At 73.3% G+C, this 230,686-nt stretch carries 140 protein-coding genes and 4 pseudogenes (2 of these 144 only partly in view); 84 read left to right on the top strand and 60 right to left on the bottom strand.

Going from position 1 to position 230,686, the window contains the following annotated elements:
* Both CP982_RS04840 and CP982_RS04835 read right to left on the bottom strand, forming a co-directional pair.
* Positions 1 to 11,589, bottom strand: the 5' portion of a protein-coding gene (locus CP982_RS04840) for a non-ribosomal peptide synthetase (protein ID WP_150509335.1). 4,389 nt of this gene lie to the left of the window's left edge; 11,589 of the gene's 15,978 nt are visible here — the first part of the coding sequence; it begins with the start codon at positions 11,587 to 11,589; its stop codon lies beyond the left edge, outside the window.
* 428 nt (positions 11,590 to 12,017) lie between these two features.
* Positions 12,018 to 12,719: a TetR/AcrR family transcriptional regulator gene (locus tag CP982_RS04835; protein WP_150509334.1), complete on the bottom strand. Its 702-nt coding sequence runs from the start codon at positions 12,717 to 12,719 to the stop codon at positions 12,018 to 12,020.
* A gap of 216 nt (positions 12,720 to 12,935) precedes the next feature.
* On the opposite strand from CP982_RS04835, the gene CP982_RS04830 reads away from it, so the two are divergent.
* The 5 genes from CP982_RS04830 (at position 12,936) to CP982_RS04810 (ending at position 17,656) form a co-directional block, all read left to right on the top strand.
* Positions 12,936 to 13,445, top strand: coding sequence for a cupin domain-containing protein (locus tag CP982_RS04830; protein ID WP_150509333.1), 510 nt, complete (start codon positions 12,936 to 12,938; stop codon positions 13,443 to 13,445).
* A 155-nt stretch (positions 13,446 to 13,600) separates the two neighbouring features.
* On the top strand, positions 13,601 to 14,029 hold the full coding sequence (locus CP982_RS04825; RefSeq protein ID WP_150509332.1) for a pyridoxamine 5'-phosphate oxidase family protein: 429 nt from the start codon (positions 13,601 to 13,603) through the stop codon (positions 14,027 to 14,029).
* Positions 14,030 to 14,311: 282 nt separating this feature from the next.
* Positions 14,312 to 16,183 (top strand): protein-arginine deiminase domain-containing protein, encoded by a 1,872-nt coding sequence (locus CP982_RS04820; RefSeq protein ID WP_150515315.1) that lies wholly within the window; start codon positions 14,312 to 14,314, stop codon positions 16,181 to 16,183.
* Between the two features lie 196 nt (positions 16,184 to 16,379).
* On the top strand, positions 16,380 to 17,045 hold the full coding sequence (locus CP982_RS04815; RefSeq protein WP_170316358.1) for an ATP-dependent Clp protease proteolytic subunit: 666 nt from the start codon (positions 16,380 to 16,382) through the stop codon (positions 17,043 to 17,045).
* Positions 17,046 to 17,047: 2 nt separating this feature from the next.
* Positions 17,048 to 17,656 (top strand): ClpP family protease, encoded by a 609-nt coding sequence (locus CP982_RS04810; protein WP_150515313.1) that lies wholly within the window; start codon positions 17,048 to 17,050, stop codon positions 17,654 to 17,656.
* A 21-nt stretch (positions 17,657 to 17,677) separates the two neighbouring features.
* On the opposite strand, the gene CP982_RS04805 is transcribed toward CP982_RS04810, so the two are convergent.
* On the bottom strand, positions 17,678 to 18,175 hold the full coding sequence (locus tag CP982_RS04805) for a helix-turn-helix domain-containing protein (protein ID WP_372503329.1): 498 nt from the start codon (positions 18,173 to 18,175) through the stop codon (positions 17,678 to 17,680).
* Between the two features lie 232 nt (positions 18,176 to 18,407).
* On the opposite strand from CP982_RS04805, the gene CP982_RS04800 reads away from it, so the two are divergent.
* Together CP982_RS04800 and secD are read left to right on the top strand one after the other, a co-directional pair.
* A complete protein-coding gene (locus tag CP982_RS04800) occupies positions 18,408 to 18,833 on the top strand; it encodes a hypothetical protein (RefSeq protein WP_150509331.1) in 426 nt (141 codons plus the stop codon).
* Positions 18,834 to 18,906: 73 nt separating this feature from the next.
* Positions 18,907 to 21,267 carry a protein translocase subunit SecD gene (gene secD, locus CP982_RS04795; protein ID WP_150509330.1) on the top strand — a complete coding sequence of 787 codons (2,361 nt, stop codon included), beginning with the start codon at positions 18,907 to 18,909 and terminating at the stop codon, positions 21,265 to 21,267.
* A gap of 42 nt (positions 21,268 to 21,309) precedes the next feature.
* On the opposite strand, the gene CP982_RS04790 is transcribed toward secD, so the two are convergent.
* On the bottom strand, positions 21,310 to 22,518 hold the full coding sequence (locus CP982_RS04790; protein WP_150509329.1) for a M20 metallopeptidase family protein: 1,209 nt from the start codon (positions 22,516 to 22,518) through the stop codon (positions 21,310 to 21,312).
* Between the two features lie 104 nt (positions 22,519 to 22,622).
* Positions 22,623 to 23,948 (bottom strand): M64 family metallopeptidase, encoded by a 1,326-nt coding sequence (locus CP982_RS04785; protein WP_150509328.1) that lies wholly within the window; start codon positions 23,946 to 23,948, stop codon positions 22,623 to 22,625.
* Between the two features lie 235 nt (positions 23,949 to 24,183).
* On the opposite strand from CP982_RS04785, the gene CP982_RS04780 reads away from it, so the two are divergent.
* The 5 genes from CP982_RS04780 (at position 24,184) to CP982_RS04760 (ending at position 29,038) form a co-directional block, all read left to right on the top strand.
* Positions 24,184 to 25,575: a helix-turn-helix domain-containing protein gene (locus tag CP982_RS04780; RefSeq protein WP_150509327.1), complete on the top strand. Its 1,392-nt coding sequence runs from the start codon at positions 24,184 to 24,186 to the stop codon at positions 25,573 to 25,575.
* A gap of 31 nt (positions 25,576 to 25,606) precedes the next feature.
* Complete coding sequence (locus CP982_RS04775; protein ID WP_150509326.1) at positions 25,607 to 26,218, top strand: GNAT family N-acetyltransferase; 612 nt, start codon at positions 25,607 to 25,609, stop codon at positions 26,216 to 26,218.
* A 170-nt stretch (positions 26,219 to 26,388) separates the two neighbouring features.
* Positions 26,389 to 26,883, top strand: a complete 495-nt coding sequence (locus CP982_RS04770) for an RICIN domain-containing protein (protein WP_150509325.1) — start codon at positions 26,389 to 26,391, stop codon at positions 26,881 to 26,883.
* 224 nt (positions 26,884 to 27,107) lie between these two features.
* Entirely contained in the window at positions 27,108 to 28,115 is a 1,008-nt protein-coding gene (locus CP982_RS04765; protein WP_150509324.1) for a cation diffusion facilitator family transporter, read from the top strand.
* Between the two features lie 152 nt (positions 28,116 to 28,267).
* Positions 28,268 to 29,038: a bestrophin-like domain gene (locus CP982_RS04760; RefSeq protein ID WP_260422685.1), complete on the top strand. Its 771-nt coding sequence runs from the start codon at positions 28,268 to 28,270 to the stop codon at positions 29,036 to 29,038.
* 27 nt (positions 29,039 to 29,065) lie between these two features.
* On the opposite strand, the gene CP982_RS04755 is transcribed toward CP982_RS04760, so the two are convergent.
* Positions 29,066 to 29,470, bottom strand: a complete 405-nt coding sequence (locus CP982_RS04755) for a tautomerase family protein (protein WP_150509322.1) — start codon at positions 29,468 to 29,470, stop codon at positions 29,066 to 29,068.
* A 122-nt stretch (positions 29,471 to 29,592) separates the two neighbouring features.
* Positions 29,593 to 30,222 (bottom strand): LysE family transporter, encoded by a 630-nt coding sequence (locus CP982_RS04750; protein WP_229878849.1) that lies wholly within the window; start codon positions 30,220 to 30,222, stop codon positions 29,593 to 29,595.
* A gap of 378 nt (positions 30,223 to 30,600) precedes the next feature.
* Here CP982_RS04750 and CP982_RS04745 point away from each other — a divergent pair, with 378 nt between their 5' ends.
* From CP982_RS04745 to CP982_RS04690, 12 genes are all read left to right on the top strand, one after another.
* Positions 30,601 to 31,905, top strand: coding sequence for an ABC transporter substrate-binding protein (locus CP982_RS04745; RefSeq protein ID WP_150509321.1), 1,305 nt, complete (start codon positions 30,601 to 30,603; stop codon positions 31,903 to 31,905).
* Positions 31,902 to 32,885 carry a carbohydrate ABC transporter permease gene (locus CP982_RS04740; RefSeq protein WP_150509320.1) on the top strand — a complete coding sequence of 328 codons (984 nt, stop codon included), beginning with the start codon at positions 31,902 to 31,904 and terminating at the stop codon, positions 32,883 to 32,885. Before CP982_RS04745 ends, CP982_RS04740 begins: the two co-directional genes overlap by 4 nt.
* Before the next feature lie 9 nt (positions 32,886 to 32,894).
* Positions 32,895 to 33,707, top strand: coding sequence for a carbohydrate ABC transporter permease (locus tag CP982_RS04735; RefSeq protein WP_150509319.1), 813 nt, complete (start codon positions 32,895 to 32,897; stop codon positions 33,705 to 33,707).
* 25 nt (positions 33,708 to 33,732) lie between these two features.
* Positions 33,733 to 36,897 (top strand): glycoside hydrolase family 38 N-terminal domain-containing protein, encoded by a 3,165-nt coding sequence (locus tag CP982_RS04730; protein WP_150509318.1) that lies wholly within the window; start codon positions 33,733 to 33,735, stop codon positions 36,895 to 36,897.
* A gap of 38 nt (positions 36,898 to 36,935) precedes the next feature.
* Positions 36,936 to 38,630 (top strand): class I mannose-6-phosphate isomerase, encoded by a 1,695-nt coding sequence (locus CP982_RS04725; RefSeq protein ID WP_150509317.1) that lies wholly within the window; start codon positions 36,936 to 36,938, stop codon positions 38,628 to 38,630.
* The gene (locus tag CP982_RS04720; RefSeq protein ID WP_150509316.1) at positions 38,627 to 39,487 is read left to right on the top strand and encodes an ROK family protein; all 861 of its coding nucleotides are present in this window, start codon (positions 38,627 to 38,629) and stop codon (positions 39,485 to 39,487) included. Before CP982_RS04725 ends, CP982_RS04720 begins: the two co-directional genes overlap by 4 nt.
* 43 nt (positions 39,488 to 39,530) lie before the next feature.
* Positions 39,531 to 40,610 (top strand): LacI family DNA-binding transcriptional regulator, encoded by a 1,080-nt coding sequence (locus tag CP982_RS04715; protein WP_150509315.1) that lies wholly within the window; start codon positions 39,531 to 39,533, stop codon positions 40,608 to 40,610.
* Between the two features lie 435 nt (positions 40,611 to 41,045).
* Positions 41,046 to 42,623 (top strand): sensor histidine kinase, encoded by a 1,578-nt coding sequence (locus tag CP982_RS04710; protein WP_150509314.1) that lies wholly within the window; start codon positions 41,046 to 41,048, stop codon positions 42,621 to 42,623.
* A 4-nt stretch (positions 42,624 to 42,627) separates the two neighbouring features.
* Positions 42,628 to 43,038, top strand: coding sequence for a roadblock/LC7 domain-containing protein (locus CP982_RS04705; protein ID WP_150509313.1), 411 nt, complete (start codon positions 42,628 to 42,630; stop codon positions 43,036 to 43,038).
* A complete protein-coding gene (locus CP982_RS04700) occupies positions 43,035 to 43,421 on the top strand; it encodes a DUF742 domain-containing protein (RefSeq protein ID WP_150509312.1) in 387 nt (128 codons plus the stop codon). Before CP982_RS04705 ends, CP982_RS04700 begins: the two co-directional genes overlap by 4 nt.
* Complete coding sequence (locus CP982_RS04695; protein WP_229878848.1) at positions 43,402 to 44,022, top strand: GTP-binding protein; 621 nt, start codon at positions 43,402 to 43,404, stop codon at positions 44,020 to 44,022. The genes CP982_RS04700 and CP982_RS04695 overlap by 20 nt, the downstream gene beginning before the upstream one ends.
* Positions 44,019 to 45,293 carry a cytochrome P450 gene (locus CP982_RS04690; protein ID WP_150509311.1) on the top strand — a complete coding sequence of 425 codons (1,275 nt, stop codon included), beginning with the start codon at positions 44,019 to 44,021 and terminating at the stop codon, positions 45,291 to 45,293. The genes CP982_RS04695 and CP982_RS04690 overlap by 4 nt, the downstream gene beginning before the upstream one ends.
* Before the next feature lie 58 nt (positions 45,294 to 45,351).
* Here CP982_RS04690 and CP982_RS04685 read toward each other — a convergent pair whose 3' ends face one another.
* Entirely contained in the window at positions 45,352 to 46,377 is a 1,026-nt protein-coding gene (locus tag CP982_RS04685; protein WP_150509310.1) for a 7-epi-alpha-eudesmol synthase, read from the bottom strand.
* 231 nt (positions 46,378 to 46,608) lie between these two features.
* Between CP982_RS04685 and CP982_RS04680 the strand changes: the two genes are divergently transcribed.
* Positions 46,609 to 47,973, top strand: a complete 1,365-nt coding sequence (locus CP982_RS04680; RefSeq protein ID WP_150509309.1) for a cytochrome P450 — start codon at positions 46,609 to 46,611, stop codon at positions 47,971 to 47,973.
* Here CP982_RS04680 and CP982_RS04675 read toward each other — a convergent pair.
* Complete coding sequence (locus CP982_RS04675; RefSeq protein ID WP_150509308.1) at positions 47,946 to 48,638, bottom strand: B3/B4 domain-containing protein; 693 nt, start codon at positions 48,636 to 48,638, stop codon at positions 47,946 to 47,948. The two genes, CP982_RS04680 and CP982_RS04675, sit on opposite strands and share 28 nt — an antisense overlap.
* A 48-nt stretch (positions 48,639 to 48,686) precedes the next feature.
* Positions 48,687 to 49,289: a LysE family translocator gene (locus CP982_RS04670; RefSeq protein WP_150509307.1), complete on the bottom strand. Its 603-nt coding sequence runs from the start codon at positions 49,287 to 49,289 to the stop codon at positions 48,687 to 48,689.
* A 28-nt stretch (positions 49,290 to 49,317) separates the two neighbouring features.
* On the opposite strand from CP982_RS04670, the gene pdxR reads away from it, so the two are divergent.
* Complete coding sequence (pdxR, locus tag CP982_RS04665; protein ID WP_150509306.1) at positions 49,318 to 50,832, top strand: MocR-like pyridoxine biosynthesis transcription factor PdxR; 1,515 nt, start codon at positions 49,318 to 49,320, stop codon at positions 50,830 to 50,832.
* Here the strand turns inward: pdxR and CP982_RS04660 are convergent.
* The gene (locus tag CP982_RS04660; RefSeq protein WP_150509305.1) at positions 50,792 to 51,754 is read right to left on the bottom strand and encodes an NAD(P)-dependent oxidoreductase; all 963 of its coding nucleotides are present in this window, start codon (positions 51,752 to 51,754) and stop codon (positions 50,792 to 50,794) included. The genes pdxR and CP982_RS04660 overlap by 41 nt on opposite strands.
* A 70-nt stretch (positions 51,755 to 51,824) precedes the next feature.
* Here CP982_RS04660 and CP982_RS04655 point away from each other — a divergent pair, with 70 nt between their 5' ends.
* The gene (locus tag CP982_RS04655; RefSeq protein ID WP_229878847.1) at positions 51,825 to 52,418 is read left to right on the top strand and encodes a TetR/AcrR family transcriptional regulator; all 594 of its coding nucleotides are present in this window, start codon (positions 51,825 to 51,827) and stop codon (positions 52,416 to 52,418) included.
* 9 nt (positions 52,419 to 52,427) lie between these two features.
* Here the strand turns inward: CP982_RS04655 and CP982_RS04650 are convergent, their stop codons facing one another.
* On the bottom strand, positions 52,428 to 53,657 hold the full coding sequence (locus CP982_RS04650; RefSeq protein WP_150509304.1) for an MAB_1171c family putative transporter: 1,230 nt from the start codon (positions 53,655 to 53,657) through the stop codon (positions 52,428 to 52,430).
* A complete protein-coding gene (locus tag CP982_RS04645; protein ID WP_150509303.1) occupies positions 53,657 to 54,307 on the bottom strand; it encodes a hypothetical protein in 651 nt (216 codons plus the stop codon). Before CP982_RS04645 ends, CP982_RS04650 begins: the two co-directional genes overlap by 1 nt.
* Positions 54,308 to 54,828: 521 nt before the next feature.
* Here CP982_RS04645 and CP982_RS04640 point away from each other — a divergent pair.
* A complete protein-coding gene (locus tag CP982_RS04640) occupies positions 54,829 to 55,512 on the top strand; it encodes a helix-turn-helix transcriptional regulator (protein ID WP_150509302.1) in 684 nt (227 codons plus the stop codon).
* 657 nt (positions 55,513 to 56,169) lie between these two features.
* Complete coding sequence (locus CP982_RS04635; protein WP_150509301.1) at positions 56,170 to 56,622, top strand: NUDIX domain-containing protein; 453 nt, start codon at positions 56,170 to 56,172, stop codon at positions 56,620 to 56,622.
* Positions 56,623 to 57,148: 526 nt separating this feature from the next.
* Here CP982_RS04635 and CP982_RS04630 read toward each other — a convergent pair.
* Positions 57,149 to 58,138, bottom strand: a complete 990-nt coding sequence (locus CP982_RS04630) for an MBL fold metallo-hydrolase (RefSeq protein ID WP_229878846.1) — start codon at positions 58,136 to 58,138, stop codon at positions 57,149 to 57,151.
* A gap of 2 nt (positions 58,139 to 58,140) precedes the next feature.
* Positions 58,141 to 59,028, bottom strand: coding sequence for a helix-turn-helix domain-containing protein (locus CP982_RS04625; protein ID WP_150509299.1), 888 nt, complete (start codon positions 59,026 to 59,028; stop codon positions 58,141 to 58,143).
* A gap of 167 nt (positions 59,029 to 59,195) precedes the next feature.
* Here CP982_RS04625 and CP982_RS04620 point away from each other — a divergent pair, with 167 nt between their 5' ends.
* The 5 genes and pseudogenes from CP982_RS04620 to CP982_RS04600 all read left to right on the top strand — a co-directional run bounded on the left by CP982_RS04620 (position 59,196) and on the right by CP982_RS04600 (position 63,264).
* Complete coding sequence (locus CP982_RS04620; protein ID WP_150509298.1) at positions 59,196 to 60,014, top strand: helix-turn-helix domain-containing protein; 819 nt, start codon at positions 59,196 to 59,198, stop codon at positions 60,012 to 60,014.
* Between the two features lie 75 nt (positions 60,015 to 60,089).
* Positions 60,090 to 60,794 carry a 3-oxoacyl-ACP reductase FabG gene (gene fabG / locus CP982_RS04615; RefSeq protein ID WP_150509297.1) on the top strand — a complete coding sequence of 235 codons (705 nt, stop codon included), beginning with the start codon at positions 60,090 to 60,092 and terminating at the stop codon, positions 60,792 to 60,794.
* A 250-nt stretch (positions 60,795 to 61,044) separates the two neighbouring features.
* Positions 61,045 to 62,001 carry an AraC family transcriptional regulator gene (locus CP982_RS04610; RefSeq protein WP_150509296.1) on the top strand — a complete coding sequence of 319 codons (957 nt, stop codon included), beginning with the start codon at positions 61,045 to 61,047 and terminating at the stop codon, positions 61,999 to 62,001.
* Positions 62,002 to 62,041: 40 nt separating this feature from the next.
* Positions 62,042 to 62,737: pseudogene (locus tag CP982_RS04605) on the top strand (dioxygenase family protein); the annotation flags it as partial.
* A 131-nt stretch (positions 62,738 to 62,868) separates the two neighbouring features.
* Positions 62,869 to 63,264 (top strand): hypothetical protein, encoded by a 396-nt coding sequence (locus tag CP982_RS04600; RefSeq protein WP_150509294.1) that lies wholly within the window; start codon positions 62,869 to 62,871, stop codon positions 63,262 to 63,264.
* A gap of 73 nt (positions 63,265 to 63,337) precedes the next feature.
* On the opposite strand, the gene CP982_RS04595 is transcribed toward CP982_RS04600, so the two are convergent.
* On the bottom strand, positions 63,338 to 64,315 hold the full coding sequence (locus CP982_RS04595) for an MsnO8 family LLM class oxidoreductase (RefSeq protein WP_150509293.1): 978 nt from the start codon (positions 64,313 to 64,315) through the stop codon (positions 63,338 to 63,340).
* Between the two features lie 109 nt (positions 64,316 to 64,424).
* Between CP982_RS04595 and CP982_RS04590 the strand changes: the two genes are divergently transcribed.
* Complete coding sequence (locus tag CP982_RS04590) at positions 64,425 to 64,694, top strand: MDR/zinc-dependent alcohol dehydrogenase-like family protein (protein WP_150509292.1); 270 nt, start codon at positions 64,425 to 64,427, stop codon at positions 64,692 to 64,694.
* A gap of 547 nt (positions 64,695 to 65,241) precedes the next feature.
* Complete coding sequence (locus tag CP982_RS04585) at positions 65,242 to 66,165, top strand: glycoside hydrolase family 16 protein (protein WP_150509291.1); 924 nt, start codon at positions 65,242 to 65,244, stop codon at positions 66,163 to 66,165.
* Between the two features lie 39 nt (positions 66,166 to 66,204).
* Here the strand turns inward: CP982_RS04585 and CP982_RS04580 are convergent, their stop codons facing one another.
* Both CP982_RS04580 and CP982_RS04575 read right to left on the bottom strand, forming a co-directional pair.
* On the bottom strand, positions 66,205 to 68,349 hold the full coding sequence (locus CP982_RS04580; protein ID WP_150509290.1) for an FG-GAP repeat domain-containing protein: 2,145 nt from the start codon (positions 68,347 to 68,349) through the stop codon (positions 66,205 to 66,207).
* Between the two features lie 69 nt (positions 68,350 to 68,418).
* Positions 68,419 to 69,381: a LysR family transcriptional regulator gene (locus tag CP982_RS04575; protein WP_150509289.1), complete on the bottom strand. Its 963-nt coding sequence runs from the start codon at positions 69,379 to 69,381 to the stop codon at positions 68,419 to 68,421.
* Positions 69,382 to 69,480: 99 nt separating this feature from the next.
* Between CP982_RS04575 and CP982_RS04570 the strand changes: the two genes are divergently transcribed.
* Positions 69,481 to 70,458: a DMT family transporter gene (locus tag CP982_RS04570; RefSeq protein ID WP_150515308.1), complete on the top strand. Its 978-nt coding sequence runs from the start codon at positions 69,481 to 69,483 to the stop codon at positions 70,456 to 70,458.
* 108 nt (positions 70,459 to 70,566) lie between these two features.
* On the opposite strand, the gene CP982_RS04565 is transcribed toward CP982_RS04570, so the two are convergent.
* Complete coding sequence (locus CP982_RS04565) at positions 70,567 to 70,767, bottom strand: hypothetical protein (RefSeq protein WP_170316616.1); 201 nt, start codon at positions 70,765 to 70,767, stop codon at positions 70,567 to 70,569.
* Between the two features lie 216 nt (positions 70,768 to 70,983).
* Between CP982_RS04565 and CP982_RS04560 the strand changes: the two genes are divergently transcribed.
* Positions 70,984 to 72,219: an SGNH/GDSL hydrolase family protein gene (locus CP982_RS04560; protein ID WP_150509288.1), complete on the top strand. Its 1,236-nt coding sequence runs from the start codon at positions 70,984 to 70,986 to the stop codon at positions 72,217 to 72,219.
* 13 nt (positions 72,220 to 72,232) lie between these two features.
* Positions 72,233 to 72,793 carry a GNAT family N-acetyltransferase gene (locus tag CP982_RS04555; RefSeq protein WP_150515306.1) on the top strand — a complete coding sequence of 187 codons (561 nt, stop codon included), beginning with the start codon at positions 72,233 to 72,235 and terminating at the stop codon, positions 72,791 to 72,793.
* A 31-nt stretch (positions 72,794 to 72,824) separates the two neighbouring features.
* Here CP982_RS04555 and CP982_RS41555 read toward each other — a convergent pair whose 3' ends face one another.
* Complete coding sequence (locus tag CP982_RS41555) at positions 72,825 to 73,352, bottom strand: luciferase domain-containing protein (protein WP_170316357.1); 528 nt, start codon at positions 73,350 to 73,352, stop codon at positions 72,825 to 72,827.
* Between the two features lie 314 nt (positions 73,353 to 73,666).
* On the opposite strand from CP982_RS41555, the gene CP982_RS04545 reads away from it, so the two are divergent.
* Positions 73,667 to 75,100 carry a PepSY-associated TM helix domain-containing protein gene (locus CP982_RS04545; protein WP_150509287.1) on the top strand — a complete coding sequence of 478 codons (1,434 nt, stop codon included), beginning with the start codon at positions 73,667 to 73,669 and terminating at the stop codon, positions 75,098 to 75,100.
* Positions 75,101 to 75,117: 17 nt separating this feature from the next.
* On the opposite strand, the gene CP982_RS04540 is transcribed toward CP982_RS04545, so the two are convergent.
* A complete protein-coding gene (locus tag CP982_RS04540; protein WP_229878844.1) occupies positions 75,118 to 75,909 on the bottom strand; it encodes an SDR family NAD(P)-dependent oxidoreductase in 792 nt (263 codons plus the stop codon).
* A gap of 87 nt (positions 75,910 to 75,996) precedes the next feature.
* Between CP982_RS04540 and CP982_RS04535 the strand changes: the two genes are divergently transcribed.
* Together CP982_RS04535 and CP982_RS04530 are read left to right on the top strand one after the other, a co-directional pair.
* Positions 75,997 to 76,857 (top strand): helix-turn-helix transcriptional regulator, encoded by an 861-nt coding sequence (locus tag CP982_RS04535; RefSeq protein ID WP_229878843.1) that lies wholly within the window; start codon positions 75,997 to 75,999, stop codon positions 76,855 to 76,857.
* Positions 76,858 to 76,950: 93 nt separating this feature from the next.
* On the top strand, positions 76,951 to 78,459 hold the full coding sequence (locus tag CP982_RS04530; protein ID WP_221514616.1) for an amidase: 1,509 nt from the start codon (positions 76,951 to 76,953) through the stop codon (positions 78,457 to 78,459).
* Between the two features lie 28 nt (positions 78,460 to 78,487).
* On the opposite strand, the gene CP982_RS04525 is transcribed toward CP982_RS04530, so the two are convergent.
* The 4 genes from CP982_RS04525 to CP982_RS04515 form a co-directional block, all read right to left on the bottom strand.
* Positions 78,488 to 79,243: a calcium-binding protein gene (locus CP982_RS04525; protein WP_150509284.1), complete on the bottom strand. Its 756-nt coding sequence runs from the start codon at positions 79,241 to 79,243 to the stop codon at positions 78,488 to 78,490.
* Between the two features lie 174 nt (positions 79,244 to 79,417).
* Positions 79,418 to 80,965, bottom strand: coding sequence for an FAD-dependent oxidoreductase (locus CP982_RS04520; RefSeq protein WP_150509283.1), 1,548 nt, complete (start codon positions 80,963 to 80,965; stop codon positions 79,418 to 79,420).
* Positions 80,966 to 81,042: 77 nt separating this feature from the next.
* Positions 81,043 to 81,198, bottom strand: coding sequence for a DUF6131 family protein (locus CP982_RS41550; protein ID WP_170316356.1), 156 nt, complete (start codon positions 81,196 to 81,198; stop codon positions 81,043 to 81,045).
* 198 nt (positions 81,199 to 81,396) lie between these two features.
* Positions 81,397 to 82,563, bottom strand: coding sequence for a lactate 2-monooxygenase (locus tag CP982_RS04515; protein ID WP_150509282.1), 1,167 nt, complete (start codon positions 82,561 to 82,563; stop codon positions 81,397 to 81,399).
* A gap of 327 nt (positions 82,564 to 82,890) precedes the next feature.
* On the opposite strand from CP982_RS04515, the gene CP982_RS04510 reads away from it, so the two are divergent.
* Positions 82,891 to 84,552 carry an ABC-F family ATP-binding cassette domain-containing protein gene (locus CP982_RS04510; protein ID WP_150509281.1) on the top strand — a complete coding sequence of 554 codons (1,662 nt, stop codon included), beginning with the start codon at positions 82,891 to 82,893 and terminating at the stop codon, positions 84,550 to 84,552.
* Positions 84,553 to 84,622: 70 nt separating this feature from the next.
* Here the strand turns inward: CP982_RS04510 and CP982_RS04505 are convergent, their stop codons facing one another.
* Positions 84,623 to 85,936: a YhgE/Pip domain-containing protein gene (locus CP982_RS04505; protein WP_150509280.1), complete on the bottom strand. Its 1,314-nt coding sequence runs from the start codon at positions 85,934 to 85,936 to the stop codon at positions 84,623 to 84,625.
* 156 nt (positions 85,937 to 86,092) lie between these two features.
* Here CP982_RS04505 and CP982_RS04500 point away from each other — a divergent pair, with 156 nt between their 5' ends.
* The 3 genes from CP982_RS04500 to CP982_RS04490 all read left to right on the top strand — a co-directional run bounded on the left by CP982_RS04500 (position 86,093) and on the right by CP982_RS04490 (position 87,739).
* A complete protein-coding gene (locus CP982_RS04500; protein WP_150509279.1) occupies positions 86,093 to 86,755 on the top strand; it encodes a MerR family transcriptional regulator in 663 nt (220 codons plus the stop codon).
* An 88-nt stretch (positions 86,756 to 86,843) separates the two neighbouring features.
* Positions 86,844 to 87,203: a DUF6204 family protein gene (locus CP982_RS04495; RefSeq protein WP_150509278.1), complete on the top strand. Its 360-nt coding sequence runs from the start codon at positions 86,844 to 86,846 to the stop codon at positions 87,201 to 87,203.
* A gap of 62 nt (positions 87,204 to 87,265) precedes the next feature.
* Positions 87,266 to 87,739 carry a MarR family winged helix-turn-helix transcriptional regulator gene (locus CP982_RS04490; RefSeq protein ID WP_150509277.1) on the top strand — a complete coding sequence of 158 codons (474 nt, stop codon included), beginning with the start codon at positions 87,266 to 87,268 and terminating at the stop codon, positions 87,737 to 87,739.
* Positions 87,740 to 87,758: 19 nt separating this feature from the next.
* Here the strand turns inward: CP982_RS04490 and CP982_RS04485 are convergent, their stop codons facing one another.
* Positions 87,759 to 88,706: a DMT family transporter gene (locus CP982_RS04485; RefSeq protein ID WP_150509276.1), complete on the bottom strand. Its 948-nt coding sequence runs from the start codon at positions 88,704 to 88,706 to the stop codon at positions 87,759 to 87,761.
* 39 nt (positions 88,707 to 88,745) lie between these two features.
* On the opposite strand from CP982_RS04485, the gene CP982_RS04480 reads away from it, so the two are divergent.
* The 7 genes and pseudogenes from CP982_RS04480 to CP982_RS04450 all read left to right on the top strand — a co-directional run bounded on the left by CP982_RS04480 (position 88,746) and on the right by CP982_RS04450 (position 166,002).
* Positions 88,746 to 89,270 (top strand): MarR family winged helix-turn-helix transcriptional regulator, encoded by a 525-nt coding sequence (locus tag CP982_RS04480; RefSeq protein WP_150509275.1) that lies wholly within the window; start codon positions 88,746 to 88,748, stop codon positions 89,268 to 89,270.
* A 1,649-nt stretch (positions 89,271 to 90,919) separates the two neighbouring features.
* Positions 90,920 to 103,798 carry a type I polyketide synthase gene (locus tag CP982_RS42085; protein ID WP_212669178.1) on the top strand — a complete coding sequence of 4,293 codons (12,879 nt, stop codon included), beginning with the start codon at positions 90,920 to 90,922 and terminating at the stop codon, positions 103,796 to 103,798.
* Between the two features lie 53 nt (positions 103,799 to 103,851).
* The gene (locus tag CP982_RS04470) at positions 103,852 to 123,603 is read left to right on the top strand and encodes a type I polyketide synthase (protein ID WP_150509273.1); all 19,752 of its coding nucleotides are present in this window, start codon (positions 103,852 to 103,854) and stop codon (positions 123,601 to 123,603) included.
* 122 nt (positions 123,604 to 123,725) lie between these two features.
* Positions 123,726 to 138,727: pseudogene (locus tag CP982_RS04465) on the top strand (type I polyketide synthase).
* Between the two features lie 4 nt (positions 138,728 to 138,731).
* On the top strand, positions 138,732 to 153,824 hold the full coding sequence (locus tag CP982_RS04460) for a type I polyketide synthase (protein WP_425329805.1): 15,093 nt from the start codon (positions 138,732 to 138,734) through the stop codon (positions 153,822 to 153,824).
* A 48-nt stretch (positions 153,825 to 153,872) separates the two neighbouring features.
* The gene (locus CP982_RS04455; RefSeq protein WP_150509271.1) at positions 153,873 to 165,179 is read left to right on the top strand and encodes a type I polyketide synthase; all 11,307 of its coding nucleotides are present in this window, start codon (positions 153,873 to 153,875) and stop codon (positions 165,177 to 165,179) included.
* Positions 165,180 to 165,243: 64 nt separating this feature from the next.
* Positions 165,244 to 166,002, top strand: a complete 759-nt coding sequence (locus tag CP982_RS04450) for a thioesterase II family protein (RefSeq protein ID WP_372503328.1) — start codon at positions 165,244 to 165,246, stop codon at positions 166,000 to 166,002.
* 137 nt (positions 166,003 to 166,139) lie between these two features.
* Here the strand turns inward: CP982_RS04450 and CP982_RS04445 are convergent, their stop codons facing one another.
* Positions 166,140 to 166,793 carry a helix-turn-helix transcriptional regulator gene (locus tag CP982_RS04445; protein WP_150509269.1) on the bottom strand — a complete coding sequence of 218 codons (654 nt, stop codon included), beginning with the start codon at positions 166,791 to 166,793 and terminating at the stop codon, positions 166,140 to 166,142.
* A 244-nt stretch (positions 166,794 to 167,037) separates the two neighbouring features.
* The gene (locus CP982_RS04440; protein WP_150509268.1) at positions 167,038 to 167,952 is read right to left on the bottom strand and encodes a dihydrodipicolinate synthase family protein; all 915 of its coding nucleotides are present in this window, start codon (positions 167,950 to 167,952) and stop codon (positions 167,038 to 167,040) included.
* 71 nt (positions 167,953 to 168,023) lie between these two features.
* Here CP982_RS04440 and CP982_RS04435 point away from each other — a divergent pair, with 71 nt between their 5' ends.
* From CP982_RS04435 to CP982_RS04415, 5 genes are all read left to right on the top strand, one after another.
* A complete protein-coding gene (locus tag CP982_RS04435; RefSeq protein ID WP_150509267.1) occupies positions 168,024 to 168,944 on the top strand; it encodes a LysR family transcriptional regulator in 921 nt (306 codons plus the stop codon).
* A 41-nt stretch (positions 168,945 to 168,985) separates the two neighbouring features.
* Positions 168,986 to 169,498: a YbaK/EbsC family protein gene (locus CP982_RS04430; protein WP_150509266.1), complete on the top strand. Its 513-nt coding sequence runs from the start codon at positions 168,986 to 168,988 to the stop codon at positions 169,496 to 169,498.
* A gap of 106 nt (positions 169,499 to 169,604) precedes the next feature.
* The gene (locus CP982_RS04425) at positions 169,605 to 169,811 is read left to right on the top strand and encodes a hypothetical protein (RefSeq protein ID WP_150509265.1); all 207 of its coding nucleotides are present in this window, start codon (positions 169,605 to 169,607) and stop codon (positions 169,809 to 169,811) included.
* A gap of 118 nt (positions 169,812 to 169,929) precedes the next feature.
* Positions 169,930 to 171,909, top strand: coding sequence for a hypothetical protein (locus tag CP982_RS04420; RefSeq protein ID WP_150509264.1), 1,980 nt, complete (start codon positions 169,930 to 169,932; stop codon positions 171,907 to 171,909).
* A 78-nt stretch (positions 171,910 to 171,987) separates the two neighbouring features.
* On the top strand, positions 171,988 to 173,100 hold the full coding sequence (locus tag CP982_RS04415) for a YncE family protein (RefSeq protein WP_150509263.1): 1,113 nt from the start codon (positions 171,988 to 171,990) through the stop codon (positions 173,098 to 173,100).
* A gap of 9 nt (positions 173,101 to 173,109) precedes the next feature.
* Here CP982_RS04415 and CP982_RS04410 read toward each other — a convergent pair whose 3' ends face one another.
* Both CP982_RS04410 and CP982_RS04405 read right to left on the bottom strand, forming a co-directional pair.
* Positions 173,110 to 173,559 (bottom strand): MarR family winged helix-turn-helix transcriptional regulator, encoded by a 450-nt coding sequence (locus CP982_RS04410; protein ID WP_150509262.1) that lies wholly within the window; start codon positions 173,557 to 173,559, stop codon positions 173,110 to 173,112.
* Positions 173,559 to 175,001, bottom strand: a complete 1,443-nt coding sequence (locus tag CP982_RS04405; protein ID WP_150509261.1) for an MFS transporter — start codon at positions 174,999 to 175,001, stop codon at positions 173,559 to 173,561. Before CP982_RS04405 ends, CP982_RS04410 begins: the two co-directional genes overlap by 1 nt.
* 53 nt (positions 175,002 to 175,054) lie before the next feature.
* On the opposite strand from CP982_RS04405, the gene CP982_RS04400 reads away from it, so the two are divergent.
* On the top strand, positions 175,055 to 175,288 hold the full coding sequence (locus CP982_RS04400; RefSeq protein WP_150509260.1) for a hypothetical protein: 234 nt from the start codon (positions 175,055 to 175,057) through the stop codon (positions 175,286 to 175,288).
* Here CP982_RS04400 and CP982_RS04395 read toward each other — a convergent pair.
* Together CP982_RS04395 and CP982_RS04390 are read right to left on the bottom strand one after the other, a co-directional pair.
* Positions 175,282 to 178,131, bottom strand: a complete 2,850-nt coding sequence (locus tag CP982_RS04395) for a hypothetical protein (RefSeq protein WP_150509259.1) — start codon at positions 178,129 to 178,131, stop codon at positions 175,282 to 175,284. The genes CP982_RS04400 and CP982_RS04395 overlap by 7 nt on opposite strands.
* A gap of 140 nt (positions 178,132 to 178,271) precedes the next feature.
* Positions 178,272 to 178,952 (bottom strand): TetR/AcrR family transcriptional regulator C-terminal domain-containing protein, encoded by a 681-nt coding sequence (locus tag CP982_RS04390; protein WP_150509258.1) that lies wholly within the window; start codon positions 178,950 to 178,952, stop codon positions 178,272 to 178,274.
* 104 nt (positions 178,953 to 179,056) lie between these two features.
* On the opposite strand from CP982_RS04390, the gene CP982_RS04385 reads away from it, so the two are divergent.
* On the top strand, positions 179,057 to 180,433 hold the full coding sequence (locus CP982_RS04385) for a serine hydrolase domain-containing protein (protein WP_150509257.1): 1,377 nt from the start codon (positions 179,057 to 179,059) through the stop codon (positions 180,431 to 180,433).
* 48 nt (positions 180,434 to 180,481) lie between these two features.
* Here CP982_RS04385 and CP982_RS04380 read toward each other — a convergent pair whose 3' ends face one another.
* Positions 180,482 to 180,829, bottom strand: a complete 348-nt coding sequence (locus CP982_RS04380; RefSeq protein WP_150509256.1) for a MerR family transcriptional regulator — start codon at positions 180,827 to 180,829, stop codon at positions 180,482 to 180,484.
* 106 nt (positions 180,830 to 180,935) lie between these two features.
* On the opposite strand from CP982_RS04380, the gene CP982_RS04375 reads away from it, so the two are divergent.
* The 3 genes from CP982_RS04375 to CP982_RS04365 all read left to right on the top strand — a co-directional run bounded on the left by CP982_RS04375 (position 180,936) and on the right by CP982_RS04365 (position 182,676).
* Positions 180,936 to 181,739 carry an aminotransferase class IV family protein gene (locus CP982_RS04375; protein WP_150509255.1) on the top strand — a complete coding sequence of 268 codons (804 nt, stop codon included), beginning with the start codon at positions 180,936 to 180,938 and terminating at the stop codon, positions 181,737 to 181,739.
* 145 nt (positions 181,740 to 181,884) lie between these two features.
* Entirely contained in the window at positions 181,885 to 182,217 is a 333-nt protein-coding gene (locus CP982_RS04370; RefSeq protein WP_150509254.1) for a hypothetical protein, read from the top strand.
* Between the two features lie 87 nt (positions 182,218 to 182,304).
* Positions 182,305 to 182,676 (top strand): nuclear transport factor 2 family protein, encoded by a 372-nt coding sequence (locus CP982_RS04365; protein WP_150509253.1) that lies wholly within the window; start codon positions 182,305 to 182,307, stop codon positions 182,674 to 182,676.
* Here the strand turns inward: CP982_RS04365 and CP982_RS04360 are convergent.
* The 3 genes from CP982_RS04360 to aceA all read right to left on the bottom strand — a co-directional run bounded on the left by CP982_RS04360 (position 182,673) and on the right by aceA (position 186,498).
* A complete protein-coding gene (locus tag CP982_RS04360; RefSeq protein ID WP_150509252.1) occupies positions 182,673 to 183,560 on the bottom strand; it encodes a 3-hydroxybutyryl-CoA dehydrogenase in 888 nt (295 codons plus the stop codon). The two genes, CP982_RS04365 and CP982_RS04360, sit on opposite strands and share 4 nt — an antisense overlap.
* Positions 183,557 to 185,098, bottom strand: a complete 1,542-nt coding sequence (gene aceB, locus CP982_RS04355; RefSeq protein WP_150509251.1) for a malate synthase A — start codon at positions 185,096 to 185,098, stop codon at positions 183,557 to 183,559. Before aceB ends, CP982_RS04360 begins: the two co-directional genes overlap by 4 nt.
* 116 nt (positions 185,099 to 185,214) lie before the next feature.
* Positions 185,215 to 186,498 (bottom strand): isocitrate lyase, encoded by a 1,284-nt coding sequence (aceA, locus tag CP982_RS04350; protein ID WP_150509249.1) that lies wholly within the window; start codon positions 186,496 to 186,498, stop codon positions 185,215 to 185,217.
* A 437-nt stretch (positions 186,499 to 186,935) separates the two neighbouring features.
* On the opposite strand from aceA, the gene CP982_RS04345 reads away from it, so the two are divergent.
* On the top strand, positions 186,936 to 188,342 hold the full coding sequence (locus tag CP982_RS04345; RefSeq protein WP_150509247.1) for a short-chain fatty acyl-CoA regulator family protein: 1,407 nt from the start codon (positions 186,936 to 186,938) through the stop codon (positions 188,340 to 188,342).
* A gap of 33 nt (positions 188,343 to 188,375) precedes the next feature.
* On the opposite strand, the gene CP982_RS04340 is transcribed toward CP982_RS04345, so the two are convergent.
* Positions 188,376 to 188,747, bottom strand: a complete 372-nt coding sequence (locus CP982_RS04340; protein ID WP_150509246.1) for a MerR family transcriptional regulator — start codon at positions 188,745 to 188,747, stop codon at positions 188,376 to 188,378.
* Between the two features lie 116 nt (positions 188,748 to 188,863).
* On the opposite strand from CP982_RS04340, the gene CP982_RS04335 reads away from it, so the two are divergent.
* Together CP982_RS04335 and CP982_RS04330 are read left to right on the top strand one after the other, a co-directional pair.
* Positions 188,864 to 189,925, top strand: coding sequence for an alkene reductase (locus tag CP982_RS04335; RefSeq protein WP_150509245.1), 1,062 nt, complete (start codon positions 188,864 to 188,866; stop codon positions 189,923 to 189,925).
* Positions 189,926 to 190,164: 239 nt separating this feature from the next.
* The gene (locus CP982_RS04330; protein WP_150509244.1) at positions 190,165 to 191,034 is read left to right on the top strand and encodes an MBL fold metallo-hydrolase; all 870 of its coding nucleotides are present in this window, start codon (positions 190,165 to 190,167) and stop codon (positions 191,032 to 191,034) included.
* Between the two features lie 14 nt (positions 191,035 to 191,048).
* On the opposite strand, the gene CP982_RS04325 is transcribed toward CP982_RS04330, so the two are convergent.
* Positions 191,049 to 192,488: an amidase gene (locus tag CP982_RS04325; RefSeq protein WP_150509243.1), complete on the bottom strand. Its 1,440-nt coding sequence runs from the start codon at positions 192,486 to 192,488 to the stop codon at positions 191,049 to 191,051.
* Between the two features lie 127 nt (positions 192,489 to 192,615).
* Between CP982_RS04325 and CP982_RS04320 the strand changes: the two genes are divergently transcribed.
* Positions 192,616 to 193,203, top strand: a complete 588-nt coding sequence (locus tag CP982_RS04320; protein WP_150509242.1) for a TetR/AcrR family transcriptional regulator — start codon at positions 192,616 to 192,618, stop codon at positions 193,201 to 193,203.
* A gap of 30 nt (positions 193,204 to 193,233) precedes the next feature.
* Here the strand turns inward: CP982_RS04320 and CP982_RS04315 are convergent, their stop codons facing one another.
* Positions 193,234 to 194,106 (bottom strand): LysR family transcriptional regulator, encoded by an 873-nt coding sequence (locus CP982_RS04315; protein WP_150509241.1) that lies wholly within the window; start codon positions 194,104 to 194,106, stop codon positions 193,234 to 193,236.
* Between the two features lie 144 nt (positions 194,107 to 194,250).
* Between CP982_RS04315 and CP982_RS04310 the strand changes: the two genes are divergently transcribed.
* On the top strand, positions 194,251 to 194,649 hold the full coding sequence (locus tag CP982_RS04310) for a VOC family protein (protein ID WP_150509240.1): 399 nt from the start codon (positions 194,251 to 194,253) through the stop codon (positions 194,647 to 194,649).
* Between the two features lie 183 nt (positions 194,650 to 194,832).
* The gene (locus tag CP982_RS04305; protein WP_184924738.1) at positions 194,833 to 195,468 is read left to right on the top strand and encodes a hypothetical protein; all 636 of its coding nucleotides are present in this window, start codon (positions 194,833 to 194,835) and stop codon (positions 195,466 to 195,468) included.
* 59 nt (positions 195,469 to 195,527) lie between these two features.
* On the opposite strand, the gene CP982_RS04300 is transcribed toward CP982_RS04305, so the two are convergent.
* On the bottom strand, positions 195,528 to 196,484 hold the full coding sequence (locus tag CP982_RS04300) for an AraC family transcriptional regulator (RefSeq protein ID WP_150509239.1): 957 nt from the start codon (positions 196,482 to 196,484) through the stop codon (positions 195,528 to 195,530).
* Positions 196,485 to 196,714: 230 nt separating this feature from the next.
* Between CP982_RS04300 and CP982_RS04295 the strand changes: the two genes are divergently transcribed.
* A complete protein-coding gene (locus tag CP982_RS04295) occupies positions 196,715 to 197,116 on the top strand; it encodes an ANTAR domain-containing protein (RefSeq protein ID WP_150509238.1) in 402 nt (133 codons plus the stop codon).
* Positions 197,117 to 197,236: 120 nt separating this feature from the next.
* Here the strand turns inward: CP982_RS04295 and CP982_RS04290 are convergent, their stop codons facing one another.
* The gene (locus CP982_RS04290; RefSeq protein ID WP_144001379.1) at positions 197,237 to 197,710 is read right to left on the bottom strand and encodes an SRPBCC family protein; all 474 of its coding nucleotides are present in this window, start codon (positions 197,708 to 197,710) and stop codon (positions 197,237 to 197,239) included.
* A gap of 406 nt (positions 197,711 to 198,116) precedes the next feature.
* Entirely contained in the window at positions 198,117 to 198,437 is a 321-nt protein-coding gene (locus CP982_RS04285) for a DUF5133 domain-containing protein (RefSeq protein ID WP_308294296.1), read from the bottom strand.
* Between the two features lie 205 nt (positions 198,438 to 198,642).
* Between CP982_RS04285 and CP982_RS04280 the strand changes: the two genes are divergently transcribed.
* From CP982_RS04280 to CP982_RS04270, 3 genes are all read left to right on the top strand, one after another.
* Positions 198,643 to 199,203: a Dps family protein gene (locus CP982_RS04280; RefSeq protein WP_150509237.1), complete on the top strand. Its 561-nt coding sequence runs from the start codon at positions 198,643 to 198,645 to the stop codon at positions 199,201 to 199,203.
* 142 nt (positions 199,204 to 199,345) lie between these two features.
* Positions 199,346 to 199,888, top strand: coding sequence for a type 1 glutamine amidotransferase domain-containing protein (locus CP982_RS04275; RefSeq protein WP_150509236.1), 543 nt, complete (start codon positions 199,346 to 199,348; stop codon positions 199,886 to 199,888).
* A 235-nt stretch (positions 199,889 to 200,123) separates the two neighbouring features.
* Positions 200,124 to 202,220, top strand: a complete 2,097-nt coding sequence (locus CP982_RS04270) for an ATP-binding protein (protein WP_150509235.1) — start codon at positions 200,124 to 200,126, stop codon at positions 202,218 to 202,220.
* Here CP982_RS04270 and CP982_RS04265 read toward each other — a convergent pair.
* Positions 202,195 to 202,449 carry a hypothetical protein gene (locus CP982_RS04265; protein ID WP_150509234.1) on the bottom strand — a complete coding sequence of 85 codons (255 nt, stop codon included), beginning with the start codon at positions 202,447 to 202,449 and terminating at the stop codon, positions 202,195 to 202,197. The two genes, CP982_RS04270 and CP982_RS04265, sit on opposite strands and share 26 nt — an antisense overlap.
* A 148-nt stretch (positions 202,450 to 202,597) precedes the next feature.
* Here CP982_RS04265 and CP982_RS04260 point away from each other — a divergent pair, with 148 nt between their 5' ends.
* The 4 genes and pseudogenes from CP982_RS04260 (at position 202,598) to CP982_RS04245 (ending at position 205,313) form a co-directional block, all read left to right on the top strand.
* The gene (locus CP982_RS04260; protein ID WP_150509233.1) at positions 202,598 to 203,005 is read left to right on the top strand and encodes a YciI family protein; all 408 of its coding nucleotides are present in this window, start codon (positions 202,598 to 202,600) and stop codon (positions 203,003 to 203,005) included.
* A 67-nt stretch (positions 203,006 to 203,072) separates the two neighbouring features.
* A pseudogene (locus CP982_RS42400) lies at positions 203,073 to 203,264 on the top strand (RNA polymerase subunit sigma-24); the annotation flags it as partial.
* A 363-nt stretch (positions 203,265 to 203,627) separates the two neighbouring features.
* Positions 203,628 to 204,287: a HEAT repeat domain-containing protein gene (locus tag CP982_RS04250; protein WP_150515302.1), complete on the top strand. Its 660-nt coding sequence runs from the start codon at positions 203,628 to 203,630 to the stop codon at positions 204,285 to 204,287.
* A 15-nt stretch (positions 204,288 to 204,302) separates the two neighbouring features.
* On the top strand, positions 204,303 to 205,313 hold the full coding sequence (locus tag CP982_RS04245; protein WP_150509232.1) for a MerR family transcriptional regulator: 1,011 nt from the start codon (positions 204,303 to 204,305) through the stop codon (positions 205,311 to 205,313).
* A 62-nt stretch (positions 205,314 to 205,375) separates the two neighbouring features.
* Here the strand turns inward: CP982_RS04245 and CP982_RS04240 are convergent, their stop codons facing one another.
* Positions 205,376 to 206,155, bottom strand: a complete 780-nt coding sequence (locus CP982_RS04240) for a class I SAM-dependent methyltransferase (RefSeq protein WP_150509231.1) — start codon at positions 206,153 to 206,155, stop codon at positions 205,376 to 205,378.
* A gap of 161 nt (positions 206,156 to 206,316) precedes the next feature.
* Between CP982_RS04240 and CP982_RS04235 the strand changes: the two genes are divergently transcribed.
* Positions 206,317 to 209,667 (top strand): DUF3376 domain-containing protein, encoded by a 3,351-nt coding sequence (locus CP982_RS04235; protein WP_170316353.1) that lies wholly within the window; start codon positions 206,317 to 206,319, stop codon positions 209,665 to 209,667.
* Here the strand turns inward: CP982_RS04235 and CP982_RS04230 are convergent.
* Positions 209,662 to 210,819 carry a serine hydrolase domain-containing protein gene (locus CP982_RS04230; protein WP_150509229.1) on the bottom strand — a complete coding sequence of 386 codons (1,158 nt, stop codon included), beginning with the start codon at positions 210,817 to 210,819 and terminating at the stop codon, positions 209,662 to 209,664. The two genes, CP982_RS04235 and CP982_RS04230, sit on opposite strands and share 6 nt — an antisense overlap.
* Positions 210,820 to 210,919: 100 nt before the next feature.
* Complete coding sequence (locus CP982_RS04225) at positions 210,920 to 211,720, bottom strand: NAD(P)H-dependent oxidoreductase (RefSeq protein WP_150509228.1); 801 nt, start codon at positions 211,718 to 211,720, stop codon at positions 210,920 to 210,922.
* A 98-nt stretch (positions 211,721 to 211,818) separates the two neighbouring features.
* Here CP982_RS04225 and CP982_RS04220 point away from each other — a divergent pair, with 98 nt between their 5' ends.
* Positions 211,819 to 212,727, top strand: a complete 909-nt coding sequence (locus CP982_RS04220; protein WP_150509227.1) for a helix-turn-helix domain-containing protein — start codon at positions 211,819 to 211,821, stop codon at positions 212,725 to 212,727.
* Here the strand turns inward: CP982_RS04220 and CP982_RS04215 are convergent.
* A complete protein-coding gene (locus CP982_RS04215) occupies positions 212,703 to 213,947 on the bottom strand; it encodes a styrene monooxygenase/indole monooxygenase family protein (RefSeq protein ID WP_150509226.1) in 1,245 nt (414 codons plus the stop codon). The two genes, CP982_RS04220 and CP982_RS04215, sit on opposite strands and share 25 nt — an antisense overlap.
* Before the next feature lie 104 nt (positions 213,948 to 214,051).
* Between CP982_RS04215 and CP982_RS04210 the strand changes: the two genes are divergently transcribed.
* Positions 214,052 to 214,600: a YciI family protein gene (locus tag CP982_RS04210; protein WP_150515301.1), complete on the top strand. Its 549-nt coding sequence runs from the start codon at positions 214,052 to 214,054 to the stop codon at positions 214,598 to 214,600.
* Between the two features lie 17 nt (positions 214,601 to 214,617).
* Here the strand turns inward: CP982_RS04210 and CP982_RS04205 are convergent, their stop codons facing one another.
* From CP982_RS04205 to CP982_RS04180, 6 genes are all read right to left on the bottom strand, one after another.
* On the bottom strand, positions 214,618 to 215,184 hold the full coding sequence (locus tag CP982_RS04205) for a DUF4291 domain-containing protein (RefSeq protein ID WP_150509225.1): 567 nt from the start codon (positions 215,182 to 215,184) through the stop codon (positions 214,618 to 214,620).
* Between the two features lie 49 nt (positions 215,185 to 215,233).
* A complete protein-coding gene (locus CP982_RS04200; protein ID WP_150509224.1) occupies positions 215,234 to 215,839 on the bottom strand; it encodes a nitroreductase family protein in 606 nt (201 codons plus the stop codon).
* A gap of 82 nt (positions 215,840 to 215,921) precedes the next feature.
* Positions 215,922 to 216,998, bottom strand: a complete 1,077-nt coding sequence (locus CP982_RS04195; RefSeq protein WP_150509223.1) for a Leu/Phe/Val dehydrogenase — start codon at positions 216,996 to 216,998, stop codon at positions 215,922 to 215,924.
* A gap of 83 nt (positions 216,999 to 217,081) precedes the next feature.
* Entirely contained in the window at positions 217,082 to 217,876 is a 795-nt protein-coding gene (locus CP982_RS04190; protein ID WP_150509222.1) for a hypothetical protein, read from the bottom strand.
* Between the two features lie 76 nt (positions 217,877 to 217,952).
* The gene (locus CP982_RS04185) at positions 217,953 to 218,660 is read right to left on the bottom strand and encodes a Phenylacetic acid catabolic protein (RefSeq protein WP_229878842.1); all 708 of its coding nucleotides are present in this window, start codon (positions 218,658 to 218,660) and stop codon (positions 217,953 to 217,955) included.
* Between the two features lie 171 nt (positions 218,661 to 218,831).
* The gene (locus CP982_RS04180; RefSeq protein WP_229878841.1) at positions 218,832 to 219,245 is read right to left on the bottom strand and encodes a PaaI family thioesterase; all 414 of its coding nucleotides are present in this window, start codon (positions 219,243 to 219,245) and stop codon (positions 218,832 to 218,834) included.
* A gap of 24 nt (positions 219,246 to 219,269) precedes the next feature.
* Between CP982_RS04180 and CP982_RS04175 the strand changes: the two genes are divergently transcribed.
* Positions 219,270 to 219,908, top strand: coding sequence for a TetR/AcrR family transcriptional regulator (locus CP982_RS04175; protein WP_150509220.1), 639 nt, complete (start codon positions 219,270 to 219,272; stop codon positions 219,906 to 219,908).
* On the opposite strand, the gene CP982_RS04170 is transcribed toward CP982_RS04175, so the two are convergent.
* On the bottom strand, positions 219,875 to 220,576 hold the full coding sequence (locus CP982_RS04170; RefSeq protein ID WP_170316352.1) for a LuxR C-terminal-related transcriptional regulator: 702 nt from the start codon (positions 220,574 to 220,576) through the stop codon (positions 219,875 to 219,877). The genes CP982_RS04175 and CP982_RS04170 overlap by 34 nt on opposite strands.
* Positions 220,577 to 221,184: 608 nt before the next feature.
* On the opposite strand from CP982_RS04170, the gene CP982_RS04165 reads away from it, so the two are divergent.
* A complete protein-coding gene (locus CP982_RS04165) occupies positions 221,185 to 222,069 on the top strand; it encodes a hypothetical protein (RefSeq protein ID WP_150509218.1) in 885 nt (294 codons plus the stop codon).
* On the opposite strand, the gene CP982_RS04160 is transcribed toward CP982_RS04165, so the two are convergent.
* Positions 222,066 to 222,719, bottom strand: coding sequence for a DNA alkylation repair protein (locus CP982_RS04160; RefSeq protein ID WP_212669224.1), 654 nt, complete (start codon positions 222,717 to 222,719; stop codon positions 222,066 to 222,068). The genes CP982_RS04165 and CP982_RS04160 overlap by 4 nt on opposite strands.
* Positions 222,720 to 223,226: 507 nt before the next feature.
* On the opposite strand from CP982_RS04160, the gene CP982_RS04155 reads away from it, so the two are divergent.
* Positions 223,227 to 223,649 carry a DUF6299 family protein gene (locus CP982_RS04155; protein ID WP_150509216.1) on the top strand — a complete coding sequence of 141 codons (423 nt, stop codon included), beginning with the start codon at positions 223,227 to 223,229 and terminating at the stop codon, positions 223,647 to 223,649.
* Positions 223,650 to 223,719: 70 nt separating this feature from the next.
* Here CP982_RS04155 and CP982_RS04150 read toward each other — a convergent pair whose 3' ends face one another.
* The 4 genes and pseudogenes from CP982_RS04150 to CP982_RS04135 form a co-directional block, all read right to left on the bottom strand.
* A complete protein-coding gene (locus tag CP982_RS04150; RefSeq protein WP_150509215.1) occupies positions 223,720 to 224,913 on the bottom strand; it encodes an aromatic ring-hydroxylating oxygenase subunit alpha in 1,194 nt (397 codons plus the stop codon).
* 606 nt (positions 224,914 to 225,519) lie between these two features.
* A pseudogene (locus tag CP982_RS42395) lies at positions 225,520 to 225,954 on the bottom strand (GAF domain-containing protein); the annotation flags it as partial.
* A gap of 140 nt (positions 225,955 to 226,094) precedes the next feature.
* A complete protein-coding gene (locus tag CP982_RS04140) occupies positions 226,095 to 226,565 on the bottom strand; it encodes a GNAT family N-acetyltransferase (protein ID WP_150509214.1) in 471 nt (156 codons plus the stop codon).
* Positions 226,566 to 226,623: 58 nt separating this feature from the next.
* Positions 226,624 to 227,460 (bottom strand): alpha/beta fold hydrolase, encoded by an 837-nt coding sequence (locus tag CP982_RS04135; RefSeq protein WP_150509213.1) that lies wholly within the window; start codon positions 227,458 to 227,460, stop codon positions 226,624 to 226,626.
* Between the two features lie 151 nt (positions 227,461 to 227,611).
* Between CP982_RS04135 and CP982_RS04130 the strand changes: the two genes are divergently transcribed.
* Positions 227,612 to 230,686, top strand: the 5' portion of a protein-coding gene (locus CP982_RS04130; RefSeq protein ID WP_150509212.1) for a sacsin N-terminal ATP-binding-like domain-containing protein. The gene runs 2,334 nt beyond the window's last position; 3,075 of the gene's 5,409 nt are visible here — the first part of the coding sequence; it begins with the start codon at positions 227,612 to 227,614; its stop codon lies off the right edge, out of view.

Here is a 230,686-nt window from a genome sequence, read left to right as displayed (position 1 = left end):
GAGCAGGACGAAGGCGGCGGGGACCATGTAGTCCGGCAGCAGCCCGGTGAGGAAGGCCCGCAGCTCGGCGGGCGGCGGCCCGTCGCCGCCTTCGGCGGGGACGACGTACGCGACGAGGCGGCGCGCCGCGGCGGCGCCCCGGACGACCACGGCCGCCCGGCCGACCCGGGGGTGGGTGGCGAGGGCGGCCTCGATCTCGCCGGGTTCGACGCGGTAGCCGCGGATCTTGACCTGGGCGTCGGCGCGGCCCGCGTACTCCAGCTCGTCCCGGGCGTTCCAGCGGGCCAGGTCGCCCGTGCGGTACATGCGGGTGCCCGGGGGACCGAACGGATCGGCGACGAACCGCTCGGCGGTGCGGGCGGCGCGGCGGTGGTAGCCCCGGCCGACGCCCGCGCCCGCCAGGTACAGCTCGCCGGTGGCGCCGTGGGCGACCGGGGCCAGGCCGGGGCCCAGGACGTAGGCGCGCACGTTGCCCAGCGGGCGGCCGACCGGAACCCCGCGGGAGTAGCCGCGGCCGGGGTCGAGGACGTGGGAGGTGGCGTAGAACGCCTCGCTCGGGCCGTAGCCGTTGACGATCCGGATCCGGGGCCAGTGCGCGCGGACGCGCTCGACCAGGGCCGGCGGCAGCGCCTCGCCCCCGAGGGCGAGGGTCCGGGGGCGGACGCGGTCGCCGATCCGGTCGACGAGCTCCGCGAAGGCCGACGGCACGGAGCTGATGACGTCGACGTCCCAGGCGGCGCGCTCGGCGAGGGCGAGCACGTCACGGACGATCTCGACGCGGCCGCCGGTGACGAGGGTGCAGAAGACCTCGAAGGCGGCCATGTCGAAGCCGATGGAGGTGCCGGTCAGCATCCGCCAGCCGGGCGCCCCGACCTGCTCGGCCAGGTCGGCGAACGGGTTGACGAGGTTGGCGTGGGTGAGGGCCACGCCCTTGGGCCGCCCCGTCGAACCGGACGTGGCGATGACGTACGCCAGGTGCTCGGGGCGCGGGCGGCGCGGCGGCTCCGGTGTGTCGTCCGCGAGGCCGGGGCCGGTGAGGTCGTCGAGGAGGACGGCCCGGGTGCCCGTCGCGGGCAGCCGCCCGGCCGTCGCGGCGTCGGTGAGGATCAGCTCCGGGCGCACGTCGGTGAGGATGTGGCCGAGGCGGGTGCCGGGGTGCTCCGGGTCGAGCGGCAGATACGCGCCGCCCGCCTTGAGGATGCCCAGGGCACAGACGACGAGGTCCGCGGAGCGCGGCAGGGCGAGCGCCACGACGGTCTCGGGGACCACGCCGAGCCCCGCGAGGGCGCGCGCGAGCCGGTCGGCGCGGGCGTCGAGCCGGGCGTAGGTGTGGGACACCTCGCCGCAGACCACCGCGAGCGCGTCCGGCCGCCGCCGGGCCTGCTCCTCGAAGAGGTCGACGACGGTCCGCTCCGGCGCCCCGACGGCCGTGTCGTTGAGCGTGTGCAGCAGCCGCTCCCGCTCCGCCGCCGTCAGCACCTGGAGCCTGCCGACCAACGCGTCCGGCCGGGCGGCCAGTTGGGTGAGCACGTGCTGGAAGCGGTCCGCGATGTCGCGGGCCGCGTCGTGGCCGATCACGTTCCGCTGGTGCTGGAGCGTGAGGCGCAGCCACGGGTCGGCGGCGGCCATCACGGTCAGCGGGTAGTGCGAGCCGGACAGCGGGCGGATGCCGGTGACCTCGATGCCCGCGGCCGCGTTCGCCTCGCCGAAGCCGACCCGGTCCACGGGGTAGGACTCGAAGGCGACGAGGGTGTCGAAGAGCACGTCCGTGCCCGTGACCCGGTGGATCTCGGTCAGGCCGCAGTGGTGGTGGTCGAGCAGCGCCGCCTGTCGGTCCTGGAGGCCGGTGAGGACCTCGGCGACGCTGTCGGCGGGCGCGCACCGCACCCGTACCGGCAGTGTGTTGATGAACATCCCGGCCATCGCGTCGACGCCGGGCACCGCCCCGGGACGGCCGGACACCGTCGCGCCGAACACGACGTCGGCCCGGCCCGTCAGACCGCCGACGAGCAGTGCCCAGGCGCCCTGCACCACGGTGTTCAGGGTGACGCCGAGGTCGGCCGCGCGGGCGGCGAGACCCCGCGCCAGGTCCACGGGGACGGGCACCTCGACCTGGCCGAACCCCGCGTCCCGCGCCGTCCCGGGCGCGGCCCGAGCCACCGGCGTGAGCAGCGTCGGCTCCGTCACCCCCGCCAGCTCGTCGGCCCACGCCCGGGCCGCGGCCTCCCGGTCCTGCGCGCCGAGCCACGTCAGGAAGTCCCGGTACCGCGGCGCCCGCGGCAGCGCGGAACCGTCGCCTCCGGCCCCGTAGAGCCGCAGCAGATCCTGGGTGAGGACGGGCAACGACCAGCCGTCGAACAGCAGGTGATGAGCCGTCAGGACTAGTTCGTACCGCCGCGCCGCGCGGCGCACCAACGCCATCCGCAGGAGCGGGGGCGCCGCCACGTCGAAGGGCTGCCGCGCGTCGTCGGCCAGCAGCGCCTCGAAGGCCGCGTCGGGGCCCGCCTCCGCCGCGCCGCCGTCCCCCGTCAGGTCCACCTCGCGCCACGGCAGCTCCGCCCCGTCCACCACGACCTGTACGGAGTCCCCGTCGGCCCCCGCGACGAAGGCCGTCCGCAGGTTCGCGTACCGGTCGAGGAGCGCCTGTCCGGCCGCGCGCATCCGGGCGGCCGCCACGTGCCCGCGCAGATGGAGGACGAACTGCACGTGGTACGCGTCCGGCTCGCCGTCGGCGTACAGCGTGTGGAACAGCAGGCCCGACTGGAGCGGGGTGAGCGGCCAGACCTCCGCGAGCCCCGGGTACCGGCGCTCCCAGACCTCGATGTCGCGCTGGCGCACCGGCACAAGCGGCACGTCCGAGGGCGTGAGCCCGCCCGCTCCAGGCCCTTCGGCGTGGCGCGCGAGCCCGCCGAGGGCGGCGGCCCACAGCTCCGCGAGTTCCCGCACCAGGGCCCGGGGCACCGCGCCCGTGGCGAACTCGAACTCCGCGTCGAGGCACGGCCCTCGCGCGGTGTCGGTCACCATCGAGTTGATCTGCACCGCGGCGAGCGCGGGCATGTCGGCGGCCGCCCCTGCGGTCGGCCCGCCGAGCCCGGCGACCTGGGTGAAGCCGAGGCCATGCAGCCGCTCGGGCATGTCGGCGGGGGAGAACCGGCCCAGGTAGTTGAAGCCGATCTGCCCGGTGGGGCGCGGGCCGAGCACGGCCGCGGTGCGCGGGTTCAGCTCGCGCAGCAGCCCGTAGCCGATGCCGCCGTCGGGCACGGCGACGAGCTGCTCCTTGACGGCCTTGACCGCGCCGCCCGCCGCCGCGCCGCCCGCGAAGGCCTCGTCGACGTCGCACCCGGACACATCGAGACGGACGGGGAACGCGCTGGTGAACCAGCCGACCGTGCGCGACAGATCGGCGCCGGGGACCGCCGCCTCCTCGCGCCCGTGGCCCTCGAGCATCAGCAGGAGCGAGGGCTCGTCGACCCCGCGCGCCCGGCGCAGCCGGGCGACCGCGAGGGCGAGCCCCGCGAGCAGACCGTCGTTGACCCCGCAGCGGAAGGCCGCGGGCAGCGTGGTCAGAAGCGCTTCGGTGACAGCGGCGGGCAGCCGCAGGCGCACCGTGTCCACCGTGGTCCTGACGTCCACCGCCGGGTCGAACCCGCGGGTGCCGAGCACCGGGTCGGGGCCCTCCACGACGGCCAGCCACCGGGGCAGTTCGGCCGCCCTGCGGTCGCTGTGCGCCGCCGCGACGAGGGCGTGCGCCCACCGCCGGTACGACGTGCCCACCCCGGGCAGCACGGGGGTCCGGCCCGCGCGCACGTCGGCCCAGGCCGCCGCGAGGTCCGGAAGCAGCACGCGCCACGACACGCCGTCCACCACCAGGTGGTGCAGCACGACGAGGAGCCGCCCCGCGCCCGCCGCCGGGCCCGGGTCGAACCACACGAACCGCGCCATCACCCCGGCCGCCGGATCGAGGAGGCCCGCCGCCGCGTCCCGCTCCGCCGCGACGGCGCGCCGCCACCACGCGTCGTCCGCCGCGTCCCCGTGCCCGGCGTGCTCGACGCGGCGCAGCAGCGTGCCGCAGTCCACCGGGCCCGGCGCCCCGACCAGCAGCCCCTCGCCCGCGTCGCCGGCGGTCACCAGGCGCGAGCGCAGCACGTCGTGGTGGGCGACGACCGCGTCCAGGGTAGCGAGGAGCCCGGCCCGGTCGATGCCCTCGGGCAGGTCGAGGAGGACCGACATGGCGAACCGGTCGAGGGAGCCGCCGCGCTCGCGGACGTACCGCGCGATGGGCGGCAGCGGCAGGAACCCCGCACCGCCGCCGTCGAGTTCGGCGAGGGCCGGGGGCTCCACGCCGCCGTCGGGCCCGGCGGGCGCGAGCCGGGCGAGCTCGGCCACCGTCCGGTGCTGGAAGACCTGGCGCGGTGTGACGTCCACGCCCCGCGCCCGGGCGCGGGAGACCACCTGGATCGAGCGGATGCTGTCCCCGCCCGCGGCGAAGAAGTCGTCGTCGACACCGACCCGGTCCCGGCCGAGCACGTCGGCGTACACGTCCGCCAGGACCTGCTCACGCCGCGTCCGAGGCGCCCGGTAGGAGCCGGTGGTGAACTCCGGCTCCGGCAGCGCGGCGCGGTCCGGCTTGCCGCTCGGCGTCAGCGGCAGCCGGTCGAGCAGCACGTACGCCGCCGGGGCCATGAACTCCGGGAGCCGGTCCGCCACGAACCTGCGCAGCTCCGCCGCGCCCACGCCGACGTGGAAGTCGATGTCGCCGACGCCCGCGATGCCGCCCTCGCCGACGCGGACGACGTACGCCGCGAGGCGCCCGCCGCCGCCCGGTCCCGGGCGGGCCACCACCACGGCTCGGGCCACGCCGGGGTGCGCGGTCAGCGCGGCCTCGACCTCGCCCGGCTCGATCCGGAACCCGCGCACCTTCAGCTGGGCGTCGGTGCGGCCCCGGTAGACGAGGCGGCCTTCGCCGGTCCAGGCCACGAGGTCGCCGGTGCGGTACATGCGGTCCCCGGGCCCGCCGAACGGGCAGGCGACGAAGCGCTCCGCGGTCAGGGCGGCGCGGCCGAGATAGCCGCGGGCGAGCCGGTCGCCCGCGATGTACAGCTCGCCCGGCACGCCTGCCGGGACCGGGCGGAGCGCCGCGTCCAGGACGTACAGGCGGGTGCCGTCGAGCGGCCGCCCGATCGGTACGACCGCGCCGACGTCGGCCGCCGTACGCACCCTGTGCGCCGACGCGGCCATGGTGGCCTCCGTCGGGCCGTAGGCGTCGACGACCGCGGTGCCCGGGCAGGCGGCCAGGACGCGCCGGACCGCGGCCGGGGGCACCACGTCGCCACCGGCCCACACCTCGCGGACGCCCGTGAACGCCTCGGGCAGCTCCTCGGCCACCACCTGGAAGAGGCCCGCCGTCACCAGGAGCCCGGTCACCCGGTGTTCGGCGATCACCGCCGCGAGGGCCGCCGGGTCCGGGGAGTCGCCGGGCGCCACCACGACCGTGCCGCCGTTCAGGAGCGGCACCCACAGCTCGTAGGTGGCGGCGTCGAACGCCTGCGTCGAGTGCATCAGGACGCGCTCGTGACCGGTGCCCGCGTACGCGCGGTCGAGGGCGAGCCGCACCACGCCGCGGTGCGTGACGCCGACGCCCTTCGGCGTGCCGGTGGAACCGGAGGTGTGCATCACATAGGCGAGGTGCTGCGGCGACAGCGCGGCCGTGCGTTCCGGACCGGGGCCGGTGCGGAGTTCCACCTCGTCCAGGAGCAGCAGCCCTGGGACGTCGGACGGCAGGACGTGCCGCGTCGCCGCGTCGGTCAGGACGAGCAGGGGGCCCGCGTCCGCGAGGACCAGGCCGAGACGGGCGCTCGGATACCGGGGGTCGATCGGCACATAGCCCGCACCGGCCTTCACGACGCCCAGGAGCGCGACGACGAGCTCCGCCGAGCGCGGCAGCGCCACGGCCACCAGCACGTCGGGCCCCGCCCCGCGCCGCACGAGCGCGCGGGCGAGCCGGTCGGCCCGCGCGTTCAGCTCCCGGTACGTCAGCGACGTCTCGCCGCACACCACCGCGACGGCGTCCGGCGCGGCGGCGGCCCGCCGCTCGAACAGCGCCGGGACGGTCACGTCGGGCGTGCTCACCTCCGTGTCGTTGAACGCGCGCAGCAGCCGCTCCCGCTCCCCGGGCCCCAGCGGGTCCACCGCGCCGATCCGCGCCCGCGGATCGGCGGCCAACCGCCGTACGAGGTGCGTGAAGCGAGCCGCGAGGGCCTCGGCGGTGCCCCGGTCGAACAGGTCGGTGGCGTACTCCAGAGCGCCCACGACTCCGCGCCCCGGCGTGTCGGCGAGCGCGAACACGAGGTCGAACTTCGCGGTCCGGGTGGGCACGAGCGCGAAGGCCGACCGAAGGCCCGGCACGTCGAAGACCTCGTGATCCGTGGTGCGCCAGGAGAACATCACCTGGAACAGGGGGTGGTGGGCGGTGGAGCGCTCCGGGTTGAGGTCCTCGACGAGCCGCTCGAAGGGCAGGTCCTGGTGGTCGTACGCGGTCACGGCCTTGTCCCGCACCTGCCGGACCACGTCGTCGAACGACGGGTCGCCCGACAGGTCGGCCCGCAGCACCCAGGTGTTGACGAGGAACCCGACCAGCTCCCCGAGCCCCTCGTCGGTCCGCCCCGCGATCGGCACCCCGAGGGTGAGATCGTCGCCGCCGCCCATCAGGTGCAGCAGGACCGCGAGGGCGGACTGGAGCACCATCGGCACGGTGGCGCCCTGCGCCCGCGCCACCGCTTCGACGGCGGCCAGGACGTCGGCTTCCAGGGCGAACGCGACGGTGTCGCCGCGGTGGCTGGCCACCGGCGGCCGCGGCCGGTCGGCGGGGAGCCGCAGTGGCTGCGACACGCCTGCCAACTCACCGCGCCAGTAGGCGAGTTGGGTCGAGAGCAGGCTGTCGGGGTCGCCCTCGTCGCCGAGCAGCTCGCGTTGCCACAGGGTGTAGTCCGCGTACTGCACGGGCGCGGCGGCCCAGTGCGGTGCGGCGCCCCGGCGCCGGGCGGCATAGGCGGCGGCCAGGTCGCGGGCCAGGGGACGCATGGACTCGCCGTCGGCGGCGATGTGGTGCAGGAGCAGCACCAGCACGTGCTCGTCGGGGGCGCTGCGCAGCACGCACGCCCGGACCGGAAGCTCCGCCGACAGGTCGAACCGGTACGCGACTTCCTCCGCCACGGCGGCGTCCACCGCGTCCGGCGCGACGTCCCGTACGGGTACGTCGAGCACGACGTCGCCCGCCTCCACGACGACCTGCGCGGCGGTGCCCCGGTCGTCCGCCACGAACCGCGTGCGCAGGCTCTCGTGCCGCCCCACCACGTCCCGCACCGCCGCCGCGAGCGCGGGCACGTCCAGGCCGCCGCTCAGGGGCAGGGCGTACGACAGGTTGTACGTCGCCGAAGGGCCCTCGTAGCGGTGCAGGAACCACAGGCGGTGCTGGGCGAACGACAGCGGCACCCGGGCGGGCCGCGCGTCGGCCCGCCGCAGCTCCGGGCGGGACGACCGCGCCGCCGCGCCCAGGCGCTCCGCGAGGCGCGCCACGGTCGCCGACTCGAACACCGCCCGGATCGGGACGTCCACGCCCAGGACCGCGCGCGCCCGGTTGACCAGGCGTGTGGCCAGCAGGGAGTGCCCGCCGATGTCGAAGAAGCTGTCGTCGATCCCCACCCGCTCGACGCCGAGCACCTCGGAGAACAGCGCGCACAGGGCCCGCTCCCTCGGGGTGCGCGGAGCCCGCCCCCGCTCCGCCGCGCCGCCGGGCTCGGGCGCGGGCAGCGCACGCCGGTCCAGCTTCCCGTTCGGGCCCAGCGGCAGCGCGGCGAGGGGCACGACCACCGACGGCACCATGTACACGGGCAGCCGCTCGGCCACGAAGGCCCGCAGCTCCCCGGCGGTCGGCGCGGCCGTGCCCGCCACGGGCACCGCATAGCCCACGAGCCGCCGGTCGCCGCCTCGCTCGTCGGCGACCACGACCGCCCGTGCCACGCCCGGGTGCTCGCTCAACGCGGCCTGGACCTCGCCGGGTTCGACGCGGAAGCCGCGGATCTGGACCTGGTCGTCGGCCCGCCCGTGGAAGACCAGCTGGCCGTCGTGGCGCCGGGTGACGACGTCGCCGGTGCGGTACATGCGGCGGCCGGGCGCCCCGTACGGGCAGGCGACGAAGCGGCCCGACGTCAGCCCCGGGCGGCCCGGATAGCCGCGCGCCAGGGACGCGCCCGCCACGTACAGCTCGCCCGCGACGCCCGGGGGCACGGGGCGCAGCGCGTCGTCGAGGACGTAGAGGCGGGTGCCGGCGACGGGGCGGCCGATGGGCGGGGTGCGGCCGTCGGGGACGAGCGGGTCGCTGAAGGTCACGATGGCCGTGGTCTCGGTCGGACCGTAGGCGTTGACCAGGTCCCGGCCACCGGCCCACGCGGTCACGAGCTCGGGCGTGGCCGCGTCCCCGCCGACCGCGAGGGAGACAACGGTGGGCAGCGACCCGGCAGGAAGGGCGCCGAGCACCGCGGGCGGCAGGAACACGTGCGTGACGCGCCGCGCGGCGATCGTCCCGGTCAGCGGAGCTCCGGCAGCCAGCTCGTCCTCCGGTACGAGGACCAGCGTGGCGTCCGTGAGCAGCGCCATGCACACCTCGTACACCGACACGTCGAAGCTGGGCGACGCGAACTGCAGCACGCGCGCGGCGGCCGTGAGGCCGAGCCGCCGCCGCTGCGACGCGACGAGCGCGGCCACGCCGGAGTGGGTGACGGCCACGCCCTTCGGCCGTCCGGTCGAGCCCGACGTGTAGATGACGTACGCCGTGTTCGCGACGGACAGCGGTCCGCCGCGCTCGTCGTCGGTGACCGGCCGGTCGTCGAGCCGCGCCACCGACGCCAGGGTCCGCGGGTCGTCCCACCGCAGGACGGGCACGGCCACGTCGGGAAGCCGTGCCGCCGTCGCCGCGTCCGTCACGACGAGCAGCGCGCCGGAGTCCGCGAGCAGGTACGCGATCCGGTCCGGGGGATAGGCGGCGTCCACCGGCAGATAGGTCCCGCCCGCCGTCAGCACGGCGAGCAGCGTCACCACCAGGTCGGGCGAGCGCGACAGCGACACCGCGACCACCGTCTCCCGCGTCACGCCCCGCCGGATCAGCTCGCGCGCGAGGCGGTTGGCGCGCGCCTCCACCTGCGCGTACGTCAGCGCGTCGGAGCCGTACTCAAGGGTCACCGCGCCCGGGTGCGCGGCGGCGCGCCGTGCGAAGAGCCCGGGCAGGGTGTCCGCCGCGACCGGGGGAGCGGTCTCGTCGTGCCCGGCCGAAAGGTCCGCGCGCTCGGCGGGCGCGAGCAGGTCGAGGCGGGCGACCGTCGTGCCGGGGTCGGCGGCGATCTGCTGGAGGACGCGCGCGAGCCGGTCGGCGACGTCCTGGGCGGCGCGTCGGCCGATGAGGGGCCGCCGGTACTGGAGCGTCAGGCGGAGGCGCGGCTCGGTGGTGACGGCCACCGTCAGCGGGTAGTGGGTGTCGGCGCTCGCGCGGACGCCGGTGACCGCGAATCCGGCGCCGTGCTCGTCGCCGTGGACCACGGCGTAGGACTCGGACGTCACCAGGGTGTCGAACAACAGGCCCGTGCCGGTGGCCCGTTGGATGTCGGCGAGGCCGCAGCCGTGGCCGGGCAGCGCGTCCTGCCGCTCCCGCAGGTCGCGCACCACGTCCGCCACGGTGGCCGTGGGCGCGAGGCGCACCCGCACCGGCAGCGTGTTGACGAAGAGGCCGACCATCGCGGCCGCCCCGGGCACCGCCTCCGGCCGCCCGGGCACGGTGGTGCCGAAGACGACGTCCCGTCGCCCGGTCAGGCCGCCGATGAGCAGGGCCCAGGCGCCTCGCACCAGCGTGTCCGGGGCGACGCCCAGTTCCTCGGCCCGCAGGGCCAGGGCGCGCACGGTCGGCTCGGTGAGGGCGACTTCGGCCTCGCCGGTGTCCGCGGTGGCTTCGGCCTCATCTGTCTGGCTGACCTCTCTGGCCTCATCGGCCCTGCCAGCATCACCAGTCCCACCGGCCTCTCCGGTGCCCGAGGCATCAGCCGTCGCCACCACCGGAGCCAGCAGCGTCGGCTCCGCCACCCCGGCCAGTTCCCCGGCCCAGGCCCGCGCGGCGGCCTCCCGGTCCTGCCCGGACAACCACACCAGGAATTCTCGGTATGCGGGCCTTCGCGGCACCGAGGAGCCGTCTCCGCCCACCGCGTACAACCGCTGGATGTCGCCGACCAGATACGGCAGCGAAAGACCGTCGAAAAGGACGTGGTGAGCCGTCACCACGAGTGCGTGCAGCTCTTCTCCCGTCCGTATCAATGCCATCCGCAGCAAGGGCGGAACGCCCACGTCGAAAGGCGTCCGCGATTCCTCGGCCAACAACTCGGCAAAGGCCCTGTCGACAGGTGAATCCGCTCCGCTCTCCAGCAAGTCGACGGCGCGCCAGGGCAGTCTCACCCCGTTCACCACGACTTGTGCCGGATCCCCGTCTGAACCGGCCACGAAAGCCACGCGCAGATTCGCGTGCCGGTCGAGGAGAGCCTGCCCGGCCGCCCGCATGCGATCGGCTTCCACCCGCCCCCGCAGACGCATGACGAACTGCATCCGGTAGGCGTCCCGCGCGGAGTCGCCGAGCTGCGCGTGGAAGAGCAGCCCCGACTGCAAGGGTGTCAGCGGCCACACCTCAGCGAGGCCCGGATGGCGCCGCTCCCACGCGTCGAGGTCGCGCGGATCCACCGGAGCCAGGGACACCGCCACCGCCCCCACCCGCCGCTCGGGCGCGGCCGCTACCTGGCGCACGACCCGCGCGAACTGCCGCGCGAGCGCCGCCGCCTCCCGGCCGCCGACCGCGCCGCTGTCGTACTGGAGCAGGCAGACCACCGGGCGGTGCAGCCCGAACGGAAGGCCGCCGCTGTCCGCGTCCGCCTCCCGGTCCCGCAGCCACCGCGTCAGCGTGGCGAACGACGGGTCGCCCTCCCACAGGTCCGCCGGTATCGCCGGGGCGCTCTCGACGAGCCACACCCCGCAATCCGCGGCACACCCTGCGACCGGCAGGCCCAGCGCCGGGCCCGCGCCGCCGCCGCCGCGCCCGCGTCGCAGGAGCACCGCGAACGCCGCCCGCAGCAGCGCCGAAGCCGTGACCCCACAGACGCGGGCCGCCTCGTCGATCGTGTGCAACAGGTCGTGATCAAGGCCGAATTCCACCGTGCCGACGGCGCGGGGCGCCCCCTCGGGCCCGTCCGAGCGCGCCTGCTCCGGCATGCCGCCGCCCCGCCGCCGGGCGGCGTACGCGGCCTCCAGATCCCGTACGAGCGGGGCGAGCAGCCCCTCGCCGTGCGGCGGCACGGCGAGGCTCACCAGATGCTCGTCCGCCACGCGGCGCGGCTCCCCGGTGCCGTCGTCGTCCGTGACGTCCCGCACGGCCGACGCCAGTGCCTCCGTGTCCAGGGCGCCGCGCAGGCGCAGCTCCAGCGTCCGTCCGCGCCGTTCCTCGTCGTTCGCGCGGCGTTCCGTGAACCACGCCCCGCGGCGCACCGAAGGAAGAGGGATCACCTGCGTCTGCTCCTGTTCGTCGCATTCCGGATCGGCCCCGATGGATCCGATCCGCCCCGCTGCTGACGCGCGAATTCCTGCAACGTGCCGTGATTTCCGCCTGCTCCGGAGTGAAAGAGCGGCAACTCATCTGTACCGGCAGTGGTTTTGCCTACCCCGGCGGTTCTCGGTCGATTCCGGAGAGCTGCCCCTACAGGCCCCTGGAGGTGTCTCTACGAGACCCTGGCACCCGCTCGGGAGGTGCGGAAGAGGCGGTGCGATCGCTGTGGCTGTGGTGACGCATGGGGCGCCGAACTCAGTCGGTATTCCAGGCAACTTCTGTGACGCGGCGTCCAGAGTGGCGGAAGTCCCGGCGACATGACAATGGCACCTCGGCCCTGTCATTGGCCGGATTTTCCCTTTGCGGAAGGGCGGTATGCCGTCCTCGGCTACGGTGCGGGGCGCTCCTGCGCCCGGACGGTGGGCCACAGCATGGCGACGACTCGGTCGGCCAGGTCGTCCGGCGTGGCCCGGCCCGTGCGCAGGTAGTCGCCGAAGTAGCTGCCGAAGCAGAGGGTCACCACGGCGTCGAGGTCGGCGTCCGCGCGCACCGCGCCGACGTCCTGGAGCCGGCGCAGGGTGTGCGCCAGCTCGGCGCAGCGTGGCTCGTTCCCGTGCACCCGCATCTGCTCGAACAGCTCCGGCTCGCGCTCGGCCTCGCCCATGAAGTTGCCGTGCAGGGCCATGGCCCGCTCGTTGTGGTACCGCGGGTCGAGGCGCCGGACGGCCTCGGTGAAGGCCTCCAGCGGAGTCATCCGCTCCATGTCCAGGGGCGGGTAGGCCTCGCGCTGCTTGCGCAGACCGTAGTGGAGGGCGTCCACGACGAGTTCGTACTTGTTGGCCCAGCGCCGGTACAGGGTGGGGCGCGTGACCCCGGCGTCGGCGACGACGTCGCCGATCGTCAGGCGCGCGTAGCCGTCGGTGGCCAGGCGCGCCCGGGTGGCCCGCAGGATGGCCTCCTCGATCGCCGGGTCCCGGGGCCTGCCGCCGGGCCGCGGGGCAGGGGGCCGCTCCGGTGCGGACCCGTCCGCACCGGTCCGCCCCGCGCGCCGACGCGCGCTGTCGGCCGCTCCCTCGTCCTTGCTGCTCACGGCGTGCTCCTCCTGTTCGGGCCACCCTAACCGGCGCTCCGCCACGCACTCCGCCGTTCGTTTCAGTCATTGACTGTAACGAAACCTGTAGGGCAGGGTGGCCCGCGTCAGACAGCGCGCCCCGGCGGTGGCCGAAAACCTCGCCCAACGGTCCCTCGTGGAAGGCGACTTCAGGTTCCGCCGCGCGCCCCGCACCCGATCACGGAGGAATGCCCCATGAGCACCAGCGTCCCGCGCCTCACGGTCGTACAGCCGGGGGAGGGCCACCACGCGCACATCCCCGGCTTCGGGGCCGACTTCAAGCTGAGCAGCGGCGTCTCCGGCGGCCCGCTGTCCATCGTGGAGCACCCCTTCGGCGTCGGCGTGATCACCCCGGCGCACATGCACAGCAGGGAGGACGAGTACTCCATCGTCGTCGAGGGCGAGATCGGCTTCCGCTCCGACGACGCGGAGACCGTGCTCGGCCCGGGCGGCTACATCATCAAGCCCCGCGGCCAGATGCACGCCATGTGGAACGCCGGTGACACCCCCGGCCGCATCATCGAGATCATCACCCCCGGCGGCTTCGAGCACTACTTCCAGGAAATCGCCGACCTCGTGGCCGCGAGCACCACCGACCGCGGCGCCTTCGACGAACTCGCCGAGAAGTACGGACTGACCTACGGCCACCCCGACTGGTTCGACGACGTCGTCCGGCGCTACGGCCTCACCCCGCCCCGGCGCTGACCCGCCCGCTCGGCGGCGCCGTCCTCGTGAAGACAGGCAGGGGCGGGAATCAAACGGGCTTTCGGCGGGGTAGGGATGTCGCGTCGCGCCCCGGTCGGCCCCGCCGCCCGGGGCGCCGACCGCTCGGTCATGACGTAACTACGAAGGAGACGCGGATGGCCCTCACGCGTGAGGAACGCGAGGAGTTCCTGGCGGAAGCGCACATCGCGGCGCTGGCCGTCGACTCGGGAGAGGAGGGGCGGGCGCCGGTCACCGTCCCGATCTGGTACCAGTACGAGCCCGGCGGCGAGATCTGGATCATGACGGGCAAGGGCTCGCGCAAGGCCCAACTGATCGCTGCGGCCGGACGGTTCACGCTCATGGTCGAGCGCCTGGAGCCGTCCATCCGGTACGTGTCGGTGGAGGGCCCGGTCGTGGCGACGGAGCCCGCGACCCGCGAGCAGCTCCACGAGATCTCCGCCCGCTACCTCCCGGCCGACAAGGTCGACGGCTATGTGGAGATGGCCTGGAAGGGGCACGGCGAGCAGGTGGTCATCCGGCTGCGCCCTCAGCGCTGGGTGTCGTCGGACCTCGGGTCCGTCTGAAGGACGCGGCCGGAGGCGCGCGACGGCCGCCCAGGGAATCCCCGGCACCCGATATCGACCTTTTGACCGCCTGACAGCAGAAATCTGACTCCCGGCGCACACCGGAATCGGGCAACCCCCCGCTCCCGAGCGGACTCTTCTCCTCCAGCGGCCCTCGCCGACTGACCAACCGACCAGAGGGCCCTGACCAAGGAGAGGGGAACTGTGCACACGCACAGCTGGAGAAAGATCGCCCTGGCGGCCGGCGCGGCCGGGGTCCTCGTGGCGACGGGGGCCACGGCCATGGCCGACGCCGCGACCCCGGCCCCGGCGAACAAGCCCGACCTGCGCGCGGACGTCAACCGCGACGGACGTGTGGACGTCGAGGGCGACAGCGACACGAGCGGCGAGAACACCTGGACGCGCGAGCGCGGCGCGATCGTGCTGCCGAACATCGACGACGACGCCAAGCGCTGCCCCGTCAAGGACGGCAACGGGCGGCCGCTGTCGAACGCCAAGCTCGCCAAGTGCAACGACGCGTCCGACACCAAGGTCAACGGCGCCAAGGACGCCCTCGACCTGGCCCGCCTGCGGACCGTGCCGCTGCCCGACGCCGCCGCGAGCAGCCACGGCACCGTCAAGGTGGTGGGCGCGGGCGCCAAGAAGGCCCGCCTGTTCATCCACCGCGACGGCCGCTGGTCCCTGCTGAAGCCCACCGACAAGCTCACCGCCAAGGAGCTGCGCTCCGGCGTCGAGCTGGGCATCGAGGCCACCGACGTGGTGCGGGACGCCGCGAAGTGGAACGGCGACATCACCGTCCGGTTCACCGTCGGCGGCGACGGCCCGGCCCGCTCCGACGACGTCGTGCTGCACACCGCGCCCGTGCTCACCCAGCACCATCTGCAAAAGGCCCAGGAAGTCCTGGTGACCAAGGTGGCGGGCCGCGACCCGTACAGCAAGGCCCAGCAGAAGTTCGTCAAGAACCTGGCGAAGCAGGTCAAGGACGCCGGGATCAGCAAGCCGCTGACCACCTTCACCAAGTACGGCGACATCTGGGCGCAGGACTTCGTCGAGCCCGGCTACGCCAGCATGCCGGGCCCGGACGGCAAGCCGCGCACGATGCGCGTGCTGATCCGCTCCGCGCAGCTCGACCGCCCGGCGGGCCGCGAGCTGTTCGAGAAGCTCCGCGGCCCCGACGTCGGCGTGGTGCAGGTCGCCAAGGCCGGCGACAACGAGGAGTGGACGCTCAACTCCATGGGCAACCTGGAGACCATTCCGCCCTACAAGCTGGGCGCCAAGGACTACCCCGCCGGGCGCATCATCCAGGGCTACCGCAAGGACAACGGCTCCAAGCCCGCCAAGTCCATGCGCACGTTCCTGAAGTCGCAGGGAGCCCAGGACCCGCTGCTGCTCGACACCTCCTGGCTGTCGGTCGGGCACGTGGACGAGTTCGTCCAGTTCCTGCCCGCCGACACCGAGCGCGGCTGGCGCATCGGCGTGGCCGACCCGAAGGCCGGGGTGGAGCTCCTGCGCAAGGCCAAGCGCGAGGGCCACGGCGCGAAGAAGATGTTCTCCGTGCCGCGCGGCGCCGACGTCCCGGCCCCGAAGGAGACCATCGACAAGGTCCTCGGCTCCGCCAAGTTCACGGCGGACAACAAGCTGGCCGCCGAGCGCATCGAGGCCAACCTGGCCGTCCTCAAGCGCGAGACCGGTGTCACCGACGCCGAGATCGTGCGCGTGCCGGGCCTGTACGTGCGCGACGGCCAGCAGGGCAGCGGCCTGAGCAACAGCCGCAAGCTGCGCCGCCTCGGCCCGGACTCGCTGCGCAAGTTCAACCAGCTGCGCGGCGACGACAACCGCGCCGACAACCGCGCCGACAGCCGCGGCAAGGGCCGCGCGCAGGCCGCGGCGGCCTGGCAGAACAGCGCGTACATCCCCGGCGCGGTCAACGGCGTCCTGCTCAGCCCGACCCGCTACCTCGCGCCCCAGCAGTGGGGCCCGGTCATCGGCGGCAAGGACATCTTCACCGAGGCCGTGAACTCCGTGTACGCCAAGGCCGGTTTCACCACGACCTACATCGATGACTGGTACACGTACCACATCGGCATGGGCGAGGTGCACTGCGGCACCAACACGCTGCGGGACGCCACCGCACCGTGGTGGCCCAAGGCGTGACCCCCCGGCCCGCGGGGGCCGCGTCCCGACGACGGACGCGGCCCCCGCGGGCCACCCCTCCTGGAGCCCCTCCGGCCCCTCTGCCCTGGGCGAATCTGCTGGCGGCCAAGAAACCGGCCCTGGCGGCCGCACCGGGCCGAGAGTGGACGCACCGGCCGTGATCGTGCGGCCGACGCGACGACCAGGAGGTTCTGCGATGACACGGCTGACACCGTTCGGACTCGGCGGGGCGGCGGCGCCCGCGCGCCCCCGAGCCGAGGACGGGGACACCCCCGCCACCCGCTTCGACGACCAGCTCGCGGCCCGGCTCCTCGACCAGCGCATCGTCTTCCTCGCCACCCAGGTCGACGAGGCCTCCGCCAACCGCGTGTGCGCGCAGCTGCTCCTGCTGTCCGCCGAGGACCCGCGCACCGACATCGCCCTGTTCATCAACAGCCCCGGCGGCTCGGTGCACGCGGGGCTCGCCATCCACGACACGATGCGGCTCATCCCCAACGACGTGTCGACGCTCGCCATGGGATTCGCCGCCAGCATGGGCCAGTTCCTGCTGACCGTCGGCACCAGGGGCAAGCGGTACGCGCTGCCGAACGCGCGCGTCATGATGCACCAGCCGTCGGCCGGGGTCGGCGGCACCACCGCCGACATCGCGATCCAGGCGGAGAACCTGGAGTTCACCAAGCGCGCCATCGAGCGGATCACCGCCGAGCACACCGGGCAGAGCCCGGAGACCATCGCCCGCGACGGCGACCGCGACCGCTGGTTCACGGCCGAACAGGCCAAGGAGTACGGCATGGTCGACCGCGTCGTCGGCTCACTCGACGACGTCCGACCGGCCGCCACCAAGCGACGGATGGGGCTGTGACCATGGGCCAGTACACGATTCCGACGGTCGTCGAGCGCACCCCGCAGGGCGAGCGCGCCTACGACATCTACAGCCGTCTGCTCTCCGAGCGCATCATCTTCCTCGGCACCGAGATCGACGACGGCGTCGCCAACGTCGTCATCGCCCAGCTGCTCCACCTGGAGTCCGCGGCGCCGGAACGCGAGATCGCTCTGTACATCAACTCGCCCGGCGGCTCGGTGACCTCGCTGATGGCGATCTACGACACGATGACCTTCATCAGCGCCCCCATCTCCACGTTCTGCGTCGGCCAGGCCGCGTCGACCGCGGCCGTCCTGCTCGCCGGGGGCGACCCGGGGCGGCGGTTCGTCCTGGAGCACGCGCGCGTGCTGCTCGGCCAGCCCGCCAGCGGCGGACAGCAGGGCACCGTCTCCGACCTGAGCCTGCACGCCAAGGAAATGCTGCGCGTCCGGGCGCAGATCGAGGAGGTCCTCGCCCGGCACACCCACCACGACGTGGCGACGCTGCGCGCGGACACCGACCGCGACAAGGTGTTCACCGCCCAGGAGGCGGTGGCGTACGGCCTCGCCGACGAGGTGGTCGCGCGCCGCGGGCCCGCAGCGCCGCTCTGAGCCGCGCTGCGGGGCCTCCGGTCAGGCGGCCAGGCTCAGCCGGCCCTGGTGCGAGCCGCCGCCGGACGGAGCGCCGCTCCCGAGCCGCGACACCGAGACCCGCGACACCGAGGCCCGCGGCGCGCGCGTGCCCGCGGCCCCGGGCCCGCGAAGGCCACCGCGCGCCCGCCGCTCGGCGGCCGTCAGGTCGTGGTGCGCGAGGCCGAGGAGGTCGCCGAGGCCGAGGCCGAGCGCGTGCGCCGCCGCCGCGAGGACCTCCGACGACGCCTCCTTGCGGCCCCGCTCGACCTCGGAGAGATACGGCACCGAGATCCGGGCGGCGTCCGCGACGTCCTTCAACGTGCGCTCCTGGGCCAGGCGTTCCCGGCGCAGCACGGCGCCGACGAGGTCACGCCACAGGGGCTCCTTGGGAGCGGGGGCCGAGGGAGCAGCGGGCGCGGCCGGGCGCAGGGGGATGACGCGGGCGTCCCGCTCCGGCCGCGGCGGAGGGGGCGAGGCGTTCGTCGCGTGGCTGGTCACGGCCTCAGCGTAGGAGCGCGGGGGCCCGTGGTGGTGATGTTCTGCCCTGGGCGAAGCACGTTCCGCCCTGGGCGAAGCCGGGGCCCGGTGAGCAGGGCGCGCCTCTCGGCCGGGTCCGTACGGCGCGGTCGGGAACCTGCCCGCTCGCCCCGGCGTTGAGCGGTTGGCACCCCGAACGCGGCCGCCCGGCCCCTGACTCCCGACGATCCACCGACCCGGCCAGGAGGTCCGCGTGCAGCTCCGCACCCGGCCCGCCCGGCTTGGCGCCTCGCTTCTGTCGGTGGTCGTCGCCGTCCTGGCGTTCGCCGTGCCCTCGCGCGGCCCGGGGACCGTCCCCGTGGGCCAGATCCTGGCCGCGCCGCAGCGGGCCGTGACCGGCGGCGGGGACACCGCCCACAGCGACAGGGCGGGCCCCCGCGCCCCCGACCTCCCGCGCGTCGTCCACGCGACGGCCGCGCACCCGCACCACGGGCACATTCCGCACCCGCCGTACCCCGGCACCACGGCCGCCGACCGGGCGCCGCACCGGTCCGCCGGCGGACCCGTCGCGCACCCGCCCGGCCCGGCCTGGACCCGGCAGCACGCCGACACCGGGCCCCGGCCCCGCGGCCCACCGCCACGGATGAGCAGCAACGACACCGTTCAGGACGTCGCCTGACGGGCGCTTCGCGCGCCCGGCCGCCGCGCCGTCCCGCTTCGTCATGCCCTCATCGTGGATGTGGAGTACACCCATGCCTCGCGCACCCCTGTGGCGGGCGATCGTCGCGCTAGCCGCCGTCGCCGCCTCGCTGTTCCTCGCCCTCACCCAGTCACCCCGCCTCGGCCTCGATCTGAGAGGCGGCACCCAGATCGTCCTGGAGACCAAGGACTCACCCACCGTCAAGGCCGACGAGGCCGCGACCCGCAGGGCCGTCGAGGTGCTGCGCCAGCGCGTCGACGCCCTCGGCGTGTCCGAGCCGAGCCTCGCCCAGGCGGGCGCCAAGCGGATCGTCGTCGAACTGCCCGGCGTACGCGACCCGCGCGAGGCCGCCGAGGTGATCGGCCGCACCGCGCAGCTCACCGTGCACCCGGTGACGGGCGCGACGGACGAGCCCGGCCGGGCGAAGCCCGCCGCCGACGGCTCCCGCACCCTGCCCGACCCCGACAGGCCCGGCGGCCGACTGCAGCTCGGCCCGACCGCGCTGACGGGCGACGGCGTGAAGGACGCCGACGCGGTCCTGGACCAGCAGACCCTCAACGGCTGGTACGTCACCCTCGACTTCCGCTCGAAGGCGACCGCCGACTGGGCCCGCGTCACCGGCGACGCGGCCTGCGCGCCGCAGGACGCCCCGCAGCGCCGCGTCGCCATCGTCCTCGACGGCAAGGTCATCTCGGCACCGGGCGTCAACGCCGACGTCCGCTGCGGCAGCGGCATCACCGGCGGCAGCACCCAGATCACCGGCGGCTTCGACGAGGGCGAGGCCCGCGACCTGGCCGCCCTCGTCAAGGGCGGCGCCCTGCCGGTGCCCGTCGACGTGGTCGAGCAGCGCACCGTCGGCCCGACGCTCGGCGCCGCCGCCATCGACGCGAGCATCCAGGCCGCGCTCATCGGCCTCGCCCTGACCGGCCTGTTCATCATCGTGGTCTACCGGCTGCTCGGCGCCCTCGCCACCGTCGCGCTCGCCCTGTACGGACTCATGTCGTACGCCGCGCTCCTGGCGGTGGGGGCCACCCTCACGCTGCCCGGGCTCGCCGGGTTCGTGCTGGCCATCGGCATGGCGGTGGACGCCAACGTGCTGGTCTTCGAACGCGCGCGGGAGGAGTATCTCGGCCCTCGCGCGCAGCTTCCCGACCGCGAGCCGCGCGCCTCCGGGACCCCGCGCAGCATGGCCAAGGCCCTGCACACCGGCTTCACCAAGGCCTGGAGCGCGGTCGTCGACTCGAACGTCACGACGCTGCTCGCCGCCGGACTGCTGTTCTTCTTCGCCACGGGCCCGGTCAAGGGCTTCGGCGTGACCCTGTCGATCGGCGTCCTGGTGTCGATGGTGGCGTCCTTCGTCGTGACGCGGGCGCTCGCCGACGTGGCCGTGCGGCGTCGCTCCGTCCGCGCCCGGCCGCGGCTCACGGGCCTGGCCACCACCGGCCGCGTCCGCACCCTGCTCGCCCGGCGCAACCCCCGGCTGGTGCGGCACCGGGGCCGCTGGCTCGGCGCCAGTGCGCTCCTGGTGGCCGTGGCGGTCGCGGGGATCGTGGTGCGCGGGCTCGACCTGGGCGTGGAGTTCACGGGCGGACGCCTCGTCGAGTACAGCACCAGCAAGCAACTGGACGCCGACACGGCCCGCGAGGCCGTCGCGGACGCGGGCTTCCCGCGCGCGGTCGTGCAGGAGTCCGGCGAGGACGACATCACGGTACGCACCGGGGACCTCGGCGACGGCGAACAGCGGCGCATCCAGGAGGCCCTGGCGGGCCCCGGCGGCGAGGTGACCGTCGAGCGCGACGAGCGCATCGGCCCGAGCATCGGCGCCGAGCTGCGACAGAAGGCCCTGGTGGCGCTCGGCATCGCGGTCGCCGCCCAGCTGATCTATCTGAGCGTACGGTTCCGGTGGACGTTCGCGACGGCCGCCGTCGCCGCGATGGTCCACGACGTGCTCCTGGTGGTCGGCCTGTTCGCCTGGCTCGGCAAGACCGTGGACAGCGTCTTCCTCGCGGCCGTCCTGACGGTCATCGGGTACTCCGTCAACGACACGGTGGTCGTCTTCGACCGCGTCCGCGAGGCGCGGCGCCGCGACCCGCGGGCCGACCTGGCGGACACCGCGAACAAGGCCGTGCTCCGGACCCTGCCGCGGACCGTGAACACCGGCATGGGCGCGCTGTTCGTCCTGGCCGCCCTCGCCGTCCTCGGCGGCGACTCGCTCGCGGACTTCTCCCTCGCGCTGATCGCGGGCGTCGTCCTCGGCATGGTGTCGACGGTGTCCGTGGCGGTGCCCGCCGCTGTCCTCCTGGAGCGGCGGAGCCCGGCGCCGCGGCGCCCGGCACGCCCGTCGGAAGGTCCTCGTCCGCGCAGCCCGCTGGAGGCGCGGCGCCGCGAGCGCGGCACCGGCGCGGTGGTCTGACAGCCCCCCCGCGGCCGTCGGCGGTCCGGGACGTCCGCGCGGTCAGTCGCCCAGGAAGCGCAGGGCGACGGCCGCGTGGACGGCGCACCCGGCGGCCATGGCGTCCTCGTCGAAGACGACGCGGTTGGAGTGGATGTCGGGTGCCTCGTCGGGCGACGCCCCCGGTGGGCAGGCGCCCAGGAAGGCCATGGTGCCGGGGACCCGTTCGAGGACGTACGAGAAGTCCTCCGCGCCCATGACGGGCTCGGCCAGGTCGTGGACGCGGTCCGGACCGAGCAGCGCGGCCGCGGCGGCCTTCGCGGCCGCGGTGCGGTCCGGGTCGTTGACGACGGGCGGATAGCCCTCCGGCAGCTCCACCTCGGCCGTCGCGCCGTGCGCGGCCGCGACGTGGTGCGCGACGCGGGCCACGTTCTCCCGCAGCAGCCGCCGCGTGCCGGGGGTCAACGTGCGGAGGGTGCCGTGGAGTTCGGCGGTCTCCGGGATGATGTTGGTGGTGGTGCCCGCCGTGATCCTGGCGACGGTGACCACGGCGGGGTCGAAGACGTGCACCGTGCGCGTCACCATCGTCTGCAGGGCCTGCACGATCTCGCAGGCGACCGGCACGGGGTCGAGGGCGCGGTGCGGCGCCGACGCGTGGCCGCCGCGGCCGCGGACCGTCACGTGCAGCGAGTCGTAGGCGGCGAGCGTCGGCCCGGGGCGCAGGTGCAGCGTGCCGGAGCCGAGCCGGGTGGAGACGTGCAGGGCGAAGGCCGCGTCCACGCCGCCGTCGCCACGGGTCCCGAGGACCCCTTCGTCGATCATGTGCCGGGCGCCGCCGTCGCCCTCCTCGCCCGGCTGGAACATGAACACCACGCGCCCGCGCAGCTCGTCGCGGCGCGCGGCGAGCAGCCGGGCGGCGCCGATCAGCATCGCCGTGTGCAGGTCGTGCCCGCAGGCGTGCATGGCGTCCGGCAGCTCGGACGCGAACTCCAGGCCGGTGTCCTCGCGTTGGGGCAGCGCGTCCATGTCGCCGCGCAGCAGCACCGTGGGCCCGGGGCGCGCGCCGTCGAGGGTGGCCACGACGGAGCTGAGCCGCTTCCCCGTGGTGACCGACAGGGGCAGTTCCGCCAGGGCCGCGAGGACCGTGGCCTGCGTCCGGGGCAGGTGCAGACCGAGCTCCGGTGCCCGGTGCAGCGCGCGCCGGGTCGAGACGAGGTCGGGCAGTAACCGGCGGGCCTGCGTGAGCAGGGGCCGCGGGGCGTCGGCGGTCATGGCGTCGCACCTCCGGTGAACGGGGCGGGACGGCCGTCGGCCGCCCCGGGCAGGACGGCCAGAAGGCTGCCCCGCCCGGGGTCCCGTCATGCGAGACCCGCGCCTCAGCGGGTGACCTTCCAGGTCAGCTCGCCCGTCAGGAGCTTGCGCAGCTCCGGGTCGCGGACCGCCTTCGTCATGTCCTTGGCGCGCACCAAGATCGTGTGCCGGCGCCCGTCGGCGGGCACGCCCAGGGCGCGCGGCGTGACGGACCGGGCGTCCTTGACCTTCTTGGCCGCGCGGCCGTCGACGTACCACCGCAGCCGGACGCCGGCGCCCGCCCGGACGGTGACGCGCTGCTTGCGGCGCACCTCGCTGTCCGTGGGCGTCGTGCTGGTGACCACCGAGCCGTGGCGGTGGAAGCCCGCGATCATCGCCTCGCGTCCGGGCAGGTTGAACTCGCGGCCCAGCGTGCGCATGATCGAGTTGTCGGTGGGCCGGTAGAGGCCGCGCGGGTAGTAGTTGCCGCCCTCGTAGGCGCCGACGGTGCCGCCGTCGGGGGACGCCTGGCCGATCCAGCGGTACCACTTCTTCTTCTGCGCGGTCAGCTGCGCGGCCGTGAGCTTGCTGCTGTTCAGCCAGGCGGGCTCGGCGCCCGTGTAGGTGCCGTACTCGTCGTACCAGTACTCGTCCGCGAGCTTGCCGAGCGAGTGGCCGAGCTCGTGCACGACGACCTGCGAGGACTTGGCGTTGTCGGAGGAGCCGGTGGCGATGCCGTCGTAGCCGGAGGGCGAGGTGATGTCGTTGTAGCCCGCGCCGCCGTACTTCGTGGAGTTCGCGAGCACGATCACCACGTCGGGGTCCGCCGCCTTGCGGGCGTACGACTCGACCTTGTTGGTGTCGACGCACAGCAGGCGCTCGATGTCGTCGCAGTAGAAGTACGAGCCGAGCGCGGTGTCCCTGCGGACGTCGCTCGACGGGTCGCCCGAGACGCCCGACTGGCGCGAGTGGGCGTCCACCGCCCAGACGTTGAAGAGGTTCTTGTACGAGGCGTACGGCTCGACCTTGGAGACCTCCGCCCACTTGGTGCGGACGTCGGCGTGGAAGTCCTCCTGCTGGGCTGCGGTGTAGCCGTCGCCGATGAAGACGACGTCGGCCTTGGTGCCGACGGGGCCGTTCTGCACGATCGGCACGACGTCGCCGTCGCCCGCGATCCGTGCGCGCTCCTGGCCGCTGAGCGGGGCGGGCGCGGGCACCTCGGTGTGGCGGGGGTGCCCGTCCTTGCCGAAGTACTCGACCGCCTGCGGGGATCCGGTGGCGGAGGGCTCCGGGTGGGCGGCCGCGCCCCCCGTCGCGGAGAGGGTCGCCGCGAGCGTGGCGCCCGCCGCGAGGGCGACCCGGAAGCGCTTGCGTCTGATGTGGGCTGATATGCCAGATATATCGCTGGCCATGTGGGGGGCCTCCTCAAGGCGACGGGTTAAGCGGAGAGTTAAGTAGAATTAATGCGCCGCTCAACGTAGAGGCCCGTGAAGGAAGAGGCAATGGGTCTGTGAAGTTTCACTTGAGGCACATGAGTTGAGAGTGGGTTCACGCCACCGGGCAAACCCGTCCGGCCCCTATCCAACGCCCGTGTCCATCGACTTAGCTCAGGTCACGGACCCACGGAGGATCCACGGAGGGGGAGAGGTGGCGGAAAACAGCCCCGAGGGGGCGCGGCTCGACGACCCGGCCGAAATCGGCCGCCGCGTGCTGCGGCTGCGCACCGAACGGGGGCTCACCCAGCGGCAGCTGGCCGAACCGGCCTACACGCCCGCGTACGTGTCCACCCTGGAGTCCGGCAAGGTACGCCCGTCCGAAGCGGCCCTCAGACACCTCGCGGGACGCCTCGGCGTCGGCTACGAGGAGCTGGCCACCGGGCGGCCCGCCCGGCTCGCCACCGATCTGCGGCTGCGGCTCACCGACGCCCGGCGCGCCCTCGCCACCGGCGCGCCCGAGGACGCCGCCGCCGTCTTCCGCGCCCTGCACGAGGAGGCCGTCGCGCACGGCCTCGTGCCCGAACAGGCGACCGCGCTCCAGGGGCTCGGCGACTGCCTCCTGGAATCCGGTGAACTGACCGACGCCCGCGACTGCTTCGCCGCCGTGGAGCGGCTCCTCGCCGACGAGCCGCTGCCGCGCCGCGTCCCCGCCATCCGCGGCCGCGCCACCGCGCACCTGCTCACCGGCGAACTGCGGTACGCCTGCTACCTCCTGGAGACCACCCTCGACGAACTCGACGCGGCGGGCCTGCACGACCCCGACGCGCTGCTGCTCCTCTACACGGCGTCCATCGCGCCGTACATGGACATGGGCGCGCACGCCCGCGCCGCCCACGCCGCCGAACTGGCCCTCGCCCTCGCCCCGCGCGTCAGCGACCCCGCGCTCGTCGCCCACATGCACCGCGGCGTCGCCCGCACGCTCATCGCCGAGGGCCGCACCGCCGAGGCCGACGCGTCCCTCGCCAAGGCGCAGGAGCTCTACCGGCAGCTGCACATCCGCACCGAACTCGCCCACTGCCACTGGATGCGCGGCTACGTCCACGCGCAGGACGGCGATCTGGAGGGCGCCGAGAGCGAGTTGCGCACGGCCCGGGACATGCTGGCATCCAAGCGGGCCGCGCTCTTCACCGAGCAGGTCGAGGTCGAGCTCGCCGACGTGCTCAGGCGGCGCGGCAAGACGGCCGAGGCGGAGGCGCTCCTGCGGCCGCTGCTCACCTCCGGCGCGGACGGCGCCGGCACCGGACCGCTCGGCGCCGAGCGCGGCGCCGTGCACGCGGGCGGCGCGCACCGCCTGCTCGGCCTGATCGCGGAGGAGCGCGGCGACACCGAGTCCGCGGAGGAGCACTACTGCGCGGCCCTGTCCCTCCTGGAGCGCTCCAGCGCGGCCGGGGACCTCGCCGACCTGTGCCGGCTCCTCGGCGACCTGCTGCGGCGCACCGGGCGCGTCGAAGCCGCCCTCGACGCCTACCGCACGGGCCTCGGCCACCGGGCCGCCCCCGGTACGACGACCCTGGGCCCGGCCCCCGCGACCCCGCCCCTGTGAACCACGATCTTGGCTCTGCTTCGATTGGGCCATGACATCCGATGGGGGCACGACAGCGGAAAGATCCACAGCACCGGCCGAGGCTCCGGGACAGCCGGTGCGCGACTGGCCGACGACGCTCGCCACCGAGCGCCTGACCCTGCGCCCGGTCGCGCGCCCTGACGTGCCGCACGCCGTCCGGCTGTGGACGGACCCACAGGTCAGACGGCACCTCGGCGGCCCCGTGCCCGCCGACGTCGTCCGGGCGCGCGAGCGGCACTGCGTGGGCGTGCCCGGGGCGTTCACCGTGGTACGGCACGACGGCGAGGTCCTCGGCCTCGTCGTGGCCGAGGCCGACGGGCACGACGGCCGCACCGAGGTCTCCTACCAGCTCCTGCCCGAGCACTGGGGCCACGGCTACGCCCGCGAGGCGGTCCACGCCGTCGTCGGCTGGGCCCGGGAGGCGATGCGTTCCGCCATCCCCGGCGTCGTCGCCGTCACCCAGCGCGCCAACACCCGCTCGCGCCGCCTCCTCGACACCCTCGGCGCCACCGCCGACGACCACTTCGTGGCCTGGGGGGAGCCGCAGGTCCTTTACGTGTTCCCGGGGCAGGGCACCGGCCCGGGAGAACCTCCGTGCGGAAGGGGGGAATCGGGGAAATAGACGCCTCGTTCTTGCCGCTGGATTTCCGCCGCCCATAGCTCGGGCCGGACAGGGGGAACGGTTCACACCCGTGTCGGTTCCGCTCACCGGAACGGCCCTTTCCTGTTCCACGGTTCCCCGTCATTCTCGGATGCGGAATCCGCCCGAGGAACCCGAGGAATGGGAGAACCATGCGCAAGGCCAACCGTCGTACGCGCACCACGATGGCCGTGACCGGCCTCGTCGCCGCCCTGACCGCAGGACTCCTGGCGGCCGCTCCCGCCCGGGCCGACGCCAAGTTCAGGATCACCGCCTACGAGAGCTGGAAGTGCCTGGACGTGCGGGGCGGGGTCTCGGCGCCGGGTCAGGACGTGCAGGTCTGGGACTGTCACGGCGGCGCGGGCCAGCGCTGGTCATGGCGCGGCACCAGCATCGTCAGCGACCTGCGGCCCGACCTCTGCCTCGACGTGCGGGGCGGGGTGGCCACGCCCGGCCAGGACGTCCAGATCTGGAACTGCAACGGCGGCGCGGGCCAGCGCTGGACCTACCGGAGCGGCAGCCTCGTGAGCGACCTGCGGCCGGACCTGTGCCTCGACGGCCGTGGCGGCGCCGGCCGCGGGCACGACGTACAGATCTGGACGTGCAACGGCGCCATCGGCAGCCAGCGGTGGTACCTCGAGGCGTGAGCCGCCGGCCGTCGGGGCCATGTCGGCTCCAAGTCGGGTCCGAGCCGAGTTCAAACGGAGTGAATTCAGCCGATCTCTGAAGGCATTTCCAGGTGTGCGGCGCCGCTGCGTCCGGGTCCCAATCGGCAGTGAAAACGGTCACCGATGCAGCCTTTGCGGTGGTCGCCGAATTGCGATTGACTCCCGTGCGTCAGCCGCCGTCGGCACACGTGGGGGGAAACTCCGTGGGGCACGCTCACCCGCATCAGCACGGGCACGAACACCAGGACGGAGGCCACTCCGGGCACAGCCACGGCGTCTCCGCGGACGCCGACCGGCGATGGCTTTCGCTCGCACTCGTATTGATTGGCGTTTTCATTGCCGTCGAGACGGTCATCGCTTTCATGGCCGGTTCCCTCGCGCTGATTTCCGATGCCGTCCACATGCTCACGGACGCCTTCTCCATCGTGCTCGCGCTCGTCGCGATGCGGCTCGCCGCGCGGCCCGCCAAGGGCACGTACACCTTCGGCCTCAAGCGGGCGGAGATACTCTCCGCCCAGGCCAACGGGCTCACGCTGCTGCTCGCCGCCGCGTGGCTCGGCTTCGAGGCCGTGCGGCGGCTGCTGCACCCGCCGGAGGTCACCGGCTGGATGGTGCTCGTCACCGCGCTCTGCGGCGTTGCCGTCAACCTGGCCGCGACCTGGTGCCTGTCCAAGGCCAACCGCGCCTCGCTGAACGTCGAGGGCGCGTACCAGCACATCCTGAACGACCTGTACGCCTTCATCGGCACCGCCGTCGCGGGCGTCATCGTCATGACCACGGGCTTCGCGCGCGCCGACACCATCGCCACGCTCTTCGTCGTCGTCCTGATGGTCAAGGCGGGCTGCGGGCTGCTCCGCGACTCCGGCCGCATCCTGCTCGAAGCGGCGCCCGCGGGCCTCGACCCGGACGCGATCGGGCACGAGCTGGCCGGGATGCCCTCCGTGGCGGAGGTCCACGACCTGCACATCTGGACCATCACCTCCGGCGAGCCCGCCCTGTCGGCCCACGTCCTCGTCCACCCCGGCGGCGACTGCCACGCCGTGCGGCGCGACCTGGACAAGCGCCTCGCCGACGCGTACGGACTCACGCACACCACGCTCCAGATCGACCACGAGGACCCGGCCGCCGGAGCGGCGCCGCCCGCCTCCGCCGCCCCGCACTGCGTGGGCGGCCACGGCCCGACACACCGGAGCGCCCGCCGGGTCCCCTGACCCGACGGAGCGGAGGGGGCGGGTCCGCTGGGCGGCCCGTCCCCGTACGGGTGGTGCTCGGTGAGCGGCGCATACCGGCGGCGGGCTCCGCGCAGAACAACGTGACGTCCACCGTTGTCTGACGTGTCGGAGTGCCCGTGGGAGTCTGGCTGTTGAACAACTTCTCCATGCTGTCGCTGGTGGCGATGGTCGTCGGCGGAATCCTGGTCCTGTCGGTCGCGGGCAGCGAGCTGGCCCACCGCCGCTGGCCCTCGCTGGCCGACGGCGACCACAACGAGATGGTCGGCGTGGTGCTCGGCGTCTTCGCCGCGATCTACGGCATCATCCTCGCCTTCGTCGTGGTGACGCTGTGGACACAGCTGGAGGAGGCCGAGACCGTGGTCTCCGCCGAGGCGTCCGACCTGGAGCAGGTCGTGCGGAACGTGCGGGCGTTCCCGCCCGCCGAGCGCAGCCAGATGGAGGCCGCCGTCAGCGTCTACGTACACGCGGTGGTGGAGCGGCAGTGGCCGCTCATGCGCACCGGCAGGGCCGACCACGCCGTCACCCAGCGCCAGATCGACGGGATCTACGCCGTCCTCCAGGCGTACGAGCCCGACGACGGGCCGCAGCGGGCCTTCTACCGCGAGTCCATCACGCACCTCAACGACGTGGTGGCCCAGCGCAGGGCCCGGCTCACCCAGTCCCACCAGGAACTCCCGCCGCTGCTCCAGGTGCTGGTGTACGGCGGCGCGCTGGTGATCATCCCCGTGACCTTCCTGTACGGCAACCGAAACCGCAAGGTCCGTCTGCTCTTCGTCGGCGCCATCGCCGCCCTCATCGGCTTCAGCCTGCTGCTCGTCCTGGTCCTCGACCGCCCCTTCGCCGGCGAGATCAGCGTGAGCCCGGCGCCGTACAGGGAGGGCACGCTGGCGCAGTTCTGGTGACGGTGGGGGCGTTGCCGGACCGGGGGGCTACTGGCCGGAGGTCTTGGGGGCGGGGGCGTACTGGGCCTCGCCGTGGCCGAGGGACCAGTCGGCCGACTCGTTCTCCAGCACGGTGACGAACACGTTCCGCGGCTCGGTTCCCGCGTACTCCTCGGCCAGTTCCGCGATGCGCCGGTACAGGGCGCGCTTCCGGCCGGGCGTGCGCCCGGCCCGCATGGTGATCACGACGTAGACGATCCCGTCGTCCCGGCGCACGCCCAGGTAGTTCCCGTGCCGCAGCGTGCTGCTGTCGCCGTCGTGGCTGGTGAGGATCTGGAAGTGGTCGTCGGGCGGAATGCCGATGGTCTCCACGAGCGAGTCATGGACGGCCCGCCCGAGCGCGTCGAGGCGCGCGCCGTCGGCGCGCAGGGCGTCTATGCGGACGAGGGGCATGGCGGGCTCCTTCGGAAGGGGGTCGGCCGGGGCGGGCCGCATACTGTACATACTAGTAGGTACAGCGATCGGCCCGCCCAGGAGCCCGACCAGGAGTACAACGCCCCGCCCACAGGCGTGACTCAGGACGCCACCAGCAGATGGACCGCAAGCCCCGTGATCACCGCGCTGGACGCCAACGTCGTGACCAGGCGGCCCCGGCGGCCCGTCAGGGCGCGGCCGAGGAGCGCGCCGCTCCCGGCGACGAGGAGTTGCCAGCTCGCGGAGGCCGCGAAGGCGGCGAGGGTGAACACCGCCTGCCCCAGGTGGTCCGTGCCCGTGCCGGACCGGCCGCCCACCACGAGCGCCGCGAAGTACACGACGGTGGCGGGGTTGAGCAGCGTGATGCCGAGGAAGGTGGTGTACGCGCGAGCCGGGCTCGTCGGGCCGCTGTCGCGACGCGCGGCCGTTCGCGGGGCGCGGTGCTGCCGGACGGCCGCGGTGGCCGCGCGCACGGCGAGGGCGATCAGGACGAACGCGGAGACCCAGCGCAGCGGACCCAGCACCGGCTCGACGACGCGCGCTGCCGCGGCCCCCGCGACGGTGGCGACCAGGGCGTAGAGGCCGTCCGCCGTCGCCACCCCGAGCGCGGCACACGCCCCCACCCGCCACGACGTCCGCGCGGTGAGCGCCACCAGATACGTCGCGACCGCCCCCACCGGCATGGCGATGCCGTACCCGGCGACGAGCCCCGCGACGAGGTGCCCGCTCACCGGCGCGGCAGCGCGGGCCTCCCCGGCAGGCCGGGCTGCTGCCGGCCACGCGTCCGACGGACGACGGCGGCGAGCGGCAGCGGGGTGGTGACGGGTTCGGTGAACATGCCCTGAGCCTGGGGCGGAGGCGGGGTGGCGGGCAACTGGTTTACCGGCGGGCCGGGTTTGCGGAGCGGCGCGCTCCGCAAACCCCCGCGTGGCGCGAACGCTACGCCGGGCCTTGACATCCGCCCCCGCCCCCGCGACGCTCCATCTCGCTCGTGTTAACGCTAACACCGGGCCGGGGCACGCCCCGGACGCACCCGGTGCCGCTCGGTACACACCGGTACACACCCGGGGGACGACCCGGGACGCACGGGACCCACCTGGGGGCCGCCCATGTCCGGTACCACGCCCACCGCACCGCCCGCCCTGGCGCGCCGCACCCTGTTCACCGGCGCCGCCGCCGCGGCCGCCACCGGGGCCCTCGCCACGGCCTGCGGCACGGACCAGGGCCAACCCCGCGGCAAGGTCGCCGTGTTCGGGGACAGCGCCGCCTGGGCCGCGCCGATGACGGCCGCGGGCAAGGCCATGCGGGGCGTCGCGGGGCTGCAGCTGGTCCCCGAGGTCAACCCGCTCCTGGAGTCCTTCGAGCAGGTGGTCAAGTCCTCGCTGCGCACCCGCAAGACCCCGGACATGCTCAAGTACTGGTCCGGCTACCGACTGAAGGACCTGGCCCGCACCGGTGGCGTCGTCGACCTCTCCGCGACGTGGGACCGCGCCGAGCGCAAGGGCTGGGCCGACCCCTCGCTGCGCTCCGCGTTCACCGAGCGGGGGCGCGTCTACGGCCTGCCGATGAACCTCGCGTACTGGGTGTTCTTCCACAACCCCGAGGTGTTCGCCGAGCACGGTCTTGAGCCGCCGCGCACCTGGGACGACTTCCTCGCCGTCTGCGCCCGGCTCAAGCGCAACAAGGTGACCCCGCTGCACGGCACCGCCGACGGCCGCTGGCCGTCCTTCATCTGGTTCCAGGAGATCCTCAGCCGCCAGGACCCGCGCTTCTACGAGGACTTGATGAACGGCCGCGCGCGCTACACCGACCCGCGCGCCGAACGCGCCCTGCGCACCCTGGTCTCCTTCTTCGACCGGGACTGGTTCACGCCCATGGACATGAACCACGTCGACGCCGCCGCGGCCCTCGTGCACGGCAAGGTCGGCATGGTGCCCTGCGGCACCTGGCTCGGCTCGACGCTCGTGGCCGCGGGTGCCAGGCCCGGCGCGAACATGGGCGCCTTCGTGCTGCCCATGGCCGAGCCCGGGGCCCGCCCCAGCGTCATCTTCGAGTCCAGCGCCCTCGTCGCCACCGTCAAGGGGCCCGACCACGAAGAGGCCCTGAAGGCGACCCGCGCCTGGCTGCACCCGGCCGTCATGAAGGCCTTCTCGCACAGCCTCCAGGACGGCTGCCCCAACCCCGGGGTCGCCCCCGCCAACCCGGTGATCGCCGGACTCCAGAAGAAGGTCCGCGGCGACCGGCTGTGGCTGCTCAACCGCTTCTGGGAGCAGGGCCCGCCCGAACTCGTCGAGGCCACCGTCGACGACCTCGCCGGATTCCTGCTCAACCCGCCCTCGTACCGGAAGGTCCTGCGCACCATGCAGGACCGCGCCGACGACGCGTGGAAGGTGTGGCGGGAGGCCGGGACATGACCGGCACCGTGCCCTCCACCGGTGTGCCCGCGCCGCCCGCCCGCGAGCCCCGCGGCCGCCGCAGGCGCGTGCCCCTGCGCACTCCCCACCGGGCGGCGCGCCCCGGCGCCCGGCTCGGCGGGCCGCTGACCGCGCTGCCCTGGGCGCTGCCCGCCTTCGCGTTCGTGGGCGTCCTGCTCGTGTACCCGTTCCTGCGCAGCGTCTACGGCAGCTTCTTCGAGGACAACGGCTTCACGAGCAGCTACACCGGGCTCGACAACTACACCCGGCTCGCCGACGACCCCATCTTCGGCCGCTCCCTGCTCAACACCCTGATGTGGGTGGCCGGGACGTTGCTCCTGCCGGTGCTCGCCGGGCTCGTCATCGCCCTGGCCACGCACCGGCTCCGCTGGGGCGGCGTCGCCCAGCTGGTGATCGTGCTGCCCTTCGCGATCTCCGGGACCGCCACCGCGGCCCTGTGGTACTTCATGCTGACCTCCGACGGCGCCGTCAACCAGGCCCTGCGCGCCGTCGGCCTCGACTCGTGGGCGCAGCTCTGGCTCCTGGAGTGGCCGCAGAACACCCTGGCCCTCATCGTCGCGAGCACCTGGCAGGCGACGGGCCTCAACGTGGTGCTCTTCGCCATCGGCCTGCGCGCCATCCCCCGGGACACCGTCGAGGCGGCCCGCCTTGACGGCGCGAACGGCTGGCGCATGGTCCGGTACATCACGCTGCCCCAACTGCGCGCCGTGACCGTCGTCGTGGTCGGCATGGCCATCGTCAACAGTCTGAAGGCCTTCGACATGATCTGGATCCTCACCCAGGGCGGCCCGTCCCGCTCCTCCGAGACCCTCGCCCTGACCATGTACCGCGAGACGTTCCGCCTCTTCCACGTGGGCTACGGCTCGGCGATCGCCCTCGTCCTCTCCGTGGTCGTCGTCGCCTCGTCCTGGCTGTACCTGAGCCGTCAGATGCCCGACACGGGCTGGGCGAAGGCCTGAGGGGGCGTCATGGGCCGGATGGGACGGCACGTCTTCGTCGCCGGGTGCGTCGCGCTCTGGCTGCTCCCGCTGTACCTGCTCGTCGTCAACGCGCTGACCCCCGTGGCCGAGTACGAGGGGAAGCCCGGCTGGACCTTCCAGGGCTTCGCGCTCGTCGACAACGTGCGGACCGCCTGGGACGAGGCGGGCATCGGCGACAGCTTCCAGGCCTCGCTCCTGTACGCCGTCGTGTGCGGCCTGGTCGCGGTGCTCGTCGCGGCCATGGCGGCGTTCGCGGTGGTCGTCCTGCCGATCCCGCGGCCCGCGTTCTGGTTCTGGCTGATCTACTCCGGCACGCTCTTCCCGCTCCAGGTCTTCCTCGCGCCGCTGTTCGGCTTGTACGCGGACGCCAACCTGTACGACACCCGGCTCGGCCTCATGCTCGTGTACGTCGCCTGGGCCGTGCCCTTCGCCTTCTTCCTGATCCGCAATCAGATGACCACGATGCCACCGGAGTTGACGGAGGCGGCCCTCATCGACGGCGCCTCCTTCATCCGCGTCTTCTGGAGCGTCCACGTACCGCTGATGCGGTCCGGGCTCGGCGCCGCCTTCCTCTTCCAGTTCACCGCTGTCTGGAACGACCTGCTGCTCGGGCTCACCCTCAGCCGCAGCGGCGACGTGCAGCCGGTCATGGCCTCCCTGGCCACCCTTCGCGCCACCTACGCCTCCAGCGGGCCGCCCGTGATCCTCGCGGGCGCCCTCGTCGTCTCCGTGCCCACGCTGCTGCTGTTCCTGGTCTTCCGCGGCCTGTTCCTGCGCGGCATGGCCGCGTCCGTCCGCTGACCGCCCGCCACCCGGGGAGATCCGCATGACCACACGGGCCCTGGTCCGCACCGCCGACTGGGACAACGACCGCATCCGCGCCAGCCTGCGCTCCGGCGTGGTCGCCGCCGAGGGCACCCTGGACGGCGCCGCGCTCCGGCTCAGCGAGGAACCCCTGCTGCGGGAGGCGGCCGACGGCACCCTGCTCCAGTCACTGCGGATCGACCCCGTGGGCGGCTCCCGGGTCCCCGAAGACCTGGCCGTGCGCACCGAGTCGGGCGCGGCGGTGCGCGCCGAGCGCGTGGCCGGACCCGGCGGCGGTGCCCGGCTCCTGGTGCCCGCCGTGGACGCGGTGACGCGCCTGACCATGGGACTGCCGGACGGGGCCGACGGCATCGCCGTCCAGCTGACCCCGCAGCGCCGGTGGACGGTGCACCTGGTGCACCACTCGCACCTCGACATCGGCTACACCGACCCCCAGGGGCAGGTCCTGAACGAACACCTGTCGTTCCTGGACTCCTGTCTGGAACTGACCCGGGCGACCGACGACTGGCCGCCGGAGTCCCGGTTCCGCTGGTGCGTCGAGTCCCTGTGGTCCTTCAAGCAGTGGGCGGACGCCCGGCCCGCCGAGCAGGTCGAGGAGCTGATGCGGCGCGTGCGGGAGGGGCGCATCGAGCTGACGGCGATGCCGTTCAACCTGCACACCGAGACCTGCTCCACGGACGAGCTGCACGAACTGCTCCGCCTCGCCCACGACGTCCGCGAGCGGTACGGCGTCACCCTCACCTCCGCGATGCAGACCGACGTGCCGGGCGCGGTCGTCGGGCTCGTCGACGCCCTCGCCCAGGCGGGCGTCCGCCATCTGTCCGTCGCGCACAACTGGGCGGGCCGCTCGGTGCCCCACCTCGTCGGCGGCGAGAAGCTGCCGCGCCTCTTCCGCTGGCGCGCCCCGAGCGGCGCGAGCGTCCTGGTGTGGGTCACCGACACCCCGCACGGCCTGGCCTACATGGAGGGACCGCTGCTCGGCTTCGACACCTCGTACGCGGACGTCGACGACCTGCTGCCCGCCTACCTCACCTCGCTCGCCACCCACCCCTACCCCTACCGGGGCGGCATCTTCGGCTGGGCCATGGACCAGGTGGAGGTCAAGCGCGAGCCGTATCCGTGGGACGTGCTGCACCTGCGGGTGCAGGGCAAGTTCGGCGACAACGCGCCGCCGCGCCGCGTCATCGCCGACACCGTGCGCCGCTGGAACGAGACCTGGGCCTACCCGCGCCTCAGGCTCTCCCGCAACGAGGACTTCTTCCGCGACGCCGAGGTCAGGATCGGCGACGGCATCCGCACCTTCGAAGGCGACTGGACCGACTGGTGGGTGGACGGCGTGGGAGCGGGCGCCCGCCCGCTCTCGCTCGCCCGCACCGCCCAGTCCGAGGTCGCCGACGCCCAGACCATCGGCACGTTCGCCGCCCTCCTCGACGCCACGGGGGCCGAGGACGACACGCGCGACGCCGCCGGGGTGTACGAGGCGGTGTCGCTCTTCGACGAGCACACCTGGGGCGCCGGCGACCCGTGGACGCACGGCGACGAGGGCGGCCACTCCGGCGAGCACCAGTGGCACTGGAAGTACGGGCAGGCGATGCGCGCCCACGACGACGGCCGGTCGCTGCTGCGCCGGGCGAGCGCCCGGCTCGGCCAGCGCCTCGCCGCCGCGCCCGGCGCCGTGGCCACGTACCACGTGGTGAACACCTGCTCGTGGCCGCGCACCGACGTCGTACGGATCTTCCTGCCCGAGAGCACGGTGCCGCTGGACCGGCCGGTGACCGTGCACGACGCCCGCGACGGCCGCGCCCTCGCCCACGAGGAGCGGCCCCAGACCAACGACGACCACCGGGACGCGGGCCGCTTCCTGCTGGTCCGCGTGGACGAGGTGCCGTCGGCCGGTACGGTGCGCCTGGACGTACGGGCCGACAGCGGCCGGGCCGGGCGGCGCCGGGCACCCGCCGCCGTCAAGGCCGCCACCGGCTGGAACCCCACCGGCGGCACCGAGCGCGAGGACCCCGCCGAGAGCGCCGCACGCGCGGCCGCCCACCCCGACCCGACGCTCCTGGAGAACGAGTACCTGGCGGTCCGCGTCGACCTCGCCCAGGCCTGCGTGGCCTCCGTCGTCGACAAGTCGACCGGTCGCGAGCTCGTCCGCGCGGACGCGATCGTCGGCTTCAACGCCTACGTCCACGACAGCTACACCACCGCAGGGGCCTTCAACCACAACTCCAGCCGCACGACCGCCTCCGAGCGCCTGGAGCACTTGGGGCGGCGCGCCGTCGCCCCGCCCGCGGCCCTCATCGACCGCCGCTCCACCGCGACCGCGGAGTCGGTCACGTACGAGACCCGTCCGGCGGGCGCCAACCGCTTGCGGGTCACGCTCACGCTGCCGCACGGCGTCCCCCGGCTCGACGTCGAGAACCGCCTGGACAAGGACCGCACCCTCGGCAAGGAGAGCGCCTACTTCGCCTTCCCCTTCGCCTTCGAACGCCCCGTCGTCCGCATGGAGGCCTCCGGCGGCGCCACCGGCACGGGCCTGCCGGTGGTGCCGGGCTCGGCGCGGCACATGCGGGCCGTACGCCGCTGGATCACCCTCGCCGACGACGGGCTCGCGGTCGCCTGGTCCACACAGGACGCGCCCCTTGTGCAGTTCGGCAACATCGCGCTGCCGTACGCGCCGTTCCCCAAGACGCTCGGGCACGACGAGCCCGCCACCGTCTTCTCCTGGATCCACAACAACCTGTGGGACACCAACTTCCCCAGCGAGCAGGGCTTCGAGTCCACCTTCCGCTACAGCGTCGCCTGCGGTCCGACGGCGACCGGGCTCGGGACCCGGACGGCGGCGGCGTGGAGCAGGCCGCTGCGGGCGGTGCGGGCCCGGGGCGCCACGGGGGACGCCCCGGCCTCGCACTGCTTCGCCGCCCTGGACGACCCGCGGGTGCGCCTGGTCGGGGCCACCACGCCCCGGCCGGGCGAGGCGCTGCTGCGGCTCCAGTCCTTCGCCGAGGAACGGGTGGCGTGCCGCGTGCGGATCGGCTTCCCGGCGCGCGCCGCCCACGAGGCGGGCTACCTGGGCGGCAAGGGGGCCGAACTGCCCCTGGAGGACGGGGAGGTGAGCGTCGCCGTGCCGGCCCTCGGCACGGCGGCGGTGCTGTTCGTGCGCCGGTGAGAGCCGGCCCGTCGCTGTCGCAGCGGTAAGGAGACCGTGTGTACCGGCTCGACCCTCGTTACGGCCCCGCGCCCGGGGCCGTGATGGCCACCGGCTGGCCCGCCGTGGCCGCACAACTGCCGGGGTGTCCACGGACGGTGGCCGTGGAGGGGCCCCCGTCCGTGGACTTCGACCGCCTCGCGTCCCGCCTCGTCGAGCATCTCGCCGCACCCGTGCGGACGCTGGACGTGCGCGCGCACTACGCCCCGCCGGGCACTGTCCGCGAGCGCACCGAGGACGGCTCCGGCGATCCCCACTACTGCAAGCTCGCCGACAACCCCCTCAGCGACCTCTTCGACGAACTGCCCGGCGCGGACGGGCCGCCGGGGGAGTACCGCCTCGTGTACGGCCCCGGCGCGTCGCTCGTCCCCCACGACGTCCTGTGGTACGCCGACGTGCCCAAACGGCACGCGGAGGCCGCCGTCGCCGCGGGCACCGGCCGCAATCTGGGCCTTCCGCACGAACCCGGCGACCTGAGGCGGCTCTTCTACGTCGACTGGCCCGTCCTCGACCGGCACCGCGACGCCCTCGCCCCGCGCGTCGACGCCTGGCTCGACGTCCAGGACCCCGACCGGCCGGTCCACCTCGACGGCACGGGCCTGCGCGCCACCCTCGCCGACCTCGCCCGTAGACCGGTGCGCACCCGCCCGTACTTCAACTCCACGCCCTGGGGCGGCCATTGGGCGCAGCGGCGGCTCGGCTTCGACGCGGGTGCCCGCAACACGGCACTCGGCTACGAACTCATCGCTCCCGAATCCGGCATCCTCATCGGGACCGGACCCGGCCGCCAGGCCGAAATACCCTTCCAGCTCCTGTGCGTCCTGCACCCGGAGGAGATGCTCGGCGCCGACGCGCACGCCCGCTTCGGCACCTCCTTCCCGATCCGCTTCGACTACCTGGACACCGTCGACGGCGGGAATCTGTCCGTGCACTGCCACCCGCGCGAGCGGTACATGCGCGAGCGCTTCGGCTGGCCGTACACCCAGCACGAGTCGTACTACATGACGGTCGGCGGGCCCGGCGCGCGCGTCTTCCTCGGCCTGCGCGAGGACGCCGACGCCGATCTGTTCCGCAAGGAGGTCGAGGAGGCCGCCAAGGACGGCGTGCCCATGGATCCCGAGGACCACGTCCTCACCTTCCCCGCCGAGCGGGGCCGCCTCTTCCTCATCCCCGCGGGCACCCCGCACGCCAGCGGCGCGGGCAACCTCGTCCTGGAGATCAGCGCCACGCCGTACCTCTACAGCCTGCGCTTCTACGACTGGCTGCGTCCCGACGCCGACGGCAGGCCGCGCGCGCTGCCCTACGAGCACGGCCTCGCGAACCTGGACACCGCGCGGCGCGGCGATGCCGTGGCCCACGACCTGGTCCAGGAGCCGCGCGTCCTGCGCTCGGGACCCGGCTGGCGCGAGGAGGTCATCGGCGCCCTGGACGAGATGTTCTACGAAGTGCGGCGCTTCACCCTGGACGCCGACGCCGAGGCCACCGACGACACCGCCGGGCGCTTCCACGTCCTGAACGTCGTGGACGGCGAGGGCGTGGAACTCCGCACGGCGGCGGGCGACCGGCATCCGCTGTCGTACGCGGAGACCCTGACGGTCCCCGCGGCCGTCGGCCCGTACCGCGTCGCCGCCCGCGGCGGCCCCGTGCGGGTCGTCAAGGCGCTGGTCCGCGCGAGCGCCGCGGACCGCTCATGAGAGCCGTCCTGGAACTGGGCGGCACCCATGTGACGGCCGCCCTCGTCGACGCCTCCCGCGTCGTCCGCCGGGTGCGCCGCTCCCTGAACGCGCGCGGCAGCGCCGAGCACGTCCTCGGCGCCGTGGTGCGCTGCGCCACCGACCTCGACGCGGCGGCGGGCGACCTGTGGGGCGTCGCCCTGCCCGGCCCCTTCGACTACGACGAGGGCGTCGCCCGCTACGAGGGCGTCGGCAAGTTCGACGACCTGTACGGCATCGACGTGGGGTCGGTCCTGCTCGACGGCGTCCGGCCCCGGCCCGCGGGCGTGGCGTTCCTCAACGACGCGCACGCCTTCGCGCTCGGCGAGTGGCACGCGGGCGCCGCGCGCGGCCACCGCAGATGCGTCGGCGTCACCCTCGGCACGGGCGTCGGCTCGGCCTTCCTCGCCGACGGCGCCGCATGCCACGACGGGCCCGGCGTGCCGCCGCTCGGCCGCATCGACCTCACCCGGGCCGAGGGCCGCCCGCTGGAGGACACCGTCTCGCGCCGCGCCGTCATCGCCCGCTACGGCGACCGCGACGCGGACGTGCGGGACATCGCCGCCCGCGCCCGCGCGGGCGAAGCCCGAGCCGCCCGCGTCCTGCACGACTGCCTGCGCCCTCTCGGCGTCGTACTCGCGCCGTACGTCCGGGAGTTCGGGGCCTCGGCGCTTATCGTGGGCGGCGGCATGGCCGCGTCCTGGGACCTCGTCGGTCCGGCCCTGCGCGACGGCCTGGGGGACACCCCGGCCGACCTGCGCGCGGCCGCCATCGGCGGGGACGCGGCGCTGGTGGGGGCGGCGCTCCACGCGGCGGGCCGGGACACCGTGCCGCGGTAGGCCGCGGCGGGGAACACCGCGCAGTGGGAAAGGGAAGGTCATCATGCCCGGAACTCCGCATGGGCCCGAGAGCGGGGCGGGAGCGCCCGAGGGCGGCGGCCCCGCCGCGCGCGAGTCCAGGAGCGGCAAGGCCACCCTCCGGGACGTCGCCGAGCGGGCCGGGGTCAGCGCCATGACCGCGTCGCGGGTGCTGCGCGACGACCCCCGCGTCCACCCGGCCACCCGCGACCGGGTCCGCGCGGCCGCCGCCGCCCTCGGCTACCGGCCCAACGAACTGGCCCGCCGGCTGCGCCTGGGCCGCGGGACGGGCCTCGTCGGCCTGGTGGTCACCAACCTCGCCAACCCCTTCTACTCCCGGCTCGCCCTCGGCGTCGACGCCGTGCTCGCCCCCGACGGCCTCAAGACGGTCATAGGCAACACCCGGCAGGACCTGGACGCCGAACGGGACCTGGTCGCCGACCTGGTGGGGCGCCGCGTGGACGGCATCATCGCCGTGCCCGCGGGGGACGACCAGCGCCATCTCGCCGCCGCGGCCGCCGAGGGCGTCCCCGTGGTCCTCGCCAGCCGCCCGCCCGAGGGCTTCGCCGCGGACTGCGTCCTGGTCGACGACTTCGGCGGCGCCCGGGACGCCACCGCGCGCCTGATCGCGCGCGGCCACCGCCGCATCGGCTTCCTCGGCTCGCCCCCCGCCGTCTACACCGGCACCGAGCGGCTGCGCGGCTACCGCTCCGCCCTCGCCGCTGCGGGCCTGCCCGCCGACGAGCGGTACGTGCGCCAGGGCCAGACCCAGCCCCACCAGGCGGAGCGCGCGGCCGCCGCGCTCCTTCGCCTGCCGGACCCGCCCACGGCCCTGTTCTGCTCCAACAACCGCAACACCATAGGGGCGTTCAGGGCCCTGCGCGCGACCCGCTCCGCCGCCGCCCTCGCGGGCTTCGACGACTTCGAACTGGCCGACGCCCTCGGCCTGCCCCTCACTCTGGTCGCCTACGACAGCGACGAACTCGGCCGCGAGGCAGGCCGCTTGCTCCGCGCCCGCACACGAGCCCACGACCCGGCGACCGGCCCGCCCCCGAGCACGCGCCGGGTGGTGCTCGCGACCGAACTGGTCGAGTACGGCGGCTGATCGGCGACCGCCGGGAACTGGCCAAGCTTGCGGACGCACACGGGTCGGGGAGACGAGCCCTGCGGGGACTTCCCGGCCCGTGCGGTGCGCTCTCGCGGCCGCCGTACCCGCCCGGCCACCGTGTGTGCACACCATCGATGAGGGCTGTCGGCGCGGCGCAAGCCACCGAACGATCTCGGCCGAAAGTCCCCCTACCGCCCGGTAGCACCTACCGGACCGGGTTGATCCACATCCCCGTTCACCCGATAAGCTCCGTTGCGGCGTGGCGTGTTGACGCGATCGCGCTCCGTCGCGTCATGCCGTGCTGTCGCGCCGTCGCATGGGGGATCTCGCAGGTGGCCGGGAGGTTGTCGTGCTGCGGCGCGCGCTTCCGGCGACGAGCGCGGCCATCCAGTTGGTTGTCTCCTGTTCGACCGCGTTGGTGTGAGGATGCAGATGGAACTTGCCACTCCGCCACCGGCGGAGGCCCGAGGTTCAAAGGGCTTGTACGCCTGGTGGCTCCTGCCGTTCGGCACGGGGGCGGGGACGGTCGCCGCCGCGGCGGCCGCGTCGGACCCGGCGCGCCTGCCCGCCGCTCTCGTGGGAGCCGGTGTGACGGTGACCGCCTCGCTGTGCGTGCGGCTGCTGCTGCGTTCGCGAGCGGAACTGGGCCGGGCCACCGCCGAGGTGCACACCGCGAGGATCGAGCAGGCCGAGCAGTGGCAGCGGCACGCGGCCGCGATGGAGCAGCGGCACGCCGCCGAGCGGACCGTCCTGGAGGCCCGCCTCGCCGACGAGGTCAAGGCCTGGCAGTGGCGCCTGAACCGCCAGCAGGAGCTGGTCGCCAAGCTCGGCGACGACTTCCTGCCCACCGCCCTGAGCGGGCTGCGCGCGGGCGAGGCCATCGACGACGTGCTGCCGTCCCTGGCTCAGGAGACCGATGTGTCACCGGAGTTCAGGAAGGAGCTGCGCAAGGTCCTGCGGACCGGCCTGATCGCCGTCGAGGAGGAGCTCAACCGCAGCACCTCCGCCGAGCAGGCCGTCATCAGCATCGGCAGCCGCCTGCACGTCCTCACCGGCAAGATCCGCGGCCGGCTGCACGAGATGCAGGGCGAGCACGGTCGGCTGCCCGCCGTCGCCCAGGGCCTCATGGAGCTCGACCAGGCGATCGGCCCCGCCGACTGCCTCGCCGCGAGCATCGGCGTCCTCGGCGGTTCCGACCGGCCAGGACGCCAGTGGCAGGAGCCGCAGCGCCTGCTCAGCGTGGTGCGCGGGGGCATCGGCCGCATCAAGGACTACGACCGCGTCCAGGTGCGCCAGCTTCCCGAACTCGGCGTCGACGGGGGCCTGGTGGACCACCTCACGCTGATCTGCGCCCACCTTCTGGACAACGCGGCCCGCTACTCGCCGCCCACCGAGCCGGTGATCGTCACCGGCAAGGAGGTGCCCAACGGAGTGGGCATCGAGATCCAGGACGCGGGCAAGGGCCTGAGCGACGAGAAGAAGCAGCAGGCGCTCGCCTCGCTCGACGGCGTCGCCGCGGGCCCCGGCCTCGGCGGCCTGTCCGAGGACGCCCACCTCGGCCTGCGGGTCGTGGGCACCCTCAGCCGCAAGTACGGCATCCGCGTGACCTTCGCGGACTCCCCGTGGCTCGGCACCTCCGTCGTCGTGGTCGTCCCGCACAAGTACTTCAGCGCCCTGCCGACCGCGCCCGTCACCGAGCCGCGCCCGGCCGCCGCCGTGCCCGCGGCGCAGGACACGTCCGCGCCGCCGGAAGGGCGCGCTACCACCGCGCCTGATCCGGATACCACGGCGGGCGGACTGCCCAAGCGGCGCCGGAGCGGCGCGCGCGGCCCCCGGGAAGCCGAGACGGCAGGAGCCGCCGCGGCCGCCGCGCCCCCGGCCGGGGAGACGGTCCCCACGCGGCCCGCCGTACCGCCGGACGCGTCCTTCACCGGCCTCGCGGCCTTCGCGACCGCGGGGCGCGAGACCGATGAGCCCCGCGGCACCGACCGCACGGATGAGAGGGACTAGCCGCATGACGCAGCACGAGACCGATGTGAGCTGGGCCCTGCGCGACCTGACGGAGAGCATCCAGGAGATCCGCTTCGCCCTGGTGGCGTCCAGCGACGGCAAGGCCATCACCTCCTACGGGGCCGAGGACCCCGACGACGTCGACCGCTTCGCCGCGGTGGTCGCCGGGCTCCAGGCCCTCGCCCAGCCCGTGGCCGAACAGTTCCCCAAGTACGGGGGCCAGCTGCGCCTCGCCATGATCGAGGTGGACGGCGGACACCTCTTCGTGGTCCGCGCCGGGGTGGAGACGTATCTCGGGGTGCTCGCCAAGGAGGGGCTCGACCAAGGGCTGCTCGGCCACCAGATGCGGGACCTGTCCCGCCGGATGGGAGAGCTCCTCGGCACGACGCCGCGCCGGGAGGAGCAGCCTGGATGAGCCGTCCCCACCGGCCCACGGACCCGTCCGGTCTCGAGCGCTACTACGTCCTCACCGGCGGCCGCAGCGGACCGGGTGGACCGGCGGCAGGGCTCGACGTGGCGACGCTCATCGTTTCCCGGACCGACTCGCGCACCGCGCCCGCGCCCGGCTCGCAGGCCGAGCACGAGGAGATCGTGCGCCGGTGCCGCGACCCGCTGTCGGTGGCCGAGCTGGGCGCCCACCTCGGGCTGCCGTTCAACATCCTCGCGGTGCTGGTGACCGACCTGCTGGAGGCGGGCCGGGTGGAGGCCCGTGACCCCATCCCGGTTTCTTCCGCGTCCGGCCGCGGGCCGGACATCGCGCTCCTCGAGGAGGTACTCAGTGGACTCGAAAGGCTTTGACCGTCCGTACGAGGCGGCGGCCGATGCCACGCTGCCCGCGGGCACCCGCTCGGTCAAAGTGATGATCGCCGGAGGCTTCGGCACCGGCAAGACCACGATGGTGCGCTCCGTGAGCGACATCAGACCGCTCACCACCGAGGAGACCCTCACCCAGGCCAGCGCCGGCGTCGACCACCTCATCGGCGTCGCGGACAAGCAAGAGACCACGGTCAGCCTCGACTTCGGCCGCATCGGCCTCAACGACCGGCTGGTCCTCTACCTCTTCGGCACGCCGGGCCAGGAGCGGTTCTGGTTCCTGTGGAACGGCCTGTTCAAGGGCGCCCTGGGAGCGGTGGTCCTGGTCGACACGCGCCGGCTCGCGTCCAGCTTCCGGGCCATCGAGGAGATGGAGCGGCAGAACGTGCCGTTCGTCATCGCCCTCAACGTCTTCCCCGACTCCACGGAACACCCCGTCGACGAGGTGAGGGAAGCGCTCGACATCCCCGCGCACACCCCGGTCATCACCTGCGACGCCCGCGACCGCGCGTCCAGCCGCGACGTCCTCATCGCCCTGATCCGCCACCTCAAGGAACGCTCGGCCGCCGCCGTGGAGCCCCGATGAACGCCCCGAACCCGCCCGACGCCCCCGCCACGGAAGCGGCCGCCTCCGGCTGCCCCGTCGCACACGGCGGACCCGACAGCGTGACGCGCCTGTACGGCGAGGGTGCGGCGAGCGATCCGTACGCCATCTACGCCCGTCTGCGCGAGCGGTACGGCGCGTTGGCGCCCGTCCTGCTCGAAGGCGACGTGCCCGCCTGGCTGGTGCTTGGCTACCGCGAGAACCGCCGGGTCCTGGAGAACCCGCGGCAGTTCACCCGCGATTCACGCATCTGGCGGAACTGGAAGGAGGGCCGCGTCGAGGAGACGTCACCGCTGATTCAGATGGTGGGCTGGCGTCCCGACTGCGTCTCCCAGGAGGGCGAGCCGCACCGGCGGCTGCGTGCCGCTGTCACCGACAGCATCCAGGCCGTCGCGGGCCGCGGCATCCGCCGCCATGTCACGCACTTCGCCACCAAGCAGATCGACGCGTTCGCGTCCGACGGCCACGCCGACCTCGTGAGTCAGTACGCCGAGTACCTGCCGATGCTCGTCCTGACCCGGGTGTTCGGCCTCGCGGAGAGCGAAGGGCGGCAACTGGCGGTCTCCTGTGCTCAGGTCATCAAGGGCGGCGAGGAGGCTCTCGCGCACAACGACCGCATCATGAAGATCCTCGGCGAGCTCGCCGAGCGCAAGCGCGACGAGCCGGGCGCGGACTTCACCACCGGTCTCCTGGAGCACCCTGCGGATCTCGACGACAGCGAGGTGCTCAGCCATCTGCGTCTCGTCCTGATCGCCGCGCACACCACCACCAGCAACCTGCTGGCCCGGGTTCTCCAGCTGGTGCTCACCCACCCCTCGCACCTGGCGGGCCTCGTCAGCGGGCAGTTGAACATCTCAGCGGTGGTGGAAGAGGTCATGTGGAACAAGCCGCCGCTCGCCGTCCTGCCGGGCCGGTTCGCCACGGCGGACGTGGAGCTCGGCGGGCACCAGGTGAAGGCGGGCGACCTGCTGGTCCTGGGTCTGGCCGCCGGCAACCGCGACCCCGGTGTCCGGCCGGACGCCACGGCGGCGCTGCACGGCAACAAAGCACACCTCGCCTTCAGCGGAGGCTCGCACGAGTGCCCCGGCCAGGGGGTGGGCCAAGCCATCATCGAGACGGCCGTCGACGTCCTGTTGCACCGTCTGCACGGCCTGCGCCTGGCCGTCACCCCCGAAGAGCTGACGGCCACGGCCTCCAGCTGGGAGATACGCCTGGACCGGCTGCCGGTGGAGTTCACCCCGCACCATCCGTGAGAACCGATGACCCCCCACCACCGAGGTGAGGAGTCGGCAGCCGCAGGCGTCGTGAGTGTCAGGCGGACAACAGGTCGTCCAGCGAACCGTAGCCCCGCTTCTCGGCGACCGCCGCAGGGCTGACCTTGTCCGCCGTGTAGCGGCCCGAGGTGAGCGCCCACTGGTAGTTGCCGCTGATCCAGTGCCGGATGGCGTCCACTCCCATCTGCACGCGGGCGCGCTCGCCGTCGCCGAGGCGGAGCTCGTCGCACATCTGCGGCACGTGCGACTCCAGGCGCATGTAGTCCGTGAGACGGTCCTGGGTCCGCCGGATCGCCTCGGCTGTCGCGTCCTCGCGGCTGCACCCATGGGCCCGCTGGAGGACGGTGATCAGGTTGTGGCCGTCGCCGCGCCGAGCCTCGCGCTCGAAGGAGTGGATGTCGTTCATGAACCCGATGGTGTCCGCTGCCGCGTCCCGCAGCCGGATCATCACCGGGTGTGCCTGTGCCTGTACGGGCACTTCGAAGCGGCGGCTGCGCTCGCCCGCGTCGATGCTGTGGTGGATGCCCACGGTGCGGCGACGGAACGCCGTGTACTCATCGAGGCCGAGGACCACGCCCCGGGCGGCGACGTCGATCTCCTCGGAGTGCGCGACCAGGAATCTTCCCCAGGACGCGGAGAACCGCGTGCGCCAGGGAAGCGACATGCCGTCAGAAAGGTGCTCCCACACCTGCGCCCACGCCCGGGTGATGGGGCAGACGACCCGGGGGAGGCTGCCCGCCGGGCGCAATGTGGTGACGACGAGCTCCCGGGCGACCTCCGCGATGCGGTCGGCGCGCCCTGGCTTGCCGGTGTCGAACTGGTCGTCGAAGAGGAAGGCCAGTGAGAACCAGTTCATGAGCACGACCATGTCCTCGGCCGAGGCGTACGGATAGGTGCGTATCGCGGCCTGGGGCAGGTCCCAGGTCACGTACTCGTCGAAGCCTTCCTGGCTGCGTACGAGCTCCATGTCCCGCACCCAGCGCAGATGCCGGTCCTCGGCATAGGCGAGATGTTCACTGACGGGGGTGGTGAAGGGGATGTCGAACCGGACGTCCTGCGGCATTTCCGAACTCCTAGGGGTGTGCTCGTACGGCTCCCCCCGGCGCCCCACGAGCGGACGCATGGCATGCCCATGGATCGAGCTGCGCTGCCAGGCTGCCCGGCCCGGAAACGATCTATGCTGTGATCTGGCCAACTCTCGCTGTGTGCACAACAGGTGACGGGTTGCCACTCCGGTCCCATGGGAAGCGTTAAGCGGAGCTGTCCCTACCGCCCCCAGGAGCACTGAGTTCACGTGACGACCGTTGCGGCGCCCCCCATCCCCACCGCGCGAGGAGCACTCCCGCTCCTCGGCCACGCGATACCCCTGCTGCGCGACAACCTGTCCTTCGTCGCGTCCCTGCGCGCCTACGGGCCGTTGGTGAGAATTCACCTCCAGCCGCGTCGGCCGACGGTCGTCGTGAACGACCCCGCCCTGATCCGGGCCATGCTGGTGGACCTCGCCTCCGGACTGGACAAGGGCCGGTTCTTCGAGAAGATGGGCCAAGTCCTCGGCGGGGACAGCGTGGTGACCGCCGCGGGCACCGACCACGTGCGCAAGCGGCGCCAGCTGCAGCCTGCCTTCCGGCACGACGAGATCGCCCGGTACGTCGACCTGATGCGTGAGGAAGCCGCCCGCACGGCCGCGTCCTGGCAGCAGGGACAGACGCTCGACGTGCGCGAGACCATGGTCAAGCTGGCGCTGGACATGCTCGCCGCCACCGTCTTCGCCTCCAGCCTCGACGAGCAGGCCTTCCGGCGGCTGCGAAGCGATCTGTCGGTCGTGATGAACGGCGTCGGCGCGCGCGTCATGCTGCCGGACTGGGTGGAGCGACTGCCGCTGCCCTCCAACTGGCGCTTCAACGCCTCCCGAGCGGCGGTGCGGAACATCGTCGGCGGGGCCGTCGCCTCGCTGCGGGGCGACGGCCACGACACGGGCGACATGCTCTCCCTGCTTCTGCGGGCGGTGGACGAGGAGACCGGCCGTCCCATGAGCGGCCATCAGATCTGCTCGGAAGTCCTCACCTTGGCCGTGGCCGGTACGGAGACCACGGCCTCAGTCCTTTCCTGGGTGCTCTACGAACTCGCCCGCAACCCCGAGGTCGACGAGCGGCTGCGGGCCGAACTGGGGGACGTCCTGGGGGACCGGCCCATCGCCTTCGAGGACATCCCCAAGCTCACCTACCTCCACGACGTGATCACCGAGGCTCTGCGCCTGCACCACACGGGGTGGCTCGTCACCCGGCGCACGCTCGGCGCCGTCCGCCTCGGCAGCTGGGAGATCCCGGCCGGTACGGAGCTGGCGTACTGCCAGCACGCGCTGCACCGGGACGCCGCCCTCTTCCCGGACCCGCTGCGCTTCGACCCCGACCGGTGGCGCGACACCGCCTGGCGCGAGGGCCTGCCGGACGGGGCCTTCCTGCCCTTCGGCGCGGGCAAGCACAAGTGCATCGGCGACCACTTCGCGATGACCGAGATGGCCACGGCCGTCGCCACGCTGATCCGGATGTGGCGCCTGCGTCTCGTTCCCGGTCGGAGCGTGCGCCCCGAGGCGCGGGCCACCGTGCGGCCGAGCACGCTGATGATGACCGCTCAGCAGGTGAACGCGGGCGCCTCCTGAGTCAGCACCGCCGTCGTCGGCTCGACCGACCACACCGTGCGCAACTCGTCGGCCAGCGAGGACACCAGCTTCCGTACGTCCTGAGGGGCGGTGTCGTGCAGGGCCTCCGTGATGATCAGGACGTCGGTGGTGGTGTCGCGGACGGCAGAGTGGCCGCTCTGGCGGTTGGTCCAGCGCCGGGCGTGGGCCCGGCGCTCGGTGTCGGCGAAGACGACCTCGCCCGCGTCGGGCCGCTCAAGGCCGCCGGAGAACGTCTCGTAGGCCTCGTCCCCGTCGGCGTACCGGACTTCGAGGTCTCCGCCGATGCGGGAGAGGTCGAAGACGCCGACCGGGATGCCGTACGCGACGGACACGGCGTTGCAGAGGTCGATGAGGGGGTGGATGCGCGGCAGCGAGCCCTCCTTGCGGAAGCGCCGCAGCAGGGATTCGGAGGCGCAGCGGTACTGGGTGGGCTTGAGCCCGAGCGTGGCGAACGCCCGTCGCCAGGCCTGAACCTCGGGGAACTGGCTCTCCGGGGCGGCGGCGAGGCGCTCGGCCGCCGCCGCGCCGTACCGGGCGACCGGCGCGTCGACCGAGACGGCGGGGGTGAGCCCATGGGCGAGGAGCACGCCGGGGACCAGGGCCGGGAAGTCCCGCCACAGGGCGGGTGAATGCTGGAAGCGCACGGTGTTTCCGATCGGGTGAGGGCGGTCGGGGAGAGGGAGGGGGTGAGGTCAGAAGAGCGCGAGCTTCACGCCGAGCGCGGCGAACGCGCCCGCGAAGACGCGCCGCAGCCACGTGACCACCGCGGGCCGCGCGATGACGTGGTCGCGCATCGCCGCCGCGAACCGCCCGTAGGCGGCGAACACGACGAGCGTCAGGAGCATGAAGTACCCGCTGAGTTCGAGCAAGCGCAGCACCGCGTGCGGATGGTCGTCGGGCACGAACTGCGGCAGGAACGCGAAGAAGAACAGGGTGAGCTTCGGGTTCAGGAGGTTGAGCAGCACGGCGTCGCCGATCACCCGGGCCGAGGAGCGCGGCGCGTCGTCGCCCTGGTCCGCGGTGAGCGCGCTCCGGTCGCGGAGGGTCTTCCACGCCATGTACAGGAGGTACGCGACCCCGAGGTACTTGAGGATCTGGAACGCGAGGGCGCTGGTGTGAAGGAGCGCGGCGAGGCCCGTGATCGCCGCCAGCATGTGCGGAACGATGCCCAGGGTGCAGCCGACGGCCGCGACGACGCTGGCGCGCGGGCCGCGCGAGAGACCCGCCGAGACGGTGTAGAGAACCCCGGCGCCCGGCGTCACGGTCATCACGAGCGTGGTGAGCAGAAATTCCATGACTTGACTCTGTCGTCACAATGGATCGGTGAACAGGTCCAATGGATCTCCCTCTGACCGGTCCAAAACGCCCGGCGGACACACGGCGCCCGCCGCTTCCGACTTCCTCCAGCTCAACACCGCCGAGGCCCCGAGGGGCGGCATGGCGGACTGGCTGGCCCGGCAGGTCCGGCGCGCGGTCGCCGACGGCCTGCTGCCGGTCGGCAGCAGACTGCCCGCGACCCGGGTGCTCGCCGCCGAGCTCGGCGTCTCCCGCGGCGTGATCACGGAGGCGTACCGCAGGCTGACGGAGGACGGGCACGTCGCGGGCCGTGGCAGGGGCGGCACCGTGGTCGTGGCCGCGCCCCTGGCCTCGCCGGCCGTGCCGCCCGGCGGAGCGCGGCGTGACGTACCGTCAGGAAGCAGCCCGCTGTTCAGAGCCCCTCCCGGCACCGACGTCTTCGACGCGCTGCGCGCCGCGCCCGCCCGGATCGACCTGTCGCCCGGCCTGCCCGACCTCGCCGCGTTCCCGCGCGCCGCCTGGCTGCGCGCCGAGCGATCCGTGCTCGCCGGGCTCGTGCCCTCGGACTTCGGCTACGGAGACCCGCGCGGCACCCCGGTCCTGCGCCGCGCCGTTGCCCGGTGGCTGGCCCGCAACCGCGGCATCGCCGCGGACCCGGACGAGGTGCTCGTCGTCGCGGGCACCGCCCAGGCGCTCGGCCTGCTCGCCACCGTGCTCCAGGCGACGGGGATCTCCCGCGTCGCGGTGGAGGACCCCTGTTCGCTCGGGCTCCGTCAGCACCTGCGCGTGTCCGGCCTCCAGGCGCCGCCCGTGCCCGTGGACGCCGACGGCATCCGCGTGGACGCCCTGCGGGCCACCGGCGCCCCGGCCGTCCTGCTGACCCCGGCCCACCAGTTCCCCACCGGCGTGGTCCTCGACGGCGTACGGCGGCGCGAACTGGCGGAGTGGACCCGCGACGGCGGGCTGATCATCGAGGACGACTACGACGCCGAGCACCGCTACGACCGGCCGCCCGTCCCCGCCCTGCGGTCCACGCTCCCCGACCGCGTGGCGTACGCGGGCAGCGTCTCCAAGCTCCTCGCGCCCGCCCTGCGCGTGGGCTGGCTGCTCGCTCCTCGCGCGCTCCACGCCGCTGTCGTGGACGCCAAGCGCTTCGCGGACCTCGGCAACGCCGCGCTGCCGCAGCTGGTCCTCGCCCACCTGATGGAGTCCGGGGACCTGGAGCGCCATCTGCGTCTCCTGCGCAGGCGGCACCGCGCCCGCCGCGACGCCATGATCGAGGCCATCGGGGCGCATCTGCCGGGCGCCGTCGTGCACGGCGCCGCCGCGGGGCTGCACCTGATGGTGACCTTCGCGCGCGGGGCCGACGACCACGCCGACACGGAGCTGGCCGCGGCGGCCCTGGAGCGGGGCGTGAAGGTGCAGCCCCTGTCGTGGCACGCGCAGCGACCCCAGCGGCCGGGCCTCGTCCTCGGCTACGCGGCGAGCACGCCGACGGACATCAGCGAGGGCGTGGCGCTGATCGGGAGCCTGCTCCGCTGACCTGTTCGGTCCGTGCCTCGACGGCGCGCAGGACGGCCACCATGTCAGCCTCCCCGTGGCCGAGCGCCACCGTGTCCGCGTACAACGCGTGACAGACGTCGAGGAGCGGCGATGCCACGCCGGTCCTGCGGGCGGCGGCCGCGACGAGCTGGTTGTTCATCAGGACGTCCCGGGCCGCCGCCTGCACGCCGAAGTCGCGGGCGAGCAGCTTGGGCGCCTTCATCCGCGAGACGCCGCTCGCCATCGGCCCGGCGTCCAGGACCTCGAGGAACAGCCGGGTGTCCAGACCGTGGCGCTCGGCGAAGTGGAAGGACTCGGCGAGCCCGGTGACCGTGGTGATCAGGAAGAGGTTCACCGCGAGCTTCGTCACCAGTGCGTTCGGGACGGGGCCGCACACGAACTCCTCGTGGCACAGGGGACCGAGGAGCGGGCGCGCCGCCGCCACCGCCGCCGGTTCCCCGGCGAGCATCGCCACGAGCCGTCCCGCCTCGGCGGGCTCGCGGGAGCCGGACACGGGGGCCTCCACGTACCGCCCGCCCGCCGCCCGGACGTCGGCCTCCAGGCCCTGGGAGTACTCGGGCGACGTCGTGCCCATGTGCACGACCGTCCGGTCGGCGACGAGCGAGGCGAAGTCCGGTGTGCCCCGGCCGAGGACGGCGTCGATCGCGTCGCCGTGCGCGAGCATCAGGATCACGACGGGCGCCTTCCGGAAGACCTCGGCGGGGTCGGCGGCGACGTGCGCCCCGGCGGCGCGCAACGGCTCGCAGGGGGCCGCCCGGCGGCTCCACACGATCAGCTCGGCGCCCGAGTCGGCGAGGCGGAGCGCCATGGGCTGTCCCATGACGCCGAGTCCGATGAATCCCACGTCCACGCGCGCACCCCCGTACTCCGGCCCCTCGGCCACGGTTATGACAGCCGTCATAGATATGACGGCTGTCATAGTAGTACGCGCGCAGACGGTCGGCAGGCGGTACGGGAAGGGGAGGATCGCGATGGGGTCCGAGCGGGGACCGCGGGAGCGGATGGTGTTCAGCGCCGCCCAGTTGATGCGCGGCGGTGGCGTCGCCGCCGCCGGGATGCGGGACGTCGTCGCGCGGGCGCAGGCGCCGCGGGGCTCGCTCCAGCACTACTTCCCCGGCGGCAAGGAGCAGTTGGTCAACGAGGCCGTGGAGTGGAGCGGCGACTACGCGGCCCGGCGCGTGGCACGGTTCGTCGCCGGGCTCGCGAAGCCCTCGCCCAGCGGTCTGTTCGCCGCGATGGTCCGCCAGTGGACCGACGAGCTGGAGTCCGCCCCGGCCGCCACCGGGTGCCCGGTCGCCGCGGCCGTGGTCGACCGCGGGGGCTCCGCGGAGTCCACCAGGGTCGCCGCAGCGGCCGCGTTCGACCGCTGGACCCGGTCGGTGGCCGGGGCGCTCACGGACATGGGCGTGCCCGCCGGGCGCGCCGGGCCGCTCGCGACCCTCATGATCGGCACGCTCGAAGGCGCCCTGCTCATCGCCCGTGCCGAACGGGACCCGCGGGCCCTGACGGCGGCGGTCGCCGAGCTCGGCCCGCTCCTCGACGCGGCGGTCCCCGAAGGGACGTAGTGAGGGGTCCTACGGATGTCCGCTGCCGCACATGGCCCGGGCGTCCGGGCACAGCAGCGTCAGGGCCTCCCGCACGAGCGGATGGTCGAGGTGCCGGGCGACCAGGACGAGATGGGCGCGTTCCCCGGCCGCGGGGACGTCCTCGCCCGGCAGGCCGGGGAAGTCGGAGTCGGCGGGGGCGGGCGGCCGCCCGGCGCCGCGCCGCCCGGCGGCGTACAGGATCGTGGCGGCCGCCTGCGCCGCGACCACGTCGACGCCGGGGTACGCGCCGTGGCGGGCGAGGCGCGCCACGGCGTGGGCGGGCGCGGCGGTCATCCACGGCCTGAGGGCGCGGGCTCCGTCACGGATCTCGACCAGCCTGCGGGACAGGGCGATCCGCGTGTCCCAGCCGCCCCACGCGAGGCCGGGCGTGAGCACGAGGCGGGGGTCGGCGCGCACCACGGTCTGCCACAGCGGCCGCAGCGCGGAGTGGTCGCGCCGCTCCTGGCGGCGGGCGTGCACCGAGAGGCGTACGAGGCTGTGGTGGGCGACGAGCGCACTGGCCGCAGTGGTCAGCCACGCGCCCTCGGCCAGCGCGTCCAGGTCACGGCCGCGCGCGGCGCCCGCCATGGCCACCAGGAGGCAGACGGCGTGCACCAGGTCGAGCGCGACGGCCGCCGCGAAGCCCCGTACGGAACGGTCGAGTTCGGGCGTGAGCCCGGGGGAGCCGAGCGCCAGGAGCGAACGGCACTTGAGCACGGTCGCGGTCACGGCCGCCGACAGGGCGACGAAGTACAGGACGTGCAGCGCCACGATCTGAGGGGCCCGCGCGTGGTCGGTGGCCAGGAGCAACGGGCGGGCGGTGCCGTCGAGGTCGGTCAGGGCGAACAGGGCCGCAAGCACCACGAGCGTGCCGCCGTACAGCGGCACCCAGGTCCCCACCGTGCGGCGCAGCGGAGGTCCCGCGCGGTCCGGCGGATGCCACAGATGGGCCAGGAGATGGGCGTGGCCCACGCGCAGCAGGGCGGCGAAGTCGATGAGCAGGGCGGCCAGATGGGGCACGCCGGTGAGGTGCCCGACGGCCCGGTACACGGCGGGCGTGACGAGCAGGAAGAGCGCCGCCGAGTGGAACAGGGAGGACGCGGTGAGCTTGAGGGCGAGGGCCGGTTCGCGGCGGGCCGCGACCGCCTTGACGGTGCCGAGGGCCAGGCTGGCGGCGGCGACGGTGAGGCTGACCGAGGTCAGCAGGGCGTGCCACATCAGACGTCGGCGCGCCGGTGGGCGAAGGACGAGGTCAGGGAGCCCGTGGAGCTGATCGCCGGATCGAGGCACAGCATTAACAGGCCCACGGTGGCGAACACTTCGGCGGCCCACTCCTCGTCTTCCTCGTACGCCGCGGGGGCTGCGGCGTCCCCGCGTCCCGACGCCCCGGCGCGCAGCCGGGCGGGCCGGAAGAGGACCTCCTCGACCACGTCGGGAGGCAGGGAGGGCATCTGCTCGCTCAGCGCCCCGAGTTCGAGCAGGTCGCCGGCCGCGACGGCGGACGGGCTCGGGCCGGGCGACCTGCCGCACAGCAGGTGGTACAGCTCGTGGAGCAGGACGTGCAGGCCTTGCCGCTCACTGGTGTTGGCGGTGACGACGATGGTGTCTTCCGTGTCGCCGCGCACACAGAAGCCGCTGACGTGCGGGGGAAGGGGCACCCGCAGCACGGTCAGCGACCTGCGGCGCAGCCGGACGACGGCCTGCAGGAGCTCCTGGAGGCCCTGGCCGGGCCGCATCCCGAGGTCGTCGTGGATGATGCGGACGGTCTGCCGCCGTGCGCGGCCCCAGGCGCGGCGTCTGCGGACGGCGCCGAGGACGAGGGCCGGGGCGGTGTGGCACCAGGATGCGGGGGCGCCCGCGAACAGCACGGGTCAGCACTCCCGGGTCGGCCGTGAGGGGGGTGGCACCTGCCCGGCTCCGGGCCCCGGCACGGTTCTTCGCGCCCGCGTCGCGAGACACGGACGCGGCGCCCGTGCACTGGCGGTTCTCATAGGCCCTTCACACTCCCCGTTCCGCCCCTGTGACAGACGTGTGCCCGCTGACCTGCGCTGGGACATTATCAGGCTGATTTCGTACGGCGTCGTCGGCCCGCTCGGCGGCAGCGCGTGTGTGTCGATTCGCTCGGGTTCGAGGGCGAGTTGAGTAGACGGGGAGGCGGTGGGTATCGGCGGCGCGGCGGTGCGTCCCGCGGCGCGTTTGTACGGCCGGCAGGACACGGGGGAGAGCACGAAACGGAAACTGCTGCCGCTCGACTGCCACTTTTGACCAAAAGTCGAATGCTTTACGGCTGGTTATGGTGTCAACAATTGAAGACGGTGCTGGCCGGGGATGGTTCGGGCGGATACTCTCAGGGCGCCCAACGAGTTCCGTGGCCCATGGAGACCCTCAGGTGAACGCAGCCGACCACCAAGCGGCGCCCGGACACGTGATCGCCCGTCTCCTCGACGACGTCGACGCCTACGCCGCGCGCCTGGGGACCACGCGCGGGCGGCTGCTGGATCTCACGCTCGTCTCCCGCGCGACGGGGATCGAACCCGACCGTGTGCGCGCCCTGTTGAACGGCGAGCCCCCCGAGGACGAACCGCGCGAGAAGTACGCGCGCGAGGCGTTCCGGAAGGCACTCTTCCAGCAGCGGCTGCGCTTCCTCCAGCGGACCAGGCTGAAGGAGACACCGGCGGGCAGGGAGCCGTACGGCCTCAGGGAGATCTCGCGCGCGACCGGCATCTCCGCCCAGCACGTGTCGAACCTCCTGAACGGCGAGCGCGGCGCGAACCACGACCACGCCGCCCGCCTCGAACTGTTCTTCCGGGTGCCGGAGGGCTTCTGCTCCCGCACCGAAGGCGCCGCCCTTGTCGCCTATTTACGGCGCATGGTGCACGAGGACCTGCCCAAGCTGGCGACGCACGCCGTGCTCCAGGAGCTGGGCGCCCGCTCCGTGGCCCTGCGCAGCACGGCGGACGGTGCCCAGATCGACACGCTGCGCGACCTGTTGCCCGCCCTGGACGAACTGGTCAGGGCGATCCAGGCCCGCAGGTCCGGCGAGAGTCCCGGCGCGGACGGCGGGTCCGCTTAGCCCCGGTGGCTCTCCGTGGTGACTTGCCTCAGTCGCCGACGCTATGACATGCGTCGTTCTCAATCGTTGACACCGCCTGTGATAGTGCATCAGGATCTGTCTACGCCAGAGCCGGGGGCAGGTTGGCTCTGACGGGGAAGGAAACCTGCCCGGATGTTCCATTCGTCCGTATGGCCGTTGTCGGGCTTCTCCCGTGGGGGCGGGAGCGACCGGTAAGCGGCCGACGGTCCTGCTCATGCCCCGGTCGGCAGCGACGCCGCCCTGCGGTGGGCGCGGGTTGCCCACCCGACACCGCGGAGTCAACCACCCGGGGACTGGTTGGCCCCTGCGAATGGAACGAGCGTTCTATCAGGTGATGCCAGGGGCTGCCGCGGCCCGACCCGGACCGCGGTGGTACAGGGGAGGAGCGATGGTCTGGTGGCGGTACCGCGTACCACCCGCGCGCTCCTTGGCAGTGCGGTCTTGGAGACGGCCGCGGTTATGGTTCCCTCCGGGGCGCGGGGGCGCCTTGGCCCGGAGAGCCACGCCGCTGCCGAGTGGTGCGCGCGATGTCCGTGCGCGTACCCGCTGGGTGGGGTTGGGGACTCCGCTCGCCGAGCTGCCCGTTCCTGATGAGCCGGTGCTCAGATCATGACGGGGCTAATTCAGGAAGATGCCATGGATGCTACTGCTACGACCCTGGCCGCATCGGCCGGGGCGATCATCGCCGATGAGCACGGTGATGTGCTGATGGTGAAGCCGTTGTACACGGCGTACTGGAATCTGCCCGGGGGGCATGTCGAGGGAGGGGAGGATCCGAGCGCCGCGTGCGCTCGCGAGATCCGCGCGGAGCTGGGCCTGGACGTGACGGTGGGTGACCTGCTCGTGGTCGCCTGGGTCGACTCCGGCGGTCCCATGCCCCGCGTCTGCTACATCTTCGACGGGGGTGAGGTGGACGCCGCACAACGGCGCGCCCTCACCCGGAGCGAGGACGGGGACGTGTGCTACCGCTTCGCCCCGCCCGAGCGCATCGACGCGTCGATGGTCTCGCCGTTCGTCAAACCCATGTGGGAGGCCGCACTGACCGCCCGCACGGAGAAGCGACTGGTCTGCCTCGAAGTCGAGGTGTGAACCACCGCTTCGCGGCAGCCGGTTGAGCCACGCCCGTACGGGGCGTGCCACCGCGGTGCCAGGGAGAGGCCCGAGCCGACCGGATCCTGTCCCGCCACCGACGCCGACACCGCTCACGCACCGTGCCCGGCCCCGCGGCCCGCGGGGCCGGGGCGGCGCCCTCATCCAGTCAGTGGTCCGGCCCGTGACGGGCCGGTGGACCAGCGCACGGCCTGACACGCGCACCACGCACGAATGCCGCCGCCGGGGGATCGGCGGCGGCATTCTCACGCAGGGCCGACGGCGTCCCGTCACCCCTGCTCGCACCGAGCTTGGGGGAGAACCGTTGCTCGGTGTGTGCCGGTCGGCGTCCGCTGGAACCTGTAGCGGCGTGCCGACAGATGCACCCCATCCCGCATCGCGCCGCCGCGCAACACCGGGCCCCCGTCGGAGGGCCGCGTGTTTCACCTGGCGAAAGGGCAGGTCCCTGGATTCCGGGAGCCGGAATCCAGGGACCTGCCCGCGGCGCGTGCGCCGCCGTGCCGCGTCAGCCCGCCGACGCGGTGGACAGTGCCTGGTCGCCGCTGTCCCGCTGCCAGGCGATCCACGAGCAGTCGGTCATGAGGGCCAGGATGTCGGGCTCCGCGTCGGCCCGGTCCAGGTGCCGGAACTCCGACGCCAGGGTGATCACCATGCGCTCGGGCAGATGCAGATCCGGATAGCGGTCCTCCGCGATGAGGTGCCGCGCGGCCTCGGTCGGCGTGAGTCCGCGCGCGTGCAGGGACCGCGCCTGGTCGGCCAGGTCCCGCAGATAGGCGATGTGCCCCCGCAGGCCGTCCTGGTCGAGCACTGGGCCGTGGCCAGGGACGACGAGGTCGGGGTCCCAGCCGAGCACGCGCTCGCAGGCGAGCACCACCCGCTCCAGCGGACCCGACCAGTGGCAGACGTGGTCACCCGCGAACACCACGTCGCCGGCGAAGACGATGCGCTGCTTCGGCAGGTGCACGACCATGTCGCCCACGGTGTGCGCGGGGCCCACGTCGTGCAGCTCCACCGGCATGTCACCGATGCGCAGGTCCAGACGGCCCTCGAAGGTCCGCGTCGGCTCCTGGACGGTGATGCCGCGGAAGTCGAACCGGCCGAAGTGACGCCGGAAGTACCAGCCGAGCGGCTCGCCCGGATCCGTGTCCTCCACCAGGGAGCGCAGCTGCTCGGGCGTCGGCTCGAAGCACTGGTGCTCCAGGGTGCGCCGGGTCGAGACGATCTCCGCTCCGGTCACCCGCTGGTTGCCCCAGCCGTGGTCGCCGTTGCCGTGCGTGGTGAGCACGGTGGTGATCCCGGTGCCGGGCCCGGCCGCGGCGCGCGCCGCGGCGAGGAAGTCGTCGGTGCGGTCGAGGGTGTACGGCGTGTCCACCAGGGCCGCTTCCCCCGCGGCCGTGAGCAGGCCGCAGTTGGCCAGACCCCAGGCGCCGGCGGCGTCGGGGGACCACACGTGGACGCCGGTGGCCAGGGGGACGAGGCGCGGATCAGATTCCATGGTCATGCATTCTCACCCGGCGAGGTGGGGGCGAAGACCAGGAAGAAGAAGCGCGACCCGGGGGACTTGAGCGGCTGGGCGGTGCACATCGTCACCGAACCGAGCACCGACGGCTCGTGCCGGGGGCAGCAGCGGCTGGCGTCCTGCCGGTCGACGCCGAGTGAGGCTATCCCGGCGTGCCGCATCGGGCGCGCGTCCCCGTCGGGGTGGACGTAGGCCACGTCGTGCCGGCGGTAGATGGGGCCCGCGACGGGGTCGTCGTTGACCTCCTCGTCGATCTGCTGGAGATCCTTGTTGTGCGGGTGCGCGGCGAACGCGGTGCGCAGCTGGGCCGTCACCTTGATCGCCCAGTTCTCCTCCCAGTCGACGAGGTGACACTCCCGTGCCGTCTCGCAGAGCAGCATCCACCGCATCAGATTGCGCTCCGGCAGCTGCGGGGTCGTCCCCGGAACCTGCGGGAACATGCGGATGAAATCGTCGTTGCACGCCAGTACGTTCCAGGCCACGTCGTTGATGTAGCACGGCTGGCCCTTGACCCGGTTCACGGCCGTCAGCCACGCGGGGCCCACATGCGTGCCCGCCATCGGGTCCATCGGGAAGGGCGGTTCGTATCCGAGCGCGTAGACGTACAGCGCGGTGCGCTCGGGCTCTTCCATCCGCAGCACCGTGGCCACGTTGTCGAGGAAGTCGGCCGACGGCTGCGCCATCTCGCCGCGCTCGAGGAGCGCGTACGTCCGCTCGGAGACGAACAGCTCCTGCGCCACCCTGGCCTGCGAGAGTCCGTGCGAGCGCCGGCCGCGCCCGGTGCGCCGCGGCGAGCCAAGGTCGGTGGGGCTGATCTGGCTGCGCTTGTACTGCAGCAATTGCTGCAGCGCCTCCTTGTTGTTCAATTTCCAACCTTTCTCCGCGCTGTGCGGGGTGGTCGCTCGCGCCGTTCCGTAGGAAACATTTTCATCGGAAGTTGAACTTCCTGAAAAATCCGGACCGGAAAAATCAGGGCCTGGTGATCCTCCCGGTCCGGCCGCGAGAATGGCGTCAGGACCTGAACAGGCGGGGCATGGCGACGGGCCGTGCCGGTGAGGAGGGGTGCGCGGTGCTGCGACCGGTGGCCGCCACAGCGGTGCGAGAACACGCCGGCAGTGCGGTGGCCCGCACGCTGGCCGTGCTCCGCGCCCTGCGGGAACTGGGCCCGGGACCGCACCCGTTGGCGGTCGTCGCGGCCCGCGCGGAGCTGCCCGCACCCACCGCCCACCGCTATGTGCGGGCCCTCGCCAGGGAAGGGGCCGTCGAGCAGCGCGGTCCTCGGGGCCACTACGCGCTGACGGAGACACCGCACCGATCCACCCACCTCGTCGATGAGGTCACGGATACTAAAGTCGGTCAGACCTCGCCTGCGTTGCGTGCTGAACTCGTCACTCTACAGTCACGTACCGGGCAAGTGTCGCTCCTGTACGCTCCGTTGCTGGTGGGTGCCGCACTGCGGTTCTGCATCGACCGGGCGGTCGGTGCGCACGCCGCGGCGCTCGAGGCGGCGCCGCGGTCGGCGCTGCGGCGGCTCTGGAGCGCCCCCTTGGACGCCGACGCCGCGGGCCTGGCCATCCTGGCCTGCCTCGACGGCACGTCGTCGCCGGGAGCGCCCCTGGACCGCATCCGTGAGCAAGGTCACGCGGTGGGGCCCTCGCCGCTGCCGGAGTGGGAGTCGATAGCCGCACCCGTGTGGCGCGGCTCCGTGCCGGCGGGCGCGGTGGCCCTCGTCGCTCCGCGGCGGCAGCTGCGCGGCGCGGTCGCCCGCACCCGCTGTGTCCATGCGGTGATGGACACGGCCGCCTCCATGAGCGGCCTGCTCACCCGGACCCGGGTCCGGCACGCGGGCTGACCGGCGGACGGCCGCCGCTCCGCGCGACGCCGACGCCCACCGCACATCCCCCCACCCCGACCAGAGAGGTTCTCAGTGTCCCGCTCCGTACTGATCACCGGCGGCAGCCGCGGCATCGGCCTGGCCATCGCCCGCGCGATGCAGGCCGCCGGTGACCGCGTCGCCGTCACCTACCGCACCGGCGAGCCCCCCGAGGGCCTGCTCGCGGTGCGCTGCGACGTCACGGACACCGACCAGGTCGACCTCGCGTTCCAGCGGGTCGAGGAGGAGCAGGGGCCGGTCGAGGTCCTGGTGGCCTGCGCGGGCGTGGCCAACGACAAGCTCCTCATGCGGATGACGGAGGAGGACTTCACCTCCGTCATCGACACGAACCTCACCGGTGTCTTCCGCGCCGCGAAGCGGGCCACCCGCGGCATGCTGCGGGCCCGCAGCGGCCGCATCGTGGTGATCTCCTCGGCCGTGGGTCTGCGCGGCGAGGCGGGTCAGGCCAACTACGCCGCGTCCAAGGCGGGCCTCGTCGGCTTCGCCCGCTCCCTGGCCCGCGAGCTGGGCTCGCGCGGCATCACCGTGAACGTGGTGGCGCCGGGCCTGACCGAGACCGCCATGAGTCAGGCCCTCACCGAGGAGCAGCGCGCGGGCCTGGTCGAGCAGATCCCGCTCGGCCGCCTCGCCCGCCCCGAGGAGGTGGCCGCCGCCGTGGCGTTCGTCGCCTCGCCCGAAGCCGCCTACATCACCGGTGCCGTGATCCCGGTCGACGGCGGCGCGGCGATGGGGCACTAGACCCCGCGCGGTCCGCGCGACGGCACTGATTCCGTCGCGCCGACCGCGCGGACACGGGCGGCTGCTTGCGGCCACGACCGGTACGGGGGTACGGCCGTGGCCGCGGCAGCCAAGCTCGTTGCGCCGCAACTTGGCCTGAGATGCGTGGGAGACGCTCCGTCCCGCGTGACATCGTGGACCCATCGATTGGTCTGGACCTGACAAGGCCCGCGAGACCGCGACGGGACGCGTCAGGGTGAGGAGCGTACGCATGCGCGGGACCACCATCTTGCCCGGAGGCCGGGCGAACGGCAGCGAACCGGAACGGGGAGGACTGCCGATCCACCGCCTGGAGGTGCCGAAGCCGAACGCGCTGCCCTTCGCGATCGGGACCTTCGACACCATCGGCCCCATGTCGCGCGCCTCCTTCCCGCACCGGCACACCTTCCACGAGATCGTGTACGTCACCGGCGGCACCGGCAGCCACGTCGTCGACCTGACCCGGTTCACGCTGCGCCCTCCCCACCTGTGCTTCATCGCACCGGGGCAGGTGCACTACTGGGACGGCGCCCGGGACCTCGAAGGCTGTCTGATCCTGTTCACCGACGACTTCCTCCTGGAGAACCCCAGGGACCAGGAGACCCTGCGCGGACTCGGCCGCCGCTCCTGGCTCGAACTCTCCGAAGCGGAGGCCTCCTGGGCGCACCGTCTGGTGGCCGACCTGGACCACGAGTACCGCACCGGGGCCGAGGACTTCCCCAGCGTGCTGCAGGCGCTGCTGCACATCCTCGTCGTGCGCGCCGCGCGTCTCCTCGCGCCGGAGCGGGCCGCGCACCGGGCGGCGCCCGCCCGCCCGGCCTCGGTCGCCGCCGACTTCGTCACGCTCGTGGACACGTCCGAAAGCCCGCTGTGGTCGGTGCGCGAATGCGCCGCCCGGCTCGGCGTCTCCGTGAGCTATCTGAACGAGGCGGTGAAGACGGCCATGGGCCGCACCCCCGGCGAACTCCTGCGCCAGGCCCGCGCCCACGAGGCCAAGCGGCTCCTCGTCCGCACCGAACTGACGGTGCGCCAGGTCGCGGACCGGGTCGGATTCACCGATCCCGCCTACTTCTGCCGGTTCTTCCGCCGCGAGACCGGGACGAGTCCCGGCGACTTCCGCCGCGGCGGTGGTGATATTCACCACGACCACCGCATTCCGTCCATCGCCCGGACCCGGCCCTCCGCATAGCTTCATAGCCGATCCGATCCCCCCACCCCCAGGAGGAGCGATGGACGGCGACACCCACGTGAACGGGCACGACGCGGGCGAGCCCGTGGACGGCGACGGCACCGCCGCGGGCACCCCGCGTCCGGGCCCGAGCCGCAAGACGGTGCTACGGGCGGCCCTGGCCGCGGGCATCGCGGTACCGGTGACGATGGCGGCGGCCCCCGCCCTCGCCCGCGACAAGGCGAGCGGCAGCGCGCCTCTGGAGCTGACCCCGTCCTGCGACGACGGCGACGACCCGACCCCGCCGCAGACCGAGGGGCCGTACTTCAAGCCCAACTCCCCGCGCCGGACGTCGCTCATCGAGGCCGGCACCACGGGCATACGCCTGACCGTGACCGGCTACGTCTTCGGCCTCAAGTGCAAGCCGCTGGCGAACGTGCTCCTGGACTTCTGGCAGGCCGACCGCAGGGGCGCGTACGACAACGTCGGCTACAAGATGCGCGGGCACCAGTTCACCAACGCGCAGGGAGCCTTCGCCCTCACCACGGTCTTCCCCGGCCTGTACCCGGGGCGGACCCGGCACATCCACGTGAAGCTCCAGGCCCCCGGCCGCCCCGTCCTCACGACCCAGCTCTACTTCCCCAACGAGCCCCGCAACAACACCGACCCCATCTTCGACTCCCGGCTCCTCATGAACGTACGGGACGTCGGCAACACCAAGGAGGCCGAGTTCGACTTCGTCCTGAACGTGCCGCAGTAGGCACGGCCGAAGGGCCCTGATCCCCCGTCAGGGTGGACCGGCGCGCGGGAGCGCCGGTCCCGCCCACCGTCACTGCCAAGATCGTCACGCCTTTTCGGTACGGCTGACGACTTTCAGAGAGGTGGCACGTGAACGGTATGGGTGCGAAGGCGCGGTGGCTGGTGCGGACGGTGACGACGTTCGTCTGCCTGGGGGCGGCCGTGACGGCCGCCGCGCCGTCGGCGTTCGCCGGCGCGTCGGGCTGCAACCAGCGGACCTGCATCCGTGTGGACGGCAGCGGTCTGCGCGTGGAGACGGTGCAGGCCGCGACCACGTGGAACGGTGACTTCTCCGGTCACTTCCACATCTGGGGCGGTGGCATCGACCAGAACAGCGCCACGGGCTTCTGGGGCTACCACCAGAAGTTCACGGTGCCCGTCCACCGGGATCTGCCCAACGGCGCCGTGCTGTGCGCCGAGGGCTGGGAGCACGTGGGCGGCCGCATGGAGTCCCGCGGCCGTGCCTGCGCGGAGGTCCACTTCTGATGACTCCGGTGGCGGGGCCCGGGCGCCCCGGGCCCCGCCACCGGTCTGCACGGATCAGCCCCCGGCGACAGACCTACCCGGCTTCCGCGCGCAGCTCCGCTATGAGCTCGAAGGAGCGTACGCGGGCGGCCGGGTCGAAGACCGGGGTGACCAGCATCAGCTCGTCCGCGCCCGTGGCCTCGGCGATCCGGGTGAGCTGCGGGGCGATCGACTCCTTGGTGCCGCGGGCCTGCTGGGCGACGAACGCGGCCACGGCCGCGCCGTCCCGCTCGCCGAACTCGTGCCCGGCCGCGGTGGCCGGGGTGGGGAAGGCCGTCTCGGAGCGGCCGCCCAGCAGCCCCGCCTTGATGACGTCCATCGGCCGGGCGAGCGCGGCGGCCTGCTCCTCGGTGTCGGCACAGACGGCCTCGACGCACACGAGGACCCGCGGGGCCGCGCTCCAGCGGGACGGGCGGAAGGCGGCCCGGTAACGCTCAAGGGCGCGCGGGGTGTTGTCGGGCCGGATGTGGTGGGCGAAGGCGACCGGAAGACCGAGCGACGCGGCCAGCTCGGCCCCGGCGTCGCTGGAGGCGAGCAGCCACGGCTCGGGCAGTTCGCCGAAGTGCACCTCGCCGAGGAAGCCGAGGATGGCCTCGACGTCCGCGCGGTAGTCCCCGTCGGTGGCGGGCTCGGCGCCCCGGCGCAGCGCGCGGGCCGTGGGCTCGTGGAAGGTGCCGGGGCCCCGGCCGATGCCGAGGTCGACCCGGCCGGGGTGCAGGGCCGCGAGGGTGGCGAACTGCTCGGCGACGGTGAGCGGGGCGTGGTTGGGGGCGAGCACGCCGCCCGAGCCGACCCGTATCGCGGCGGTGGTCGCGGCGGTATCCGCAGCGAGCAGCACCGGCGGGAAGGCGCCGATGGCGGGGGAGTGGTGGTGCTCGGCGAACCAGAGCCGGTGATAGCCGAGGCGCGCCAACTCCCCGGCGACGGACTGGCAGTTGCGCAGCGCGTCGGCGGGCGTCGCGCCTTCCTCGACGATGGAGACCTCGAGCGCGGAGAGGGGCAGATCGATCATGACGTCACGATAGGCCAGGGCGCGCACGGCCAAGACGCCGAGCCGGGCGCGGCCGGGGGCGCTGTGCACCCGCCCTGGCGATGTCAGTGCCGGATGCGAGGCTCGGGGCATGGACGAAGTGATACGGCGTCGCCGCGTGTACGGCGCGGACCACGACGCGCCGGACCCCGGCCCGCGGCCGGGCCACGACTACCGGGAGCTCGTGGGCGGCCCGCTCGACGGTCTGCTCCTCGACGTCACCGGATGGACCGAGGGACAGCTCGCCGAGGGCGCGCTGCTCGACACCGAGATCGGCCGGTACGGCCCTGGCGGGCGCGCCGAGTACGGGCCGCGCACCGGTTCGCGACGGCTGTGGGACTGGCGCGGGGACACTCCCTGAGCACTTGTCCGCGCCGGGCGACGACCACGACGTCTACGCCGTCGAGGGGACCGGCGGACGGCGGCGGTGGAGGTTCGGCACCGGCGGCCCGGCGCGGACGGGACCGGCCGCGGCGAAGGGGGCGGGGTACTCAGCGGTGTCGACGCCGGCCTGTACGCCCTGCGTACGCGCGACGGCTCGGCGCGCTGGAGCCCGCACCGCGGCCGAGCGCTCCGATCGCCGCCCGGCGTGGCCGACACGGTGGTCCGCGACGACGCTGACGACCGGGAGCGGCGCGCCGCCACCGCCTCGTACCCGCCCCGCGGAGCGGGATGCCGCCGCGCCCCCGCCGGCTGTCCGTGTACTCCACACCGGAGTCGCGGGGGTGTCCGCACCGGCACGCCGCGTGTATCCAGCACCTGAAATCGGCGGGGAAACAAGCGTGAAATGAGCCGTCTCGGGGGATGGTGCTCTCCCTCCCGTCCGGCAAGGATGCACTCCTCCCCGGCGCACCACCGCCACCACCGTGCCGGGGCCGCACCCCGCGGACAGGAGGAAGCGCACCGCCATGGGGACACACGCAGCACCGCACCGGCGCCGCAGACCCGCCCTGTTCGCCGCCGTGGGCGTCGCCTTGCTGGCCGGACTGCTCGGCCTGCCGCGCGCCGACGGAGCGCCCCGGTCCGCGGACGCCTGCCGCACCGCGGGGGCCGCGATGCCGCGCGGCGACTGCGGGCCGTACTGGCAGGTCCTTGCGGAGGACTTCAACGGCGACCGGGTGCCGCTCGGCGCGTTCCGCGACTGCGACCACCACGTCGACACCTCCGCCGCCTACTGCGGCGGGCTCCGCGGCGCGTACCGGAACACCTGGTGGGCGTACCCCACCGGTTGGCGCGACACGGCCAACGAGCGCCAGCGCGGCCGGAGCGTGGCGGGCGTCTACCACCCGGAGGACACCGTCAGCGTCGGCCCCGCCGCGAACGGCGACGGCCGGATGCGGATCCGGATGTGGCGGCCCGCCGACGGCGGTCCCGTGCACTCCGCCGCGGTGGTCCCCCGCGCCGTCATGCAGATGAAGTACGGGAAGTTCAGCGCCCGCATCAAGGTGACCAAGGCCGCCCCCGGCTACAAGTCGGCGTGGCTGCACTACGGCGGCGGCTGCGAGATGGACCACCCCGAGGGCGAGTGGACGGGCTCCCTGACCGCCTTTCACCACCCCTGCGGCGGCGGTGAACAGGGCACGTACCACGGTGCCGACGACTGGACCCAGTGGCACACCGTGTCCACCGAGTGGACCCCCGGCCAGGTCCGCTTCGTCGTCGACGGCCGCCAGGTGGGCCGCGACACCCGGAACGTGCCGGACCGCCCGCTGTCCTGGGTGCTGCAGAACGAGAGCGCCCTGGAGGGCCCGTCGGCGGCGCCCGGCAGCAGCGCGCAGCTGGAGATCACCTGGGTCGCCGCCTACGCGTACGGCTGGAAGGGAGCCCGGTAGCGAACCCGGCGACCCCGGCGGTCCGGCAGAGGTGTGGTCCTAGCCGATCGACGCCCACTGCTTCCAGTACGGCGTCTCGCCGAGCTGGGTGCGGCCCGCGAAGGTGCCCCGGCCGGAACCGGCGTTCAGCCACAGCCGGTTGGACGTGTCGCGGGCGACGAGGTCGTGCTTGCCGTCGCCGTTGACGTCACCGGCGCCGATGACGTCCTTGTAGGAGGCGCCCCAGTCCTTGAAGACCCGGACGCGGTCCTTGAGGCGCCCGGCGCGGGTGCCGTCGTAGCGCCACAGCTCACCTGACTTGTCGAGGGCGAGGACGTCGCCGATGCCGTCGCCGTTGAGGTCGCCCGCCCCGATGACCCGCTGGTAGCCGGTCCAGGACGAACGGATCTTCACCCGCGGGGCGAAGCCGTCCCGGCCGTCGTGCGCGTACAGGTAGACGTGCCCGGTGGCCTTGTCGCGGGCCAGCAGGTCCGGGCGGCCGTCGCCGGTCTGGTCGCCCGCGGCGAGGAGCGTGTCGTACTTGCTCCAGTCGCGCGCGAGCTTCTTGTACGGCGAATCGGGCAGCGGCATGCCGTCGCAGACCGGGGTGTAGAGCCGGGTCTCGCCGCCGGGCATCCGCGCCACGACGTCGTTGCAGCGGTCGCCGTCGAAGTCGCCGAACGGCACGAGGCGGGTCTTCTCCGGCCAGGTGCGCAGCTGGAAGGGGCGCGGCGAGCCGTCCTGCGTGAACAGGTTGAGCGCGCCGGTGGTGGAGACGCCGATCAGGTCCGCCTTGGCGTCGTCGGCGAAGTCGTGCCACTTGGGCAGGGCGCGCTTGCCCGTGGTGGCGGTGAACGTCCGCCGGCCCTGGCCGTCGGTCTCGGTCCACACCGCCACCGGGCGGCCCTGGCCGTCGGCGGTCACGCGGCCGCCGCTGTAGTGGCCGTCCGTGGGGGTGCTGAGGATCCGCGGCTTGGAGATGCCGTGGTCGCCGACCGTCTGCGTGACGAAGTCGGTGCGCACCACGGAGCCGGCGGCGTAGCGCTTGCGCGCGTACGTGACGACCAGGGCGCCGGTGGCGGTGCGCGCGCTGCTCACGGAGTCGTCCGCCACATAGCGGTCGAGCAGGCGCGCCTCGGTCCACCGGCCCGTGGCGGCGTGCAGCGTCGCCACGTGGGGGCCCCAGCCGCCGCGGCCGACGGCGGTGACGTCGCCGTTCGGGGCCGTGTGCAGCTCGGCGGGCCGGGTGGCGTCGGCGCCCACCCCGACGGGCTCGGCCGTGCCCCAGTCCGCCCCCGCGGCCTTGCGGGCGTACGCGCCGTGGGACAGCAGGTGGAAGCCGCCCCGCGGGTGGGCGGCGAGGGTGACCTGGTCGGGCTTCTCGCCGAGCTGCGGCAGATCGCGCGGCGCGCTCCAGGAGCCGGACCCCGCGGGCTTCTCCAGGTACTTGTAGTGCCACTTGTACGCCGTCGGGTCGGGGTCGACGCCGTCGCCGTCGTAGAAGCTGTTGCCGCCCCACAGGACCGCGACGGCACCGTCGGCGGCGAGGGCGAGGCGCAGGTCGCGCAGCCTGTAGTCGTAGGTGTTGTCAGGTCGTTCGATCGGCTCGGGCAGCTGGTCGAGGGTGACCGGCGCGGTCCACTCCGTGCCGGGGCCCGACTGCTCCGTGACCCTCAGGCGGCGTTCCCCGTCCATCCAGGCGACGGCCGTCCGGCCCGCGGCGTTGCCCGCCACGACGGGGGCCCGCACCGGCCCCGTGGTCGGCACGGTCTCGGCCGTGCCGAAGGAGGTGGTGTCCGGGCCGAGCCGCGAGACGCGCAGCGTGCCGGGGCCGCCGTCGCCGGGCTCCTCCCACGTCAGGAGCGAGATCGAGCCGTCGTCGGTCCGGTGGAGGGAGGCCTTCTCGGCGGGCCGGGCGGGCTGCCAGGCGGTGCCGCCCGCGGGCCTGAGGGCGACCACGCTCTTGCCGTCCTGTGTGAACAGGCCGACGACCGTGCCGCCGCGGTTCGTCTTCAGATCGTGGACCTGGGTGACGCCGGGCAGCTCCGCGGGCGCCGTCCACGGGCCCACGGTCCCTTGCGGAGCGGCCTCGGCCGTCCGGGGCACCGGCTGCGGCTCGGCCGCGTGCGCGCTCGGCGCGGCGACGGCCAGGGCGAGCACGGGTGCGAGCGCGCTGCCCAACAGCGCGCGCGACTGCATCGTCATGGAAAAGTTCCCCCCCGGGATTGCTGCCATGAAAGTAGCGGCAGCGTATATCAGCCAAGATCGTGCCGCTTACGGGGATTCGCTCGCCTCTTCCGGGCAGTGCCGCGGGCACGCCCGGGGAGCCCGTGGGGCGTCGCGGTCCCGGACGGTCGCGGCGGCACGGCGCAGGGCGGCGAGCACCGTGCGGACGGCGCCGCGCGCCGCGCGTTCGGGCCGGTGGAGCACGTCGATGTGGCGCCGGGCGTGGACGCCGCTGAGCGGTTTGAGGGTCAGGGCGGGGTGCGGACGCGTGGTCCAGCGGGGCATCAGGGCCAGGCCGCCGCCCGCGGCGACGGCCTCGGCGACCACCGTGAACTCGTTCACGCGGTGCACGATGTCGAGCCGCCGGTTCGCGGCGGTCGCGATGGCGTCGATGGTGGCGAGGAGCGGGAAGCCGTCGTGCACCGTGATCCACGGCTGGTCCGCGACGTCGTGCGGGGTGAGTCGGCGCCTGGCGGCCAGCGGATGGCCCACCGGCAGGGCCACGTCCAGGGGTTCGCGCAGCAGCGTGGTGGCGGCGACCGAGCGCGGCCACGGCGGCGCCGGGTCCAGACGGTGGGCGAGCACGAGGTCGTACTCCCGGGTGAGCAGCGGGAACCGGTCCTGCGCCACGTCCTCGTCGGCGAGGGCGAGCCGGGGGTGGCCGGGCCCGGCCAGATCGCGGAGCAGCAGCGGGAAGAACGCCCCGGCCGCGCTGTGGAAGGCGGCCACGGACACCGGCCCGTCCGGCTCGTTGAGGAACGCGTCGATGGTGTGCCGGGCGTGGGCGAGCGCGCTCTCCACGCCGACCGCCGCGTCGGCGAGCGCCTGCCCGGCGTCGGTGAGGACGAGGCGGCGCCCGTCGCGCTCGGTGAGGGGCACAGGGATCGCCCGCTGGAGCAGCCGCAGCTGCTGGGACACCGCCGAGGGCGTCATCAGCAGCGCCTCGGCGGCCGCGGTGACGCTGCCGAGGTCGCCGAGTTCCCGCAGGATCCGCAACTGCCGCTCGTTCATCGGCACATCGTAGAGAACGATGTAGTGATGCTTCACCATCGCTGAAGAAGCACGCCCTTGGCTTCAACATCACGAACAGGCAGCGTAAGCGGGGTGTCAGTGAACCTCGCCCTTCCGGCCCGCCGCGCCGACGCCGTCCTGCTGCTCGTCGCCCTCGTGTGGGGCTCCAGCTACCTGGCCGCGAAGACGGCCGTCGACGTGCTGCCCGTCATGGTGGTGCTGTGCGCGCGGTACGTGCTGTCCGCGGCCGTCTGCCTCCCGCTGGTCACCGCGCGGCGCCGGGACCGGCGCTTCACCCGGGACGAGTGGACGGCCGGCGGAATCCTCGGGCTCACCCAGGCGGCCGTCCTGGTCCTGGAGACGTACGGCGTCGCGCACACCAGCGCGGCCAACGCGGGCCTGATCATCAGCCTCACCATCGTGCTCACGCCGTTCCTCGACCGCGCGTCCGGCGCGGGGCGGCTGCCGCCGCGCTTCTTCGCCGCGACCGGCGTGTGCCTGCTGGCCGTCGCCCTGCTGATGTCCGGCAGCGGCTTCCACGGGCTGCGCGGCGGCGACCTGTTGATGCTGGCGGCCGCGGTGGTGCGGGCGGCGCACGTGGCGCTCGTGGGGCGCCTCACGGCGGGCCGTGCGGTGCGGCCGCTGCACCTGACCACCGTGCAGACCGTCGTCGGCTCCGCCGTGTTCGCGGTGCCCGCCGCGAGCGGCCTCCCGGCGCTTGGCTCGGCGGACGCCGCCGTGTGGGGGCAGCTCGTGTATCTCGCCCTGTTCTGCAGCGTGTTCGCCTTCCTCGCGCAGACCTGGGCGGTGCAGCGCAGCTCGGCGAGCCGGGCCAGCCTGCTCCTGGGCACCGAGCCGGTGTGGGCGGTGGCGGTCGGCATCGGCCTCGGCGGGGAGCGCTTCACGGTCTTCGCCGCCGTGGGCGCCGCGCTGATGGTGGCGGGCACGTACTGGGGTCAGGCCGTCGAACGCGCCCACCGGACCGGGCCGGGCGAGCGGGGGGCCGGTGTCCCCGGGGAGCGCGAAGGCCGGACGGCTTCTGTGCCGTCCGGCCCCGATGCGCGGAGCGTCCCCTGACGCGAACGTCAGTCGGAGTGACGCGTCAGCGAGAGGACGTGTCAGTCAGAGGACGTGTCAGTCAGAGTGATGCCTCAGTCAGAGTGATGCCTCAGTCCGTGCGAGGCGTCAGTCCCACTTGTAGCCGTCCCCGAAGTTCAGGGTGTGCTCCAGGACGTCCTCCATCGGGTCGTCGATCTGGCCGGTGTTGATCAGCGCCACCACCGGCGCGTTGTGCGAGTCGCGGTGCGTCTCGTCGGCGTGTGCCGCGCCGGCCGACACGACGACCGGTCCGATGGCCACCGCGGCCACCAGCGCCCAGCGGGACAGCTTCCTCACCCGACTGCCGTTCACAACCTGCTCCTTGCCTCGTCCGGCCGGTGTGACCCACCGGCCCGAGCGGACCGGCTGCTCCGGCCCCCTCGTCGTACCCAACGGCCCAACGGATCAAGGAGTCACCGACGATCATACGAACGGGTTGTCTGTAAGGAGTTTCAACTTCCTCCGGCCGGAAATATCTCCCCGCCCCCTACGGTTCAGTCGATCATGAACGCAGAGACACCGGCTCCGAAGAACCCCCGCTCCACCTCGTACCCGCACTCCTCGAAGACGGCCTGGACCGCGGCCTTCCGCTCCGCGGTCCTCAGCCCCTACGAGTCCATCGAGCTCTTCGAGCGCCGTGGTTTCACCGACCGGACCGTCCGTCAGGTCATCCGGCTCGCCGGTGGCGGCAGCGCCCTGCGCATACGGCTGAGCAACCAGTACGGCAAGACCCCGCTGCGCATCGCGGGGGCCCGTCTGGCGCGGCGCGTCCGGCACAGCGCCGTCGACACCGCGACGGACACCCCCGTGCTGTTCGACGGCGCCGCCGAGGTCGTCGTCGAGCCGGGCGCGGAGGTCATCAGCGACGCCGTCGAGCGCGTGGTGCACGCGGGCGAGGAGTGGGCGCTGAGCCTGTACCTGCCCGAGGAGACCGGCCTGAGCACCTACGCGGCCGTGCCGAACACCACCGGCTACGCCGTCCCCGGGAACGCCCTGGGCGCCGCGTCGCTCGACAGCGCCGAGGGCCTGGAACTCCTCGTGACGCGGCACTACATCACGGGCGCCGACGTCCTCGCCCCGGCCGGGACGCCCGTCACCGTGGCGTTCGGCGACTCCTGGTTCGAGGGCTTCGGCAGCACGCCCGACACCGACCGCCGCCTCCCCGACCTGCTGAACGCGCGCCTGCCCGAAGGCGCGGGCTGGGTGGTCAACCAGGGCCTGTCCGCCAACCGCCTCCTCACCGACGAGGTCGGCGACAGCGCCCTGGCACGGCTCGAGCGCGACGTGCTCTCCGTGCCCGGCGTCACCCACGTCCTGGTCCACCTCGGCGTGAACGACCTCGGCACGCCCGGCCAGCTGGCCCACCCCGAGCCCGCGGAGCCGCCCTCCGCCGCCGAGCTCATCGCGGGCCTGACCACCCTCGCCGACCGGCTGCACGCGGCCGGGCTCACCGCGATCGCCACGACCATCGGCCCCTACAAGGGCACGATCTTCGACGGCTACGACAGCCCGGCGGGCCAGGCCGTCGCCCACCGGGTCAACGCCTGGATCCGCGGCGCGGACAGCCCTTTCGACGCCTACGTCGACACCGCGGCCGCCGTCGCCGACCCGCAGGACCCGGAACGCATCCACCCGGACCTGGGCAGCGGCGACGGCCTGCACGTCAACGACGAGGGCTTCCGGGTCCTCGCGGACGCGGTGGACCTCGCGCTCCTCGCGGCGCCCCGACCGGTCAAGTAGGCGGAAGGTGACGATGTACGCGATATCCCTGGGTGACGACGGTGCGGAGCTGCGGCCGCTGGAGCCGTGGCAGGCCGAGGAGTTCCTCGCGCACGTGGACCGGGGGCGGGAGTTCATCGGGCGGCACAACGGCCTGCCGGACGTCATCACCGACCTGGCGTCGAGCCGGGCCTACCTCCAGGCGTACGCGGACAAGGCCGCCGCCGACGCCGGGCGGATCTGCGGCATCCACTGGGACGGCAGGCTCGTCGGCGCCGTCATCCTGCGCCGGATGGACATCGGGCAGGGCACCGCGGAGGCGGGCTGCTGGCTGGAGCCGGAGGCGGCGGGCAGGGGCCTGGTCACCCGAGCGGCGCGCGCCCTGATCGACTGGGCCGTCGAGGAGCGCGGCATCCACCGCGTGGAGTGGTGGGTCTCGTCGGGCAACGCGCCGAGCATCGCCGTGGCGAAGCGGCTCGGCATGACGCGCGACGGCGTGCTCAAGGAGAGCTACCTGTACCGGGGCGTGCGGTACGACGAAGAGATCTGGTCGGTGCTCGCGCCCGCGTGGCGGGCGGAGAAGGGGACCGCGTAGCCCCGGCGCCCCGCACCCCCTGCCGCGCGGCTCAGTGGCCGTGCGGGATGAGCCGTCCGACGGCCTTCCACGTCGCGCGCAGGCCGCGGCGGACCTCCGTGGACGGCGGGGGCGCCGCCGTCGCGAGCGGGGCGTGGGCCACGGGCTTGGCGCGGACCTCCCAGTCGCACGGGGGAGAGGGGCAGTCGGCCGCCGGGCCCCGCTGCCCCTCGCCGATGACCACCGCCAGCGCGTCGTCGTGCGCCTTGAGCCCGACGCTGACGAGCGTGAGCAGGAGCGCGATGTCCATGTCGCAGTCGAGCAGCACCGTGATCCACGACGCCCCGGGCCGCACCCGGAGCGCGGAACTGTGTCTCAGCTGCGGCCGCAGCCGGTCGACGGCCGCGCGGGTGAGACAGACGTCCGCCGCGTCGTCGCAGTGGAAGTGGATCAGTTCGTAGCCCGCTCGCGCGGGCGTGCCCGGTGTGCCGAAGGAACGTCCCACCGCGCATCGGGGAGAGCCGCTCACGAGGTTCGGCCATGACTCCAGCTGGGTCATGGCACGTTGCGCCGCCGTCATGTGCCCCATCGTCGCGCGGATTTCACCCTGCCAACTACCCCTGTTCACGAGCCGCTTTCCTGTGGGGGCCCGGGCCGCGGTCGCGCCTGAGGTCAGCAAGGGTATGGGTGTCTTCCGGTGGGGCGGAAGGGGGTGGACCGTGTCACCCGCGCGTGCCGACGACGTGCGGTGTTGTCGTACCGCAGGACCCCACGTGAGTGTCATAGATCACATAGGCATTCGGGAACTCGCCCTTCGTCCCGCTCGACCCATGGACCGGTCCGGTCACCACCGGAGCACCTCGTACCACTTGACCGGCACCAGGAGAGCACGACATGTCCGCCGCACCCCCTGCCCCCGCCCCGCCCGACGGGCGGCCCGCCCCCACGGCGGAGCCCGCCACCCGGCGGTCCGTCCGGTCCTCGCTGCGCCCGCTGGTGCTGCGGCTGCACTTCTACGCCGGGGTGCTCATCGCGCCCTTCCTGCTCGTCGCCGCCGCGACGGGCTTCCTCTACGCGGCCTCGTACACGGCGGAGAAGGTCGTGTACGCCGATCAGCTGACGGTGCCCGTGGGGGACCGGGAGCTGCCGATCGAGCGGCAGGTCGCCGCGGCCCGCAAGGCCCACCCCAAGGGGACGGTCGCCGCGGTGCGCCCGTCGGCGGAGGACGGCGCGACGACCCGGGTGCTCCTCTCCGGGGTGCCGGGCGTCGCCGAGGACCGCACCCTCGCCGTCTTCGTGAACCCGTACAACGGCGAGGTGCGCGGGGCCGAGGAGAGCTACGGCTCCAGCGGCGCGCTGCCGCTGCGCACCTGGATCTCCGGGCTCCACCGCGATCTGCAGTTGGGCGAGACGGGCCGCCTGTACAGCGAACTCGCCGCGAGCTGGCTGTGGGTGATCGCGGGCGGCGGCCTCGTGCTGTGGTTCGGGCGCCGCCGGGCCCGGCGCAAGCTGCGCGGCACGACGGGCCGTCGGCGGCTGCTCTCGCTGCACGGCTCGGTGGGCGTCTGGGCGGCCGGAGGGCTGTTCTTCCTCTCCGCCACGGGCCTGACCTGGTCGACGTACGCGGGCGAGAGCATCGGCGACCTGCGGGAGGCCCTCGGCCAGACGACGCCGGCGGTGTCGGCGAGCGCGGCCGGGGCGGCCGCGGGAGAGCACGCCGGGCACGGCGGCGGCACCGGCGGTACCGGCAGGTCCGGCGGCGCGGACGACGTCGGCCTCGACGCCGTCCTCAAGGCGGCGCGCGCCAAGGGCCTCACGAACCCGGTGGAGATCGTCCCGCCCGCCGACGACTCCTCCGCGTACGTCGTCAAGCAGACCGAGCGCACCTGGCCCGGCAAGGCGGACTCCGCCGCGATCGACCCCCGTACCGGCGAGGTCACCGACGTCCTGCGGTTCGACGACTTCCCGGTCCTCGCCAAGCTGACCCGCTGGGGCATCGACGCGCACTCCGGCACCCTCTTCGGCCTCGCGAACCAGATCGTGCTCGCCGCCCTCGCGCTCGCCCTGGTCCTGCTGATCGTGTGGGGCTACCGGATGTGGTGGCTGCGTGGCAGCGGCAGCGCGTTCGGCCGGCCGCTGCCCCGCGGCGCCTGGCAGCACGTCCCGGCGTACGTCCTGGTCCCGTTGATGGCGGCGATCGCGGTGCTCGGCTACTTCGTACCGCTGCTCGGCATCCCGCTGGCCGCGTTCCTGGCGCTCGACGTCCTGCTGGGGGAGATCGCCTACCGGCGCGGCAGGCGCGACCCCTCCGGTCAGCGGGCGGCCTAGCGCCGCGACCGGTCGGCTCAGGCCCGCATGCCGCCGTCGACCCGCAGGACCGCGCCGGTGACGTAGGAGGAGCGGTCGCTGAGGAGCCAGGCGGCGGCCTCGGCGATCTCCCGCGGCTCCGCGGCGCGGCCCAGCGGGGTCAGGGAGTTGAGCTGGTCGATGGTGCCGGGGGACCGCGCGTCCCACTCCTGGAGCATCTCGGTGAGCGTGGTGCCGGGCGCGATGGCGTTGACGCGGATGCCCTCAGGTCCGTACGTGGCGGCCGCCGACGCGGTGAGGCTGTTGAGGGCCCCCTTCGTCGCGGCGTACACGGGCAGCTGCGGGTTGGCCATCAGGCTGCCGACGCTGGAGGTGTTGACGATGGCGCCGCGTCCCGCGGTGGCGCGGATGGCGGCGACCTCGGCGTTCATGGCCAGCCACGGGCCCTTGAGGTTCACGGCGCCGATCTGGTCGAAGTCGGCCTCGGAGAGCTGGTCCATCGGGCCCGGCCGCTGACCCGCAGCGCCGTTGTTGAAGGCCGCGTCGAGGCGGCCGTACAGCTCCACGCAGCGGTCGACGGCGGCACGGACGCTCGCCGGGTCCGCGAGGTCGCACACCACGTGCTCCGCGGTGCCGCCCGCCGCCCGGATCTCCTCGGTCACGGCCTTGAGCTCGGTCTCCGTACGGGCCGCGAGGACCACCCGGGCGCCCTCCCGGGCGAAGAGACGGGCGGCCGCGGCGCCGATGCCGCGACCGGCACCGGTGATGAGGGCGACCTTGTCGGTGAGCAGGCCCGCCGTGGTGATGGAGGTGATCGGTGTGTTGTTCATGCCGACGAGCCTGGGCCCGGCCGCCCCGCTCATCCAGGCACTGGCAGTGCCTGGATGCGTACCGCCGCCTCCGTCCACACTGGACGTGTGGATCAACGTGAACGACGAGAGCTCGGCGACTTCCTGCGCAGCAGGCGGGAGCGCATCACCCCCGCCGACGTGGGGCTGCCCGCGGGGCCGCGCCGCCGCACCCCTGGGCTGCGCCGCGAGGAGGTGGCGCAGCTGGCGTTCATCTCCGCCGAGTACTACGCGCGTCTGGAGCAGGCCCGCGCCCCGCACCCCTCGCGCGAGGTCCTCGCCCAGCTCACGCGTGCGCTGCGCCTGACGGATGCCGAGCGCGACCACCTCCTCCGGCTCGCGGGCGCCCCGCCCGAAACGCCGTCCGGTCCGTCGCGGGAGGTGCGGCCGAGCATCGTCGACCTGCTGCGGCGGATGCCGGACGCCGCAGCGGTCGTGCTCTCCGCGACGTACGAGGTCCTTGCCTGGAACGATCTGGCGGCCGCCCTCCTTGAGGACTTCTCCGCCCTTCCGCGCCGGGACCGGAACCTCGTGCGGCGGGCCTACCTCGGTCCGCACCAGGGCGGCCGTCGGCTGTACGGCCTCTCGGACGCGGACGAGTTCGCCCGGACCGCGGCCCGGCAGCTGCGCGCCGCCGCGGCCCGCTACCCCGACGACGCGGAGGTGTCGGGCCTGGTCGCGGAACTCCTCGCGGGCAGCGCGGAGTTCACCCGCATCTGGGCCTCGCACGACGTGGCCGACCGGCCCGCCTTCTGCGGGACCTTCGCCCATCCCCTCGTCGGCCCCGTCCCCGTCCGCGGCGACGTCCTTGACCTCACCGACCGGGACCAGCGGGTCCTCGTCTACAGCGCCGCCCCCGGCTCGCCGTCGGCGGAGGCCCTGCGGCTGCTCTCGGTGATCGGCACGCAGAGCATGGGCGTGCCCGGCTGACCCCGCGCCCGCGCGGGGTGACGGCCGTCGTCACGGGGCCTGTTCGGCCCCGTTGCCGCCCGCGGCGCCGACGATCTACCCTCCCGGGGATCTATGACGCCAAGTCAGGTGGGGTGCGCGGTGGACTACGAGGACTACAAGCAGTACGACGCGGTCGGGCTCGCCGAGTTGGTGGCGCGGGGTGACGCGTCACCGGCCGAGCTCCTCGAAGCGGCCCTGGCGCGCGCCGAGGCCGTCAACGGCAAGATCAACGCCATCGTCCGCCCGATGCCGGGCGTCGCGCGCGAGCGCGCCGCGGACGAACTCACCGGACCCTTCGCCGGAGTCCCGTTCCTGATCAAGGACTTGATGCAGGACTACGAAGGGCGGCCGACGGGGCGCGGCTCCCGCGCGGCCCAGGGGCTCGTCGCGGCGCGCCACAGCGAGGCCGTGCGGCGGTGGCTCGACGCCGGGCTCGTCGTCTTCGGGCAGACGAACACCCCCGAGTTCGGCATCAAGAGCGTCACCGAGCCCGAGGCCAACGGGGCGACGCGCAACCCCTGGGACCTCGGCCGCACGCCGGGCGGTTCGTCCGGGGGCTCCGCGGCCGCCGTCGCCGCGGGCATCGTCCCGGCCGCGGGCGCCAACGACGGCGGCGGCTCGATCCGCATACCCGCCGCGTGCTGCGGCCTGTTCGGCCTCAAGCCGGGGCGCGGCCTGGTGCCCGCGGGCCCCGCGTACGGGGAGCTGCTCGCGGGCGCGGCGACCGACGGCGTCGTCTCCCGTACGGTGCGCGACAGCGCGGCCCTGCTCGACGTCCTCACCGCGCACCCCGACCCGGGCGGCCCGTACCTCGCGGCCCGCCCCGAGGAGCCCTATGCCGAACTGGCCCGGCGCACCCCGCGGAGGCTGCGCGTCGGAGTGAGCACCCGCTCGCCGATCGGCACCCCGGTGGCCCGCGAAGCCGTCGAAGCCGTCGACGCGGCCGTCAAGCTCCTGACCGGCCTCGGCCACGAGGTGGAGGAGGCGGAGCCCGCCGTCGACGGCCTGCGCATGGCCGACGACTTCATGACCATGTACGCGGTGGAGAACGCGGCGGCGCTGGCCGAGCTGAAGCACAGGACCGGCGCGGGCGACGACCAGTTCGAGCTCGACACCCACCTCATCGCGGCCGCGGGCCGCGCGGTCGGCGCCGTGGAGCACTCCGTACGGCACGCGCGTTGGAACACCTACGCCCGTCAACTGGCCGCGTTCCACCAGACGTACGACGTGCTGCTCACCCCGACGCTCGCCCGGCCGCCGGTGCGGATCGGGGAGCTCGACACGCCCTGGCTGACCCGGCAGGTCGGCAAGGCGCTGCTCAAGGCGGGCGTGGCGGGCCGGTTCAGCAGGACCGGGCTGTGGAAGCGGAGCGTCGTCCAGAACCTCGCGCCCAACCCGTTCACGCAGCTCGCCAACATCACGGGCCGCCCCGCGATGTCGGTCCCGCTGTACCGCACGCCTGACGGTCTGCCCCTGGGCGTGCAGTTCGGCGGCCCGCTGGGCAGCGAGGGGCTGCTGCTCGCCCTCGCCGGACAACTGGAATCGGCCGCTCCCTGGGCTCAGGAGCGGCCGACCCTGTAGCGGTGGCGCGGTGGCTACGGCGAAGTGATCAACGCACGTCGACGTAGTCGCCCGCGGCCTTGACGGCGCCGGCGGTGGAGGTGCCCGCGAAGCTGTAGCGGTAGTAGCCGTCGGCCGAGGCCTTGACCGTGGTCTTCAGGTTGCCCTTGTTGTCGGTCTTGACGGTCTTGACCGCGGTGTAGGCGCTGGCGCCCTTCTTCTTGTACTCCAGGGTCACCGACTGGCCGGTGTAGCCGGAGTACTTGTGGGTCTCCCAGTTGGCGCGGGTCAGGGCGCCGGTGACGGTCAGCGTCTTGCCCTTCTTGATCGGCTCGGGCGAGGCGTTGACCGTCAGCTTCGACTCGCGCTGGAGGTTGAACTTCCCGGCCTTCTCCGCGTAGATGCTGTCGGTGTCGGAGACCAGCAGGGGGTTGACGTACCACGTGCCCGCGGGCTTGTTGTCGTAGAAGTCGACGTCGGGGTCGATCGTGAACGTCCCCGTGCAGGTCGCCTTCGTGCCCTCGGTGGTGCACTTGGGGGTGGTCTGCGGCTGCGCCAGGTTCGAGTCCGGGCCGAACAGGGTGATGTCGGACTCGGTGATCGCGGAGTCGGTGTCCGCCGTCATCGAGACCTTGAAGGTCTTGCCCGCGGTGGTGCCGAGCGCGACCGGCTTGCCGTCGTTCACCGTGACCTTCGTGATCGTGATGCCCTCGGGCGCGGCGGCCACGGCCCCGGGGGCGGTGAAGCCCACGGCGGCCGCGGCGAGCACGGAGCCGAACACGGCGATGCGAGTGCGGTGTTGCATGACTGGTCCCCCACGGATGGTGCCGGGACGCGTGTGCTTCCCGGCGACAGATGTGAACGAGGTGACCTTACGGTCTTCACCGCATCTTCATCACCGTGGTGATCGCCACGTGCGTCGCGTACAACCTTTCGCGGGGGTGGTGTGCGAGCGGCCGGAGCGCCGGGGCGGTGGCCGTCAGGCGGGCGGGTCCGGGACCTCGCGCGGTTCGAGGGGCCGGGTGGCGGGGCCGTGCAGGACCGAGCCGTCCGTCGCGAAGCGGGAGCCGTGGCAGGGGCATTCCCAGGCCTGCTCGGCGTCGTTGAAGTGCACCAGACAGCCGAGGTGGGTGCAGCGCGCGGAGAGCGCGCTGACCTGTCCGCTCGCGTCGCGGTGGACGGCGCAGCGTCGGCCGTCCAGGCGTACGACGGCTCCGTTGCCGGGCGAGATGTCGCCGACCGAGTCGACGTGGCCGGTGTGCAGCCGGTCGCCGACGAAGTGCTTGGCCACGGCCGCCTGGTGGGCGGCGAGGCGGCCCGCGTCGCGGATCGGCGGCAGTCGGCGCGGATCGTACAGCTCGGTCCAGGCGGGCCGTGGCGCGCCGGTGATGTGGGCGCTGAGCAGGCGGCCCGCCATGACGCCGTTGCTCATGCCCCAGCCGCCGAAGCCGGTGGCGACGTAGACGTGCTGGGTGCCGGGGTGGGCGTGGCCCACGTACGGCACGTGGTCGAGGGAGTCGTTGTCCTGCGCCGCCCAGCGGTAGCCGCTGTCCGCCCGGTCGAAGTGCGGCACGTGGGCGCGCGCCCAGGAGTCGAGCCGGTCGAAGCGCTCCGACACGTCGCCCGTCCCCGGGGTGAAGGACTCCCCGGTGACGATGGCGAGGCGCCGCTCCTCGTCGTACGGCGCGCTGCGCAGCGAACGGACCCCGCCCTCCGGCGTGAGGTACATGCCCGCGGGGGCCGCGGCCGACGGCACCGGCGCCGCGAGCACCAGTTCCCGGCGGGGGGTGAGCCGGGTGAAGAGCAGGGTGCGGTCGAAGACCGGGTAGTGCGTGGCGATGACCACGTCGCGCGTCCGCACGGTGGCGCCGGTCTCGGTGGTGAGGCGGCAGCGGTGGCTGTCGTGAAGGCCGGTGACCCGGGCGCGCTCGAAGACGCGTCCTCCGGCCCTGGTGAGGTGCTCGGCCAGGGCGAGCAGGAACTTCCGTGGATGGAACTGGAGTTGACCGTCGACGCGGACCGCGCCCGCGATGGCGAAGGGGAGTTCGGTGTCGGTCACGAAGGAGGCGTCGAGTCCGGCCCGCCGTGCCGCCGCGGCCTCCTCCTGGAGCTCGGGAACGCGTGCGGGGTCCTGGAGGTAGGTGAAGGCGGGGGCGCGCTCCAGATCCGCGTCGATACGGAGGTCCGCGCACAGCTCCGCGGTCCGCTCGACCGCGTCCTGCTGGGAGAGGGCGTAGAGGCGCGCGGCGTCGGCGCCCTGCTTGGCTTCGAGGGGCGCGTAGACGAGCCCGTGCGCGGCGCTGAGCTTGGCCGTCGTGTAGCCGCTCACGCCCGCGGCGATCCGGTCCGCCTCCAGGAGGACCACGTCGAGACCGGAGCGGACCAGGTCCCAGGCCGTGCAAAGCCCGGCGATGCCGCCGCCGACGACCGCGACGTCGGCCGTCACGTCCTTGTCGGGGGCCGGATAGTGGGTTCGCGGCGTGGAGGCCAGCCAGTACGACTCGTCGACAACCGCGGAGCGTTCCATGCAGTTCCCCTTTCGGAGCCGGGGCGGGCGCCGCCGCGGCTCGGGGGAGCGCGCGGCGGCCGGGAGCGTGCGGTGCGCTACCAGTAGTGCCGGCGTCCCCCCACCGCGTGTCCGACGGCGCCGAGCAGCCAGAGGACGGCGCCGACGGCGACGAGGATGACGCCGATCGTCCAGAGGATCGAGATACCGGCCACCAGGCCGATGATGAGCAGAACGAGGCCGATCGCGATCATTGGGTCCTCCAATGTCCGTACATATTCCAGTATGCGCCAGTCGGTGGGATGTCGTACCGGCTGTGGCGTCGAGAGGGCGTCGGGCGGCACGGGCCGCCGGGCGTGGAGCCGCCTTGCTCGACGCGACCGCGCGGTGTCGTCGTCGAGACGGCGTGAGAACCCCAGTACCCCGCTTCCGGGGCTCGACACGCCGTCCGGTCACACCACGCGTCGGAGCGCCTCCGGCGTGAGGTCGGCGAGCGTCGGATAGCCGTCGACGGCCATGATCAGGTCGGTCTCGGCGAGGAGCGAGCGGAGCACGTGGACGACGCCGTCGACGCCGCCGAGGGCGAGACCGTACGCATAGGGGCGGCCGATGCCGACGGCGGTGGCCCCGAGGGCGAGCGCCTTGACGAGGTCCGCGCCGCTGCGGACGCCGGAGTCGAAGAGCACCGGAAGGCCGTCGGCGGCCGCCACCACGCCGGGCAGCGCGTCGAGCGCGGGCAGACCGCCGTTGGCCTGCCGGCCGCCGTGGTTGGAGCAGTACACGGCGTCCGCGCCGCCGTCCTTGGCCCGGCGCACGTCGTCGGGGTGACAGAGGCCCTTGAGGATCAGCGGCAGATCGGTCAGCGAGCGCAGCCAGGGCAGGTCCGCCCAGGTCAGCGGATTCCCGAAGACGCGCACCCAGTGGAGGACGGCGTCCTGCGGGGCCTCCTCGGGCGGGCGCTTCAGCTGGGCGCGGAAGACCGGGTCCGAGAAGTAGTTGGCGAGGCAGTGGCCGCGCAACTGGGGGAAGTTGCTGACGCCAAGGTCGCGCGGGCGCCAGCCGGTGACCCAGGTGTCGAGGGTGACCACGATGCCCTGGAACCCGGCCGCCTCCGCACGGCGCACGAGGCTCTCCGCCAGGTCCCGGTCGGTGGGGGTGTAGAGCTGGAAGTAGCCGGGCGTGTCCCCGAGTTCGGCGGCGACGTCCTCCATCGGGTCGACGGACAGCGTGGAGGCGATCATCGGCACGCCGGTGCGGGCGGACGCCCGCGCGGCGGCCACGTCACCGTGCCCGTCCTGCGCGCACAGGCCGAGCACGCCGATCGGCGCCATGAGCGCGGGCGACGGCAGCGTCGTCCCGAACAGCTCGACGGACAGGTCGCGCTCGGCGGCACCGACGAGCATGCGCGGGACGAGCCCCCAGCCCTCGAAGGCGGTGACGTTGACGCGCTGGGTGCGCTCGTCCCCGGCGCCGCCCGCGACGTACGACCACACCGAGGGCGGGAGCACGGCCTCCGCTCGCGCCTCCCACTCCGCGAAGCCCATCGGGAAGGGCGGGACGACCCCGCCGAGCCCGTTGAGGTAGATCTCGTTCTGGTACGCGCCGAATGGCTGCCCCATGTGCCTGCCCCTCCGTCCGCGGCCGCCGCCCGGATACGGCGAGCCAGCGACCAGGGTGCAGTGCGGTACGCCCCACCCACCACAGCCGTTGCCCGGAAATCGCCGCCGCGCAGCGCGGGCGCCGCCCGTGGGCGGCGGAAATTCGGATGAACCCGGGCGCCGTCGTTGTTACCGTGATCGACATGGCACGAGGCATCTGGTCGCAGAAGGTCCGCTCCGCCCGCTGACGGCGGCGCCCTTCCTCTGCTGAATCCGCGCTCGCCGTCCCGGTTCCCGCCGGGCGGCCGCTCACCGCTGCCCGGCTCCCCTGCGAGCTGCGGAGCACCCTTGAACCCCACGCCCACCCCCGAAGCCATGTCCCTGCCCGTCGAGGCGGGCGGCAGCGCACACGTCCGCGCCGAGGACGTCACCGTCACCCGTGGATCCCGGCGCGTCCTGCACGACGTGTCGGTCACCGTCTCCGCCCGGTCGCGGACCGCCGTCGTCGGCGAGAACGGCCGGGGCAAGACGACGCTGCTGCACGTCCTCGCCGGGCTGATCGCACCCGACGAGGGCACCGTCCACCGGGCCGGCACCATTGGCCTGGCCCGCCAGGAACTGGCCGCACCCGACGGCACCACCGTGGGCACCCTGACGTCCCAGGCGCTCGCCGCCTCGCTCGCGGCCCTCGCCGCCCTGGACGCGGCGACCCTCGCCCTGACCGCGGGCGCCCCCGGCGCCGAGGACCGCTACGCCGCCGCGCTCGACGCCGCCACCCGGCTCGACGCCTGGGACGCCGAACGCCGGGTCGACGTCGCCCTGGAGGCCCTCGGCGCCTGCGCCGACCGGGAGCGGACCCTCGCGTCGCTTTCGGTCGGGCAGCGCTACCGGGTCCGCCTCGCCTGTCTGCTCGGCGCCCACCACGACGTCCTGCTGCTCGACGAGCCGACCAACCACCTCGACGCGGACGGCCTGGACTTCCTGACCCGCAGGCTGCGCGCGCACGACGGCGGCCTCGCCGTCGTCAGCCACGACCGGGCACTGCTGCGCGACGTCACCGACCGCTTCCTCGACCTCGACCCGACCCGCGACGGAAGGCCGCGCCTGTACGCGGGCGGCTACGACGCCTGGCAGGACGCCCGGCGCCGGGAACGCGAACGCTGGGAGCAGGACCACGAGGAGCAGCAGGCCGAGCACCGCCGCCTCAAGGACGCGGTGTCCAGGGCCCGCGACCGGCTCTCCACCGGCTGGCGGCCGGAGAAGGGGACCGGCAAGCACCAGCGCCAGTCCCGCGCACCGGGTGTCGTACAGGCCCTGAAGAGGCAGCAGGACGCCCTGGAGGCGCACCGGATCGACGTGCCGGAGCCACCGGCTGCGCTGCGCTGGCCCGACCCGGGCGTCCGGCCGGGCGCGCCGCAGCTGCGGGCGCACGGCGTCGCGGTCGAAGGCCGCCTCGCTGGACCGGTCGACCTCAGCCTCGACGGCGGCGACCGGCTGCTCGTCACCGGGCCGAACGGCGCCGGGAAGTCCACGCTGCTCGCGGTGCTCGGCGGCGCGCTCGCGCCCACGCAGGGCGCCGTGCGGACGGCGCGGGGCGCGCGGGTCGTCCGGGTCACTCAGGAGACCGCGGGGCAGGACCCCGCGCTCACCGCCCGAGAGGCGTACGCCCGCCACGTGGGGCGACTCGTGGCGGGCGGGACGCTGCGCGAGGCCGAGGCCGTGCCGCTCGGGGCGCTCGGCCTGCTGGACTCCGAGGCGCTGCGCACCCCGGTGGGGCGGATGTCGCAGGGGCAGCGGCGCCGACTCGACCTGGCGCTCGCGCTGGCCGGGCGGCCCGGCCTGATCCTGCTCGACGAGCCGACCAATCACCTGTCGTCGGTGCTGGTGGACGAGGTGACCGACGCCGTCCGGGGCACGAGCGCGGCCGTCGTCGTCGCCACGCACGACCGGCAGTTGCTGCGGGACCTCGCGGACTGGCCGCGCCTCGAGGTGGGGGAGGGCCGGGAATGACGGTGGCCGGGCCGGAACGGTGCGTACCGTTCCGGCCCGGCCACCGTCAGGGGGCCGTTCGGAGTGCGCGTCAGGCGGACGCGGGCTCCGGCGTCGCCTCGGCCGACGGGGCGGACTCGGCGGGCCGGGGGACCCGGTGCAGCCCCTTGCGGTCGTAGAGGCGGGTCATGCCGAAGCCGAAGAGCAGGGAGACCACCAGGGCGATGCCCATGGAGGCCCAGGCCCGGGTGAGGCCCGCGTCGCCCTGGGCGCCGAAGTACAGGAGGGAGCGCAGGCCCCCGGTCAGCTGGCGCAGCGGCTCGAACTCGGCGAGCGCGCGGAAGAACCCGGGCAGCGCCTCCAGCGGCACGGTGGCGCCGGAGGACGGGACGGCCATGGCGACGAAGACGATGGTGGAGAGCAGCATGCCGGGGGTGCCGAAGACGGCGAGCAGTGCCAGGGCGCTCAGTCCGACGACGGCGATGGTAGCCACGGAGTAGAGCCAGAGCAGGCCGAGGTGGGACGCGTCCATGCCGAGGACGCCGACCGTGGCGAGCTCGACGAGGGAGCCCATGACCACGGACAGGCCGAGCATCAGGGCCGAGTTGACGGCGAGGGTGCGCACCCGGCTGGTGCGGCGCAGGGGGTTGCGCTGGCGGAACGGGCCGAAGTCGGAGTGCAGATAGCCGAGCGCCGTGTCGACCTGGGAGTGGATCACGTTGGCGGCGAGCATGCCGGAGACGAGGAGGACCAGGGCGTAGTAGAAGGCGCTGAGGCCCATGGCGCTGTGCGTGTCCAGCGGGTGGCCGTCGGCGACCTGGACGGTCACGGGGTCGGTGAGCATCAGCTGGGCGGCGGGGGCGAGCGGCGCCTTCTGCTCGCTCGCGCGGCCGAGGAGCTCCTTGCCGAGCTGGGCGGAGGCGCCGTGGGCGGCCTTCTGCGTGGCCTGGCTCGCCATGGACGAGCCGAAGCTGCCTGCCGCCTGGTTGGTGAGCACCTTCAGGGTCGGCGCCGCGGGGTTCTTCGCCTGCGGGGCGCTGAGGCCGCTGACCGTGGCGGTGAAGTCCTGCGGCACGACGAGGGCGCCGTAGAGCTTGCCCTGGCCGAGGCGCTTGTCGGCCTCGGCCTGGCTGAGGACCTGCCAGTCGATGCTGTCGTTGTCCGCCGCGGCCTTCTTGATGCCGGAGACGACCTGGTCGCCGATGTTGACGTGCTTGTCACCCGTGCCCGCGCCGCGGTCGTTGTTGACCAGCGCGACGGGCAGGTCGCGCAGGTTGCCCTTGGGGTTCACGTTGCCGCCCACATAGAGCAGGGCGAACAAGGTGGAGACCACCGCGACGATGATGCCCGTGCCGATCCACAGCCGGGGGCTGCGGAGCGCGGACGAGGGCTGAGGGGAAGGCATGGACGCTCCAGTGCGATGACGCTACGTGACTAGATACTTGAGGTATCCAGTGCTAGATAGTGACAGTATCGAGTTGGTGGTGTCCAATTGCCGTGAGGGGCTGCCGGGACTTGCCGCGAAGGGCCGGGACGCGTCCCCCGTCGTCGAGGAAGCCGCGTGAAAATCTCCGAGCTCAGCCAGAGGACCGGCGTACCGGTCGCCAGCATCAAGTACTTCCGGCGCCAGGGGCTGCTGCCCGCGGGCCGCGCGACGGCCGCGACGCTCGCCGAGTACGGCGAGGAGCACGTCCAGCGGCTGCGCCTCATCAAGGCCCTGACGACACTCGGCGGCCTTTCCATCGCCGCCACCCGGGACGTCCTCGCGGCGGTCGACCAGGCCGACAGCACCGACGGCACCCTCAAAGCGATCAGCTACGCGCTGCCGGTGCCCGTCGCGCAGGCCCCGGCCGGTGACGAGGAGCGGGAGACGGAGGCCGAGGCGGCCGCCGAGGCCGACGCCGCCGACTTGATCGCGGCCATGGACTGGCAGGTCCCCGACGACTCTCCGCACGTCCACGGCCTGACCACGGTGTTGCGGGAGCTCAGGCGCCTCGACGCGAACTACCGCCTCGACCGCCTCGCCGCGTACGGAGAGCTGGCCCGGTCGATCGCCCGCCTCGACCTCGAACGCGCGGCGGACTTCGACGACTCGCCCGCCCTGGCCGAGCAGGCGGTGATCGTCCTCGCCCTCTCCGGGCCCGTACTCGAACTCCTGCGGCGCCTCGCGCAGGAGGACCAGGTGCGCCGTCGGATGGAGGCCAGGGAGTCCGCCGACTCGTGACCGCGGCGCCCGCGCGGCACGGGGTCCGTGGGCCCGGCACCGGGAAACGCGGTGGAGGCCCCCCGCTCCCGCTGGTTAAGGTCGCCGGATGACTACTCGTACCTTCCGCGTCACCGTGCGCGGTGTCTTCGACGGACTCACCTCCGACCAGCGGGCCGAACTCCTGGCCCGGGCCGCGGAGCACGACGTGCTGCGCGCCGCCTTCACCCCCGAGGGGCACCTCAGCTACGACGTCGCCGCGCGGCCCGCCTTCACCTTCCGCTTCCGGGCGGAGGGAGAGGAAGAGGAGGACATCCTGGAGGCGGCCGAACGTGCCGAAGAGGCGGCGAAGGCGTGGCTGGCGCAGCGCGGCTACGGCTACAAGAACCTCCGCTCCCAGGCCGAGGACCTCTCGCAGGCGCCCCTCGGCAAGCGGCAGCGCCGGGCCGCCGCCCAGCGGAGGGCCTGACCCGACCCCGATTCTTGACTGCTCAAGCTTTGCCTTAAGCTTGAGCAGTCAAGGAGGAAGCAATGACTGATGCGCTGGACGTGTCCCTGCGTCTCGTACGGGCCCAGACCGCCCTGGTGAAGCGGTTCGACGCGGCCTTGGGAGGGTTTCACGGGGTGAGCCTGGCGGACTTCACCATGCTCCTTCGGCTGGGACAGGCGCCCGGCGGCCGCATGCGCCGGGTGGATCTGGCGGCGGCCCTCGGCCTCACCGCGTCCGGGGTGACCCGGGGCCTCGCGCCACTGGAGCGGATCGGGCTCGTCACGCGCGAGGCGAACGCCCGCGACGCCCGCGTGGCGTACGCGGCGCTGACCGCCACCGGCCGCGAACGCCTGGCGGAGATGCTCGCCACGGCAAGGCGGGTCGCCGCCGACGTCTTCGAGCCTTCTTCGTGGGAGCGGCGGGAGATCGGAAGCCTGTCGGAGATGCTGACCCGCCTCGGCGGCACCGGCCTCGGCGACTTCGACCTCGACGGCCCGGGCGCTCCCACCGCGTAAGCGGGAGCCTCGGCGGTCTTCACCTGGGCCTGCACGGAGTGGGGCCCTGCTCGGGGCCACCGCCGGAGACGGCTTCCCCCTCCCCGTCGGCGACGGCGCGCGCCCGTGCGTGGCCGCTGCCGCGCCGTGCGGGACGGCCGAGTACGACGCCCGCGAGGACCAGGGCGAGACCGCACAGTTGCTGCGCGGTCAGCGCCTCCGCGGCGACCGCCGTGCCGAGCAGTACGCCCGTGAAGGGGTTGAGCAGTCCGATCAGGCCCACCGTCCCCGCGGGCAGCCGGCGCAGCCCCGCGAACCAGGCGACGAAGGCCAGGGCGGTGGCGACCAGGGCGACATAGCCGAACGCGAGGACCTGGGACGCGGAGAGCGCGCCGGGCGGGCCCTCGACTACGGCGGCGGCCGGGAGAAGGAAGAGGCCCCCGGCGGTGAGCTGCCAGGCGGTCGAGGCGAGCACGTCGGCGTCCGCGCTCCAGCGCTTGGCCAGGATGTAGCCGAAGGACGACGTCAGCATGGCGGCGGCCGAGGCGAGGACGCCCGGCACGCTCACGCCCCGCACTCCCGTCAGCAGCATGAGGCACACCCCGGCGAGGCCGACGAGCGCACCCGCCAGATGGGTGGCACGGGGGCGTTCGGACACCAGCAGCCAGGCGATCAGCATCATCGTCAGCGGGGACACCGCCATGACCGTGGAGGCCACGCTCGTCGGCAGGAGCTGCGAGGCGACGTAGACGAGGACGAAGAACACGCTCACGTTCAGCAGGCCGAGCACCGCGGACCGCCACCACCACGCGCCGCGCGGCCGCTGCCCGCGCACGGCCAGGAGCAGGAGCCCGGCGGGCAGCGCACGCAGTGCGGCTCCCGACAGCGGGCGGTCCGCGGGCAGGTACTCGTGCGTGACGAAGTAGTTGGTCCCCCAGGCCACCGGAGCGACCGCGGTCAGTGCCACCCATCGCGCATTAGCTTCCATGGAAGACAACATAGCTTCCTGGGAAGCTAATATGTGCCCATGGAAGACCCGCAGCCTTTGGACCGTGTGGCCCGCATCCAGGCCGACTGGCGCCGCGAGCGGCCCGACGTCGACGTCTCCCCGCAGGGGGTGATCGGCCGGCTGCACCGCCTGGCCGACCGGCTCACCGAGCAGCTCTGCCTCGTCTACGGGCACTACGGCCTGGGGGAGGGCGAGTTCGACGTGCTGTGCGCGCTGCGCCGCGCCGGAGCGCCGTACGAGCGGGCGCCCGGCGAACTGGCCGCGCACACCATGGTCACCACCGGCGCGATGACGAAGCGGATCGACCGCCTCGAGCGGGCCGGGCTCGTCACCCGCCGCCGCTCCGGCGACGACCAGCGCGGACGGATCGTCGCCCTCACCAAGGCCGGGCGCGAGCTGATCGACGAGGCGTTCACCGACCACATGGGCAACGAGCGCCGTCTGGTGAACCTCCTGACCCCTGCCGAAGCCGCCTCCCTCGAAGCGCTGTTGACGGCGTGGCTCTCCCGGATGGAACAGCCGCCCACGCGTGACGGTGAGTGAGCCGAGTCCCCGCCGACGCCGATGCGGGCGACCGTCGCCCGAAGGTGCAAGATCCTTCCGCCCTTCCGGCCTCCCGGATCCGTCGGCGGGTCGGGCGACCGGTGCCCGCGCCGCAGCCGTCCGTGGTCAGACCGGCGCGGAACGTGTGAAGTGGGTCACGGCGAGTGGGCGCGGAGCCCGAAGCGGGCACGAAACGGAGCCCGTGAGTGGCCGAACGGGCACGGGCGCGTCGCGGCGGTTCGCCCTCTGGGAGGCATGTGAGGCATGCCGCATATGCCAGAGTCATCTATCGCGGTCGCAAAATTACGCAGAGTAATGCCAGGTGGTGGCGGTGCTGAAGATTCGCGGCAGCATATTCCCCGGTGTCTTCGCGGCGCCGCGAATCACTCCCGGGCGTCGGTGGGGGAGTGTTGTTTTCGCTCCTGGTAGTCACAGAAAGAGAGGCTGGTACGGGCAGCTCTCTCGCGGATATGGTTGGTCCCGACATCAGAGTTCCCATGACGCATTCTTCTGACCTCGCGCGATCCGGCCGAGCATCCCGTCGAACTTCTTGCCGTGTCGCCTCACTGGATATCCGTACCGAGTCCGATGCTCACGCCGGAACATGTCAAAGAGGCGTCCGATCTCGGGGGTCGGCCGCGCACGTGGGGATCTTTTCAGGCACGTCATTCCGGCTGTCGCATGGAGCGATAGCCGAGCCTGGTGAACTCCCCTGGCAAAAGGCTCGTAAATATCACGGCTGTTAACTCCGATCGGCCTCTGGTGGGGTCGATGGGAGTTTTTGCCATGCCCCTTTCCCGAGCGTGCCCGTCGCGTCGGCGTGCCCTTTTCCTCCTCGCGGCCGTGACTCCACCGGCCGCTCCGCCGTCCTGGCCGACCGTCCGGCCGTGGCGTGAAGTGCTTGTCCGGCTGGACGGTGCCGCCCTCGGCCTGTAACGGCTCGTCGTGCGCCCCCTCATGATCAGTAGCCGCGCTGCACCGCCTGGACGTGCGGTTTCTTGGGCGCGTGGCCGCCGCAGGGCATGGGCGGGCCCGCTCGCGGCAGGGCTCCGCTCCCGTCGGCGGGGCGCGGGTGCCGGGGGGCGTCGCGGTCCCTGCCGCGGTCGCGCCGGTCGCCGCGGATCCGCTGGCAGCGGACGTTCCAGGACGGCGATGATTTAGGAGTTGGCGCAATAATGCGACCTCCGTGGCCGGAACGGGATGGCTTCCTGACGTGCGGGTGTCGGGCGTGTGGACTCGACGTGGCTTTTCCGGCCATACCTGATGCGCCTCGCTTTCTGCCTGATAGGGCAAGGCCTGCTGCGTGATGGGGCAGGCGCGGCACCCGGTCAACTCCTGTGTGTCCGTGGAGGGGCGAGCGGATTTCTGAAGTCGGCACGGTGAATTCCGCTAGTCCGTGCGGCGGCTGCCATTCCCGCGCGGGCGCGGCTCGTAAACGCACTGTAAGTTCGCTGTAAACGACTGCGTGCGCACGCCAGGCTGAAAATGGTCGGCGGTTGACATTTTTCTCGGCACTGGTTTTGACTTGCGCTCGTTGTCGCGGAGGATTGGCTGAGAAAGGCTCGACCCAATCCGGGCCAAGCAACCACGCGTTCAGTTCTCATGAACGACTCACGGGGGCGGAGACTGCCATGTGCGAATCGGCACGAGTGGACACCAGCGCTGTCGCCGTCATCGGCGCCGCGCCCGCGGCACCGATGCGGGCGGAGCGGGACCACGGCGTACTGACCGAGCTGACCGGTGTGCCGACGCCCGTGGACCGGGCGGCCGAACTGGAGTCGGCGTGGACGGCCTGTGAGGACGCGGGCATCGGCGCGGGCAGCCGCTCCGACATCGATGTCTTCCTCGCGACCGACGACGCGAGCGGGCACGAAGCGGACGGGCTCGGAGCGCACGGGCGCGCAGCGGTCGGGCACGAAGCGGACGCGCACGGCGCGGGCACGGGCGACGTGGACGGCGCCGGCGAGCCGGCGCGGCTGCTCGGCCTCCCGGTCCGGTCGAGCCGCACGGGGGACGCCCCGCTCGCCGAAGCCGTCGCCGCCATCCGGTCCGGTGCCTGCGACGTGGCGCTCGTCGGGGCCGAGGGCGCCTTCGCCGTGCTCGGGCGCGCGGACGACGCCCGGACCGCGGCCTTCGCCTACCGGCTCGGCACCGACGACGCGTGGCCCGGCTCGGTCCCCGCCCTGGTCGAGGCCGCGCTGCGCTCGGGGCGGCCCGGGCCCGGCCGTGCCGTGGAGGAGGGGCCCGCCGTCCCGCTCACCCTGACCGCGCACAGCCAGGACGCGCTGCGGGCACGCGCCGCCGACCTGCACGCACTGCTCTGCGCCGAACCGGACCTGCCGGTCGTCGACCTCGCCTACTCCCTCGCCACGACCCGGCGCCCGCTCGCCCGGCGCGCCGTACTGTCCGGCGGGGACCGCGCCAGGCTCGCCGACGAACTGCTCGCCCTCAGCGAGGGCCGCTCAGCGGTCCCGGCTCCGGCGTTAGGGGCCGCCGACCTCGCCGACGGCGCCGCCTTCGTGTTCCCCGGGCACGGGCCGCAGTGGCTGGGCATGGCCGACGAACTCCTCGCCGCGTCACCGGTGTTCGCCGAGAACCTGCACGCCTGCGCGGAAGCCCTCACGCCGTACGTGGACTGGCCCGTGCTGGACGTCCTGCGCGGCAGGACGGACACGCCCTCCCTCGACCGGCCCGACGTGGGGCAGCCCGCGCTCTGGGCGATGATGGTGTCCCTGTCCGCGCTGTGGCGGTCCTGGGGCGTCCGGCCCGGCGCCGTGATCGGCTCCAGCGCCGGTGAGATCCCGGCCGCGACGGTCGCGGGCGCGCTCTCCCTCGAAGACGGCGCACGCGCCATGGCCCTGTTCAGCCAGGCACAGGTGCACCTGCTCGAACGCGGTGTGATGCTGTCCGTCCTCGCCCACGCCGACGACGTACGCGAGCGCCTGACCCGCTACGACGGGCTCGACCTGGCCGCCGTGCACGCCCCCGGCTCGGTCCTGGTCTCCGGCGCCGAGGACGCGGCCACCGAACTCCTCGCCGACCTCGCCGCCGACGGCATCAGGGCCCGGAGCATCGCCATCCGCATCGCGGCGCACGGCCGACAGGTCGACTCCGTCCTCGACGGACTGCGCGCCGATCTCGCCCCGATCCGCCCCCGCCCGACGGACCTGCCGATCTACACGGCCACCACCGGCGGACGGGTCGACCCGCTCACCCTCACCGCGGACCACTGGTGCCGGGACCTGCGCGGCACCGCGGACTTCGAGAGCGCCACGCGCGCCGCCCTCGCCGCGGGACACCGCCTGCTCCTCGAACCGAGCCCGCACCCCGTCCTCACCAGGGCCGTGCAGGAGACCGCCGAGGACGCCGGGGTGGACGCCGCGGTCGTCGGCACGCTGCGCAAGGGGCGGGGCGGCGCCGACCAGATGGCCGCCGCCCTCGCCGAACTGCACGCGCACGGCGTACTCCCCGACTGGGAGGCGGTGTTCGCGGGCCGGGACGCCCGCGCCGTGCCGCTGCCCGCCTACCCCCTGCACACGACGGCCGCGGCCGACGCCGCCCCGCCCCTCGCCGAGCGGCTCGCGGCTGCCCCCGACCGCCAGGAACTCCTGCTCGGCCTGGTCCGCACCCAGTTGGCCGCCGTCGTCGGGGGCGTCGAGACCACCGCGGACATGGACGCGCCGCTGCTGGAACTCGGCCTCGACTCCGCAGGCGCGCTGACCCTGCGCAACCTGCTCAACGCGGCCACCGGCCTGAACCTGCCCGTGTCGGCGGTCTTCGACAACCCGACCTGCCGAGGCCTCGCCGAGCACATCGGCCGGGTCCTGCTCGGCACACCGGCCGAGGGCGACGAGCCGGTGGCCCTCGCGACCGCCGGGGACGACGAGCCGATCGCCGTCGTGGCCATGAGCTGCCGCCTTCCCGGCGGCGTGCGCAGCCCCGAGGACCTGTGGGCGCTGCTTTCCGAGGGCGGCGACGGCGTCACCCCCTTCCCTGCCGACCGCGGCTGGGACCTGGACGGGCGCTACGACGAGGACGCCGAGCGGGTCGGCGGCTACTACCAGCGCGAGGCCGGATTCCTGCACGACGCCCACCAGTTCGACCCGGAGTTCTTCGGCATATCGCCGCGCGAGGCGCTGGCGATGGACCCGCAGCAGCGGCTGCTCCTGGAGATCTCCTGGGAAGCGCTGGAGCGGGCCGGGATCGACCCGGCGAAGGTGCGGGGCAGCCGGACGGGCGTGTTCGTCGGCGCCATGACGATGGACTACGGCCCGCGGCTGCACGAAGCGCCCGCGGAGCTCGAGGGCTACCTCCTCACCGGCAACACCGCGAGCGTCGCGTCCGGCAGGCTCTCCTACACCTTCGGATTCGCGGGACCGGCCGTCACCCTCGACACGGCGTGCTCGTCGTCCCTCGCCGCCCTGCACGTGGCCGTGCAGTCGCTGCGGCGCGGCGAGTGCCCCCTCGCGCTCGCGGGCGGCGTCACGGTCATGCCGTCGCAGGGGATGTTCGTGGAGTTCAGCAGGCAGCGCGCGCTGGCCCCGGACGGGCGCTGCAAGGCGTTCTCCGCGAGCGCGGACGGCTTCGGCCTCGCCGAGGGCGCCACGATGGTGCTCCTGGAGCGGCTTTCCGACGCACGGCGCAACGGCCACCCCGTCCTCGCCCTGATCAAGGGCACCGCCATCAACCAGGACGGCGCGTCCAACGGCCTCACCGCCCCCAGCGGCCCCGCGCAGCGCCGGGTGATCCGGCAGGCGCTCGCCGACGCGGGCGTGTCGGCCGCCGACGTCGACGCCGTCGAGGCGCACGGCACCGGCACCCGCCTCGGCGACCCGATCGAGGCGGACGCGCTGCTCGCCACGTACGGCCAGGAGCACCCGGCGGAGCGGCCGCTGCTGCTCGGCTCGGTGAAGTCCAACATCGGTCACACCCAGGCGGCCTCCGGCATCGCGGGCCTGATCAAGATGGTCCTCGCGCTGCGCCACGGCGAACTGCCCAGGAGCCTGCACATCACCGAGCCCACGCCGCACGTCGACTGGTCGTCCGGCGCGGTGTCGCTGGTCACCGAGACGACGCCGTGGCCGCAGGTCGCACGCCCCCGGCGCGCCGCCGTGTCCTCGTTCGGCATCAGCGGCACCAACGCCCACGCCGTCCTGGAGCAGGCGCCCGACGACGCCCCGGCCGCCCCGGGGACCCCGGCGGAGCCGCCCTCGACGGCGCGGCCCGTACCGCTCGTGCTCTCCGCGCGCACGGAGGACGCCCTGCGCGCGCATGCCGCCCAACTCGCCGTCGCAACCGAGCGGTTGGGGATGGGCGACGTGGCGGACACCCTGCTGTCCCGGGCGGTGTTCGAGCACCGGGCCGTGGTGGTGGGCGGCGGCGCCGACGCGCTGACGGCGGTGGCCCACGGCACCGAGTCCGCCCGCGTGGCGATCGGCGTCGCACGGCCCGCGGGCAAGGTGGCGTTCGTGTTCCCCGGCCAGGGCTCGCAGTGGCTGGGCATGGGGGCGGCGCTCGCGGAGTCGTCGCCGGTCTTCCGCGCCTCGCTCGACGCGTGCGCCGAGGCCCTCGCCCCGCACGTGGACTGGTCGCTGCACGACGTCCTGAACGACGCTGCCGCCCTGGAGCGCGTGGACGTCGTACAGCCCGCGCTGTGGGCGGTGATGGTGTCCCTCGCGGCGCTGTGGCGTGCGTACGGCGTGGAACCGGACGCGGTCGTCGGGCACAGCCAGGGCGAGATCGCCGCCGCGCACGTCGCGGGCGCGCTGTCCCTCGCCGACGCCGCCAAGGTGGTGGCGCTGCGCAGCCAGGCGATCCTGGCCCTTTCGGGCCGGGGCGGCATGGTGTCCCTCGCGGTGACGGCCGACGAGGCGCGCGAGCGCGTCGCGCGGTGGGACGGACGGATGTCCGTCGCCGCGGTCAACGGCCCCCGCTCGGTCGTGGTGGCGGGCGACGCGGACGCCCTCGACGAGCTGATGGAGGCGTGCGCCGCCGACGAGGTGCGGGCCCGTCGCGTCCCCGTCGACTACGCCTCGCACTCGTCGCACGTCGAGCGGATCGAGGAGGAACTGGCGGGCCTGCTGGCCGGACTCGAACCCGTGCCCGCACGCGTGCCGATGCTGTCCACGGTCACCGGGGAGTGGCTGACCGGGACCGAGGTGGGCGCCGACTACTGGTACCAGAACCTGCGCAACACCGTCCGCTTCGAGGAAGGCACCCACGGCCTGCTCGACCGCGGCGTCGGAGTGTTCGTCGAGTGCAGCCCGCACCCCGTGCTCACCTTCGGCGTGCGCGAGACCCTGGAGGCGGCCGACACCGACTCCGTCGTCGTGGGCACGCTGCGCCGCACCGACGGCGACCTCGACCGGTTCCTGCTGTCCGCCGCCGAGGCGTACGTGGAGGGCCTGCCCTTCGACTGGCGCGCCACCGTGCCCGCCGGGCGGCGCGTGGACCTGCCCACCTACCCGTTCCGGCGCAGGCGGTTCTGGCTGGAGGAGACGGCCCGTACGACGGCGGACGGCGACCCCGCCTTCGCCGAGTTCTGGGCCGCGGTGGAGCGGGGCGACCTCGCCGCGACCCTCGACGTGCCCGCCGACGCGCCGCTGACCGACGTCCTGCCCTCCCTCGCCGACTGGCGCCGCCGCAGCCAGGAGCGGTCCACCGCCGAAGCGTGGCGCCACAAGATCACCTGGCGCCCGCTCGGCACCGACGGCACGCCCGCCCTCACCGGCACCTGGCTCGTGGTCGGCCCGCTCTCCGCGGTGGAACACCCCTGGCACGCGGCGGCCGTCGAGTCTTTGCGCGCCCACGGCGCCGACGTCCTGGAGGTCGACGGCTCGCCGGAGTCGCTGCGCGCCGTCGACGTCGTCCCCGCCGGCGTGCTGTCGCTCCTCGCCCTCGACGAACGGCCCGACCCGGCGTCGCCCGTGGTCCCGGGCGGACTGTCCGGCACGCTCGCCCTGGTGCGGGCGCTCGGCGACGCCGGGATCGGCGCGCCGCTGTGGCTGGCCACGACGGGCGCGGTGTCCGTCGGCCGGTCCGACCCGCTGACCCACCCGGCACAGAGCCAGGTGTGGGGCCTCGGCCTCGCCGTCGGCCTGGAGCACCCGGACCGCTGGGGCGGCCTCGTCGACCTGCCCGTGGCCCCCGACGCCAGGACCGCGACGCGGCTCGCCGCCGTCCTGGCAGGGCGGACGGACGAGGACCAGCTGGTGATCCGGGCCTCCGGCGTGTCGGTACGACGCCTCACCCCCGCCCCCGCGCCCGCCGCGGCACCCGCCTGGCGGGCCGCGGGCACCGTACTGATCACCGGCGGCACCGGTGCCATCGGCGGCCACGTCGCCCGCTGGCTGGCGGGCAACGGCGCCGAGCACCTCGTCCTGACCAGCCGCCGCGGCGCGGACGCGCCCGGCGCGCGCGAGCTGGAGGCCGAGCTGACCGCGCTCGGCGTCCGGACCACCGTCGCCGCCTGCGACGCCGCGGACCGCGGCGCCCTGGCCGACCTGTTCGCCCGGCTCGACGCCGACGGCACCCCGGTCCGCTCGGTCTTCCACGCGGCGGGCACCGTCCCGTCCCTGCCCCTCGCCGACACGGACACCGAGGACCTCGCGTACGCCCTCGCGGCGAAGGCCGCGGGCGCCGTGCACCTCGACGAGCTGTGCGCCGGGCGCGACCTCGACGCGTTCGTCCTGTTCTCCTCCGGCTCCGCCGTCTGGGGCAGCGGCGAACTGGGCGCGTACGGAGCGGCCAACGCCTTCCTCGACGGCCTCGCGCAGCGCCGCGCCGCCGAAGGCCTGCCCGCCACCTCGGTCTCCTGGGGCATGTGGGCGGGCGGCGGCATGGTCACCGGCGACCTCGACGACCAGCTGCGCCGCAGGGGCATGCGCCCCATGCGGCCGGAGCTCGCCGTCGGCGCGCTCGCCACCGCCCTCACGGCGGGCGAGACGACCCTGACGGTCGCGGACGTCGACTGGGCCCGCTTCGCCCCCGGCTTCACCGCGGCCCGCTCGCGCCCGCTCATCAGCGAGATCCCCGACGTCGTCGCACTGGCGGCGCGGGACGCGGCGGAGCAGCCCGCCGCGGGCGGGGCCCTCGCCGACCGCCTCTCCGGGCTCACCGACGCCGACAGGGACCGGCTCCTGCTCGACCTGGTCCGCGACCACGCGGCAGCCGTCCTCGGCCACGACGGCGCCGGCACCGTCACCCCGGACCGGGCGTTCCGCGAGCTCGGCTTCGACTCCCTCACCGCCATCGAGCTGCGCAAGCGCCTCAACACGGCCACCGGCGTACGACTGCCCACGACCGTCGTGTTCGACCACCCGACACCGGCGGCCCTCGCCCACCACCTGCACTCCGTGGTGCTCGGCGAGCGGGCGACCGCCGCGACGGCCGGGACCGCGGCCCGCGACACGGACGAGCCGATCGCGGTGGTGGCCATGAGCTGCCGCTTCCCCGGCGGCGTCGGCGGACCCGAGGACCTGTGGTCGCTCGTCCTGTCCGGGCGCGACGCCATCGGTCCCTTCCCGGACGACCGGGGCTGGGACACCGACCGGCTGTACCCGGCCGACGCGGAGGCCCAGGGCCGCAGCCGCACTCTGGAAGGCGCCTTCGTCCACGACGCGGGCGGCTTCGACGCGGGCTTCTTCGGCATCGCCCCGCGCGAGGCCCTCGCCATGGACCCCCAGCAGCGGCAGGTGCTCGAACTGGCCTGGGAGGCCTTCGAGCGGGCGGGCATCGACCCGTCCTCGGTACGCGACAGCCTCACCGGCGTGTTCGTCGGCGCCTCGCCCCAGAGCTACGCGGGCACCCTGGAGCAGGCGACGCCCGAGATGGACGGCTACCGCCTCACCGGCGACGCGCTGAGCGTCGTCTCCGGCCGGATCGCCTACGCCCTCGGCCTGCGCGGCCCCGCCGTCACCGTGGACACCGCGTGCTCCTCGTCCCTCGTCGCCCTGCACCTCGCGGTGCAGGCCCTGCGGTCGGGCGAGTGCTCGATGGCCCTGGCGGGCGGCGCCGCGATCATGGTGACGCCGACGGCCTTCGCCGAGTTCAGCCTCCAGGGCGGCCTCGCCCCCGACGGCCGGTGCAAGCCGTTCGCCGACGCCGCCGACGGCGTCGGCTGGGGCGAGGGCGCGGGCCTCGTCCTCCTCGAACGGCTCTCCGACGCCCGGGCCAACGGCCACGAGGTGCTCGCCGTCGTCCGGGGCTCCGCGACCAACCAGGACGGCGCGTCGAACGGCCTCTCCGCGCCGAACGGGCCCGCGCAGCAGCGCGTCATCCGCGCGGCGCTCGCCAACGCGGGCCTGTCGACGGCGGACGTGGACGCCATCGAGGGCCACGGCACCGGCACCCGCCTCGGCGACCCCATCGAGGCGCAGGCCCTCCTCGCCACCTACGGCCAGGACCGCCCCGCCGACCGGCCGCTGCTGCTCGGCGCGCTGAAGTCGAACATCGGCCACACCCAGGCGGCGTCGGGCATCGCGGGCGTCATCAAGATGGTGCAGGCGCTGCGGCACGGCGTGCTGCCGCGCACCCTGCACCTCGACCGCCCGTCCCAGCACGTCGACTGGACCACCGGCGCCGTGGAACTCCTCGCCGAGCAGCGGCCCTGGCCGGACTCCGGCAGGCCGAGGCGGGCCGCGGTCTCCGCGTTCGGCGTGAGCGGCACCAACGGACACGTCATCCTCGAACAGGCCGAGCCCGTCACCCCGGCCCCGGCGGACGAGCCCGACGGCCGGACGCTCGCGTGGGCACTGTCCGCCCGCGACACCGCCGCGCTGCGCGAGCAGGCCGCCCGCCTCGCGGCCGCCGTGGACGAGCAGCCCGGCCTCTCACCGGTCGACGTCGCCGCGACGCTCGCGGTCGGCCGGGCCGCGCTCGACCGGCGCGCCGTCGTGCTCGGCTGCGACCTGTCCGAACTGCGGGCCGGTGTCGAAGCCCTGGCCGACGGCGCCGACCACCCCGCGGTGACGCGGGGCGCCCCCGACGGCGGCAGGCTCGCCGTGCTCTTCTCCGGCCAGGGCTCCCAGCGCATCGGCATGGGCCGCGGCCTGTACGCGGCGCACCCCGTGTTCGCCGACGCGCTCGACGAGGTGTTCGCCCACCTCGACCCGCTGCTCGCCCTGCCGCTGCGCGACGTCGTCTTCGGCGAAGACCAGGCCCTCCTCGACCGCACCGAGTACGCCCAGCCCGCGCTGTTCGCCGTCGAGGTCGCCCTGTACCGGCTGTGGACGTCCTGGGGCCTGCGGCCCGACGCGCTCGCCGGGCACTCGATCGGCGAACTGGCCGCCGCGCACGTCGCGGGCGTGTTCTCGCTGGCCGACGCCTGCGCGGTCGTCGCCGCGCGCGGCGCGCTCATGCAGGCCCTTCCCGCCGGTGGCGTCATGGTCGCCGTGCAGGCCACCGAGGACGAGATCACCTCCGAGTGCTCCGAGCACGTCGGCATCGCCGCCATCAACGGCCCGAACGCCCTTGTCCTGTCCGGCAGCGAACTGGAGGTGGCGGCCCTCGCCGACCGCCTCAAGGCGCAGGGCCGCAAGGTGACCGGCCTCCGGGTCAGCCACGCGTTCCACTCGCCGCTGATGGAGCCGATGCGCGACGACTTCCGCCGCGTCCTTCAGAGCGTGTCGTTCGCGGCGCCCGCGATCCCGATCGTGTCCACGCTCACCGGCGCGCCGGTCGACGCCGAGGAACTGACGTCGCCCGACTACTGGGTGCGGCACGTGCGCAGGCCCGTGCGGTTCGCCGACGCCGTCACCGCACTCGCCGCGCAGGGCGCCACGACGATGGTGGAGTTCGGGCCCGGCGGCGTACTCGCCACCATGGGCCAGGACAGCGCCCCCGACGCCGTGTTCGTACCCACGCTGCGCTCGGACCGGGCCGAACCGGACGCGCTGACCCTCGCCGCCGCACGGCTCCACGTCCGCGGCGCGCGGTTCGACCTGGCCGCCGCCACCGGCGGCCGGGGCCACCGCGTCGACCTGCCCACCTACGCCTTCCAGCACGACCGGTACTGGCTCACCGCCGCCGTCGCGCCCGCGGGCGACGGAGCGACCACGGCCCTCGGCGTCGCCACCGGCGACCACGCGCTGCTGCGTGCCGCGGTCGCCCTTCCCGACTCCGACGGCGTCGTGTTCACCGGCAGGCTGTCCACGCGGACCCAGCCGTGGCTCGCCGACCACGGGGTCGGCGGCCGGGTGCTGTTCCCCGGCACCGGCTTCCTCGACCTCGCCCTGCACGCCGCGCGCCACTGCGGCCTCGACACCGTCGAGGAACTGACCCTGCACGCCCCGCTCGTCCTGCCCGAGCGCGGCGGCCTCGCCCTGCGGGTCGCCGTCGGCGCGGAGACCGACGGCGGCCGGAGCATCCGGGTGCACGCACGCGCCGAGGACGCGGAGCGGGACGAGCCGTGGACCGAGCACGCGTCCGGCACGCTCACGACGGGCGACGCTCCGGCGACCGACGCACCGGCGACCGACCTCACGGCCTGGCCGCCGGAGGGCGCGACGCCCATGGACGTCGACGACGTCTACGACCGCCTCACCGAACTCGGCTACGGCTACGGGCCCGTGTTCCGCGCCCTGCGCGCGGCCTGGCGCCTCGGCCGCGACGTGTACGTCGAGGTGGCCCTGGAGGACGCGAGCGGCGCCGAGGGCTTCAGCGTGCACCCCGCCCTGCTCGACGCGGCGCTGCACGCGCCCGTGCTGCGCGCCCTCGACGAGACCGGCAGCGGCCCCCGGCTGCCGTTCGGCTTCACCGGCGTACGGCTGCACGCCGTCGGCACCTCGACGCTGCGGGTGCGCTGGTCGCCCACGGGCCAGGACGAGATGTCGCTGGCCGTCGCGGACCCGGCCGGCAGGCCGGTCGCGACCGTCGAGTCCCTCGTGATGCGGCCCGCGGAGCTCCGCAAGGTCGCGTCCCGGACCGCGGACGCCCTGCTCGCACTGGAGTGGGTCCCCGTCGAAGGGACCGGCGACAGGCGGGCCGAGCCCGCCGTCCTCGGCACGGACGACCTCGGCCTCGACGCCCCGGCCGTGTCCGGCTTCGGCGCCCTCGACGGCGTGACCGACCTGCTCGCCCCCTGCCCCCGCCCCGTGGGCACGGACGGCGCGGCCGTGCGCGAGACGGTGTCCTGGGCCCTGGCCCTGGCCCAGGACTGGCTCGCCGACGAGCGCACCGCGCACGCCCGCCTGGTGTTCGTGACCCGCGGCGCCGTCGACACCGAAGCGCCCGACCCGGCGCAGGCCGCCGTGTGGGGCCTGGTGCGCTCGGCGGAGACCGAGAACCCCGGCCGGTTCGCGCTCATCGATCTCGCCGACGACCGCGACCCCGACCCGGACTCCGACGCCCCGGACGCCGACGACACCGCCCGCGCCGTGCGCGCCGCGCTGGCCTCCGGCGAACCCCAATCGGTCGTACGGGCGGGCCGGGTGAGCGCGCCCAGGCTCGCCCGCGCCACCGCCGACACCCCGCTCAGCCCGCCCGCCGACGGCCCGTGGCGTCTCGACGCCGAGGCCCGCGGCTCCCTGGACGACCTCGCCCTGGTGCCGCACCCCGACGCCGCCGCGCCCCTCGCGCCCGGCCAGGTCCGCGTCGCCGTCCGCGCGACGGGCCTGAACCTCCACGACGTACGGTCCGGTGCCGAACCCGGCAGCGACGTCGCGGGCGTGGTGACCGAGGTCGGCGCGCAGGTGACCGACCTGGCGGTGGGCGACCGCGTGCTCGGCCTGGCCGCCAAGGGCCGCGGACCGCTCGCCGTCACCGACCGCGAGCTGCTCGCCCCGATGCCCGTCGGCTGGTCCTTCGCGCGCGCCGCGGCCGTGCCCCACGCCTTCGTCACCGCCTACTACGCCCTGCGCGACCTGGCACGGCTGAGCCGGGGCCAGTCCGTCCTCGTCCACGCACCGACCGGTGACGTCGGCGCGGCGGCCGTCCAACTCGCGCGGCACTGGGGCGCGGAGGCGCACACGACCGGGACCGGCGGCCGGGACGCGGACGTGGTGCTCGACGCCGCGTACGCCGGGAAGCGGCCGGACCCCGACCGCTTCCAGGAGATCCTGACCGAGGTACTGGCACTGTTCGACGCCGGTGCCCTGAACCCCCTGCCCGTGCGCGCCTGGGACGTACGCCGCGCACCCGAGGCGTTCCGCCACCTCGAACAGGCCGCGCACGCGGGCGAGACGGCCGTCCTGACCGTGCCCGCCCCGCTCGACCCGGACCGCACGGTCCTGGTCACCGGCGGCCTCGGCACGCTCGGCGCCCTGGTGGCCCGGCACCTGGTCACCGACCGGGGCGTCAAACACCTCGTCCTCGCGGGACGCAAGGGACTGGCGACCGACGGCGCGCCCGAACTCCGCGACGAACTCGCCGCCCTTGGCGCCGACGTGTCCGTGGCGGCCTGCGACGTGGCCGACCGCGACGCCGTGGCGGCACTCCTCGCCGCCCTCGACCGGCCCCTCGGCGCGGTCGTGCACACCGCGGGCGTCGTCGACGACGGCGTACTGGAGTCACTGACGCCCGAGCGGATCCACCGCGTGTTCGCCCCGAAGGTCGAAGGACTGCTGCACCTGGACGAACTGACCAGGGACGCCGACCTGTCCGCCTTCGTCGTGTTCTCCTCGGCCGCCGGGATCCTCGGCAGCGCGGGCCAGGCGAGCTACGCGGCCGCCAACACGGCGCTCGACGCGCTCGTGCGCCGCCGCCACGCCCTCGGCCTGCCCGGCGTCTCCCTGGCGTGGGGCATGTGGGCCGCCGCCAGCGGCATGACGGCGGGGCTCGACGGGGGCGACCGGGCCAGGCTCGGCCGCTCCGGCATCCTCGAACTGCCCACCGAGGACGCGCTCGCGCTGTTCGACGCCGGGACGCGGGACGACCGCGCCGTCCTCGTGCCGGTCCTCCTCGACACCGCGACGCTGCGCGCACAGGCGGCGGACGGCACCCTGCCCCCGATGCTGCGCGGCCTGGTCCGCGCCCCCGCACGCCGCGTCACGGCGGTGCCCGCCGCCGCGACCGCGACGCTCGCCGACACCCTCGCGGGCAAGTCCGCGGCGGAGCGCGAACAGACCGTGCTCGACCTCGTGTGCGCCCAGGTCGCGGCGGTGCTCGGCCACTCCGCCGACACCCACATCGATCCCGGCCGCGGCCTCCAGGACCTCGGGTTCGACTCGCTGACCTCGGTGGAGCTGCGCAACCGGCTCACCGCGGCCACCGGCCTGCGGCTGCCCTCGACGCTCGTCTTCGACCACCGATCGGCCGCCGCGATCACCCGGCACGTCCTCACCTTGCTGCCGCGCACCGAACCCGAGCCGGAGTCCGGTGTGCTCGACCAGCTCGACCAGCTGGAGAGTTCCCTGCTCGCCCTGACCGACGACGGCACCGCCACGAAGGTCGACCTGCGGCTGCGCGCCCTGCTCGCCAGGTGGAGCGACGCCCGGGCCGCGGACACCGACGAGGACGTCGAGTCCGACGTCGCCTCCGCCACCGACGACGAACTCTTCGGCTACCTCGACAACGAACTCGAGACCTCGTGACCAGGCCGGACCGCGCAGAGCCCGCCCGCACCGCTGTAAGGAGCACACGCCAGATGGAGAACGAGGACAAGCTCCGCGACTACCTCAAGCGGGCCACCACGGACCTGCGCACCGCACGCCGACGCCTGCGTGAGGTCGAGGAGCGCGACAACGAGCCGATCGCCATCATCGGGATGAGCTGCCGCTACCCCGGAGGCGTCGCGTCGCCGGAAGACCTGTGGCGGCTGCTGGCCGACGACGGGGACGCCGTCGTGGAGTTCCCCACCGACCGCGGCTGGGACGTCGACGCGCTCTACGACCCCGACCCGGACCACGCGGGCACCTCGATCACCCGGCACGGCGGCTTCCTCCAGGGCGCCACGGGCTTCGACCCGGCGTTCTTCGGGATCAGCCCGCGCGAGGCCCTGGCGATGGACCCGCAGCAGCGGCTGCTCCTGGAGACCTCCTGGGAGGTCTTCGAGCGGGCGGGCATCGACCCGGCGCAGGCCAGGGACACCCGGACCGGCGTGTTCGCGGGCGTGATGTACAACGACTACGCGGCACGCCTGCCGCAGGCGCCCGAAGGGTTCGAGGGCTTCCTCGCCAACGGCAGCGCGGGCAGCATCGCGTCCGGCCGCATCGCCTACACCTTCGGCCTCGTCGGACCCGCCGTGACGGTCGACACGGCGTGCTCGTCGTCGCTCGTGGCCCTGCACCTGGCGATGGTCGCGCTGCGCCGCGAGGAGTGCTCGCTCGCGCTCGCGGGCGGCGCCACGTTCATGTCCACGCCCCGTACGTTCGTCGACTTCAGCCGTCAGCGCGGCCTCGCACAGGACGGCCGGTGCAAGGCGTTCTCCGACGGCGCCGACGGCACCGGCTGGGGCGAGGGCGTCGGCATGCTGCTGGTGGAGCGCCTCTCCGACGCCCGCCGCAACGGCCACCCCGTCCTCGCGGTGGTCCGCGGCTCGGCCGTCAACCAGGACGGCGCGTCCCACGGCCTGACGGCGCCCAACGGGCCCTCGCAGCAGGCAGTGATCACCCAGGCCCTCGCGAACGCGCGCCTCACCCCCGACCAGGTCGACGCGGTCGAGGCCCACGGCACCGGCACCACGCTCGGCGACCCCATCGAGGCCCAGGCCCTCATCGCCACCTACGGCCAGGACCGGGCCGAGGACCGGCCGCTGTGGCTGGGGTCCCTGAAGTCGAACATCGGCCACGCCCAGGCGGCCGCAGGGGTCGGCGGCATCATCAAGATGGTCATGGCGATGCGGCACGGCGTGCTCCCGCGCACCCTGCACATCGACGAACCGAGCAGCCACGTCGACTGGTCGGCGGGCACTGTCGCGCTGCTGACCGAGCGTCAGCCGTGGCCGGCGGCCGACGAACCGCGCCGCGCCGGTGTGTCCTCGTTCGGCGTCAGCGGTACGAACGCCCACATCATCCTGGAGGAGGCGACCGCCACCGACCAGACGCCCCCGGCGGACGCCGAACGGCCCGCCGCCCCTGCCGCCGCCGTCGTGCCGTGGGTGCTGTCCGGCCGGACCCCCGACGCCCTGCGCGCCCAGGCCGAGCGCCTCCTGGCCACCGTGACGGACTCCACCGCGCTCGACCCGGCGGACGTCGGCTTCTCGCTGGCCACGACCCGGGCGGCGTTCGAGCACCGCGCCGTGGTCCTCGCCGAGGACCCGGCCACCACCGCGGACCGTCTCACCGCGCTCGCCGAAGGGCGCGGCGGCCACGGCGTCGTGGTGGGAGAGACGGAACACCACCGCCTGGGCTTCCTGTTCTCGGGCCAGGGGTCGCAGCGGCTTGGCATGGGCCGTGAACTGGCCGACCGTTTCCCGGTGTTCGCCGACGCGCTGGATGAGGTGTTGGCGGAGTTCGGTCCTGAGGTCCGTGAGGTGCTGTTCGGCGAGGACGCCGACGCGCTGAACGAGACCGGGGTGACGCAGCCAGCGCTGTTCGCGGTCGAGGTGGCGCTGTTCCGTCTCCTGGAGTCGTGGGGCGTACGCCCGGACGTGCTGGCGGGTCACTCCATCGGTGAGCTGGCCGCCGCGTATGTGGCGGGTGTGTGGTCCTTGGCCGACGCCGTGAAGGTGGTGTCGGCGCGTGCGGGGCTGATGCAGGCGCTGCCTGCGGGCGGCGCGATGGTCGCGATTCAGGGCACTGAGGCGGAAGTCGCCGCGGATCTGCCGGAGACGGTGGGTATCGCGGTGGTGAACGGCCCGTCTGCGGTGGTCGTTTCGGGTGTCGCCGTTGATGTGGAGGCGGTGGGGGAGCGCTGGCGTGGGGCGGGTCGCAAGGTCACCAGGCTGAAGGTGAGTCACGCCTTCCACTCGCCGTTGATGGACCCGATGCTGGACGACTTCCGGGCCGTCCTGGAGACCGTGTCGTACGAGGCGCCCACGATCCCGATCGTGTCGACGCTGACCGGCGTGCGGGCGACCGCCGAGGAACTCGGTTCGCCGGAGTACTGGGTGCGCCACGTACGGGAGTCCGTACGGTTCCACGGCGCGGTCACGGCGCTGCGTGAGCAGGGTGTCGACGTCTTCCTGGAGATAGGCCCCGGCGGTGTGCTGTCCGGCCTCGGGCAGTCCAACGCCCCGGAGGCCACCTTCGTCCCCGCCCTGCGCGGGGACAGGACCGAACTCGTCGCCCTCACCACCGCCGTCGGCCACTTGCACGTACGCGGTGTCACGGCGAACCTGGCCGCCTGCTTCGACGGCAGCGGGGCCCGGCGGGTGGACCTGCCGACGTACGCCTTCCAGCGCGAGTACTACTGGCTCGACGCCCCGGCCGCCGACGAGGAGGCCGGCGAGCGGACGTCGCCCGCGGAGGCGAAGTTCTGGGAGGCCGTGGAGGAAGGCGATCCCGCCGATCTTGCCCGGACGCTGGGCGTGTCGTCCGACGACCCGCTGAGCGCGGTCCTGCCCCGCCTCTCCGCGTGGCGCACGAAGCAGCGGAACCGCTCCACCGCCGACGGCTGGCGCTACCGGGTCGAGTGGCGGCCCGCCGCCGCCAAGTCCCGGCGCCTCGACGGCTCCTGGCTCGTCGTGGCACCCGTCGGCGAGGGCCGCGCCGAGTGGGTGGGCGAGGCGCTGACCCGTAACGGTGCGGACGCGCACATCCTGCGCGTGGACCCGGCGGCGGTCGACTGGACGGAGCAGCTCGACGGCGTGCCCGCTCCCCGCGGAGTCGTCTCGCTGCTCGGGCTCGCCAGCGCGGGCGCGGGCGCGCCGACCGTGCCCGCGGGGCTCGCGGCCACGATCGGCCTGTTACGGGCGCTCGGCGACGCGGACGTGTCCGCGCCGCTGTGGTGCCTGACCTCGGGCGCGGTGGCAGCGGCCGAGGGCGACGCGGTGGCCGGGTTCGAACAGGCGCCCCTGTGGGGCCTCGGTCGGGTGGCGGCCCTTGAGCACTCCGGCCGCTGGGGCGGCCTCGTCGACCTGCCCGAGGCGGAGGACGAGACGACCGGGGACCTCCTCGCCTCGGCACTCACCGGGGCGACCGGCGAGGACCAGATCGCCGTGCGCGGCAACGAGATCCTCGGCCGCAGGCTGCTGCCCGCACCGCTGGGCGACGCCCCCGGGGAAGGCTGGTCGCCGCGCGGCACGGTCCTGGTCACCGGAGGCACAGGCGCCCTGGGCGGCCGCGTGGCGCGCTGGCTGGCGGAGCGCGGGGCCGAGCACCTGGTGTTGGCGTCCCGTCGTGGCGCCGAGGCCGAGGGCGTCGCGGACCTTGAGGCCGAACTCGTCGGGCTCGGCGCCCGCGTCACCGTCGCCGCCTGCGACGCGACGGACCGGGACGCCGTCGCGGCGCTCCTTGCGGGCCTTCCGTCGCTCACCGCCGTCGTCCACACGGCGGGCGTCGAGCGCCCGGCCGCCCTCGCCGACCTCGACCCCGACGACCTCACGGACTTCGCCCACGTGCTGGCGGCCAAGGCCGGCAGCGCGAGGATCCTGCACGAACTCCTTGCCGACCGGCCGTTGGACGCCTTCGTCCTGTTCTCGTCCATCGCCGGTGTGTGGGGCAGCGGCGGCCAGGCCGCCTACGGCGCGGCGAACGCCTACCTGGACGCCCTCGCCACCCACCGCAGGGCGGCGGGCCTGCCCGCCACCGCGGTCGCGTGGGGGCCGTGGGGCGGTGGCGGCATGGTCGAGGACTCGGGCCAGGCCGCACACCTCCAGCGCGGCGGCCTGACCATCATGGCCCCCGACGCGGCGCTCGCCGGGCTCGGAACCGCCCTTGACCACGGCGACACGCAGGTCACCATCGCCGATGTCGACTGGGCCAGGTTCGCCGACACCTTCACCGCGCGGCGGCCCAGCCCCCTCCTGGGCGAACTGCCCGGATTCCGCGCCGAGTTCGACGCGGCCCCGGCGGAGCGGGACGGCACGTCGGCACTCGCCCGCCGCCTGGCAGGCCTGACCGGGGCCGAGCAGGAGCGGCAGCTCACGGAGCTGGTCCGGTACGAGGCGGCCACCGTGCTCGGACACGTCTCCGGCGACGCGTTCTCTCCTACGCGTGCGTTCCGGGAGTTGGGCTTCGACTCCCTGACGGCGGTGGAGCTGCGCGCCCGGCTCGGCGAGGCGACCGGTCTCACCCTGCCCGCGTCCGTGGTGTTCGACTACCCGACGGCGACCGCCCTGGCCGCCTATCTGCGCACCGAACTCTCCGGTGTGGCCCCCGCGGACTCCGCGCCGCTCGCCGTCCCCGGAGCGACGGACGAGCCGATCGCGATCGTGGCGATGGCCTGCCGTTTCCCCGGTGGCGTCGAGTCGCCCGAGGACCTGTGGGACGTACTCCTGTCGGGCGGCGACGCGGTCACGGAGTTCCCGACCGACCGCGGCTGGGACCTGGAGGCGCTGTACGCCCCCGACCCGGACGCCGCGGGTGTCGGTACGTCGTACTCCCGCAGGGGTGCCTTCCTCGACCGGGTGGCGGACTTCGACGCGGACTTCTTCGGGATCTCGCCGCGTGAGGCGTTGGCGATGGACCCGCAGCAGCGGCTGCTCCTGGAGACCTCCTGGGAGGTGTTCGAGCGGGCGGGCATCGACCCGAACGCACTGCGCGGCAGCCAGTCGGGTGTGTTCGTCGGTACGAACGGCCAGGACTACACCACGCTGATGATGTCCGCGCCGGACAGCGTCGATGGCTACTTGGGCACCGGCAGCGCGGCGAGCGTCATCTCTGGTCGCCTCTCGTACACGTTCGGCTTCGAGGGTCCTGCGGTGACGGTGGACACGGCGTGTTCGTCGTCGCTGGTGGCGCTGCACCTGGCGGTCCAGGCGCTGCGGTCGGGCGAATGTGAACTGGCGTTGGCGGGTGGCGTGACAGTGATGTCCACGCCCGCCGCGTTCGTGGAGTTCAGCCGTCAGCGGGGGCTGTCGGTGGATGGTCGGTGCAAGGCGTTCTCCGACAGTGCTGATGGCACGGGTTGGGGTGAGGGCGTCGGCATGCTGGTCGTGGAGCGCCTCTCCGACGCGCAGCGGAATGGCCATCAGGTGTTGGCTGTCGTACGTGGTTCTGCGGTGAATCAGGATGGTGCGTCGAACGGTCTGACGGCGCCGAACGGTCCCTCGCAGCAGCGCGTGATCCGTCAGGCGCTGGCCAGTGCTGGGCTGGCCCCTGGTGATGTGGACGCGGTCGAGGCGCACGGCACGGGTACGAAGCTGGGTGACCCGATCGAGGCGCAGGCGTTGCTCGCCACCTATGGCCAGGGCCGCCCTGAGGGCCGCCCGCTGTGGCTGGGTTCGGTGAAGTCGAACATCGGTCATACGCAGGCTGCGGCCGGTGTGGCGGGTGTGATCAAGATGGTGATGGCGATGCGGCACGGTGTGCTGCCGCGCACGCTGCACGTGGATGAGCCGTCGTCGCATGTGGACTGGTCGGCTGGTGCGGTGGAGTTGCTTACGGGTGAGCGTGAGTGGCCTGTGGTGGATCGGCCGTGGCGGGCGGGTGTGTCGTCGTTCGGGTTCAGCGGGACGAACGCGCACGCTGTGATCGAGCAGGCCCCCGAGGCGGCGCCCGTCGAGGCCGTACCGGTGGAGCCTGGCGTCGTGCCGTGGGTGCTGTCGGCGCGGTCCGGCGAGGCGCTGCGGGCGCAGGCCGCGCGGCTCCGGTCGTTCGTGGAGGAGTCTGCGGATCTGTCGGTGGCGGACGTGGGGCGTTCGCTGGTGTTCTCGCGTGCGGCGCTGGAGCATCGCGCGGTGGTGGTCGGTGCCGACTCGTCGGAGCTGCTGGCCGCGCTGGAGGCGGTGGCTGAGGGCCAGGCGAGCGGGGCTGTGGTCACGGGGGTGGCCGATGGGCCTGGCCGGGTGGGCTTCTTGTTCTCGGGTCAGGGGTCGCAGCGGCTGGGTATGGGGCGTGAACTGGCGGACCGTTTCCCGGTGTTCGCTGAGGCGCTGGATGAGGTGTTGGCGGAGTTCGGTCCTGAGGTCCGTGAGGTGTTGTTCGGTGAGGATGCCGATGCGCTGAATGAGACGGGGGTGACGCAGCCCGCGCTGTTCGCGGTGGAGGTGGCGCTGTTCCGCCTTCTGGAGTCGTGGGGTGTACGCCCGGGCGTGCTGGCGGGTCATTCGATCGGTGAGTTGGCTGCCGCGTATGTGGCGGGTGTGTGGTCGCTGGCGGATGCCGTGAAGGTGGTGTCGGCGCGGGCTGGGCTGATGCAGGCGCTGCCGCAGGGCGGTGCGATGGTCGCGATCCAGGCCACGGAAGCCGAAGTCGCAGCGGATCTGCCTGAGGCCGTGGGCATCGGGGCGGTCAACGGCCCCTCCTCGGTGGTCGTTTCCGGTGTCGCCGCTGACGTGGAAGCGGTGGGCGAGCGCTGGCGCGAGGCGGGCCGTAAGGTCACCAAGCTGAAGGTCAGCCACGCCTTCCACTCGCCGCTGATGGACCCCATGCTGGACGACTTCCGCCGTGTGCTGGAGGGGGTGTCATACGGGGCGCCTGCGATCCCGATCGTGTCGACGCTCACCGGCGTTCGGGCGACCACCGAGGAACTCGGCTCGCCGGAGTACTGGGTGCGCCACGTACGCGAGTCGGTGCGGTTCGCCGATGCCGTGGGCACGCTCACGGCTGAGGGTGTGGCCACCTTCGTCGAGGTCGGGCCGGGCGGGACGCTGTCCGCTCTTGGTGCGGGCAGCGCGCCCGATGCGTTGTTCCTGCCTGCCTTGCGGGCCGACCGGCCGGAGGAGGTAGCCCTCGTCACCACGGTCGGCGCGTTGCACGCGCGGGGCGTGACTGTCGATTGGGCCGTCTTCTTCGCTGGTCGTGGTGGTCGGCGGGTGGAGTTGCCGACGTACGCGTTCCAGCGTGAGCGCTACTGGCTGGACGCGCTGCCGTTGGCGGGCGATGTGTCGGCGGCCGGGCTGGGTGCGGCGGAGCATCCGCTGTTGGGCGCGAGTGTCGGCCTTGCGGGCACGGATGGTGTGCTGTTGACGGGCCGGTTGTCGGTTCAGTCGCATCCGTGGCTGGCTGATCATGAGGTTTTGGGTTCGGTGGTGTTGCCGGGTTCGGCGTTTGTGGAGCTGGCGGTGCGGGCGGGGGATCAGGTCGGGTGTGACCTGGTGGAGGAGCTGACCCTTGAGGTGCCTCTCGTCCTGCCCGAGGGCGGTGCGGTGCGGGTGCAGGTGTGGGTAGGAGCCGAGGATCCTTCCGGCCGGCGTGAGTTGAGTTTCTACTCCAGTGCGGGTGACGTTGACGAGGGGCGTGTGTGGACGCTGCATGCCACCGGTGTGCTGGGTGAGGGCGGGCGTTCGGACGGGGTTTCGCTGGTCGCGTGGCCGCCTCCTGGGGCGGAGGTGGTGGACCTTGAGGGGTTCTACGACCGTGCTGACTTCGCGTATGGCCCGGTGTTCCGGGGGCTGCGGGCTGCTTGGCGTACGGGTGATGAGGTGTTCGCTGAGGTCGTTCTGCCGGAGGGTGTGCAGGCGGAGGGCTTCGGGCTGCATCCGGCGCTGCTCGATGCGGCGCTGCATGCGATGGGGCTGATGGGTGAGGTCGAAGGGCTGGGCAGGCTGCCGTTCTCGTGGTCGGGTGTGCGGTTGCACGCTTCGGGTGCGACGGTGCTGCGGGTGCGGCTGGCGCCCACGAGCGCGGACGGGGTGTCGCTGGCCGTCGCCGACGGGACCGGTGCCCCGGTCGCCACAGTCGACTCGCTGGTCCTGCGCCCGGTGTCGCTGGACCAGTTCTCCGGTGGTGATCGTGGCGACGCGCTCTTCGGCATCGACTGGGCGCAGATAGCCCTGCCCGATGGCGACGTTCCGGGCGTTGAGTGGTCCTCTCTGGAGAGGCTGGGGCAGGCGCAGGATGGGGAGTTGTCGGACTTCGTCGTTCTGTCCTGCCCGGTTACTTCTGCTTCGGATCCGGTGAATGGCGCGCGTGAGGCGGCGTGTTGGGCGCTTGCCGCGGTGCAGATTTGGCTGGCTGATGAGCGGTTTGAGGGGGCGCGTCTGGTTGTGGTGACCAGGGGTGCGATCGCCACGACTTCTGACGAGGGCGTGCGGGATCTTGCGCAGGCTGCGGTGTGGGGTCTGGTGCGGTCGGCTCAGTCGGAGAACCCTGACCGGATTGTGCTGGTGGACCTGGACGAGGAGGTGGCTTCGGTCGATGTGCTGCCTTCGGTGTTGGGGAGTGGGGAGCCGCAGTTGGCGGTGCGTTCGGGTGTGGCTTGTGCTCCGCGTCTGGTTCGGGCGCGGCAGTCGGTGGTGGATGACCCTGGCTTCGGCGCGGGTGCCGTGCTGATCACGGGTGCGACGGGCACGTTGGGTGGTCTGGTGGCCCGGCATCTGGTCGCCGAGCGCAGTGTACGAAGCCTCCTCCTGGTCAGCAGGCGCGGTGGCGAGGCCGAAGGCGCTGCGGAGCTGCGGGACGAGTTGACCGCCCAGGGCGCGGAGGTCGTGTTCGCGGCGTGCGATGTGGCGGAGCGCGAGGCGGTGGCGGCCCTCCTGGCCGCGCACCCTGTGACCGCCGTTGTGCACACGGCAGGCGTACTGGACGACGGGGTGATCGGCTCGCTCACGCCCGAGCGGATCGGCACCGTCTTCCGGCCGAAGGTCGACGCGGCGTGGCATCTGCATGAGCTGACCGCCGGTCTCGGCCTGTCGGCGTTCGTGCTGTTCTCGTCGGCTTCGGGTGTCTTCGGGGCTCCGGGGCAGGGCAACTACGCGGCGGCGAACACGTTCCTGGACGCGCTCGCGCAGCACCGCCGTGCCCAGGGTCTGCCCGCGGCCTCGCTGGCATGGGGCCTGTGGGAGACGTCCGGCGGCATGGCCGGAAGCCTCGACGAGACTGACGTACGCCGCATCACCAGCGGCGGCGCGACCCCGATCGCCCCCGCCGAGGGCCTTGCGCTGTTCGACGCGGCCGGCTCCACGGGGCGGGCCCTGGTGGCGCCGATGCCGCTGGACTTCCCGACCCTGCGCAGGCAAGCGCGCACCCAGCCGGTGCCTCACCTGCTGCGCGGTCTGGTGCGGGGCACGGCGCGCAGGACCGCCGAGTCCGGCTCCGCCGCCGGGTCCGCCCTGGCGCAGTCCCTGGCAGACCTGACCGAGGCCGAACGCGACAAGGCACTCCTCGACCTCGTGCTCGGCCACGTCGCCGCCGTGCTCGGGCACAGTTCGGCGCACGCCGTCGCGCCCGATCGCGCCTTCCGGGAGCTGGGATTCGACTCACTCAGCTCGGTCGAGCTGCGCAACCACCTTGGCGCGGCGACCGAGTTGACCCTGCCGTCCACGCTGGTCTTCGACTTCCCGACCCCTGCCGCCCTTGCGGCACACCTGGGTGCCGAACTGCTGGGCAAGGTGCTCGACGTCACGGTCGCGGGGCCCGTTGCGGCGGTGTCCGACGATCCGATCGCGATCGTCGCGATGAGCTGCCGTTTCCCGGGCGGGGTCGCGTCGCCTGAGGACCTGTGGCGCCTGGTGACCGAGGGCGGGGACGCGGTGACGGAGTTCCCGACCGACCGTGGTTGGGATGTCGACGCGCTGTACGACCCGGACCCCGACGCCGTGGGGACGACCTACCTGAGGTCGGGCGCCTTCCTGTCGGACGTCTCCGGGTTCGACGCGGGCTTCTTCGGGATTTCGCCGCGTGAGGCCCTCGCGATGGACCCGCAACAGCGGCTGCTCCTCGAAACCTCCTGGGAACTCCTGGAGCGGGCCGGGGTCGACTCGGCGTCGCTGCGCGGTGAGCGCGTCGGCGTGTTCGTGGGGTCGAACGCGCAGGACTACGGGCTCGTGGTGGGCGCCGCCGCCGAAGATGTGGGCGGCTATATGGCGACCGGCAACTCGGCCAGCGTGGCCTCGGGCCGTCTGTCGTACACGTTCGGCTTCGAGGGTCCTGCGGTGACGGTGGACACGGCGTGTTCGTCGTCGCTGGTGGCGCTGCACTTGGCGGTGCAGGCGCTGCGTTCGGGCGAGTGCGAGCTGGCCCTGGCGGGTGGCGTGACGGTGATGTCCACGCCGGGCGCGTTCATCGAGTTCAGCCGTCAGCGCGGCCTCGCGCAGGACGGCCGCTGCAAGGCGTTCTCCGAGGGCGCCGACGGCACCAGTTGGGGTGAGGGCGTCGGCATGCTGCTGGTCGAGCGCCTCTCCGACGCGCAGCGCAACGGTCACCAAGTATTGGCTGTCGTACGGGGTTCGGCGGTGAATCAGGATGGTGCGTCCAATGGTCTGACGGCGCCGAACGGTCCGTCGCAGCAGCGGGTGATCCGTCAGGCCCTGGCCAGTGCGGGCCTCAAGCCGTCCGATGTGGACGCGGTGGAGGCGCACGGCACCGGCACCAAGCTGGGTGACCCGATCGAGGCCCAGGCACTCCTCGCCACCTACGGCCAGGATCGCCCTGAGGACCGCCCGCTGTGGCTGGGCTCGATCAAGTCGAACATCGGTCACACTCAGGCTGCGGCCGGTGTAGCGGGTGTGATCAAGATGGTGATGGCGATGCGGCATGGTGTGCTGCCGCGCACGCTGCACGCGGACGAGCCGTCGACGCACGTGGACTGGTCCGCCGGAGCGGTGGAACTGCTCACGGGTGAGCGTGAGTGGCCTGCGGTGGACCGGCCGTGGCGGGCGGGTGTGTCGTCCTTCGGGTTCAGCGGCACCAACGCGCACACCGTCATCGAGCAGGCCCCCGAGGTGGCACCCGAGCAGGAACTCGCTCCGGAGCCTGTGTACGACGGTTTGGTGCCGTGGGTGCTGTCGGCGGGCGACGAGCCCGCGTTGCGTGCCCAGGCCGAACGTCTGCTGTCCGTGCTGGACGAGTACGCGCCCGTCGATGTCGGCTACTCGCTCGCGACGTCGCGGTCGGCTCTGCTGCGCCGTGCGGTGGTGGTCGGTACCGACCGCTCCGAGTTCCGGGCTGCCTTGGCAGCTGTGGCCGAGGGGCAGACAAGCGGTGCTGTGGTCACCGGTGTGGCCGATGGGCCTGGCCGGGTGGGTTTCCTGTTCTCGGGTCAGGGGTCGCAGCGGCTTGGTATGGGCCGTGAACTGGCCGACCACTTCCCGGTGTTCGCCGAGGCGCTGGACCGCGTACTGGCGGAGTTCGGTCCTGAGGTCCGAGACGTGCTGTTCGGCGAGGACGCCGACGCACTCAATGAGACGGGGGTGACACAGCCCGCGCTGTTCGCCGTCGAGGTCGCACTCTTCCGTCTTCTTGAGTCCTGGGGCGTCCGCCCGGACGTACTGGCGGGCCACTCCATCGGTGAGCTGGCTGCCGCGCACGTGGCAGGCGTGTGGTCCTTGGTCGACGCCGTGAAGGTGGTGTCGGCGCGTGCCGGGCTGATGCAGGCGCTGCCGCAGGGCGGTGCGATGGTCGCGATCCAGGCCACGGAAGCCGAAGTCGCAGCGGATCTGCCGGAGACGGTGGGCATCGCGGCGGTCAACGGCCCCTCCTCGGTGGTCATCTCCGGTGCCGCCGCTGATGTGGAAGCGGTGGGCGAGCGGTGGCGTGCGGCGGGCCGTAAGGTCACCAGGCTGAAGGTGAGCCACGCCTTCCACTCGCCGCTGATGGACCCGATGCTGGCCGATTTCCGGGCCGTCCTGGAGACCGTGTCGTACGAGGCGCCCACGATCCCGATCGTGTCGACACTCACCGGCGCCCGTGCGACCACCGAGGAACTCGGATCGCCGGAGTACTGGGTGCGCCACGTACGCGAATCGGTGCGCTACGCGGACGCCGTGACGACGCTCACGGCCGAGGGTGTGGCCACGTTCGTCGAGGTGGGTCCGGGTGGCACACTGTCGGCACTCGGCCAGGAGTCGGCGCCCGACGCCCGGTTCGTACCGGTGCTGCGGGCCGACAGGGCCGAGGAAGCCGCCCTCGTCACCACGGTCGGCGCGTTGCACGCGCGCGGCGTGGCGGTCGACTGGGCCGCCTACTTCGCGGGCAGCGGTGCGCGGCGCGTGGACCTGCCCACGTACGCCTTCCAGCACCAGCGCTACTGGCTGGACGCCCGGCCCGGCACCGGCGAAGCCGCCGTACCGGACGCGGAGGAGGCGCGGTTCTGGGCGGCGGTGGACAGCGAGGAGGCGACCGCTCTCGCGGCGTCCCTGGGCATCACCGACGAAGGCATGGACGAAGGCATGAGCGACTCGCTGCGTGCCGTGCTGCCGCTGCTGTCGTCGTGGCGGCGCCAGAGCCGCGAGAAGTCGACGGTGGACAAGTGGCGTTACGCCGTCGACTGGAAGGCCGTCGGTGACCCGGCGACGACCACGCTCCCTTCGGGTACGTGGCTGGTCGTGGCGCCCGAGGGCGACGGGCGCGCCGACGCGCTCGGCGAGCTGTTGAAGGACCGCGGCCTGGCCCTCGTCACGGTCGCGGCGAACGGGGCGGGCCGCGCGGAGCTGGCCGACGCGGTGCGGGCCGCGACCACGCGCGAGGAGGTCGGCGGCGTCCTGTCGCTGCTGGCGTTCGACGAGTCGCCGCACCCTGACCACCCCGCGGTGCCGAACGGCGTCGCGGTCACCCTCGCGCTGGTCCAGGCGCTCGGTGACGCGGACGTGTCCGCGCCGCTGTGGTGCGTGACCTCGGGCGCGGTGTCGGCAGTCGCCGACGACACGGTCGCGGGCTTCGCGCAGTCGATGGTGTGGGGTCTCGGCCGGACCGTGGCGCTGGAGCACCCCGGTCGCTGGGGCGGCCTGGTCGACCTGCCGGAGACGCTGGACGAACAAGCGGCCGCACGGCTGTGCGGTGTGCTCGGCGGACCGGAGGACCAGGTCGCCGTGCGCGCTGCCGGAGTCTTCGCACGCCGGCTCCGGCGGGCCGAGCGGACCGAGCGGGCCGAGCGGACCGCCGCGGGCTCCGGCTGGAGGCCGGGCGGGACGGTCCTGGTGACCGGCGGTCTCGGCGCCCTGGGCGCCACGGCCGCCCGGTGGCTGGCGGCGAACGGCGCGGAGCACGTTGTGCTGGCGAGCCGCCGGGGCCGGGCCGCCGAAGGCGCCGCGGACCTTGAGGCCGAACTCGTCGGACTCGGCGCACGCGTCACCCTCGCCGCCGTCGACGTCGCCGACAAGGACGGGGTCGCCGCCCTGCTAGGCGGTCTCGCCGCCGCAGGCGACCCGGTCCGTGCCGTCGTACACGCGGCCGGTCTCAACGGCAGTGTCCCCATCGCGGAGACCGACCTCGCGTGGTTCGCGGACGTGGTCACCGCGAAGGTGGCGGGCGCCGCGCACCTGCACGAGCTGCTGTCCGACACACCGCTCGACGCGTTCGTGTCGTACTCCTCGATCGCCGGTACCTGGGGCAGCGGCGGCCAGGCCGCCTACAGCGCCGCGAACGCGTGCCTCGACGCACTCGCCGAGCACCGCACCGCGCGCGGCCTGCCGGGGACGGCCGTGGCCTGGGGCCCGTGGGCCGGTGGCGGCATGGCGGAGGGGGAGGCCCAGCGGCAGCTGTCCCGGCGCGGGCTCCTGGCTCTGCCGCCCGAACTCGCGGTGGGCGCCATCGCCGACGCGGTCGGCGGTGACAGGGCGAGCACGGTCGTGGCGAACGTCGACTGGGAGCGGTTCGCCCCGGCGTTCACGATCGGCAGGCCCAGCCCGCTGCTCGCCGACCTGGCCGAGGCGCAGGCCGCGGTCACGGACGGGGCCGCCGCGCCCGAAGGCTCCGAGGAGCCGGACGCGGAGGGGGCGGAGCTGCGGCGCCGTCTCACCGCTCTGGACTCGGTGAAGCGGTGGGAGCTGATGCGCGGCCTCGTCGTGGAGCAGGCCGCCGCCGTCCTGGGGCACGCCTCGGCCGGCGCGGTCGACCCCGACCGGGCGTTCCGCGAGCTGGGCTTCGACTCGCTGACCGCGGTGGAGCTGCGCAACCGGCTGACGGCCGCGTCCGGCCTGACCCTGCCCGCGACCGTCGTCTTCGACTACCCCAGCCCCGCGACGCTGGCCGAGCACCTCCTGACGGAGGTCCTGGAGCCGCACGGCGGCCCGCTCCCGGCGGCGAACACCGCCATGGCGGGTGCGAGCGACGAGCCGATCGCGATCGTGTCGATGGCGTGCCGGTTCCCCGGCGGCGTGACGAGCCCGGAAGACCTGTGGGACGTACTCCTGGCGGGCGGCGACGCGGTGTCGGAGTTCCCGAGCGACCGTGGCTGGGACCTGGAGGCGCTGTACGACCCGGACCCCGAAAGCGTGGGTACGTCGTACTCCCGCAGAGGCGCCTTCCTCGACCGCGTGGCCGAGTTCGACGCGGGCTTCTTCGGGATCTCGCCGCGCGAGGCGTTGGCGATGGACCCGCAGCAGCGGCTGCTCCTGGAGACCTCCTGGGAGGTCATCGAGCGGGCGGGCATCGACCCGAACACGGTCCGCGGCGAGCGGGTGGGCGTGTTCGTCGGCTCGAACGTCCAGGACTACGGCCTGGTCCTCGACGGCGCCGCCGAGGACGTGGGCGGACACGTGGCGACGGGCAGTGCGGCGAGCGTCATGTCCGGTCGTCTGTCGTACACGTTCGGCTTCGAGGGTCCTGCGGTGACGGTGGACACGGCGTGTTCGTCGTCGCTGGTGGCGCTGCATCTGGCGGTGCAGGCGCTGCGTTCGGGCGAGTGCGAGCTGGCGTTGGCGGGTGGCGTGACGGTGATGTCGACTCCGGGCGCGTTCATCGAGTTCAGCCGTCAGCGGGGGCTTTCCACCGACGGCCGGTGCAAGGCGTTCTCCGACGGCGCCGACGGCACCGGCTGGGGTGAGGGCGTCGGCATGCTGGTCGTGGAGCGCCTCTCCGATGCCCAGCGCAATGGTCACCAAGTGCTGGCTGTCGTACGGGGTTCGGCGGTGAATCAGGATGGTGCGTCCAATGGTCTGACGGCGCCGAATGGCCCCTCGCAGCAGCGGGTGATCCGTCAGGCCCTGGCCAGTGCGGGCCTCAAGCCGTCCGATGTGGACGCGGTGGAGGCGCACGGCACCGGCACCAAGCTGGGTGACCCGATCGAGGCCCAGGCACTCCTGGCTACGTACGGGCAGGACCGTCCCGCCGATCGGCCCCTACGGCTGGGTTCGGTGAAGTCGAACATCGGTCATACGCAGGCTGCGGCCGGTGTAGCGGGTGTGATCAAGATGGTGATGGCGATGCGGCACGGTGTGCTGCCGCGCACGCTGCACGCGGACGAGCCCTCGTCGCATGTGGACTGGTCCGCCGGAGCGGTCGAGTTGCTTACGGGTGAGCGTGAGTGGCCTGTGGTGGACCGGCCGTGGCGGGCGGGTGTGTCGTCGTTCGGGTTCAGCGGGACGAACGCGCACGCCGTCATCGAGCAGGCCCCCGAGGCGGCGCCCGTCGAGGCCGTACCGGTGGAGCCTGGCGTCGTGCCGTGGGTGCTGTCGGCGCGGTCCGGCGAGGCGCTGCGGGCGCAGGCCGCGAGGCTCCGGGAGCGGCTCGAGCGCGAGGCGGACGTTTCGGTCGCCGACGTCGCGCACTCGTTGCGGTCCCGGTCCACGTTCGACCACCGGGCCGTGCTGGTGGGCCTGGACCGGGAGGAGTTCCTCTCCGGGCTCACCGCGCTTGCGGATGGCCGTGAGGCGCCGAACGTCGTGACCGGCGCGGCGGAAGACCTCGGTTCCGACGTGGTGTTCGTGTTCCCCGGCCACGGCTCGCAGTGGGTCGGCATGGCGCTGGAACTCCTGGAGTCCTCGCCGGTGTTCCGCGCGCGGATGCAGGAATGCGCGCGGGCGCTGGAAGAGCACGTCGACTGGACGCTCCTCGCCGCGATCCGGGACCCCGAGCTGATGGAGCGGCTGGACGTCGTGCAGCCCGCCCTGTTCGCGGTGATGGTGTCGCTGGCCGCCACCTGGCGGTCGTGGGGCGTCGAGCCGAGCGCCGTCCTCGGGCACTCGCAGGGCGAGATCGCGGCGGCGTGCGTCGCGGGCGCCCTGTCCCTGGAGGACGCGGCACGCCTGGCCGTCGTGCGGAGCAAGGCGCTGACCGCCCTCGCCGGACACGGCGGTATGGTGTCCGTCGCGCTCGGCGTGGACGCCGTACGGGAACTCATCGCGCCCTGGGCAGGGCAGCTCGCGGTCGGCGTCGTGAACGGCCCCGCCGCAGTGGTCGTGTCCGGTGACGTCGCCGCACTCGACGAACTGGTGGAGGTCTGCGCCGAGAACGGCGTGTGGACGCGGCGGGTCCAGGCGGACTACGCCCCGCACTCCCACCACGTCGAGCGGGTCGAGGCGGAACTCCTCGAAGGGCTCGCGGACGTGGTGCCGCGCTCCGGCGACGTCCCGTACTTCTCGCCGCTCACCGGGGGCTGGCTGGACACCCGTGAGCTGGACGCCGCGTACTGGTACCGGAGCCTGAGGCAGCCGGTGGAGTTCGCGGACTCCGTGTCCGCCCTGGTGGCCGAGGGCTTCAAGACCTTCGTCGAGGCGAGCCCGCACCCGGTGCTGGCGGCGGGACTCGGCGAACTGGTCGGCTCCGGCGGCGTGGTGGCCGGCTCGCTGCGGCGGGGCGACGGCGGCCGGGCACGGCTGCTGACCTCGGCCGCAGGCCTGTTCGTACGCGGCGGCCGGGTGGAGTGGGACCTGCCCGACGCACGGCGCGTGGACCTGCCCACGTACGCGTTCCAACGCGAGCGCCACTGGCCCACCACGTCGTACGCCGCTACGGGCGACGTGACCTCGGCCGGCCTGGGACGCGTGGACCACCCCGTGCTCGTGGCCGTCACCGAACTCGCGGACTCCGAGGGCCTCGTCTTCAGCGGCAGGCTGTCCCTGCGCACCCACCCGTGGCTCACCGACTACCGCGTCCTGGGCGCCGCGCTGCTTCCCGGCGCGGCCTACGCGGACCTCGTGCTGCGCGCCGGAGACCACGTCGGCTGCGCGTCCCTCGACGACCTGGTCCTCGAAACGCCCCTGGTGCTGCCCGAGCGGGACGGCGTCCAGGTGCGGCTCAGCCTCGACGGGCCGGACGCGTCGGGCAGGCGGGCGTTCACCGTGGACTCCCGGGGCGACGGAGGCGGGGAGTGGACCCGGCACGCCACCGGCGCGCTCGCCGCCGGGGCGGAACCCGTCACCGACGACCTCGTCGCCTGGCCGCCCGCCGAGGCCGAACCGGTCGACCTCGACGACCACTACGTCACCGTCGCCGCCTCCTCGGGCCTCGACCACGGCCCCGCCTTCCAGGGTCTGCGCGCCGCCTGGCGCAAGGGCGACGAGGTGTTCGCCGAGGTGGCGCTGGACGACGGCCTCGCCGACGACGGCTACGGCCTGCACCCGGCCCTCCTGGACGGCGCCCTGCACGCGATCGGCCTCGGGGTGAGCGCACCCGGGCTCCCGTTCTCGTGGGCCGGAGTACGACTCCTCGCGACCGGCGCGACCACGCTGCGGGTCCGTCTGACGCCGGTCGGCGTGGACGCTGTGGCAGTGCTCGTCACCGACGGCACCGGCCAGCCCGTCGCCGCCGTCGACGAGCTGAGCCTGCGGCCCCTCTCGGCCGACCAGCTCAACCTCGCGCGCTCCGCCCACCGCGACTCGCTGTTCGAGGTGAAGTGGGTTCCCACGCCGGACGCCGCGCCCGAGCCCGGCACCTGGGCCGTGCTCGGCGACGACACCGCGGGCCTCGCCCACGCGCTCACCGCGGCGGGCGAACCCGTCGACGAGCACGGCGACCTGGCGGCGCTCCGCGCCGCAGTCGACGCCGGGATGCCCGTGCCCCGGTGCGTGGCCGTGACGCCGGGGGAGGGCGCGGCGAACTCCCGCGAGGCGACGAGCCGCACCCTCGGCCTGCTCCAGCGGTGGCTCGCTGACGACAGGTTCACCGAGTCCCGGCTCGTGCTGCTGACCAGCGGCGCGATCGCGGCCGGAGCGGACGAGGACGTACCGGACCTGGTGCGCGCTCCCGTGTGGGGCCTGGTGCGGGCAGCACAGTCGGAACACCCGGCGCGCTTCGTCCTCGTCGACGTGGACGGACACGAGAAGTCCCTGTCCAGGCTGCCCGCCGCGGTGGCGACCGGGGAACCGCAGATCGCGGTCAGGAACGGCACCGCCTCGGTGGCCAGGCTCGCCCGGCTCGCCGTGCCGGCCGAGGCGCCCGAGCCGGAGGCGTTCGCCCCCGACAGCACGGTGCTGATCACCGGTGGCCTCGGAGTGCTCGGCGGCGTGACCGCACGGCACCTCGTCACCCGCCACGGAGTGCGGAACCTGGTACTGACCGGCAGGCGCGGCCCGGCCACGCCCGGCGCGCAGCAACTGCGCGCGGAACTGGAGGAACTGGGCGCGCGGGTCACGGTCGTGGCCTGCGACGTGAGCGAGCGCGCCGAGGTCGCCGCGCTCCTGGCCGAGCACCCCGTGACCGCCGTCGTGCACACGGCGGGCGTACTGGACGACGGCGTGATCGAGTCCCTGACCCCGGAGCACGTCGACAGGGTGCTCGGCCCCAAGGCCGACGCCGCGCGCCACCTGCACGAACTGACGCTCGGTACGGACCTCACGGCGTTCGTCCTGTTCTCGGCCGTCGCCGGTGTGTTCGGCAGCCCCGGCCAGGGCAACTACGCGGCCGCCAACGCGTACCTCGACGCGCTCGCCCAGCACCGCCGGGCCGCCGGACTGCCCGCGACCTCGCTCGCCTGGGGCCTGTGGGCCGAGGCCAGCGGCATCACGGGACACCTCGACGAAGCCGACGTGCAGCGCATGGCGAGGGGCGGCCTGGCCCCGCTGACCTCCGAGGACGGCATGGCACTCTTCGACGCGGCGCGCGCGACCGGCGCCGCGACCGCGGTGCCCGCCGCGATCGACCTGGCCGCGCTCCGGGCCCGCCCGGAGCAGGTGCGGCCGATGCTGCGCGGTCTCGTTCCCACCCCCGCGCGCAGGACCGCGCGCTCCGGCGGCGGCTCCGGCACGGTCCCGCTCGCCCAGCGGCTCGCGGGTCTCACCGAGGCGGAGCAGGACCGGGCCCTCGTGCACCTCGTGCGCACCCACACCGCGGCCGTGCTCGGCTTCGCGGGACCGGACGCCGTCGAGGCGGACCGCGCGTTCAAGGAACTCGGCTTCGACTCGCTGACCGGCGTGGAGCTCCGCAACAGGCTCGACGCCGAGGTCGAGTCGCGGCTGCCCGCCACCCTGGTGTTCGACCACCCGAACCCGGCGGCACTCGCGGCCCACCTGCGCACGACGGTGCTCGCCGACGGCGGCACACCCGCCGCCGGTGTGCTCAGCGAGCTGAACAAACTGTCGGTCACCATCTCCAAGCTCGACCCGCACGACGAGCTGGCCGGCGACATCCGGCTGCGGCTCCGGTCGCTCCTGTCCACCTGGGACGACAAGGAGCCCGAGGCCGCGGCGGACGACCTCAGCGCGGCAACCCTCGATGACGTCTTCGACATCATCGACGAGGAACTCGGAAAGTCCTGACCAGCCGGTTCTCGGGCTGTCAGCAAGAACATCCGGCACGGACCCTCACCAAAACGGGTACGGACTCTCACCCATAAAGGGGTAGCAAGCACATGTCGACCGACGACAAGGTCCTCGACTACCTGAAGCGCCTGACCGCGGACCTGAGGCAGACCAAGCAACGGCTCCGCGAAGTCGAGGAGAAGGACAGCGAGCCGATCGCGATCGTCGGCATGAGTTGCCGCTTCCCCGGCGGTGTCGAGTCGCCGGACGACCTGTGGCGGCTCGTCGAGTCCGGTACGGACGCGGTGTCCGGGTTCCCGGTGGACCGGGGCTGGGACGCGGCGTCGCTGTACGACGCGGACCCTGACCGCTCGGGCACCACCTACGCCCGTGAGGGCGGATTCCTGCACGACGCGATGAAGTTCGACGCGGACTTCTTCGGGATCTCGCCGCGTGAGGCGTTGGCGATGGACCCGCAGCAGCGGCTGCTCCTGGAGACCTCGTGGGAGGTGTTCGAGCGGGCGGGCATCGACCCGAACGCGCTGCGCGGCAGTCGGTCGGGTGTGTTCGTCGGTACGAACGGCCAGGACTACGCGGCCTTGTTGATGGCCGCCCAGGAGGCCGTCGAGGGGTACGCGGGCACCGGCATATCGGCGAGTGTCATCTCCGGCCGTCTGTCGTACACGTTCGGCTTCGAAGGTCCTGCGGTGACGGTGGACACGGCGTGTTCGTCGTCGCTGGTGGCGCTGCACTTGGCGGTACAGGCGCTGCGGTCGGGCGAGTGCGAGCTGGCGTTGGCGGGTGGCGTGACGGTGATGTCGACTCCGGGCGCGTTCATCGAGTTCAGCCGTCAGCGGGGGCTGGCCCCCGATGGCCGGTGCAAGGCGTTCTCCGATGGTGCTGATGGCACGGGTTGGGGTGAGGGCGTCGGCATGCTGCTGGTGGAGCGCCTTTCCGACGCGCAGCGCAATGGCCATCAGGTGTTGGCTGTCGTACGTGGGTCCGCGGTGAATCAGGATGGTGCGTCCAATGGTCTGACGGCGCCGAACGGTCCCTCGCAGCAGCGGGTGATTCGCCAGGCCCTGGCGAGTGGGGGTCTGACCGCGTCCGATGTGGATGTGGTGGAAGCACACGGTACGGGTACGACGCTGGGTGATCCGATCGAGGCGCAGGCGTTGCTTGCCGCGTACGGGCAGGACCGGCCGGGTGATCGGCCGTTGTGGCTGGGGTCGGTGAAGTCGAACATCGGTCATACGCAGGCCGCCGCCGGTGTCGCCGGTGTCATCAAGATGGTGATGGCGATGCGGCACGGTGTGCTGCCGCGCACGCTGCACGTGGACGAGCCGTCGACGCACGTGGACTGGTCGGCCGGTGCGGTGGAGTTGTTGACGGAGTCTCGGCCGTGGCCGGAGACCGGGCGTGTGCGGCGGGCGGGTGTGTCGTCGTTCGGTGTGAGTGGTACCAACGCCCACACCATCATCGAGCAGGCCCCGGAGGCGGAAGAGCCCACTCCTGCGGCGGCGTCCGTGCCGGTCCGCGGTGTGATGCCGTGGGTGCTGTCGGCCCGGAACGCGGACGCCCTGCGGGAACAGGCCGAGCGGCTCCTCTCGGGTGCGATGGGCCTTGACCCTGCGGACGTCGGCTACTCGCTGGCTACGACGAGGGCGGCCTTCGACCACAAAGCCGTCGTGATGGGCGATGACCGCGCGGCGCTCCTCGACGGTCTGACCGCGGTAGCCGAGGGCAGGCAGTCAGCGGCTGTCCATGCGGGTTCTGCCGTCGCCGGGCTGTTGGGCTTCTTGTTCTCGGGTCAGGGGTCGCAGCGGCTTGGCATGGGCCGTGAACTGGCCTCCCGTTTCCCGGTGTTCGCCGACGCGCTGGACGAGACGCTGGGTGAGTTCGACCCTGGCGTGCGTGAGGTGTTGTTCGGTGAGGATGCCGATGCGCTGAATGAGACGGGGGTGACGCAGCCCGCGCTGTTCGCGGTGGAGGTCGCGCTGTTCCGCCTCCTGGAGTCGTGGGGCATCCGCCCCGACCTACTGGCGGGACACTCGATCGGCGAGTTAGCTGCCGCGCATGTGGCGGGTGTGTGGTCGCTGGCGGATGCGGTGAAGGTGGTGTCGGCGCGTGCCGGGCTGATGCAGGCGCTGCCTGCGGGCGGTGCGATGGTGGCGATTCAGGGGAGCGAGGCGGAGGTCGCTTCGGATCTGCCGGGCACGGTGGGCATCGCGGCGGTGAACGGGCCGTCTGCGGTTGTTGTTTCGGGTGTTGCTGCTGATGCGGAGGCGTTCGGGGAGCGGTGGCGTGAGGCGGGCCGCAAGGTCACCAAGCTGAAGGTGAGCCACGCCTTCCACTCGCCGCTGATGGACCCGATGCTGGACGACTTCCGCCGCGTGCTGGAGGAGGTGTCGTACGGGTCGCCCGCGATCCCGATCGTGTCGACGTTGACGGGTCGGGTGACGAGTGCCGAGGAGTTGGCGTCGCCCGAGTACTGGGTGCGGCATGTGCGGGAGTCGGTACGGTTCGCCGATGCGGTGGGCACGCTCATGGCTGAAGGTGTGGCCACGTTCGTGGAGGTGGGTCCGGGCGGGACGCTGTCGGCGCTCGGCCAGGAGTCGGCGCCCGACGCCGGGTTCGTGCCGGTGCTGCGCGGTGATCGGCCTGAGGAGCCCGCGCTGGTAGCCGCAGTTGCGCAGCTGTGCACGCGGGGCGTACGGGTGGACTGGGAAGCCTTCTTCGCTGGTCAGGGCGTGCGTCGGGTGGAGTTGCCGACGTATGCGTTTCAGCGTGAGCGGTTCTGGCTGGATGTGGTGCCGTTGGTGGGTGATGTGTCGGCGGCTGGGCTGGGTGTTGCGGAGCATCCGCTGTTGGGTGCGAGCGTTGCTTTGGCGGGTACGGATGGTGTGTTGCTGACGGGCCGGTTGTCGGTTCAGTCGCATCCGTGGCTGGCTGATCATGAGGTTTTGGGTTCGGTGGTGTTGCCGGGTTCGGCGTTTGTGGAGCTGGCGGTGCGGGCGGGGATCAGGTCGGGTGTGACCTGGTGGAGGAGCTGACCCTTGAGGTGCCTCTCGTCCTGCCCGAGGGTGGTGCGGTGCGGGTGCAGGTGTGGGTAGGGGCCGAGGATCCTTCCGGTCGGCGTGAGTTGAGTTTCTACTCGAGTGCGGGTGACGTTGACGAGGGGCGTGTGTGGACGCTGCATGCCACCGGTGTGCTGGGTGAGGGGGGACGTTCGGACGGGGTTTCGCTGGTCGCGTGGCCGCCTCCTGGCGCGGAGGTGGTGGACCTTGAGGGGTTCTACGACCGTGCTGACTTCGTGTATGGCCCGGTGTTCCGGGGGTTGCGGGCTGCTTGGCGTACGGGTGATGAGGTGTTCGCTGAGGTCGTTCTGCCAGAGGGTGTGCAGGCGGAGGGCTTCGGGCTGCATCCGGCGCTGCTCGATGCGGCGCTGCACGCGGTGGCTGTGGGGGACGCCGACGATGACACTGGCCGGTTGCCGGTTTCGTGGTCGGGTGTGCGGTTGCACGCTTCGGGTGCGACGGTGCTGCGGGTGCGGCTGTCTCCCACGGGTTCGGATGCGGTGTCGCTGACCGTGGCTGACGGGGCCGGTGCGCCGGTCGCGAGTGTTGACTCGGTGGTACTGGGCCCGGTGTCGTCGCAGATGCTGCCCCGACAGGACCGGGATTCACTGTTCGGCGTTGACTGGCTGCCGGTTCCCGTGGCTGACGGCGCTGCTCCTGGGGTTGAGTGGTCCGATCTGGAGAGGCTGGGGCCGGCGCAGGATGGGGAGTTGTCGGACTTCGTCGTTCTGTCCTGCCCGGTTACTTCTGCTTCGGATCCGGTGAATGGCGCGCGTGAGGCGGCGTGTTGGGCGCTTGCCGCGGTGCAGATTTGGCTGGCTGATGAGCGGTTTGAGGGGGCGCGTCTGGTTGTGGTGACCAGGGGTGCGATCGCCACCACATCTGACGAAGGTGTGGGGGACCTTGCACAGGCTGCGGTGTGGGGTCTGGTGCGGTCGGCTCAGTCGGAGAACCCCGACCGGATCGTGCTGGTGGACCTGGACGAGGAGGTGGCTTCGGTCGATGTGCTGCCTTCGGTTCTGGCAAGTGGGGAGCCGCAGTTGGCGGTGCGTTCGGGTGTGGCTTGTGCTCCGCGTCTGGTTCGGGCGCGGCAGTCGGTGGTGGATGACCCTGGCTTCGGCGCGGGTGCCGTACTGATCACGGGTGCGACGGGAACGTTGGGTGGTCTGGTGGCCCGGCATCTGGTCGCCGAGCGCGGGGTCCGGAGTCTGCTCCTGGTGAGCAGGCGCGGTGCCGAGGCCGAAGGCGCTGCGGAGCTGCGGGACGAGTTGACCGCCCAGGGCGCGGAGGTCGTGTTCGCGGCGTGCGATGTGGCCGACCGCGAGGCGGTGGCGGCCCTCCTGGCCGAGCACCCTGTGACCGCCGTTGTGCACACGGCAGGCGTACTGGACGACGGGGTGATCGGTTCGCTCACGCCGGAGCGGATCGGCACCGTCTTCCGGCCGAAGGTCGACGCGGCGTGGCATCTGCATGAGCTGACCGCCGACCTGGACCTGTCGGCGTTCGTCCTGTTCTCCTCCGCCGCCGGTGTACTCGGGGGTCCTGGCCAGGGCAACTACGCGGCTGCCAACGCCTTCCTGGACGCGCTTGCCCAGCATCGCCAGGCCGCTGGCCTGCCCGCGACCTCGCTGGCATGGGGCCTGTGGGCCGAAGCCGGGGGCATGGCCGGCAGCGTCGACGACGCGGACGTGCGGCGGATGGCCAGGGGCGGAGTGATGCCGCTCGGCGTGGCCGAAGGCCTTGCGCTCCTCGACGCGGCGGGTTCCACGGGCCGTGCGCTGATGGCTCCGGTGCCTCTGGACCTCCCGGCGCTGCACCGGCAGGCCCGCTCCCAGCCGGTGCCTCACCTGCTGCGCGGTCTCGTACGCGGCACGGCGCGCAGGACCGCCGAGTCCGGCTCCGTCGCTGGGTCCGCCCTCGCGCAGTCCCTGGCAGGCCTGACCGCTGCTGAGCGGGAGAAGGCGCTCCTTGACCTCGTACTGGAGCATGTGGCCTTGGTTCTCGGCCACGGCTCTGCCCAGGCCGTCGCGCCCGACCGCGCCTTCAAGGAGCTCGGCTTCGACTCGCTCAGCTCCGTCGAACTGCGCAACCGCCTCGGTGCGGCAACGGAGTTGAGCCTGCCAGCCACGCTGGTCTTCGACTACCCGACCCCTGCCGCCCTTGCGGCACACCTGGGTGCCGAACTGCTGGGCAAGGTGCTCGACGTCGTGGTCGGCGGACCCGACGCGCCGGGCGCGACCGATGAGCCGATCGCGATCGTCGCGATGAGCTGCCGTTTCCCGGGCGGGGTCGAGTCGCCGGAGGACCTGTGGCGCCTGATCGCCGACGGCGGCGACGCGGTGTCGGAGCTCCCGGCCGACCGTGGCTGGGACCTGGAGGCGCTGTACGACCCGGACCCCGAAAGCGTGGGTACGTCGTACTCCCGCAGGGGCGCCTTCCTCGACCGCGTGGCGGACTTCGACGCGGGCTTCTTCGGGATCTCGCCGCGCGAGGCGTTGGCGATGGACCCGCAGCAGCGGCTGCTCCTGGAAACTTCCTGGGAGGCCTTCGAGCGGGCGGGCATCGACCCGAACGCGCTGCGCGGCAGTCGGTCGGGTGTGTTCGTCGGTACGAACGGCCAGGACTACGCGGCCTTGTTGATGGCCGCTCGCGAGAGCGTCGAGGGGTACGCGGGCACCGGCATATCGGCGAGTGTCATCTCTGGTCGTCTGTCGTACACGTTCGGTTTTGAGGGTCCTGCGGTGACGGTGGACACGGCGTGTTCGTCGTCGCTGGTGGCGCTGCATCTGGCGGTGCAGGCGCTGCGGTCGGGCGAGTGCGAGCTGGCGTTGGTCGGCGGTGTGACGGTGATGTCCACGCCGGGCGCGTTCATCGAGTTCAGCCGCCAGCGGGGCCTGGCCCCCGATGGCCGGTGCAAGGCGTTCTCCGACGGTGCGGACGGCACTGGTTGGGGTGAGGGCGTCGGCATGCTGGTCGTGGAGCGGCTGTCCGATGCCCAGCGCAATGGTCACCAAGTGCTGGCTGTCGTACGGGGTTCGGCGGTGAATCAGGACGGTGCGTCGAACGGTCTGACGGCGCCGAACGGTCCCTCGCAGCAGCGCGTGATCCGTCAGGCCCTGGCGAGTGCGGGCCTGGAGCCGTCCGATGTGGACGCCGTCGAGGCCCATGGCACGGGTACGAAGCTGGGCGATCCGATCGAGGCGCAGGCACTCCTGGCTACGTACGGCCAGGATCGTCCGGCCGACCGGCCGTTGTGGCTGGGTTCGGTGAAGTCGAACATCGGTCACACGCAGGCCGCCGCCGGTGTCGCTGGTGTGATCAAGATGGTGATGGCGATGCGGCACGGTGTGCTGCCGCGCACGCTGCACGCGGACGAGCCCTCGTCGCATGTGGACTGGTCCGCCGGAGCGGTGGAGTTGCTTACGGGTGAGCGTGAGTGGCCTGTGGTGGACCGGCCGTGGCGGGCGGGTGTGTCGTCGTTCGGGTTCAGCGGGACGAACGCACACGCTGTGATCGAGCAGGCCCCGGTCGTGGAGCAGGCTGATGCGCCGGAGTCGTTGCCGGTTGGCGCGGTTGTGCCGTGGGTGTTGTCGGCGCGTGACTCCGAGGCGCTGCGGGAGCAGGCCGCGCGGCTCCGGTCCTTTGTGGAGGAGTCTGCGGATCTGCCGGTGGCGGACGTAGGTCGTTCGCTGGTGTTCTCGCGGACGATGCTGGAGCACCGTGCGGTGGTGGTCGGCGCTGACCGCGCCGAGCTGGTGGCAGCCCTGACGGCGGTGGCCGAGGGGCGGACGGCTGGCGTGGGTCATGAGCCCGGCCGGGTGGGTTTCCTGTTCTCGGGTCAGGGGTCGCAGCGGCTCGGCATGGGGCGTGAACTGGCCGACCGATTCCCGGTGTTCGCCGAGGCGCTGGACCGTGTATTGGCGGAGTTCGGTCCTGAGGTCCGTGAGGTGCTGTTCGGCGAGGACGCCGATGCGCTGAATGAGACGGGGGTGACGCAGCCCGCGTTGTTCGCGGTGGAGGTGGCGCTGTTCCGTCTCCTGGAGTCGTGGGGTGTACGGCCGGACGTGCTGGCGGGTCACTCGATCGGTGAGTTGGCTGCCGCGTACGTGGCGGGTCTGTGGTCCTTGGCCGACGCCGTGAAGGTGGTGTCGGCGCGTGCCGGGCTGATGCAGGCGCTGCCGCAGGGCGGTGCGATGGTCGCGATCCAGGCGACGGAAGCCGAAGTCGTGGACCTGCCCGAGACGGTGGGCATCGCGGCGGTCAACGGCCCCTCCTCGGTAGTCATCTCCGGTGCTGCCGCTGATGTGGAAGCGGTGGGCGAGCGGTGGCGTGCGGCGGGCCGTAAGGTCGCCAGGCTGAAGGTGAGCCACGCGTTCCACTCGCCGTTGATGGACCCGATGCTGGACGACTTCCGGGCCGTCCTGGAGGAGGTGTCGTACGCGGCTCCTGCGATTCCGATCGTGTCGACGTTGACGGGTCGGGTGGCGAGTGCCGAGGAGTTGGCGTCGCCGGAGTACTGGGTGCGTCACGTACGGGAGTCCGTACGGTTCGCTGACGCCGTCCGCACGTTGGGCGAGGACGGTGTCGGTACGTTCGTCGAGGTCGGCCCGGGCGGCACGCTGTCGGCTCTCGGGCGGGAGTGCGCGCCGGAGGCGGCCTTCGTGCCGGTCCTGCGTGGCGACCGTCCGGAGGAGTCCGCGCTGGTCACCGCGGTGGCGCAGCTCTGCGCGCGGGGCGTGCGCGTGGACTGGGAGGTGTTCTTCGCAGGTCGTGGTGGTCGTCGGGTGGACTTGCCGACGTACGCGTTCCAGCGCGAGCGCTACTGGCTGGACGCGTTGCCGTTGGCAGGCGATGTGTCGGCGGCCGGGCTGGGTGCGGCGGAGCATCCGCTGTTGGGCGCGAGTGTCGGCCTTGCGGGCACGGATGGTGTGCTGTTGACGGGCCGGTTGTCGGTCCAGACGCACCCGTGGCTGGCCGAGTATGTGGTCCAGGGCTCGGTGGTGTTGCCGGGTTCGGCGTTCGTGGAGCTGGCGGTGCGGGCCGGGGATCAGGTCGGGTGTGACCTGGTGGAGGAGCTGACCCTTGAGGCACCTCTCGTCCTGCCCGAGAGCGGTGCGGTACGCGTGCAGGTGTGGGTAGGCGCCGAGGACTCCTCCGGTCGGCGTGAGTTGAGTTTCTACTCCAGCGCGGGCGAGGTCGATGAAGGGCGCGTGTGGACCCGGCATGCCACCGGCGTGCTGAGCGAGGGACAGCGTGTCGGCGGGACCTCCCTGGTCGCGTGGCCGCCCGCCGGGGCGGAGGTCGTGGACCTGGATGGGTTCTACGAGGGCATGGCTGAGGGCGGTTTCAGCTACGGCCCGGTGTTCCAGGGGCTGCGGGCTGCTTGGCGTACGGGTGATGAGGTGTTCGCCGAGGTCGTACTGCCGGAGGAGGTGAAGGCGGAGGGCTTCGGTCTGCACCCGGCGCTGCTCGATGCGGCGATGCATGCGATGGGGCTGATGGGTGAGGCCGAGGGGCCGGGCCGGTTGCCGTTCTCGTGGTCGGGCGTGCGGTTGCACGCTTCGGGTGCGACGGTGCTGCGGGTGCGGCTGGCGCCCACGAGCGCGGACGGGGTGTCGCTGGCCGTCGCCGACGGGACCGGTGCCCCGGTCGCCACAGTCGACTCGCTGGTCCTGCGTCCGGCCGCGCCCGACCAGATCGCGCGGGACGAGCGGAACGACGCGCTGTTCGGCGTCGACTGGGTGCCGATGGTCCTGCCCGACGGAGACGTCCCGACGACTCACTGGTCCGACCTGGAGACGCTGGCACAGCATGCCGAGCCGTCGGACTTCGTCGTTCTGCCCTGCCCGGTCACCTCTGCTTCGGATCCGGTGAATGGCGCGCGTGAGGCGGCGTACTGGACGCTGAACGCGGTGCGGGCCTGGCTGGCCGAGGAGCGGCCCCACGCGGCGCGCCTGGCCGTCGTGACGCGGCGCGCGGTCGCGGTCGCCGACGACGAGGGCGTGCGGAACCTCGCCCACGCCGCCGTCTGGGGCCTGGTGCGGTCCGCCCAGTCGGAGAACCCCGACCGGATCGTGCTGGTCGACCTCGACGACGAGGCAGCCTCCCTGGAAGCCCTGCCTTCCGCGCTGGCCACCGGAGAGCCCCAGCTCGCGGTGCGCTCCGGCGAGGCCCTCATGCCTCGCCTGACCAGGACGACGCAGCCCACGACGGACCACCCCGGCTTCGGCGCGGGCACCGTACTCCTCACCGGCCCGACAGGCCCCCTGGGCAGCCTGGTCGCCCGACACCTGGTCACCGAGCGCGGCGTACGGAACCTGCTCCTGGTCAGCAGGCACGAAGCCGACGCCGAGGGCGCCGCGCAGCTACGTGACGAACTCGCCGCGCAGGGCGCGGAGGTCGTACTCGCGGCATGCGACACGGCCGACCGCGAAGCACTGGCGGCCCTCCTGGCCGCGCACCAGGTCTCCGCCGTCGTGCACACCGCCGGTGAACTCGACGACGGCACGATCGGCTCGCTGACGCCCGAGCGGATCGACACCGTGTTCCGGCCGAAGGTCGACGCGGCGTGGCATCTGCACGAGCTGACCGCCGACCTGGACCTGTCGGCGTTCGTCCTCTTCTCGTCCGCCACCGGACTCTTCGGGGCTCCGGGGCAGGGCACCTACGCGGCGGCGAACACCTTCCTGGACGCGCTCGCCCAGCACCGCCGGGCCGCCGGACTGCCCGCGACCTCACTGGCATGGGGCCCGTGGACAGCGGAGGACGGCCTGCGCGAGAGCCGCGGCGACGCCGACGTACGGCCGGTGGTGAGCGGTGCGATCCCGCTCGGCCCGGCCGAGGGGCTCGCGCTGTTCGACGCGGCGGGCTCCGCCGGGCGTGCGCTCATCGCGCCGGTGCCGCTGGACCTCCAGGCTCTGCGTCGGCAGGCGCGCTCCCACCCCGTGCCCCACCTGCTGCGCGGTCTCGTACGCGGCACGGCACGCAGGACGGCGGCGGCCGCGGCCGCTCGGTCCGCCCTCGCGCGGTCCCTCGCGGGCCTGACCGAGGCCGAACGAGGCAAGGCGCTCCTCGACCTCGTGCTCGGCCACGTCGCCGCCGTGCTCGGGCACGGCTCGGCCCAGGGCATCGAGCCCGACCGCGCCTTCAAGGAGCTCGGCTTCGACTCGTTGACCGCGGTCGAGTTCCGGGACCGGCTCAACGCGGCCACCGAACTGCGGCTGCCCGCCACGCTCGTCTTCGACCATCCGACCCCGGCCGCGCTCGTGGCGTTCATCGGCGCCGAGCTGGCGGGCGCGCCCGTCGCGGCGGTGTCCGCCCGCGCGGCCGCGGACGTCACCGACGAGCCGATCGCGATCGTCGGCATGAGCTGCCGCTACCCCGGCGGGGTGAACTCGCCCGAGGACCTGTGGCGGCTCGTCCTGGACGGTGTCGACGCCATCACCGAGTTCCCCGGCAACCGAGGGTGGGACCTGGACGCGCTGTACGACCCGGACCCCGATCACCTGGGCACCACGTACACCCGCGAGGGCGGATTCCTCCACGACGTCGATGAGTTCGACGCGGCGTTCTTCGGGATCTCGCCGCGTGAGGCCCTCGCGATGGACCCGCAGCAGCGGCTGCTCCTGGAAACCTCCTGGGAGGCCTTCGAGCGGGCCGGGATCGATCCTGACTCGGTGCGGGGGCGCGACGTCGGCGTGTTCGCCGGCACCAGCATCCAGGACTACGTCACAGCTCTCGTGGCGAGCGGGGAGAGCGTCGAAGGGTACGTCGGCACGGGCAACGCGGCGAGCGTCATGGCCGGTCGGCTGTCCTACACCTTCGGCCTCGAAGGGCCCGCGGTGACGGTCGACACCGCGTGCTCCTCGTCGCTCGTGGCACTGCACCTGGCCGCGCAGGCGCTGCGCCAGGGAGAGTGCGAGATGGCCCTTGCGGGCGGCGTGGCGGTGATGTCGACGCCGGGCGCGTTCCTGGACTTCAGCCGCCAGCGCGGTCTGTCCGCCGACGGACGGTGCAAGCCGTTCTCGTCGGACGCGGACGGCACCGGCTGGGGCGAAGGCGTCGGGATGCTCGTCCTGGAGCGGCTCTCCGACGCCCGGCGCAACGGCCACCAAGTGCTGGCTGTCGTACGTGGGTCCGCGGTGAACCAGGACGGTGCGTCGAACGGTCTGACGGCGCCGAACGGTCCGTCGCAGCAGCGGGTCATCCGGCAGGCCCTGGCGAGCGCGGGCCTCACCTCGTCCGACGTGGACGCCATGGAGGCCCACGGGACCGGCACGATGCTGGGCGACCCGATCGAGGCCCAGGCGATCCTCGCCACCTACGGCCAGGACCGGGCCGAGGACCGGCCGCTGTGGCTGGGCTCGCTGAAGTCGAACATCGGCCACACCCAGGCCGCGGCCGGGGTCGGCGGCATCATCAAGATGGTCATGGCGATGCGCCACGGCGTACTCCCGAGGTCACTGCACATCGCCGAGCCGACGCCGCAGGTCGACTGGTCGACCGGTGACGTCGAACTCCTCACCGAGGCCCGGCCCTGGCCGGACGCCGCCCGGCCGCGCCGGTTCGGGGTGTCGTCGTTCGGCTTCAGCGGCACCAACGCGCACGCCGTCATCGAGCAGGCACCGGTCACGGAGACCACCGCGCCGAAGACGGCCGCGATGCCCGTGCCGGACGCGACGGTGATACCCGCGCCTGACACGTCCGCGCTCCCCCTGCTGCTGTCGGGGCGCGGCGACGAAGCGCTGCGGGCGCAGGCCGACCGGCTGCGCGCCCACCTGGTGGCGCACCCCGAGCTGAACCCCCTCGACGTCGCCGCGACACTCGCGGGTGCCCGGGCCGCCCTCGACCACCGCGCGGTCGTCGTCGGGCAGGACCGCGAAGGACTGCTCACGGCCCTCCAGGCGCTCGCCGACGGGCGGACCGCGAGCGGTCTGGTCTCCGGCGTCGCCGCGGGGCACCGCCTCGCGTTCCTGTTCTCGGGCCAGGGGTCGCAGCGCCTCGGCATGGGACGTGAACTGGCCGACCGCTTCCCGGTGTTCGCCGAATCGCTGGACCGCGTACTGGCGGAGTTCGGCCCTGAGGTCCGTGAGGTGCTGCTCGGCGACGACGCCGACGCCGACGCGCTGAACCAGACCGGGGTGACGCAGCCCGCGCTGTTCGCGGTGGAGGTGGCGCTGTTCCGTCTCCTGGAGTCGTGGGGCGTACGCCCGGACGTGCTGGCGGGTCATTCGATCGGCGAGTTGGCCGCCGCGCATGTTGCGGGTGTGTGGTCGCTGGCGGATGCGGTGAAGGTGGTGTCGGCGCGTGCCGGGCTGATGCAGGCGCTGCCCGAAGGCGGTGCGATGGTCGCGGTGCAAGCCACCGAGGCCGAGGTCCTGCCGGAGTTGTCCGGCACCGTGGGCATCGCCGCGGTGAACGGCCCGACGTCGGTGGTCGTCTCCGGAGTCGCCGCCGATGTGGAGGCGGTGGCGGAGCGGTGGCGCGCGGCGGGGCGCAAGGTCACCCGGCTGCGGGTGAGCCACGCCTTCCACTCGCCGCTCATGGAGCCGATGCTCGACGACTTCCGCCGCGTACTGGACGACGTGGACTTCCGGGCGCCGGCCCTTCCGATCGTGTCCACGCTGACGGGCGGTCAGGCCTCCGCCGCGGAACTGGGCTCCGTGGAGTACTGGGTGCGCCACGTGCGGGAGTCCGTGCGGTTCGCCGACGCCGTCGGCACGCTGCGGGCCCAGGGGGCGGACGTGTTCCTGGAGATCGGTCCCGGCGGGGTGCTCACCGCGCTCGGCCAGGAGACCGCGGCCGAGGCCGCGTTCGTACCGGCGCTGCGCGGCGACCGGTCCGAGGCGGTCGAACTGGTGACGGCGGCGGGCAGGCTGCACGTGCTCGGATTCGCCGTCGACTGGGCCGGGCTGACCGCCGACGGCACGCACGTCGACCTGCCCACCTACGCCTTCCGGCGCCGGCGGTTCTGGCCGGCCCCGGCCGCGGTCGCGCCGGGTGACGTCAGCGGTTCCGTGGACTCGCGCTTCTGGGCCGCCGTGGCGGACGGCGACCTCGGCGAGCTGGCGGACGAGCTCGCCGTCTCCCTCGACGACCCGATCGGCGAGGTGCTGCCCCGGCTCACCTCGTGGCGCCGGGAACAGGCCGAGAACTCCGCGGTCGACGGGATGCGCTACCGCGTCGCCTGGCGGCCGGTGGGCGAGCCCACCTCGGCGCTCGCGGGCACCTGGCTCGTGGTCAGCCGGGACGGAGCGGGTGAGGAAGCCGTCGCCGCCGCGCTGAGCGGGCACGGCGCGAAGGTGCTGCCGGTCAGGACCGGCGATGCCGTGGACCGCGCCTCCCTTGCCGCCAGGACGGCGACCGGCGAACCCGTCACGGGCGTCCTCTCGCTGTTCGCGCTCGACCCCGCACTGCCGTCCGGCGGTCTGGCCGCGACCCTCGCCCTCGTCCAGGCCCTCGGCGACACCGGCGTCACCGCGCCCCTGTGGTGCGCGACGCGGGGCGGGGTCGCGACCGGCGGCTCCGACACGTCCATCGACCCCGGCCAGGCGATGGTGTGGGGGCTCGGCAGGGTAGTCGGCCTTGAGCACCCCGAGCGCTGGGGCGGCCTGGTCGACCTGCCCGACACGCTGGACGAGCGCACCGGCGCCCGCCTCGCGGGCGTCCTGTCCGGCGAACCGGGAGAGGACCAGGTCGCCCTGCGCGCGGGCGGCGTGCTCGCCCGGAGGATCACACGGGCGGCCGCGGGCCGGGTCGAGGACTGGGCGCCCACCGGCACGGTCCTCGTCACCGGCGGCACCGGCGCGCTGGGGACGCACATCGCCAAGTGGCTGATCTCGAAGGGCGCCGAGCACCTGTTGCTGACCAGCAGGCGCGGGCCCAAGGCCGCCGGTGCCGAGGAGCTGCGCGCGGAGCTGACCGCCCTCGGCGCCCGCGTCACGATCGCCGCGTGCGACGTCGCCGACCGGGACGCGCTGGCGGACCTGCTGGCCTCGGTGCCCGCCGAGTTCCCGCTCACCGCCGTCGTGCACGCCGCGGGCGTCCTGGACGACGGCGTGCTGTCCGCGCTCACCCCGGACCGCCTCGACGCGGTACTGCGGCCCAAGGTCGACGCCGCGGTCAACCTGGACGAACTGACCCGGGGGCACGAGCTGTCGGCGTTCGTGATGTTCTCCTCGACGTCCGGCGCGCTCGGCGGCCCCGGCCAGGCCAACTACGCGGCCGCCAACACCTTCCTGGAGGCGCTCGCGGACCGGCGGGCGGCGGCGGGCCTGCCGGCCACCGCGGTCGCGTGGGGCCCGTGGGGCGGCGGCGGCATGGCCGAGGGGCCGCTCGGCGACCAGCTGCGCCGCCGCGGCATGCCCCCGATGGCGCCCGAACAGGCGATCGCCGCCCTGGACCGGGCCGTCCGCCAGGGCGACCCGACGGCCATGGTGGCGGACATCGACTGGGATGTCTTCGCCCCGGGCTTCACGTCGGTGCGGCCGAGCCCGCTGCTGCGGGAGCTGTACGGCGGGGACCGCGACCGGGCCGCCGCGGAGGCGGCGCCCGTCGACACGGCGGCCAGGCTCACCGCGCTGACCGGGCCCGAGCGCGAACGCGCCGTACTGGACCTGGTGCGGGAGCAGGCGGCCGCCGTCCTCGGCCACGACGGCACCAAGCTGGTCGAGCCCGGCCGGGCGTTCCAGGAGCTGGGCTTCGACTCGCTCACCGCGGTCGAGTTCCGCAACCTCCTCAACTCCCACACCGGCCTCGGCCTGCCCGCGACGCTCATCTTCGACCACCCCACGCCGTCCGCACTCGCCGCGCACGTGCTCGACGCGCTGCCCGGCGGCGGCACGCCGACCATCGACGCCGAGCTGGACCGCCTCGAATCCGCACTGTCCCTCCTGACGCCGGACGACCAGCAGAACGCCGCCGTCAGTGCCCGACTCCGCGCGCTGCTGTCCATGTGGGACGAAGCGCACACCCGCACGGAACCCGCCGAGTCCGCCACGGACGCGCGTACTGCCACGGCGGACGAGCTGCTCTCGCTGCTCGACGAACAACTCGGTAGGTCCTGAGCTGATGAACACACCTGAAGGGTCCGAACACATGTCCAACGAGGAGAAGTACCTCGACTACCTCCGGCGGGCCTCCGTGGACCTCCAGGAGGTGCGCGGCAAGCTGCGCGAGGCCGAGGAGCGCGAGGTCGAGCCGATCGCGATCGTCGGGATGAGCTGCCGGTTCCCCGGCGGCGTGCGGTCGCCGGAGGACCTGTGGCGCCTCCTCGTCGACGGCGGGGACGCCGTCTCCGCGTTCCCCACCGACCGCGGCTGGGACCTGGAGTCGCTCTTCGACGACGACCCCGACCGACAGGGCACCTGCTACACCCGCGAGGGCGCCTTCGTCCACGACGCGCCGGACTTCGACCCCGGCTTCTTCGGGATCTCGCCGCGCGAGGCCGCGGCGATGGACCCGCAGCAGCGGCTGCTCCTGGAGACCTCCTGGGAGGTCTTCGAGCGGGCGGGCATCGACCCGCACGCGCTGCGCGGCAGCCGGTCGGGCGTGTTCGTCGGCACCAACGGCCAGGACTACCTGGCCCGCATGGCGAACGGCGCTCCGGAAGGCTTCGAGGGCTACCTCGGCACCGGCAACGCGGCCAGCGTCCTCTCCGGCCGCGTCGCCTACACGTTCGGCTTCGAGGGCCCCGCGCTGACCATCGACACCGCCTGCTCGTCGTCCCTGGTCGCCCTGCACCTCGCCGTCCACGCGCTGCGGCACGGCGAGTGCCCGGTCGCCCTGGCGGGCGGCGTCACCGTGATGTCCACGCCCGGGGTGTTCATCGACTTCAGCCGTCAGCGGGGCCTGGCCGCGGACGGCCGCGTCAAGGCCTTCGCCGACGGCGCGGACGGCACCGGCTGGGGCGAGGGCGTCGGCCTGCTGCTCCTCGAACGCCTCTCGGACGCGCGGCGCAACGGGCACCAGGTGCTCGCCGTGATCCGGGGTTCGGCGGTGAACCAGGACGGCGCGTCCAACGGTCTCACCGCCCCGAACGGTCCCTCGCAGCAGCGCGTGATCCGCCAGGCCCTCGCCGGCGCGCGGCTCTCCGCGGCACAGGTGGACGCCGTCGAAGCGCACGGCACGGGTACGAAGCTCGGTGACCCGATCGAGGCCCAGGCGCTCCTTGCCACCTACGGGCAGGGTCGTCCCGCCGACCGGCCGTTGTGGCTGGGTTCGGTGAAGTCGAACATCGGTCACACCCAGGCCGCCGCCGGCGTGGCGGGGGTCATGAAGATGGTCCTCGCGATGCGGCACGGTGTGCTGCCGCGCACGCTGCACGTGGACGCGCCGTCGTCACACGTGGACTGGTCCGCCGGTGCGGTGGAGCTGCTGACGGAGTCCCGGCCGTGGCCGGAGACGGAGCAGCCGTGGCGGGCTGGTGTGTCGTCGTTCGGCGTGAGCGGCACCAACGCCCACGTCATCATCGAGCAGGCTCCCGAGGCGGAGAGCGGCGAGGAGGCACCGGAGTCGCTGCCGGACGGCGCGCTCGTTCCTTGGGTGCTCTCGGCGCGCGGCCCTGAGGCGCTGCGGGAGCAGGCCGCGCGGCTCCGGTCGTTCGTGGCGGAGTCCTCGGATCTGTCGGTGGCGAACGTGGGTCGTTCGCTGGTGTCCTCGCGCGCGCTGCTGGAGCACCGTGCGGTGGTGGTCGGCGCCGACCGCTCCGAGCTGGTGGCAGCCCTGACGGCGGTGGCCGAGGGCCGAACGACCGGTACGGCGGTCACCGGCGTGGGCGATGAGCCCGGCCGAGTGGGTTTCCTGTTCTCGGGCCAGGGGTCGCAGCGCCTCGGCATGGGCCGTGAACTGGCCGACCGATTCCCAGTGTTCGCCGACGCGCTCGACGAAGTCCTCGCCGAGTTCGACCCGCGGGTCCGTGAGATCTTACGGGGCGACGACGCCGACGCGCTGAACGAGACCGGGGTGACGCAGCCAGCGCTGTTCGCGGTCGAGGTGGCGCTGTTCCGTCTCCTGGAGTCGTGGGGCGTACGCCCGGACGTACTGGCAGGCCACTCCATCGGTGAGCTGGCCGCCGCGCATGTGGCGGGTGTGTGGTCGCTGGCGGACGCCGTGAAGGTGGTGTCGGCGCGTGCCGGGCTGATGCAGGCGCTGCCGCAGGGCGGTGCGATGGTCGCGATCCAGGCCACGGAGGCCGAAGTCGTCGCGGATCTGCCGGAGGCCGTAGGTATCGCGGCGGTGAACGGCCCCTCCTCGGTGGTTGTTTCGGGTGTCGCCGCTGATGTGGAGGCGGTGGGCGAGCGGTGGCGTGCGGCGGGCCGCAAGGTCACCGGGCTGAAGGTGAGCCACGCCTTCCACTCGCCGCTGATGGACCCCATGCTGGACGACTTCCGCGCCGTGCTGGAGGACGTGTCGTACGGGCCGCCCGCGATCCCGATCGTGTCGACGCTCACGGGCCGGTCGGCCACGGCCGAGGAGTTGGCGAAGCCTGAGTACTGGGTGCGCCACGTACGGGAGTCGGTACGGTTCGCCGACGCCGTGAGCACGCTCGCGGGTGACGGCGTAGGGGCGTTCGTCGAGGTGGGGCCGGGCGGCACGCTGTCCGCGCTGGGGCGGGAGTGCGCGCCCGATGCGGCCTTCGTACCGGTGCTGCGTGGTGACCGTCCGGAAGCGGTGGCCGTCATGGCGGCTGCGGGGCAGTTGCACGTGCGCGGTGTCCGGGTGGACTGGGAGGTCTTCTTCGCCGGTCAGGGCGCGCGGCGCGTGGACCTGCCGACGTACGCCTTCCAGCGTGAGCGCTACTGGCTGGACGCCGTGCCTGCCGACGCGGCCGTCGAGCGGCTGTCCCCGGGGGAGGCGCGGTTCTGGGGCGTCGTAGAGGACGGGGACATCGCCGATCTCGCCCGCACCCTGGACGTGTCGTCCGACGCTCCGTTGAGTGCCGTGCTGCCGCGCCTCTCCGCGTGGCGCAGGGAGCAGCAGGGGCGCGCCGCCGTGGAGGGCTGGCGGTACCGGGTCGAGTGGCGGCCGGTCACCCTCAACTCCCAGAAGGTGAGCGGCACGTGGCTGGTCGTGGCGCCACAGGGCGAGGGTCGGGCCGAGTGGCTGCGCGACGCGCTGACCCGGAACGGCGCCGAGGCGCAGATCCTGCGCGTGGACCCGGAGGCGGTCGACTGGGCGGAGCGGCTGGCCGACGTGCCCGCGGTGACCGGCGTGGTCTCGCTCCTCGGGCTCGCGGACGCGGGCGCGTCGGTGGTGCCCGCCGGTGTCGGGGCCACGGTCGGGCTGCTGCGGGCGCTCGGTGCCGCCGGTGTCGCGGCGCCGCTGTGGTGCGTGACGTCGGGCGCGGTGGCGGCCGACGCGAACGACGCCGTGGCCGGGTTCGAGCAGTCGATGGTGTGGGGCCTGGGCCGGGCGGCCGCTCTGGAGCAGCCCGCCCGCTGGGGCGGACTCGTCGACGTACCGGAGGTGTGCGACGAGCCGGCGGGTGACCTGCTGGCCTCGGTGCTCGCCGCCGGGAGCGGTGAGGACCAGGTCGCCGTGCGCGGCGACGCGGTCCTCGGCCGCAGGCTGGTGCCCGCGCCGCTGGACGGGGCGACCGGGGCGGGCTGGACGCCGCGCGGCACGGTCCTCGTCACCGGCGGCCTCGGCGCCCTGGGCGGGCACGTGGCGCGCTGGCTGGCGGAGCGCGGGGCCGAGCACCTGGTGTTGGCGTCCCGTCGTGGCGCCGAGGCAGAGGGCGCCACGGAACTGGAAGCCGAGCTGGTGGAGTTGGGCGCGCGGGTGACGTTCGCCGCCTGCGACATGACGGACCGGGAGTCGGTGGCGGCGCTCCTCGCGGGCGTTCCGGCGCTCGACGCGGTCGTGCACGCGGCGGGCATCGAGCGCTCCGCCCTCCTCACCGACCTCGACCCGTCCGACCTGGGTGGGTTCGCCGACGTGCTGGCGGCCAAGGCCGTCGGTGCCAGGCACCTGCACGAGCTGCTCGGCGACACGCCGCTGGACGCGTTCGTGCTGTTCTCGTCGATCTCCGGCGTATGGGGCAGCGGCGCCCAGTCCGCCTACGGCGCGGCCAACGCCTACCTGGACGCGCTGGCCGAGCACCGCAGGGCCGCGGGCCTGCCCGCCACGGCGGTGGCGTGGGGCCCGTGGGCCTACGGCGGCATGGTCGCCGACGCCGGGCAGGACGCCGCGGCACAGCTGCGCCGCCGGGGCCTGCCCTCGATGGCTCCCGCTGTCGCGATCGTGGGCCTGGCCACGGCCCTTGAGCGCGGTGACGGGAACGTCGCCATCGCCGACGTGGACTGGGAGCGGTTCGCGGGCACGTTCATGGCCCAGCGCCCCAGCCCGCTCCTGAGTGAACTGCCCCAGGTGCGCGCCGCGTTCGCGGCCGCGCCGGAGGACCAGGGCTCGTCGGCCCTGGCGCGGCGGCTCACGGGTCTGGACGGGGCCGAGCAGGAGCGGCAGCTCACCGACCTCGTACGGTTCGAGGCGGCCGCGGTCCTCGGGCACGCGTCCGGCGACGCGCTCCCGGCGACGCGCGCCTTCAGGGAGCTGGGCTTCGACTCACTGACGGCGGTGGAGCTGCGGGCCCGCCTCAACGAGGCCACCGGGGCCGTCCTGCCCACCACCCTGGTCTTCGACTACCCGAACGCGGCCGCGCTGGCCGCCTATCTGCGGGACGAGCTCTGCGGCACGGCCTCGGCCACCGCCGCCGCGGTCACCGTGGCGGGCGCGTCCGACGAGCCGATCGCGATCGTGGGCATGGCGTGCCGGTTCCCCGGTGGCGTGGCGAGCCCCGAGGACCTGTGGCGGGTGCTCGTGGCGGGCGGGGACGCGGTGGCGGACTTCCCGACCGACCGCGGCTGGGACCTGGAGGCGCTGTACGACCCCGATCCGGACTCCGTGGGCACCTCCTACTCCCGGTCCGGCGCGTTCCTCTCCGGCGTGAGCGCCTTCGATGCGGGCTTCTTCGGGATCTCGCCGCGCGAGGCGTTGGCGATGGACCCGCAGCAGCGGATGCTCCTGGAGACCTCCTGGGAGGCCTTCGAGCGCGCGGGCATCGCCCCGGACTCCCTGCGCGGTGAGCGCGTCGGCGTGTTCATCGGCTCGAACATGCAGGACTACGGCTGGGTCCTCGCCGGCGCCACCGAGGACGTGGGCGGCTACGCGGCGACCGGCAACGCGGCCAGTGTCGCCTCGGGCCGCCTCTCGTACACCTTCGGCCTCGAAGGCCCCGCCGTCACGGTGGACACCGCGTGCTCGTCGTCGCTCGTCGCCCTGCACCTGGCGGTGCAGGCCCTGCACAAGGGCGAGTGCGAGATGGCCCTGGCGGGCGGCGTGACCGTGATGTCGACGCCCAGCTCGTTCATCGAGTTCAGCCGCCAGCGGGGCCTGTCCGTGGACGGCCGCTGCAAGGCGTTCGGCGCGGGCGCGGACGGCACCGGCTGGGGCGAGGGCGTCGGCATGCTGTTCGTGGAGCGCCTGTCGGACGCGGAGCGCAACGGGCACCAGGTGCTCGCCGTGATCCGGGGTTCGGCGGTGAACCAGGACGGCGCGTCCAACGGTCTCACCGCCCCGAACGGTCCCTCGCAGCAGCGCGTGATCCGCCAGGCCCTCGCGAGCGGGGGCCTGACCGCGACCGATGTGGACGCGGTCGAGGCCCACGGCACCGGCACCAAGCTGGGTGACCCGATCGAGGCGCAGGCGCTCCTCGCCACGTACGGGCAGGGTCGTCCCGCCGACCGGCCGTTGTGGCTGGGTTCGGTGAAGTCGAACATCGGTCATACGCAGGCCGCCGCCGGTGTGGCGGGTGTCATGAAGATGGTTCTTGCGATGCGGCACGGTGTGCTGCCGCGCACCCTGCACGTGGACGAGCCGTCGCCCCACGTCGACTGGTCCGCGGGCGCGGTGGAACTCCTCGCCGATGAGCGCGAGTGGCCCGTGGTGGACCGGCCGTGGCGGGCCGGTGTGTCGTCGTTCGGCTTCAGCGGGACGAACGCCCACGTCATCGTGGAGCAGGCTCCGGCGACAGCGCCGGAGGCGGTGACGGAATCCGCCCACGAGGGCGGCCTGGTGCCGTGGGTGTTGTCGGCGCGGTCCGGCGAGGCGCTGCGGGAGCAGGCCGCGCGGCTCCGGTCGTTCGTGGCGGAGTCCTCGGATCTGTCGGTGGCGGACGTGGGTCGTTCGCTGGTGTCCTCGCGCGCGCTGCTGGAGCACCGCGCGGTGGTGGTCGGCGCTCAGCGGTCGGAGCTGCTTGAGGCGCTGGAGTCGGTGGCCGAGGGCCGGGTGACCGGTGGCGCGGTCACCGGCGTGGCGGGTGAGCCCGGCCGAGTGGGTTTCCTGTTCTCGGGGCAGGGGTCGCAGCGGCTCGGCATGGGGCGTGAACTGGCGGACCGCTTCCCGGTGTTCGCCGAGGCGCTCGACGAAGTCCTTGCGGAGTTCGATCCGGGCGTGCGCGAGGCGCTGTTCGGCGACGACGCCGATGTGTTGAACCAGACCGGGGTGACGCAGCCCGCGCTGTTCGCCGTCGAGGTGGCGCTGTTCCGTCTCCTTGAGTCGTGGGGCGTACGCCCGGACGCACTGGCGGGTCACTCGATCGGCGAGCTGGCTGCCGCGTACGTGGCGGGTGTGTGGTCCTTGGCCGACGCCGTGAAGGTGGTGTCGGCCCGTGCCGGGCTGATGCAGGCGCTGCCGCAGGGCGGTGCGATGGTCGCGATCCAGGCGACGGAGGCCGAAGTCGTGGACCTGCCGGAGACGGTGGGCATCGCGGCGGTGAACGGCCCGGCCTCGGTGGTTGTTTCGGGTGTCGCCGCTGATGTGGAAGCGGTGGGCGAGCGGTGGCGTGCGGCGGGCCGTAAGGTCACCAGGCTGAAGGTGAGTCACGCGTTCCACTCGCCGCTGATGGACTCGATGCTGGACGACTTCCGCCGCGTGCTGGAGTCCGTGTCGTACGAGGCGCCCGCGATCCCGATCGTGTCGACACTCACCGGCGTCCGGGTGACCGCCCAGGAGTTGGCGGAGCCGGGGTACTGGGTGCGTCACGTACGGGAGTCCGTACGGTTCGCTGACGCCGTCCGCGCGTTGGGCGAGGACGGTGTCGGTACGTTCGTCGAGGTCGGTCCGGGCGGCACGCTGTCGGCTCTGGGGCGGGAGTGCGCCCCGGAGGCGGCCTTCGTGCCGGTCCTGCGTGGCGACCGTCCGGAAGCGGTGGCCGTCATGACCGCTGCGGGGCAACTGCACGTGCGCGGTGTCCGGGTGGACTGGGAGGTGTTCTTCGCAGGTCGTGGTGGTCGTCGGGTGGACCTGCCCACGTACGCCTTCCAGCGCGAACAGTACTGGCCCGACGTGCTGCCGCTGTTCGGCGACGTCTCGGCCGCCGGACTCGGTGCGGCGGAGCATCCGCTCCTTGGCGCGAGCGTCGCCCTGGCCGGCACGGACGGGGCGCTCCTGACCGGCCGCCTCTCGGTCCAGAGCCACCCCTGGCTGGCCGATCACGCGGTCATGGGTTCGGTGCTGCTGCCCGGTACGGCATTCCTCGACCTGGCGATCCGCGCCGGTGACCAGGTCGGCTGCGACCTGGTGGAGGAGCTGACCCTTGAGGCGCCGCTCGTGCTGCCCGAGAGCGGTGCCGTGCGCGTACAGGTGTGGGTCGGTGCCGAGGACGCGTCCGGCAGGCGTGAGCTGACCTTCCACTCCAGCACGGGCGACATGGAGGACAGCCGTTCGTGGACCCGGCACGCCACCGGTGTGCTGCGGGCGGGCGGGCGGTCCGAAGGTGCCCCGCTGGTCGCGTGGCCGCCCGCCGGGGCGGAGGTCGTGGACCTCGACGGGTTCTACGAGGGCATGGCCGAGGGCGGTTTCGGCTACGGCCCGGTGTTCCAGGGGCTGCGGGCCGCGTGGCGCGCGGGCGATGAGGTGTTCGCCGAGGTCGCGCTGCCCGAGGGGGTGAAGGCGGAGGGCTTCGGGCTGCATCCGGCGCTGCTCGACGCGGCGCTGCACGCCACCGGGCTCACGGGCGCGGCCGACGCCCCCGGAAAGCTGCCGTTCTCCTGGTCCGGAGTACGGCTGCACGCCTCCAGCGCGACGGCACTGCGGGTGCGGCTCTCTCCCACGGGACCGGACGGTGTGTCGCTGACGGTCGCGGACGGCTCCGGAGCCCCGGTGGCCACGATCGACTCGCTGGTACTGCGCCCGGCCGCCCCGGCCCAGACCGCCGCTGACGACCGCGGCGACACGCTGTTCGGCGTCGACTGGGTGCCGGTGCAGCTGTCCGACGGCGGTGCCCCGACGGTGGAGTGGACCACCGATCTGGAGGCGCTGGCCCAGGCGCAGGATGCGGAGCTGTCGGACTTCGTCGCCCTGTCGTGCCCGGTCGCTGCCACCTCTGACCCGGCCGTCAGTGCGCACGAGGCGGCGAGTTGGGCGCTTGCCGCGGTGCAGGCCTGGCTGGCCGAGGGGCGGTTCGACGCGGCGCGCCTGGTGATCGTGACCAGGCGCGCGGTCGCGGGCGCCGACGACGAGGATGTGCCCAACCTCGCCCACGCCACCGTCTGGGGTCTGGTGCGGTCGGCTCAGTCGGAGAATCCCGACCGGATCGTGCTGGTGGACCTGGACGAGGAGGCGGCTTCGGTCGATGTGCTGCCTTCGGTGTTGGCGAGTGGGGAGCCGCAGTTGGCGGTGCGTTCGGGTGTGGCTTGTGCTCCGCGTCTGGTTCGGGCGCGGCAGTCGGTGGTGGATGACCCTGGCTTCGGCGCGGGTGCCGTACTGATCACGGGTGCGACGGGCACGCTGGGTGGTCTGGTGGCCCGGCATCTGGTCGCCGAGCGCAGTGTACGAAACCTCCTCTTGGTCAGCAGGCGCGGTGCCGATGCCGAAGGCGCCGCGGAGCTGCGGGACGAACTCGCCGCGCAGGGCGCGGAGGTCGTGTTCGCGGCGTGCGATGTGGCCGACCGCGAAGCGCTGGCGGCCCTCCTGGCCGAGCACCCTGTGACCGCCGTTGTGCACACGGCAGGCGTACTGGACGACGGGGTGATCGGCTCACTCACGCCCGAGCGGATCGGCACCGTCTTCCGGCCGAAGGTCGACGCGGCGTGGCATCTGCACGAGCTGACCGCCGATCTCGGCCTGTCGGCGTTCGTGCTGTTCTCGTCGGCTTCGGGTGTCTTCGGGGCTCCGGGGCAGGGCAACTACGCGGCGGCGAACACCTTCCTGGACGCGCTCGCGCAGCACCGCCGTGCCCAGGGTCTGCCCGCGACCTCGCTGGCATGGGGCCTGTGGGAGACGTCCGGCGGCATGGCCGGAAGCCTCGACGAGACTGACGTACGCCGCATCACCAGCGGCGGCGCCATCCCGATCGGCCCGGCCGAAGGCCTGGCCCTGTTCGACGCCGCGGGCTCCACCGGCCGTGCGCTGCTCGCGCCCGTACCGCTGGACTTCTCCGTGCTGCGGCGGCAGGCACGTACCCAGCCCGTATTCCACCTGCTGCGCGGACTGGTGCGGAACACGGCACGCAGGACCGCCGATCCCGCCCACCGGTCCGCCCTGGCGCAGTCCCTGGCGGGCCTGACCGAGGCCGAACGCGACAAGGCACTCCTCGACCTCGTCCGCACCCACGCGGCGGCGGTGCTCGGGCACAGCTCGGCGCACGCCGTCGAACCCGACCGCGCCTTCCGGGAGTTGGGCTTCGACTCGCTCAGCTCCGTCGAGCTGCGCAACCACCTCAACGCGGCCACCGAGCTGCGCCTCCCCGCGACGCTGGTCTTCGACCACCCGAACCCCGCCGCGCTCGCCGCGTTCATCAGCGCCGAGCTCGCGGGCGCGCCGGTCGTGGCCGCGCCCACGCACACGACGGTGGGCGTGTCCGACGAACCGATCGCGATCGTCGGCATGAGCTGCCGGTTCCCCGGCGGGGTCGCGTCACCGGAGGACCTGTGGCGGCTCGTCCTGGACGGCACCGACGCCATCAGCGAGTTCCCCGCCAACCGGGGCTGGGACGTGGACGCCCTGTACGACCCGGACCCCGAGCGCACGGGCACCTCGTACACCCGCGAGGGCGGCTTCCTGCACGACGCCGACCTGTTCGACCCGGCGTTCTTCGGGATCTCGCCGCGCGAGGCCCTCGCGATGGACCCGCAGCAGCGGCTGCTCCTGGAAACCTCCTGGGAGGCCTTCGAGCGGGCGGGCATCGACCCGAACTCGGCCCGGGGCAAGGCCGTCGGCGTGTTCGCGGGCGTGATGTACCACGACTACGTGTCGCGGCTGCGCGCGGTCTCGGAGGACGTCGAGGGCTACCTCGGCACCGGCGGGTCGGGAAGCGTCGCATCAGGCCGCGTCGCCTACGCGCTGGGCCTGGAGGGGCCCGCCGTCACCGTCGACACCGCGTGCTCCTCGTCGCTCGTCGCCCTGCACTGGGCGATCCAGGCGCTGCATAAGGGGGAGTGCACGATGGCGCTCGCCGGTGGTGTCGCCGTGATGGCGACCCCCAGCACGTTCGTCGACTTCAGCCGCCAGCGCGGCCTGTCCGCGGACGGCCGGTGCAAGTCGTTCTCGGACACCGCGGACGGCACCGGCTGGGGCGAGGGCGTCGGCATGCTGCTGGTGGAGCGCCTGTCGGACGCCCGCCGCAACGGCCACCCGGTCCTGGCCGTGATCCGCGGCTCCGCGGTGAACCAGGACGGCGCGTCCAACGGCCTGACCGCGCCGAACGGCCCCTCGCAGCAGCGGGTCATCCGTCAGGCCCTCGCGAGCGCGGGTCTGACGCCGTCCGACGTGGATGCCGTCGAGGCCCATGGCACGGGCACCACCCTCGGCGACCCCATCGAGGCCCAGGCCGTCCTCGCCACCTACGGCCAGGACAGGCCCGCCGACCGCCCCCTGTGGCTCGGCTCGATCAAGTCGAACCTGGGTCACACGCAGGCCGCCGCCGGTGTCGCCGGTGTCATCAAGATGGTGATGGCGATGCGCCACGGCGTGCTGCCGCGCACGCTGCACGTGGACGCGCCGTCGTCGAAGGTGGACTGGGCCGCGGGCTCCGTGGAGTTGCTGACGGAGTCCCAGCCGTGGCCGGAGACCGGTCGGCTGCGGCGGTCCGGCGTGTCGTCGTTCGGTGTGAGCGGCACCAACGCCCACACCATCATCGAGTACGTGCCGAGCGAGGAGCACGTACCGGCTCCCGCCGACGGCGTGGTGCCGTGGGTGCTGTCGGCCCGGAACGCGGAAGCACTCCGTGAGCAGGCGGCCCGGCTGCGGGAGCACGTCGGGGCCGAGCCGCGGCTGGGCGTGCGGGACATCGGCTATTCGCTGGTCACGGCGCGTTCGGCCTTCGAACACAGGGCTGTTGTGGTGGGCGACGACCGTGCTGCGCTCCTCGATGGTCTGACCGCGCTGATCGAAGGGGTTCCGTCCCCCGGCCTGGTCGCGGGTTCGGTAGCCGTGGGCGGGGTGGGTTTCCTGTTCTCGGGTCAGGGGTCGCAGCGGCTGGGTATGGGGCGTGAACTGGCCGACCGTTTCCCGGTGTTCGCCGAGGCGCTGGACCAGGTGCTGGCGGAGTTCGGGCCGGTGGTCCGAGACGTGCTGTTCGGCGAGGACGCCGATGCGCTGAATGAGACGGGGGTGACGCAGCCCGCGCTGTTCGCGGTGGAGGTGGCGCTGTTCCGTCTCCTGGAGTCGTGGGGCGTACGCCCGGACGTGCTGGCGGGCCACTCGATCGGTGAGCTGGCTGCCGCGTACGTGGCGGGTGTGTGGTCCTTGGCCGACGCGGTGAAGGTGGTGTCGGCGCGTGCCGGGCTGATGCAGGCGCTGCCGCAGGGCGGTGCGATGGTCGCGATCCAGGCGACGGAAGCCGAAGTCGCAGTGGATCTGCCGGAGACGGTGGGCATCGCGGCGGTCAACGGCCCTTCCTCGGTGGTCATCTCCGGTGCTGCCGCTGATGTGGAGGCGGTGGGGGAGCGGTGGCGTGCGGCGGGTCGTAAGGTCACCAGGCTGAAGGTGAGCCATGCCTTCCACTCGCCGTTGATGGACCCGATGCTGGACGACTTCCGGGCCGTGTTGGAGGAGGTGTCGTACGGGTCGCCCGCGATCCCGATCGTGTCGACACTCACCGGCGTCCGGGCGACCGCCGAGGAACTCGGGTCGCCGGAGTACTGGGTGCGCCACGTACGCGAATCGGTGCGCTACGCGGACGCCGTGACGACGCTCACGGCCGAGGGCGTGGCCACGTTCGTCGAGGTCGGCCCGGGCGGGACGCTGTCCGCGCTGGGGCCGGAGTCGGCGCCCGACGCCGGGTTCGTACCGGTGCTGCGGGCCGACAGGGCCGAGGAGTCCGCGCTGATGTCCGCCGTGGCGCACCTGTGCACGCGGGGCGTACGGCTCGACTGGGAAGCCTTCTTCGCCGGTCAGGGCGCGCGGCGCGTGGACCTGCCGACGTACGCCTTCCAGCGCGAGCGCTACTGGCTGGACGCCGGGGTGGGGGCGGGCGACCTGAACGCCGCCGGGCTCGGCTCGGCCGGTCACCCGCTGCTCGGCGCGGTCATCGACACGGCCGACTCGGACGGGGGGCTCTTCACCGGCCGGCTGTCCCTGGAGTCCCACCCGTGGCTGGCCGAGCACGCGATCCAGGGCTCGGTGCTGCTGCCGGGCACGGCGTTCCTCGACCTGGCGATCCACGCGGGTGACCAGGTCGGCTGCGACCTGGTGGAGGAGCTGACCCTTGAGGCGCCGCTGGTGGTGCCCGAGCGCGGCGGTGTGCTGGTGCAGGTCCAGGTGGGCGTGGCGGACGAATCCGGCCGCCGCACGGTGACGGTGCACGCGCGGGGCGACGACGGTGACGTGTGGGTCCGGCACGCGAGCGGTGTGCTCGTGGGCGGCGCCGATGAGCCGTCGGCCGACGCCGGTGCCTGGCCGCCCGCGGGCGCGGAGGCCGTGGGGCTCGACGGGCTCTACGACCGCATGGCCGACGGCGGTTTCGGCTACGGGCCGCTGTTCCAAGGCCTGCGGTCGGCTTGGCGCAAGGGCGACGAGGTGTTCGCCGAGGTCGCGCTGCCGGACGGCGTGGAAGCGGGCGGCTTCGGTCTGCACCCGGCGCTGCTCGACGCGGCGCTGCACGCCATCGGGCTGATGGGCGGGGCCGACGGTCCCGGCAGGCTGCCGTTCTCGTGGTCGGGCGTGCGGCTGCACGCCTCCGGCGCGACGGTGCTGCGGGTGCGGTTGGCGCCCACGGCCTCGGACGGGGTGTCGCTCACGGTCACCGACGCGGCGGGCGCTCCCGTGGCCACGATCGACTCGCTGGTGCTTCGCCCGGTGTCGGGCACGTTGCCGCGGCAGGCCTGGGAGTCGCTGTTCCGTCTGGACTGGGCACCGGCTGCGGCGGCGGCCGGGAACGCCGGTTCGGTGGCGGAGTTCGCGGACTGGGCCGCGCTGCGGTCGGCCCTGGAAGCGGAGGAGGCGCTGCCGGAGAACGTGGTGGTCCACTGCGCGGAGTTCCGCGACGGGGAGTCCCGCGCCGTGGACGCGGTGCGCCGCGAGGTGCACACCGCCCTGGAGCTGGTGCAGGGCTGGCTGGCCGATGAGCGGTGCGCGGCGTCGCGTCTCGTCCTGGTGACCCGCGGCGCGGTGGCGGTCGGCCCCGATGACGCCGTGGCGGACCTGGCGTCGGCCGCGGTGTGGGGCCTGGTGCGCACGGCGCGGTCGGAGAACCCGGACCGCATCGTGCTCGTGGACGTCGACGACGCGGACGGCTGGAAGTCCGCCGTCACGAGCCCGGAACCCGAACTGGCCGTGCGCGGCGGCGAGATGTTCGCGCCGAGGCTCGTGCGTGCCCGCCCCGCGGAGTCGGAGGAGGGTCCTGCCTTCGGCGCCGGTGCCGGTGCCGGTGCCGGTGGCGGCGCGGTGCTGGTGACCGGTGCGAGCGGGATGCTCGGTGGTTTGGTGGCGCGGCACTTGGTGGTGCGGCACGGGGTGCGACGCCTTGTCCTGGCCAGTCGGCGCGGTCAAGTGGGCGCGCTGTACGACGAGTTGGTGGGCCTGGGTGCCGAGGTCGCCGTCGTCGCGTGTGACGTGGCCCAGCGGGACGCGGTGGCGGCCCTGCTGGCCGAGCATCCGGTGACCGCTGTGGTGCACACCGCGGGCGTACTGGACGACGGCACGATCGGCTCGCTGACGCCGGAGCGGATCGACACCGTGTTCGGGCCGAAGGTCGACGGTGCCTGGCACCTGCACGAACTGACCCGAGAGATGGGCCTGTCGGCCTTCGTGCTGTTCTCCTCGGTGACGGGCACGCTGGGCTCGCCGGGGCAGGGCAACTACGCGGCGGCCAACGCGTTCCTGGACGCGCTGGCCCGGCACCGCCGGGCCCAGGGCCTGGCCGCGACCTCGCTGGCCTGGGGCCTGTGGGCCACGGAGGACGGCATGGGCGCCCGGATGGCCAGGACCGGGGCCGTGGGCCTGACCGCCGAGCAGGGTCTCGACCTGTTCGACGCGGTGGCCGTCGGCCCTGACCCGGTCGTCGTACCGATGCGGCTCGACCTGCGGGCCGTGCGGGAACTCCCGCAGGTGCCGCCCGTGCTCAGCGCTCTGGTGCGGACGACGACCCGCAGGGCGGCGCAGGCCGGGGGCGACCCCGCCGCCGCGCTGCGGGAGCGGCTCGCGGCGCTGACGGCGACCGAGCGGACGTCCGCCCTGACGGATCTGGTGTGCGCCCAGGTCGCCGCCGTCCTCGCGTTCCCCGGACCCGAGGCGGTCGACGAGCGGCGCGCGTTCACCGAGCTCGGATTCGACTCGCTGACCGCGGTCGACCTGCGCAACCGGCTGAACGTGGCCACCGGACTCCGCCTGCCCGCCACCCTGATCTTCGACTATCCGACCCTGCTCGACCTGGTCGGCCACCTCGCCGGCACGCTCGCCGTCGACGAGCCGGGCGGAGTGCCGGGCGGGCCGGCGGGTGGAGTGGCGCCCCTGCTCGCCGAGTTGAGCCGCATCGAGGCGAGCCTCGCCTCGGTCAAGCCCGGCGACGACGAGGACGACCAGGTCGGCGCCCGGCTGTCCGCGCTGCTCACCGCGTGGCGCGACAGTCGCGCCGACGCCGCCCCACAGACGGCCGACGACCTCGACGACGCCACGGACGACGAGATGTTCGACATGCTCGGCAAGGAGTTCGGCATCTCCTGACCCGCTCGGCCACCCCACTTGCTCGACGTTCCCTGGAGTAGAGAAAGCATGGAAAACGAGGACAAGCTCCGCTATTTCCTCAAGCGGGTCACCGGAGATCTGCGCGAGGCGCGCAGGCGGTTGCGCGAGGTCGAGGCCGGCGAGCAGGAACCGATCGCCATCATCGGCATGAGCTGCCGCTACCCGGGCGAGGTGCGCTCGCCCGAGGACCTGTGGGAGCTGGTCGCGGGCGCCCGCGACGGCGTGACGCCCTTCCCCGCCGACCGGGGCTGGGGGGACGTCGAGCTGACCGACCCCGAGGACCCCGACCGGGTGTTCCGCACCGAGGGAGGATTCCTGCACGACGCGGGGGAGTTCGACCCCGGAGTGTTCGGGATCTCGCCGCGTGAGGCCCTGGCGATGGACCCGCAGCAGCGGCTGCTCCTGGAGACCTCCTGGGAGGCCTTCGAGCGGGCCGGGATCGACGCGGCGTCGCTGCGCGGCAGCAGGACGGGCGTGTTCGCGGGCGTGATGTACCACGACTACACGTCCCGGCTGCGGTCGGTGCCCGAGGGCCTGGACGGCTTCCTGGGCACCGGCGGCCTGGGCAGCGTCGCCTCCGGCCGCGTGTCGTACACGTTCGCGCTGGAGGGGCCCGCCGTCACGGTGGACACCGCCTGCTCGTCTTCCCTGGTCACGCTGCACCTCGCGGCCCAGGCGCTGCGGTCGGGCGAATGCGCGCTCGCCCTCGCGGGCGGCGTCACGGTGATGACGACCCCGCACACGTTCGTCGGCTTCAGCAAGCAGCGCGGCCTCGCCGCCGACGGCCGCTGCAAGTCGTTCTCCGACGACGCGGACGGCACCGGCTGGGGCGAGGGCGCGGGCATGCTGCTCCTGGAGCGCCTGTCCGACGCCCGGCGCAACGGCCACCCCGTACTGGCGGTCGTACGCGGCTCCGCGGTGAACCAGGACGGCGCGTCCAACGGTCTGACCGCGCCGAACGGCCCCTCGCAGCAGCGGGTCATCCGTCAGGCCCTCACGAGCGCGGGCCTGACGCCGTCCGACGTGGACGCCGTCGAGGCCCACGGCACGGGCACCACCCTCGGCGACCCCATCGAGGCCCAGGCGCTCCTCGCCACCTACGGGCAGGATCGTCCCGCCGATCGCCCCCTGTGGCTGGGTTCGGTGAAGTCCAACATCGGCCACACCCAGGCGGCCGCGGGCGTGGCGGGCGTGATCAAAATGGTCATGGCGCTGCGCCACGGCGTACTGCCGCCGACCTTGCACGTCGGCGAGCGCTCCCGGCACGTCGACTGGTCGGACGGCGGCGTGGAGCTGCTGACCGAGGGACGGCCGTGGCCGCGGACGGGGCAGCCGCGCAGGACCGCGGTGTCGTCGTTCGGCATCAGCGGCACCAACGCCCACGTCGTCCTCGAACAGGCCCCGGCCGACGAGGCCGATGACGACCTGGCGGAGCCCGTCGACCCGGTCCTGGCCGACGCGGTGCCATGGGTCCTTTCCGGCAACGACCCCGCCGCGCTGCGCGACCGCGCCGCCGCCCTCCTGAAGCACCTGGACGGCCGCGACGCCTCGCCGACGGACGTCGGCTACTCGCTCGCCGTCAGCAGGACCGCCCTTGAGCACCGGGCCGCCGTCGTCGGCGCGGACCGCGCCGAACTGCTGCGCGGCGTCGAAGCCCTGGCCGCCGGCGGCGACGCGCCGAACCTGGTGCGCGGCACGGTCGGCACGCGCGGCAAGCTCGCCTTCCTGTTCAGCGGGCAGGGCAGCCAGCGCGTGGGCATGGGCCGCGAGCTGTACGGCGAGTTCCCCGTGTTCGGACAAGCGTTGGAGGAGGTCTGCGCAGCGCTCGACCCGCATCTGGAGAGGCCGCTGCGGGACGTCCTCTTCGCGGAGCCCGGCACCGAGGCCGCCGCCCTGCTCGACCTGACCACCTATACGCAGCCCGCGCTGTTCGCGATCGAGGTGGCGCTGTTCCGCCTCGTCACGGCCTGGGGCCTCGCCCCGCACTACCTCGCGGGCCACTCCATCGGGGAGCTGGCGGCGGCGCACGTCTCGGGCGTGTTCTCCCTCGCCGACGCGTGCGCGCTGGTCGCGGCCCGCGGCAGGCTGATGGGCGCGCTGCCAGAAGGCGGGACGATGCTGTCGCTGCGCGCGGACGAGGACACCGTCCGCGACCTGGTCGCCGAGCACCGCGGCGCGGTGGACGTCGCGGCCGTCAACGGCCCCGAGTCCACAGTGGTCGCGGGTGACGCCGACGCCGTGGCGGCGATCGACCGCGCGTGGCGCGAGCGCGGCGGCAAGACCCGGTACCTGCGGGTCAGCCACGCGTTCCACTCGCCGCACGTGGACGCCGTCCTGGAGGACTTCCGCGCCGTCGCCCGGACCGTCTCCTACGGGACACCGACGATCCCCATCGTGTCCACCCTCACCGGCACCCTGCTGACCCAGGAGCAGGCCCGCGACCCGGAGCACTGGGTGCGGCACGCCCGCGAGGCGGTGCGGTTCCTCGACGCCGTGCGCCGCCTGCGCGAGCAGGGCGTGGCGAACTTCCTGGAACTGGGCCCCGACGCCGTGCTGACCGCGGCGGGCCGCGACTGCGTCGACGAGGGCGCGCTCCTCGTGGCCGGAACGCGCGCGAACCGGCCCGAGGGTGCCACGCTGACCTCGGCGGTCGCGGCCCTGCACGTGCGCGGGGTCGCCCTGGACTGGCACGCCGTGTTCGCGGGCCGCGACGCCCGGCGGATCGACCTGCCCACCTACCCCTTCCAGCGCGCCAGGTACTGGCTGGACACGGGGGCGCCCACCGGGGACATGGCGGCGGTGGGCCTGCGGCCCGCGGACCACCCGCTGCTCGGCGCCGCGGTCACCCTGGCCGACGAGGAGGGCGCCCTGCTCACAGGGCGGCTCTCCCTGGCCACCCACCCCTGGCTGGCCGACCACACGGTCGGCGGCGTGGTCGTCGTACCGGGCGCCGCCCTCGTGGAGCTGGCCGTCAGGGCAGGCGACCAGGTCGGACTCGACCTCGTCGAGGAGCTGACCCTCGCGGCACCCCTGGTCCTGCCGGAGGACGGAGAGGTGCGGCTCCAGGTGTCCGTCGGCGCGCCGGACGCGTCCGGGCGCCGGACGGTGAGCGCGTACGCGAGGCCGGACGACGCGCCCGACGACCAGCCCTGGACGCGGCACGCCTTCGGCACGCTCACGACCGGTGACGACGCCCCGGCCCACCGCGCGGAGGCCTGGCCGCCCGAGGGGGCCGAGCGGATCGACATCGAAGGCCGCTACGACGACCTCGCCGCGTCGGGCCTCGGCTACGGGCCCGCCTTCCGTGGACTGCGCACGGCCTGGCGGCGCGGCGACGAGGTGTTCGTCGAGGTGGAGCTGGACGACCAGGACGCCGCGGGCGCCTTCGGGCTGCACCCCGCGCTGCTCGACTCCGCGCTGCACGCCATCGGCCTCGGCGGCTTCGTCGCCGACGCGGAACGCCTGCACCTGCCGTACTCCTGGCGCGGCGTGCGCCTGCACAGCGGCGGCGCGTCCGCGCTGCGCGGGCGGCTGTCCCCGGCGGGCGCGTCGGGCGTCTCGATCTCCCTGACCGACGGCACGGGCGCCCCCGTCGCCTCGGTCGAGGCCCTGTCCCTGCGGCCCCTGGCGGCGGACGGCCTCACCGGCGACCGCCTCGACTCGCTGTTCCGGGTCGACTGGACACGGGTCCGGCCCGCCGCCTCGACATCGGCCCGCTGGGCGGTCGTCGGCGGCGGCCTCGAACCCGCCGAAGCGGCCCGCACCCACGCCGACCTGGCCACGCTCGCCGAGGACGAGGTGCCCGACCTCGTGTTCGCCCCCGTCCCCGCGGCCGCGGGCCCCGCGGAGGCGACCCACTGGGCCCTTGCGCTCGCCCGGGCTTGGCTCGCCGACGACCGCTTCGGCGCGGCCAGGCTCGTGTTCGTCACCAACGGCGCGGTGGCCGCGGGCCCCGACGAGGACGTTCCCGACCTGGCCAACGCGCCGGTGTGGGGCTTCGTACGCGCCGCACAGACGGAACACCCGGGCCGCTTCCTGCTCCTCGACACCGACGACCGGTCGGCCACCGCGGTCCGCGTGCTGCCGAACGCCGTCGAGACCGGCGAGCCCCAACTGGCCCTGCGCGACGGCGAGCTGCTCGCACCGAGGCTCGTGCGTGCCCGCCCCGTGGAGCCGCAGGGCGGGCCGGGTTTCGGTGACGGCGCTGTGCTGGTGACCGGCGCGAGCGGGATGCTCGGCGGGTTGGTGGCGCGGCACTTGGTGGTGCGGCACGGGGTGCGACGGCTAGTCCTGGCCAGTCGGCGCGGTCAAGTGGGCGATCTGTGCGACGAGTTGGTGGGCCTGGGTGCCGAGGTCGCCGTCGTCGCGTGTGACGTGGCCCAGCGGGACGCGGTGGCGGCCCTGCTGGCCGAGCATCCGGTGACGGCGGTCGTCCACGTGGCGGGTGTGCTCGACGACGGGGTGATCGATTCGCAGACCCCGGAGCGGATCGACACCGTGTTCGGGCCGAAGGCCGACGGCGCCCGGCACCTGCACGAACTGACCCGCGAGATGGACCTGTCGGCCTTCGTGCTGTTCTCCTCCGCCGCCGGTACGTTCGGCAACCCCGGCCAGAGCAACTACGCGGCCGCCAACGCGTACCTGGACGCGCTGGCGCAGCACCGCCGCGCCGCCGGACTGCCCGCGACCTCGCTGGCCTGGGGCCTGTGGGCCGGAGACGACGGCATGGGCGCCCGAATGGCCAGGACCGGGGCCGCGGGCCTGACCCCCGAAGAAGGGCTGCGCCTCTTCGACGCCGCCGTCGCGCTGCCGTCGGCCGTGGCCGTGCCCACGCGCCTCGACCTGGCGCCGCTGCGGGCACACCCCGAAGCCGTCCCCGCGCTGCTGCGCGCACTGGTGCGCACGGTACGCCCCGAGGCTGCCAAGGCCGCCGGAGGCCTGGCGGCGCGGATCTCGGCGCTGCCGGACGACGAACGCCTCCCGGCGCTGCTCGACCTCGTGCGCACGTCCGTCGCCGCCGTGCTCGGCCACGCGTCCGCCGCCCAGGTGGAACCGGAGCGGGCCTTCGACGAACTCGGCTTCGACTCCCTCACGGCGGTCGAGCTGCGCAACCGGCTCGACGTGGCCACCGGCCTCCGGCTGCCCGTGACGCTGGTCTTCGACTACCCGACGCCCCTGGTGCTCGCGGGCCACCTGCGCACCGAGCTGCTCGGCGGCGAAGCGGCTCCGGCTGCCACCTTCCGCACGGCCGCCGCCGACGACGAGCCGATCGCCATCGTCGGCATGAGCTGCCGCTACCCCGGCGGCGTACGGTCGCCCGAGGACCTGTGGCGCCTGGTCGCCGAGGGGCGCGACGCGGTGTCCGACTTCCCGGACGACCGGGGCTGGGACGTCGAGGCGCTCTACCACCCGGACCCCGACCACAGCGGCACCAGCAGCGTCCGCAGCGGTGGCTTCCTCCACGACGCCGCCGAGTTCGACCCCGTCTTCTTCGGCATGTCCCCGCGCGAGGCACTGGCGGTCGACCCCCAGCAGCGGCTGCTCCTCGAAACGTCGTGGGAGGCGATGGAGCGGGCCGGCATCGACCCGAAGTCCCTGCGCGGCAGCGCCACCGGCGTGTTCGCGGGCGTGATGTACAACGACTACGCCACCCGGCTCCGGCGCGCCCCGGAGGGCTTCGAGGGACAGCTCGGCGTCGGCAGCTCGGGCAGCGTCGCCTCCGGCCGGGTCTCGTACGTGTTCGGCCTCGAAGGCCCCGCGATGACCGTGGACACCGCGTGCTCCTCGTCCCTCGTGGCGCTGCACCTCGCCGCGCAGGCGCTGCGCTCCGGCGAGTGCGAGCTGGCGCTCGTGGGCGGCGTGACGGTGATGTCCAGCCCGGCGACCTTCGTGGAGTTCAGCCGCCAGCGGGGCCTGTCCCCGGACGGCCGCTGCAAGGCGTTCTCCGACGGCGCCGACGGCACCGGCTGGGGTGAGGGCGTCGGCATGCTGCTGGTCGAGCGGCTGTCCGACGCGCAGCGCAACGGCCACCGGGTGCTGGCTGTCGTACGTGGGTCCGCGGTGAACCAGGACGGCGCGTCGAACGGCCTGACCGCGCCGAACGGTCCGTCGCAGCAGCGCGTGATCCGCCAGGCCCTCGCCAGCGGGGGTCTGACCGCGGCGGATGTGGACGTGGTCGAGGCGCACGGCACGGGCACCACCCTCGGTGACCCGATCGAGGCACAGGCGCTGCTGGCCGCGTACGGCCAGGACAGGCCCGCCGAGCAGCCGCTGTGGCTCGGCTCGATCAAGTCGAACATCGGTCACACGCAGGCCGCCGCCGGTGTCGCCGGTGTCATCAAGATGGTGATGGCGCTGCGCCACGGCGTCCTGCCGCGGACCCTGCACGTGGACGCGCCGTCGTCGCACGTGGACTGGTCGGCCGGCGCGGTGAAGTTGCTGACGGAGCCTCAGTCGTGGCCGGAGACGGGTCGTGTGCGACGGGCGGGCGTGTCGTCGTTCGGCGTGAGCGGCACCAACGCCCACACCATCATCGAGCAGGCCCCCGAGATGGAGGAGCCCGCTTCCGTGCCGGTCGGCGGCGTGGTGCCGTGGGTGCTGTCGGCCCGGAACGCGGAAGCACTCCGTGAGCAGGCGGCCCGGCTGCGCGAGCACGTCGAGAGCGACACGGGCCTTGAGGCGCGGGACGTCGGCCACGCGCTGGTGACGACGCGTTCGTCCTTCGACCACAGGGCTGTTGTGGTGGGCGACGACAGCGCGGCGCTGCTCGATGGTCTGTCCGCGCTGGTCGAGGGGCTTCCGTCGCCCGGTCTGGTCGCGGGCTCTGTTGCCGTGGGCGGGGTGGGTTTCCTGTTCTCGGGTCAGGGGTCGCAGCGGCTGGGCATGGGGCGTGAACTGGCGGACCGCTTCCCGGTGTTCGCCGAGGCGTTGGACCGCGTACTGGCGGAGTTCGGTCCTGAGGTCCGCGAGGTGTTGTTCGGTGAGGACGCCGACGCACTCAATGAGACGGGGGTGACGCAGCCCGCGCTGTTCGCCGTCGAGGTCGCACTCTTCAGTCTTCTTGAGTCGTGGGGCATCCGCCCCGACCTGCTCGCTGGTCACTCCATCGGTGAGTTGGCTGCCGCGCATGTGGCGGGTGTGTGGTCGCTGGCGGATGCGGTGAAGGTGGTGTCGGCGCGTGCCGGGCTGATGCAGGCGCTGCCTGCGGGCGGCGCGATGGTGGCGATCCAAGCGACGGAGGCCGAGGTCGCCGCGGCTCTGCCGGGCACGGTGGGCATCGCGGCGGTGAACGGCCCGGCTGCGGTTGTTATTTCGGGTGTTGCTGCTGATGTGGAGGCGGTGGGGGAGCGGTGGCGTGCGGCGGGTCGCAAGGTCACCAGGCTGAAGGTGAGCCACGCCTTCCACTCGCCGCTGATGGACCCGATGCTGGACGACTTCCGCGCCGTGCTGGAGTCCGTGTCGTACGGGTCGCCCGCCGTCCCGATTGTGTCGACCCTGACCGGTGCCCGTGCAACCACCGAGGAACTCGGATCGCCGGAGTACTGGGTGCGTCACGTACGCGAGTCGGTGCGGTTCGCCGACGCCGTGGGCACGCTCACGGCCGAGGGCGTGGCCACCTTCGTCGAGGTCGGCCTAGGCGGGACGCTGTCCGCGCTGGGGCTGGAGTCGGCGCCCGATGCCGGGTTCGTACCGGTGCTGCGGGCCGACAGGGCCGAGGCTGTGGCCGCCTCCACGGCCGCAGGGCACCTGTATGTGCGTGGCGTCCAGGTGGACTGGGAGGCGTTCTTCGCCGGTGGCGGCGTGCGGCGGGTCGACCTGCCGACGTACGCCTTCCAGCGCAAGCGCTACTGGCTGGACGCTCCCCACGACCTGAGCGTCGACGAAGCGGCGGGCGGCCTCGGCCTCGCGGGCGCGGGACACCCGCTGCTCGGCGCCGCCGTCGAACTCGCCGACGGGCAGGGCCTCGTGTGCACCGGCAGGCTCGGCACGGACACGCATCCGTGGCTCGCCGACCACGCCGTCGGACAGACGGTCCTGCTGCCCGGCACGGCCTTCGCGGACATCGCGCTCGCCGCGGGCGGCAGGCTCGGCCTCGACGAGGTGGAGGAGCTGACGCTGGCCGCGCCACTGGTGCTGCCCGAACGAGGCGGCGTACGGCTGCGCGTGACGGTCGGCGGTGACGACGGCGACGGCCGCCGCACACTGATCGTCGACTCGCGCCCGGACACACCGAACACACCAGGCACACCGGACACGTCGGCCAAGGAGGCGAGCGAGGTCGACGAGGCCGACTGGATCCGGCACGCCACCGGCTTCCTCACCACCGCGACCCCCACCGCCCCGGCCCCGCTCACCCAGTGGCCGCCCGCCGGAGCCGAGCCCGTCGGCATCGACGGCTTCTACGAGGGTCTGGAGGAGGCAGGGTTCGCGTACGGGCCCGCCTTCCAGGGCCTGCGGACGGCTTGGCGCGGTGACGGCGCCGTGTACGCCGAGATCGAACTCGACGAGGCACAGGACCGGGACGCCGCGGCGTTCGGGCTGCACCCGGCGCTGCTCGACGCCGCGCTGCACGCCTGCATGCTCGGGGGCCTCGTCGAGGACGCCGGCCGGCCCCGGCTGCCGTTCTCCTGGAGCGGAGTCCGGTGGCACGCGACCGGAGCCACCACGGCACGGGTCCGGCTCACACCCGCCGGACCGGATGCCGTCTCCCTGGAACTGGCCGACGCACAGGGCAACCCCCTGGCGACGGTCGCGTCCCTCGTCCTGCGGCCGATCGCCGCGGGCCAGTGGGGTGCGCGCCACCGCGACGCCCTGTTCCGGCTGGAGTGGGCGGCCGCGCCGACCCGTGCGGCCGCCCCCGCTCCCGCCCGCGGTTGCGCCGTCGTCGGACCGGACGACCTGAAGGCCCGGCCGGGACTCGCCGCGTCCGGCAGCACCGTCGGGGAGTACCGCGACCTCGCGGCCCTCGCAGCGGCCGGGGCGCCCGAGCTGGTCGTCGTCCCCTTCGCCGAGGACGGCCCGGACCCGGTGTCCGCAGCCCGCGCCGCCGCCTTCCGCGCGTTGCGCCTGGCCCAGGAGTGGCTGGCCGACGACCGGTTCCTCGACTCCCGCCTCGTCTTCCTGACCCGCGGGGCGGTCGCGGCCGCGCCGGACGAGGACGTGCCCGACGTCGCCGACGCGGCGGTGTGGGGCCTGATCCGCGCGGCGCAGTCCGAGAACCCCGGCCGGTTCCTGCTCGCCGACGTGGACGGGCACGATGCCTCCTGGGCGGCGCTGCCCGGCGCCCTCGCCGGTGCCGAGCCGCAAGTGGCGGTGCGCGCCGGGGACGTGCGGGTGCCGCGCATCGCGCGGTTCGGACCGTCCGAGCCGCAGTCCCCGGTCGCCTTCGCACCCGGCGGCACCGTCCTGGTGACCGGAGCGACGGGCATGATCGGCGGTCTCGTCACCCGGCACCTCGTGACGGAGCACGGCGTACGGCACCTCGTCCTCGCCAGCCGCCGCGGCGACGCCGCGCCCGGAGCCGACGCGCTCCGCGCGGAACTGACCGGCCTCGGCGCGGACGTCACGCTCGCCGCCTGTGACGTCACGGACCGCGCCGCGCTGCAAGAGCTCCTGGCCGCCGTGCCCGAGGACCACCCGCTGACCGGTGTGGTGCACTCGGCGGGCGTACTGGACGACGGCGTGATCGGCTCGCTCACGCCGGAGCGGATCGACACCGTGTTCCGGCCGAAGGTCGACGCGGCGTGGCACCTGCACGAGTTGACCGCCGATCTCGGCCTGTCGGCGTTCGTCCTCTTCTCGTCGGCTTCGGGCGTCTTCGGGACCCCCGGCCAGGGCAACTACGCGGCGGCGAACACCTTCCTGGACGCGCTCGCCCAGCACCGCCGGGCCGCCGGACTGCCCGCGACCTCGCTGGCATGGGGCCTGTGGGAGTCGGCCAGCGCCATGACCGGCTCCTTGGCGGACGGCGACGTGGCGCGGATGTCCCGCTCCGGCGTCGCGGGCCTGACCGAGGAGGAGGGGCTCGCCCTGTTCGACCACGGGTGCGCGGCGGGCGACGCGGTCGTGGTGCCGATGCGGCTCGACGTCGCCGCGCTGCGGGGCGGGCCCGACGAGGCGCCCGCGCTGCTGCGCGGCCTCGTACGCACGCGGGCCACCAGGGCGGCCGCCGCGAGCGAGGAGAAGCTGGCGCAACGCCTTGCCGGGCTGACGGACGAGGAGCAGGAGCGGGAGTTGCTGGTCCTGGTCCGGGACCGGACGGCGGCCGTACTCGGCTACGCGCCGGACGAGATCGACATCTCCGGCGCCCTGACGCAGCTCGGCCTGGACTCCCTGACCGCGCTGCAACTGCGCAACCAGCTCGCGGGTGACACCGGGCTCCGCTTGCCCACCACCGTCGTGTTCGACCAGGCGACCGGCCCGGCGCTCGCCGGATACCTCCGGCGCGAACTCGCCGCGGCAGCCGGGGGCGCACCCGCCGCGACGGCCGAACCCGCGGTGGAGGACACCCTCGTCGGCCTGGTCCGGCAGTCCTACGAACTCGGCCTCTCCAAGGAGGGGTGGCAGATGGTGGACGCCGCCGCGGTGCTGCGGCCGGTGTTCGGGGCACCCGACGAGGCGGCCGCACTGCCGACGGTCCCGCTGGCCACCGGGCCCGCCATGCCGCTGCTGTGCTTCGCGCCGACCATGGCACCCTCAGGGCCGCACTACTTCGGGCGGTTCGCCCCCGTCTTCGCGGGCAGGCGGGACGTGACCATGCTGCCCCACCCCGGCTTCGGGGCGGGCGAGTCGCTGCCCGCGACCAGGCAGGCGGTCGTCCGCTTCCAGGCCGACGCCGTACTGAGGCAGGCGGGCGACGGGCCGTTCGCGCTCCTCGGCTACTCCTCGGGCGGGTGGATGGCCAACGCCGTCGCCGCGCTGCTCGAACGGCAGGGCCGCGCACCGGCGGCGGTGGTGCTCCTCGACACGTACATCGCGACGAACTCGTTCGAGAAGCGCCTGGAGGCGGCGCTGACGGAGCGCATGTCCACCAGCGAGGCCTTCGACCTGCTGACCGGCGCGCAGATGACCGGACAGAGCGGCTACCTGCGCGTCTTCGAGGACTGGAAGCCCGAACCGATCGAGGCCCCGACGCTGTACGTGCACGCCACGTTCCCGCCGGGGGAGTCGGATGCCCTGGAGACCGAGGACGCCTGGCAGCCCGAGTGGCCGTACGCCCACGAGGACGCCGACGTCCCCGGCGACCACTTCTCGATCATGGACGAGCACTCCGAGTCGACGGCGCTCGCCGTCGAGGCATGGCTGAGCGACGACCGGTTCGCCGACCCGAGCTGACCCCTGCCCCTGACGTTCCCCACCCCGACGCGAACCGACAACGACAGCAGAACGGATGACGCACATGACAGCTACCGACGGCAGCGACCTCTGGCTCCGCCGGTTCCACCCGGCGCCGGCCGCCCCGGTCCGGCTGGTCTGCTTCCCGCACGCGGGCGGATCGGCGAGCTTCTACCACCCGGTCTCGGCCGCGCTCGCGAGCGACAGCGATGTGGTGGCACTCCAGTACCCCGGCCGCCAGGACCGGCGGAACGAACCGAACGTGGACGACATCGGCGTGCTGGCGGACCGGATAGCGCCCGTCGTGGCGCCCCTGTTCGACCGGCCCGTGGTGTTCTTCGGGCACAGCATGGGCGCGATCATCGCGTTCGAGGTCACCCGCAGGCTGGAGCGGAAAGGGCACACGCCCGCGATGCTGTTCGCCTCCGGCAGGCGGGCACCGTCGACGCGGCGCGTGGAGACCGTCCACCAGCGGGACGACGACGGTCTCCTGGCCGATGTGAAGGCCCTGAGCGGCACCGACGCGAAGGTGCTCGGCGACGAGGAACTGCTGCGCATGGTGTTGCCCGCCATCCGCAGCGACTATCGGGCCATCGAGACGTACGGCCCCGTGGACGCGACCGTCGACTGTCCGGTCACCGCCCTGGTGGGCGACGACGACCCGAAGTCGACGGTCCTGGAAGCCGACGCGTGGCGCGCGCACACCACGGCGGCGTTCCACCTGCGGGAGTTCCGAGGCGGCCACTTCTACCTCAGCTCCCGAGCGGCGGAGGTCATCGAGGTGATGCGTGAGGCGCTGCGCGGCGCCGTGGCCGTCAGGTAGGAGCAGGTGACGGGAGCGGGGGCTGGACGAATTCCTCGTCCAGCCCCCGCTCGGCATCAGAAACCCAGAGACCCGGAAACTGAGAGACTCAAAAACACAGCGGCCCAGAATTCCGAGAACCCGAGAATCCGAGAACCTCAGATGTAGCCCGCGCGCAGCGCGTACGCCACCGCGTGGGTCCGGTTGCGCAGATGGAGCCGCGAGGTCAGGTTCTGGAGGTCGTTCTTCACCGTCCGCTCGGAGTACGCGAGTTTGGCGGCGACCTCGGCGGTGTCGAGGCCTTCCGCCACCAGGCGGAGGATGTCGACCTCTCGCGGTGTCATCTCCGCGGGGGCGAGCCGCGTCGGACCTTGCGCGCTGCTCTGGAGCCGTCCCATCTGCGCGATGAGCCTGCCTAACAGATCGGGCGGCAGCTCGCCGTGGCCCTGGTGGGCGGCCAGGACGGCCCGCAGCAGCCGCGCCGGTGTGGCCTCCCGGCGCCGCACGATCGCGGTGACGCCGCAGCCCGCGACGTCCAGCACGTCCGCGCCGCGCATCCGGTCCACCACCAGGACCACCCGGACGTTCTCGGCGTGGACGAGTCTGCGCAGACTCACCAGGGTCGCCTCGTCCACGGTGCCGACGACGAGAAGGGCGACCTGGCCGCGATCCCGTCGGATGTCGTCCGCCACCACGATCTCCGCGCACTGCCGGAGCTGGCTCACCACCCCGGCCTGCGAGATCGGGTCCGACGCGTGCACGGTCACCAACACCGGCTGCGTCGTGGGAACGCTCTCAACGGTCGGCTGCATGGGCTAGAGCACCTCCATCTTCCACGGTGGTCCCGAGGCTCGACCGCGGTGGACACCGAGTCCGCCGCCCGCTCCTCCGCCTTCAGGTAAGCAGCTGCCGTGTTTCCGGACCAAGCGGCGCCACGTGTCGTTCCATGCCGGGCATGTGGTGTTCGGCACCAGGTTGGCGCGCGCCGCTCGCGTCCCGCTGACGTTCCGCTGACGTCCTGTCGCGTGGACTAGGGGGTGTGCCCCGGTGGGGCGCTCAGGCCGGTGACGCGTGCAGGGCGCGCCTTTCGGCCAGCAGCGCCGCCCGGCGGACCGTGGCGGGCGCCGCGGGCAGCAGCGGCAGCCGGACGGCGGCGCTGGGAATGCGACCCTGGGCGTGCAGCACGCCCTTGATCACCGTCGGGTTCGGTTCGGCGAAGAGGGCGGCGGAGAAGCGGGCGAGTTCGGCCCCCAGCTCACGGGCGGGTGCGGCGGCGCCGCGGCGCCACAGCGAGATCAGTTCGGCGTAGCCGGCGGTGCGCAGGTTCGCCGACGCGAGGATTCCGCCGTGCGCGCCCGCCGCGACGAGCGGCGAGATGACGACGTCGTCACCGCCGAGCACGGCGAAGCCGGGCGGCGGGCTGCCCAGCAGCTCCACCGTGGTCGCGTCGATCGCACCGGTCGCGTGCTTGACCCCGACGACCCCCGGCAGCCGGCCGAGCGCGGCGAGCGCGTCCGCGCTGAGCGTCTGCCCGCTGCGGTAGGGGATGTCGTACACGATCAGAGGCACGCCGCCGTCCTCGGCGAGGGCGGTGAAGTGCGCCAGCGTCCCGGCCTCGCCGGGCCGGACGTAGGGCGGCGCGGGGACGAGTGCCGCGGCCACGTCACCGGTGGCCGCGAGCTCGCGCAGCGACGCGATGGCGGCCGCGGTGTCACCGGTGCCGACCCCGACGATCAGAGGGGCGCCGTGCGCCCGGCAGGCGGCCGCGCAGACGCGCACCACGGTCCGCTTCTCCTCGGCGGTCAGCGTGGCCGCCTCCGCCGTCGTGCCGAGGGCGACGAGTCCGGAGGCGCCGGACGAGAGCGTCTCGTCGGCGAGGCGGGCGACGGCGTCGGGAGCGAGGCGCAGCTCGTCGGTGAACGGGGTCACCAAGGGGACGTACAGGCCGGTGAAGTTCGGTTCGGGCTTCATGGTGCAACCCTGGCGCACACCGACCCGGTAGATCCATTTCTGATTTCTACTTCTATACCTAAGCTGAGCTAATGCTTGATGTACGCCGTCTTCACCTGCTGCGCGAACTGGACCGGCGGGGCACGATCGCCGCCGTGGCCGAGGCGCTGACCTTCACCGCGTCGGCCGTCTCCCAACAGTTGGGTGTGTTGGAACGCGAGGCGGGCGTGCCCCTGCTGGAACGCAGCGGCAGGCGGGTGGTCCTCACCCCTGCGGGCCGCACCCTCGTCACCCACGCCGACGCCGTCCTCGAACGGCTCGAACTGGCGGTCTCCGAGCTGGCCAGTGCGCGCGAGGGCGTCGGCGGGCCGCTGCGCATCGGGACCTTCCCCTCCGGCGGGCACACCATCGTGGCCGCCGCCCTCGCCGAGCTGGCCCGACGGCACCCCGCCCTTGAGCCGATGGTGCGGGAGATCGACTCCGCGCGCGTCTCCGACGGACTGCGGGCCGGGGAACTCGACGTGGCCCTCGTCCACGACTACGACTTCGTCCCCGCGTCACCGGACGTCACGGTCGACGAGATTCCCCTGGTGGACGAGCCGATGTATCTCGTCACGCACGCCGGTGCCCCGGCCGGCGGCCGCGGCGCGACCCTGGCGGAACTGCTCGGCCCCTACGCCGAGGCCCCGTGGATCACCGCACGGGACGGCACCACGGGGCACGCCATGGCTGTGCGCGCCTGCCAGGCCGCCGGATTCCAGCCGCGGATCCGCCACCAGGTCAACGACTTCCGTACGGTCCTCGCCCTGGCCGCCACCGGCCAAGGCGCCGGATTCGTACCGGAGACGGCCACGACGCACGGCCCCTCAGGCGTGCTGCTGACCGAGTTGCCGCTGTTCCGCCGCTCGAAGGTCGCCTTCCGCGCGGGCGGCGGCAGCCACCCGGCGATCGCCGCGTTCGTGACCGCGGCGAGAGCGGTGGTGGGCGGCACCGCTGGAGAGCCGCAGGAGTAGGCTGATCGGCCATCAGGTCCCGCGAGAGGAGCCAACTGCCCATGCTGGACGGTCAGATGACGGCCGACGAGCCGCCCACGGTCACCGGGATCCGGCGACGCGCCGCGGAGCTGTTCGCCCGGTCCGGAGTCGACTTCGCCCCGCACGCGCACGAGCCCGTCATGGACTACGAGACCGCGGCTCAGGTCCGGGAGCGTTTCCACCTGACCGGCGCGGAGACCAAGTCGCTCTTCCTGCGCGGCAAGAGCGGACGGCACACGATGTTCGTCTCCGTCGAGGGCAGGCGCCTCGACACCGCCAAGGCGCGGGCGGCCCTGGGGGAGAAGTTCTCCATCGCCCCCGGGGCCGAGCTCAAGGCCGTGACGGGCTGTGAGCCCGGCTGCGCCGTTCCTTTCGGGCTCCCCCCGCAGGTCACCCTGCTGATCGACAGCGCGCTCGGGCACGAGCCGCGGCTGATCTTCTCGCCGGGCCCGCCGACCGAGACGATCGAGGTCAGCGCGACCGACTGGGTGGCACTCGTGTCGAAGACCGACAACCCCGTGGTCACCTACTGACCCCAGTCCCCGCGTCTCCTGAAAGCTTTCCGCACGCCTTCTGTGCGCCTTCCTGCGGTGGCTCGCCCCGCGTGTCCTCGCTTTCCGCGCGGTCGTTGAAGTACGCATGCCATCGAACGATGTGATCAAAGGACCACAGGCGGACCCCGCGCGGAGCGCGCCCCCCGGCGCCGCACCCCCTCCCCGCCCTCGCGGTGCGGGCGTCGATCCGGCGTCCTCGATCGCCGCGCGCGCGATGCCCGGGAGCGAGGGCGACACCGGTGCCGAGCGGCAGGTCTGCGCCTTCAACCGCTGGTGCACCGTCCTCTACTGACCGTGCTGTGACACGGGGCCGCACACCAGGTGAACGCCGTGGTGACCATCCCAAGATTCACTCGTTGGAAGGGGGGTGACACCCACTCGCCTACAGCCGTTGGAAGGCTTTGTGACCAATGTCCTCATCACGGCGACGTACGGCAGCACCACCCTCCAGGGGCACCCTGGAACGGACCGAGGCCACCCTGGTCGACCGGTACGCACACCTCGTGCGCCTGGCCTACCTCACGCTCCCTCCCGAACTCGGCAGACACCGCACGGTACTTGTCGCGCAGGCGCTGGTGCAGCGCGCCCTGCCGAGCCTGCCGCGCGTCCCCGCGGGCGCGCTCCTGCCCCGGCAGCGCACTGACGCCACGGCCGTCGAAGCCGAAGAGGACTGGCTGCGCGCCCGCGTCCTGCGGTCGGCGCTCGCCTACGACCGGCGTCCGCGCGGCTGGCCCGCCCGCGTGCCCCCGCCGCGCGCACTCCGCCCCCGCCTCCCGGTGGTGTGGGGGCTGCGGCTCTCGCCGCATGCGGGCGGCGCCGAAGAGATCGCGCTGAGCCGGGCGCTCGCCGCGGTGCCGCCCGCCGCACGCGCCGTCGTCGCGCTGCGCTGCGTCGACGACATGCCGGACGAGCGCGTACGCGAACTGCTCCTGACCGTGGGGGAGCAGGACCCGGACGCGGCCCTCGCCACCGCCGACGACCTGCGCGCCCACGCGGGAGCGGACGCGTCGGCCCTGCTGCGGTCCGCGGAGTTCGACGCCTGTTCCGTCCGCACCCGGCCGACCGACCTGCTGCGCCGCAGGCGCCGCGTACGGATCGCGGGCCTCGTCGCGGCGGTGACGGCGTGCGGCACCGTACTCACCGTCTCCTCCACCCCGACGGGCCCGCCCGACAGCTCACGGGCGCACCCGATGCGGGCCGCGCAGATCACCCCCGCCCAGCTCGTCCACACCCCCTCCGGCAGCTGGGCCGACACCGCGCGCGTCGACTTCACCGCCTGGCCCGCCCGAGGCGGGCGCACGGACGACGAGGCGCTGCTCGGCCGGGCCCTGGACACCTGGGCCGCGCCGCCTCCCGGCACCTCCGTGACGAGGACGAGGACCACCGGCCTGCTGCCGCCCACGCGCGGCGCCCAACTGCTGTACGCGGGCGACATCGACGGCCGTGCCGTGGTGCTTCTCCACGACAGCGACCGCGTCGTGCGGTACAGCGAACCACTCGGCTCCCCCGACCGCCCGGCCCTGGAGGTCGCGCGCACCGACGAGGCCGGAGTCACCACCGCGGCCGCCCTGGTCGTCGCCCGCCGCGACGGCGCCGTACGCTATCTCGCCGCACCCTGGATCGCCGACGCGCAGACCCGGGACCTGCTGCGCCCCGACACCCCCGGACGCCCGCTGCACACCACGAAGGACGGCATCACGGACCCCGTCGACGCGCCCGCGACCGCAGGCGCCTGCACGGGCCTGCCGGTGCTCCAACTCCGGTCGTCCGTACGGATCGTGGAGAAGCACGCCTTCCTCGTCACCGACCTCGGCGGACTCACCCCCGCCCACCTCACCCACACCCCGTCCCCGCACACCGGCGCCCCCGCGCGGCAGCCGCGCGAGGCCACGGGGCCCGCCGCGCTCACGGCCTGGGCCCGCACGGCGTGCGCCCTGCGCGGCCTGCGCGACCACGGCGTCCGCGCGGTGAACCAGTGGGACTTCGCGGAGCAGGACCTGCCCGAGCGCGGCGGCCGCGCCACCTGGTCCTGCACCCGTGTCTCCACCTGGGCCGGGCCCGGCGACATCCAGGTGCACCTGCGCCCGCCCGGGCGCTCCGCCACCACCCCGGCCCGCCTCGTGGCCCGTGACCGGTCCACCGCAGCGTGCAGCCGCTTCGGCCAGCACATCGTGGCAAGGACCGCATGGACGACGGCCGCCGGGCGCCGCTATCTGCTGGCGGCGGGCAGCAGGGACATCCGTGAACTCACCGTCACCGGAGACACCCGCGCCACCGAGGACGGCAACACCCTCGCCGTCCGCGTCCCCAAGGACGCGACCCTCTCCGTACGCGGCCGCACCGAGGACGGCGCGAACCTGCGGGCGGTGGGCGACACCCGGGAACCCTAGGGTGTGTCCGGCCGGGCGTGTCCGCGTAGCCTGACCCCGCCATCGCGAGGGCGCGGTGTGCCTGTGGGGGAGGGGCTTATGGATTCCCTTGGTTCCAGGGCCCGTTGGCTGGCTCCGCTGCTGGCAGTCGGGGCGCTGCTGCTCACCGGCACGGGCGCCGCCGTCGCGGATCCGGACCTGTCACCGGACCCGGTCCCGGGCGTCGAGAACCTCACCCCCCTGCCCGGGGCGCGGTACGCGCGGGCGCCGCTGGTCAGCGCGGACGGCACCACCGCGTACGTCGGCGCGATCGAGGCCACCGGCACCAAGCTGTACGTCGTCGACACCCAGACAGGGGAGGTCACCGCGGAGGTGCCCACCAGGGCCGGACGCTGGGCGGGGCCGATGGCGTTCGGTGCCCGCGGCAGACTGATCTACCTGGTCACCGAAGACACCCTGAACGTGATCGACACGGCCACCGACACCCTGCGCGCCAGCATCCCCGTCCCCGACCAGCCACGGCCCCCGGGCACCCGGCCCGGATCCCTTTCCCGCATGGCCATCAGCCCGGACGGGACGACGGTCTACCTCGACCAGAGCGGACCGCACGACAACGGCCCGAGCGCGGGCCCGTCCCGGCTCCTGGTGTTCTCCACGGCCCGGCGCGCGTTCACCGCCGCTGTCCCGCTGCCCGGCGAGAGCCCGCGCGACATCGTCGTACGGCCGAACGGCAGGGACGTGTACGTCGTCGGCGACGTCGGCCTGGTCCATCTGACCACCTCGGCGGGCGTCCCGAAGGTGGTGCGCACCATCGCGGCCACCGGCTTCGTCGACGAGCTGGCCCTCACCCCCGACGGCCGCCGCCTGTACGCGCTGAGCAAGCCGGACGGCCGCGCCGCCCTGGTCGGCCTCATGCGCGACGACGTCCTGGAAACCATCGACTTCCGGTCGGATTCCGCACCGGTCCTGAGCCCGGCCGTGAGCCAGGACGGCACGCGTCTGTACGTGCTCGTGGACGACCACAGGACCGCGCCGAAGGTGCTGTCCTACGACACGGCGACCAACACCCAGGTCACCGACGAGACGGTCACCGACTTCGCTGTGGAACGGGCGTCGGGCCTGACCGTGGGCCCCGACGGCGAAACGCTCTACCTCACGGGCACCCACTACGCCGACGACCCCGGCGTGTACCTCCAGATCGTCGGCTTCTGAGCCGGAAGCTCAGTCCAAGAGCTTCGCCACGATGCGGTCGAGCGCCTCGATGTCCTCACGGGGCAGGGCGAGCAAGGCGTCGGGCGGGGTGGTGATGATGGAGATGGCCAGCTCGGCCTTCGCCTGGCCGTCCTCGGTCAGGTGGACCAGCTTGGAGCGGCGGTCGGCCGGGTTGGTGATGCGCTCGGCCAGGCCGCGCCGTACGAGATCGTCGACGATGACCGTGGTGTAGGGCGGGTCGGAGCCCATCCGCTCGGCCAGTTCGCGCAGGCTCATCGGGCCCGCGGCGAGGCGGCGCAGCGCCCGGACGCGGCTGAAGCTCATGCCGAGGGCCTCGGAGACGGCCTTGCGCAGCTGGTAGCGCTCCAGCAGGAGCGTGTTCAGGCCCTGCCAGGCGCGGGCCGCCTTTCCGGCGATGTCGTCGTCCCCGGCGGGACCCTTGTCGGCGTGGCGCTCCATCAGGCGTTCAGTGGCTCCTTGGTCTCCTCTGCGGCGAACTGCCGCGCGGTGCGCCGCGCCGTTGCCCGGCCCCAGCGGCCGGTAGTGAGCGTACCCATGATCAGCACGGCGGCGCCGCAGCCGGCGACGATCCACCACGCGGTCCGGCCCGCGTCGATGAAGGCCGCCGTGTCCGTACGGGCCGCACCGGCCATGAGGGCGCCGATGACGGCCACGCCGAAGGTCTGGCCGATCTGCCGGCTGGTGGAGGCCACGGCCGCCGCGACACCCGCCTGTTCACGGGGCATCCCCGACACCGCGGTATGGGTGATGGGCGCGTTGACCAGGCCGAAGCCCGTACCGAAGAGCAGGTACGCGACGACGAGGACGGCCACCGGCAGGCGCTCGGAGTAGGTGAGCGCCTGCAGCACGGCGCTCGCGCACAGGGCAGCGCCGGCGAGCAGCAGCGGAGTGCGCGGCCCCCGCGAGGCCACGAGGCGGCCGGACAGCGGGGCGGCCAGCATCGCCATGACCGCCATGGGCAGCATGAAGAGCCCGGCGTGCAGGGCGTCGTACCGCCGTACGTCCTGCAGGTACAAGGAGCTGACGAACAGGAAGCCGCCCAGAGCGGCGAACACCACGACCGCGATGGCGACGGCTCCCGAGAACGGTGCGGAACGGAAGAAGCGCAGGTCGATGAGGGGGTCGGTGCGCCGCGGCTCGTACCACAGCAGGCCGAGCAGCGCGCACAGGGCCGCGGCCGCGCAGCCGACGACGAGGGGCGAGGCCCAGCCGAGGTGGGGCGACTCGATGATCGCGTACGTGAGCGCGGCGAGGAGTACGGCGATGAGGAGTTGGCCGACCGGATCCGCCCGGCGGGCCCGCGCGGCCCGGGACTCCGGGACGTACCTCCGGGTCAGGAACAGCGCGGCCAGGCCGATCGGCACGTTGAGCCAGAAGATCGACCGCCAGCCGACCGACTCCACGAGCGCTCCGCCGACGATCGGCCCCGCGGCCATGCTGATGCCCACGACGCCGCTCCAGGCGCCGATGGCACGGGCGCGTTGGCGGGCGTCGGTGAAGGTGTTGGTGATGATGGACATGGCGACGGGGTTCAGCATCGAGCCGCCGACCGCCTGGAGTATCCGCGCGACGACGAGCCAGCCGAGCCCGGGAGCGAGGCTGCACAGCAGGGATGCCGCGGTGAAGACGACGAGCCCCACCTGGAAGACCCGGCGGCGGCCCACGCGGTCGGCGGTCGACCCGGAGAGCATCAACAGGCTCGCGAGGACCAGCGTGTAGGCATCGACCGTCCATTGCAGCCCGGACACCGACGTGTCCAGGTCGCGCTGGATGGAGGGCAGAGCGACGTTGAGGATCGTGTTGTCGAGGCTGACGATCAGCAGGCTCATGCAGCAGATGGCGAGCACGAGCCAGGGCCGTCGAGGAAGGGCGTCCGGCATGACGAGGCTCCGATTTACTTGTGTCAGTGAAATCATTGTGAGCATACAAGTAAATGGGTGCGGTGTGGCGCCTTCTCGTCGTCCGCGCTCGCGCCCTGTGGGGCCTCGGCGTGGTGATGCTGCTCCAGGGCGAGCACGAGCGGGCGGCCCGGCCCGGCATCCGCTGCCTGGAGGACGCCACCCGCTTCGACCGGGCGGAGCAACGGCTCGCGGCGGTCTACCTGTTGGGCATCACCACGGACTTCCTGGCCGCGTCGGCGGCCGCCGAGGGCGCCGACGCCTACTGACCCGGCGGGACCGGCAGGCGCCGTCCGTCCGTGCCGTCGAACGTCCCGAGCGGCGATGTGGTGTGCAGGCCGTCGGGGTCGGTGACCCTGACCGCGATCGCATGGGCCCCGGAGCCGGTGGACCGGGCGTCGAAGGAGACGCCGGTGGCCGCCGCGCGCCCGTCGACGAGCCACGCCACGTCGGCGCCGGTGATCGGACCGTACTGCGGCGAACTGCCCTGCGCGTGCAGCAGCGGGCCGTCGGTGTCACCGGCCAGCACCTGCGGCGGACGCGGTGGCAGCGCGAACACCGGCGTCTGGACGTACGACGTGTGATAGCCGTTGGTCGCGATGACCTGCGCCACGCAGCGCCGGTGGCCCGGCATGGTGCGCAGGTCCAGGTCGAAGGCGGTACCGGTGAGGTTGACGCCGGGGCGGGGCGCGAAGGTGCCGTCGGCGTTGGTGAACCGCACGTAGTACGTGTATGCGGGGCGCGGCTCGGGTTCTCCGACGTCCAGGCGCTGCCAGCGCAGGTGGAGCACGCCGTCGGTGTCGATCTCCGGCGTGGACAGGGGCGCGCTCAGGGCGAACTGGGGCGGCCCGGACGGTACGACCATGGCACCCAGTTCGGTTCCGTCGCGGCGCAGGACGACGCGGTGGGCCCGGGGGGTGTAGGGCAGCCGGGCGCCGAACAGGGCCTCCTGCTGTTCGGGACTGTCGAAGACCACCGCCGTCGGCGAGCCGGCCAGGACCTGACCGGCCGCGTCCTCCACCGACACGGTGTACGTCGGTCCTGGGACGGTCCGGGGCGGGGACGGCTTGCGGAAGGTGCGCAGACCGGGCGACCAGCGCACGGTTCCGGAGCGGGTGATCCTCCCGCGCACCCGCACGTACTCGCCCGGGAACGGGCGGCTGGTGGAGGTGTGGACGGCGGGGACGGTGCCGTGGGCGGGGCCCTCGGGCGGTGCCGCTTCGGCCTGTTCGGCGCGTACGGACAGGGCGCTGAGCAGCCGTAGCCAGTGATAGCCGCTCATCCAGCGGGTGTTGAGGTCGCAGTAGCTCATCAGGTCACCGGTGGTGGCCGGGTGGACCCTGCGGGTCAGCGGTTCGACACCGACCTCGCCGATGCGGCCGTCGGGCGGGGTGAACTCCTCGTCGACGTTCTCCGGGCCGCCGCACGGAGCGTGCCGCAGGCCCATGAGGTGGCCCACCTCGTGGGCGAAGGTGGTCACGCGCTCGTACCCGAACGCCACGTGGTCGTCGTACCGCGCCTTGCCGCCGACGCTCATGGGCACGGCGAGGTCGAGCATCGCGTACAGCAGTTGGTCGTCGTTGCCGTGGTCCTCCTGGATGTCTTCCAGGTCGTCGATGAAGTCGCCTTGCTCGCCTTCGTCGGTCAGGTCGCGCGTGGTGTGGATCTCCGTGAGACCAGGAACCGTGTAGTAGACGACCCCGCCCGTGTCGGCGATGGGATAGCGCAGCGGCAGCGTGTCGGCGACGGCCCGGTAGCGTGCCGCGCTGATCGCCGGGACCGTCGGGGTCGACACCCGCACCATCCAGATGGTCACCGGCCGCGTCGCGCGGAAGTCGGCCGTCACCTCCATGGGGTTGCTCATGGTGCCCGCGACCTCGGCCTGGACCAGGATCTTGGCCGTCCCGGCGGTCACCCGGTCGGCGGGGATGAGGAAGTTCAGGGTGTGCCCGATCTGCCCCCGGTCGACGAGTGCGCTGGGCCGGGCCGTGATCGGGTTGAGGGAAGGGACGGTGAACGAGCCGCCGTTGAGGCTCAGCGTCCCGACCACTCCGTCGACCGTGCCGCCGCCCTCGCGCGGATCGATGCCGGAGTCGAGGTAGACCCGGACCAGCGTGGCCTTGCCCGCCGCCAGCGCGTGCGGGGTGCCGCCCGCGGGCGGGGTGAAGTGCTGGGTGGCCTGGGTGACTTCGACGCCGGTGATCTCCAGGTTCGGCGTGGCGTCGGGCGGCAGCAGCTCGCTGCTCATCGTGACCAGGAAGCCGTTGTGCGTCTGGTCGGTCTGGGTGGGCCCGATGACGTGGCGCCCCAGGGTGTCGAGGTCGCCGGGGTCGATGGTGATCATGGCGCGGCCGAGGTGGTTCTCGTAGGCGCCGCCGCTCGGCCAGGCCTCGTCGTCGTGGGTGTACGCCTCGACCCAGATCCGGGTCGGCCCGCCCACGGCAAGGGTGGTCACGGGGGAGGGGGTGGCGCTGGCGAGCGGGAAGAGCGCCTCGTCGAAGACGCGGTCACCGTTGTTGTTCCAGCGCAGGAGTTCCCGGTCGATCGCCTCGGCGTCGCCCTGGGCCGGGGCGAAGGCGCGGACGTAGAACCCCATGTGGGTGAAGTCGCTGTTCTCGTCGTCGAAGACCACCACGTCCCGGAAGACGAGCCGTACGTGCCGGAATCCGCGGGGCGGCACGGTTTCGAGCAGGCCGGTGACGGCGTACCCGGTGTGGCCGTTGTCGGTGGTGGTGGGGCCGAGCAGCACCTGGCCGAGCTGGCTCGGCTCGCGGGTGTCGAAGACCACCTCCGCCTCGCCGAGGAAGTTCTCGTGGTGGCCTTCGTCGGGCCAGCGTTCGTCGTTGTCCGTGTACGCCTTGACGTTGAGGCGGCCGATGCCGCCCGGGACGCCGCCGATGTCGAAGACCAGGACGCTGGGGTACTCCTGGTCGCCGTCCAGCGGGTACTGGAAGTTGTCCTCGACCTCGCCGTTGCGTCTGTTCCAGCGGAATTCGTCGACCTGGTTCCCGGAGTTGTCCAGGACCCTGACGTACAGCCCCAGACGGGTCGAGCCCGCCTCTTCTTCCTCGAAGAGGTAGAGGGTGTTGAGCGTGAGACGCATGAGTGTCATGTGCGGCACCTCTGTCGATGAGCTTCCTCAACGCGCCCGCGTCTGCAGTGGCGCGGGGATGCCGACTATGTCGAGGTGCACGGCGAAAAGGCCAGCGGTCGTTCCGCCCAGCGGAACACCGCGGTCGGGCCGCGGGCTACTTACTCCTCCGCGGCGAGGCGGGCCTCGAAGCCGTCCAGGATGGCGCGGAGGCCGAACGCGAAGCTGTCATCGGGCGCGGCGGTGTACTGCGCGGCGGAGACGGTGCCGAGGCGTGCGCGCAGGCGCGGGTAGGCCTCGGCGACTTCGGCGGCCTGGGCCATGGCGTCGGCCATCCGCTGCTCGGCGTCGGCCCCGTTCTTGCCGAGGCGGCGCTTCAGGGAGACCTCCGCGGCGGGCCCGAGCGCGCTGCCGAGGACGAAGATGAACACCGTGGCGGCGGCCCGGTCCGCGTCGGCGGGGGTGAAGCCCGCCTTCTCGTAGACGGCGAGGCTGAGGTCGTCGAAGCGCGCCTGGCCCGGGCCGTGCATGAGGTGGCTGCCGAACGCCTGGCCCAGCCAGGGGTGCCGGGTGAGCATCGCGTGCATGGCGGTGGCCTGGGCGGCGGCGGCCGTGCGCCAGTCCGTGGCGTCGAGGTCCGGCCGCTCGACCTCCAGCCAGACCGCGTCGCTGGCGAGCCGGACCAGCTCGTCCTTGGTCTTGATGTGCCAGTAGACGGCGGTGGCGGCCGAGCCTAGCCGGGCGGCCAGGCTGCGCATGTTCAGGCCGTCGAGGCCCTCCTCGTCAAGGAGCTCGATGGCCGCACGGACGATCCGGTCTGCGGTGAGCGTGTCTCGCACCATGGCCACCACCCTACTTGTACTTAGTTCATGCCCGCCCTTGCACTTAGTTCGAGTGGCGGTCTACGCTTCACTCGTACTTAGTTCAAGTGCTCGAAGGGGGAGCGATGTCGCAGCAGGAGCTGGCGGAAGCGGTCGAGGCGCGGGCCACGGAGTTCGGGGTTCCCGGGATGTCCGTGGGGATCCTGGTGGACGGTCAGGAGATCTTCGCGTCGCACGGCGTGACGAGCCTCGCCGACCCGACGCCGGTCGACGAGAAGACGCTGTTCCACCTGGCGTCGGTGTCCAAGACGTTCACCGCGACCGCGCTGATGCGCCTGGTGGCCGAGGGGAAGGTCGACCTGGACGCGCCGGTGCGGCGCTACGTCCCCGAACTGCGGCTCGCCGACGAGGAGGCGGTGGAGCGGATCACCGTCCTGAACCTGCTCAACCACACCGCGGGCCTGGACTGGAACCTGATCGACGACGGCCGGGGCGACCGCTCCCTCGCCGGGCTCGTGGCGAAGCTGCACGAGCTGCCGCTGATCGCGCCGCCCGGCACCCGCGCCTCGTACAGCCAGGCCGGGTACAACCTGGTCGGGCGGATCATCGAGAAGGTCACGGACCTTCCCTTCGAGCAGGCCGTGGCCTCGCTGGTCCTGGAGCCGGTGGGCCTGTCGGACACCGTGTACGGACTGGCCGAGGTGATGGTCCGCAAGTTCGCGGTGGGCTACAACCGCGGCGACGACGGGGCGTTGGAGCCGGCCCGGCCGTGGGGAGCCTTCAAGGAGGGCGCGCGGGCCGACAACCCCGGCGGCGGCCTCGCCTCGTCGGCGAGCGACCTGCTGCGCTGGGCGCGGTTCCTACTCGGCGACGGCAAGGGCGTGTTGCCCGCCGAGGCGCTGCACCGCATGCGGGAGCGGACGGTGGAGCTGCGCTCCAGCTCGCTCGGCGACGGCTTCGGCATCTGCTGGTTCCTGCACGACCTGGACGGCGTCCAGGGCATCGGCCACGGCGGCTCGGGCACCGGCCAGTTCGCCGAACTGCTCATCGTCCCGGAGCGGAACTTCGCGGTGGTCGCCCTGTCGAACGTCGGCCCGGACGGCTACACCTGCAACCAGTCCGTGCTGAAGTGGGCCCTTCGGCGCTACCTCGGCGTCGTCGAGAAGGAGCCGGAGCCGGTCCCGTACGACGAGGCGCTGGCTCGGCAGGTCACCGGCCGCTACGACATCGACGCCATGAACGTCGACATCGCCACCGACGGCACCCGCCTCACCCTGGCCGTCGAGATCAAGCCGGAGATCCGCGAGGCCTCGGACGAGGAGATGCCCCCCGGCTACCCGCCCGCGACCATCGCCTTCCTGCCCGGCGACGGCGACGAGTACCTCGTCCTGGAAGGCGGCCTCAAGGGCGAGCGCGGCTACTTCTCCCGCGACCCCCACGGCACGGTCACCGGCATCGACCTCGGCGGCCGCCTCTTCGGCCGGGTGCGGCGGGACTCCTGACCGGTCGGCGCGCCGGTCGGTGCCCTCGCCGCCAAGAGACGCAGCCGCTCAGGGCTGCTCCAAGTAGCCCGCCAGCGCGCCGCGGCTGCGTTGGAGGCCGTCGATGCGCTTGTCCATGGCCGCCAGCTCCCGGTCGAGGAGCGCCCGCAGGTCCGCGCACCAGTCGAAGCCGGGCTGCTGCTCGCCCCGGGTGCAGGGCAGCACCACGCGGATGACCTCGGTGGTCAGGCCCGCGTTCAGCAGGGCCCGCACCTTGCGCACGGTCACCACCGCGTCCTCGGCGTACTCGCGGTAGCCGTTCGGGCCACGCTCCGCCTCAAGGAGGCCCTGGGCCTCGTAGTACCGCAACAGCCTCGTGCTGACCCCGGTACGCCGGGACAACTCCCCGATCAGCATCTGCTCCCGCCTCGTCCGTGCTTGACCTTGTCACCGATGTGAAGGCTTAACGTCGCCCCGTGGCCAGGCATTCCACGCCTGGCGATCCACGTCACGGGAGCATGCCATGACCTCTTTCGCCACTCACATCGACGGCCGCCCGGCCACCGCCGAAGAGCTGGCGCCGCTCGCCTTCGCGGGCTTCGCCCACTTCACCGCCGCGCAGGTGCGCGACGGCCGGGTGCGCGGACTCGACCTCCACCTACGACGGCTGCGGCTCGCCTCCGAGGAACTGTTCGGCCGCGCGCTGCCCGACGACCGGGTGCGTGCCCTGCTGCGGGCGGCGATCGAGGACGGGCCGCAGGACCACTCGCTGACGGCGACGGTGTACTCGCGGGCGGGCGAGTTCACCGCCGCCGGGACGGACACGGAGCCCGCCGTCCTCGTCCGTACCGGACCGGCGTCCTCGGGCCCCGAGGGCCCGCTGTCCCTCGCCACCGTCGAGCACGAGCGGGACCTCCCCGCCGTGAAGCACGTGGGCGAGGTGGCCAAGACGCGCCTCCTGCGGCAGGCCGTCGCGCGGGGCTTCGACGACGCCGCCTTCGTCGACCGCCGGGGGCGGCTCAGCGAGGCGACCATCTGGAACCTGGCGTTCTGGGACGGCTCCGCCGTGGTCTGGCCCGTCGCCGACGTCCTCGCGGGCACCACCATGAGCATCGTCCGGCGCCAACTGGACCGCCTCGGCGTCCCCCAGCACGAGCGGGAGGTCACCCCCGCCGACCTGCCGACGCTCTCCGGGGCCGTCGTCATGAACTCCTGGACACCCGGCATCCCGGTCCACCGCATCGGCTCCACCCCGCTCCCCGAGGCCCCGCCCTTCCTGGACCTGCTGCACAAGGCGTACGAGGCGGAACCGCTGGTGCGTCCCTAGCCGCCCGCCTCACCGAAGCGACAGCGGCCGCCGGCCGGCGTGCCCGGCCTGGGCGCGGGCAGGTCGCTGCGCCGAAAGGAGGGCCGCCCCGTGGCCCGGTGTGTCCCGGCGAGCCGGACGCGCCGGGCCGGACCATCGTGGCCCCATGCCGAAACACTTCGCCCTCACCGCGTCGGTACTCGCCCTGACCGCCACGGCGGCACTCGCGGGGCCCGCGTCCGCCCACTCGACCGGCCTGCGCAGCTACGACTGCTCGGCCCTCTGGGACGTCAAGCGGACGTTCTACTCGACCTCGTGCTGGGTCGCCGAGGGCCCGGAGCCGCTGAAGTTCTTCCGCGCCGTCGCGCACTGCACGAATGGCACCGCCTACGGCGAGTGGGCCCCGACGTACAACGCCACCAACAAGCGTGGCTCCACGGCCCGCTGCGCGCCCGGCGCCACGTGGACGTCCTTCGACACCGAGTGGAGGAACCAGTGACGACCCAGCGGCGGAACGGCCGGCACCGCCGCGGCCGTTGAAGGCGGCACCCGGCGCGTTCCGCGGAGAGCCTGGTATGACTGGGGCATGCAGGAAGAGACCGCGCGATCCGCGATCGACACGTTCATCTCCGCCTTCAACGCCTCGCACGACAGCTACGTGACCACGCTGCTCGCCCAGGCCCTGACCTCGGACGTGGTCTTCTGGGGGCCGTTGGGCCGCAGCGAGGGGATCGAGGCGGTCGAGCGGTTCGTCCTCGACATCCGGCGGCACCCGGCGGGGACCGGCACGATGGTGCGCTGCTCCGCGGTGGACATGCCGGATGAATGGGCCCGGTACGAGTGGGTCTTCACCACGCCGGACGAAGGCCCACGCCTCGCGGGCACGGACGTCGTGCACCTCCGCCGCAGCCTCATCGACCAGATCATCGTCTTCGCGGGCGAGATCAAGCCGACCTAGCCGACCCGGCCGACCTCGTCCCGCTCGTGGACGTGGAAGCCCCGGCCGGACTTCCGGCCCAGGAGCCCCGCCTCCACCATGCGCTGGAGCAGTGGCGGCGGTGCGTACAGCGGCTCCCGGAACTCGTCGTAGAGGGACTCGGCGATCGACGCGACGGTGTCCAGGCCGATCAGGTCCGCGAGCTTCAGCGGGCCCATGGGGTGGGCGCAGCCCAGCTCCATGCCCGCGTCGATGTCCGCGGCCGTGGCGAAGCCGGACTCCGCCATCCGGACCGCGGCCAGCAGATAGGGGATGAGCAGCGCGTTGACGACGAAGCCCGCCCGGTCCTGGGAGCGGATCACCGTCTTGCCGAGCGCGCGGGCCGCGAAGTCCTCCGCCGCGGCGACCGTCGCGGCCGAGGTGTGCAGCGAGGTCACGACCTCCACCAGCGGCAGCACCGGGACGGGGTTGAAGAAGTGCAGGCCCACGACCCGGTCCGCCCGGCCGGTCGCCATGCCGAGGCGGGTGATCGGCAGGGAGGAGGTGTTGGTGGCGAGGACGGCGGCCGGATCCTCGACGAGCTTGTCGAGGGCGGTGAAGACCTCGGTCTTGGCGTCCGGGTTCTCCACCACGGCCTCGATGACGAGCTGCCGGTCGGCCAGGTCCTCCAGACTGCCGGTGAACACCGTGCGGTCGAGCGCCTCCCTCGCCGCCGCGCGCTCCAGCTTGCCGCGCCGCACCGCGCGGTCGAGGGACGCCGCGACCCGGTCCCGGGCGGCGCGGGCCGCGACTGCGTCCACCTCGCAGACCACCGTGTCCAGGCCCGCCCGCGCGCACACCTCGGCGATGCCCGCGCCCATCTGCCCGCCGCCGACCACGCCGACGCGCCGGATGCCGCCGCTCATGCCCCGGCCTCCGTCCGTCGCACCAGGTGACGCGCGTACGCGTCCGGAGTGAAGAACTGCGGCAACTCGACGGACAGCGTGGTCCGTTCGAAGAGCGCGCGGATCTCGTCGAGGGGCGCCCACGGGTACGCGCCGCCGAGCGCCGCGACCTCGTCGTCGAGCAGCCTCAGGACCGTCTCCTTGTCGATCACCTGGTGCCGCAGCCACTGCCAGACCTGGGTCCGGGCGATCTCGGCGCTGGCCGTGTCCTCCAGGAGGCCGTCCACGGCCACGGAGCCCTCGCCGCGCAGCCAGGCGGCGAAGTAGCGCAGCGCGACGGCGATGTTGGCGCGCACGCCCTCCGGCGTGGGCGGGCCGCTGACGCGCCGCACCGAAAGGAGGTCGGCGGCGGTGACCGCCACGTCGTCGCGCCTGCGGTCGATCTGGTGCGGGCGCTCGCCGAGGACGCCGTCGAACACCGCGCGGCACGTGGACACGAGGCCGGGGTGGGCGACCCAGGAGCCGTCGAAGCCGCTCTCGGCCTCCCGCTCCTTGTCGAGGCGCACGGTGGCGAGGGCCGCCTCCCGGGCGGCCGGGTCCCGGCCCGGCACCTGGGCCGCCATGCCGCCGACGGCGTGGGCGCCCCGCCGGTGGCAGGTGCGCACCAGGAGGTCGGTGTACGCCCGCATGAAGGGGGCGGTCATGGTGACCTTGGCGCGGTCGGGCAGCAGGAAGTCGGTGCGGTGGCCGAACGTCTTGAGCAGGCTGAACAGATAGTCGCAGCGGCCCGCGGTGAGCCCGGCCGCGTGCTCGCGCAGTTCGTGGAGGATCTCCTCCATCTCGAACGCGGCGGTGATCGTCTCGATCAGGACGGTGGCGCGGACCGTCCCCCGGGGAATGCCGAGGAGTTCCTGGGCGAGCAGGAACACGTCGTTCCACAGCCGTGCCTCGTAGCGGTCCTCCAGCTTGGGCAGCGAGAAGTACGGGCCGTGGCCCGCGGCGAGCTGCGGCCGCGCGCAGTGGAAGAAGTACAGGCCGAAGTCGACGAGCGCGGCGGGCACGGGCCGGCCCGCGTGCTCCAGGTGCGCCTCGTCCAGATGCAGGCCGCGCGGCCGGACCACGAGGGTGGTGCGCCGCTCGACGACGTCACGCAGCACGAGTTGGCCGCCGACGACGTTGTCCCAGGTCGGCGAGGTGGCGTCCTCGAAGTCGGCCACCCACACCTGTGCACCGGAGTTGAGCGCGGCGACGGCCGTGCGGCGCTCCGGCGGGCCGGTGATCTCCACGCGGCGGTCGGTGAGGCCGGGGGCGGGCGGTGCCACGCGCCAGGTCGGGTCGGCGCGGACGGCGGCGGTCGCCAGCGGGAAGTCGAGCGGGGAGCCGGCCGCCAGGCGCAGGGCCTGGCGGCGGCGCTCCTTGAGGAGCTCCTGTCGCCGCTCGCCGAACGCGGCGGCGAGACGGCCGACGAAGTCCAGCGCGGCGGGGGTGAGGATCTCGTCGTGCCGGTCGCCGAAGGGCGCGCGGACGCGGACGCCATGGGCGAGGGTGCTGATGGCCATCGGACTCTCCTGAGCTGCGTCGGGAGCGCCCCGGAGGGGCGCGGGGAACTGCGCGACCGGCCACGACGCCCCCCGCAGACAAGCGACGGCAGGGCGCCGCAGAACCGGCGGAGCGACTAGTGGAACTGCTCCTCCTCGGTGGAGCCCGAGAGCGCGGTGGTGGAGGAGGCCGGGTTGACCGCGGTGGAGACCAGGTCGAAGTAGCCGGTGCCGACCTCGCGCTGGTGCCGGACGGCGGTGAAGCCGTACTCCTGGGCGGCGAACTCCCGCTCCTGGAGGTCCACGTACGCGGTCATGCCGTGCTCGGCGTAGCCGCGGGCGAGGTCGAACATCCCGTGGTTGAGGGAGTGGAACCCGGCCAGGGTGATGAACTGGAAGCGGTAGCCCATCGCGCCCAGCTCGCGCTGGAACTTGGCGATCTGGTCGTCGTCGAGCGCGGCCTTCCAGTTGAAGGACGGCGAGCAGTTGTACGCGAGCATCTGGTCCGGGTGGCGGGCGTGGATGGCCTCGGCGAACTCGCGGGCCTGGGCCAGGTCGGGCGTGCCGGTCTCGACCCAGAGCAGATCGGCGTACGGGGCGTAGGCGAGGCCGCGGGCGATGACGGCCGCCATGCCGTTGCGGACGCGGTAGAAGCCCTCGGCGGTGCGCTCGCCGGTGACGAACTCGGCGTCGCGTTCGTCGACGTCGCTGGTGAGCAGGTTGGCGGCGAGCGCGTCCGTGCGGGCGACGACGAGGGTGGGGACGTCGGCGATGTCGGCGGCGAGGCGTGCCGCGTTGAGGGTGCGGACGTGCTGGGCGGTGGGCACGAGGACCTTGCCGCCGAGGTGGCCGCACTTCTTCTCGGACGCGAGCTGGTCCTCGTAGTGGATGCCCGCGGCACCGGCGGCGATCATCGCCTTGGTCAGCTCGAAGGCGTTGAGCGGACCGCCGAAGCCCGCCTCGGCGTCGGCGACGACCGGCGCGAGCCAGTCGGTGGTGTCCGTGCCGCCCTCCGCGGTGGCGATCTGGTCGGCGCGCAGCAGCGCGTTGTTGATGCGCCGCACCACCTGCGGCACCGAGTTGGCGGGGTAGAGGCTCTGGTCCGGGTAGGTGTGACCGGCCTGGTTGGCGTCGGCGGCGACCTGCCAGCCGGACAGGTAGATGGCCTGGAGCCCGGCCCTGACCTGCTGGACGGCCTGGCCGCCGGTCAGCGCGCCGAGCGCGTGCACGTAGTCGCGCTCGTGCAGCTGGCGCCACAGCCGTTCGGCGCCGCGCCGGGCCAGGGTGTGTTCCTCGCGCACACTGCCGGAGAGCCGGATCACGTCCTCGGCGCTGTACGTGCGCTCGATGCCCCGCCACCTCGGGTCGGTGGCCCAGCGCCGCGCCAGCTCCTCGGCCGCCTGTGTCCTCGCCTCTGCCATGACTGTCACCGTCTCCTCGGTCTGTGGCGTCTGCCAATGCCGTGCCGTCCTCGGCCCGGTGCTGGCACTGCGTGTCTCATCAAGTGGTTTCAGAAGGTGCGGCCCGCCGTAACGCCGGTGGGGCGAAGGTGAGCAACGCTGCCGGTACGAGCGCCGCCGGTATTGGGAACTCCGCTGTCAGGGCGGTGAATTGAGCCCCGGTACCGACTGGCGCCTGCCGGGTCCGGCGGGCCGCAGGGAAACTCTGGCACTGGCACTGAGTGCCATCAATGCTGGAGCCCTGCCAAGTTCTGCGAATCTTCCCGCTCGGGATTGCCAAGCTTGCGAAGGGTGCGACGGGCGCCGTCTCGCCTACGCTGGCCCGGACTCGGTCTCGTACTCGGTCTCGTACTCGGACTCGGATCATCGGACTCGGACATCGGACCCGGAGGAGCGCGGTGAGCAAGACCTACGCGGGAGCGCGGCTGCGGCGGCTGCGCGAGGAACGGCGGCTGAGCCAGGCGGAGCTCGCGCGCGTCCTGGGCATCTCGCCGAGCTATCTGAACCAGATGGAGCACGACTCCCGCCCGCTGACCGTCCCCGTCCTGCTCCGGGTGACCGAGACCTTCGGCGTCGACCCGGGCTTCTTCTCCGAGCGCGACACGACCCGCCTGGTCGCGGACCTGCACGAGGCACTGACCGCGGAGATCGGCGCGTCCCGGGTCTCCACCTCCGACCTCGCCGAACTCGCCTCCCGCATGCCGGAGGTGGCGCGGGTGCTCCTCGACCTGGGCCGCCGCAACCAGCTCCTGTCCGAGCGCCTGGCCGGGGCCGCCGAAGGGCGCGACGAGGCCGCCGACGCGCCCCGCTCGCCCCACGAGGAGATCCGCGACTTCTTCTACCGCCGCCAGAACTACCTGCACGACACCGACCTCGCGGCCGAGCGCCTCGCCGAGGAGATCGGCATCCGGCCCGGGGAGGTCCTGCGGGCCCTGGCGGCACGTCTGTGCGACGCCCACGGCGTGCGTCTGTCGGGTGAGACCGGCGGGCACCTGCACCACTACGACGCGGCGACCCGCACCCTGCACCTCTCCACCCGGCTGCGGCCCGGCCAGCGCGCCTTCCGCATGGCCACCCAGCTCGCCCTGCTCGAATTCGGGGAGGGGCTCGACCGGCAGGCCGCCGACGACTTCACACCGGGCTCACCCGCCCACGCCCTGGCCCGGATCGGCATCGCCCACTACTTCGCCGCCGCCGTGGTCCTGCCGTACGCCGCCTTCCACGAGGCGGCCGAGGAGGTCCGCTACGACATCGAACGCCTCACCGACCGCTACGGCCTCGGCTACGAGACCGTCTGCCACCGGCTGAGCACCCTGCAACGGCCCCGCCTTCGCGGCGTCCCGTTCTCCTTCGTCCGCGTCGACCGCGCGGGCAACATGTCCAAGCGCCAGTCCGCCACCGCCTTCCACTTCTCCCGGGCCGGCGGCACGTGCCCGCTGTGGAACGTCTACGAGGCGTTCGCCGCGCCGGGCCGCATCCACGTCCAGCTCGCCGACATGCCCGACGGGCAGCGCTACTTGTGGACCGCCCGCGCGATCACCCGGCACCGCGGCGGCTGGGGCGAGCCCGGCAAGACGTACGCCATCGGCCTCGGCTGCGAGATCCGCCACGCCCGCCGCCTTGTCTACTCCGACGGCCTGGACCTGGACAGCGACACCGCGGCCACCCCCATCGGCATGGGCTGCCGCGTCTGCGAACGCCTCGACTGCCCCCAGCGCGCCGCGCCCCCGCTCGGCCGTGCCTTGCGCATCGACCAGCACAGCAGCACGTTCGTGCCGTATCCGGTGGCCGACGAGCAGCGCTGAACGCGGCGGCGCCACCCGGCGCCTGATGGTACGTCAGGAGGCCTCGCAGGGCTGCCCCGTGTGCAGTGCGGTGGCCGCCGTCGAGATGATGTCGTCGAGGCGGTTCCGGGTGTCCTTGAGGTCGTCGATCTGCCGGTCGATGCGGTCGCGCTCGCCCGCGAGCCATATGAGGAGCTCCTCGGACGCCTCGCCCGTGGCCACGCACGGCAGGAGCTCGCGGATCGACCTGCTCGGCAGTCCCGCGCGATACAGCTGCTGGATCCGGTGGACGCGGTCCACGGCGCGGGCCTCGTAGCGCCGTTGGCCGCTCGGGCTGCGCTCGGAGGCCAGCAGGCCCTGCTCCTCGTAGTACCGCAGTGATCGCACGCTCACGCCCGTGCGGGTCGCGAGTTCACCGATGCGCATGCCGCCTCCCCTGTGGTCTCTCTCACCTTGACCCTGACGTCCATGTCAGGTTTTAGCGTAGCCGACGAACGGGCCGGGAGCCCCGGCCCGCCCACCTCCGACCGAGAGGCACCACCATGACCAGCCTTTTCGAGGGATTCAGCCTCGGTGAACTCGCCCTGCCCAACCGGGTCGTGATGGCTCCCATGACCCGGGCGAGGGTCGGCGCGGACGGGCTGCCGACGGCGTCGACCGCCGCCTACTACGCGCGGCGCGCCACCGCGGGACTCATCATCACCGAAGGTGTCCAGCCGAGCCTGCTCGGCCAGTCGAACCCGAACACCCCCGGCCTGTACAACGAGGCGCAAGTGGCGGCCTGGCGGCCCGTCACCTCCGCCGTGCACACCAACGGCGGCCGCGTCTTCGCCCAGATCATGCACGGCGGACGCGTGGGGCACCCGGGCGTCGCCGGGCAGCACCCGGTGGGACCCTCGGCGGTCGCGCTGCGCGGCGAGGTCTATGTCGGATCCTTCGGGGCGGACGGCCGTCAACCCGCCCCGGTGCCGCGTGCCTTGTCGCTGAAGGAGGTCGGGGGAGAGGTGGCGGTGTACGCCGACGCGGCGCGCCGCGCCGTGTCCGCGGGCTTCGACGGCGTCGAACTGCACGGTGCGAACGGCTACTTGATCCAGCAGTTCCTGTCCTCCAACGCCAATCTCCGCACCGATGCCTACGGCGGCTCCGTCGCGGGCCGCATCCGCTTCGCCGTCGAGGCCGCCGAGGCGACCGCCGACGCCATCGGCGCCGAGCGCGTCGGCATCCGCCTTTCCCCCGGCGGCCGGGTCTGGGACGTCGTCGAGGACGATGTGCCGGGCCTGTACGCCGCGCTGTTCGACGCCCTCGCCCCGCTCGGCCTGGCCTACGTCCACGTCGTGGCCACCGGGTCCGACGACCTCCTCGTGGAGCTGCGCAAGAGCTGGCCCACCGCCTTCATCGCGAACCCCGGCGGTCAGATCGACGAGACGGTGGGGACCCGGGAGCACGGCGAGCACTGGCTGGCCCGGGGCGCGGACCTGGTCAGCTACGGCCGTGCCTACCTGGGCAACCCCGACCTCGTCGAGCGCTTCCGCACCGGTGCGGCGCTGCGCGCGGTCGACCGGGAACTGTGGTTCCAGGGCGGGGACTCCGGCTACGTCGACTGACGGTGTCCGGAGCCTGGTGCCCGGCGCCGGCGTGTCCCGCGGCGGACCCTCCCGCACGGCGGACGATCCTGCCCGCCGTGCGGGGATTTATCGGCATTCATCCATCTGCTAGAGCGCCGCCAGGCCCGAAACACAAGGTCGGCACGGCCTACCGATTCCGTACCCGGACGGGATATCCCTGGAGGTACAGCCGCCGGGCGGCACCTCTTCCCGAGCCCCCTTCCGCAAAGGAGCCCGTCGTGGACGCATGGTATGTGGACGACCGCTGCACCAACTGCGATGTCGCGCGGCAGTTCGCGCCCGACCTCATCGGCGAGGCCGAGGGGAAGTCGAGGATCCTGCGGCCGCCGCGCGACGAAGCGGAGAACCGGCGCTTACACGCCGCCGTCTTCGCCTGCCCCACCCGGTCGATCCGCCCGGTGTCCGGGCGGGCGGACCAGGCACTCGACCCCTTCCCGCTGGCCCTCGACGACCACGTCCTGATCTGCGGCCACAACTCGCCCCGCACCGCCGGGGCCAACTCCTACCTGCTCCGGCGGCCGTCCGGCACCGCCATGATGGTCGACACGCCCCGCTGGAGCCACGACCTGGCCCGGCGCTGCACGGCCGCAGGACCCGTCACCGACGTCCTGCTGACCCATCGCGACCATGCCGCGCACGGCCGCCAGTACGCCGACCACTTCGGCGCCCGGCTGTGGATCCACGAGGGCGACCTCGACGCGGCCCCGGACGCGGACCAGGTGATCCGCGGCCTCGAACCCGTGGAGATCGGCCCCGGGGTCACCGCCCACCCGCTGCCCGGCCACACCCGGGGCAGCGTGCTCTACCTCGCCGACGACCGGTACTGCTTCAGCGGCGACAGCGTCTACTGGTCGCGCACCACGGGCGACTTGGAGGTCGCGGAGAGCGTGACCTGGTACTCCATCGAGGAGTTGGCCGCCTCCCTGGCCCGGACCGCCGGACGCCTGCGGTTCGAGTGGGTGCTGCCGGGGCACGGGGACCGCCGCCGCCTCTCAGCCGACGAGATGTCCCGGCGGCTGCGCCTGCTGACCGAGCGCGTACGTCTGCTGCGGCCGCAGCCCGTCGACTTCACGGCCGTCCGCTGGTGAGAGCGGCTTCCGCCTCAGTGGCCGGTGGCGCTCCCCGCCCACACCGCGGGGATCCGGCCCGACCACGGGCTCGCCTGTTCCAGCTGCCCGGCCAGCCGGAAGAGGAGCCCTTCGCGCCCGTACCCGGCGGCGAACTGCATGCCGATCGGCAGCCCCGTACCGGCGTCGGCCGTCAGGGGCACGGACATGGCGGGCGTGCCCGCCACGTTGAACGGCATGGTGAACGGCGAGTGTTCGTTGAGCCGCGCCATCCAGCCGAGGCCGTCCAGTGCCTCCGCGCCCTCGTTGAAGGTGCCGAGCGGTGCGGGAAGCTCCGGCAAGGTCGGCGTCAGCAGGATGTCGTACGCGTCGAAGTGCCGTCCCAGGCTGCGGGCGACCTGGTTCCGCAGGGCGAAGGCGGCGGCGAACTGGGTGCCGCTGACGCGCTGCCCGTAGTGGTAGCCGGCGAGGGTCACCGGTTCGAGGGTCGAGGAGTCGACGGGTCGGCCGAGGGCGGCGGCGAGCCCGTCGACCAGGACCGTCAGATTCGCCGTGACCAGACGGGCGTTGGCCAGGATGAACTCCTCCCAGGCCGCTCCGAGGCCGACCGCCGCCTCCTCGACCTCGTGCCCCAGTGACTCCAGGAGCAGCACGGTGCGGGAGAGCGCGTCGGCCACCGGTGCGGTGGTGCGGCGACCGCCCCACGCCTGCGCGAGGACGCCGATCCGCAGCGCACCCGGGTCACGGGTGACTTCCTCCGCGTAGGGCCGGGGCGGCTCCGCCGCGAAGTAGGGGTCCCCCGGCTCCGGGCCGCGGATCTGGTCGAGCAGGACCGCGCTGTCGCGCACGGTGCGGCTGACGCCGCCGTGCACGACCAGGCCGTTGAACATCTCGTCGGCGTCCGGGCCCATGGAGACCCGGCCGCGGGTGGGCTTGAGGCCGAACAGGCCGTTGTGGGCGGCGGGTATGCGCAGTGAACCCGCCGCGTCGGTGGCGTGCGCCATCGGCACCGCGCCCGCGGCGACGGCCGCGCCCGCGCCTCCGCTGGAGCCGCCCGCGCCCAGCTCCGGGTTCCACGGGTTGCGGGTCGCGCCGTACAGCGCCGATTCGGTCGCGATGCTGTAGGCCAGCTCCGGCGTCGTACTCCTGCCGAACGTGACGAGCCCCGCGCGGCGGAAGCGCCGCATCAGTGAGGAGTCGGCCTCGGCGACGTGGCCCGCCGCGAGGCGGCTGCCCAGCTCCATCCGCCGTCCGGCCATGGGGACTCCGAGGTCCTTGATGAGGAAGGGCACCCCGGCCAGCGGTGCGTCGGGGCGGGGCTCGTCGTCGGTCGGCCAGGTCTCCACGATGGCGTTGATCCGCGGTTCGACCGCTTCGGCCGCCTCGCGGGCGGTCGCCTCCAGTTCGGCGGGGGTCACCTCGCCCGCGGCCACGAGGCCGACCGCGTCGTAGTTCACGTACTCGGAAACTCTCACTGTCGCTCCCAGCAGGTGGAACAGTACCGTTGAGTACCAAGCGATACCGATCGGTATCGTCTGGCACTGGTTGGTACCGTAGCAGGGCACGGGAACCTCACCACCGACCGGACGTCACGGAGCAGTCATGGCATCGACCGCCAGCAGGCCGGGCAGAGTGGCGAAGCTGCCGCCGCGCGAGCGCATCCTCGACGCGGCGGAGGAGCTCTTCCAGGGCGAGGGGATCCTGCGAGTGGGCGTGCAGGCGATCGCGGAGCGGGCCGGGACCACCAAGATGGCGATCTACCGGCACTTCGAGACCAAGGACGCGCTGGTCGCGGAGTGGCTGCGGATCCTCGCCGCCGACTACCGGGCCGCCTTCGACCGGGTCGAGGCCGAGCACCCGGACCGGCCGCGGGAGCAGATCCTGGGCTTGGCCCGCTTCATCGCCGAGGGGCTGCCGACGCTGTCGTACCGGGGCTGCCCGTTCATCAACTCCCTCGCGGAGCTGCCCGACCGCTCCCACCCCGCGCGGCAGGTGATCGAGGAGCACAAGGCCCACCAGCTGCGCCGACTGGTCGGCATGTGCGCGGCGGCCGGGCTCTCCGACCCCGAACAGGCTGCGGCGGAGATCACCTTCGTCCTGGAGGGCGCGCAGGTCAGCACGCAGAACGGCAGCGTCGACCAGGTGGGGGACCGGCTGCTGAGGATCATCGAGGGGATCGTGGGACGGTAGCCGCTGACGCGGGGACGGGCAGGAGGCTTCTCAGTCGTCGGCGCCCAGCAGGGCGAGGAAGGCGGCGGCCGCGGGGGTCGGGGTGGAGCGGTTTCGGACGAGGCGCTCCACGCGCACGGGCCCGTCGGTGATCGGCACGCTCCGCAGGCCGTGCAGTTCGGCCGCGAACGACGCGGGCAGCAGGGCCACGCCGAGGCCCTGGCGGACCATGCGGGACATCAGCTCGACCCCCGACACCTCGAAGGCCACCTCGCGGCGCAGGCCGGCCGCCGCGAAGGCCTGGTCGGACTGGGCGCGCGCGGCGCTGCCCTCGGCGAAGTCGACGAACACCTCGTCGGCGAGGAGGCGGAGGTCCACCTCCCGGTGCGCGGCCAGCGGATGGTCAGGGGCGACCACGGCGACGTGCCGCCCGTGGGCGAGTTCCCGGTCGTGGACGCCCTGCGTCCGGAAGCCGGGCGGCACGCCGATGAACGCCGCGTCCAACCGGCCCTCGCGCACCCGCTCGACGAGCTGATCGCTGGAACCGGCGCGCAGACTGATGCGCACCTGCGGGTAGCGCCGCCGGTAGTCCCGCAGCACCGCGGGGAGGTCCACCGCCGTCACCGTGGGGATCGCCCCCACGGTCAGAGTGCCCCGCACCTCGCCGGTGGCCGCCGCCACCTCCGCGCGGGCCCGCTCGGCCGCGTCCAGGGCCTGCCGCGCGGCGGGCAGGAAGGCCTCTCCCGCGGCGGTAAGCCGCACCCGGCGGCTGGTCCGCTCGAAGAGCCGGGCGCCCAATTCCTTCTCCAGGCGGGCCACTTGGTGGCTGAGCGCGGACTGGACGACGTGACACCGTTCGGCGGCCCGGGTGAAGCTGGCCGTCTCCGCCACCGCGAGGACGTAGCGCATCTGCTGAAGGTCCATGGATCCATCGTGAATCACGATGGATATCGATGACAATTATGTGTTGGACTGATGGGTACGGACCGGGTGATCATGAAGTCAACGGCGGACCACGGCCGTACGACTTCCGGCGCCCAGGCGCCCCCGACCTCGCGGAGACACCCCATGCGCGTGATCGCCCTCGACCACATCGTCCTCAACGTCGCCGACGTCGAGCGCTCGCTCGCCTTCTACACCGGACCGCTCGGTCTCGAACCGGTGCGGGTGGAGGAATGGCGGGCCGGCAAGGTCTCCTTCCCGTCCGTGCGGGTCAGCCCCGGCACCATCATCGACCTCTTCCCGGCGCGCGACACGGAGTCAGGGGCGGGCCGGAACGTCGACCACATCTGCCTGGCGGTCGAGCCGCTCGACTGGCAGGAGGTCATCGACTCCGGCGAGTTCACCGTGGTCGACGGCCCCGGCAAGCGCTTCGGCGCTCGCGGCACCGCCATCTCCCTCTACGTGCAGGACCCGGACGGCAACACCGTGGAACTGCGCTGGTACCCGCAGGACACCGACGCCTGAGCCCCCTGCCGGGCGCGGGACCTCCCCCGCGCGTCTCCTGCCTCCGCCCGAACTCCTGTTTCTGATCGGTGACATACGCGACGAGGCTGTGACGATCAGCCGTGCAACGTCCGGCGGCCGTGGCGGGTCGAACGGGGTGGACGTGCCGATCGGCACGCGAACAGCGGGAGTTGGGGGAGACAAATGAGCATGCGTACCCGAGGTGCCCTGGCCGCGACGACGGTCGGCATGTGCGTGGCGGCCACGGCCGGGGCCGTCGCGGCACCCGCCGTCGCGGCACCCGCCGCCGCGGCCCCGTCCGGCGGCGGGGAGCCGCGCTTCCTCACCTCCCGTGAGCTGCCGCCGCACCCCACGTCGGCGTGGCACGCGGGGCGGGTGACCGCGGGCCAGCCCGAGGCCCTGCCGGTGTGCGCGGGCGAGGCGCTGCCGTCGACGTCGGTGCACCGCACCTTCTGGACCGACCTCGACACCAACGCCGTCCAGGTGACCGTGGTGGAGCGGGACACGCGGCGGGCCAAGGAGTTCGCCGCGCTCCTGCGCGAGAAGCTGGACGGCTGCGCCGCACGCCTGGAGCGGGAGCACCCGGACGTCGAGGCGAAGCAGAAGTACTACGGCAAGCTGAACGTCGAGGAGGGCGTGCACGTCTACGGCCTGCACACCGCCTGGAACTGGGGGGCCTCGGACGCCAACCTGTTCGCGGTGGGCCGCGACGGGCGCACGGTGACGCTCGTCCGCTGGGGTCAGCTGGGCAAGCTGTCGGACGCACCGGTCAGCGGCTTCAAGGCCACCGCCAGGACGGCCGTGAACAAGCTCTACTGACCCCGCGTCCACGGCCCCCGTCGGTGACCTGCCGACGGGGGCCGACGCGCGTGACGCCGTCAGCTGTTGAGCGTGCGGGAGGGACTGGTGCCGTAGACGGACCGGTACTGCGCGGCGAAGCGGCCCGGGTGGGCGAAGCCCCAGCGCGCGGCGATGCCCGCGACGGTGGCCTCGCCCCGCGGCGGGGCGTTCAGCAGGTCGCGGTGCGCGTGCGCGAGCCGGGCCCGGCGCAGATAGGCCAGCGGGGTCGTGTCGAGGTGACGGCGGAAGGCGTACTGGAGGGTCCGGATCGTCACATGGGCGGCGGCGGCGATGTCGGCGACGGTGACGGGCCGGTCCGCGTGGTCGTCGATGTAGGCGATGGCGCGCCTCAGGGTGGTGGAGTGGGCGTCGGCGCGGTCCTGGCCGGTGGGGTCGGTGCTCGCGGTGTTGGGGAAGGCCGCGAGGACGCTCGCGGCCAGGAGCTGACTGCCGGCCGACACGATCAGGGGCTGCGCCGCGACGGCCGGGTCGGCCAGGACGTGGTCGCGCAGATGAACGATCGTCTTCTTGAGGTGGTCGGCCGCGGCGGGGGACGAGGGTCTGTGCCGGGTCAGCCGCACCGGCTCGTGCAGGGGTCTTCCCGCGGTGGCCGCGACCTGGTCGAGCAGACCGGGGTCGAGCATCGTGATGTTGTAGCGGGCGCTGCAGATGCGTCCCGCGTACGGCAGGTCCGGAGGCGCGAACATCACGACGTCGCCGGGCCCGAAGTCGTCCCGGACGCCGTGGAATCCGTGGTCCTGGATGGTGCCTTCGTGGACGACGCACAGGCAGATCCTGCCCAGCGGGGTCACGGAGTAGGACATGTCGAAGTTCAGGTCCAGCTCGTCCACGCTGACCGCCGGGGTGCTGTCGCGGTGGATGCGTGCGCGGCTGGACTCGGGCGTTCCGCTGCCGATGCGCATCTTGGCGTAGGCGCGGCAGAGGAAGTCCTCCGTCACCTCTAGGTCGTCGCTCTCGAACGTCAGCGAACTCACGGCGTCACCTTCTGGCGGGGAGCGGGCGGGGCGGGGCCCGCCTCGGGAACCGGGCTGCTCAGGCGACGTTACGTGGCCCGCGGAATGCCCGAGAGCGGTAGGACGGCGTTCGTTGCGCTTTCTGGACAGCCGACGCGGCAAGTGTTCGCTGCGCGTACTGTCACCGGCGCCGATCGCGGGCAGGTGTGGAGTGACCATCAAGGCTGTCTCACCAGGGAGTTCCGCTCGCGATGCCAGAAGACGAAGAAGGCGCAGGGCGGCTCGTCGCCCTCCAGGAGGAGGTCGCGCAGCTGCAGCGCGCGGTGGTCTCGCACGCGGTCGTCGACCAGGCCATCGGTGTCGTGATGGCCTGCGGCGGAATGTGCCCGGAGGCCGCCTGGGAACTGCTGCGGGAGGTTTCCCAGCACACCAACATCAAGCTGCGGGAGATCGCTGAGCACCTCGTGCGGTGGCCCCGCTGCGGAGAGTTGCCCGAGGAGGTGCGCCTCGCGATGTGCGCGGCGCTCAGGCGCCGCGAGGCGGCCGGAGTGGCCGGGGCGCGCGTCAGGGTGCGCGCGGGGCTGCGGGAGGAGCTGCGGGAAGGGCGGCGCAGACGCCTGCGGGAGACAACGAGCGCGTGCGCCCCGCGCTGATTCGCCCATGGTGCCCTCTCGGTGTTCTCCGGGCGCCGCCAAGGGCCCCTCCGGGCGCCGCTGAGTCCGGCGGCGCCCGGAGGGGCCTGAGGTCAGAGAGGCGAGTGGAGGGAGGCGCGGTCAGAGAGGTGAGCCGGGGTCGCCCGGTCGGATGCGGCCGCGCCAGGCGCCGCTCTCACCGGTGCGCTCGACGTGGTCCTTGAACCGGTGCAGGTCGCCCTTCACGCGCCGTTCGATGACACCCAGCGCGTCCGCGCCCTTCTCCGCGACACCGGTGGGCTCGACGTCCATGACCAGTTCCACCCGGGTCCGCATGGCGTCGAGCTGCCGGAAGCGCACCGTCCCTTGCTGGCGGGTGTCGCCCCCGATCGTCCGCCAGGTGATCCGGTCGTCCGGGAACTGATCGACGATCTCCGTGTCGAACTCGCGCCGCACACCGCCGATGCTCGTGGTCCAGTGGTTGTGCACGTCGTCGACCTGCCGGACCTCGTCGACGCCTTCCATGAACTTCGGGAACTCCTCGAACTGCGTCCATTGGTCGTACGCCGTGCGGATCGGCACCTGCACGTCCACGGTTTCCTTGATCGTGCTCATACAGTCCTCCTCTGTCTCTGTCTCTGTCTCTGTGAATGAACAGCTCTGTGAATCAGCTGGCTCTCTTCGGACGCGATGCCATAGGCGGGAACGGGCGGGGGAATTCCGTGCCGCCATCTCCACGTGATCGCGTCGCGACGGAACTCAGGAGCGAGGGGCGGCGACAGTCGCCGTGGCGGCCGGGCCCCTCGCACCCGCGCCAGCGGGACGAGAGCGGCGAAAGACGCCGTGGTCCGTCATCTCCAGAGCTGCGAGTTCCCCCGATGCCCGGCATTGACACAGGACCACTCGAGCCATTTCCCGATGCGCCCGCCGACACGCATGGGTTTACGGGGGAGAGGCACGGTTAGGCGCCTCGACACAGTTGTTGTCGATATACGGGAGTGAGCACTGAGGTGGGTGAACTTCAGGACAGCAAGGTCGCTGGACCGACCGAGGGCCGGGGAAGCGTGACCTCGTCCGCCCGGCCGACCGGCCGTGCGTCGGGCACCTGCGGCACCTCGGCACGCGCCCGTCCCACCTCGGGGCCGGGCTCCGCGAGCAGCGCGTCGGCGACGCCGAGCGCGTCGTCGACCCGGTTCACGCCGGTCATCACGCAGAGCGTGTAGCTCACGTCCTCCAGCGCACGACGGGTCGCCTCCGTCGGCGGCGCCGCGATCCGCAGGTCCGCGTAGCGGGCGAGCAGGACTCTCAGTGCCTTGGGATCCGGCATCAACACGGTGTCCACCCCTTCTTCTGATGTGCCCCGCGTCTACCCCGTCGGCATCGCTATATGTGGCCTTTGGCCTATTTCACATGTTATGTCGCACTAGGCGGGGGAAGGCGTGCCAGAGGGAGACGACGAGTCGGTCGTCCCCAGTACCCGTAGTTCCGGTATCGATGCCGCGGCCCGCGCCGGGGTGTCGGTGCCCGACCCTTGTGAGGAGCGCACCATGGCCCGTACCACCACCCCGCGCTACACCGTCCCCGGCATCAGCGTCGAGGACGGCGGCAAGCTCATCGCGGCGCTCGGCATGCGTCTGCACGCGCTGAACGATCTGCACCTCACGCTCAAGCACGTGCACTGGAACGTCGTCGGCCCGCACTTCATCGCCGTACACGAGATGCTGGATCCGCAGGTCGACCGCGTCCGCGCCATGGCCGACGACGTCGCGGAGCGCATCTCGGCCCTCGGCGGCGTGCCCCAGGGCACGCCGGGCACCCTGGTGACCGAGCGCACCTGGGACGACTACAGCATCGGCCGGGCCGACGCCATCGCCCACCTGGGCGCGCTCGACCTCGTGTACACCGGCGTGATCGAGGCCTACCGCACCGCCATCGACGAGGTCGGCAAGCTCGACCCGGCCACCGAGGACATCCTCATCGAACAGGTCCGTGACCTGGACCAGTTCCAGTGGTTCGTCCGGGCCCACCTGGAGAGCGCCCAGGGCACCCTCTCCACCGGCGGCAAGGCCACGGAGCGCGAGGCCGCGGAAGCCGCCCGGGAGAGCTGACCGCGCCCCGAGAACCGCGCGTACGAGAACCCGAACCAGCACCAGACGAACCAGCGCGAGACAAGCCGGCGCCAGACGTACCAGTACCAGACATACCAGCGTGAGAACCCGAAGCAGCACTTCATCAAGGAGAGGAGCCACCGTGCGCATCGCCTTTCTCACCGCGCCCGAAGGCGTGGAGCAGATCGAACTGACCGAGCCGTGGCGGGCCGTCGAGGCCGCAGGGGCCGAGCCCGTCCTGCTGTCGACCGAGCCGGGTCGCGTCCAGGGGTTCGACCACCTCGACAAGGCCGACTCCTTCCCGGTCGACCAGGTCGTGGCCGAGGCGTCCGCCGCAAACTTCGAGGCCCTGGTCCTGCCCGGCGGCGTCGCCAACCCCGACGCCCTGCGCCTGGACGAGCGGGCGGTGGCGTTCATCGAGGAGTTCTTCACCGCGGGCAAGCCCGTCGCGGCGATCTGTCACGCCCCGTGGACGCTCGTCGAGGCCGACGTGGTGCGCGGCCGCACCGTCACCTCCTGGCCCAGCCTGCGCACCGACATCCGCAACGCGGGTGGCACGTGGGTCGACGAGGAGGTGCGGGTGTGCACCGCGGGCCCCAACACCCTCGTCACCAGCCGCAAGCCGGACGACCTCCCGGCCTTCTGCCGCGCCCTGACCGACGCCCTGGGCAAGACCGGCGCCTGAGGGCCGAGCCCCCCGGCCCGACGGCGGCGGTCACGACCGTTGTCCGCGGGCCGTGCGGCGCCGTCGATCGATCGTTGTGCACGACGTGCGCGGGTCCGTTCATTTCCTGGGCGTTCGTGGTCCGTTTCCAGCGATTCGGGGCGCTTTCACTCCGGTTGCCCATGGTGTGGCCGGGGACGGCACACTGTGTGCCCCCGCCTGCGCGGGCGATGTGCGGGCGAGGGGGAGGAAGAACGTGGCCGTTGAGCAGTCCCGGGCGGGGAACCTGCCGGCAGCGAGGACGACGATGGTGGGCCGCGGGTCCGAACTGGCGGAGATCGGGAGGCTGTTCGCGGGCACGGCGCGCCTGGTGACCCTGACAGGGGTCGGTGGGGTGGGCAAGACCCGCCTCGCGCTTGAGGCCGCGGCCGAGTTGCAGCCACGGTTCCGGGACGGAGCGTGGGTGGTGGAACTGTCGTCGCTGCGCGAGGGCAGGTCGCTGCCGTACGCCATCGCCGAGGCGCTGCCCCTGGTGGACCAGAGCACCCGCCCGATGATCGACGTCCTGGCGGACTATCTGGCGGGCCGGGAGCTGCTGCTCGTCCTGGACACCTGTGAGCACCTGGTGGACGCCTGCTCGCTGGCCGCGCAGGCACTGGTGGAGGCCGCGCCCGGCCTCAGGATCCTGGCCACCAGCCGCCGCCGTCTGGAGGCGGGCGGCGAGGAGGTGCTCACGGTCGAGCCGCTGCCGGTCCCCGAGCCCGGCGATCCCACGGCGTCGCAGGCGGACGCGGTGGTGCTGCTGCGCGAGCGCGCCGCCCCGTGTCTGCCCGGCTTCAAGGACACCGACGCGGAACGGGCCGGGCTCGTCGGCCTGGCCCGGCGCCTGGACGGCCTCCCGCTGGCCATCGAACTGGCCGCGGCACGCCTGGGCGAACTGTCCGTCGGTGAGCTGACCGAGCGCCTGGACGACCGGTTCGCCGTCCTGGGGGAGACCGACGCGGTCGTGTACGAGGCCGAACCTCCCTGGCACCAGGCGATGCGGACCGCGATCGGCTGGAGCCATGAACTGTGCACCCCGGCCGAACGGCTGTTGTGGGCACGGCTCTCGGTGTTCGCGGGCACCTTCGACGCCGAGGCGGCCCGGCAGGTGTGCGCCGACACGCACCTGGCTGCCGAGCACGTCGGCGGCCTGCTGGTCGCCCTGGTGGAGAAGTCGATCCTCGTCCCGCAGCCCACAGGGGGCGCGGAGCGCTACCGCATGCTGGACACCCTGCGCGAATTCGGCGCCGACTGGCTGCGCGGTCTGGGCGAGGAGGCGGAGCTGCGCTGCCGGCACCGGATCCACTACCGGGCCCTGGCCCTGCGGGGCGATACCGCGTGGATGGGCCCCGACCAGGCCGCCTGGCACGAACGGATGGTCTGCGAACACGCCAACCTCCGTGCCGCGCTCGACTTCTGCCTGGGCGAGGGGGAGGACGCGTACACCGCCCTCGAACTGGCCGGGGCCCTGTGGTTCTACTGGCTGTGCTGCGGCGTCCTGCGCGAGGGGCGCCACTACCTCGACCGGGCCCTGTCCCTGGGGCCGCGGTCCGGCGCCGTGCGGAGCAAGGCGGTGTGGGCCTGCGGCGCGATCGCCCTGGGCCAGGTCGACCGTGCCGCGGCCGCACGCCTCGCGGGGGAGCTCCGGGCCCGCGCCGAGGAGGCGGCCGACCCGGCCATGCTGTGCGCCGCCGCGCACCTCGACGGCGGGCTCCTCACGCTGACCGGCCGTCCGGCCGAGGCCGCGACCGTCTTCGACGCGGTGCCCTATGCCGAGGAGCACGGCGGTGCGTACACCGGGGCGCGCTTCCTGGTGTGGGCGCTGCGGGTGTTCGTCCACACCAATCTGAGGGAGTTCGCGGAGGCCTGCGCGGTGGCGGACGCCCTGCGCGCGGCGTGTGTCGGGCGCGGCGAGCTGTGGGCCCGGGCCTTCGCCGACTACGTCCACGGGCAGGCGGCGTACGGCCTGGGCCGCTTCGCCGAGGCGGCCGCGCACGCCCGCACCGCCCTGGAGGGCAAGGCCCTGCTGCACGACAGCATCGGCATCGCCACGGCCGTCGACCTGCTGGCCTCGCTCGCCGCCACCGCGGGGCAGGGTGAGCGGGCGGCCCGGCTGCTCGGCATGGGCCAGCGGACCTGGGCCGACATCGGCCGGCCCCAGCTGGGCATCCCCGAGCTCATCGCGGCCCGCGAAGCCTGTGAACGCCGGGCCCGCGCGAGCGCCGGGGACGCCGCCTACGAGGCGGCCTTCCGCAAGGGCATGCGCGACAGCGGCGACGACGTCCTCACCTACGCCCTGCATCAGGCCTGATGGCCTCGGCGGTCCGCGCGCGGGCCCGCTCCTTGAGCGCGACGCGGGCCGCGGGGGTGCCCGCCGAGGTCTGCCAGAACGGGTGCGCGGCGATCAGCTGGGACAGCCGCAGCAGTCGGCGCCGGTGCGCAGCCGCGCCGGTCATGGGTACGTCGGCGAGCTGTCGGTAGGTGACGTACCAGGCTTCCTGGGTCTCCAGGAGATCAGTGGGGAAGGTGTGCCGGTCCATACCAGGATTAGATCGCATGTTCGATTTTAGAGGCAAAGGCGACACCCCCGGCGTTCTCGCGAGGCAGCCGTGTCGAGAACCCGTCCGCGGCTCCCTCCCAGGGGCGAACACGGCCACAATGGAGCCGTACCTCACCAAGGAGGACACCATGGCCAAGTACCTGTTGCTGAAGCACTACCGCGGCGCGCCGGCATCGGTGAACGACGTGCCGATGGATCAGTGGGAGCCGGAGGAGGTCTCGGCCCACCTGCGGTACATGAACGACTTCGCCGCCCGCCTTGAGAAGACCGGTGAGTTCGTCGACAGCCAGGCCCTCTCCCCGGAGGGCACGTTCGTCCGCTACGACGGCGAGGGGCGGCCGCCGGTCACCGACGGCCCGTTCGCGGAGACCAAGGACCTGATCGCCGGCTGGATGGTGATCGACGTCGAGACCTACGAGCGCGCGATCGAGCTGGCGGGCGAGCTGTCCGCGGCCCCGGGCGCGGGCGGGAAGCCGATCCACGAGTGGCTCGAGGTGCGCCCGTTCTACGGCGAGCACGGCACGGTCACCGAGTGAACGAGCCGCTGCTCCGGGAGCCGGCACCCGAGGCGATCGGCGTTCTCGCCCGCCGGGGCCGACTTCGCGGCGGCGTGAGGAGCGGGTCGAGGCCGAGCCCGCGCCGGGCCCCGGCGAGACGGTGGGCGACACGCTCCAGCTGTACTTCCTGTGCGCGCACCCGTCCCCGACCCCGGCATCGGCCGTCGCGCTCACGCTGCGCGCGGTCGGGGTACTGACCATGCGGCAGTTCGCGCGGGCCTACCTCGTGCCGGAGGCCCCGGGCGGCCCGGTCGGCTTCCACCCTCCCCGAACGCGACCACCACGCCCGCCAGGCGGCGCGGCTTAACGCGCGGCTGCGCGGCGAAGGCCGTCGGCGGTCGCTCACTTCCCCCGGACGGGCTTGTAGCGGGACGGCAGCGCGTACACGAACTCCCTCGGGTCGTTGTACGCCTCCTCCAGCATGGTGGGCGCTGTGGTACTCGGCGGTGTAGAGGTTCCGCTTCGGATCTGCTCGACGAAGGTGTCGTACTCGCCGTCCGTGCCCCAGGCGCTGACGGAGAGCTGACGTCGCCCCGGCCAGGGCCCCCTTGACCTTGACACCGTGACAAGGTCTTCACTGCTTGCCGAGGAGGTGGTCCCGATGACCATGACGGGGCAGGGCACGGAGGCCGCGCGGGTGCTCCGGGGGCTTGAGGACGGCCGGTCGTCCGTGCGGTTGCGGGCGGCCCTGGAGGCCGGGACGGCGCCCGATCAGCGCTTTGTCGACAAGTTGATTGAGCGGTGCGCGACCGAGCCCGAGTTCTTCGTGCGCGACATGCTGACGTGGGCACTCACCCGCCACCCGGTGTCCGTGACGCTCCCCGAGCTGCTGCGCGAAGTCCGCTCGAAGCGCGCGCAGGCACGGAGCCAGGCGCTGCACACGCTGTCCAAGATCGGGGATCGGCAGGCGTGGCCAGCGATCACGCGGGCGCTGTTGTGCGACGCCGACGACGACGTGGCGCGGAGCGCCTGGCGGACCGCGGTCGTGCTCGTGCCGCACGGCGAGGAGCCCGCCCTGGCCGCGGTCCTCGCGACGCAGCTCGGCCGCGGCGAGCGGGAGACCCAGCTGAGCCTCAGCCGGGCCCTCGTCGCGCTGGGTGACGCCGTCCTGCCGGTGCTGCGTCCGGCGACAACGGCGCCTGACCTGCGCGTACGTACGCATGCGCTCGCCACCCAGCGGCTCCTGCGCGACCCGGACGCCGGGTTCGAGTTCGCGATCGAGGAGGCGAAGCGCATCCTGGCCCTCGGTGGTTCCGGCTAGGAAGGACGACAGGACGTGTTGATCGGCGAGGTGGCGCGACGCTCCGGGGTGAGTGCCCGCATGCTCAGGCACTACGAGTCGCTCGGCCTGGTACGGCCGTCGGGCCGTACGGGCTCCGGCTATCGGGAGTACTCCGGCGACGACATCCGGCGGATCTTCCACATCGAGAGCCTGCGGTCGCTGGGCCTCTCGCTGCGGGAGATCGGGCGCGCGCTCGACGACCCCGGCTTCGCGCCCTCGGCGCTCGTCGACGACCTCATCCGCCGCACGTGCGAACGCATCGCGGCCGAGACCGAACTGCTCACGCGGCTGCGCCGGATCGACGCCGCGGAACCCGCCGCCTGGCAGGACGTCCTCCAAGTCGTCGTCCTCCTCCAGGCGCTCGGATCGAAGAGCGCCGACACGCGCCAGCGCGCGGCCCTCTCCTCCGTCGACGAGGTCCCGGTGCCGGTGGAGGCCCTGGTCGAGGCGGTGCTGAGCGAGACGGACACGAACGTCGCCGGAGCACTTCGATGGGCCCTCGCGCGGTCGGGCGACGGCGGCCCGGCACTGCTCGCGGAGGGCCTCGGCTCGCCGGTGGCAGCGGTGCGGGAACGTGCCGTGAAGGCCCTCGCCGACATGCCCGGCGACGAGGCCGCCGCTCGGCTGCGGGACGCCCTCGCGGACCCCGATGCCACGGTCCGCGGCCACGCGGCCCTCGCGCTCGGGACCCGCGGAGCCGCCGACGCGGTCCCGACGCTCCTCGACATGATCGTGGCAGGCAGGAACGACACCGACGCGGCCGATGCCCTCGGCCTCCTGGCGAGCGACACCGCGACGGCGGACCGCATCGCCACCGGACTCGTCGACCGCCTCGCCCACGACACCACCGGGGCCCCCGCACGCGGGCGCCTGACCCAGGCCCTGGCCGACATCCCGGGGACCACGGCGTCACACGCCCTGGTGGAGCTGTCGCAGGACGAAGACCGCGCCGTCGCGCTGACCGCGACGTACCTTCTCAGGCTGCGCGAAGCACGGCTGGACTGATCGGAGCGGCACGGCCGCTCACGGCGGATCCGGCACGGTCACCGCCGAAGCCGACGGGGGTCTCACAGCCGTCGGACGCGCAGTACGGCCGTCCGCATCGGGAGGGTGAACTCGCCGTGCGCGGTCTCCGGGCACCCGGCGAGGAAGCTCCGGATCCGCGCCAGCACGGCCTGTCGTCGCGGTTCCGGCATGACCAGCATGCCCGCGCGCGTCGCGAGGGTGGAGACGAGCGAGTCGGCGGTGCGGCGCTGCCCGTGCGCGAACTCGGCCTGCTCCGGGCCGCCGAACCGGGCGGGCCCGGGCGTCTTCGGCAGATGCATGTCGGCTGTCTCGGCGCGCCAGGCGGCAGGCGTGTCGCGTGGGCCGATGGCCGCGCTCCCGCTGACCCGGGCGAGCCCGGCAACCCACTCGACCCCGTCGTCCACGACGTTCCACAGCCCGGCCAGGACGCCGCCCGGCGCGAGGACCCTGGCGATCTCGGGGCCCGCGACGGCCATGTCGAACCAGTGCATGGCGTTGCCCGCCAGCACGGCGTCGACGGACGCGTCCGGCAGCGGGATCGCCTCGGCGCCCCCCGGCAGCGCCCGGACGCCCGGCAGCGAGCGGCGCAGCTCGGTCAGCATCGCGGCGTCGGGCTCGACCGCGGTGACGTCGGCGCCCAGCGCGACCAGCGTGGCGGTCAGCTTGCCGGTCCCGGCGCCGAGGTCGAGCACGCGCGGGCCGGGCGCGGTCCCGAGCGCCCACCGCACCGCACCGTGCGCGTAGTCCGGACGGTGCTCGGCGTAGGCGACCGCCGCCGCGCCGAACGACGAGGAATGAAGGAGCCGTTCACTCTGATCCATCCACCGACGCTACCGACGCCGCCGCCGGCCGACCACCCCGCCCCACTACTTCGGTGACGGCCACCAGGGCCGCTGTCGGCACCGTCACCGACGCCTCCCGGCCCGCTCCAATGGCCCAGCGCGCCATGCGCCTCTCGCCCGTCGGCGCGGACGCTGGGGGCATGAGCCCACAGGAGCCAGGCCCTCGACCCGCGGAACTCAGGATCGCCCTGGCCATGCGGGGCGGAGTGAGCCTCGCCGTGTGGATGGGCGGGTCGTGCTGCGAGGTCGCAGCGCTGCGCAAGAAGGCCGGGGTCTACGGCCCGCTGCTGAGCCGGTGCCGGTACACGGACGTCACCGTCGACGTACTGGCCGGGACGAGCGCGGGCGGTCTCAACGGCGTGCTGCTCTCCTGCCACCTGCTCTACGGAATGCCGTTCGAAGCGGGCGTGCGGAACCTGTGGCTGAACCTCGGCGACCTGGAGTCCCTGCTCCGCGGCACCCCCCGCCCCAACCGGGTCCCGGATTCCCTGCTGCGCGGCGACGAGGCCTTCTACGCGCGGCTGCGCCTCGGCCTCGACGAACTCATGGAGCACTGCGACCCGCCGGCCGAGCGCCCTGCTTCGCTGCGACTGATCCTGACGGCGACGCGGTTGCGCCCGCGGCCCGACTGGGTACGGCCCACCCTGGGCCAGCCGCTTCTGACGGGCCGGTCGCGGGCCTACTTCCGGTTCCGGCACCGCAGCCCCGCGGGGGTCCCGACGCCGTCCCTCACCGACTTCCCCGCGGACCCCGAGGAGCGGAAGGAAGCGCTCAACAGGCTGGCCTACGCGGCCCGCGCCACCTCCTCCTTCCCCGGCGCGTTCGAACCGGCCCAGCCTGTCGTCGACGCGCCACCGACGCAGGCGACCGACCCGCCCCGGCCCCCGAACCTGTGGGGCGTCAGCAGCGAGACGGGCTCCCCGGACCCCGCGTCCGGCGGGACGGTGGAGCTGGTCGACGGCGGGCTCCTGGACAACATCCCCGTGGCGTGGGCGGTCCGGGCCATCGCCGGATCCCCGGCGGACCAGGGAGTCGACCGGTGGCTGCTGTTCCTCCAGCCGGTCCCGCCGTACGCGGACGCACCGGTGGCCGAGGCCGGGCGCCGCGGGGTCACCCGCCTGTTGCGGCTCGCCAGGAAGTCACTGGGGATCAAGGCGGGGACCGAGTCCCTGCTGGACGACGTCACCGAGTTCCAGGGCGCCGAGGACATCGACGAACGGCACAAGGGTCTTGTCGGCGTGCTCCCGGCCGAACCGGCCTCCTGCGCGCACGCCGCCACGCGCCGTTGGTCCGCGTACCTCACCGGGGTCGGTGACGCCGAGGCCCGTCGAGTGAGCCTGCTGCTCCAGGACCCCACCAAGATCACGGGCCCCGACCCGCTGCCGCTGCCCTCGGGCCCCGGACCGCTGGATTTCCTGGACGAGCGCCTTCCGGACGGCTCGGCGCCGTTCCTCGCCGCCTTGTGCCGCACGGGAGAGCACTGGGTGCCGCCGCGCGAGACGTCGTGGGAGGACCTGCCTGCCACGGGCCGGTCGCCGATGATGGCGGCACGCGCCGTACGACTGCTCCTCGACTGGCTCCGTGCCTTCGAAGCCCAAGCCTACGAAGACCGCCCCGGCACGACCCGGGACGGTCCGGCCACGGCCGAGGAGAGTCCGTGCGCGGCCATGCCGCCGGAGCTGCCGGAGCTGCGGAAGAGGCTGTACGCACACCGGCTCGCGGTCGCCACGCTCATCGCCGCCCGGGACCGTACGATCCTGCACGAGTTCGGCGTCGGACTCGCCCACCGGACCAACGACCCTCTCGAACTCAAGCGGAGGGCCACCCTCAGGCTGGAGCGTCTGCTCCCCGGCCGGACGGACCACGGATGGGAAGCCTGGGCCTCCGACCTCGCGGCCGCGGTGACCACGGACGCCGTCGTTCCCTACGCGCGCCCCGCACCGCGGACGGCGTCGTCGTACCGGACACTCTGCGCGAGCTTGTTCGAGAGCCTGGCCGAACTGGGACGCGACATGGGTCCTGTGCTGACCCGCGGGGCGGCCGACGGCTGCCGAAGCACGACCGTGCCGGGCTTCCAGGCCCTTCACAAGGCGGCCGTCGGCGCGCGCGGGGACATGAGGAAGGTCCTGGCAGCCGCCGAAGTGCTGCTGGGGCCGCTGCGCCCCGACCCCCTGGCCGAACCGACACACATCAACTTCCACACCGTGTCCGCCGCCAACACGAGCTGGGCCACCGAGTACCTGGCGCCCGCGACGGGCGGGACGGCCACGCTCAGAGGGATGGTCGAGGGAAAGCTCAGCGGCAACCAGCTGAACAACTTCTCGGCGTTCCTCAGCGCGCGCTGGCGCATCAGCGACTGGACCTGGGGACGCCTCGACGGGGCGGCCTCCTTGGTGAAGATCGTGGCCACCGACGACCGTCTGAGGACCGCCTTCGGAGATCCGGACGACGGACTCATGGACAGAGTGGTCTCCGCGCTCGCGCCGTCCGTCGACTGGCTGCCGGGGCAGTTGGGCGACACCACGAGGGGCACCTCCCCCCTCACGCCGTACACGGCGCTGGCCGGACTCTGGGAGAACACACCCGCCGGTACGGGTCCGTGGGACCGGGTGCGGCACTTGCTCGTCGAGCTTCGCCAGCGGGAGATCCTCAAGGAGGAACTCCCCGTCGTCGCCGCGCTGCGCAAGCAGCCAGGAGGCGGCAACCCGCCCGCGGTACCGGCGAAGACGCCGCCGGTCGCCTTCGACACCGCCTTCCGGGAGTTCCGCCGCATCGGCGAGGAGACCGTGCCCGAGCTGCTCCGCGCGCACGACCCCCGACGGGCGGCGGTCCGCCTCGGCCTCCTTGCCTGGCCTGCGCTCGAGCCCAGCGGAAACCGGTGGAAGGCCTTTCTCGGGCGGGGCGTGATGTGGGCGCTCAAGCCGTTCGTCTGGCTGCCGGTCGTCCTCGCGGTCCTCGCGCCCCTCCTCGCGGCGTGTGCGGGCTCGCTGATGTGGGTGGGTGTCGCGTTCTCCACGCAGAGGTGGTTCTCACCGCCCGGCCATCTCGTCCTCGCCCTCTGCGTCGCCCCCGCAACGGTGGTTGGATTCCTCATCCGCTCACAGGGCGTGCGCTGGCGCTCGCGCCTGCCCCGCGTCCTGGGGTGGCTGGGCCTTGCCCTGCTTCCCGCCGTTGTCCTGACCACCGTTCTGTGCCTCGTACTCGGCAAGGGACCGGGGCATGTCGCCGGCGACGTATCGGAGTTGACGCGGCAGCTGATCGTGGGTGCCACGATGCTGGCCGCCGCGTCCGCCCTCCTCTGGGCCGGTGTTCAGGGCCGGGTGCACGCGGTGTGTCTGCTGCTCGTCGCGGTGGCGGCGGGCGGGGCGGCCTTCCTGCTACAGGCCTGGGCGGACGGAGAGGGCGCGTGGCCGACGCTGCTCATCCTGTACGCCGTGCTGACCGCGGTGTCGCTCGCCCTCAACTGGCTCCGGCCCAGGACGGCGTCATGACGTCCCGCAGTACTCGGCGTCGACGATCTTCGGCATGTGCGAAGTCTCCCAGTCGCCGTTGTAGTTGTAGGCGAGCTGATGGCGGCCGTCCTCCGTGGACACGGCCATGGAGAGCCAGCCGATCATGCCGCCGCCGTGGCCCCACAGGGTCGTGCCGCAGCCCGTCCTGAGGCGTGAGATGCCGAGCCCGTACCTCGTCGAGGATCCGGGGACGGCGACGGTGGTCTTCATCGCCTTCAGCTGCTTCGGGGGCAGGAGCTTGCCGCGCAGCAGGGCGCTGTAGAAGCGGGTGAGGTCGCCCGCGGTGGAGATGATGTCGCCGTCGGCCCAGCCCTGCGACCCGTTCATCTCGGTGATGTCGTCGATCCGGTCGGGGGACGACCTGAACAGCTTGGAGTAGCCGCGGCTGCTGGGGCGGGGCAGGTGGATGCTGTTGCCCGGGTTGGAGGTGTGCTTCAGGCCCAGCGGCCCGATGATGCGGTCGCGGACCTCCTTCTCGTACGTCCTCTTGCCGGCCTTCTCGACGATCAGCCCGGCCAGGACGTAGTTGGTGTTGGAGTACGAGTGCTTCGCGCCGGGCTCGAACAGGGGCTGGTGGGACAGCGCCACCCGCACGTGCTTCTTGGGCGGCAGGGTGTCGTAGCGGTGCTTGAGGTAGCCGTCGCCTTCCATGTACGTGCGGCTGTACTCGGGGTCGGCCAGGTAGTCGAACAGGCCGCTGGTGTGGTTGAGCAGCTGCCGGACGGTGATCTTGTTGCCGTCGTTGCCGTTGCCGCGTACGAGGCCGGGAAGATGGTGCTCCACGGTGTCGTCGAGGTCGAGTCTTCCCTCGGACTCCAGTTGGAGCAGGACGGTCGCCACGAACGTCTTGGTGATGCTGCCGACGCGGAACTTGTCGTTCTTGCCGCGCGGCGCGCCCGACGTCAGGTCGCCGACGCCCGAGGCGGCCTTCCAGACGCCGTCGCCGTCGCGTGCCTGGGCGGTGATGCCGGGGATGCCCGCCCGCACGGCCGCGTCCATCGCGCGCTGCGTGGCCCGGTGCCCGGACGGCGCGTCCGACGCCGCCCCGGCGGGTGCCACGAACGCGGTGGCCGCCAGCGCCGCCGCCGCGACCCCCACCACGCCTGCCTTCGTGCTCTTCCGTAACGCCATTCCGTACTCCTCACGATCGTCGCTTGTGTACCGAGACCGCGGACAGTGCCGGAGGGGTTGAGTGGAATCCGGTGAACAGTGGGGTGTGCGGAAGTACGGCCTACTGGCCGGTCCGCGGGCGCACGTGCAGGTCGAGCCCGCTCGTCCCCGCCGCCTCGACGCCGGGAAGGAGCCGCATGTCGTGGTCGTAGTCACCGCCGACCAGGGTCCGGAAGGGGACCGGCTCGTCCGTGAAGAGCCCGTCGAGTCGCTGCCCGTAGGCCTGTCGGACCGCGGCGAACCGCTCGTCGGACAGGGCGTTCGAGCCGTACACCGCGAACGGGTCGAGCGGCCGGACGCCGGTGAACCAGAACAGGCCGTGCTGCAAGGGATGGAGGACGTCCTCGACGCGCCCGTGGATGCCCCGGTCGGAGAACGAGGTCGCGCGGGCCCCGGCCGTCACCGACAACAGGGCGCGCCGACCCGCGAGCGGGCCCTCGCTGTAAGGCGGTGCCACCTTGGGCCCGTAGGCGAACCCAGCGGTGAACACCCGGTCGATCCAGCCCTTCAGGATCGCGGGCGCCGAGAACCACCACATCGGGAACTGCAGGACCACCGCGTCCGACCACAGCAGCTTCTCCTGCTCCGCCACGACGTCCGCGGACAGGCGGCCCGCGAGGGTGGCCCGCTCGGAGACGTCCATGACGTGGAGGCGCTCGCCCAGGCCGTGCTCCGGGAAGTCGTCGGCGTCGACGGTCGCCTTCCACTTCATCGCGTACAGGTCCGACACCCGCACCTCGTGGCCCGCGGCGCGCAGGTGCTCGACCGCGAAGGAGGTGAGGGACGCGTTGAGGGACCGCGGCTCCGGGTGGGCGCTGACGACGAGGACCTTCTTGGGCTGCTGCGGGGTGATCGTGTTCATGCCTCTACGTTCGTACGGACCGTCGCGGGCAGCCAGCACCCTGTTCAACCAGTGGATCGCTGATCCTGGTACTGGCAGGGCCACGCATACTGGAGCCCATGAGCGGCGTGAACCACGAAGAGCGCGTGAGCACCACCGGTACCGGCGGTGACCCGGCGGACCGGGTCGGCGACCCGGGGCGGGCCCTCGGCGGCTTCCTGCGCGCCCGGCGAGGGCGCGTCGCGCCGGAGCACGTAGGGCTCACCGGCGGGCGGCGCCGACGGGTGCGCGGGCTGCGCCGCGAGGAGCTGGCCCAGCTCGCGGGCATCAGTGTGGACTACTACGTCCGGCTCGAACAGGGCCGCGCCACCCAGCCGTCCACCGAGGTCCTCGACGCGCTCGCCCGCGCCCTCGGGCTCGACGCGGCCGAGCGCACCCACCTCGTCACCCTGGCCGACGCCCGGCGCGGCCCCGCGCCCAGCATCCCGGCCAGCCCCCTGCTGCGCGGCGTCCTCGACTCCCTCGCGCACTTCCCGGTCTTCGCGACGAACCCCCGCCTGGACGTGGTCGCCTGGAACCCGCTGGGCGCCGAACTGCTCGGCGGGCTCGCCGAGCCGGGCCGCCGCGACCCGAACAACGCGCGGTTCCTCTTCTTCGACCCCGCGTCCCGTGACGTCTTCCCCGACTGGGAGCCGCGGGCCGCGGAGGCCGTGGGCCAGCTGCGCGCCGCCGCCGGGCGCTACCCCGACGACGCGGCACTCCGCGCGCTCATCGCCGAACTGGCCGAGGGCAGCGACGACTTCCGGCGCATCTGGGACAGCGGCGTGGTCGTCATGTGCGGGGCGGGCCGCAAACGCCTGCGCCATCCGGTGGCCGGCCTGGTCACGCTGGACTTCGAGCCGCTGCACGTACCGGCCGCTCCCGAGGAGACGGGCATCGTGGTGCACGTCTTCAGCGCCGGGGACGACCAAGAGGCCGCAGCCGCCCTGACCCGCCTCGGGGACTACGTGTCGAGCCGGGAGAGGTAGGCCTCCGCGCCGGACGGGTCCATCAGCCAGTCGCGGTAAGTGAGCGGATCGGCATAGCCGTTGGCGAAGCGGTGGGCGGTCTCGGGGTGGTCGAAGGCGGCCCCGACGGCGCGCCGTACGTGCTCGGGCTGCGGGTCCCGCAGCATCAGGTCGGTGAAGGCGTGCGTGTGCCGGGCGTTCTCCCAGTACACGGCGAACGTCTCCCGCATCCACGGCTCGTCGAAGGGGCGCCCGCCCCGCTCGACGATGGCGTCGAGGTAACAGGCCGCCGCCCGGGCCGCGTTGTTCGCGCCCTGCCCGGTGATGGGATCGTGGACGGTGATTGCGTCCGCCATGCCGAGGACGCGCAGGTCACCGTCCACGCGTGCCACCGGATGGCGGACCACGGGCGTGACCGCGCCGTACAGGGCGGCACCCGGGTCGGTCGGCTCGGCGTCGCGGAACCGCGCGTACTCCCAGGGCGCGTACGTCCGCAGCAGGCCGAGCGCCCGCCGAAGGCCGGCGGCGGGTTCCGGCCGGTCGCCCCAGCAGTCGTAGGCGCCGCCCCAGCGGCCCTCGAACAGCAGGATGTCGCAGGGCCCGCCGACCGTGAGCGCCCGCAGCATGATCACGTCGCCGGTCGGCGGCACCCCCGTGTTGCGTACGTACGCGGCGGCCGGGTCGTCGGCGTCGTGGCGGCCGCCACGCACGTAGAAGCAGGCGAGGGAGCGCTGCGGCCGGTCGAAGATCGACCGGGCGTCGTCGCGGCCGAAGAGCGCGGACAGGCCGCTCCGGCCGGTGGCGAGCACGGTCAGCTCGTGCGCGGCGGCGAGCGCGGCCACCTCTGCGGGGCCGACGGAGCGGTACTCGACGCGGCCGCCGCGCTCCTCGAACAGCTCCAGCCAGGCCGCGAGCTTGACCCGCTGGTCCACGGAGCGCACCTCGGCGTCGAAGGGCGCGCTGAACCGCCGCACCGGTGCGTCCGGTCGGCCCTCCGGGTCCCAGTTGCTCAGCTCGAACCCCGGCATCACGGGGGTGTCGTCGTCCCAGAAGGCGAGGCCCGCCGCCCGCTCGAGCGCCAGCGCGGGCCCGAACATGAGCTGGGTCGAGGTGACCCGGCCGCCGCGCACCTCGTCCGGCCGCCGCTCGGCGACGAGCGTGACGTCGTACCCGGCCCCGAGGAGCCCGAGGCCGAGCTGCAGCCCGGCCTGCCCGGCTCCCACGATCGCGATCCTGCGCACCTGTTCCTCCTGCCCGATCGGCCCGCCACGGCTCAGTCGTACCCGTCGGAGTACCGGCGAAAGCCGGTTGTGAAGCGGTGAGCGGTGGGGGATCGTCTGTGACCATGGAATTCTTCTGCTACCACCGTGACAGGGTCGGCTCCCTGGCCCTGCGCGCGGAACTCGTCGAGGAGCACTGGTCCTACATGGACCGGTACGACAAGGAGCTGATCGCCCGCGGCCCGACCTTCGCGGGCGACGGCGACACACCCAGCGGCAGCGTCCACATCGTCGACCTGCCCGACCCCGCCGCCGCGCGCGCCTTCGCCTTCGACGAGCCGAACTACCAGGCGGGCGTGTACCGGGACGTCCTGCTGCGGCGCTGGCGCAATCTGCTGGGCCGCACGATGTGGGACCACCCCGGCGGCCCCGCCGACGGCAACCGCTACCTGGTCCTGGGCCTGGGCCCCGCCCCCGGCCCGACGCCCGCGGCCCCGCCCGCGGACGACGATCTGATCGCTTTCGGCCCCCTCCTGTCCGACGACGCCACCACCTGGCTGGGCACGGCGGCCCTGGTGCGATCGCCGGATCCGCGGACGGCCGGGGAGGTCCTGAGGCCGGTTCGGTACGCGGACGTCGAAGTGCACGACTGGGAGTTCGGGGGACGCCGCTGAGGCCCGCCGTGCTCCGGTCATCCGCGCGGTGAGAGGCGGTCCTCCAACGCCCGGGGCAGCGGGTAGACCCGCTCTGCGGGGAGCAGTCGCTGGGCCTTGGCGGCATGCCCGGTCTGTACGAGTGCGGCGGCCTTGCGGACCTGGGGGGTGAGGTCGGTGAGGGAGACGATCCAGTCGTCGGTGAACGTACGGATCAGCTGGCGGCCGACGCCGACCTGGATGCTGTAGTGGTTCAGCGCCGCTCCGCGCGCCGAGCGCTCCGGGTCCCACTGGACGTGCACGGCCGCCTGTCCCACGGCCGCCGGATCCGAGGTCGTCAGGACGGCCCGGGACAGGGCCTCCTCCCAGCCCTCACGGCTGATCCGCACCGCCAGGACGCGCTCCTGCCCCGGCTTGCGGGCCCAGTTGCTGCGGTGCATCAGCCACAGGAAGGAGGGCTTGATCCACGTCATCCGGTGGAACGAGAACGGCGCGACGAAGCGGCCCGCCCGCAGCGCCGCGTCCGCGATGGCGGGCGAGTACGCCTGGTAGACGACGATCGTGCGGGCGTCGTGGTCGGCACGGATCTGGTACTGGGATGACATGTGCCGCACCCTGTCATCCGCCCGGTCGGCGCTGCGAGTCATTTTCCGCCTACGGAACGGGACTGGTGAGCCCCTCCGGCACGGCGGACCGCGGCGCGACGGGCGACGGGGGCGTGAACCGGGAGACCCGGTGGCCGACCGGCACCGGATCGCGGGGGACGGCGCGGCGGGTGGGGTCCGGGGTGCCCACATAGAGCCAGCCGATGATGCGTTCGTGGGGTGCGAGGTCCAGCAGGAGGCGGGGGCCCGCCGAGTCGACCGACGGGCCGGTGCGCCACATGCTGCCGAAGCCGCGGTCGTGGAGCAGGAGCATCAGCGAGTTGACCATGGCGCTGCTGGCGGCCAGTTGCTCCCAGTCCGGCACGCGGTGGTTGCGCCGGGGGACGAGCACCAGGGTGGCGAGGAGCGGGGCGCGCAGGGGTTTGCGCGCCTCGCGCCGGACCGCCTCCGGGTCGGCGGCGCCGGACGCGAAGGCCGCGCCGAGCGCCGCCCGGCTGTCGCCGCGCACGAGGATCCACCGCCAGGGGCGGAGGTGGCCGTGATCGGGCGCGGTCGCGGCCCAGCCGAGCAGATCGACGAACTCCTCGTCGCTCGGGGCGGGTTCGATCAGACGGTGCTGACTGCGGCGCGTGCGTATCGCGGCTTCCAACTCCATCAGCGCTCGCTCCTCATCGTGGTTCGGCGTCCCTTCGCCGGTGACGGGGTGCCGGTGCCCTTCCGGCCGTGCGGGCGGCGGCTCAGGCGCACCGCGGCGGCAGCCAGAACGACCGCACCGTCCGCACCGCCGCGAGCCGGTCCCGCGCCATGCTGATCGCGGCGGCGGCCGTGCTGATCCGCAGGTGGTGGGCCCGGTTGAAGATCTCCGCGAGCCGCTCGGGGATGAGTTCGGCGCGCTGCCTGACCCGGTTCATGTCGTGGCCCGCGGGATGCAGCTCGTCGACCACCTGGATCAGACCGAGCGCGTTGATGACGAAGTCCGGCGCGTACAGGACGCCGCGGGCCGCGAGCCGGTCCGCGACCGTCGGCGCGGCGAGCTGGTTGTTGGCCCCGCCCGCGACGATCCGGCAGCGGAGCCGGTCCACGAGGTCGGCGTCGATGACGTTGCCGATCGCGTTCGGGCTGAGGACGTCCACGTCGAGCAGATAGAGCTTCTCCCGGCTGACGACCTCCGCCCCGCAGGCGCGGGCCACCCGCTCGGCCTTCTCCTGGTCGATGTCGGCCACCCAGAGACGGGCGCCGTCCTCGGCCAGGAGCGTCGCGAGCCGGGCCCCCACCTTGCCGACGCCGTCGATGGCGACGTGGCGGCCCTCCAGGCTCTCGCTGTCGTCGAGGTGCCGCAGACACGCCCGGATGCCGAGGCTCACGCCGTACGCGGTCATCGCGCCCGACTCGCCGGAGCCGCCCTCCGCGGCGTCGAGGCCGCGGATCCACTGGGACTCCTTCCGCATGACCCGCAGGTCGGCGGTGGTGATGCCCATGTCGCAGGCGGCGATGAACCGGCCGGAAAGGCTCTCGACCGCCTGCCCGAACGCGCGGAGCATCGGCTCGGACTTCTCCACGCCCGCGCCACCGAAGATGACCGCTTTCCCGCCCCCGATGTCGAGCCCCGCGCAGGCCGCTTTGTACGTCATGGCGCGCGAGAGGCGCAACGCGTCGCTGATCGCCTGGTCTTCGTCCCGGTAGGGAAGGAAGCGGACGCCGCCGAGCGCGGGGCCCAACAGCGTCGAATGAATGGCGATGACGCACCGGAGCCCGCCGGGACCGGTACTGAAAAGCACTTGCTCATGGCCGTCTATTTCGTCGAACACACTCATGACCCACCCCAGAATCCCGTCCTGTGACGGCCGGACCGGCGGCCCCGCCGCAGGCGTGAACCGCCGGCCCGGCCGTCAGGGAACTATTCGGCCGGCTGCAGTCCGGACGAGAGAAGTGCGGCGTCCAGGACGTCCCACAGCGCGCACAGTGATTCCAGGAAGTCCTCCACGCCCTGCGCGATCTGGTCGCTGTTGGACGCGTCCATGACGGTCGAGACGGCCTGGATGACATTCGCTTCGTGCTGCTGCTCGGCACCGCAGTCGCCCCAGTGCTCCGCCATGTAATGCATTTCCGGCTCTTCGAGGTCGGTCTTGTAGTGACCGGAGTCGATGAGGGCGCGCTTCTCGCCGGGGATCAGGGACTGGTTGGAGATGATCTCCAATGCGAGCGCCGTGCCCAGATTGCGGACGGTGGTGTCGGCGTCGGAGGCGAACCGGCGCTTGAACACCGAGATGGCGGCCGTCGCCTGAGCGGTCAGACCGGTCTCCCGGTCGTACCCGGGCAGGGCGGCGAGCAGCCGGTCCGACGACGTCTTGAGCCAGGCCTCGACCCGCTCGGTGTCGTACACGTCGTCGAAGACCGGGGTGCCGGTGCGATTGACGATGTGGCCCGCCATGGTCGCGAGTTCGGGGCCGTGTCCGGACTCGCTGTCGACGATCTCCTCGATGAGGACGGCCTGCTCGTCCCAGCCGATGCCGCGCAGGGCGGTCGGGAACTCGCCGCCGGGGCGGGTGGAGGCGCAGAACGACTGCACCTGGTGGAAGAGCGCGCCCGAGACCTCGGCGGACGGGGGCCGCGCGGCCCAGTGGTCGTAGAGGGGGTGGTGGAAGACGCGGTGCGTCTTGATCCGGTCGATCAGCGTGTCGGTCGTCGTCATCGATTCCTACTCCGGTGAGGTGGTGGGGCCGCGGGGAAGCGGATCGCGCCGGGGGGGCGGAGCGGGCCGACGCCGCTCAGGCGAACTGCAGCTGGGAGGGGTCGACCTTGGGCACGGAGAAGCCGATCTTCTCGATGTGCTGCGCGATCGCGGTCTTGTAGAGCTCGCGCAGCTCGCCGTTGTCGTGCTGGCGCAGACCCCACTTGACGGCGAGGCGGCCGCGGCGGGAGTCGGGCCGCCCGAACATGTCGAGCGCCATCGGGTAGAACTTGTCGAGCGCCTTCTGCGCCCGGTCGCGGGCCTGGCCGCCCGCGTCGTACGCCTCCTGCATCAGGCGCTTGCCGTAGCCGAAGTGCCGGGCCTCCTCCTTGAGGATCGCGTCGGCCTCGACGCGCAGCGGCCCGTAGGTGCTCGTGGTCATCTCCTTGATCTGGAAGTGACCTTCGAGTTCGCACAGGAAGCTGAACGCGGCGCGCTCCTCCCAGACGGTGATCCGGGTGGTCATGCTCTCGGCCGGGAAGTAACGCCGGTCCGCCACGGCCTGGTTCACCATGTGCGAGGTGTCGATGCCGAGCGGATTGAGCAGTTTGGCGAAGCGCCGGAAATGGTCGACCTCTTCCATGCCGAACTTGAGACACACATAGCGTTCGTCGGCATTGGGCGCGAGCGGATAGAACGAATCGACGTAGGTGTCGCCCGCGCTCAGCTCGCCCTCGCCATTGGCGAGCATCTGATGTGTCAGTACCTCGTGGTATTCCTCGGGGAGTTCACCGACACTCTCCAAGTTTACAGTCTCCGAAAAGACGTCTCCCATACGAATCTCCTCCGGGTAGCCGAGAAATGGAGACTATCCGGCCGACTCGCGAGGTCGACAGGCCACGATGGGGCCACATCACCGGGGTCCGATGGGGGTATTCCGATGGCTCTTTGGTGGTACTCGGAGGCCTTCCGGAACTCAGGCTCCGGCCCGCTGCGGCGGCCGGATGTAGGTGAGGGTGTGGTGGGAGACGAGCTTGCCCGCGGTGTCGGTCGTCTCCGCGGTGCCGTAGACGATCAGACGGCCGGGCCTGACGACGGTGGACTCGCAGAGGAGATCGGTGCGGGCCGGGCCGAGGAAGCTCGTCGTCATCTGCTGGGTGACGGACGGGTCGTCCTCGCCGAACAGCGACATGATCGCGATCCAGCAGGTCACGTCGGCGAGCGTCATGGCGCAGCCGCCCTGCAGGACGCCGCCGGGGCGGAAGAGCTCGGGACGCTGGGGCAGCGAGACCTTGGCGTGCCCCTTGGCGACGGCTTCCACCTTGAATCCCCACCAGGGGCCGAAGGGGCTGTTATCGAGGACAGCTTGGGCCGCGTCGACATCCATCATCGAAGGAACATAGCATCGTTCGGTATGTCGCCGCGCAGATCCAACGCAGAGCGGACCGAGACCACCAAGGCCCAACTAGTCCGTACGGCACGCCAGTTGTTCGGTGAGCGGGGGTACGCCGCGACGACCATCGCGGAGGTCGCCGGGAGCGCCGGGCTCACGACCGGTGCGCTGTACCACCACTGGCCGGGCAAGGAGGCGCTGCTGGTGGACGTGGTGCACGACATCCATCGGGAGCTCGCCGTACGGATCCGGTCCGCCGGGGCGGCCCGTGACATCGAAGGCGTCCGTGACGTCGAGGACGAGCCGGTCCGTGTCCTGCTGCGGTCCGGATTGGAGTTCCTCGGTTTCTGCGCCGATCCCGCCGCCGCCCGGCTGCTCCTGCTGGACGCGCCCGCGGTCCTCGGCTACGAGCGGTGGCGCCGGATCGACGAGCAGTGGTGGCTGTCGTCGACGATCCGCTTGGTGGAGCGGGCCCTCTCCGCGCGGGGCGGGCCCGGCCTCGACGCGTCCGACAGGGACGCCGCCGGATGCCGTCGGCTCGCGCTCGTGCTGCTCGGCGCCCTGACCTGTCTCGGCCATGAGGTCGCGATGACGGGCGCCGCGACGGTGGGCGACGCGGGGCGGACCTATGAAGTGCTGCTCAGATCGCTTCTCTGCTGACCCCGCGGGGCGCGGCCGTGCGCCGTCAGATCCAGCGGGCCGAGGCGGGACACGAGGAGCGCCGCTTCCACCCGGCTGGAGGCCGATAACTTGTTCATCGCGCGATGGACGTGTTTCTTCACCGTGTTCTCGGCGATGTGCAGGGCCGAACCTATCTGTTTGTTCGTCATGCCGCCTGCGAGAAGGCGCAGTACGTCGCTCTCCCGTGAGGTGAGGGTCGACATGGCTCCCGATGTCACCGGCGTCGTCGGATAGCCGTCGCTGATGTCGCGGATTCGTTCGCGCGGGAAGAGATAGGCGGCGCAGCCGCGGTCGACCAGGGCTATCACGCTGGCGAATTCCTCCTGCAGGATCTCCAGGGCCATGAATCCGGCGGCCTTGGCCCGTAACGCGTCCTGGACGGTGACGGCGGAGTCATGGCACCACAGGACGATGATCGAGACGTGCGCCCCGATGACATGGGCGAGGCGGCGAAGGCCTTCCCCCGAGAGTCTGCGGAGATTGAGCAGCACGACATCGGGGTCCAGGCAGTCGACGGCGGCCAGCACACCGGCCACGTCCTGCGCCACGCCGACCACGTCGAGTCCGGGAGCTTCCCTGCTCATCGCCACGAGACCGGACCGGGTCACGACGCGGTCATCGGCGATCAGCAGTCGTATCTGAGCCATGTGCGGCGTCCTTTTCCCCCGTATGGCCGTCTGGGGCCTCTGTGGAGGCCGGGCGTCAGATACGGCCACAAGATCGATTGAGGTCAGCTGGTGCCGACCTGTCAATGAGTCGCGATTGCCGTTGTTTTCGATGGGAAAAGCGGCAATGCGGGCCACTTCCATGAACCGTCGGCATAGCGCAGTTCTTCACGGCATCGGGGCGATCAATGCTGAACCGGTGCGGAGCAGGTGCGAAGCGCCACAGCGAAGGTTCGTGTGCGGGTTGTCCGCCGCGGGCCCTCGCTGATCTGAGTTTTCGTGCCGGTATCCCGCCGTGCGGGCCAATCCGGCTTCGCTATGGCCAACGGGGAAAATCGGCCATGCGCGTGAGCGCCTCCGTCGCGCCCAAGATGCCACCCCTCGGCCGGACGTCAGGCTCACGGCGAGCGTACAACACGCTTACCTTCGTGGGGAGATAAGAAGGAGATATTCCGCATTTGGCCATGGAGAGTGGCACCCGGTTCGAATCGGTCATTCCTTGCCTGCGCGCGCCCTACGGTGTAGTCCTCTCGCCGGAGCGTCGGAGGGGGCGCTCCGGTGTGCCGGGGCGGTGCGGAAGGGGCTGGGCCGTGCGCGAGCAAGAGATCTCTCCGAGGCCCGCGGGGTCGCACCGCCGCGCGGTGGCCGTGGCGGTCGCGGTCGGCCTGCTGGTGGGTGGGGCCGGGGGACTGGGCGCGCACCTGCTGTGGCCCGGCGACGCCGAGGGCTCCGGTGGCGAAAGGCGGGCGAAGCCGTCGGCTGCCGCCACGCCCGGCTCCAGGGCCGAGCCCGTCCGGGCCGCGATGGTGGCCCAGCGGCGGGTCGGCGTCGGTGTCGTCGCCCGGGAGGGCGGCGATCCCGACTTCTTCACCGGCCAGGCCCGCCTCGATCTGCGTGACGGCGCCACGGCCCGGGCGGCGACCCACGTCCTGTACGACATGGGCGAAGGCCACACCTGGTACCCGCCGGAGATCGTGCTGATCGGCAACCGTGCCGTCATCACCCCCGCCAAGGAGATGACCGGCCCCGAGTACGGCCCGGCGGGCTCGTACCGCACCGAGTCCGACGCGACCGCCGCCGCGGCGGACGACGTCGCGGTCCGCAACGCCCTGGAAGCCCGGTGGCTGGCCCAGCCCGCGCATCTCGTGGCGCTCCTCGACGGCGCCACCGCATTGAGCACGGCACGCGCGGGCGGCGTCCGCACGCTCACCGGCAGCACGCCGTTGCGCACGCTCGCCGCGGATCCGGCCATCGGCCGTCTCTACCGCCCGTACGCGGCCGACCGCCGTGACGGCGCCGTCCGCTTCACGCTCGTGGTGACCGCGCGCGATCTGCCCGAGTCCCTGAGCACCGAGGTGCCCTCGGGGTCCGGGGACGACACCTTCCGTGTGGAGTACCGGGACTGGGCGAAGGGCGGGGCGATCACCGCGCGGCCGGGCCCCACCCCTGCACCCCAGTGGACCGCCACCGACTAGCTGCCCGCGCCGCCCTGCTGTCGGCGTACCATCTCGGCGATCCAGACGGGGGCGTACGGGGAGGTGCACCCCGGCGACGTCGGGTAGTCCTTGAGCACGCCCAGACGCTCACCGATGTCGATCGCGTGGGCCCGGTGGTCGGGGTGCTCGATGCCGATCTGGGCCAGGCAGTGGTTCATCGCCCACTGCAGGCGCTCGGGGGCGTCCTTCATCCGCGCCTCGATGACGTCGAGGAGCCCCGCGAGGTCGAGGCCCGCGGGCTTTTTCGCCACGCGTTCGGTGGTCAGCGCCCAGCCGGCGCTCGCGACCACGGGGTCGGGATCGGCGGACCAGGCCAGGCGCAGCTCTTCGGCGTGCGGGCTCTTCTTCACCCCGTAGTTCACCAGCCAGTCGTGCACCTTGGGCGTGCGCGCCTCGCGCAGCATGGTGTCCAGCTCGTCGCGGGTGAACGTCTTCGGGCGGCAGATCAGGAGCGCGAGCAGCCTCGCCGCGGTGTCGTCCGTGGCCCAGAGCCGGACCGCGAGGTCGTGCTGGGTCCTGAGCCGCTTCGCGACGGCGCGCAGCTTGCTGAGGTTCACACCGTGGTCGTCGCCGTGCTTCTCGTTCACCGCGCGTGCCTTCGGGTCCTCGAGTCCGGCCAGTTCGGCCATCACCTCGGCGACCGTCGTCCCGGTCGGTGTCGTCTCGCCCACCTCGGCCTCCTGTCCTTCACCCGCGGCCTTCAGGCTATGCCGGAAGACCGCGGGCGGCCTGCGGCGGCCGCCACACGCGGCCGAATCCGCATCTTTCCCAGCGCCCGCCGACGGTGCAGGGTGGTCCCCGGCAGCCGCCGTCACTGATTGACCTCACTTCGATCACAGGTACTTCACACCCAGTGGTGTGGCTTCTGTCAGCTGGAGCTCCGCCCGCGCCGCGGCGGCTGGAAGGCCTCGGCCGCGAGCGAGTGACCTGAACCTCCGTGCGGGGCGCGTTCGCCTCCCCCCCCCGGCCGAACGCGCCCCCACGGACCCTTCGCCCCTACGGGCCTTCCGCCCCGAGGATCCGTCCCCCGGGCCCGCAACTCGTCCCCGAACGAGTGAGGTTGCGAGCGGCAAACGGTGCCTTCCGGTATGCCTTGCGGCGGCAATACCGCCCCCCCACCTCCCGAAAGGCCAGTCATGCGCGTCCGCCTCGCCCTCGGTGCCGCCGCGAACACCCTGCTCATCGCGGGCCTCGCCGCCGCCACTCCCGCCCACGCGGGCCGGTTCGACGACCTGACCGTCAACGGCACCGGCACGGTCGCCGCCGACGGCACCATCGCGCTCTCCGGTACGTACCGCTGCCTGCCCGACGGCACCCCCGGCCCGGTGTTCGTCAGCAGCACCCTCGTCCAGGGCGACGAGTCCACCGGCATCGGCGGCACCGCAGCGGTCTGCGACGGCCAGGTCCGCGAGTGGACGAACACCAGCAAGGGCACCGGCTCCCACTACGAGCGCGGTGAGGCCACCGTGCGGGCCCACCTGATGAAGCTGTCCACCAAGAGCGGCCTGCCGATGCCGCAGCCGCTCGCCCACGAGGAGGCGCGGGTCGAGCTGAGCTGACCGGGGCGTACGGCGACGACCGGCGTCGTGACGGCGGCCCGGCTCCACGGGGGAGCCGGGCCGGCCCGGGCTACTGCCTTCCGCCCACGAGCCGGCCGGCCAAGTACCGCTGGAACTGCCACAGCGGGCGCTCCAGATGCGAGAACCGTCCGCCGGACGGGGCCGGTTCGGTGGCCAGGCCGCGCTGGACGCCGCGGATGGCCACCAGGTCCTCCTCCTGGATCAGCTCCAGCTGCTGCCGCGAGGCCGCCACATAGGCCGCGTAACCCGGCTGGTCGACGGCCGCGGGCGGCACGAGGACGGTCACGAGCGCGTCATGGCTCGTCGGCCCCGTGGGGATCCAGCGCAGATACGTGACGCTGTCCGGCACGAGCGCGAGGGCGAGGTTCGGGAAGACGCCCGCGACCGTCATCCCGGACAACTGCCGCGCGCCGAGCCCGGGGATGAGCGTGCCGGCCTGCGGGACGCCGTCCGCGTCCGGCTCCAGGGACGGATCGGCGGCGAACGGTGTGAACATGCTGAAGCCGCGCCCGTCGCACTCCTCGACGACGGTGTCCTTGCCGGGTACGACCGGCTCCAGGGTGGCGGCGTGCGTGCCCATGTGGTGGTAGTTCTCCGAGCCGTTCTCGAAGGCCACCTTCCAGTTCGCCGGGACGTTCTCCCAGCGTGCCGTGTACGCGACGACGAGGTCCGCGAGGCGGTACGGCGCGAGCACGGCGTCGAGCCGGGTGAGCTGCGGTCCGAGCGCCGGTGCGTCGGGGGCGGCGCTGACCATGAGCAGCCCGTTCCACACCTCCAGGCGGTGTCGGGGCAGCCGGCACGCGGCGCGGTCGAAGTCGACCCTGTTCATCAGGGGCGCCCCGGCCAGCTGCCCGACGTACTCGCCGTTCAGGCGGTACGTCCACGTGTGGTACGGGCAGGTGAGGCGCTTCAGCGTGCCCTGTTCGGGCGTGGTCTCGGGCGGCAGCACGTCCATGAAGCGATGCCGGCACACCCGGGAGAGCGCGTGCAGGTCACCGCTCTCGTCCCGCGTGATCACCAGGGGTTCGCCGAGGACGTCCGTACGCAGATAGTCACCGGGCCCCGTGACCTGGCTGACGTGGCCGACGCACAGCCAGTCGCCCCGGAAGACGCGCTCCTGTTCGAGGTCGTGGAAGTGCTCGCTGGTGTAGGCCCGGGCCGGGAGGGTCTCGCCGCGCTCCAGCGGCAGCGTCGCGACGCGCGCCAGTTCGTCGAGGAGGGAGGAAAGTCCGTCGTGCTGCATGAGGGGTCACCGCCTTGTCTGGGGGATCACTTTCATGCTCGGCCGACGGGTGGGGCATCGGATCGACGCCGGGGACGACATCCGGGTACGTCCTTCGAATGACCGGCCCGTCGCCGCCACGGGCACCGAGACGGAGGCCGTGCTCGTCGGGGGAGGACGGCGACCGCGCTGACCTGCGCGGCGGCCGCACGCGCCGCACGGCCCCGAAAAGCCCTCGGGCCGCGCGGAGGGCCGGTCGGCCCCTGTCGCGGCCGGGCGCGGGGGAGTAGGACCGGAGGCATGGCGAGGTGCGCGCCCGAGGTCGGCGGCACCGTCGGGGCCACGGCTCCCTCGCGGCCTCCGACGGTTGTCGCCCGGGGCGTCCCGTACGGACGCGATGCCGACGGGACGGCGGCCGTCACCGGGGGTGGTGGCGGCCGCGTGCGTCCGCAGGCGCACTCGACCTGCGGACGCACCCCTCCACGGGTACTCAGGTGGCGTGGATTCCCTGATGGGCTCTGTACCCGGGGGCTTTCCGTCCGCTGCGGGTACCCGGCACCTGTACCGCCATGCCAAGTTCCCGCCGTGGCGGCGGGCACGGGCCGGGACGCCGCTGGCGGAGGGCTACGCCTGCTCCAGCTGCGCGTGGGTGCGGGCGCCGGAGAAGGCGACCGCCGCGTGGGAGGCCAGCAGCCAGCCCGCCAGCTCGCCGGCCTCGGTGAACGCGCCGGTCTCGCGGGGCGTAGGCGGGCCGGCGCGGCTGCTCCCGGCTGAGGTCCGTGATGCGGAAGACCCGGGAGCCCAGGGAGCTGCGGGCGGCGTCGAAGCACGGGCCTTCCCGCATCCGCTCCTGCAACCGGTCACTGTCGACGACCCGTGGGTGGCTGGCGGCGAGCGTCTGCACGCTCTTGCCGTGCAGCACCAGGATGCCCGCCGCGTCGCAGCCTCCACCAGCTCCGTCGCCGACGCGGTGACGCGCCGCAGGGTGGCGTCGACCGACGTCTGCGCCAGAAGGTCCCGCGCCATCGCGGCCATGTGCTGTGCGAACCGGGCCCAGTCCATGCCGCCCTCCGCGTCAAGGCCACGTTCCGGAGGGACGTGTACCCGGGTTCTCCGCGAGGTCACCGGCGCGGGCGCGAGGTGTGCGCCACTGGCGGCCCGCCGCGCCGAGGGTGTCGGCCGTCATGCCGGGCGGGGCCGCGTCACGGCCGCCAGTACAGCGCGGGGTCGGGGTGGTCGGTGAATCCGAGAGCGCGGTAGAGGGGTTCGCCGTCGTGGGAGGCGTGCAGGTCGACGCGGGCGGCTCCCCGCTCGCGGAACCAGTCGAGCAGGCCGTGCATGATCGCGCGGCTGTGACCGCGCCGCCGGTGGGCGGGGTCGGTGACCACGCCGATGACGAGCCCGATCCGGCCGTTGCGCAGATGCGGGCCCGGCAGCCGCTGCTCGATGGTGCCGATGCCGCAGGCGGCGAGCCCGCCGTCGCTGTCCACGACCAGGACGCGCACGGCGTCCGAACCCAGCTGCTCCTTGAGGACCGTGGCGAGTGCGTGCCGCCACTCCTCGTCCCCCGACGAGGGGTTGAAGAACTCGCCGCCCAGGTCCTCGAACAGCAGCGCCCGCAGGCGCACGAGCTCCGGGACGTCGTCCTCCACTGCCTGACGTATACGCGACATGTAATGACCCTAAGTCTGGATGAACTCTTACGGCAAGGGTGGTGCCGCCGGCAGTGGATCAGTCCAGGAACGTCGTCACGGTGGTCACGAAGCGCTGTGCGTCGTCGAGCCACGGGTGGTGTCCCGCGCCGGGCTGCGTCACCATCTCGGCGCGCGGGAAAAGGGCGGCGAGTTCGGCCATGGCCGGGGGCGGGGAGTTGAGGTCGACCTCCCCGGCGAGCAGCAGGACCGGTGCGGTGAAGTGGGCGAGGGCGGCGCGGGTCTCGGCCGGGCGGAAGGCGCCCTCCGCGCCGAAGGCCCGGACGACCTCGCTGTTCTTCTGCTCCGCGTCGGCGGCCTGCAGCGCCTGCGCGGCCTCGTCCCAACGGCCGTGCAGGAAGGGGGCGACAGCCTCCCAGGAGCCGTCCGTCGCGCGGCCCGCCGTGATCGCCTCCAGGGCCGCGTACGCCTCGGGGAACCAGGGCTCGTCGGCGCGCAGCCGCGCGGTCCGCAGGCGTACGTCCGCGCTGATCTCGATGCCGACGGCCAGGACGCTCGGCGTGATCAGGGTGAGGGTGTCGACGCGGTCCGGGTGTTCGCTCGCGTACTGGATCGCCACGTTCGCGCCCGCGCAGTGCGCGAGCAGGTCCATGCTCGCCAGGCCGAGGTGCTCGCGCAGGGCCTCGACGTCGGCGACGAGCCGGTCGCAGCGGCAGGTGCCGAGGTCCGCCGGGACCTCCGACCGGCCCGTGCCGCGCAGGTCGAGCATGATCAGTCGGCGGTGCGCGGAGAGGCCCCCGAGATCGCCGAGGTAGACGGAGTCGCGCATGCCGCCGGGCAGACAGACCAGTGGCGGCCCGTCGCCGGACACGTGGTAAGCGATCTTGGTTCCGTCGTACGAGGAGAACGTGGGCATGGCCGCGACCTTGTCACCGGTGTGCGTGCCGGGCAAGCGGATTCGCCGCTGGTGTCGGCGCTGGTGCCGCAGGTGAGCTTGGACGTGAGGCCGACGCCCGCCCGCCTCGCTACCGTGGCGCCGAGCATTCGGACAGGCCCTTGGGGGGACCGTGACTGACCATGCGCATGGGGCGCGACTGCGGGACTACGCGCTCAAGGTGCTGCACGAGTGGCAGTTGGCGCCGACCTGGCAGCCCGGTCTGCAACTGCGTGCCGCGTCCTTGAGCAACGCCCGCGACTACGCGGGGCGCTTCCTCCTGGAGCTGCTGCAGAACGCCCACGACGCGCACCCCAAGGACCGCGGCGACGGCCGGGTGCACGTGCTGCTGGATGAGGACGAAGGCGAGGCGGGCACGCTCTACGTCGCCAACGGCGGCACCCCGTTCACCTGGTCCCGCGTGGAGGCCGTGTGCAAGTTCGCCCGCAGCGACAAGGCGATCGGGGAGGGCATCGGCAACAAGGGAGTGGGGTTCCGCAGCGTCCTGCAGATCACCGAGGCGCCGGAGATCTACAGTGCCGCGTCGGAGGGGCGGGGGCCCGGCCCGCTGGACGGCTACTGCTTCCGCTTCGCCCGGCGCGGCGACCTGGTGGAGCTGCTCCAGGACGAGGCGACGGCGCGCAAGGCCCACGGCGAACTCCCGCCGTTCCAGGTGCCGTTCCCCGTCACGGAGGTGCCCGGCGCCTGTGCCGAGCTCGCCGCCCTGGGGTACGTCACCGTGGTCCGCCTCCCGCTGCGCGGCGCGGCCGCCCTCGACGAGGTGCGGCTGCGCCTTCGCGAACTCGCCGAGGCCAAGGCGCCGGTCATGCTCTTCCTCGACCGGCTCGCCCGCCTGACGCTGGAGTGGCGGGCCGAAGGCGAGGTGCGGCAGGTCCATGAACTCGCCCGCGCCGAGGAGCCGTTCGCCGTCCGGGCGGAGGAGCCCGTCGAGCCCGGGGCCCGGCCGCCCCGCCCCGCCGACGGCGGCGCCGACGTCGCCCTCGCCCAGGTCGGCCTCGCGGGAACCGGGGAGTTCCTTCTCGCCCGCGGGCTCGTGGCACCGGAGCGGCTGCGGCGCACCGTCGCCGAGGCGACAGGCCTCGGTCTCCTCGACGACGCCTGGCTGGAGTGGAGCGAACCCGCCGTCATCGAGATCGCCGTCCCGCTCGCCGCGGGCAAGGCGCGCCGCGGTCGGACCTACACGTTCCTGCCGCTGGGCGACGGCGCGGCCGCGCCCCTCGCCGCCCACGTCAACGCGCCCTTCTTCACCAAGATGGACCGGACGGGCCTCGACGCCGAACACCCTCTGAACGCCATGCTGTTCGACGCGCTCGCCGAGACCTGCCTCGCCGCCGCCGAGCGCCTGCGCGCCGCGGGCGACGCGCGCCTGCGCCGCATCGCCGTGGACCTGGTGAGCTGGGAGACCGGCAAGCGCAAGGCCGGTCTCCTGGTCACCGCGGCCCGGCGCGTGCACGGCCGCGAACTGGCCGACGTACCGCTCGTCCCCGTACTCGCCGCCGACGGCGCGCCCCCGCACACCGCCTGGGCCGCGCCCCGGCACGCCGTCCTGTGGCCGGAGCACGACCTGGCCGTCCTCACCGCGCGGCGCGCCCACGACGCCGGTGCCGTGGTCGCGGACCCCGACGCCGGCGGCGAGCGGCTCAAGCGCCTCGCCTCCGTCTGCAAGGCCCTCGGCTGCCCCTGGGAGCCCGCGCCGGAAGCCCTCGCCGCACACGTGGAGCGCATGATCGCCACGCTTCCGCTGCCCGGCCCCGGCGACCCGGTGGAGATCTGGGACGACGTGTACGACGACATGGCGGCCCTGTTCCAGGACGACGGCACCGTCCTGCGCGGACGGCGGCTGCTCCTGGCCGACGACGGGACGCTGCGGCACGCCAACGGCGAGGCGCGGCCGGACGGCAGGGGCGGGCGGCGGGCCCGCCGCGAGGCCTTCTTCCAGCCGGTCCGCGGCGACCTGGGCGGCGACGGCGACGCCCTGTCGGTCCCCGCCGTGCTCGGCAAGCGCCTCTTCTCCCTGCACCCGGGCCTGACCTGGACCGACAGGGAGCGGCACATCCGCCGCCAGCCCGCCCGCTTCTTCCTCGAACACGCCGGTCTGGTACGGCCCTTCGACGTGAAGGGCCTCCTGGAACACGTGCGCCGCGCCCTCGCCGAGAGCAAGGACCGCAAGCTGCGCGACCAGGCGCTCCGCTTCGTCTTCCGGCTGTGGCGCGCACGGCGCGCGACGAGCGGGATGGCCGTCGGCAGTCTCGGCCTCTACGTGCCCTCCGCCGAGGGGGCGCCGATCCGGGCGGGCCAGGCCGTCCTCGGCCGGGGCTGGGACGGCGCCTGCGGGGACGACCTCGTCGTCGTGGTGGAGGCCGGCCAGGAGGCGTCACCGAGCCTCAAACGGCTCGCCAGACGGCTGACCGCCCCGCCGGAGGCGTTCCTCAGGCGCGGTGAGAGCGCCCAGGAGTGGCGCGAGTTCCTCCTCGAAGCGGGCGTCAGCGAGGGCCTTTCGCCGGTGTACGCGACCAAGGCCGTACGCCGCGAGTACGGCCAGGACCTGGTCACGTCCCGCCTGGTGCGGATGGCGAGCGTGCCGCCGGGCGTGGCCGCCCAGTGGGAGCCGCACGTCGCCCGCCCGTCCTCCGGCGCCTGGTACCCGCAGACGCCCTACGAGGGCAGTCCCGCGTTCTGGCTGCCGGGGCAGGAGGTCGTCGGACGGCTCGGCGAGAGCGCCCGCCTGGCGTACGCGCGCCTGGTCCTGCGCGGCCTCGCCGACTGGACCGACCGGTACTTCACCAGTACGTGGACCAGCGCGGGCAGCCGCAGGGACGACCGGGAGCGGGTGCGGACCCCGCTGGCCGCCTTCCTCAGGGAGCAGCCGTGGCTGCCGGTGCGCGGACGCGGCAGGACCGTGCGGTTCGTGCGCCCCGCCGACGCCTGGTACTGCCCGCCGGGACTCGACGAGGAACCGCTGTACGCACCGGGCGTCGACCGCCGCGTACGCCCCCTCATCGAGCCCCAGCAGACCGGCGTACGGATGCGCTCCCTCGGGCTTCCGACGTGGGACGACCCCCGGGACAGCGCCCGGCTCGTCGCCGCGCTCGGACGGCTCGTCGCCGACGGCGAGGTCGGCGGCGACGACCGGCCCGCCGCACAGCGCGCCAACGAACGCGCCTGGAAGCACCTCGTCGAGCAGGCG

This window comes from Streptomyces spectabilis (genome assembly GCF_008704795.1).
GTDB lineage: Bacteria > Actinomycetota > Actinomycetes > Streptomycetales > Streptomycetaceae > Streptomyces > Streptomyces spectabilis.
This window is presented reverse-complemented; position numbering and strand designations above follow the sequence as displayed.

Excerpts from the sequence above, each read along its gene's own strand:
- CP982_RS04720 (WP_150509316.1), top strand. The coding sequence starts at position 38,627 with ATGAGAGCCGTCCTGGAACTGGGCGGCACCCATGTGACGGCCGCCCTC.
- CP982_RS04390 (WP_150509258.1), bottom strand. The coding sequence starts at position 178,952 with ATGGTGCGAGACACGCTCACCGCAGACCGGATCGTCCGTGCGGCCATC.
- CP982_RS04425 (WP_150509265.1), top strand. The coding sequence starts at position 169,605 with ATGCCATCGAACGATGTGATCAAAGGACCACAGGCGGACCCCGCGCGG.
- CP982_RS04620 (WP_150509298.1), top strand. The coding sequence starts at position 59,196 with ATGGCGACGGGCCGTGCCGGTGAGGAGGGGTGCGCGGTGCTGCGACCG.
- CP982_RS04470 (WP_150509273.1), top strand. The coding sequence starts at position 103,852 with ATGGAGAACGAGGACAAGCTCCGCGACTACCTCAAGCGGGCCACCACG.
- CP982_RS04335 (WP_150509245.1), top strand. The coding sequence starts at position 188,864 with ATGACCAGCCTTTTCGAGGGATTCAGCCTCGGTGAACTCGCCCTGCCC.
- CP982_RS04830 (WP_150509333.1), top strand. The coding sequence starts at position 12,936 with ATGAGCACCAGCGTCCCGCGCCTCACGGTCGTACAGCCGGGGGAGGGC.
- CP982_RS04410 (WP_150509262.1), bottom strand. The coding sequence starts at position 173,559 with ATGGAGCGCCACGCCGACAAGGGTCCCGCCGGGGACGACGACATCGCC.
- CP982_RS04295 (WP_150509238.1), top strand. The coding sequence starts at position 196,715 with ATGCCAGAAGACGAAGAAGGCGCAGGGCGGCTCGTCGCCCTCCAGGAG.
- CP982_RS04360 (WP_150509252.1), bottom strand. The coding sequence starts at position 183,560 with ATGAGCGGCGGCATCCGGCGCGTCGGCGTGGTCGGCGGCGGGCAGATG.
- CP982_RS04735 (WP_150509319.1), top strand. The coding sequence starts at position 32,895 with ATGGGCCGGATGGGACGGCACGTCTTCGTCGCCGGGTGCGTCGCGCTC.
- CP982_RS04740 (WP_150509320.1), top strand. The coding sequence starts at position 31,902 with ATGACCGGCACCGTGCCCTCCACCGGTGTGCCCGCGCCGCCCGCCCGC.
- CP982_RS04705 (WP_150509313.1), top strand. The coding sequence starts at position 42,628 with ATGACGCAGCACGAGACCGATGTGAGCTGGGCCCTGCGCGACCTGACG.
- CP982_RS04490 (WP_150509277.1), top strand. The coding sequence starts at position 87,266 with ATGACTGATGCGCTGGACGTGTCCCTGCGTCTCGTACGGGCCCAGACC.
- CP982_RS04540 (WP_229878844.1), bottom strand. The coding sequence starts at position 75,909 with ATGAACAACACACCGATCACCTCCATCACCACGGCGGGCCTGCTCACC.
- CP982_RS04495 (WP_150509278.1), top strand. The coding sequence starts at position 86,844 with ATGACTACTCGTACCTTCCGCGTCACCGTGCGCGGTGTCTTCGACGGA.
- CP982_RS04610 (WP_150509296.1), top strand. The coding sequence starts at position 61,045 with ATGCGCGGGACCACCATCTTGCCCGGAGGCCGGGCGAACGGCAGCGAA.
- CP982_RS04655 (WP_229878847.1), top strand. The coding sequence starts at position 51,825 with ATGGGGTCCGAGCGGGGACCGCGGGAGCGGATGGTGTTCAGCGCCGCC.
- CP982_RS04455 (WP_150509271.1), top strand. The coding sequence starts at position 153,873 with ATGGAAAACGAGGACAAGCTCCGCTATTTCCTCAAGCGGGTCACCGGA.
- CP982_RS04710 (WP_150509314.1), top strand. The coding sequence starts at position 41,046 with ATGGAACTTGCCACTCCGCCACCGGCGGAGGCCCGAGGTTCAAAGGGC.
- CP982_RS04210 (WP_150515301.1), top strand. The coding sequence starts at position 214,052 with ATGGAATTCTTCTGCTACCACCGTGACAGGGTCGGCTCCCTGGCCCTG.
- CP982_RS04310 (WP_150509240.1), top strand. The coding sequence starts at position 194,251 with ATGCGCGTGATCGCCCTCGACCACATCGTCCTCAACGTCGCCGACGTC.
- CP982_RS04445 (WP_150509269.1), bottom strand. The coding sequence starts at position 166,793 with ATGCAGCCGACCGTTGAGAGCGTTCCCACGACGCAGCCGGTGTTGGTG.
- CP982_RS04290 (WP_144001379.1), bottom strand. The coding sequence starts at position 197,710 with ATGAGCACGATCAAGGAAACCGTGGACGTGCAGGTGCCGATCCGCACG.
- CP982_RS04630 (WP_229878846.1), bottom strand. The coding sequence starts at position 58,138 with ATGGAATCTGATCCGCGCCTCGTCCCCCTGGCCACCGGCGTCCACGTG.
- CP982_RS04240 (WP_150509231.1), bottom strand. The coding sequence starts at position 206,155 with ATGGATCAGAGTGAACGGCTCCTTCATTCCTCGTCGTTCGGCGCGGCG.
- CP982_RS04205 (WP_150509225.1), bottom strand. The coding sequence starts at position 215,184 with ATGTCATCCCAGTACCAGATCCGTGCCGACCACGACGCCCGCACGATC.
- CP982_RS04590 (WP_150509292.1), top strand. The coding sequence starts at position 64,425 with ATGGACGAAGTGATACGGCGTCGCCGCGTGTACGGCGCGGACCACGAC.
- CP982_RS41555 (WP_170316357.1), bottom strand. The coding sequence starts at position 73,352 with ATGACGGCGGCGCAACGTGCCATGACCCAGCTGGAGTCATGGCCGAAC.
- CP982_RS04420 (WP_150509264.1), top strand. The coding sequence starts at position 169,930 with ATGTCCTCATCACGGCGACGTACGGCAGCACCACCCTCCAGGGGCACC.
- CP982_RS04380 (WP_150509256.1), bottom strand. The coding sequence starts at position 180,829 with ATGCTGATCGGGGAGTTGTCCCGGCGTACCGGGGTCAGCACGAGGCTG.
- CP982_RS04825 (WP_150509332.1), top strand. The coding sequence starts at position 13,601 with ATGGCCCTCACGCGTGAGGAACGCGAGGAGTTCCTGGCGGAAGCGCAC.
- CP982_RS04180 (WP_229878841.1), bottom strand. The coding sequence starts at position 219,245 with ATGATGGATGTCGACGCGGCCCAAGCTGTCCTCGATAACAGCCCCTTC.
- CP982_RS04395 (WP_150509259.1), bottom strand. The coding sequence starts at position 178,131 with ATGACACTCATGCGTCTCACGCTCAACACCCTCTACCTCTTCGAGGAA.
- CP982_RS04460 (WP_425329805.1), top strand. The coding sequence starts at position 138,732 with ATGAACACACCTGAAGGGTCCGAACACATGTCCAACGAGGAGAAGTAC.
- CP982_RS04450 (WP_372503328.1), top strand. The coding sequence starts at position 165,244 with ATGACAGCTACCGACGGCAGCGACCTCTGGCTCCGCCGGTTCCACCCG.
- CP982_RS04375 (WP_150509255.1), top strand. The coding sequence starts at position 180,936 with ATGACCTCTTTCGCCACTCACATCGACGGCCGCCCGGCCACCGCCGAA.
- CP982_RS04260 (WP_150509233.1), top strand. The coding sequence starts at position 202,598 with ATGGCCAAGTACCTGTTGCTGAAGCACTACCGCGGCGCGCCGGCATCG.
- CP982_RS04515 (WP_150509282.1), bottom strand. The coding sequence starts at position 82,563 with ATGGGGCAGCCATTCGGCGCGTACCAGAACGAGATCTACCTCAACGGG.
- aceB (WP_150509251.1), bottom strand. The coding sequence starts at position 185,098 with ATGGCCATCAGCACCCTCGCCCATGGCGTCCGCGTCCGCGCGCCCTTC.
- CP982_RS04580 (WP_150509290.1), bottom strand. The coding sequence starts at position 68,349 with ATGACGATGCAGTCGCGCGCGCTGTTGGGCAGCGCGCTCGCACCCGTG.
- CP982_RS04190 (WP_150509222.1), bottom strand. The coding sequence starts at position 217,876 with ATGACGACGACCGACACGCTGATCGACCGGATCAAGACGCACCGCGTC.
- CP982_RS04555 (WP_150515306.1), top strand. The coding sequence starts at position 72,233 with ATGTACGCGATATCCCTGGGTGACGACGGTGCGGAGCTGCGGCCGCTG.
- CP982_RS04505 (WP_150509280.1), bottom strand. The coding sequence starts at position 85,936 with ATGCCTTCCCCTCAGCCCTCGTCCGCGCTCCGCAGCCCCCGGCTGTGG.
- CP982_RS04250 (WP_150515302.1), top strand. The coding sequence starts at position 203,628 with ATGACCATGACGGGGCAGGGCACGGAGGCCGCGCGGGTGCTCCGGGGG.
- CP982_RS04405 (WP_150509261.1), bottom strand. The coding sequence starts at position 175,001 with ATGCCGGACGCCCTTCCTCGACGGCCCTGGCTCGTGCTCGCCATCTGC.
- CP982_RS04175 (WP_150509220.1), top strand. The coding sequence starts at position 219,270 with ATGTCGCCGCGCAGATCCAACGCAGAGCGGACCGAGACCACCAAGGCC.
- CP982_RS04585 (WP_150509291.1), top strand. The coding sequence starts at position 65,242 with ATGGGGACACACGCAGCACCGCACCGGCGCCGCAGACCCGCCCTGTTC.
- CP982_RS04135 (WP_150509213.1), bottom strand. The coding sequence starts at position 227,460 with ATGCCCACGTTCTCCTCGTACGACGGAACCAAGATCGCTTACCACGTG.
- CP982_RS04365 (WP_150509253.1), top strand. The coding sequence starts at position 182,305 with ATGCAGGAAGAGACCGCGCGATCCGCGATCGACACGTTCATCTCCGCC.
- CP982_RS04430 (WP_150509266.1), top strand. The coding sequence starts at position 168,986 with ATGCTGGACGGTCAGATGACGGCCGACGAGCCGCCCACGGTCACCGGG.
- CP982_RS04370 (WP_150509254.1), top strand. The coding sequence starts at position 181,885 with ATGCCGAAACACTTCGCCCTCACCGCGTCGGTACTCGCCCTGACCGCC.
- CP982_RS04170 (WP_170316352.1), bottom strand. The coding sequence starts at position 220,576 with ATGGCTCAGATACGACTGCTGATCGCCGATGACCGCGTCGTGACCCGG.
- CP982_RS04820 (WP_150515315.1), top strand. The coding sequence starts at position 14,312 with ATGGCCGACGCCGCGACCCCGGCCCCGGCGAACAAGCCCGACCTGCGC.
- CP982_RS04195 (WP_150509223.1), bottom strand. The coding sequence starts at position 216,998 with ATGAGTGTGTTCGACGAAATAGACGGCCATGAGCAAGTGCTTTTCAGT.
- CP982_RS04230 (WP_150509229.1), bottom strand. The coding sequence starts at position 210,819 with ATGGCGTTACGGAAGAGCACGAAGGCAGGCGTGGTGGGGGTCGCGGCG.
- CP982_RS04315 (WP_150509241.1), bottom strand. The coding sequence starts at position 194,106 with ATGGACCTTCAGCAGATGCGCTACGTCCTCGCGGTGGCGGAGACGGCC.
- CP982_RS04440 (WP_150509268.1), bottom strand. The coding sequence starts at position 167,952 with ATGAAGCCCGAACCGAACTTCACCGGCCTGTACGTCCCCTTGGTGACC.
- CP982_RS04265 (WP_150509234.1), bottom strand. The coding sequence starts at position 202,449 with ATGGACCGGCACACCTTCCCCACTGATCTCCTGGAGACCCAGGAAGCC.
- CP982_RS04220 (WP_150509227.1), top strand. The coding sequence starts at position 211,819 with ATGAGCGGCGTGAACCACGAAGAGCGCGTGAGCACCACCGGTACCGGC.
- CP982_RS04340 (WP_150509246.1), bottom strand. The coding sequence starts at position 188,747 with ATGCGCATCGGTGAACTCGCGACCCGCACGGGCGTGAGCGTGCGATCA.
- CP982_RS04280 (WP_150509237.1), top strand. The coding sequence starts at position 198,643 with ATGGCCCGTACCACCACCCCGCGCTACACCGTCCCCGGCATCAGCGTC.
- CP982_RS04770 (WP_150509325.1), top strand. The coding sequence starts at position 26,389 with ATGCGCAAGGCCAACCGTCGTACGCGCACCACGATGGCCGTGACCGGC.
- CP982_RS04815 (WP_170316358.1), top strand. The coding sequence starts at position 16,380 with ATGACACGGCTGACACCGTTCGGACTCGGCGGGGCGGCGGCGCCCGCG.
- CP982_RS04685 (WP_150509310.1), bottom strand. The coding sequence starts at position 46,377 with ATGCCGCAGGACGTCCGGTTCGACATCCCCTTCACCACCCCCGTCAGT.
- CP982_RS04530 (WP_221514616.1), top strand. The coding sequence starts at position 76,951 with ATGACGCCAAGTCAGGTGGGGTGCGCGGTGGACTACGAGGACTACAAG.
- CP982_RS04225 (WP_150509228.1), bottom strand. The coding sequence starts at position 211,720 with ATGAACACGATCACCCCGCAGCAGCCCAAGAAGGTCCTCGTCGTCAGC.
- CP982_RS04525 (WP_150509284.1), bottom strand. The coding sequence starts at position 79,243 with ATGCAACACCGCACTCGCATCGCCGTGTTCGGCTCCGTGCTCGCCGCG.
- CP982_RS04435 (WP_150509267.1), top strand. The coding sequence starts at position 168,024 with ATGCTTGATGTACGCCGTCTTCACCTGCTGCGCGAACTGGACCGGCGG.
- CP982_RS04480 (WP_150509275.1), top strand. The coding sequence starts at position 88,746 with ATGGAAGACCCGCAGCCTTTGGACCGTGTGGCCCGCATCCAGGCCGAC.
- CP982_RS04150 (WP_150509215.1), bottom strand. The coding sequence starts at position 224,913 with ATGCAGCACGACGGACTTTCCTCCCTCCTCGACGAACTGGCGCGCGTC.
- CP982_RS04790 (WP_150509329.1), bottom strand. The coding sequence starts at position 22,518 with ATGACCGCCGACGCCCCGCGGCCCCTGCTCACGCAGGCCCGCCGGTTA.
- CP982_RS04785 (WP_150509328.1), bottom strand. The coding sequence starts at position 23,948 with ATGGCCAGCGATATATCTGGCATATCAGCCCACATCAGACGCAAGCGC.
- CP982_RS04660 (WP_150509305.1), bottom strand. The coding sequence starts at position 51,754 with ATGACGGCTGTCATAACCGTGGCCGAGGGGCCGGAGTACGGGGGTGCG.
- CP982_RS04385 (WP_150509257.1), top strand. The coding sequence starts at position 179,057 with ATGTCGCAGCAGGAGCTGGCGGAAGCGGTCGAGGCGCGGGCCACGGAG.
- CP982_RS04575 (WP_150509289.1), bottom strand. The coding sequence starts at position 69,381 with ATGAACGAGCGGCAGTTGCGGATCCTGCGGGAACTCGGCGACCTCGGC.
- aceA (WP_150509249.1), bottom strand. The coding sequence starts at position 186,498 with ATGGCAGAGGCGAGGACACAGGCGGCCGAGGAGCTGGCGCGGCGCTGG.
- CP982_RS04595 (WP_150509293.1), bottom strand. The coding sequence starts at position 64,315 with ATGATCGATCTGCCCCTCTCCGCGCTCGAGGTCTCCATCGTCGAGGAA.
- CP982_RS04520 (WP_150509283.1), bottom strand. The coding sequence starts at position 80,965 with ATGGAACGCTCCGCGGTTGTCGACGAGTCGTACTGGCTGGCCTCCACG.
- CP982_RS41550 (WP_170316356.1), bottom strand. The coding sequence starts at position 81,198 with ATGATCGCGATCGGCCTCGTTCTGCTCATCATCGGCCTGGTGGCCGGT.
- CP982_RS04140 (WP_150509214.1), bottom strand. The coding sequence starts at position 226,565 with ATGTCGCGTATACGTCAGGCAGTGGAGGACGACGTCCCGGAGCTCGTG.
- CP982_RS04670 (WP_150509307.1), bottom strand. The coding sequence starts at position 49,289 with ATGGAATTTCTGCTCACCACGCTCGTGATGACCGTGACGCCGGGCGCC.
- CP982_RS04320 (WP_150509242.1), top strand. The coding sequence starts at position 192,616 with ATGGCATCGACCGCCAGCAGGCCGGGCAGAGTGGCGAAGCTGCCGCCG.
- CP982_RS04545 (WP_150509287.1), top strand. The coding sequence starts at position 73,667 with ATGTCCGCCGCACCCCCTGCCCCCGCCCCGCCCGACGGGCGGCCCGCC.
- CP982_RS04560 (WP_150509288.1), top strand. The coding sequence starts at position 70,984 with ATGAACGCAGAGACACCGGCTCCGAAGAACCCCCGCTCCACCTCGTAC.
- CP982_RS04415 (WP_150509263.1), top strand. The coding sequence starts at position 171,988 with ATGGATTCCCTTGGTTCCAGGGCCCGTTGGCTGGCTCCGCTGCTGGCA.
- CP982_RS04200 (WP_150509224.1), bottom strand. The coding sequence starts at position 215,839 with ATGGAGTTGGAAGCCGCGATACGCACGCGCCGCAGTCAGCACCGTCTG.
- CP982_RS04305 (WP_184924738.1), top strand. The coding sequence starts at position 194,833 with ATGAGCATGCGTACCCGAGGTGCCCTGGCCGCGACGACGGTCGGCATG.
- CP982_RS04235 (WP_170316353.1), top strand. The coding sequence starts at position 206,317 with ATGAGCCCACAGGAGCCAGGCCCTCGACCCGCGGAACTCAGGATCGCC.
- CP982_RS04650 (WP_150509304.1), bottom strand. The coding sequence starts at position 53,657 with ATGTGGCACGCCCTGCTGACCTCGGTCAGCCTCACCGTCGCCGCCGCC.
- CP982_RS04400 (WP_150509260.1), top strand. The coding sequence starts at position 175,055 with ATGGGTGCGGTGTGGCGCCTTCTCGTCGTCCGCGCTCGCGCCCTGTGG.
- CP982_RS04810 (WP_150515313.1), top strand. The coding sequence starts at position 17,048 with ATGGGCCAGTACACGATTCCGACGGTCGTCGAGCGCACCCCGCAGGGC.
- CP982_RS04160 (WP_212669224.1), bottom strand. The coding sequence starts at position 222,719 with ATGGCCGAACTGGCCGGACTCGAGGACCCGAAGGCACGCGCGGTGAAC.
- CP982_RS04690 (WP_150509311.1), top strand. The coding sequence starts at position 44,019 with ATGAACGCCCCGAACCCGCCCGACGCCCCCGCCACGGAAGCGGCCGCC.
- secD (WP_150509330.1), top strand. The coding sequence starts at position 18,907 with ATGCCTCGCGCACCCCTGTGGCGGGCGATCGTCGCGCTAGCCGCCGTC.
- CP982_RS04775 (WP_150509326.1), top strand. The coding sequence starts at position 25,607 with ATGACATCCGATGGGGGCACGACAGCGGAAAGATCCACAGCACCGGCC.
- CP982_RS04700 (WP_150509312.1), top strand. The coding sequence starts at position 43,035 with ATGAGCCGTCCCCACCGGCCCACGGACCCGTCCGGTCTCGAGCGCTAC.
- CP982_RS04730 (WP_150509318.1), top strand. The coding sequence starts at position 33,733 with ATGACCACACGGGCCCTGGTCCGCACCGCCGACTGGGACAACGACCGC.
- CP982_RS04635 (WP_150509301.1), top strand. The coding sequence starts at position 56,170 with ATGGATGCTACTGCTACGACCCTGGCCGCATCGGCCGGGGCGATCATC.
- CP982_RS04155 (WP_150509216.1), top strand. The coding sequence starts at position 223,227 with ATGCGCGTCCGCCTCGCCCTCGGTGCCGCCGCGAACACCCTGCTCATC.
- CP982_RS04715 (WP_150509315.1), top strand. The coding sequence starts at position 39,531 with ATGCCCGGAACTCCGCATGGGCCCGAGAGCGGGGCGGGAGCGCCCGAG.
- CP982_RS04755 (WP_150509322.1), bottom strand. The coding sequence starts at position 29,470 with ATGCCCCTCGTCCGCATAGACGCCCTGCGCGCCGACGGCGCGCGCCTC.
- CP982_RS04485 (WP_150509276.1), bottom strand. The coding sequence starts at position 88,706 with ATGGAAGCTAATGCGCGATGGGTGGCACTGACCGCGGTCGCTCCGGTG.
- CP982_RS04745 (WP_150509321.1), top strand. The coding sequence starts at position 30,601 with ATGTCCGGTACCACGCCCACCGCACCGCCCGCCCTGGCGCGCCGCACC.